Annotated in this window: 210 protein-coding genes, 3 pseudogenes and 1 CRISPR repeat array (1 of these 214 cut by a window edge); of the genes and pseudogenes, 104 read left to right on the top strand and 109 right to left on the bottom strand. The window is 66.9% G+C overall.

Annotation, left to right across the window (positions count from 1 at the left end; translation table 11 throughout):
• Positions 1-268, bottom strand: partial view of a hypothetical protein gene (locus tag BZB76_RS01015; protein ID WP_121432402.1) — the 5' portion only. Its footprint begins 2633 nt before the window's first position; the window shows 268 of its 2901 coding nt (coding positions 1-268); the start codon lies at positions 266-268; its stop codon lies off the left edge, out of view.
• 85 nt (positions 269-353) lie between these two features.
• On the bottom strand, positions 354-650 hold the full coding sequence (locus tag BZB76_RS34490) for a hypothetical protein (RefSeq protein WP_170180462.1): 297 nt from the start codon (positions 648-650) through the stop codon (positions 354-356).
• Positions 651-710: 60 nt separating this feature from the next.
• On the opposite strand from BZB76_RS34490, the gene BZB76_RS34485 reads away from it, so the two are divergent.
• The gene (locus BZB76_RS34485) at positions 711-923 is read left to right on the top strand and encodes an alkyl sulfatase C-terminal domain-containing protein (RefSeq protein ID WP_170180461.1); all 213 of its coding nucleotides are present in this window, start codon (positions 711-713) and stop codon (positions 921-923) included.
• Between the two features lie 22 nt (positions 924-945).
• Here the strand turns inward: BZB76_RS34485 and BZB76_RS01005 are convergent, their stop codons facing one another.
• The 5 genes from BZB76_RS01005 to BZB76_RS00985 form a co-directional block, all read right to left on the bottom strand.
• Entirely contained in the window at positions 946-1809 is an 864-nt protein-coding gene (locus BZB76_RS01005) for a serine/threonine-protein kinase (protein WP_121432400.1), read from the bottom strand.
• Positions 1806-2150 (bottom strand): PadR family transcriptional regulator, encoded by a 345-nt coding sequence (locus tag BZB76_RS01000; RefSeq protein ID WP_246006687.1) that lies wholly within the window; start codon positions 2148-2150, stop codon positions 1806-1808. Before BZB76_RS01000 ends, BZB76_RS01005 begins: the two co-directional genes overlap by 4 nt.
• 72 nt (positions 2151-2222) lie before the next feature.
• Positions 2223-2915, bottom strand: a complete 693-nt coding sequence (locus tag BZB76_RS00995) for an ATP-binding protein (RefSeq protein WP_147449260.1) — start codon at positions 2913-2915, stop codon at positions 2223-2225.
• Positions 2916-3062: 147 nt separating this feature from the next.
• Positions 3063-4085: an agmatinase gene (gene speB / locus BZB76_RS00990; RefSeq protein ID WP_121432397.1), complete on the bottom strand. Its 1023-nt coding sequence runs from the start codon at positions 4083-4085 to the stop codon at positions 3063-3065.
• 12 nt (positions 4086-4097) lie between these two features.
• Entirely contained in the window at positions 4098-4706 is a 609-nt protein-coding gene (locus BZB76_RS00985; protein WP_121432396.1) for a TetR/AcrR family transcriptional regulator, read from the bottom strand.
• Positions 4707-4826: 120 nt separating this feature from the next.
• Between BZB76_RS00985 and BZB76_RS00980 the strand changes: the two genes are divergently transcribed.
• Both BZB76_RS00980 and BZB76_RS00975 read left to right on the top strand, forming a co-directional pair.
• Positions 4827-6290 (top strand): APC family permease, encoded by a 1464-nt coding sequence (locus tag BZB76_RS00980; RefSeq protein WP_121432395.1) that lies wholly within the window; start codon positions 4827-4829, stop codon positions 6288-6290.
• 26 nt (positions 6291-6316) lie between these two features.
• Positions 6317-7912: an amidohydrolase gene (locus tag BZB76_RS00975; RefSeq protein WP_121432394.1), complete on the top strand. Its 1596-nt coding sequence runs from the start codon at positions 6317-6319 to the stop codon at positions 7910-7912.
• A gap of 52 nt (positions 7913-7964) precedes the next feature.
• Here BZB76_RS00975 and BZB76_RS00970 read toward each other — a convergent pair whose 3' ends face one another.
• Together BZB76_RS00970 and BZB76_RS00965 are read right to left on the bottom strand one after the other, a co-directional pair.
• Positions 7965-9359 (bottom strand): aspartate aminotransferase family protein, encoded by a 1395-nt coding sequence (locus tag BZB76_RS00970; RefSeq protein WP_121432393.1) that lies wholly within the window; start codon positions 9357-9359, stop codon positions 7965-7967.
• A gap of 83 nt (positions 9360-9442) precedes the next feature.
• Positions 9443-9907 (bottom strand): Lrp/AsnC family transcriptional regulator, encoded by a 465-nt coding sequence (locus BZB76_RS00965; protein ID WP_121432392.1) that lies wholly within the window; start codon positions 9905-9907, stop codon positions 9443-9445.
• Positions 9908-10083: 176 nt separating this feature from the next.
• On the opposite strand from BZB76_RS00965, the gene BZB76_RS00960 reads away from it, so the two are divergent.
• Complete coding sequence (locus BZB76_RS00960; RefSeq protein ID WP_121432391.1) at positions 10084-11514, top strand: gamma-aminobutyraldehyde dehydrogenase; 1431 nt, start codon at positions 10084-10086, stop codon at positions 11512-11514.
• A gap of 8 nt (positions 11515-11522) precedes the next feature.
• On the opposite strand, the gene BZB76_RS00955 is transcribed toward BZB76_RS00960, so the two are convergent.
• From BZB76_RS00955 to BZB76_RS00915, 9 genes are read right to left on the bottom strand one after another with little or no spacing between them, the layout of a single operon-like run.
• A complete protein-coding gene (locus BZB76_RS00955) occupies positions 11523-12281 on the bottom strand; it encodes a GntR family transcriptional regulator (RefSeq protein ID WP_121432390.1) in 759 nt (252 codons plus the stop codon).
• Positions 12272-13246, bottom strand: a complete 975-nt coding sequence (locus BZB76_RS00950) for a PfkB family carbohydrate kinase (RefSeq protein ID WP_121432389.1) — start codon at positions 13244-13246, stop codon at positions 12272-12274. The genes BZB76_RS00955 and BZB76_RS00950 overlap by 10 nt, the downstream gene beginning before the upstream one ends.
• Positions 13243-14127, bottom strand: coding sequence for a sugar phosphate isomerase family (locus BZB76_RS00945; RefSeq protein ID WP_121432388.1), 885 nt, complete (start codon positions 14125-14127; stop codon positions 13243-13245). Before BZB76_RS00945 ends, BZB76_RS00950 begins: the two co-directional genes overlap by 4 nt.
• Before the next feature lie 46 nt (positions 14128-14173).
• Complete coding sequence (locus tag BZB76_RS00940; protein ID WP_121432387.1) at positions 14174-15145, bottom strand: nucleoside hydrolase; 972 nt, start codon at positions 15143-15145, stop codon at positions 14174-14176.
• Positions 15142-17355 (bottom strand): N,N-dimethylformamidase beta subunit family domain-containing protein, encoded by a 2214-nt coding sequence (locus tag BZB76_RS00935; RefSeq protein WP_121432386.1) that lies wholly within the window; start codon positions 17353-17355, stop codon positions 15142-15144. Before BZB76_RS00935 ends, BZB76_RS00940 begins: the two co-directional genes overlap by 4 nt.
• Positions 17352-18647, bottom strand: coding sequence for an ABC transporter permease (locus tag BZB76_RS00930; protein ID WP_246006686.1), 1296 nt, complete (start codon positions 18645-18647; stop codon positions 17352-17354). The genes BZB76_RS00935 and BZB76_RS00930 overlap by 4 nt, the downstream gene beginning before the upstream one ends.
• Positions 18644-19768: an ABC transporter permease gene (locus BZB76_RS00925; protein ID WP_121432385.1), complete on the bottom strand. Its 1125-nt coding sequence runs from the start codon at positions 19766-19768 to the stop codon at positions 18644-18646. The genes BZB76_RS00930 and BZB76_RS00925 overlap by 4 nt, the downstream gene beginning before the upstream one ends.
• Complete coding sequence (locus BZB76_RS00920) at positions 19765-21315, bottom strand: ABC transporter ATP-binding protein (RefSeq protein ID WP_121432384.1); 1551 nt, start codon at positions 21313-21315, stop codon at positions 19765-19767. The genes BZB76_RS00925 and BZB76_RS00920 overlap by 4 nt, the downstream gene beginning before the upstream one ends.
• On the bottom strand, positions 21312-22352 hold the full coding sequence (locus BZB76_RS00915) for a BMP family lipoprotein (RefSeq protein ID WP_121432383.1): 1041 nt from the start codon (positions 22350-22352) through the stop codon (positions 21312-21314). The genes BZB76_RS00920 and BZB76_RS00915 overlap by 4 nt, the downstream gene beginning before the upstream one ends.
• Before the next feature lie 135 nt (positions 22353-22487).
• Here BZB76_RS00915 and add point away from each other — a divergent pair, with 135 nt between their 5' ends.
• The 16 genes from add to BZB76_RS00835 all read left to right on the top strand — a co-directional run bounded on the left by add (position 22488) and on the right by BZB76_RS00835 (position 42719).
• The gene (gene add, locus BZB76_RS00910) at positions 22488-23594 is read left to right on the top strand and encodes an adenosine deaminase (RefSeq protein ID WP_121432382.1); all 1107 of its coding nucleotides are present in this window, start codon (positions 22488-22490) and stop codon (positions 23592-23594) included.
• Between the two features lie 518 nt (positions 23595-24112).
• The gene (locus tag BZB76_RS00905) at positions 24113-25705 is read left to right on the top strand and encodes an alpha/beta hydrolase (protein WP_121433366.1); all 1593 of its coding nucleotides are present in this window, start codon (positions 24113-24115) and stop codon (positions 25703-25705) included.
• Positions 25702-26883 (top strand): serine hydrolase domain-containing protein, encoded by a 1182-nt coding sequence (locus tag BZB76_RS00900; protein WP_121432381.1) that lies wholly within the window; start codon positions 25702-25704, stop codon positions 26881-26883. The genes BZB76_RS00905 and BZB76_RS00900 overlap by 4 nt, the downstream gene beginning before the upstream one ends.
• A 288-nt stretch (positions 26884-27171) precedes the next feature.
• Entirely contained in the window at positions 27172-28032 is an 861-nt protein-coding gene (locus BZB76_RS00895; protein ID WP_121432380.1) for an alpha/beta fold hydrolase, read from the top strand.
• A gap of 2 nt (positions 28033-28034) precedes the next feature.
• Positions 28035-28895, top strand: coding sequence for a VOC family protein (locus BZB76_RS00890; protein ID WP_121432379.1), 861 nt, complete (start codon positions 28035-28037; stop codon positions 28893-28895).
• 68 nt (positions 28896-28963) lie between these two features.
• Positions 28964-30535: a 4-hydroxyphenylacetate 3-hydroxylase family protein gene (locus tag BZB76_RS00885; RefSeq protein WP_121432378.1), complete on the top strand. Its 1572-nt coding sequence runs from the start codon at positions 28964-28966 to the stop codon at positions 30533-30535.
• 20 nt (positions 30536-30555) lie between these two features.
• Positions 30556-31110, top strand: a complete 555-nt coding sequence (locus BZB76_RS00880; protein WP_121432377.1) for a flavin reductase family protein — start codon at positions 30556-30558, stop codon at positions 31108-31110.
• Positions 31111-31133: 23 nt separating this feature from the next.
• Positions 31134-32327 carry a PucR family transcriptional regulator gene (locus BZB76_RS00875; RefSeq protein ID WP_121432376.1) on the top strand — a complete coding sequence of 398 codons (1194 nt, stop codon included), beginning with the start codon at positions 31134-31136 and terminating at the stop codon, positions 32325-32327.
• A gap of 56 nt (positions 32328-32383) precedes the next feature.
• Positions 32384-33178: a PaaX family transcriptional regulator gene (locus BZB76_RS00870; protein ID WP_121432375.1), complete on the top strand. Its 795-nt coding sequence runs from the start codon at positions 32384-32386 to the stop codon at positions 33176-33178.
• Between the two features lie 72 nt (positions 33179-33250).
• Positions 33251-34852, top strand: coding sequence for an FAD-dependent monooxygenase (locus BZB76_RS00865; protein WP_121432374.1), 1602 nt, complete (start codon positions 33251-33253; stop codon positions 34850-34852).
• Positions 34849-36948, top strand: a complete 2100-nt coding sequence (locus BZB76_RS00860) for an acetate--CoA ligase family protein (protein WP_121432373.1) — start codon at positions 34849-34851, stop codon at positions 36946-36948. The genes BZB76_RS00865 and BZB76_RS00860 overlap by 4 nt, the downstream gene beginning before the upstream one ends.
• Positions 36929-38560, top strand: coding sequence for a (2,3-dihydroxybenzoyl)adenylate synthase (locus BZB76_RS00855; protein WP_121432372.1), 1632 nt, complete (start codon positions 36929-36931; stop codon positions 38558-38560). Before BZB76_RS00860 ends, BZB76_RS00855 begins: the two co-directional genes overlap by 20 nt.
• A gap of 212 nt (positions 38561-38772) precedes the next feature.
• Positions 38773-40446 (top strand): substrate-binding and VWA domain-containing protein, encoded by a 1674-nt coding sequence (locus BZB76_RS00850; protein ID WP_121432371.1) that lies wholly within the window; start codon positions 38773-38775, stop codon positions 40444-40446.
• Complete coding sequence (locus BZB76_RS00845; protein ID WP_121432370.1) at positions 40440-41630, top strand: sensor histidine kinase; 1191 nt, start codon at positions 40440-40442, stop codon at positions 41628-41630. The genes BZB76_RS00850 and BZB76_RS00845 overlap by 7 nt, the downstream gene beginning before the upstream one ends.
• Positions 41627-42286 (top strand): response regulator, encoded by a 660-nt coding sequence (locus BZB76_RS00840; RefSeq protein WP_121432369.1) that lies wholly within the window; start codon positions 41627-41629, stop codon positions 42284-42286. The genes BZB76_RS00845 and BZB76_RS00840 overlap by 4 nt, the downstream gene beginning before the upstream one ends.
• A gap of 70 nt (positions 42287-42356) precedes the next feature.
• Positions 42357-42719, top strand: coding sequence for a hypothetical protein (locus BZB76_RS00835; protein ID WP_147449259.1), 363 nt, complete (start codon positions 42357-42359; stop codon positions 42717-42719).
• On the opposite strand, the gene BZB76_RS00830 is transcribed toward BZB76_RS00835, so the two are convergent.
• The 11 genes from BZB76_RS00830 to BZB76_RS00780 form a co-directional block, all read right to left on the bottom strand.
• Positions 42709-43515, bottom strand: a complete 807-nt coding sequence (locus BZB76_RS00830; protein WP_211342768.1) for an AfsR/SARP family transcriptional regulator — start codon at positions 43513-43515, stop codon at positions 42709-42711. The genes BZB76_RS00835 and BZB76_RS00830 overlap by 11 nt on opposite strands.
• A 140-nt stretch (positions 43516-43655) precedes the next feature.
• Positions 43656-44903, bottom strand: a complete 1248-nt coding sequence (locus BZB76_RS00825; protein ID WP_246006788.1) for an MFS transporter — start codon at positions 44901-44903, stop codon at positions 43656-43658.
• A 418-nt stretch (positions 44904-45321) separates the two neighbouring features.
• On the bottom strand, positions 45322-46695 hold the full coding sequence (locus tag BZB76_RS00820) for an MFS transporter (protein ID WP_121432366.1): 1374 nt from the start codon (positions 46693-46695) through the stop codon (positions 45322-45324).
• Positions 46696-46863: 168 nt separating this feature from the next.
• A complete protein-coding gene (locus BZB76_RS00815; RefSeq protein ID WP_246006685.1) occupies positions 46864-47406 on the bottom strand; it encodes a flavin reductase family protein in 543 nt (180 codons plus the stop codon).
• A gap of 16 nt (positions 47407-47422) precedes the next feature.
• Positions 47423-47767 (bottom strand): cupin domain-containing protein, encoded by a 345-nt coding sequence (locus BZB76_RS00810; protein ID WP_121432365.1) that lies wholly within the window; start codon positions 47765-47767, stop codon positions 47423-47425.
• Between the two features lie 16 nt (positions 47768-47783).
• The gene (locus tag BZB76_RS00805) at positions 47784-49262 is read right to left on the bottom strand and encodes a 4-hydroxyphenylacetate 3-hydroxylase family protein (protein ID WP_121432364.1); all 1479 of its coding nucleotides are present in this window, start codon (positions 49260-49262) and stop codon (positions 47784-47786) included.
• The gene (locus tag BZB76_RS00800; RefSeq protein ID WP_121432363.1) at positions 49262-49924 is read right to left on the bottom strand and encodes a DUF2848 family protein; all 663 of its coding nucleotides are present in this window, start codon (positions 49922-49924) and stop codon (positions 49262-49264) included. Before BZB76_RS00800 ends, BZB76_RS00805 begins: the two co-directional genes overlap by 1 nt.
• Positions 49921-50733: a nitrilase-related carbon-nitrogen hydrolase gene (locus BZB76_RS00795; protein WP_121432362.1), complete on the bottom strand. Its 813-nt coding sequence runs from the start codon at positions 50731-50733 to the stop codon at positions 49921-49923. The genes BZB76_RS00800 and BZB76_RS00795 overlap by 4 nt, the downstream gene beginning before the upstream one ends.
• Entirely contained in the window at positions 50730-51407 is a 678-nt protein-coding gene (locus BZB76_RS00790; RefSeq protein ID WP_121432361.1) for a GntR family transcriptional regulator, read from the bottom strand. Before BZB76_RS00790 ends, BZB76_RS00795 begins: the two co-directional genes overlap by 4 nt.
• Before the next feature lie 403 nt (positions 51408-51810).
• Positions 51811-53853, bottom strand: a complete 2043-nt coding sequence (locus tag BZB76_RS00785) for an N-6 DNA methylase (RefSeq protein WP_147449258.1) — start codon at positions 53851-53853, stop codon at positions 51811-51813.
• Positions 53840-55303, bottom strand: coding sequence for a serine/threonine-protein kinase (locus tag BZB76_RS00780; protein ID WP_121432359.1), 1464 nt, complete (start codon positions 55301-55303; stop codon positions 53840-53842). The genes BZB76_RS00785 and BZB76_RS00780 overlap by 14 nt, the downstream gene beginning before the upstream one ends.
• Positions 55304-55409: 106 nt before the next feature.
• Here BZB76_RS00780 and BZB76_RS00775 point away from each other — a divergent pair, with 106 nt between their 5' ends.
• Genes BZB76_RS00775 through BZB76_RS00760 form a run of 4 tightly spaced genes read left to right on the top strand, consistent with a single transcriptional unit; the run spans position 55410 to position 64454 of the window.
• Positions 55410-57053 (top strand): PD-(D/E)XK nuclease family protein, encoded by a 1644-nt coding sequence (locus tag BZB76_RS00775; protein ID WP_170180460.1) that lies wholly within the window; start codon positions 55410-55412, stop codon positions 57051-57053.
• A complete protein-coding gene (locus tag BZB76_RS00770; protein WP_121432357.1) occupies positions 57050-58171 on the top strand; it encodes a pPIWI_RE_Y domain-containing protein in 1122 nt (373 codons plus the stop codon). The genes BZB76_RS00775 and BZB76_RS00770 overlap by 4 nt, the downstream gene beginning before the upstream one ends.
• Positions 58164-61682 carry a pPIWI_RE_Z domain-containing protein gene (locus BZB76_RS00765; RefSeq protein ID WP_121432356.1) on the top strand — a complete coding sequence of 1173 codons (3519 nt, stop codon included), beginning with the start codon at positions 58164-58166 and terminating at the stop codon, positions 61680-61682. The genes BZB76_RS00770 and BZB76_RS00765 overlap by 8 nt, the downstream gene beginning before the upstream one ends.
• 15 nt (positions 61683-61697) lie before the next feature.
• A complete protein-coding gene (locus BZB76_RS00760; protein ID WP_121432355.1) occupies positions 61698-64454 on the top strand; it encodes a pPIWI_RE module domain-containing protein in 2757 nt (918 codons plus the stop codon).
• A 120-nt stretch (positions 64455-64574) separates the two neighbouring features.
• Here BZB76_RS00760 and BZB76_RS00755 read toward each other — a convergent pair whose 3' ends face one another.
• A complete protein-coding gene (locus BZB76_RS00755) occupies positions 64575-65222 on the bottom strand; it encodes an SDR family NAD(P)-dependent oxidoreductase (protein WP_121432354.1) in 648 nt (215 codons plus the stop codon).
• 103 nt (positions 65223-65325) lie between these two features.
• On the opposite strand from BZB76_RS00755, the gene BZB76_RS00750 reads away from it, so the two are divergent.
• The 10 genes from BZB76_RS00750 (at position 65326) to BZB76_RS00705 (ending at position 77196) form a co-directional block, all read left to right on the top strand.
• Positions 65326-65682, top strand: a complete 357-nt coding sequence (locus BZB76_RS00750; RefSeq protein WP_121432353.1) for a MerR family transcriptional regulator — start codon at positions 65326-65328, stop codon at positions 65680-65682.
• Positions 65683-65994: 312 nt separating this feature from the next.
• Entirely contained in the window at positions 65995-67182 is a 1188-nt protein-coding gene (locus BZB76_RS00745; protein WP_121432352.1) for an ROK family transcriptional regulator, read from the top strand.
• Positions 67183-67339: 157 nt separating this feature from the next.
• Positions 67340-68926: an ABC transporter substrate-binding protein gene (locus BZB76_RS00740; protein WP_170180459.1), complete on the top strand. Its 1587-nt coding sequence runs from the start codon at positions 67340-67342 to the stop codon at positions 68924-68926.
• Positions 68927-68965: 39 nt separating this feature from the next.
• Positions 68966-69907: an ABC transporter permease gene (locus BZB76_RS00735; protein ID WP_121432350.1), complete on the top strand. Its 942-nt coding sequence runs from the start codon at positions 68966-68968 to the stop codon at positions 69905-69907.
• Positions 69904-71913, top strand: a complete 2010-nt coding sequence (locus BZB76_RS00730) for a dipeptide/oligopeptide/nickel ABC transporter permease/ATP-binding protein (RefSeq protein ID WP_121432349.1) — start codon at positions 69904-69906, stop codon at positions 71911-71913. The genes BZB76_RS00735 and BZB76_RS00730 overlap by 4 nt, the downstream gene beginning before the upstream one ends.
• Entirely contained in the window at positions 71910-72728 is an 819-nt protein-coding gene (locus tag BZB76_RS00725) for an ABC transporter ATP-binding protein (protein ID WP_121432348.1), read from the top strand. Before BZB76_RS00730 ends, BZB76_RS00725 begins: the two co-directional genes overlap by 4 nt.
• Positions 72710-74251: a carboxylesterase/lipase family protein gene (locus BZB76_RS00720; RefSeq protein WP_121432347.1), complete on the top strand. Its 1542-nt coding sequence runs from the start codon at positions 72710-72712 to the stop codon at positions 74249-74251. The genes BZB76_RS00725 and BZB76_RS00720 overlap by 19 nt, the downstream gene beginning before the upstream one ends.
• Positions 74248-74706 carry a hypothetical protein gene (locus BZB76_RS00715; protein ID WP_121432346.1) on the top strand — a complete coding sequence of 153 codons (459 nt, stop codon included), beginning with the start codon at positions 74248-74250 and terminating at the stop codon, positions 74704-74706. Before BZB76_RS00720 ends, BZB76_RS00715 begins: the two co-directional genes overlap by 4 nt.
• Entirely contained in the window at positions 74706-76211 is a 1506-nt protein-coding gene (locus BZB76_RS00710; RefSeq protein ID WP_121432345.1) for a CocE/NonD family hydrolase, read from the top strand. Before BZB76_RS00715 ends, BZB76_RS00710 begins: the two co-directional genes overlap by 1 nt.
• A gap of 145 nt (positions 76212-76356) precedes the next feature.
• Entirely contained in the window at positions 76357-77196 is an 840-nt protein-coding gene (locus BZB76_RS00705; RefSeq protein ID WP_170180458.1) for a VOC family protein, read from the top strand.
• Between the two features lie 93 nt (positions 77197-77289).
• Here the strand turns inward: BZB76_RS00705 and BZB76_RS00700 are convergent, their stop codons facing one another.
• Entirely contained in the window at positions 77290-77937 is a 648-nt protein-coding gene (locus BZB76_RS00700; protein WP_121432343.1) for a CGNR zinc finger domain-containing protein, read from the bottom strand.
• 126 nt (positions 77938-78063) lie between these two features.
• Between BZB76_RS00700 and BZB76_RS00695 the strand changes: the two genes are divergently transcribed.
• Entirely contained in the window at positions 78064-78522 is a 459-nt protein-coding gene (locus tag BZB76_RS00695) for a nuclear transport factor 2 family protein (protein WP_121432342.1), read from the top strand.
• A gap of 504 nt (positions 78523-79026) precedes the next feature.
• On the opposite strand, the gene BZB76_RS00690 is transcribed toward BZB76_RS00695, so the two are convergent.
• Positions 79027-79368 carry a hypothetical protein gene (locus BZB76_RS00690; protein WP_147449257.1) on the bottom strand — a complete coding sequence of 114 codons (342 nt, stop codon included), beginning with the start codon at positions 79366-79368 and terminating at the stop codon, positions 79027-79029.
• A gap of 14 nt (positions 79369-79382) precedes the next feature.
• The gene (locus tag BZB76_RS34480; RefSeq protein ID WP_170180457.1) at positions 79383-79727 is read right to left on the bottom strand and encodes a hypothetical protein; all 345 of its coding nucleotides are present in this window, start codon (positions 79725-79727) and stop codon (positions 79383-79385) included.
• 172 nt (positions 79728-79899) lie between these two features.
• On the opposite strand from BZB76_RS34480, the gene BZB76_RS00680 reads away from it, so the two are divergent.
• Complete coding sequence (locus tag BZB76_RS00680; RefSeq protein WP_170180456.1) at positions 79900-82509, top strand: ATP-binding protein; 2610 nt, start codon at positions 79900-79902, stop codon at positions 82507-82509.
• Positions 82510-82635: 126 nt separating this feature from the next.
• Here the strand turns inward: BZB76_RS00680 and BZB76_RS00675 are convergent, their stop codons facing one another.
• Positions 82636-83232, bottom strand: a complete 597-nt coding sequence (locus BZB76_RS00675; RefSeq protein WP_170180455.1) for a class I SAM-dependent methyltransferase — start codon at positions 83230-83232, stop codon at positions 82636-82638.
• 226 nt (positions 83233-83458) lie between these two features.
• On the opposite strand from BZB76_RS00675, the gene BZB76_RS00670 reads away from it, so the two are divergent.
• Together BZB76_RS00670 and BZB76_RS00665 are read left to right on the top strand one after the other, a co-directional pair.
• Positions 83459-84478: an MDR family NADP-dependent oxidoreductase gene (locus BZB76_RS00670; RefSeq protein WP_121432338.1), complete on the top strand. Its 1020-nt coding sequence runs from the start codon at positions 83459-83461 to the stop codon at positions 84476-84478.
• Positions 84479-84498: 20 nt separating this feature from the next.
• Positions 84499-84978 (top strand): MerR family transcriptional regulator, encoded by a 480-nt coding sequence (locus BZB76_RS00665; protein ID WP_121432337.1) that lies wholly within the window; start codon positions 84499-84501, stop codon positions 84976-84978.
• A gap of 461 nt (positions 84979-85439) precedes the next feature.
• Here the strand turns inward: BZB76_RS00665 and BZB76_RS00660 are convergent, their stop codons facing one another.
• Together BZB76_RS00660 and BZB76_RS00655 are read right to left on the bottom strand one after the other, a co-directional pair.
• On the bottom strand, positions 85440-86891 hold the full coding sequence (locus tag BZB76_RS00660; RefSeq protein WP_121432336.1) for an MFS transporter: 1452 nt from the start codon (positions 86889-86891) through the stop codon (positions 85440-85442).
• 37 nt (positions 86892-86928) lie between these two features.
• Positions 86929-87519 carry an NADPH-dependent FMN reductase gene (locus BZB76_RS00655; RefSeq protein ID WP_121432335.1) on the bottom strand — a complete coding sequence of 197 codons (591 nt, stop codon included), beginning with the start codon at positions 87517-87519 and terminating at the stop codon, positions 86929-86931.
• 159 nt (positions 87520-87678) lie between these two features.
• Here BZB76_RS00655 and BZB76_RS36260 point away from each other — a divergent pair, with 159 nt between their 5' ends.
• Positions 87679-90969, top strand: coding sequence for an AfsR/SARP family transcriptional regulator (locus BZB76_RS36260; RefSeq protein ID WP_121432334.1), 3291 nt, complete (start codon positions 87679-87681; stop codon positions 90967-90969).
• Between the two features lie 365 nt (positions 90970-91334).
• Here BZB76_RS36260 and BZB76_RS00645 read toward each other — a convergent pair whose 3' ends face one another.
• Positions 91335-91958 (bottom strand): MarR family winged helix-turn-helix transcriptional regulator, encoded by a 624-nt coding sequence (locus BZB76_RS00645; RefSeq protein ID WP_121433362.1) that lies wholly within the window; start codon positions 91956-91958, stop codon positions 91335-91337.
• A gap of 140 nt (positions 91959-92098) precedes the next feature.
• On the opposite strand from BZB76_RS00645, the gene BZB76_RS00640 reads away from it, so the two are divergent.
• Genes BZB76_RS00640 through BZB76_RS00615 form a run of 6 tightly spaced genes read left to right on the top strand, consistent with a single transcriptional unit; the run spans position 92099 to position 96145 of the window.
• Positions 92099-93598, top strand: coding sequence for a YHS domain-containing protein (locus tag BZB76_RS00640; RefSeq protein ID WP_121432333.1), 1500 nt, complete (start codon positions 92099-92101; stop codon positions 93596-93598).
• Positions 93599-93608: 10 nt separating this feature from the next.
• Positions 93609-93866 (top strand): toluene-4-monooxygenase system B family protein, encoded by a 258-nt coding sequence (locus BZB76_RS00635; protein WP_121432332.1) that lies wholly within the window; start codon positions 93609-93611, stop codon positions 93864-93866.
• Positions 93850-94233, top strand: coding sequence for a monooxygenase system ferredoxin subunit (locus BZB76_RS00630; protein ID WP_121432331.1), 384 nt, complete (start codon positions 93850-93852; stop codon positions 94231-94233). The genes BZB76_RS00635 and BZB76_RS00630 overlap by 17 nt, the downstream gene beginning before the upstream one ends.
• Entirely contained in the window at positions 94226-94531 is a 306-nt protein-coding gene (locus BZB76_RS00625) for an MmoB/DmpM family protein (protein WP_121432330.1), read from the top strand. Before BZB76_RS00630 ends, BZB76_RS00625 begins: the two co-directional genes overlap by 8 nt.
• A complete protein-coding gene (locus BZB76_RS00620) occupies positions 94531-95556 on the top strand; it encodes a ferritin family protein (RefSeq protein ID WP_121432329.1) in 1026 nt (341 codons plus the stop codon). The genes BZB76_RS00625 and BZB76_RS00620 overlap by 1 nt, the downstream gene beginning before the upstream one ends.
• A 4-nt stretch (positions 95557-95560) precedes the next feature.
• Entirely contained in the window at positions 95561-96145 is a 585-nt protein-coding gene (locus BZB76_RS00615; protein WP_121432328.1) for a beta-class carbonic anhydrase, read from the top strand.
• 515 nt (positions 96146-96660) lie between these two features.
• On the opposite strand, the gene BZB76_RS00610 is transcribed toward BZB76_RS00615, so the two are convergent.
• Complete coding sequence (locus tag BZB76_RS00610; protein WP_121432327.1) at positions 96661-97590, bottom strand: AraC family transcriptional regulator; 930 nt, start codon at positions 97588-97590, stop codon at positions 96661-96663.
• A gap of 80 nt (positions 97591-97670) precedes the next feature.
• Between BZB76_RS00610 and BZB76_RS00605 the strand changes: the two genes are divergently transcribed.
• A complete protein-coding gene (locus BZB76_RS00605; RefSeq protein WP_121432326.1) occupies positions 97671-98516 on the top strand; it encodes an SDR family oxidoreductase in 846 nt (281 codons plus the stop codon).
• 383 nt (positions 98517-98899) lie between these two features.
• Here BZB76_RS00605 and BZB76_RS34070 read toward each other — a convergent pair whose 3' ends face one another.
• On the bottom strand, positions 98900-99100 hold the full coding sequence (locus BZB76_RS34070) for a hypothetical protein (protein ID WP_147449256.1): 201 nt from the start codon (positions 99098-99100) through the stop codon (positions 98900-98902).
• A 437-nt stretch (positions 99101-99537) separates the two neighbouring features.
• On the opposite strand from BZB76_RS34070, the gene BZB76_RS00600 reads away from it, so the two are divergent.
• Positions 99538-100029 carry a VanZ family protein gene (locus BZB76_RS00600; protein ID WP_246006684.1) on the top strand — a complete coding sequence of 164 codons (492 nt, stop codon included), beginning with the start codon at positions 99538-99540 and terminating at the stop codon, positions 100027-100029.
• Positions 100030-100469: 440 nt separating this feature from the next.
• On the opposite strand, the pseudogene BZB76_RS00595 reads toward BZB76_RS00600, so the two are convergent.
• Positions 100470-100616 (bottom strand): annotated as a pseudogene (locus BZB76_RS00595) (SDR family oxidoreductase); the annotation flags it as partial.
• A 474-nt stretch (positions 100617-101090) separates the two neighbouring features.
• Between BZB76_RS00595 and BZB76_RS35630 the strand changes: the two are divergent.
• Entirely contained in the window at positions 101091-101234 is a 144-nt protein-coding gene (locus BZB76_RS35630) for a 4a-hydroxytetrahydrobiopterin dehydratase (RefSeq protein ID WP_337959738.1), read from the top strand.
• Between the two features lie 217 nt (positions 101235-101451).
• Positions 101452-103320, top strand: a complete 1869-nt coding sequence (locus tag BZB76_RS00585) for a CocE/NonD family hydrolase (protein ID WP_211342767.1) — start codon at positions 101452-101454, stop codon at positions 103318-103320.
• Positions 103321-103648: 328 nt separating this feature from the next.
• Here the strand turns inward: BZB76_RS00585 and BZB76_RS00580 are convergent, their stop codons facing one another.
• Both BZB76_RS00580 and BZB76_RS00575 read right to left on the bottom strand, forming a co-directional pair.
• A complete protein-coding gene (locus BZB76_RS00580; RefSeq protein WP_121432322.1) occupies positions 103649-104359 on the bottom strand; it encodes an ABC transporter substrate-binding protein in 711 nt (236 codons plus the stop codon).
• 64 nt (positions 104360-104423) lie between these two features.
• A complete protein-coding gene (locus tag BZB76_RS00575) occupies positions 104424-105005 on the bottom strand; it encodes a TetR/AcrR family transcriptional regulator (RefSeq protein WP_121432321.1) in 582 nt (193 codons plus the stop codon).
• Positions 105006-105059: 54 nt separating this feature from the next.
• Between BZB76_RS00575 and BZB76_RS00570 the strand changes: the two genes are divergently transcribed.
• Entirely contained in the window at positions 105060-106214 is a 1155-nt protein-coding gene (locus BZB76_RS00570; protein WP_170180454.1) for an FAD-dependent monooxygenase, read from the top strand.
• A 905-nt stretch (positions 106215-107119) separates the two neighbouring features.
• Here BZB76_RS00570 and cas2 read toward each other — a convergent pair.
• From cas2 to BZB76_RS00530, 8 genes are read right to left on the bottom strand one after another with little or no spacing between them, the layout of a single operon-like run.
• Positions 107120-107383, bottom strand: coding sequence for a CRISPR-associated endonuclease Cas2 (cas2, locus tag BZB76_RS00565; protein WP_121432319.1), 264 nt, complete (start codon positions 107381-107383; stop codon positions 107120-107122).
• A 3-nt stretch (positions 107384-107386) separates the two neighbouring features.
• Positions 107387-108373, bottom strand: a complete 987-nt coding sequence (gene cas1b, locus BZB76_RS00560) for a type I-B CRISPR-associated endonuclease Cas1b (protein ID WP_246006683.1) — start codon at positions 108371-108373, stop codon at positions 107387-107389.
• Entirely contained in the window at positions 108370-108867 is a 498-nt protein-coding gene (locus BZB76_RS00555) for a CRISPR-associated protein Cas4 (protein ID WP_211342766.1), read from the bottom strand. The genes cas1b and BZB76_RS00555 overlap by 4 nt, the downstream gene beginning before the upstream one ends.
• Positions 108864-111275, bottom strand: a complete 2412-nt coding sequence (cas3, locus tag BZB76_RS00550) for a CRISPR-associated helicase Cas3' (RefSeq protein ID WP_211342765.1) — start codon at positions 111273-111275, stop codon at positions 108864-108866. Before cas3 ends, BZB76_RS00555 begins: the two co-directional genes overlap by 4 nt.
• Positions 111276-111280: 5 nt before the next feature.
• Positions 111281-111946: a CRISPR-associated protein Cas5 gene (cas5, locus tag BZB76_RS00545; RefSeq protein WP_246006682.1), complete on the bottom strand. Its 666-nt coding sequence runs from the start codon at positions 111944-111946 to the stop codon at positions 111281-111283.
• Complete coding sequence (gene cas7i, locus BZB76_RS00540) at positions 111943-112965, bottom strand: type I-B CRISPR-associated protein Cas7/Cst2/DevR (RefSeq protein ID WP_121432317.1); 1023 nt, start codon at positions 112963-112965, stop codon at positions 111943-111945. The genes cas5 and cas7i overlap by 4 nt, the downstream gene beginning before the upstream one ends.
• Positions 112962-114365 (bottom strand): hypothetical protein, encoded by a 1404-nt coding sequence (locus BZB76_RS00535; protein ID WP_147449255.1) that lies wholly within the window; start codon positions 114363-114365, stop codon positions 112962-112964. The genes cas7i and BZB76_RS00535 overlap by 4 nt, the downstream gene beginning before the upstream one ends.
• A complete protein-coding gene (locus BZB76_RS00530; protein ID WP_246006681.1) occupies positions 114362-115189 on the bottom strand; it encodes a CRISPR-associated endoribonuclease Cas6 in 828 nt (275 codons plus the stop codon). Before BZB76_RS00530 ends, BZB76_RS00535 begins: the two co-directional genes overlap by 4 nt.
• A 396-nt stretch (positions 115190-115585) precedes the next feature.
• Positions 115586-116020: a CRISPR direct-repeat array (repeat unit 30 nt; unit sequence GTCCTCATCGCCCCTACGAGGGATCGCAAC).
• Between the two features lie 507 nt (positions 116021-116527).
• On the opposite strand from BZB76_RS00530, the gene BZB76_RS34475 reads away from it, so the two are divergent.
• From BZB76_RS34475 to BZB76_RS34065, 3 genes and pseudogenes are all read left to right on the top strand, one after another.
• Positions 116528-116677 carry a hypothetical protein gene (locus BZB76_RS34475; protein WP_170180453.1) on the top strand — a complete coding sequence of 50 codons (150 nt, stop codon included), beginning with the start codon at positions 116528-116530 and terminating at the stop codon, positions 116675-116677.
• A gap of 1047 nt (positions 116678-117724) precedes the next feature.
• Positions 117725-118541, top strand: a pseudogene (locus tag BZB76_RS00525) (IS5 family transposase).
• A gap of 57 nt (positions 118542-118598) precedes the next feature.
• Entirely contained in the window at positions 118599-119615 is a 1017-nt protein-coding gene (locus BZB76_RS34065) for a hypothetical protein (RefSeq protein ID WP_147449254.1), read from the top strand.
• Between the two features lie 49 nt (positions 119616-119664).
• On the opposite strand, the gene BZB76_RS00515 is transcribed toward BZB76_RS34065, so the two are convergent.
• Both BZB76_RS00515 and BZB76_RS34060 read right to left on the bottom strand, forming a co-directional pair.
• Complete coding sequence (locus tag BZB76_RS00515; RefSeq protein WP_121432314.1) at positions 119665-120324, bottom strand: SMI1/KNR4 family protein; 660 nt, start codon at positions 120322-120324, stop codon at positions 119665-119667.
• A gap of 315 nt (positions 120325-120639) precedes the next feature.
• Positions 120640-120936, bottom strand: a complete 297-nt coding sequence (locus BZB76_RS34060; protein ID WP_147449253.1) for a hypothetical protein — start codon at positions 120934-120936, stop codon at positions 120640-120642.
• Positions 120937-121361: 425 nt separating this feature from the next.
• Here BZB76_RS34060 and BZB76_RS00510 point away from each other — a divergent pair, with 425 nt between their 5' ends.
• Both BZB76_RS00510 and BZB76_RS00505 read left to right on the top strand, forming a co-directional pair.
• The gene (locus BZB76_RS00510; RefSeq protein ID WP_121432313.1) at positions 121362-122015 is read left to right on the top strand and encodes a DUF4360 domain-containing protein; all 654 of its coding nucleotides are present in this window, start codon (positions 121362-121364) and stop codon (positions 122013-122015) included.
• Between the two features lie 30 nt (positions 122016-122045).
• Entirely contained in the window at positions 122046-122690 is a 645-nt protein-coding gene (locus BZB76_RS00505) for a DUF4360 domain-containing protein (RefSeq protein WP_121432312.1), read from the top strand.
• A gap of 271 nt (positions 122691-122961) precedes the next feature.
• Here the strand turns inward: BZB76_RS00505 and BZB76_RS35625 are convergent, their stop codons facing one another.
• Both BZB76_RS35625 and BZB76_RS00495 read right to left on the bottom strand, forming a co-directional pair.
• Positions 122962-123288 carry a TetR/AcrR family transcriptional regulator C-terminal domain-containing protein gene (locus BZB76_RS35625; protein WP_246006680.1) on the bottom strand — a complete coding sequence of 109 codons (327 nt, stop codon included), beginning with the start codon at positions 123286-123288 and terminating at the stop codon, positions 122962-122964.
• Positions 123285-123608, bottom strand: coding sequence for a hypothetical protein (locus BZB76_RS00495; RefSeq protein ID WP_121432311.1), 324 nt, complete (start codon positions 123606-123608; stop codon positions 123285-123287). Before BZB76_RS00495 ends, BZB76_RS35625 begins: the two co-directional genes overlap by 4 nt.
• Positions 123609-124059: 451 nt before the next feature.
• On the opposite strand from BZB76_RS00495, the gene BZB76_RS35620 reads away from it, so the two are divergent.
• From BZB76_RS35620 to BZB76_RS34050, 10 genes and pseudogenes are all read left to right on the top strand, one after another.
• Entirely contained in the window at positions 124060-124335 is a 276-nt protein-coding gene (locus BZB76_RS35620; protein WP_246006679.1) for a hypothetical protein, read from the top strand.
• Positions 124284-124493: pseudogene (locus BZB76_RS36585) on the top strand (ATP-binding cassette domain-containing protein); the annotation flags it as partial. The gene BZB76_RS35620 and the pseudogene BZB76_RS36585, both read left to right, overlap by 52 nt.
• Before the next feature lie 44 nt (positions 124494-124537).
• Complete coding sequence (locus tag BZB76_RS36580) at positions 124538-125047, top strand: ATP-binding cassette domain-containing protein (protein WP_211342764.1); 510 nt, start codon at positions 124538-124540, stop codon at positions 125045-125047.
• Between the two features lie 470 nt (positions 125048-125517).
• Positions 125518-125652: a hypothetical protein gene (locus BZB76_RS36255; protein WP_281273822.1), complete on the top strand. Its 135-nt coding sequence runs from the start codon at positions 125518-125520 to the stop codon at positions 125650-125652.
• Between the two features lie 229 nt (positions 125653-125881).
• A complete protein-coding gene (locus BZB76_RS35085) occupies positions 125882-126523 on the top strand; it encodes a recombinase family protein (RefSeq protein WP_281273821.1) in 642 nt (213 codons plus the stop codon).
• Positions 126524-126555: 32 nt separating this feature from the next.
• On the top strand, positions 126556-126906 hold the full coding sequence (locus BZB76_RS34055) for a hypothetical protein (protein ID WP_147449252.1): 351 nt from the start codon (positions 126556-126558) through the stop codon (positions 126904-126906).
• Positions 126907-127018: 112 nt separating this feature from the next.
• The gene (locus tag BZB76_RS35610) at positions 127019-128041 is read left to right on the top strand and encodes a DUF2637 domain-containing protein (protein ID WP_246006677.1); all 1023 of its coding nucleotides are present in this window, start codon (positions 127019-127021) and stop codon (positions 128039-128041) included.
• A gap of 610 nt (positions 128042-128651) precedes the next feature.
• Entirely contained in the window at positions 128652-130589 is a 1938-nt protein-coding gene (locus tag BZB76_RS00475) for a DEAD/DEAH box helicase family protein (protein ID WP_170180451.1), read from the top strand.
• Between the two features lie 264 nt (positions 130590-130853).
• The gene (locus BZB76_RS00470; protein WP_170180450.1) at positions 130854-132797 is read left to right on the top strand and encodes an ATP-binding protein; all 1944 of its coding nucleotides are present in this window, start codon (positions 130854-130856) and stop codon (positions 132795-132797) included.
• 12 nt (positions 132798-132809) lie between these two features.
• Positions 132810-133292 (top strand): hypothetical protein, encoded by a 483-nt coding sequence (locus tag BZB76_RS34050; protein ID WP_147449250.1) that lies wholly within the window; start codon positions 132810-132812, stop codon positions 133290-133292.
• Positions 133293-133372: 80 nt separating this feature from the next.
• On the opposite strand, the gene BZB76_RS00460 is transcribed toward BZB76_RS34050, so the two are convergent.
• The 4 genes from BZB76_RS00460 to BZB76_RS00445 all read right to left on the bottom strand — a co-directional run bounded on the left by BZB76_RS00460 (position 133373) and on the right by BZB76_RS00445 (position 137758).
• Positions 133373-134434: a hypothetical protein gene (locus BZB76_RS00460; RefSeq protein ID WP_121432307.1), complete on the bottom strand. Its 1062-nt coding sequence runs from the start codon at positions 134432-134434 to the stop codon at positions 133373-133375.
• Positions 134362-135405 (bottom strand): glycosyltransferase, encoded by a 1044-nt coding sequence (locus tag BZB76_RS00455; protein ID WP_121432306.1) that lies wholly within the window; start codon positions 135403-135405, stop codon positions 134362-134364. The genes BZB76_RS00460 and BZB76_RS00455 overlap by 73 nt, the downstream gene beginning before the upstream one ends.
• Positions 135405-136694: a serine--tRNA ligase gene (gene serS / locus BZB76_RS00450; RefSeq protein ID WP_121432305.1), complete on the bottom strand. Its 1290-nt coding sequence runs from the start codon at positions 136692-136694 to the stop codon at positions 135405-135407. The genes BZB76_RS00455 and serS overlap by 1 nt, the downstream gene beginning before the upstream one ends.
• Positions 136695-136816: 122 nt before the next feature.
• On the bottom strand, positions 136817-137758 hold the full coding sequence (locus tag BZB76_RS00445; RefSeq protein ID WP_170180449.1) for an aminoglycoside phosphotransferase family protein: 942 nt from the start codon (positions 137756-137758) through the stop codon (positions 136817-136819).
• Positions 137759-137874: 116 nt separating this feature from the next.
• Here BZB76_RS00445 and BZB76_RS00440 point away from each other — a divergent pair, with 116 nt between their 5' ends.
• The gene (locus tag BZB76_RS00440) at positions 137875-138711 is read left to right on the top strand and encodes an aminoglycoside phosphotransferase family protein (protein WP_170180448.1); all 837 of its coding nucleotides are present in this window, start codon (positions 137875-137877) and stop codon (positions 138709-138711) included.
• 32 nt (positions 138712-138743) lie between these two features.
• Here the strand turns inward: BZB76_RS00440 and BZB76_RS00435 are convergent, their stop codons facing one another.
• Positions 138744-139982, bottom strand: a complete 1239-nt coding sequence (locus tag BZB76_RS00435) for a methionine adenosyltransferase (RefSeq protein ID WP_170180447.1) — start codon at positions 139980-139982, stop codon at positions 138744-138746.
• Positions 139983-140861: 879 nt separating this feature from the next.
• A complete protein-coding gene (locus BZB76_RS34470; RefSeq protein ID WP_170180446.1) occupies positions 140862-141002 on the bottom strand; it encodes a hypothetical protein in 141 nt (46 codons plus the stop codon).
• 74 nt (positions 141003-141076) lie between these two features.
• On the opposite strand from BZB76_RS34470, the gene BZB76_RS35080 reads away from it, so the two are divergent.
• Positions 141077-141307 (top strand): hypothetical protein, encoded by a 231-nt coding sequence (locus tag BZB76_RS35080; protein WP_211342762.1) that lies wholly within the window; start codon positions 141077-141079, stop codon positions 141305-141307.
• Between the two features lie 12 nt (positions 141308-141319).
• Complete coding sequence (locus BZB76_RS00425; protein WP_121432301.1) at positions 141320-142756, top strand: DNA phosphorothioation-associated putative methyltransferase; 1437 nt, start codon at positions 141320-141322, stop codon at positions 142754-142756.
• A 4-nt stretch (positions 142757-142760) separates the two neighbouring features.
• Here BZB76_RS00425 and dndA read toward each other — a convergent pair whose 3' ends face one another.
• Complete coding sequence (dndA, locus tag BZB76_RS00420) at positions 142761-143909, bottom strand: cysteine desulfurase DndA (RefSeq protein WP_121432300.1); 1149 nt, start codon at positions 143907-143909, stop codon at positions 142761-142763.
• Positions 143910-143983: 74 nt separating this feature from the next.
• Here dndA and dndB point away from each other — a divergent pair, with 74 nt between their 5' ends.
• The 7 genes from dndB to BZB76_RS00380 all read left to right on the top strand — a co-directional run bounded on the left by dndB (position 143984) and on the right by BZB76_RS00380 (position 154268).
• Positions 143984-145111, top strand: a complete 1128-nt coding sequence (gene dndB, locus BZB76_RS00415; RefSeq protein WP_121432299.1) for a DNA sulfur modification protein DndB — start codon at positions 143984-143986, stop codon at positions 145109-145111.
• Positions 145108-146601, top strand: coding sequence for a DNA phosphorothioation system sulfurtransferase DndC (gene dndC / locus BZB76_RS00410; RefSeq protein WP_121432298.1), 1494 nt, complete (start codon positions 145108-145110; stop codon positions 146599-146601). Before dndB ends, dndC begins: the two co-directional genes overlap by 4 nt.
• Complete coding sequence (dndD, locus tag BZB76_RS00405) at positions 146588-148579, top strand: DNA sulfur modification protein DndD (protein ID WP_121432297.1); 1992 nt, start codon at positions 146588-146590, stop codon at positions 148577-148579. The genes dndC and dndD overlap by 14 nt, the downstream gene beginning before the upstream one ends.
• A complete protein-coding gene (dndE, locus tag BZB76_RS00400) occupies positions 148569-148949 on the top strand; it encodes a DNA sulfur modification protein DndE (RefSeq protein ID WP_121432296.1) in 381 nt (126 codons plus the stop codon). Before dndD ends, dndE begins: the two co-directional genes overlap by 11 nt.
• A 287-nt stretch (positions 148950-149236) precedes the next feature.
• Positions 149237-149701 (top strand): hypothetical protein, encoded by a 465-nt coding sequence (locus BZB76_RS00395; protein ID WP_121432295.1) that lies wholly within the window; start codon positions 149237-149239, stop codon positions 149699-149701.
• A gap of 405 nt (positions 149702-150106) precedes the next feature.
• Complete coding sequence (locus BZB76_RS00385) at positions 150107-151840, top strand: ATP-binding protein (RefSeq protein WP_121432293.1); 1734 nt, start codon at positions 150107-150109, stop codon at positions 151838-151840.
• A gap of 259 nt (positions 151841-152099) precedes the next feature.
• On the top strand, positions 152100-154268 hold the full coding sequence (locus BZB76_RS00380; protein ID WP_121432292.1) for a DNA sulfur modification protein DndB: 2169 nt from the start codon (positions 152100-152102) through the stop codon (positions 154266-154268).
• 1448 nt (positions 154269-155716) lie between these two features.
• On the opposite strand, the gene BZB76_RS00375 is transcribed toward BZB76_RS00380, so the two are convergent.
• Both BZB76_RS00375 and BZB76_RS00370 read right to left on the bottom strand, forming a co-directional pair.
• Positions 155717-156526, bottom strand: a complete 810-nt coding sequence (locus tag BZB76_RS00375) for a hypothetical protein (RefSeq protein ID WP_121432291.1) — start codon at positions 156524-156526, stop codon at positions 155717-155719.
• Between the two features lie 170 nt (positions 156527-156696).
• A complete protein-coding gene (locus BZB76_RS00370; protein WP_147449248.1) occupies positions 156697-157209 on the bottom strand; it encodes a DUF6907 domain-containing protein in 513 nt (170 codons plus the stop codon).
• 459 nt (positions 157210-157668) lie between these two features.
• Between BZB76_RS00370 and BZB76_RS00360 the strand changes: the two genes are divergently transcribed.
• The 13 genes from BZB76_RS00360 to BZB76_RS00295 all read left to right on the top strand — a co-directional run bounded on the left by BZB76_RS00360 (position 157669) and on the right by BZB76_RS00295 (position 170466).
• Entirely contained in the window at positions 157669-158025 is a 357-nt protein-coding gene (locus tag BZB76_RS00360) for a DUF6879 family protein (protein WP_147449247.1), read from the top strand.
• A 754-nt stretch (positions 158026-158779) separates the two neighbouring features.
• Entirely contained in the window at positions 158780-160126 is a 1347-nt protein-coding gene (locus BZB76_RS00355) for a recombinase family protein (RefSeq protein ID WP_211342761.1), read from the top strand.
• Between the two features lie 294 nt (positions 160127-160420).
• Positions 160421-161305, top strand: a complete 885-nt coding sequence (locus BZB76_RS00350; protein ID WP_121432286.1) for a DUF2637 domain-containing protein — start codon at positions 160421-160423, stop codon at positions 161303-161305.
• Between the two features lie 191 nt (positions 161306-161496).
• On the top strand, positions 161497-162414 hold the full coding sequence (locus tag BZB76_RS34045; RefSeq protein WP_147449246.1) for a recombinase family protein: 918 nt from the start codon (positions 161497-161499) through the stop codon (positions 162412-162414).
• A 533-nt stretch (positions 162415-162947) separates the two neighbouring features.
• The gene (locus tag BZB76_RS00335) at positions 162948-163715 is read left to right on the top strand and encodes an ankyrin repeat domain-containing protein (RefSeq protein WP_121432283.1); all 768 of its coding nucleotides are present in this window, start codon (positions 162948-162950) and stop codon (positions 163713-163715) included.
• A gap of 50 nt (positions 163716-163765) precedes the next feature.
• A complete protein-coding gene (locus tag BZB76_RS00330; protein ID WP_211342760.1) occupies positions 163766-164248 on the top strand; it encodes a hypothetical protein in 483 nt (160 codons plus the stop codon).
• An 80-nt stretch (positions 164249-164328) separates the two neighbouring features.
• Entirely contained in the window at positions 164329-164454 is a 126-nt protein-coding gene (locus tag BZB76_RS36250) for a hypothetical protein (RefSeq protein ID WP_281273820.1), read from the top strand.
• Between the two features lie 12 nt (positions 164455-164466).
• Positions 164467-164664, top strand: a complete 198-nt coding sequence (locus BZB76_RS00325) for a hypothetical protein (protein WP_121432281.1) — start codon at positions 164467-164469, stop codon at positions 164662-164664.
• 64 nt (positions 164665-164728) lie between these two features.
• Complete coding sequence (locus tag BZB76_RS00320; RefSeq protein ID WP_121433355.1) at positions 164729-165169, top strand: DUF6932 family protein; 441 nt, start codon at positions 164729-164731, stop codon at positions 165167-165169.
• Positions 165166-166638, top strand: a complete 1473-nt coding sequence (locus tag BZB76_RS00315) for a helix-turn-helix domain-containing protein (protein WP_121432280.1) — start codon at positions 165166-165168, stop codon at positions 166636-166638. The genes BZB76_RS00320 and BZB76_RS00315 overlap by 4 nt, the downstream gene beginning before the upstream one ends.
• Before the next feature lie 66 nt (positions 166639-166704).
• Positions 166705-167517: a DUF4186 family protein gene (locus BZB76_RS00310; protein WP_121432279.1), complete on the top strand. Its 813-nt coding sequence runs from the start codon at positions 166705-166707 to the stop codon at positions 167515-167517.
• Positions 167518-167519: 2 nt separating this feature from the next.
• Positions 167520-168539: a radical SAM protein gene (locus BZB76_RS00305; protein WP_121432278.1), complete on the top strand. Its 1020-nt coding sequence runs from the start codon at positions 167520-167522 to the stop codon at positions 168537-168539.
• A gap of 1375 nt (positions 168540-169914) precedes the next feature.
• Positions 169915-170466 carry an ASCH domain-containing protein gene (locus BZB76_RS00295; RefSeq protein WP_147449245.1) on the top strand — a complete coding sequence of 184 codons (552 nt, stop codon included), beginning with the start codon at positions 169915-169917 and terminating at the stop codon, positions 170464-170466.
• On the opposite strand, the gene BZB76_RS36815 is transcribed toward BZB76_RS00295, so the two are convergent.
• From BZB76_RS36815 to BZB76_RS00275, 5 genes are all read right to left on the bottom strand, one after another.
• Complete coding sequence (locus tag BZB76_RS36815) at positions 170463-170978, bottom strand: AAA family ATPase (RefSeq protein WP_475647896.1); 516 nt, start codon at positions 170976-170978, stop codon at positions 170463-170465. The two genes, BZB76_RS00295 and BZB76_RS36815, sit on opposite strands and share 4 nt — an antisense overlap.
• Positions 170979-171830: 852 nt before the next feature.
• The gene (locus tag BZB76_RS00290; protein WP_121432275.1) at positions 171831-172691 is read right to left on the bottom strand and encodes a hypothetical protein; all 861 of its coding nucleotides are present in this window, start codon (positions 172689-172691) and stop codon (positions 171831-171833) included.
• A gap of 503 nt (positions 172692-173194) precedes the next feature.
• Entirely contained in the window at positions 173195-173752 is a 558-nt protein-coding gene (locus tag BZB76_RS00285; protein WP_121432274.1) for a hypothetical protein, read from the bottom strand.
• A complete protein-coding gene (locus BZB76_RS00280; protein WP_121432273.1) occupies positions 173749-174225 on the bottom strand; it encodes a DUF7665 family protein in 477 nt (158 codons plus the stop codon). The genes BZB76_RS00285 and BZB76_RS00280 overlap by 4 nt, the downstream gene beginning before the upstream one ends.
• Before the next feature lie 5 nt (positions 174226-174230).
• Positions 174231-174695 carry a hypothetical protein gene (locus BZB76_RS00275; protein WP_147449244.1) on the bottom strand — a complete coding sequence of 155 codons (465 nt, stop codon included), beginning with the start codon at positions 174693-174695 and terminating at the stop codon, positions 174231-174233.
• Between the two features lie 160 nt (positions 174696-174855).
• On the opposite strand from BZB76_RS00275, the gene BZB76_RS34465 reads away from it, so the two are divergent.
• Positions 174856-175218, top strand: a complete 363-nt coding sequence (locus BZB76_RS34465; protein ID WP_170180445.1) for a hypothetical protein — start codon at positions 174856-174858, stop codon at positions 175216-175218.
• Complete coding sequence (locus BZB76_RS00270; protein WP_170180444.1) at positions 175215-176366, top strand: ImmA/IrrE family metallo-endopeptidase; 1152 nt, start codon at positions 175215-175217, stop codon at positions 176364-176366. The genes BZB76_RS34465 and BZB76_RS00270 overlap by 4 nt, the downstream gene beginning before the upstream one ends.
• 600 nt (positions 176367-176966) lie before the next feature.
• Here BZB76_RS00270 and BZB76_RS00265 read toward each other — a convergent pair.
• On the bottom strand, positions 176967-177314 hold the full coding sequence (locus BZB76_RS00265) for a pilin (RefSeq protein WP_246006676.1): 348 nt from the start codon (positions 177312-177314) through the stop codon (positions 176967-176969).
• A gap of 603 nt (positions 177315-177917) precedes the next feature.
• On the opposite strand from BZB76_RS00265, the gene BZB76_RS00260 reads away from it, so the two are divergent.
• Complete coding sequence (locus tag BZB76_RS00260; RefSeq protein WP_121432270.1) at positions 177918-178118, top strand: DUF397 domain-containing protein; 201 nt, start codon at positions 177918-177920, stop codon at positions 178116-178118.
• Positions 178119-178361: 243 nt separating this feature from the next.
• On the opposite strand, the gene BZB76_RS00255 is transcribed toward BZB76_RS00260, so the two are convergent.
• Genes BZB76_RS00255 through BZB76_RS00245 form a run of 3 tightly spaced genes read right to left on the bottom strand, consistent with a single transcriptional unit; the run spans position 178362 to position 183774 of the window.
• The gene (locus BZB76_RS00255; RefSeq protein WP_121432269.1) at positions 178362-179636 is read right to left on the bottom strand and encodes a restriction endonuclease subunit S; all 1275 of its coding nucleotides are present in this window, start codon (positions 179634-179636) and stop codon (positions 178362-178364) included.
• A complete protein-coding gene (locus BZB76_RS00250) occupies positions 179633-181096 on the bottom strand; it encodes a class I SAM-dependent DNA methyltransferase (protein ID WP_121432268.1) in 1464 nt (487 codons plus the stop codon). Before BZB76_RS00250 ends, BZB76_RS00255 begins: the two co-directional genes overlap by 4 nt.
• Positions 181093-183774: a type I restriction endonuclease subunit R gene (locus BZB76_RS00245; protein ID WP_121433353.1), complete on the bottom strand. Its 2682-nt coding sequence runs from the start codon at positions 183772-183774 to the stop codon at positions 181093-181095. The genes BZB76_RS00250 and BZB76_RS00245 overlap by 4 nt, the downstream gene beginning before the upstream one ends.
• A gap of 238 nt (positions 183775-184012) precedes the next feature.
• On the opposite strand from BZB76_RS00245, the gene BZB76_RS00240 reads away from it, so the two are divergent.
• The gene (locus BZB76_RS00240) at positions 184013-184984 is read left to right on the top strand and encodes a hypothetical protein (RefSeq protein WP_121432267.1); all 972 of its coding nucleotides are present in this window, start codon (positions 184013-184015) and stop codon (positions 184982-184984) included.
• Between the two features lie 270 nt (positions 184985-185254).
• Here the strand turns inward: BZB76_RS00240 and BZB76_RS00235 are convergent, their stop codons facing one another.
• The 10 genes from BZB76_RS00235 to BZB76_RS00195 all read right to left on the bottom strand — a co-directional run bounded on the left by BZB76_RS00235 (position 185255) and on the right by BZB76_RS00195 (position 193402).
• Positions 185255-185731 carry a hypothetical protein gene (locus BZB76_RS00235; RefSeq protein WP_147449243.1) on the bottom strand — a complete coding sequence of 159 codons (477 nt, stop codon included), beginning with the start codon at positions 185729-185731 and terminating at the stop codon, positions 185255-185257.
• Complete coding sequence (locus BZB76_RS34040) at positions 185728-185922, bottom strand: hypothetical protein (protein WP_147449242.1); 195 nt, start codon at positions 185920-185922, stop codon at positions 185728-185730. The genes BZB76_RS00235 and BZB76_RS34040 overlap by 4 nt, the downstream gene beginning before the upstream one ends.
• Positions 185919-186632, bottom strand: a complete 714-nt coding sequence (locus tag BZB76_RS34035) for a hypothetical protein (protein ID WP_147449241.1) — start codon at positions 186630-186632, stop codon at positions 185919-185921. The genes BZB76_RS34040 and BZB76_RS34035 overlap by 4 nt, the downstream gene beginning before the upstream one ends.
• Positions 186629-187498 carry a hypothetical protein gene (locus tag BZB76_RS00225; RefSeq protein WP_121432264.1) on the bottom strand — a complete coding sequence of 290 codons (870 nt, stop codon included), beginning with the start codon at positions 187496-187498 and terminating at the stop codon, positions 186629-186631. Before BZB76_RS00225 ends, BZB76_RS34035 begins: the two co-directional genes overlap by 4 nt.
• 62 nt (positions 187499-187560) lie before the next feature.
• Entirely contained in the window at positions 187561-188439 is an 879-nt protein-coding gene (locus tag BZB76_RS00220) for a hypothetical protein (protein WP_121432263.1), read from the bottom strand.
• Between the two features lie 816 nt (positions 188440-189255).
• Positions 189256-189828, bottom strand: coding sequence for a hypothetical protein (locus BZB76_RS00215; RefSeq protein WP_121432262.1), 573 nt, complete (start codon positions 189826-189828; stop codon positions 189256-189258).
• A 99-nt stretch (positions 189829-189927) separates the two neighbouring features.
• Positions 189928-191409 carry a S53 family peptidase gene (locus tag BZB76_RS00210; RefSeq protein ID WP_121432261.1) on the bottom strand — a complete coding sequence of 494 codons (1482 nt, stop codon included), beginning with the start codon at positions 191407-191409 and terminating at the stop codon, positions 189928-189930.
• 118 nt (positions 191410-191527) lie between these two features.
• Positions 191528-192361, bottom strand: a complete 834-nt coding sequence (locus BZB76_RS00205; protein WP_121432260.1) for an SAM-dependent methyltransferase — start codon at positions 192359-192361, stop codon at positions 191528-191530.
• Positions 192342-193196, bottom strand: a complete 855-nt coding sequence (locus BZB76_RS00200; RefSeq protein WP_121432259.1) for an SAM-dependent methyltransferase — start codon at positions 193194-193196, stop codon at positions 192342-192344. Before BZB76_RS00200 ends, BZB76_RS00205 begins: the two co-directional genes overlap by 20 nt.
• Positions 193193-193402, bottom strand: a complete 210-nt coding sequence (locus BZB76_RS00195) for a hypothetical protein (RefSeq protein ID WP_147449240.1) — start codon at positions 193400-193402, stop codon at positions 193193-193195. The genes BZB76_RS00200 and BZB76_RS00195 overlap by 4 nt, the downstream gene beginning before the upstream one ends.
• Positions 193403-194323: 921 nt before the next feature.
• On the opposite strand from BZB76_RS00195, the gene BZB76_RS34030 reads away from it, so the two are divergent.
• Positions 194324-195598, top strand: coding sequence for a helix-turn-helix domain-containing protein (locus BZB76_RS34030; protein WP_170180443.1), 1275 nt, complete (start codon positions 194324-194326; stop codon positions 195596-195598).
• Here BZB76_RS34030 and BZB76_RS00180 read toward each other — a convergent pair.
• Positions 195579-196142, bottom strand: a complete 564-nt coding sequence (locus tag BZB76_RS00180) for a nucleoside-triphosphatase (protein ID WP_158581695.1) — start codon at positions 196140-196142, stop codon at positions 195579-195581. The two genes, BZB76_RS34030 and BZB76_RS00180, sit on opposite strands and share 20 nt — an antisense overlap.
• Positions 196143-196322: 180 nt before the next feature.
• Between BZB76_RS00180 and BZB76_RS00175 the strand changes: the two genes are divergently transcribed.
• Entirely contained in the window at positions 196323-197090 is a 768-nt protein-coding gene (locus tag BZB76_RS00175; RefSeq protein ID WP_246006675.1) for a DUF6879 family protein, read from the top strand.
• Positions 197091-197111: 21 nt separating this feature from the next.
• Here the strand turns inward: BZB76_RS00175 and BZB76_RS00170 are convergent, their stop codons facing one another.
• Positions 197112-197996 (bottom strand): helix-turn-helix domain-containing protein, encoded by an 885-nt coding sequence (locus BZB76_RS00170; protein ID WP_199487816.1) that lies wholly within the window; start codon positions 197994-197996, stop codon positions 197112-197114.
• Between the two features lie 247 nt (positions 197997-198243).
• On the opposite strand from BZB76_RS00170, the gene BZB76_RS00165 reads away from it, so the two are divergent.
• The 5 genes from BZB76_RS00165 to BZB76_RS00150 all read left to right on the top strand — a co-directional run bounded on the left by BZB76_RS00165 (position 198244) and on the right by BZB76_RS00150 (position 201741).
• The gene (locus BZB76_RS00165; protein ID WP_121432256.1) at positions 198244-198621 is read left to right on the top strand and encodes a hypothetical protein; all 378 of its coding nucleotides are present in this window, start codon (positions 198244-198246) and stop codon (positions 198619-198621) included.
• 87 nt (positions 198622-198708) lie between these two features.
• Positions 198709-198858 (top strand): hypothetical protein, encoded by a 150-nt coding sequence (locus tag BZB76_RS34460; protein ID WP_170180442.1) that lies wholly within the window; start codon positions 198709-198711, stop codon positions 198856-198858.
• An 86-nt stretch (positions 198859-198944) separates the two neighbouring features.
• Positions 198945-200132: a JmjC domain-containing protein gene (locus tag BZB76_RS00160; protein ID WP_121432255.1), complete on the top strand. Its 1188-nt coding sequence runs from the start codon at positions 198945-198947 to the stop codon at positions 200130-200132.
• Positions 200129-200917 (top strand): aldo/keto reductase, encoded by a 789-nt coding sequence (locus BZB76_RS00155; RefSeq protein ID WP_211342759.1) that lies wholly within the window; start codon positions 200129-200131, stop codon positions 200915-200917. The genes BZB76_RS00160 and BZB76_RS00155 overlap by 4 nt, the downstream gene beginning before the upstream one ends.
• Positions 200914-201741 (top strand): phosphotransferase family protein, encoded by an 828-nt coding sequence (locus BZB76_RS00150; protein ID WP_121432254.1) that lies wholly within the window; start codon positions 200914-200916, stop codon positions 201739-201741. The genes BZB76_RS00155 and BZB76_RS00150 overlap by 4 nt, the downstream gene beginning before the upstream one ends.
• A gap of 362 nt (positions 201742-202103) precedes the next feature.
• Here BZB76_RS00150 and BZB76_RS00145 read toward each other — a convergent pair whose 3' ends face one another.
• The 9 genes from BZB76_RS00145 to BZB76_RS00105 all read right to left on the bottom strand — a co-directional run bounded on the left by BZB76_RS00145 (position 202104) and on the right by BZB76_RS00105 (position 208234).
• Positions 202104-202562 (bottom strand): pilus assembly protein TadG-related protein, encoded by a 459-nt coding sequence (locus BZB76_RS00145; protein WP_117404284.1) that lies wholly within the window; start codon positions 202560-202562, stop codon positions 202104-202106.
• Positions 202559-203026: a TadE/TadG family type IV pilus assembly protein gene (locus tag BZB76_RS00140; RefSeq protein ID WP_117404285.1), complete on the bottom strand. Its 468-nt coding sequence runs from the start codon at positions 203024-203026 to the stop codon at positions 202559-202561. Before BZB76_RS00140 ends, BZB76_RS00145 begins: the two co-directional genes overlap by 4 nt.
• Complete coding sequence (locus BZB76_RS36245) at positions 203026-203427, bottom strand: TadE/TadG family type IV pilus assembly protein (protein WP_170180441.1); 402 nt, start codon at positions 203425-203427, stop codon at positions 203026-203028. The genes BZB76_RS00140 and BZB76_RS36245 overlap by 1 nt, the downstream gene beginning before the upstream one ends.
• Before the next feature lie 25 nt (positions 203428-203452).
• On the bottom strand, positions 203453-203644 hold the full coding sequence (locus BZB76_RS00130; RefSeq protein ID WP_117404287.1) for a hypothetical protein: 192 nt from the start codon (positions 203642-203644) through the stop codon (positions 203453-203455).
• Positions 203645-203669: 25 nt separating this feature from the next.
• A complete protein-coding gene (locus tag BZB76_RS00125) occupies positions 203670-204554 on the bottom strand; it encodes a type II secretion system F family protein (protein ID WP_121432252.1) in 885 nt (294 codons plus the stop codon).
• On the bottom strand, positions 204551-205414 hold the full coding sequence (locus tag BZB76_RS00120; protein WP_121432251.1) for a type II secretion system F family protein: 864 nt from the start codon (positions 205412-205414) through the stop codon (positions 204551-204553). The genes BZB76_RS00125 and BZB76_RS00120 overlap by 4 nt, the downstream gene beginning before the upstream one ends.
• Positions 205411-206682: a TadA family conjugal transfer-associated ATPase gene (locus BZB76_RS00115; protein WP_121432250.1), complete on the bottom strand. Its 1272-nt coding sequence runs from the start codon at positions 206680-206682 to the stop codon at positions 205411-205413. Before BZB76_RS00115 ends, BZB76_RS00120 begins: the two co-directional genes overlap by 4 nt.
• Positions 206683-206834: 152 nt before the next feature.
• Positions 206835-207644, bottom strand: a complete 810-nt coding sequence (locus BZB76_RS00110) for a P-loop NTPase family protein (RefSeq protein WP_147449238.1) — start codon at positions 207642-207644, stop codon at positions 206835-206837.
• Complete coding sequence (locus tag BZB76_RS00105; protein WP_170180440.1) at positions 207641-208234, bottom strand: SAF domain-containing protein; 594 nt, start codon at positions 208232-208234, stop codon at positions 207641-207643. The genes BZB76_RS00110 and BZB76_RS00105 overlap by 4 nt, the downstream gene beginning before the upstream one ends.
• A 1168-nt stretch (positions 208235-209402) precedes the next feature.
• Between BZB76_RS00105 and BZB76_RS00100 the strand changes: the two genes are divergently transcribed.
• The 5 genes from BZB76_RS00100 to BZB76_RS00080 all read left to right on the top strand — a co-directional run bounded on the left by BZB76_RS00100 (position 209403) and on the right by BZB76_RS00080 (position 215446).
• On the top strand, positions 209403-209606 hold the full coding sequence (locus BZB76_RS00100) for a hypothetical protein (protein WP_117404296.1): 204 nt from the start codon (positions 209403-209405) through the stop codon (positions 209604-209606).
• 234 nt (positions 209607-209840) lie between these two features.
• Positions 209841-210284, top strand: coding sequence for a hypothetical protein (locus BZB76_RS00095; protein ID WP_147449237.1), 444 nt, complete (start codon positions 209841-209843; stop codon positions 210282-210284).
• Positions 210285-210385: 101 nt separating this feature from the next.
• Positions 210386-210802, top strand: coding sequence for a hypothetical protein (locus BZB76_RS00090; protein ID WP_121432246.1), 417 nt, complete (start codon positions 210386-210388; stop codon positions 210800-210802).
• A gap of 59 nt (positions 210803-210861) precedes the next feature.
• Positions 210862-212121, top strand: coding sequence for a cytochrome P450 (locus BZB76_RS00085; RefSeq protein ID WP_147449236.1), 1260 nt, complete (start codon positions 210862-210864; stop codon positions 212119-212121).
• Positions 212122-212581: 460 nt separating this feature from the next.
• The gene (locus BZB76_RS00080) at positions 212582-215446 is read left to right on the top strand and encodes an OmpA family protein (RefSeq protein ID WP_170180439.1); all 2865 of its coding nucleotides are present in this window, start codon (positions 212582-212584) and stop codon (positions 215444-215446) included.
• Between the two features lie 91 nt (positions 215447-215537).
• Here the strand turns inward: BZB76_RS00080 and BZB76_RS00075 are convergent, their stop codons facing one another.
• From BZB76_RS00075 to BZB76_RS00005, 16 genes are all read right to left on the bottom strand, one after another.
• The gene (locus BZB76_RS00075) at positions 215538-216035 is read right to left on the bottom strand and encodes a hypothetical protein (RefSeq protein WP_121433350.1); all 498 of its coding nucleotides are present in this window, start codon (positions 216033-216035) and stop codon (positions 215538-215540) included.
• 573 nt (positions 216036-216608) lie between these two features.
• Entirely contained in the window at positions 216609-217085 is a 477-nt protein-coding gene (locus tag BZB76_RS00070) for a hypothetical protein (RefSeq protein WP_121432243.1), read from the bottom strand.
• Positions 217079-217993, bottom strand: coding sequence for a phosphoadenosine phosphosulfate reductase domain-containing protein (locus tag BZB76_RS00065; RefSeq protein ID WP_121432242.1), 915 nt, complete (start codon positions 217991-217993; stop codon positions 217079-217081). The genes BZB76_RS00070 and BZB76_RS00065 overlap by 7 nt, the downstream gene beginning before the upstream one ends.
• A 386-nt stretch (positions 217994-218379) precedes the next feature.
• Entirely contained in the window at positions 218380-218823 is a 444-nt protein-coding gene (locus BZB76_RS34025) for a hypothetical protein (protein ID WP_147449235.1), read from the bottom strand.
• A 504-nt stretch (positions 218824-219327) separates the two neighbouring features.
• Positions 219328-219729 (bottom strand): hypothetical protein, encoded by a 402-nt coding sequence (locus BZB76_RS00060; RefSeq protein ID WP_121432241.1) that lies wholly within the window; start codon positions 219727-219729, stop codon positions 219328-219330.
• A 305-nt stretch (positions 219730-220034) separates the two neighbouring features.
• Positions 220035-221147 carry a DUF4192 domain-containing protein gene (locus tag BZB76_RS00055; RefSeq protein ID WP_170180438.1) on the bottom strand — a complete coding sequence of 371 codons (1113 nt, stop codon included), beginning with the start codon at positions 221145-221147 and terminating at the stop codon, positions 220035-220037.
• A 134-nt stretch (positions 221148-221281) separates the two neighbouring features.
• Positions 221282-222100 carry a hypothetical protein gene (locus BZB76_RS34020; RefSeq protein WP_147449234.1) on the bottom strand — a complete coding sequence of 273 codons (819 nt, stop codon included), beginning with the start codon at positions 222098-222100 and terminating at the stop codon, positions 221282-221284.
• A 300-nt stretch (positions 222101-222400) separates the two neighbouring features.
• Complete coding sequence (locus BZB76_RS00045) at positions 222401-223075, bottom strand: hypothetical protein (RefSeq protein WP_147449233.1); 675 nt, start codon at positions 223073-223075, stop codon at positions 222401-222403.
• 127 nt (positions 223076-223202) lie between these two features.
• Positions 223203-224732 (bottom strand): YifB family Mg chelatase-like AAA ATPase, encoded by a 1530-nt coding sequence (locus tag BZB76_RS00040; protein ID WP_246006674.1) that lies wholly within the window; start codon positions 224730-224732, stop codon positions 223203-223205.
• A 232-nt stretch (positions 224733-224964) separates the two neighbouring features.
• On the bottom strand, positions 224965-226053 hold the full coding sequence (locus tag BZB76_RS00035; RefSeq protein ID WP_121432236.1) for a DUF3560 domain-containing protein: 1089 nt from the start codon (positions 226051-226053) through the stop codon (positions 224965-224967).
• A gap of 236 nt (positions 226054-226289) precedes the next feature.
• Positions 226290-226772: a DUF3085 domain-containing protein gene (locus BZB76_RS00030; RefSeq protein ID WP_121432235.1), complete on the bottom strand. Its 483-nt coding sequence runs from the start codon at positions 226770-226772 to the stop codon at positions 226290-226292.
• 749 nt (positions 226773-227521) lie between these two features.
• Positions 227522-228172 (bottom strand): hypothetical protein, encoded by a 651-nt coding sequence (locus tag BZB76_RS00025; RefSeq protein ID WP_147449232.1) that lies wholly within the window; start codon positions 228170-228172, stop codon positions 227522-227524.
• Between the two features lie 105 nt (positions 228173-228277).
• Positions 228278-229063 carry a hypothetical protein gene (locus BZB76_RS00020; protein WP_147449231.1) on the bottom strand — a complete coding sequence of 262 codons (786 nt, stop codon included), beginning with the start codon at positions 229061-229063 and terminating at the stop codon, positions 228278-228280.
• 143 nt (positions 229064-229206) lie between these two features.
• Positions 229207-229653, bottom strand: coding sequence for a hypothetical protein (locus BZB76_RS00015; protein WP_121432232.1), 447 nt, complete (start codon positions 229651-229653; stop codon positions 229207-229209).
• Positions 229654-229858: 205 nt separating this feature from the next.
• Entirely contained in the window at positions 229859-230134 is a 276-nt protein-coding gene (locus BZB76_RS00010) for a hypothetical protein (protein ID WP_147339710.1), read from the bottom strand.
• A gap of 1 nt (position 230135) precedes the next feature.
• Positions 230136-230540 (bottom strand): hypothetical protein, encoded by a 405-nt coding sequence (locus BZB76_RS00005; protein ID WP_121432230.1) that lies wholly within the window; start codon positions 230538-230540, stop codon positions 230136-230138.
• Positions 230541-230686 lie beyond the last annotated feature (146 nt).

The raw sequence follows: 230686 nt of genomic DNA, 5'->3' as shown, positions 1-230686 counted from the left end.
CGGGCACCAGTTCGAGGAAGACGTCCTGCACCCGATCGAGGTCGAGCAGCGCGGGATGGTTCTTCTCGACCTTCCGCGCCTGCCCGAACGCCCAGAACGCCAACTCGGTCTCGCCGGCCCGCACCAGTTCCCGGCAGGCCTGCTCGAAGAACGGCGCCAAGTCGGCGGCGGGCAACGGCTCCGCGGCCTTGGTCAACATCCTCTTGGCGCCGGTGGGCCCGGCGGCGACGAGATCGGCGGGTGCGGGCAACTGCGGAAACTGAGTCATCGCGTCCTTCGTCCTTGAACGACCTTGAAACCCTGCGACGATCCACCCGCGTGATCGGTTCCGCCCTGTGGGGAGCCGCACCTGATCATGGTGTCGCTCGCGTCGTGGCCGCGAACGCCGGTTGCGGCGGTGTCGCCTCACCGGCGGGCGCGGCGATCACCGGTGGCTTCAGGAAGCCGGTCGCCCAGGCGACCGGGATCGTGACCACGGCGATGACCAGCCCGGTGACCACGGGAGCGGCCGCGCTGTACTCGTCGATCGCGACACCACCGCTGAACGCCCCGAAGGCGATACCGATGTTGGCCGCGGAGACCGGCAACGACTGCGCGAGCTGGCCACCGGGCCCGGCCAGGGCGATCACCCGGACCTGAAGCGAGGGCACGATGCTGTAGAAGCAGAGCCCGAAGGCGAGCAGCGCGACCGGTTGGAACGCGGAGGGCGGGTGTGGACGGTGCGACTGGCGGACGGGCGGCTTCAGGTGCAGGCCGGGGAGACGACGGCGGCGGACGCCTCACTCCGCGCGGAGCCCAAGACTCTCAGCACCCTGCTGGCCGACCCGTCCGCGCTCGAAAAAGCATGTGACGACGGCAGCATCACCGTCGTGGGAGACCTGTCGGCCATCCGCCGCCTGCTGCACGCGGGTTCCGGACGGTGACGCCTGTCGTGCCGCGTTTCGGCTATCGCGGGTGGCGTGCCGTGGGGATGGGCTGGGGGCGCCATGCCGTCGCGGCCATGGCGAGCGTGAGCCCGGTGAGGACCGACCAGTAGCCGAGGAGCTGGGTGCTCGACGGCGGGTGGGTCAGCGGGGTGATCGCGCCGGGCAGGACGTAGACGGCCCCGGCCAGGGCCCAGCGTGGGGTGCGTGCGACCGCGGTGGCCAGCACTCCGGCGAGCAGGAGGGCGCTCTCGGTGCCCGCCCTGACCAGTTGCCAGGTCTCGCCGTACTCGCGGATCCCGAACAGGTGGACGAGCGCCAGGGCGGCGGCGGGTATCACGAGCCACCACAATGGCCGCGCGCGCAGATCCCGGGGGCGACCCGCCACGAGTGCGACCGCCCCGATGGCCAGTACGCCGTAGGGGGCCAGCGAAACCCAGTTGTGGTACGCCGGTCCGAGGAACTGTGCCGACCAGGCCGTCGCCTCGGGGCCCACGAGCATGGCCCGGCCGGTGGAGAACGTCACGGCCAGGGCGAGCGGCAGGGCCACCGGTGTCCAGCCGCGCAGCAACGCCACGGCGAGCAGTGCCGAGACGGCCAGCCAGCCGGAAGGCGCGTGGTCGGCGATGCCGTACGCCAGATTGGCCAGCGCCAGCATCGACAGGCCGAGTTGTACGCCGTCCGCCCACCACGGCCCGGCGGTCGCGCGGGCCCTGGCCGCCCAGCCCGAGGTGAGGAGTCCGGCCGTCTCCCGTGGCGAGGGAAAGCGGCGCGGGGTGTCGTTCAGCAACGTGTCGAGCATCTCCGCGCCGTACTCGGCACGGTGATCCGGTGGGAACGCCCGCAGGAACAGTCGGTACCAGCGTTCGGTGAATGCTCCGCTCATGCTCCGGCCTCTCCCGTCAAAGGGGAGGTGCGGCTCATGACGACCTGGGCGGCCTGCTGCAACCGCTGGGCCTCCCGGGTGACGGCCGAGCGTCCGTCCTCGGTCAGCCGGTAGTAGCGACGCGGACGCCCCTGGACGGTCTCTTCGCCGTCCAGGACGACGAGTCCGTCGCGGGCCAGCCGGTCGAGAGCGCCATAGAGGGTGCCGACGGCCAGGCGGACCCGTCCGTCCGACTGCGCCTCCGCCCTCTTGATGATCCCGTAGCCGTGCACCGGACCGTCCAGTAGCGCGGCCAGCACGAAGTACGTGGGCTCGCTCATCACTGTGGTTCGCTTGACCATTCGCGAGACGATATATCGTCCAACGAAGTATTGCAAGCGGGTGCGATCACCTCGCGCCGGGGACGGCGCGGGTCAGGTGACGGATTCGAGGTGGGTGGTGATCTGTTCGGCGGTCTCTTGGAGATCTTGTAGCGGTTGGTGGGTGTCGGTGCCGCCGGTGTGCCAGGTGAACGTCTTGGGTTCCACCCAGATGTTCAGAGGCGCGGCGGTGACCAGGTCGCCTTGGCGGGTGGCCGGGACGCCGCGTTGCGTCAGGGCCTCGTAGAGACCTCTCGCCGCCTGGGACGGCGAGATCACGCGGGTCTCGGTCGGCCAGGGGAGAGGCAGGGCGATGGTGAACCAGACGCGTTTGCCCCTTGCCCTGGTCAGCCGGGAACGGGTGATGTCGGTGCCGGTGTCGACGCTCAGGGCGGCGACGATCGACAGGCCCTTGCCGTGTTCGTCCAGCGTGTCACTGGAACAGGCGGACGGCAGGGTCTCCCAACGGGTGTCGAAGACGGAGACCACCAGCTCCGGGGACGGGCAGGTGCGGGCCCAGATCCAGAGTTCGGGCGGTTCGGTGGTGCCCTCCGCGTGGATGTGGGAGTTCGTCGCCAGCTCCGAGACCGCGAGCTTGGCGTCCCGGATCACGTCCGGGTCGAAGTCGAGGGCGCGCATGGTCTCGGTGAGATGCGCGCGTGCCTGGTATGCGCAGCGGGAGTCCGTGGGGAGCCGGAAGACCTGCGCTCCGCCGTCACGTATGGTGTCGGGTCCGTCGATCGGCATCGGCCGCTCCTGTTCGACGTCCAATGCTCTATTTGACGGCTTTGCTACCGGGATTGTTTTCGTGCGTGTGGTCGCCAGGTCGTTCATGGGGTGGCCTCCTGTATCCGAATTATGGTTTCGGACGAGTTCGGCCGGTAACCGAACGGGTCAGGCTGTGTCGCGGTCGGCCAGCAGTGGCTGGTACGGGTCCCAGGTGGTCTTCGTGGCCTGGTCCCGTGCGCGGCGGGCCAGGGCCGAGAGGGCTTCGAGAATGGCGCGGTTGGCGAGCATGCTGGTGATGTCGGACTGGTCGTAGGGCGGTGACACCTCGACCAGGTCGATGCCGACGACCGGCAGTTCGTAGCAGACGCGGCGGATCGAGTCGAGAAGCTGCCGCGCGGTCAGACCACCGGGTTCGGGGGTGCCGGTCCCGGGGGCGTGGCCCGGGTCGCACACGTCGATGTCGACGGAGAGGAAGACGCCGTCACAGTCGTCGGTGGCGATGGCGAACGCCTCGGTGAGGCAGTCGTCCAGGCCGCGGTGCACGATCTCGGTCATCTCGTACGACCGCATCTCCTGCGCCGCCATCCATTCCAGCGTCTCGGGCCCCGGCCAGTAGCCCCGCAGTCCGATTTGGAGGAATCGGTCACCGCGGACCGCTCCAGACTCGAGGAGTCGGCGCATGGGCTGGCCGTGGCCGATCAGGGAGCCGAACTCGATGTCGCCGGTGTCGGCGTGCGCATCGAAGTGGATCATGGAGACCCGGCCGCGGCCGACATGTTCGGCGACGCCGGACGCGTCCGGCCAGGCGATGGTGTGGTCCCCGCCGATCACCAGGGGCAGCGCCCCGTTGGCCGTGATGGTGTACACGGCGTGCCGCAGTCTCTGGACGGCGGTGTCGGCGTCGCCGGAGAACATCTCCACGTCACCGGCGTCGTAGACCCGCAGGTCCTTCAGCCCGTCGACGCGCATGGCGAGCGACGGCCGTGACCCGTCATGGGCCAGGTAGCAGGCCTGGCGGATGTACTGGGGGCCGAAGCGCGTCCCGGCGCGGTGGGACGTGCCGCCGTCGAACGGCGCGCCGAGGATCACCACGTCGGCGTCGGCGTAGGTACCGGGTTCGGACCAGTCGCACGGGTCGACGCCGAGGAAGGTGATGTCGGGACCGAACTGTGCGCCGTAGCGGGTCATCGCGAACTCTCCTTAGTCGTTCATGTGTCGCAGGGCGTCGAGCATGGCGGCGAGACCGAACTCGAACGCCTGGTCGGAACGGGTCGCCGAGGCGGCCTGGGCGGTCAGGGCCTGGGACAGGTGCGGTGCCTGGACGTCCGGCGGGACCTCCCACATGACCTCCGGCGCGGCCAGGTCCAGCGCGGAGCCGAGCAGGAAGTTCTCCAGCGCGGTGAAGGACGGCATGATCTGCTCCGGGGGCACCCCGGCCTGGCTCAGCAGCTCGGCGATCTTGTCGTAGACCGCGACGACACGGGGCGCGTGCACGGTGCTGGTGGCCAGGAGCGGGATAACGTGCGGGTGGGCGGCGAAGGCGGCCCGGTGGGCGCGGGCGTAGGCGTCCAGGGCCCGGTCCCAGGGGGTCAGGTCCAGCAGCGTGTTGTCGATCTGTTCGTCGATCTTGCCGCGCAGCAGTTCGATGACGCCGGCCCGTCCGTCCACATGGTGGTAGAGCGACGGTGTCTGGACGCCGAGCCGGCGGGCCAGTCCGGGCATGGTGAAGTTGCCCTCCTCGTCGACCAGTTCCAGCGTCGCGGTGGCGATCCGGTCATGGTCGAGCAACGGCTTGCGGGGGCGGGCCATCTGACCTCCTTCATCGATCCGTGATGTGAACCGTCTGGTGTGACCTGGCTCATCGGCCCTAGCATGGCAGAAACCTAAACCTAATAGATTTAGGTTACATGCAACACGGAGGTGGGGTCCATGGCCACTGCGGCAGGACCACAGACAGAGCTGAAGCGCGGTGTGCTCGGCACCGGCGCCATCACGTACTACGTGGTGTCGGCCGCCGCGCCGCTGATGATCATGGCCGGGGTGGCGCCGCTCGCCATCCTGGCCGGGGGGATCGGGGCCGCGGCCGCGTATCCCATGGCGGGGGTCGTGCTGGCGATCTTCGCGGTCGGCTTCACCACGATGTCGCGATACGTCAGTGGGGCCGGCGCGTTCTACACCTATGTCACGCGCGGGCTCGGACGTCCGGCGGGTGTGGCGGCGGCCGTGCTCGCCCTGATGTCCTACAACTCGCTGCAGATCGGCATGTACGGGCTGCTCGGCGCGTCCGCGAAGAGCACCGTCGAGTCGCTGACCGGCGTCATCCTGCCCTGGCCCGTCTACGCGATGATCGGTATCGCGGTCGTCTGGTACGCCGGATTCCGCAGCGTCGAGTTCGGCGCCAGGCTGCTGGCGATCCTGCTGGCCGCCGAGACGCTCATCCTGGTCGTGCTGGCCGTGGCCGTCGTCCTCGACGGCGGACCGCACGGCCTCGGCCTCGATCCCTTCGAGCCGTCGCACGTGCTGAGTTCGCAGACCAGCGCCTCGCTGACGTTCGCGTTCGCCGCGTTCATCGGCTTCGAGTCGACCGTGCTCTACCGGATGGAGGCCCGCGACCCCCGCAGGACGATCCCCCGGGCGACGTTCGCCGCGGTCGCCTTCCTCGGCATCTTCTACGGCTTCATCGTCTGGATGATCGTCCAGGCGTACGGGGCGACCGGGGTGATCGACGCCGTGCTCGGCAACCCCGAGGGGCTGTTCTTCTCCGCGGCCGAGATCTACGTCGGGGACTGGGCCTCCGACGTGATGCACGTGCTGGTGGTGACCAGCCTCATCGCGTCGCTGGTGGCGTTCCACAACGCGATCAACCGGTACGCCCTCGCCATCTCCCAGGACGGGCTGCTGCCCAAGTGGCTCGGCGTGACGCACGCCCGCACCCGCTCGCCGTACCGGGCCGGAATCCTCCAGACCGGGCTCAGCGTGATCGTGGTCGGCGCGTTCGCGTTCACCGACGCCGACCCGACCCGGCAACTGCTGATCTGGGTCAACACGCCGGGGCTGTACGGGCTCATCCTGCTCCAGGTGCTGGTGGCGCTCGCGGTCCCGATGTTCTTCCGCCGCATCACCCACCGGGAGAACCCGCTGGTGACGCTGTGGACCCCGATCCTGGCGGCCGTGCTGATGACGGCCGCGCTCTACCTGGCGATCGACAAGACCGCGCTGCTCACGGGCGCGTCCACCCGGGTGAACGTGCTGATCGTCGGCGTCGTCCCGGTCGTCGTCGCCATCGGGCTCGGGCTGGCGGCCTGGCTGCGCCGCAAGCGTCCCGAGGACTACGAGCGGTTCGGCCAGGACGACCCCGACCCGGTCGACACGCTGTCCGAGCCGGCCCCCTGAGACGTCCCCGCTGAGAAAGGACCTTCATGACCAACGCCGAGACCTTGCTGGTCGGCGGAACGGTGTTGACCCTCGACCCCGCCGATCCGGTCGCCACCGCGGTCGCGATCAAGGACGGGACCATCGTCTGGGTGGGCGACGACGCGGGCGCCCTCGACTGGCGCGGACCCCGCACCACCCTGCTCGACCTGGACGGCGGCACCCTGACCCCGGGGCTCGTCGACGGCCACATGCACCCCGTGTACGGCGCCGACGCGGCGGGCGCGATCGACCTGTCCGGCTGCCGGACCCTTGACGAGCTGCGCGACACGCTCGCGTCGGCCGCTCGGCGCGTCGGCCGGGGCGAATGGCTGGAGGGGCACTCCCTCGACTTCAACATCTTCGCGGGACGGCGCGTCGGCCGGGACCTCATCGACGACGTCGTCCGCGAGGTGCCGACCTTTCTTCGCCTTTTCGACGCGCACTCCGCCCTGGTCAACTCGGCCGCCCTGGACATCGCGGGAATCACCGGCCCCCGCGAGTTCCAGCAGCGCGCCGAGATCGTCTGCGACGCCGACGGCAGGCCCACCGGGCATCTGCTGGAGCACGCCGCCATGGACCTGGTGCACGATCTCATCCCCCCGATCGATCGGGACGTGCGCCGTCGATACCTGCTCGACCTGCTCTCGTCGATGGCCGCCACCGGCCTCACCGGCGGGCATGTCATGGACGGGACACCCGACGCCCTCGCCCTCATGGCCGAGATCGAGAAGGACGAGGACCTGCCCCTGCGGCTGCGGTTCGCCCCCTGGTGCATGCCCGGCGACGATCTCGACGTCGTCCGGGCGCTCCAGGACGAGCGCGGCCGCCGCTGGTCGGTGGGGGGCGTCAAGCTCTTCGTCGACGGGACGATCGAGGGCGGCACGGCCTGGCTGGAGGAACCCGACTGCCACGGCGAGAGCACCGACTCGTTCTGGCGTGACCCGGCCGAGTACACACGGGTCGTGAACACGCTGGCCGCCGAGGGAATCCCGACCATCACCCACGCGATCGGCGACGCGGCCGTGAAACACGTGCTGGATTCCCTGGAAACCGCGGAAAGGACGACCGTCCGGCATCGGATCGAGCACATCGAGACGGTCAGCCAGGCCCAGATCGACCGCTTCGCGGCGCTCGGGGTGGTGGCGTCCATGCAGCCGGGGCATCTCGCGTACGCCCGCGCCGACCAGAGCGACACCTGGTCGCACCGGCTCGGTCCGGAACGGGCGGGACGCGCCTGGCGATGTCGTGACCTGCGGGACGCGGGCGCGGCGCTGGTGCTCGGTTCGGACTGGCCGGTCGCCCACTACGACGCGCGGGAGACGCTGGTCGCCGCCCGCGCCCGTACCGTCCCAGGTTGGGGAGCCGCGCCGCTCAATCCGGCGCAGGCTCTGACGCCCCGGATGGCGCTTGAGGGGATGACCACTCATGCGGCGCTGGCCACGGGTGATCCGTCCAGGTCGGGACGGATCGTTCCCGGGGCCCGGGCCGATCTCACGGCCTTCACCGTCCATCCGCTGCGGGCCACCGCGGACGAGCTGGCCGAGGCGCCCATCCGGTTCACCCTGGTGGACGGCCGTCTCACCTACATCAACGACCACTAGAAAGCGGCGAACCCCGCCCGGCTCTCCGGGCGGGGTTCTCGCCTTGCCGGGTCTAGAGCAGCCGTGTGGCGCTCGTGAGGGCGTCCCGCAGGATCTGTTCCATCTCGTCGAACTCCTGCCGGCCGCAGATCAGCGGCGGCGCGAGCTGGACGACCGGTTCCGCGCGGTCGTCGGCACGGCAGTAGAGCCCGCCCTCGAACAGCCGGGCGGACACGTGGTCGCGCAGAATCCGCTTCGACTCCTGCTCGGTGAACGTCTCGCGAGTGGAACGGTCCTTTACGAGCTCGATGCCGTAGAAGAAGCCCTCACCACGGATGTCGCCGACGATCGGCAGGTCGCGAAGCCTCTCCAAGGTCGCGCGGAACGCCGACTCCGTCTCGCGGACATGCCCGTACAGGTCCTCCCGTTCGAGGACGTCGAGGTTGGCCAACGCCACGGCACAGGAGACCGGATGCCCGCCATAGGTCGATCCGTGCATGAAGGTCGCGCCGTCCCGGCGGAACGGCTCCATCAGCCGCTCGTCGATCAGGACGGCGCCGAGCGGGGCGTAACCGGAGGTCAGGCCCTTGGCCGTGGTGATCATGTCGGGCCGGTAGCCGTACCGTGCGGAGCCGAAGGCGTGTCCGAGCCGGCCGAACGCGCAGATGACCTCGTCGGACACCAGCAGCACGTCATGCCGGTCGCAGATCTCGCGGACACGCTCCAGGTAGCCGGGCGGCGGTGGGAAACAGCCACCGGTGTTCTGCACGGGCTCCAGGAAGACCGCGGCGACGGTGTCGGGGCCCTCGAACTCGATGGCCCGCTCGATCTGGTCGGCGGCCCACCGGCCGAACGCCGCGAGGTCATCGCCGTGTTCGGGCGCCCGGTAGAAGTTGGTGTTCGGCACCCGGATCGTGCTCGGTACCAGCGGCTCGAAGTCCTGTTTGGCGCCGGGGATGCCGGTGATCGACAGCGCGCCCTGCGAGGTGCCGTGGTAGGCGAGCGAACGACTGATCACCTTGTGCTTGTACGGTTTGCCGACCAGCTTGAAGTACTGCTTGGCGAGCTTCCACGCGGTCTCCACCGACTCCCCGCCGCTGACGGTGAAGAAGACCCGGTTCAGATCACCGGGCGCGGCGGCGGCGAGCCGGTCGGCCAGTTCGATCGCGCTCGGATGGGCGTGGGACCAGAGCGGGAAGTAGGCCAGCCGCCGCGTCTGCTCGGCGGCGGCCTCGGCCAGTTCCTCCCTGCCATGACCGACCTGGACGGCGAACAGACCGGCCAGGCCGTCGATATAGCGCTTGCCTCGGGCGTCCCAGAGATGAACGCCCTCGCCTCGCACGATCACCGGGACGTCGGCGTCGTCCGCGGCGGAGTGACGGGTGAAGTGCAACCACAGATGGTCGATCGACGGGACGGCGGAGTGCCGAGCCGGCGCACCGGCGACCGAGGACACGTTCGTAGACATACTTACGTTATCGCATGTCAAACGCCAGAAACGCAAGTAAATTAGTGGAGATCTTGTCTCTGTACAACTAAATTAGTAGTCGATCACTGCGCCCGCCACTGATAGCTCTCCTTGCGCAGCTCCAGGTAGACGAAGGTCTCCGTGCTCGCCACCCCGGGGATCGACCTGATGCGGGTCGCCAGCACCTCGGCCAGGTGCGCGTCGTCCTCGCACACGACCTCGCAGAGGATGTCGTAGGTGCCCGCGCAGAGCACCACGTAGATCGTCTCGGGCATCTCCGACAGGGCCGAGGCGACCGGTTCCAGCGTGCCCTGCACCTTCACGCCGACCATGGCCTGCCGGCGTCCGCCCACCCGGATCGGATCGGCCACGGCGACGATCTTCATCACGCCCGCCTCCGTCATCCGCTGCACCCGCTGGCGGACCGCCGCCTCCGAGAGCCCGACCACCTTGGCGATCGTCCCGTAGGACCGGCGGCCGTCCTCCTGCAACTGCTCGATGATCTGCCAGGAGACGTCGTCGAGCTCCGGCATGGACTTCCTGCTCATGACCGCATCATCCCAGGACGCGGTCACCGCGGAAGAGCGCGAAGGCATCTATGCTTCGATATTAGTTGCTATTGACACGTCTCATGATGAATCTAGTAGCTTGATGGCTAGCTGACGACGGAAAACGCAAGCTTTGGCGACCTTTGGGCCCGCCGCGGACCAGGGAGGACAGGCCGGTGACGACCTTCACCAACTTCGTGGACGGCAAGCGACAGGCCGCCGCCGACGGACGCACGCTCGACATCGTCGACCCGGTGACCGAGGAGGTCTACGCGACCTCGCCGCTGTCCGGGGACGCCGACATCGACGCCGCGATGAGCGCCGCGGCCGAGGCGTTCGAGATCTGGCGCTGGACGTCGCCCGCCGAACGGCAGCGCGCCCTGCTCAGGATCGCCGACGCCGTCGACGCGCGGCAGGACGAACTGACCGACGTCGAGTGCGCCGACACCGGCAAGCCCCGGGCCCTCACCGCCGCCGAGGAGATCCCGCTGTGCGCCGACCAGCTGCGGTTCTTCGCCGGCGCGGCGCGCATCCTCGAAGGCCGCGCCGCCGGCGAGTACATGGCGGGGCACACCTCCTTCGTGCGCCGCGAACCGGTCGGGGTCTGCGCCCAGATCACCCCGTGGAACTACCCGCTGATGATGGCCGTGTGGAAGATCGCGCCCGCGCTGGCCGCCGGTAACACGGTCGTGCTCAAGCCGTCCGACACCACCCCGGCGTCCACCGCGCTCCTGGCCGAGATCTGCGCGGAGTTCCTGCCGCCCGGGGTGCTGAACGTGCTCTGCGGCGACCGGAGCACCGGCCGCGGCATGGTCGCGCACCCGAGGCCCGATCTGGTGTCGATCACCGGTTCCATCCGGGCGGGCGCGGACGTCGCCGCCACCGCCGCGCCCGGACTGAAGCGCACGCACCTGGAACTCGGCGGCAAGGCGCCGGTCGTCGTGTTCGGCGACGCCGACATCGGCGCGACGGCCGCGGGCATCGCGGGCGCCGCGTACTTCAACGCGGGCCAGGACTGCACCGCCGCCAGCCGGGTGCTGGTCGCCGCCGACGCCCACGACGACCTCGTCGCGGCGCTGACCGAGCAGGCGGCCATGACCCGCACCGGCGGCCCGTCGGCCCCGGACGCCACCTACGGCCCGCTGAACAACGCCGACCAGCTGGACCGGGTGGCCGGAATGGTCGACCGGCTACCCGGGCACGCGACCGTCCACCACGGCGGGACGCGCGTCGGCAACCGCGGCTACTTCTACGCGCCCACCGTCGTGTCCGGGCTGTGCCAGCAGGACGAGGCCAGCCAGACCGAGATCTTCGGACCGGTCATCACCGTCCAGCGCTTCACCGACGAGGACGAGGCCGTCCGGTTCGCCAACGGCGTCGAACACGGCCTGGCGTCCTCGGTATGGACCCGCGACCACGCGACGGCGATGCGGATGGCGGCCAAGCTCGACTTCGGCTGCGTGTGGATCAACACGCACATCCCCCTGGTCGCCGAGATGCCGCACGGCGGCTTCAAGCACTCCGGGCACGGCAAGGACCTGTCCATGTACGGCTTCGAGGACTACACCCGCATCAAGCACGTGATGAGTTCCCTCGCCACCCCCTGAACGAGTGCTCAGTCCTGGCGTTGGCGCTGAACCTGGAAAGAGAAATCGGTGCCACGGTGGTAATCCTGGGACAGCAGAATCGGCCTTCCCTCATCGTCGGTGTGTTCCTGGCTGAGAAGGAGCCAGGCGATGTCCGATGGCATTCCGAGTCGTTCTGTCAACGACGCGTCGAGGTGCACCGCGGAGACCGTCGCGATCGCCGCCGAGACCCGATGACCGGCCTGCTCGAAGAGCGTGAACAGGGACCCGGTCCAGTCGATCTCCGAGATCGGCTGCTCGAAGATCGCGCGCTCGAAGACGTCGACGCTGTAGACGACCGCGTCGTCCTCGTGTCGCCGCAGCCGTTCGAGCCTGATCACGGACCGGTTCGCGGGCAGCCGGAGCGCCGCGCGTTCGGTGGGTGAGGGCTCGTCGAGCGTGACCGACAGAACGGAGTTCGTGACCTCGAAGCCGCGGCTGGCGAGCATGTCCGTGACACCTTCGAGCCGGGTGAGCGGGCGCTGTAGCGCCGGCCGGGTGCGCACGAAACGGCCGAGGCCCTGCTGCGACTGGACGAGGCCTTCCTGTTCGAGGAGCCGGAACGCTTCGCGCACGGTCGTCCGCCCGACCTTGTGCCGGGCGATGAGCTCGTTCTCGCTGGGAAGCCGGTCGCCCGGCTGGAGACCGGTCTCGCGGATCATGCGTTCGAGCTCGTCGCGCAGCGCGTGCGGCAGTGACCGGCCGTCCTTCGGCTCGGACGGGGTGGACGAACGGCGTTTCACGGGCATGACATAGGTCGTTTCATTGAGGAATTCGGCGGGCGCGCGGAAAGAACGGCTAATTCGCTCTCGATTGCTTCGATGTCCTTCCGGGTCGGATAGGACGGGACGCAGAATCTTCCGGTCACGGAGTAGGACGCGACGGCGATCGCGGTCTGGCAGGAATGATACAGGGACTCGCCTTTGGAGAGTTCGGCCGCGAACGCCCCCGCGAATGCGTCCCCGGCACCTGTCGGATCGACCGCGTCGACCTCCGGGGCCGGCAGGTGCGTCGACGTCCGTCCGTCGAAGAGGGTCGCGCCGTTCGCGCCGTGGGTGACGACGACGGTGGGAACGCCGAGCCGGGCGCCGAGCGCCTCCGCCGGGGGCGGCGCCGGACGGTGCGCGCCCGTGCCGAGCAGGTCGTGTCCTTCGACATCGTTGACGATGAGAACGTCGATGTCGTCCCACGGGTCAGGGTGGTCGAGGAACTGTTCGACCGGGCTCGCGTTGCAGACGACGGCCGCTCGCGCCGCCGCGGCGGCGCGAGCGGCGTGCAGGCTGACCGCGAGAGGGATCTCTCCCTGGACGCTGAGCACGTCCCCGTGGACCAGGCGGGCGAGCGAACGGTCGGTGTCGGGCGGGCCGAGCGCGTCCGCGGCCCCGGGCCATGTGGCGACGACCTGGTTCGCGTCGTCGGCGACGAGGATGAAGCTGCGCCCGGTGGTCGTGTCGGGGACGCGGACGACTCCCGTGACGCCGACGCCTTCCCGACGGAGGAGTTCCCGCGCATGGTCACCGATCGCGTCGTCCCCGACCGAGCCGATGAAGTGGACGCGTACCCCCAGCCGCGCGGCCGCGACCGCCTGGTTCGCGCCCTTCCCTCCGTCGCTGTCGGCGAGCGTGTGCGCCGCCACGCTCTCGCCGTCACGGGGAAGGGCGCGGCAGTACATGAAGCTGTCGCGGATATAGGCGCCGAGGACGTGGACGGTCATGCGTTGATGCCCAACCGGAGCGGCGCGATGGAGGCCGCGTCGACGGTGACCTCCATGTCCGGGTGGTCGTGGGCGAGCGTCACCGGGTACATGACGTCGGGTTCGGCGGTGAGCAGGAGAACACGGACGATGAACTGCTTCCACGCGCCGCCATCGGTGATCAGGTGCAGCTTCCGGGCCGACAGGATCTCACTCATGCCGATGGTGATGGCCATGCGCGGGATGGTCTGGGTGTAGCCGCCGGTGGTGCGGTGCGAGTGCGCGACGATCGTGTCCTCCAGCAGCGGCACGACCCGCGTCCTGGACTCCCTGAACTCCTCGACCGAGTAGCGGTGCCAACGGGTGGTGGGCGGTTCGTTGAAGGCGAGGTGCCCCCGGTACCCGAATCCGGCGAAGCAGGTGTCGGCGCCCCCGGCGTCCCGCAACCGGCTCGTGAACGCGTCGGGGTCATGGACGTCCGGGTAGACGACGTTCTCCGGAGCCGGGCGAAGTTCGGGGTCCAGAAGGCCGTACAGGTTGCGGTCGCAGAACCCGCGGAAACTGAACGGGTGGTCGGGGCCCACCTGCCGTCCCTGCCAGTCGAGGAACTCGTCCATGTGGAAGGCCTGGACGTCCCGCCAGCCGATCCGCTCCTCGTTGCAGATCCGTGCCAGCAGCGGGTACTGGTTCTTCGGCCCGACGGGGAGGATCCATCGGGTGGGCCGGCCCGCCTCGTTGTTGGCCTTGATCTCGTCGGCCATGAGACGGGCCAGCCAGGAGTAGAGACCGTCGAGGTCCGGCAGCACGCGCACCTTGTGGCGCGACTCCTTGACCAACTTGTCGACGGGCATGGTGAGCTGCTCGGGGGTGAGGTCGTGGGCGAATCGTGCGAGGGGCCGCATCGGTGGTCCTGTCGTGTGTCGGGACAAATGGGTCGGGTTCGGTGGTTCAGGGGGTCGGGTCGTCCCGAATCGGAGGGGGACGTTCGCCCGCGTTCGCCAGGGTGGCGATCACATGCCGCGCGAAGGCTTCGGAGTCGGCGGTGACGGCGACCTTGACGGGACGGCCGTCGCCTCGCACGACCCGTCCCTGGCTCGGGCCGCCGGTGACGATCGAGGTCGTGATCGTCTCGAAGCGGCAGATCTCCGCGCCGCCGAGATGCGAGGCGGTCAGCGTGTCCCAGCAGCAGTACGGCAGGCCCGTGCACTCCCATGTGCCGAACGTCATCGCCCACAGGGTGGCCACGAGCGTCGCGGCGCCGGACGACCCGGCCGCGCGGGTCAGGTCGGCGACGAGTTCGCTCGTGACCGGCACGTGGTCGGTGGCGTCCAGCGGGTAGAGCGTCAGCGGCAGGCCGCTACGCCACACCCGGCCGGCCGCTTCGGGATCCCAGAACAGGTTCCATTCCGCGCTGCCGTCGTACCCGGGCCGGTCGACGTTCCCGTCGACGTCGATCGCACCCCCCATGATCACGACTTCGCGGATGCCGCCCTCGATCTCCGGGTGCTCGTCCAGGCCGCGGGCGAGGTTGGTCAGCGGGCCGGTGCAGACGACGGTCACCGGCTCGGACGCGGCCAGCACCTTCCGGACCAGATCCTTGTGCGCCGGGAGGGAGGGGCGCCCGCCCCGCGCGGGGGCGGGCCGGGTGTTGAGGATCGGCAGTTGGTCGACGCGAAGGCAGTCGACCCGCCACGCCATGGGGAAGGGGTTCCTCCCCTCGATGATCCCGGGGGCGGGACGAAGGTCGTTCCGGCCGGCGAGCCGCGACATCTTCGCGGTGACGGACAGCGCGGGTTCGAGCAGGCAGTCCGCGGGCGTGACCGCGACGCCGATGAGGTTCACGTGGTCGTAGCTCAGCAGAAGGCACAGCGCGGCGAGGTCGTCGAGCCCGCCGTCGTGATCGAGATAGACGAGGGTCACGGTCGTCCTTCGGTGGTCGAGGGGCGAAGGAAGCGGTCCAGCACGTTTCTGGTGATCATGGCCACGGTGTTGTCACCGTGGTTCCATGTCACGCTGGCGGTCCAGGTGACGGACCCGACGGAGAAGACCGCGCCGCCACCGGGCAGGCGGCGCAGGACCATGTCGGCGCGGACCGCGTCGCGCGCGCCCGCCTCCTCCGATTCGGCGGCCTCCAGGAACAGCGGCGGGTGGCGGCCCGCCGAGGTGGCGAGGCGCGCCGTGTCGGGATGCCGCGGGTCGGGACGGAAACTGTCGATCTCGTCGCCGGCCGCGCCGTCCAGCGCATGGCCGAACTCGCCGAAGACCTGGTCGGGGACTCCGGCGAAGACGAAGGCGTGGTCCGGATGGTCGGCGTCGGGCAGCCGCCGGTACCCGCTCGCACGCGGCCAACCCTGGGCCGCGTACGCGACGCCGAGAAGATCCTGTGGCGGCCTTCCGCGCAGGGACCAGAGGCCGCCGGGCCGTCCGTTCGTCGTCATGGTGGCCTCGTCCTCCGGGACGGTCCACCAGCCGCCGTCGCCGCGGCGCCGTACCTCGATGCGATGCGGAGCGTCCGCCGACCGCGCCACGACCCAGTAGAAGCCGTTGCCGCCGAGGTACATCAGGCGACCACCGGTCCGGGTGAACGTGGTGACCGCGTCGTGGATCTCCTCGCTGATGTACTCGGGATGGCTGCCGGTGATGAGGACGCGGTAGCGCGACAGCAGCCCGGGCCCCTCGTCGTGCAGCTGCTCGTCGGAGGTGACGTCGATCGGGTGGCCGGTGCGCCGCAGCCAGCGCAGGAACCTCAGGTCCGCCGGGTAGTGCCGGTACGTTCCGGTCAGCCACCAGCGGTAGTCCGGATCGATGGAGAGGACCGGCCTGAGCCGCGAACTGTAGACGGCCGGTGTTCCGTCGGCGCGGCGGTCGTAGAGCGAGACGCCCAGCCGCTCGGCGTCGTTGAGGTGGGCGTTGACCTCGTCCAGGACGATCGGCCGGTCGCTGACGGCGCGGTAGTCGCCGAAGAACACCTGCTCGGAGCGCTGACGGTGGTTGGCGTAGGCGAGGTAGGTGAAGGTGGGGAGGAGCAGGAGCGCCCGAGGCTCCCGCTCGCCGGGACCGGTGCCGGACGCCCGCCGCCGGTCCCTGGCCGGGCCGACGATCAACGGCAGGTCGACCCGACCGTTCGCCGTGGTGACGCGGACGCCGAGAACTCCGCTGCGCCGCCGTGCGCTCACGCGGACCTCCGCGATCAGCGGCCAGCGGGCGTCGTCGAGGTCGTCGGAGCTCAGGTGGATCGCGGCCCCGGCTCGTCCGCCGTGCCCTCGGAGGCCGTCGGTCGGACGGTTGACGATCGACAGCCGGAGCGCCGCGGTCGTTGCGGCGAACGCGGTGGCGGCGAAGTCCCATCCGGCGACGAGCGACGGATCGGCGGCGTACCGGTGGCCGAGGCCGGGACCCGGCTCGCCACGGGCGCACCCTTCGGCCTCCTCCCGCCGGAGTTCCCGGCCGAGGATCACCAGGTCCTCTATCCGCGCGTTGAGAGTGTCGGAGGGGATGTCGCTCGTCGTTCGGGCGCCGATGGTGGCATGCCACCGAGTTCCGGACGCGCTTCCGCCCCGCCCCGTGTCGGGGTCGTCCGCGTGTGCCCGCAGGGTGAGACCGGTGCCGTCCGTCCGCAGTAGCTCGGCGCCGCGGGCGGTCCGGATGAAACTCATCAGGTACCAGGTGCCTGGATCGAGCCGGATCCCGGTCTCGGTACGGCGTCCGGCGTGGTCGATGACGATGTCCCCCGCGGCGTCCACAGACCAGCGGGTCCGAACGAGCATCGGGTCGTCGTGGCGGACGAGTTCGGCGAGGGTCTGCCTGCGGCCGGGCACGGTGTTCTCCGTCCGCAGCCACATCATGAGGCAGACGCTTTCGCCGGTCTGCTTCCACGTGCCGGTCCGCAGGTACGAGCCGGCGGGCGGCACGGCCTCGGTGACCGTCCGGGCACGCGGACGCACGTCGGCCTGGACGCGAGGTCTGTCCGGCTCGTCCAGCGCGATCACCTCCACCGTGACGGGCAGGGTGGTGCGTTCGGCGGGAAGCCGATCGACCGGCAGGGCCGCGTGCACGCCGACCGGTTCTCCAGGTCGGACCGTCCACGTCGACAGGTAGCCCGCCACCCGTCCTCCGATTTCGGTCGTCATACGTCGATCACTCCCCGGCGGTAGGGGACGCCGTCCGCGGCGGGCATCCTGAGCCGGCGTGCGGAGACCACCAGGACGACGAGGGTGACCGCGTACGGCGTCGCGTACACCAGCTGCGGCGGCACGTGGTGGACGAGACCGAACCACCCGATCGCGGCGGCGCCCGCGAGGAGCGAGACCACCGAGGCCCGGCGCCGCCGACGCAGCAGGACGACGCCGATGACGAGGAAGGCGAGACCGGCGCAGAGGACGAGCCCGCGGACGGCCCCCGACTGGCGCAGTTGCAGCGCGTCGGAGTACCCGAACAGCAGCGACCCGGCCGCGGTGCCCCCGGGCCGCCAGTTGCCGAAGATCATGGCGGCCAGGCCGATGTAGCCCCGTCCGGCGGTCTGCCCCTCCCGGTACAGGCCGCTGGCGACCGTCACCAGGAAGGCGCCGCCGAGTCCCGCCAGCGCGCCGGAGACGACGACGGCGACGTACTTGGTGCGGTAGACGGCGACGCCGAGGCTGTCGGCCGCGCCGGGGTTCTCGCCGATGAACCGCAGCCGCAGCCCGAACGGCGTCCGCCAGAGGATCAACCAGCTCAGCACGAACAGGACGGCGGCCAGCAGGGTGAACCAGGAGATCTCGGCGAGCAGGCCGCGCAGCAGTCCGGCCGCGTCGGACAGGACGAACCAGTCGCGGCGCTCGACCGCGCCGAGCAGGTCGGGACTGCGCCGGTCGCCGATGTGCCCGCCCGCCAGTACGGGAACCGTGAACGTGCCGATCGTTCCGCGGATCGGCGGCGACTGTGTCGCTCCGGCCTGGGGCAGCCCCTCCCAGTTGATCGTGGAGAGGTAGCGGACGAGACCGGGTGTCAGCAGGTTGATGGCGACACCGGAGATCACCTGGTCGACGCCGAAGGTCACCGTGGCGACGGCGTGCAGGAGTCCGCCGAGGGCTCCGCCGACGGCTCCGGCGAGGACGGCCGGCCACACGCCGTGAGTGGCACCGACCCACGCGGCGCTCCACGTGCCGAGGATCATCATGCCTTCCAGGCCGAGGTTGGTGACGCCGGCGCGTTCGCTCCACAGCGCGCCGAGGGCGGCGAGCCCGATCGGGACGGCCAGCCGCAGCGCCGCCCCGATGAGGCCCGATCCGGTCAGCGCCGGAACGCCCGCGAACCGGTGGGCGGTGGCGGCGATGAGCAGCCCGACGGCCATCGCGGCGAACACGCGCGGGCGCGGGACGAGACGGCCGAGTGCGGCGGCGCGCCGGTGAAGAAGGTCCGTCCCGCGGACGATGGCCGTCACAGCGCGACCTCCCGCTCGGTCCGGCGCGCGGGGGCCTCGCGCCGGACACGGACCGCCCGCGCGGTCTGCCGCGCCGTGAACCGTTTGACCAGCTCGTAGGCGATCACCACGGACAGCACGATGACTCCCTGCATGATGGTGACGATCTCCTTGGGGATGCCTTCCAGGTCGAGGATCTGCGCGCTGCGTTCCAGGAAGCCGAAGAGCAGCGCCGCCGCCGCGATGCCGGCGGGTTGGTTGCGTCCGAGCAGGGCGACGGCGATCCCGGTGAACCCGATGCCGGCCGGGAAGTCGAGCCCGTAGTTGTGGGATTGGCCGAGCAGGAACGGCAGGCCGGCGAGACCGGCCAGACCGCCGGACAGCAGCAGGGTGAGGACGGTCATGCGGCGCGGGTCGATGCCGTTCGCGGTCGCCGCGTCCGCGTTCAGGCCGGACGCCCGGACCTGGTACCCGTACCAGGTCCGCGTCAGCAGGTAGTGCACGCCGATCCCGATGGCGACCGCGACGGCGAGGAACCCCCACAGCGCGACGGTCGGGGCCAGGCGCAGCCCGAACGCCGCGAGGACCGGGTTCAGGGACGGCATCCGGCCGCTCTCGGGCAGCGTCCGCGTCGCGGTGCCGGTACCCGCCGCCGCGAGGTGCTCGGCGAGCAGATACGCGGCGAGGGCCGTCGCGATGTAGTTCAGCATCAGCGTCGAGATGACCTCGTTGACGCCCCGGGTGACCTTGAGCCACGCGGCCAGGCCGGCCCACGCGGCACCGGCCGCGACGGCCGTCGCCACGATGACGGCGACGTGCAGCGGGCCCGGAAGGTGGATCACGGCGCCCACCGCCGCGCCGGACAGCGCGCCGAGGCGGTACTGGCCCTCGACGCCGATGTTGAAGAGCTTCATGCGAAAGCCGACGGCGACGGCGAGCCCGGCGAGGAAGTACGGGACCGCCCGGTTGACGGCGGAGACGATCGACTCGGGGGTCCGCGCGTAGTCGGCCATGACCGTGAACGTGTGCCAGGGCGAGTGTCCCGACGCGGCGAGAACGAACGCCGCGACGAGAACCGCCAGCAGCGCCGCCGACACCGGCGCGGCGGCTCCGAGCGCCGCGCGCTGCGCCAAGGCCCTCATCGCCCGGCCCCTTCCACGCGTCCCGGATCCGCGTCGTCGCGGCCGGTCATCAGCGCGCCCAGGCGGCGCGGGGTGAGATGACCCGCCGGGATCGGGCCGGTGACGCGACCGGAGAACGCCACGTAGACGGTGTCGGAGAGCGCGATGAGCTCGTCCAGGTCGGCCGAGACCAACAGGACGGCCAGCCCGTTGTCCCGCGCTTCGCGAAGGTGCCGCCACAGCTGTGCCTGGGCGCCGACGTCGACGCCGCGGGTGGGGTGGGCGGCCAGCAGAACCTTCGGGCGCGTGGACATCTCGCGCCCGAACACGAACTTCTGCTGGTTTCCCCCTGAGAGGGCGTACGCGGGTGTGCCCGCGCCTGGCGCCTTGACCCCGTACTCGCGGATCACCTCGGTGGTGGCGTTCTTCACCGCCCGCCGGTCGATGCGCCAGGGACGCAGGCTCCCGCGCAGCCGCTCGTTGCCGAGCAACAGGTTCTCCCACAGCGCCGCGCGCAGGAGCATGCCGTGCCGGTGCCGGTCCGCCGCGATCGACGCCAGGCCGAGCCGGCGCCGCTCGGCGGCGCCGAGCGGCGTCAGTTCACGGTCGCCGAGATCGATCGTGCCCGCCCGGACCGGCAGGAGGCCGAGGACGGCGTCGAGCACCTCGTTCTGCCCGTTGCCCTCGATACCGGCAAGACCCACGATCTCGCCCGCGTGCACCGTCAGTGACACGTCCTCGATCGGCGGCCGGTCGGGGACGGCGGCGGCGACCCCGCGCAGGCTCAGCACGACCTCATCGCGCGGTGCGGCGGCCCGGGACGGGACGTCCGGCAGCCGCCCACCGACCATCATCTCGGCGAGGCCGTCCTTGGTGGCGTCCGCGCGGTCGACGGTGCCGGCGACGCGTCCGGCGCGCATGACGGTGATCCGGTCGGCGGCGGCCAGCACCTCGTCCAGCTTGTGGGAGATGAACAGCACGGAGATGCCCCGCGTGCGGAGGCTGCGCAGGCTGTCGAGCAGTCGGTCGACCTCCGCCGGAACGAGCACGGCGGTCGGCTCGTCCAGGATGATCACCCGGGCGTCCCGGTACAGCACCTTGATGATCTCCACGCGCTGCCGCTCGCCGACCGACAGGTCGCCCACGGTGCGGTCCGGGTCGACGGAAAGGCCGTACGAGCCGCCGATCTCCGCGATCCGGGTCCGCGCGGACGGCCCGTCCAGCAGCCCCCGGCGCCGGGTCTCGGCGCCGATGACGACGTTCTCCCAGACCGGCAGGTTGTCGGCCAGCATGAAGTGCTGGTGGACCAGCCCGATGCCGGCCGCGATCGCGGCGCGGGGCGTGGCGAAACGGGCCTCCCGCCCGGCCACCCGCAGCGTCCCCTGGTCGGGCCGGTCCTCCCCGTAGAGGATCTTCATCAGCGTGGACTTGCCGGCACCGTTCTCCCCGACGATCGCGTGGATCTCCCCCGGCCGGACCGCCAGGGACACATCGTCGTTGGCCAGCACACCCGGGTAGCGCTTGCTGATGCGCACGGCCTCCAGCACCGGGGTCGCGTCGCCCGTCATGGCTTGGTGGGCACGGTGATCTGCCCGGCGATGATCTGCTTCTTCAGCGCCTCCAGCCGGGGCGCGATGTCCGTGACGAACCCGCCGCTGGTCGTGTAGCCGACGCCGCCCTGGGCCAGCCCGAACCGGACGCTGCCGGACTGCGGCCGTCCGTCCGCGAAGTTCTTCACGAACGACGAGACGGCGACGTCCAGGTTCTTCGTCGCGCTGGTCAGCACGTGGGGTCGCGCCGCGGGTTCGACGGTCCGGTACTGGTCGCCGTCGACGCCGATGGCCCATTTGCCCGCGGCGACCGCCGCCTGGAAGACGCCGCTCCCCGATGCGCCGCTGGCGTGGTAGACGATGTCCGCGCCGCCGTCGTACATGCCCTTGGCGGCCTCCCGCGCCTTGTCCGGAGACGAGAAACCGGAGAAGTCCGGCGGCTGGGTCAGGTATTTCACGTCGATCCTGATGTTCGGCCTGACCTTCCGCGCCCCGGCGGCGTAGCCCGCCTCGAACTTCTCCTGCGGCGGCGTCTGCACCCCGGCGACCAGGCCGATGCGGCCGGTCTTCGACTTCAGCGCGGCGGCGGCGCCGACCAGGTAGGAGGCCTGCTCCTCGGAGAAGACGAGGCCGGTGACGTTCGGGGCCTTGACCGTGTCGTCGTCGATGATGGCGAACCGGGTCTTCGGGTAGGCGCCCGCGAGCTTGCGGACCGGATCCTCGAACAGGAACCCGACACAGATGATCGGGTTGTAGCCGGTGTCGGCGAGCAGCCGGAGCAGCTCCTCACGGTCGCTTCCGCCCGAGTTCGGGCTGAGCTCCTTCGCGGTGATGCCGAGGTCCCGCTTCACCGCGTCGACGCCCGCCGCGACGCCGTCGTTGAACGACTTGTCGCCGCGTCCGCCGATGTCGTACACGACGCCGAGCTTCACCGCCGTGTTCGCGCGGCCGCCCTTCGCGGACGCCGCGCCGCCGGAACCACCGCACCCGGCGAGCAACGCCGTCGTGAGCAGGCCCGCGGCGACCGCCGCTCCCGCCGCTCGAAATCTGCGCATGGGGACCTCCTGGGTTCTTCGGGGTCGGCCACGGCCGAGACGGCTCGGGGGCGACCGGTCGGTGCACCGTAACCCACAGGACTGATAAGTGGCAAGCACTTGTCTGTTAAGTATCTGAGCTGCGATGATCCGGTCATGCGAACAGAAACGCCGGATCGATCCCCCGTACCGCCCGACTGGATCCGGGCCCTGCCGAAGGTGCTGCTGCACGACCATCTGGACGGCGGCGTGCGGCCCGCGACGGTCATCGACCTCGCGGCCGAAGCCGGCGTCGCCCTGCCGGTGCGCGGCCCCCGGCTGCTCGCCGAGTGGTTCGCCGACAACGCGAACTCCGGGAGTCTGGCGTCCTATCTCCGCGGGTTCCGCTACACGTACGGGCTGATGCGGACCGCCGCCGCGGTGGAGCGCGTCGCCCACGAGGCCGTGGAGGATCTGGCCGCCGACGGCGTGGCCTACGCGGAACTGCGCATCGCGCCGCAGCTCCACACGACGGCCGGGCTGACCATGCTCGGCACCCTCAAGGCCGCCGCGGCGGGGCTGCGAGCGGGGGCGATCAGCGTCAAGGCGGCCGGAGGCGACACCGACGTCCGCCTGATCGCGTGCGTCGAGCGGGACCTGCCGATCGACGACTCGGCGATGGACGCCTTCATCACCGCGTGGGAGCAGGGCCTGATCGTCGGCGTCGACCTCGTCGGGCCCGAGCTCGGCCATCCGGCCGCGGCGCACGCGGAGCAGTTCGAACGCGCGTACCGGGCGGGGGTGCCGGCGACGATCCACGCGGGCGAGGCGGACGGCACCGTATCGATCCGGCAGGCGATCGAACTGCTCCATGCCCGGCGCATCGGACACGGCGTCTCACTCGGCGGCGAAGTGCCCGAAGACGCCCCACCGGCGAGCGGTTCGGTCGGGGAACTCGTGCGCGACCGGGGCATCACTGTCGAGTGCTGCCCGACGTCCAACGTGCACACGGGCGGGGCGGCGTCCGTCGGCGAACATCCCATCCTCCGGATGGCGCGCTGCGGGATACGCGCGACGGTCAACACCGACAACCGGCTCATGAGCCGGACCAGCGTGAGCCAGGAGACGGCCCTGCTCGCCACCGCGCTGGGCGCCGGGCCCGACGAGATCCGCGCCTTTCATGTAAGGGCCGCGGAGGCGGCCTTCCTCCCCTCCGACGAACGTCGGCGACTGACCGCGCGGATCGTCCAGTTCAACAACGGAAAGGACGTCACGCAGCCGTAAATTCACGGAAGGGCATGGCCACGGCCACCGCCGTGAGCACGGGGTGGGCGCCGGGATCGTCCGGAGGCCCAACGTTCGCGGGGCGTCGGTCCTTTATGCCCGGCTCGGCACCGATGGTGAGCCTCTCCGGCGTCTGGTCGGGCGACGCGGCCGGGGCCGCCGCCCAGCTGAACGAGCTGGTGACCGCCGTCGGAGCGCAACCCACGACGCGGCGCGAGAAGCAGATGCCCTACCGCGACGCGATGATGGAATGGTACGGCTGCGCCGACCACACCGTGCCGCAGTGCCACCGGTCGGGTTCCGGCAAAGACCTCCTTCCCCGGGACGCCTTTTCCTGGCCCGAGCGCGCATGTACGACACCCAGCAGTCCGCCTCCGCCGTCGACACGGTCTTGGAGGCGTTCGACGCGGACCGGCGTGCGGGGCACACCCGTGTGCTGTAGGTACGGCTGTCACTACCGCCCTCTGGCGAGCCTGCCGTAATGACGCGCCCGGGTGCCGCGCGATGAGATCGAAAGCATGATCATTCATCGTTTCGCGGTCCCGCGCGCCGTCCTGGCGGTCGCCGCGTTCGGCCTCGCGGGGGTCGTCGGCTGGACGACCACCGCCGTGGCGGCGCCGTCTACCGCGCCGTCCCAAGCGTCGGCGTCCGGTGGCCTCGCGCGGTTCGTCGACCAGCGCGTCGACTGGGGCGCCTGCCCGGAGGACGCCGCCGACCTGAGGGAGGCGGGCGCGCAGTGCGCGGATCTGACCGTCCCGCTCGACTACGCCGCCCCGAACGGCACCACGATCAAGATCGCCGTCTCGCGGATCAAGGCGAAGGACCGGGCGCACCGGCGCGGCATCCTGCTGTCCAACCCGGGCGGGCCCGGCGGGTCCGGCCTGGAGTACACGGCCGCGCTGCGGCCCGCGATGAAGGACGTGGCCGCTCGGTACGACCTGATCGGCTTCGACCCGCGCTTCGTCGGCCGCAGCAACCCGATCTACTGCGGCACGTCCCCGCAGGCGCGGTCGACCCACTCGCGCCGCGAGGCGTTCGAGGCGTCCGTCCGGGGCGCGCGGGAGACCGCGCGGCGGTGCTTCGAGTACGGGAACAACGCCGCGCTGCTGCCGCACGCGTCCAGCCGTAACCTCGCCCGCGACATGGACCTGATCCGCGCCGTCCTCGGTGAACGCAAGCTGTCCTACTACGGCATCTCCTACGGCGGGGATCTGGGCGCGGTCTACACGCAGATGTTCCCGAACCGCGTCGACCGCGTCGTGATCGACAGCGTCACCGACCCGGCGAAGACGCAGTACGAGAACTTCCAGGCCGCGGGCCCGGCGCAGGAGCGGGGCCTGGACGAATGGGCCGTCTGGACGTCCCGGCGCGCCGCCGAGTACCGCCTCGGGACGACACCCCGCCAGGTCAGGAAGAGCGTGGAACGGATGACCGCCCGCGTGGACCGGGGCCCGATCCGGCTCAGCGGACATTCCGTGGACGCCAGCATCCTCGGCCTCCTGCTGCGCCAGTTCGTCGGCAACGAGGAGGACAATGAGCTTCTCGCGAAGTCCGTGCGCAACTTCGTCGACGCGTCCGAGGGACGTCAGGTCGAGGCCAACCCAGGCCTGAAGAACTGGCTCGACCTGTTCAGCGAGCCGAACCCGGCACTGGACAACCTCTTCAACAGCGGAAACGCGTACCTGTGCGGGGACGGCGGTTGGCCCGCCGGTGGCTGGCCGTCCGACCCCGAGCAGTACTGGCGGAACATCCAGCGCGCCCGGCACACGCAGCCGGTGTTCGCGCCGGTGGCCAACGCCATTTTCCCGTGCCCGTTCTGGAAGACCCCGCCGCGCGAGCCGGGCGTCGCGATCGACAACAAGGTTCCGGTTCTCATCTTGCAGGCCAGGCGGGACAACAACGTCCCCTATCCGGGCGCCGTCGCACTGCACCGCAAGCTCAAGGGCTCGCGCCTGATCTCGGCCGACATCCGCTCGCACGGCGTGTACGCCCGCGGAATCGACGGGCTGACATCCGTGCCCTGCGCGGACGACGCCGTCAACGCCTACCTGCGCACCGGCGCCCTGCCCGCCGCCGACATCGACTGCCCACAGCCCCGGGGGACCCAATGACCAGGCGTACCGCCGCCGCGGTGACCGCGTGCGCGCTACTGGCGGCCCTGCTGCCATCGGCCACCGCCGCCGCCCAACCGCATCGCGACTCACTCCAGGGCGACGTCGACGCGATCCGGGCGACCGGCGCGACGGGCGTGCTCGCCGAGGTGCGGACGTCCTCCGGCGGGCACGCCGCCCGCGCCGGTGTCGCCGACCTGCGGACGGGCCGGCCCGTACCGTGGAACTCCTATTTCCGCATCGGCAGCGACACCAAGACGTACACGTCGGTGGTCGCACTCCAACTGGTCGGCGAGGGAAAGCTCCAGTTGACCGACACCGTCGAGAAGTGGCTGCCAGGTCTCGTCCGAGGCAAGGGGAACGACGGCCGGAAAATCACCGTCAAGAACCTGCTCCGCCACACCAGCGGACTGAACGACTATGTGGCCGTCGAACTCGGCGACGGCAGCGACTGGACGCCGGAGAAGTACAGGGAGAACCGTTTCCGCGTCTCCACCCCGCAGGAGAAGGTGGCGACGGCGATGACGCGGCCACCGCAGTGGGTGCCGAACACGTCCAACCCGGCCGAGGAGACCCGCTGGGGCTACTCCAACACCAACTATGTGCTGGCCGGACTGATCATCGAGAAGGTCACCGGACGATCCTGGGAGCAACAGGTCCACGAGCGGATCATCGAGCCGCTCGGGCTGCGGCACACGATCACGCCCGGCACGTCGGCGTACGTCCCGCAGCCGAGCGCGACCGCCTACACGCGGTTCCCAGGGCGCAAGGACCTCACCGACACGTCGATCAACGTCGGGGCCGGTCCCGAGGGCGGGATCATCGGCACCCCGCACGACCACGCGACGTTCCTGCGCGCCCTGCTGGGCGGACGGCTGCTACGCCCGGCGCAACTCGCGCAGATGAAGCAGACCGTCCCGGTGGACGACTGGATCCCCGCGGACGGCGTCAGGTACGGCCTCGGCCTCGCCTGGCGACCCGTCCGAAACTGCACGGGCGGGGTCTGGTTCCACGGCGGCACCTCCTACGGCGTCATCTCCGAGTCCGGTGCGAGCGCCGACGGTCGTCGCGCCGCGAGCGTCGCCGTGTCCACGTTCCGCCCCGGCGACCCCGCACAGGACGCCCAGGACAAGGCGTCACTCCGCCTGGTCGACAAGGCGGTCTGCGGCACCGGCTAGCCGTCCAGGACCCCCGTCCGTGGCGGGCGCCGCCGGTGGTGGCGCCCGCCGCCTCGTGTCGGCCCGGGGAGGCCGGACCCGGCGTCCCGGGCCGGGTGTGGTCTCCGACACAGTGGAGGAAATCCGGGCGGCGCATTCCTACGCGGTGACCGAAGTCACAACCAGTTCTCATATGTACCGTGACAACTGAGAATGCACGGAGCTTCTTTTCAGGCGCCGGAGACGATTCAACGGGCGCGCCCTGTGCTTCTCGGGGAAAGTCTTCGACTGGTACATGAAGAGGTGGCCATGACGGCGGAAAGTGTAGCGACCGCCCCGGTCTCGCCCCTGGGCGAGGTCAGGTATATACAGACGGGTTCCTTCCGCACCGCCTATTACCAGGGTGGGCAGGGGCAGGGACGGCCGATCGTCCTCGTTCATGGCGGCGGAGCCGGCGCGGACAGCCGGTCGAACTGGTACGGCTGTTTTGAACTGTTCGCGGCGGCGGCCGAAACCTACGCGATGGACATGGTCGGCTTCGGGTTCTCCGACGCCCCCGACCCCGACGGGTTCGACTACACGCAGGACGCGAGGAACCGGCAGCTCATCGCGTTCATCGAGGGCCTGGGGCTGGGGCCCTGCGTCCTGGTGGGCAACTCGATGGGCGGCGCGACCTCGCTCGGCGTCGCCATGACGCGGCCCGACCTGGTGGCCGGTCTGGTGCTGATGGGCAGCGGCGGCCTCACCACCCACATCTCCCCGGAACTCGGCCCGGTGGTGCACTACGACTTCACCGTCGACGGGATGCGGGCGATCATCGACGTCCTCTCCAACCCCGAATTCGTCGCGCCGGAAGAGCAGGTCCGCTACCGGTACGAGCTTTCGGTCAAGCCGGACGTGAAAGCGGCCTACAAGGCCACCATGGGATGGGTCGCGAAGAACGGCCTGCAGTATCCGCCGGAGGATATCGCGAAGGTCCGGACGCGGACGCTCGTCGTCAACGGGAAACAGGATCTCGTCGTTCCGATCGAGCAGGCGTACCGGTTCCTGGAGTTGCTGGAGAACTCCACCGGCTACCTGATCCCGAACTGCCGGCACTGGGCGATGATCGAATATCCGGAGATCTTCGCCCGCGAGGTACTCGACTTCATCGCGGACGGAGAGAACTGACCATGGACATCCAGCAACTGGGCTACACCGGCCTCAACTCGACCGACCCCGCCGCCTTCAGCGCGTACGCGACGGACGTCCTCGGCCTGGCGGAGGTGCGTTCGGACACCGGCAGGACCGGCTTCCGGATGGACTCCTTCGAGCAGCGCATCATCATCGAGCCGTCCGACGTCGACGGCGGCGCCTACTACGGCTGGCAGCTCGGGACGAGCGACGAACTACGCGCCGCCGCCGACCGGGTGCAGGCGTCCGGCGTGGAGGTGACCGCCGCCACCGCGGAGGAACTCGAAGTCCGCCGCGTGCGGGAGATGGTGCACTTCCTCGACCCGGCCGGCCACCGGGTGGAGCTGTACACCGGGCCGTCCGTCACCTCGGAGGAGTTCACCTCGCCGCGCGGGCTCGGCGGATTCGTCGCCGACGACCTCGGCTTCGGGCACGTCGTCCTCACCACCCGCGAGCTGGAGAAGACCCAGCGGTTCTACCAGGACGTCCTGGGGTTCCGCCTCAGCGACTACATGATCGACTCGCCGTTCAGCGCGTCGTTCATGCACATCAACGGCCGGCACCACAGCCTCGCGCTGGTGGACGGCTCGTTCTTCGACATCCCGAACGTCCTGCACCACTTCATGGTCGAGGTGACCGACCCGGACGAGGTCGGCCTCTCCTGGGATCTCGTCCAGGAGAAGGACGTGCCGGTCACCATGTCGATCGGCAAGCACACCAACGACGACATGTTCTCCTTCTACGTCGAGTCGCCGGTCGGCGTGCACACCGAGTTCGGCTACGGCGGCCGAGTCATCGACGACGCCACCTGGGAGGTCTGCCGGCTCCCCGGCCCGGACGTCTGGGGCCACAAGCACTGACCCGCCCTGGCAGAGCACCCCGGCCAGGCCGCAGGGCATCACGCGCGTTCCATCCACGAGGAGCTTTCATGACCACGCAGGACATCCGTACCGACACCACCGGACCCGACTCGGGACGGCCCCGCAACGCGCCGCTCACCGGCGCCGAGTACATCGAGTCGCTCCGTGACTCGCGGGAGATCTACATCTACGGCGAGAAGGTCGAGGACGTCACCGTCCACCCGGCGTTCCGCAACTCGATCCGCAGCGTCGCGCGACTGTACGACGCGCTGCACGACCCCGAGCACAAGGACGTGCTGACCACCGAGACCGACACCGGATCGGGCGGCTACACGCACAAGTTCTTCCGCAGCAGCCGCAGCCGCCAGGAGCTGGTCGAGGCCCGGGACGCCATCAGGGCGTGGAGCAGGATGAGCTACGGCTACATGGGCCGTACCCCCGACTTCAAGGCGACGTTCCTCGGCACGCTCGGCGACTTCCCCGACTTCTACGGCGACTACGCCGACAACGCCCGCGCCTGGTACCGGGAGGCGCAGGAGCGGATGTGGTTCTTCAACCACGCGATCGTCAACCCGCCGGTGGACCGTGACAAGCCGGTCGAGTCCAACGACGTGTTCGTGCGCGTCGTGCGGGAGACCGACGCGGGCATCGTCGTCAACGGCGCCAAGATGGTCGCCACCGGCAGCGTGCTGAGCAACTACACCTTCGTGGCGTCCTTCCAGCCGGTCGCGAAGGAGGAGTACGCGGTCGCGTTCTTCGCCGACATGGGCGCCCCGGGGGTGAAGGCGTTCTCCCGTCCCTCGTACGAGATGGCGGCGGCGACCACCGGCGCGCCGTTCGACTACCCGCTGTCGAGCCGCTTCGACGAGAACGACGCGATCATCGTCTTCGACGATGTGCTGATCCCCTGGGAGAACGTGCTCGTCTACCGCGACATCGAGCGGTCCAACTCCTTCCTTCCCGCGACCGGCTACCCCGAGCGGGCGCTGCTGCACGGCAACACCAGGCTCGCCACCAAGCTCGACTTCATCGCCGGGCTCGTGCTGATGGCCACCGAGTCGGCCGGCACCGGCTCCTTCCGCGGCGTCCAGGCCAACATCGGCGAGATCCTCGCCTGGCGGCAGCTGCTGTGGTCCATCAGCGAGGCGCTCGTCCAGGACCCGCACGTCACCCCGGGCGGCGCCTACCTGCCGAACACGGGCACCGGTGCGATGGCCCGGGTCATCGACACCACCGTGATGCCGCGGGTGAAGGAGATCGTCCAGCAGATCGTGGCCGGCGGGATGATCGTCCAGCCGTCCAGCGCGCTCGACTTCCACAGCCCGGAGATCCGCCCCTACCTGGACCGGTACTTCCGCGGCTCCGCCGGCTACGACGCCGAGCGCCGCAACAAGGTCATCAAGCTGCTGTGGGACGCCCTCGGCAGCGAGTTCGGCGGCCGGCACGACCTGTACGAGCGGAACTACTCGGGCAACCACGAGGGCATCCGCATCGACATGCTGCGCTTCACCGGCATGAGCGGCGTCGCCGACGACCTGAAGGGGCTCGTGGAGCAGTGCATGAGCGACTACGACCTGGACGGCTGGACCGGTGACACATGGCTCCAGAACGGCGACGTCACCGTCAACGGGCGGCACTGACCGGCGAGGGGGAAGAGCCCATGACCGAGCAGCTCACGACCACGCCCATCGAACCCCGGGCCTTCCGCGAGACGCTGGGGTCGTACCCGACGGGTGTGGTGGTCGTCACCGGCCTGGACGGCGAGGGCGTGCCGCGGGGCTTCGCCGTGGGCTCCTTCACCTCGGTGTCCCTGGACCCGCCGCTGGTCGGATTCATGATCACCCGCGGGTCGGGCAGCTTCCAGCGGATGCGGACCGGCGGCTCGTTCTGCGTGAACGTGCTGGCGGCCGACCAGGAGGACGTGTGCCGGCACTTCGCGTCCGGGATCATCGACAAGTTCGCCCGGACCGCGTGGCGGCCGGCACCGTCCGGGGCCCCGATCCTGGACGGCGTCGTCTCCTGGGTCGACTGCTCCTACGAGAGCATCAGCGAGGGCGGCGACCATCTGATCGTGCTGGGCCGGGTCACCGGCCTCGCGGTGGAGCGCCGGACCCAGCCGCTGCTCTTCTACCGGGGCGGTTACGGGCACTTCAACCCCCTGCCGCCGGGCGAGGAGGGCCGCGACGCGTCGAAATCCCCTGGTCAGAGCGCATAACGTCGGGAGGGGAGGAGGGTGAGGTGAACCTGAACCTCGACGACGCGGTCCAGGACCTGGCGGCCGCGCTCGGCCGGCCGGTGATCGTCCTCGGCACCGGTATGAAGGTGATCGCCTACAGCATGCACGACTCGGACGCCGACCGGTCCCGGCTCGCCCTGGTCATCGCCCGCAGCGACACCTGGGACCTGGCCGCCGCCGGCGCGGCGCACGACCGGCACGGCCCGCACGCCGTCCTCCTCCCGGCCGAGGGCCCGCTGGACGCGCGGGTCGTCATCCGCCTGCACTACGAGGGACGGCAGGTCGGCCACCTCCTCTATTTCCCGGACGAGTCCGCCGGGGACTCCCCGCTGACCGCGCGGGCACGGGATGAGGTGGAGCGCGCGGCCTCGGTGATCGGGGAGCTGCTGGCGCTGCGGCTGCTGGACGCCAAACTCCACGAGGACCGCGCGCACCGCCTGCTCGGCTGGCTGCTCCGGGAGGACGGCACCGAACATGACCGGCGCCGGGCCTCGGCGGAGCTGATCGCCGAGGGCCTGATCGAGGAGTCCGGCGAGTACCGGGTGCTGGTCCTGCGCGCTCCGGACCCCCACCCGCTCTCGATGACCAGGCTGGCGGTCGACAAGACCATGGGGTTCATCGAGCGCTGGACCACGGTGAAGGTGCCGGGAACGATCGTCGGGGACGAAGGAGTGCTGCTCTTCCCGCGCCGGATCGACCCCGGCCGGCTCGACCGGGTGATGAGCACCCCGGGTCTGGAGGTGATCAGGGCGGGTGTCGGGGGCGGGCGGTCCACGCTGGAACTGGCCGTGGAGTCCTTTCTGGAGGCCAGGCTCGCGTGGCGGGCGGGGCTGCTGAGCCCGGAGAGCTATGGCCGCGCCGCCTTCTGGGACGACATGGGCGTGGACAAGCTGCTGACGCGGCTGCCGATCGAGTCGCTCGTCCCGAACGATCTCCCGCGCGGCGTGCAGCGGCTGCTGGCGGCGTCCAACAGCGCCCTGCTCGCCGAGACGCTGGAGAGCTATCTGGCCTGCTCGGGCGACATGACACTGACCGCGTCCCGGCTCGCCATCCACCGCAGCACGCTGTACTACCGCCTGGACCGCATCCGGGAGATCGTCGACTGCGACCTCTCGGACGGCAACGTCCGCCGCGACCTGCACACCGGACTGCGCATCGCCAGGATGGCGGGCCATCTACCCACATCTTTAGGATGAATGTGAGACGATCGTCGGCAATCTGAAACAGTTAGATCAGATTTCCGGGAGGCATCGTGAAACCGCGGTCCTTGGTGTTCGACCTCTTCGGCGACTACCTGCGCTACCGGGACGGAGAGGTGCGGCTGCGCGGGCTGGTGGCGTTGATGGAGTGTTTCGGCGTGCCGGAGTCCACGACCCGGGTGGTGGCGACCCGGATGCGCAAGGAAGGTTGGCTGGACGCCCGGCGCGAGGGCAGGGAGACCGTCTACGCCCTGACCGACGCCGCCTGGCGGCTGCTCGACGAGGGCAGGGAACGGATCTTCGTTCGCGAGCGCGGACCGTGGGACGGCAACTGGCACATGGTCGTCTACTCGGTCCCCGAGGCCGACCGGGCGCTGCGTGAGCGGCTGCGCAAACGGCTGTCCTGGCTGGGGTTCGGCCCGCTGGCGTCGGCGGTGTGGATCAGCCCGCACGACCGGTCCGACCAGGTGCGGGAGGGTCTGGACGGCTCGTCCTCGATCCGCCTCGACGTCCTACGCGCCCGCTCGGAGGGTGCCGCGGCCGACCGCGACATGGCGTCCAGGGCCTGGGACCTGGACGCGCTCGACGCCGACTACGGGGAACTCCTCGGCCGGTACCGACCGAGGATCGCCCGGTACCGCGCCGACGACCTACGCGGCGCCGAGGCGCTCGTCGAGCGGACACGCCTCACGCAGGACTACCGCCAGTTCCCCTTCCGGGACCCGGACCTGCCGCCCGAACTGCTGCCCGAAGGCTGGCGTGGCCGCGCCGCGCACGAGGTGTTCCTGGAGGCCCACGGCCTGCTGCGAGCCGAGGCACAGGCCCATGTCGACCACCTGCTGACCTGAGCCAACCTGTTTCAGAATCTAGACGGCCGCATTTTGAATGTCATATATTTGCGTGCGACGAAGGAGGACACCATGCGCATCGCGGTAGTCGGCGGCGGTCCGGGCGGCCTGTTCTTCGCCGCCCTGATCCGGCAGGCCGACCCGGCGGCCGAAGTGACGGTCTTCGAGCGCAACCGCGCCGACGACGCGTTCGGCTTCGGGGTCGTCTTCTCCGACCGCACGCTCGCCGGCATCCATGCGGCCGACCCCGTCCTGCGGGAGGCCCTCGACGAGCACGGCCGCCACTGGCAGGACATCGAGGTGCGGCTCAAGGGCGAGCGCATCCGCTGCGGCGGCAACGGCATGGCCGCGATCTCGCGCCGCACCCTCCTCGCCCTCCTCCAGGAACGCGCCCGCGACATGGGCGCCGACCTGCGGTTCAGCGCCGAGGCCGACCTGTCCGACCTGGACGGCTACGACCTGGTCGTCGCCGCGGACGGAGCCTCCTCGCGCATCCGCGTCCACCTGGCCGACCGGCTGGAACCGTCGGTCGAGACGGCGACGGCCAAGTTCATCTGGTTCGGCACCGACTACACGTTCGACGGGCTGACGTTCGTCCACGAACGCGGTCCCCACGGCGTGTTCGCCGTCCACGGCTACCCCATCAGCCCGAACGTGAGCACGTTCATCGTCGAGACCGACGAGAAGTCCTGGCGCGCGGCGGGCCTCGACCGGTTCGACGTCACCCGGCCACCGGGCCCCAGCGACATGATCAGCAAGGAGTATCTGGAGGACCTGTTCGCCGAGCAGATCGACGGACGGCGGCTGCTGGTCAACAACTCCCGCTGGAGCAACTTCCGAACCCGCCGGGCCCGCCGGTGGCACGTGACCGACCCGCGTCCCGTGGTACTCCTCGGCGACGCCGCGCACACCGCGCACTTCTCCGTGGGCTCCGGCACGAAGATGGCCATGGAGGACGCGGTCGCCCTGTCCGCCGCGCTGGCCCGGCACGGCGACGACCTCCCGGCCGCGCTAGCCGCGTACGAGGCCGCCGCACGTCCGTCGGTGGAGGCGATCCAGAACGCCGCCGGCCCGAGCCTGGGCTGGTGGGAGCACTTCGGGCGCTACCACGACGCGTTCGAGCCGTGGCAGTTCGCGTACCACTTCCTGTCCCGCAGCATCACCGACGCACGACTGGCCCGCCGCGCCCCGGACTTCGTAAAGGCCAGCCACGAGCACTGGCGAGCCGCCCACGGCACCGAGCCACTGGACACCCCGCTGAACGTGGCGGGCCGCCCGCTGCCCAGCCGCACCCTCCTGGTCGAACCCACCGGCGCCACCGCCGTCGCCCGCACCCCAATCGGCGATGACACTCTCCTCCTATCCCCGACCCCGGCCACGGGACGCTGGGGCGCCTGGATCACAGCCCCGCACCACGAGTCCGCCCTGCCCGATGCCCGCGAGACGATGTCGACGCTGGTCAAGGCCGGTCCGGCACTGGTGGCGGTGCACGGCGGCACCCCCTACACCCGCACCCTTCTGACCGAACAGGCCAGGCTCCACCACGACCTGCCCGCACTCCTCGTCGACAACGACATGAACCGCGACCGCGCGATCACCGCCGTCCTCTCAGGCCGAACCGACCTGGTCGGCGCCAACGCCGCCACGCTCTCGTCCTGGCGGGAGACCTCATGACGGAGATGGTGGTGCGTGGGGGATCGGCGTTGGGGGTGGGCATGATGTTCGACCCGCGCGGGGTCGCTGTGGTTGGTGTGTCCCGCGATCCGGGGAAGTTGGGTGCGGCGCTGGCCCGATCGGTGGGTGGGTTCCCCGGTCATGTGGCGCTGGTGAATGCGCGCCGTCCCGATCCTCGGGCCGGGATTCACGCGTCGATCGGTGACGCCGCCGTGCATGGCCCGATCGATCTCGCCTTGATCTGTCTTCCGGCGCCCGTGTGCGCCGCGGCCGTTGCCGAGGCCGCGCAGGCCGGAGCGCGCGCCGCCGTCGTCTATGGCGGAGGGTTCGCCGAGGCGGGCTCGGAAGGGCGACGACACCAGAACGAACTGGAGGCCGTGGCCGCGCGCACCGGAATCCGGCTGCTCGGGCCGAACACGTCCGGTTTCCTCCGGCCGGGGCGTGGGCTGACCGCGAGTTTCGTCCCCGGTGCGGCGGACGTGCCGTCCGGCCGGATCGCCGTCGTCGCGGCCAGCGGCGGTGTCAACCACGCGCTGGCCTTCGCCCTCGCCGAGGCCGGGCACGGTGTCAGCCTCGCGGTCGGGCTCGGTAACGGCGCCGACGTCACGGCCGAGGACGTCCTCGACGTGCTGGCGGACGACGAGGAGACCACCGCCGTCGCGCTGCACATCGAGTCGGTCGCCGACGGCAGGCGGCTGGCGAACACGGTCGCGCGGCTGACCCGGACCCGCCCGGTCGTCGCGCTGGTCGTCGGCCGGAGCGACATCGGGGCGTTCGCGGCATCGCACACCGGCGCCCTCGCGACGTCCTGGCGCACCACCCGGGCCGCGCTCGCGCAGGCCGGGGCTGTCGTCGTCGACGACGAGAGAGAACTGGTCGACGCGGTCGGCGCGCTGTCGCTCGTCCGGCTGCGTCCGAAGGTCGCCCCGGGGGTCGGTGTGGTCACTGGCCAGGCCGGTCCGGCCTTGCTGTTGCTCGACGAGCTGCGTGGACGCGACGCTCGCGTTCCCGAACTGGGGGATGAAGCGCGGCGCACCCTGTCCATGCTTCTTCCACCGCTGACCTACCAGAACAATCCCGTCGACACCGGACGTCCCGGCCCTGGCTTCGCGGACGTCCTCACCACGGTGGCTGCGGACCCCGGCATCGATGTCCTGGCCGGTTACGCCCTGCACGAGCCGGATGCGTTCGACCTGGTCGGAGCCATCGACAAGGCCGCGGACAGGCTCTCGGGCACGCCCCTCCTCTTCGGGCTGGGCGGCGCGGGCGACGGCGTGCGGCACACCCGCCGCGCCCTGCTCGACCGCGGGGTGCCGGTCGCCGCCGAGCCGCACGGCCTCGCGGCCATGACCCGCGCCCTGCTCGCCGACGCCCGTGCCCGCCATCGCGGAGACACCTCGACGGCGCCCGTCCCGACCGCCGTCCCGGATCTGGGCTCCGGCCCCTGGGACGAGCACCAGGCCAAGGGCGTCCTCCGCGCGCTGGGCGTGCCGACGATGCCCGGGCGGGCCTGCGCCGACCGCGCCGACGCCCACCGGGCGCTCGCCGAACTGCCCGGCCCGGTCGCGGTCAAGCTGCTGGACGCCGCCGTCCTTCACAAAACCGAGATCGGCGGGGTCAGGCTCGGCGTGCGCACACCCGCCGACCTCGACGAGGCCCTCGACGCCCTGGAGGCGGCGGGCGCCCGGCGCTTCCTCGTGGAGTCGATGGCGCCGCCGGGCGTCGACCTGGTGGTCGGCGCCCGCCGTGACCCCGTGTTCGGTCCCGTCGTGCTGGCCGGGCTGGGCGGCACGACCGCCGAGGCACTGGCCGACGTGTCCATCCGCCTCGCGCCGCTCAGCGCGGACGAGGCCGCCGCCATGCCCGACGAGCTGGCCGGACGGGCACTCCTCGACGGCTGGCGCGGCGGTCCGGCGCTCGACCGCGCCGCGCTGGCGGAGGTGGTCACGGCCCTCGGCGGTCTGCTGGCCGCCGACCCGCGGATCGCCGAGATCGAGATCAACCCGCTGCGGCTGACCGCCGGCGGCCTGGTGGCCCTGGACGCCGTCTGCGCGGCGGCCGACCTGGAGGTGAGTGATGACCACGCCCATCAGTGAAGGGACCGTTCCATGGCCCGAGGCCGACGCCGAGCGCTTCGTCGCGGCCGGCTACTGGGCCGGGCGCCCGCTGGGTGACCTGCTGCGCGCGGCGGCCGACCGCACCCCCACCGCCGTCGCGCTGGTCGACGGCCCGCTGCGACTGACCTTCGCCGACCTGGCCGACCGCGCCGACGCGGCGGCGGGACGCCTCCTCGACCTCGGACTCGCGCCGGGGGACCGGATCGTCCTCCAACTCCCCAACGGCTGGGAGTTCGCCGTGCTGACCTGGGCGTGCCTGCGCGCGGGCATCGTGCCCGTCATGGCGCTGCCCGCGCACCGCGCCACCGAGCTGGGGTACCTGGCGGAGCATTCCGAAGCAGTGGCGATCGCCGTCCCCGACCGCCTCCGCGGGTTCGACCACCAGGCACTGGCCCACGACCTCGGGCTCCGGCACGTCCTCGTCGCGGGCGACGACATCGCGTCCGCGAGCACGGACCTTCGTCGGCTCTGCGCCCCCGGTGACGACCCCGCCGCCGACCGGGCCCGCCACGACGCCGCACCGCCCGGCAGCCGTGACATCGCGCTGTTCCTGCTGTCCGGCGGCACCACCGGGCTGCCGAAGCTGATCGCCCGCACGCACGACGACTACGCCTACAACGCGCTGGCCAGCGCCGAGGTGAGCGGCGTGGACGACGGCAGCGTGTACCTGGTGAGCCTGCCCGCGTCCCACAACTTCCCGCTGGCCTGCCCCGGGATCCTCGGCACGCTGCTGTCCGGCGGCCGGGTCGTGATGCTGCCGTCCCCGGAGCCGGCCCGCGCCTTCGCGACGATCGCGGCCGAGGGCGTGACGCACACGGCGGTCGTGCCCGCCGTCGCGGGACGCTGGCTGGAGCACGCGGCCGAGCACGGCGCCGCCGACCTCGCCACGCTCCGCGTCCTCCAGGTCGGGGGCGCGCGGCTGCCCGACGAGCTGGCACGACGCGTCCGGCCGGTCCTCGGCGCCCGGCTCCAGCAGGTGTTCGGGATGGCGGAGGGCCTGCTGAACTACACCCGCCTGGACGATCCAGAGGACGTCATCTGCACCACCCAAGGCCGCCCGCTGTGCCCCGACGACGAGATCCGCCTGGTGGACGAGGCCGACGAGGACGTCCCGCCCGGGGAGCCCGGCTCGCTGCTGACCCGCGGCCCGTACACGCCGCGCGGCTACTACCGCGCGCCCGAGCACAACGCGCGGTCGTTCACCCCGGACGGCTGGTACCGCAGCGGCGACATCTGCCGCCTCACCCCGGAGGGCAACCTCATCGTCGAGGGACGCGACAAGGACATGATCAACCGCGGTGGCGAGAAGATCTCCGCCGAGGAGGTGGAGAACCTCGTCTACCGGCTGCCCCAGGTCAGCCAGGTCGCCGCCGTGGCCATGCCCGACCCGGACCTGGGCGAACGTCTGTGCGTCTACGTCGTCCCGAAGCCGGACTCCACGGTGACCCTGGACGGCATCCGCGCCGGCATGGACGCGGCCGGGGTCGCGCGCTTCAAACTGCCCGAACGGCTCGTCGTGGTCGACGAACTCCCCACCACCAAGGTCGGCAAGATCGACAAGAAGGCCCTCCGCGCCGCCCTCACCGCGTGAGCACGAGGTGCGCGAATCGTTCCACAAATGAGCAGAGCCGACGTGATCAGCGAAAATGCGTTTCCGGGGGTGCTTCGACCGCCATCTGCGCGATGTTTGGGATTGGCCTTATCGCTACGATTATGGGCGCGCTCAGCTGACGGAAGTGGGTCGAGTGTCCGTTCGGTCCGCGGCGCCTCCGGCTTTCGGGCTCCCAGCACCAAGGACGGCTCATGATGGATCCGACCACCGCGCGGTCGAATGCCTCCCGGCGCGACCGGATCAGTGTCGCCGCGGCCATCGCGCTCGGGGCGGGGCTCGTCCTCGGCGGCGGCGGCTGGGCGCTCATCGCCAACGGCGAGGAATGCGATTCCGGCCGCGCGTCCCTGGTCGTGAAGGCCGACCCGGCGATCGCGCCCGCGGCGTCCGCGATCGCCGCGCGGCGGCAGACCGGACGCTGCGTCGCCGTGCGGGTCGTGCCCGCGGACTCCGCCGGCACCGCGACCGCGCTCGCGGCGGGACGAGGCGTCCCCGACGTCTGGATTCCGGACTCCGAACTGTGGCTCGACCTCGCCCGCGGCGGCCCCTCCGGACGCACGATCCTCGGACGCTCGACCTCCGTGGCCGTGTCACCCCTGCTGTTCGCCGTCCCCCCGACCGACCCTCCCCAGAGCCGGACATGGGCGGAACTCCTTCCCAACGAGGCGGACGACGGGCCCGAGCCGGGACACGACGTCCAGATCCGAATACCCGACCCAACGCGGACGTCCGTCGGAATGGCCTCCCTGCTCGCACTACAGAGTTCCATCGGCAAGGAACAGGGCTTCAGCGCACTCAGAAGGTTCGCGGACACACTCCGCACGGTCGAGATCCTGGAGCCCGGACAGGACCCCGCCACGACGCTCAACGCGTCCGCCCAGGTCGCCATCGTCTCGGAACAGCAGGCGTTCGGCTGGACCGCCGCAGGGAGAACCGAGCCGCCCACCACGGTGTACCCCGCGGCCGGCACGCCCGCGCTGGACTTCCCCTTCACCGTCACCACGGCCGACCTCGGCAAGCAGCGCCGCGCGGACGAGTTCCTCCGGGCCCTCCGCGCACCGGCGGGCGTCGCCGAGCTGAACCGCCGCGGCCTACGCTCGGCCACCGGCGGCGGGACCCAACGGGGGCTGTCCACGCCGCTGCCCCGGGTACAGGCGGTGGCGAGTCCGGGGGCTGCGTCCTGGGTCCAGCAGACATGGCGGAGCTTCACGCAGGAGATCAACGTGCTCGCGCTGGTCGACCCGTCCGGCCCGGCGGGCGCGGCCATGACCGGCGCGGCCTGGCGCGGTGCGATCGGCCCCGGCGGAACCCGCCTGGACGCCATGCTCGTCTCCCTGAACAGGGGCCTCAACCTGGTCGGGGACGACTCGGAGTTCGGTCTGTGGGCGACGTCCCGGCCGGGGACGCGCCGCCCGTACCGTCCGATGGTCGGGATCGGCGAACTCGGCAGCCGCACCCGGACGGGCACCACCCACCGGCTCTTCCTGGAAAAGCGGCTGAACGCGATCCGGCCACAGACCGGCGGCGGAGGCGCCGTTTACGACTCGGTGGTCGCGGCCTACCAGGAGATGAAACGCCGCCATGACGCCGATCAGCTCAATGTGGTTCTGGTATTCACCGCGATGGGCGCCGACGCACGCCCAACCGCCCAATTCAAAAAGGCACTGACAAACCTAAGAAAACAGATCGACCCAGCGCGTCCGATCGTCTTCGTAGTAGTCGGTTTCGGTACCGGAATCGACCCGGGCCTAAAACAGATGACCGAGACCGTCCAAGGCCAGTCGTTCCAGATCAAAAATCCGGACGGAATCGAGGAGTTGTTCCGCAACTCCGACCTGATGCGCGTCTGCAACCCGCCCCAGTGCTGACCGTCAGGCAGGCAAGCGACGCGGTCGCGGCCCCCGACCGCGAGCGACTCGGCGTCGCCTTCCGCGTGCTCCTGGTCCTGCGCGGGCTGGTGCTGGCCATGACCGTCATGCTCGTCCCGGACGACTGGCGCGACCCGTCGCTGATGCTCGCGGTCGCCGCCGTGGCCACCGCGACGGCGATCGCCTGCCTGGCCTGGCGCCGCGTCCTGTCCCTCCTGCTACGCCATCCGACGCTGTGGTGCCTGGACGCCCTGCTCATGTTCCCGGTGCTGCTCTCGGGAGGAGCCCTCAACCCGCACTTCCTGGTCACCGTCCTCACGTCCGCCATCGCCGGCGTCCTGTACGAATGGCGCGCGGTACTGGTCATCTGCGCCGCACAGACGGCCCTGTTCTTCATCGCCGCAGGCGCGACCGGGCAGGAATCCGCGGGCACGGCGACACCGGTCCTGATCGGACTGCCCGCGTTCTACCCCCTGGCGGCGTGCGCCGGAGTCGCCCTGCGCCGCTTCCTCGACGACTACGCCGACCTCGAAGAACGGCACCGGCGCGCCGCCGCGGCGCTGTCGGCCTCGGAAGAGCGCGCCCGGCTGGCCCGCGAGATGCACGACTCACTCGCCAAGACACTGCAGGGGATCAGCATGTCGGCCGAAGCGCTCCCGCTGTGGGTACGCCGCTCCCCGGACCAGGCCGAGACGGACGCCCGAGCCATCGTCGCCGGACTCCGGGTCGCGACCGGCCAGGCCCGCGACCTCCTGACCGACCTACGCGACGAGGTCTACCAGCAGCCACTCGACGAGGCACTCACCACCGTCGTCGCCGACTGGAGCGCACGCACCGGCATCCCAGCGGCGACCCATCTCGCGAAAGAACCCCAGGTCGGCGACGAGACGACAACGGTCCGGTACGAGATCATCTCAATCGTCCGAGAAGCACTCACGAACATAGAACGGCACGCGAACGCACAACACGTCACGGTCAGCCGCAACCCGTCGACACTGGTCATCAACGACGACGGCCGGGGCTTCGCCTTCGGGCATCAACTCGACCAACTGGCCCGGCACGGCCACTACGGCCTCATCGGCATGCGCGAACGAGCCCACCGGATCGGCGGCCGACTCACCGTGAACGGCGCGCCCGACCAGGGCACGACCGTGACCCTCCGACTACCGGGATCAACACGGTGACGCCCCCCATCCGCGCCCTGATCGTCGAGGACAACCCGATCGTCCGCAGCGGCCTCGTCACGCTGCTCCGGGCCGCCGGCGTGGAGGTGGCGGGCGAGGCCGTGGACGGACGGCACGCGATCGAACTGGCCGAGCGCCTCCGTCCGGACATCGTCCTCCTCGACGTCCGCATGCCGATACTGGACGGCGTCGCTGCCGCCGGACCGCTCAGCCGGATCGCCAAGGTCCTGATGCTCTCCTACGACACCGACGCCGAGGTGATCGGCGAAGCGATCCGCAACGGCGCGTCGGGCTACCTCGTCCACGGCTCCTTCGACATGGACGAACTCGTCACCGCGATCCGGGACACGGTCGGCGAACGCGACAGCCCCCTCTCACCGCAGGCGAGCATGGCCGTCGTCGCGGCAATCCGCCGAACCCCACCCGCCGGGACGCCCGCCCCGTCCCGCGCCGAATTCGGCCTCACCCCACGCGAAAGCGCGGTCATGGACCTCATCGCCCGGGGCCGCACCAACGCCGAGATCGCCGACGACCTGGTCATCTCCGAGTTCACGGTGAAGAACCACGTGAACCGCATCTTCGCGAAACTCGGCGTCGGCACCCGCGGCGCCGCCATCGCCCGCTGGCTGCGCACGGACGAGCCGACAGATCCGTGAAAGAACCGGGACAGGACACCCCGCCACACTTCTCGCATACGACAGTTCCCACGCGAGAAAGGTGCTCGACATGCAGTATCGGAAACTCACCCGAATGGTGGCCGTCCCCGCACTGGCACTCACCATGGTCGCCACCCCGGCCATGGCCGCGACCGCCCAGGCCGACGCCGCCGCCGTCAAGCGGATGAGCAAGAGTTGCTCCAAGCCCAAGGGCAAGAAGTTCAACATCTCCTTCTCACCGGGCAAGCAGTCCACGACCTTCTACTTCAACAACCACTGTAGCCACAAGAGCTACATCAAGGTCCGCACCTACACCACCGGCAAGCCCAACTACACGACCAAGTGCATCCGGGTCAACGCCAAGACCAAGGGCAAGAAGAAGGTCTGGCACGTCGGTGGACGGTGGGACCGCACCCAGCTCGTCAAGTGCTGACCCCATTCCCCTCCGCATATCCCGTTGAGTCTGACCGGGGCAGGCTCGACGGGATATGCATCGTTTGCAGCGCACCGTGCAGAATGCTCCGATGCAGCTCCCTGATCGAGGCCCCCGGCTCCACACCGAGCACCCCGACCAGCCGCGAGCGCACCGCCGCATAACGGTCCAGCGCCTCCCCCTGCCGCCCGCACCGATACAGCGCGACCATCAACAGACTCGCGATCTGCTCGTCCAGGGGATACTCCTCGGCGAGCCCGGCAAGAAGCGGCACGGTCTCATCGTGCCGCCCCAACCGAAGCCGCGCCCCCACACACGCGAGCTGCGCCGCCAGCCTCTCCTGGCCGAGCGTCATACGAACCCGGTCGGCCCAAGCACCACTGACCCCCGCGAGCTGCGCGCCCCGCCACATCCCGATAGCACGATCGAAAAGAAGGACGGCCGCCGCATCCTCGCCATCCCAAACCTTTCCCCGAGCCTCGCGAACAACCCCCCGAAAACGATGCACATCAATATCCCCGGGATCAGCGACCAGCACATAACCCCCACACCGCCGCTCCACCCGTTCCGGTTCGTCGAACGCGGCCCGCAACCGCGCCGCGAGTGTGTAAAGCGCGGCCTGCGGATGGCGGGGAAGCGCCTCGTCCCAGATCCGATCGATCAGCACAGAATCCGGAATGACCTGGTTCGGCTCCCACGCCAGCACCGCCAACAGCCCTAACGCCCGCCCAGACCTCAACACCGCCTCCCTCCCCCCGAACCACGCGGACACCGTCCCCAACAGTCGCACTTCCACGGCCACCCCTCACCACTGGACAAAGACAAGCCCCACCCTGACCGCCACCCCTCCCCCTTGCACAGGTGCCCCAGCCCTAACTAACCGCTGAAAAAGGTCCCACCCCCTAGTGCCGTGGCACTACACATGGCCTGCGGAAGCTAGGACGCTGCGGGTTCAGGTTGACTCGCCGAGGCGGGTCGGTTGAGGCGAGCCGAGTACACGGACAGGAGCGCCAGCGCAGTCGCGACCAATACCAAGACCCCCGTCACGAAGGCTGCGCTGCTCGGACCCACGGCTTCGACCGCCGGGCCTATGGTGAGAAGGGCGATCGGGGCGAGTAGGTAACTGGCGACGATGCTCCAACTGTTGACCCGTACCAGGACTTCAGCAGAGAAGTGTTCCTGCAGGGTGGTCGTCCAGATGACGTAGTACGCGGCCTGGCAGAGACCCGGGACGGCTATCGCCAAAGCGATGACCGTCCAGGAGCATCCGCCCGAAACGAACAGCATGGGAATGGCCGCTGTGGCGGGCAATGCCGTCGCCACCAGGATCGGCTGGCCCACCCTCAGCCGGGCCCCGACGAGAGCACCGACCAATGCCGCGAAGGCCTCGCAGGCGGTGACGATTCCCCAGCCCCATGCGCCACCGTGCCCTTGGGTCATGTAAAGCGGCCCGATGACCTCGATGAAGGAGGCCGCAGACACGATGAGAACGGTGAACTGCAAGGCCATCGTCCAGACCCAGCGGCAGGAGGAGAACTCCTTCCAGCCCACCCGCAAGTCCCTGGTAATGCCACCGGAATGGCGGTGCCGCAAGGTCTTCAGAAGCCCCAGGAGCAGGGCACTCACCACACACAGAAGCCCTCTCGCCGTGGCCGCCCACCCGGCGCCCACGGTGCTGACCACCACTCCGGACGATGCCAGCCCGACGAGAAGCCCGGCCGATTCGGTCTGACTGACCAGCGCGTTGCCACCACGACGGCTCTGCCCGGTGAGCAGGTCGGCGACGATGCCCCGGATCGTCGGCAGAAACATCGCCGTCGCCACGCCTGACAGGACCGCCAGCCCGCACAGCAGTGGCAGCGACGCCTTATCCGTTAGAAAGCACGCGCCCAATCCCAGCCACGCCGAACTGGCCAGAATCTCAGCGGAGACCAGCACATGATGGCGCCGGAAGCGGTCACCGGCGACCCCAACGGCGACCATCAGCACCGCGGGCGCCGCCTTGCTGGCCATCACCACGGAAAGTTCCGCGGCGCCGTATCCGAGCCCCATCACCCCCCAGGCCAGGGCCAACTGCCCGAACCCGACGCCCGCGCTGGAAACCAACCGCGACGCGAACAAGGGAGCGATCGAACGATTCTTCAACAGGGCCAGCGGAGCGAAGAACCTGACCACGGCGGGCATGATCAACGCACGAGATTTCAATCGTGTCTCTCTCCACGCGAAACCGAGCTCCCTCGTCCAGGCGCGGAGAGTATCCGTATAACTCTAATCTGTCACGAGGCAACTCATCCACCCAGCGTTCGCGGCGTCGAGTCGTCCCTCTCGACGGGCGCCGGGCGCCGAGGCCGACCTCGGCGTGGATTTCGCCCGGTTTGAAGCTGTGTTCCGCCGCCACTCGCAGGGCGTCCTGGTGGAATTCGCGGGCCCTGGCGTGGTCACCGGCCTGCATCGCCAGGTTGCCCAGCCCGTTCAGGTTGTCGGAGACCTGCGACCACATGCCCAGTTCCTCGGCGATGCGCCGTCCGTCCTGGAACAGCCCCGAAGCGGACCGCGCGGCCACGGATCGACCGGGTCGCGCGGTCCCGTTGTCGGGAGTCGGTCAGTTCTGCGGCGTTGGAATGCCGGGAGCGCTTGGTGTGTTCGGCGCTTCGATGTTGGCCAGGTCGGTGGTTCGGGTTTCCTTGGCGATCAGGGAGGCGATCAGGGAGATGACGCCCATGGCGGAGAGGTAGGCGCCGATGGCGTAGCCGGTGTCGAACCGTTGGTAGAGGGCGATCGCGATGATGGGTGCCAGCGAGCCGGCGAGGACGGACGCGAGGTTGTACGCCAGCGAGACCCCGGAGTAGCGGACCTCGGTGGGGAACAGTTCGCTGAAGAAGGCGCCGATGACCGCGCTGAAGGCGGCGAAGATGAGCAGGCCGCCGCAGACCGCCGCGATGATCGCGCCGGTGTTCTTGGTGTCGAGCAGCGCGAAGAAGGCGAAGCCCCAGACGATGGTGGCGGCCGAGGCGGCGAGGTAGATGGGACGGCGCCCCACACGGTCGGCCAGGATCGCGAACAACGGGATGGTGACCACCGCGACGCCCTGCCCGATCATGACCGCGGTGAGCCCGGTGGACTTGTCGAGGTCGAGCATCTTGGTGACATAGGTGATCACCAGTAGGGAGAAGATGTAGAAGCCGGCGTTCTCGCCGAAGCGGGTGGCCGCGGCGAGCACGACCTGGCGCCAGTGGTCGCGGAGCACCACACCGGCGGGCAGCCGTGGTGACGTGGCGCTTTCGGCGGTCTTGGCCGCGTCCGCCTCCTGCCAGAGCGGTGACTCGGCGACGTACAGCCGCAGCCACAGGCCGACGAGCACGAGCAGGGCGGAGAGCGCGAAGGCGATGCGCCAGCCCCAGTCCAGGAACGCGTCCTCGGACATGACCGCGCCGAGCGCCGCGAGGGCACCGGCCGCCATGAGGTTTCCCAGGGGTGGTCCGACGTTGGGCCAGCAGGCCCAGAACGCCCGGCGGGACCGGTCGCCGTGTTCGGAGACCAGGAGGACCGCGCCGCCCCACTCGCCGCCGAGGGCGAATCCCTGGACCAGCCGGAGCAGCACCAGCAGGGCGGGCGCGGCGGCGCCGATCATCGCGTAGGGCGGGATCAGGGCGATGAGGAAGGTGGCGCCGCCCATCAGCAGCAGGCTGGCGATGAGGGTGGCGCGCCGTCCCCTGCGGTCGCCGTAGTGGCCGAGGACGGCCGCGCCGACGGGACGGGCGACGAACCCAACCGCGTACGTCGCGAACGCCAGCATCGTGCCGATGAGGGGGTCGGTCTTGGGGAAGAACAGTTCGTTGAACACCAGCGCGGAGGCGGTGCCGTAGAGGAAGAAGTCGTACCACTCCACGGCGGTGCCGGCGAGGCTGGACCCGGCGATGACGGGCAGGCTGGAGTGCGCTCTGTGCTTGCTAGGTTGGACGGTGGTATCGGTCATGTCGACCTCCTGAGGTCGAGTCCTGGCGCGTTGGTGGTGACTGAGGCCCTGGGGCGTGCACCGGTGCCCGTCGGCCCCGGCGGCTGTGAGCGCAGCCGCCGGGGTCTCAAGGTGCGGTGAAGATCGATCGCGCCGGGGGCCTTGAGCGCGGCCCCATGTGTGCGGGCGCTAGAAGATCCAGTGAATGGGGTCGTGCCCGCGGTCGACGATGTCGCTGAACTTGCCTCTGAGGAAGCCGAGGGGTTCGCCCTCGCGCTCGCAGATGCTGCGGACCTGACCGATGACGACGACGTGGTCGCCGGCGGTGAAGTGCCGCTCCACGTCACATTCCAGATGGGCGAAGGCGTCGGGGATCACCGGCACCTCGTGCCGTCCATGGGTCACTTCGAGCCCGGCGAAGTGATCCTCCCCGCGCCGGGCGAAACGCAGTGCCAGTTGCTCCTGGCGGGCGGACAGGATGCTGACCGCGAACCGTCCGGCGCGGACGACCGCGTCGGTGCTGCGCGCCCCGGTGGTCAGGCACACCAGCAGCAGCGGCGGGTCGAGGGAGACGGAGGTCAGCGAGTTGACCGTCATGCCGTGCGGCGTGCCGTCGACGCTGGTCGTGACCACGGCCACACCGGTGGCGAAACGGCCCATGGCGCGGCGCATGGTCAACGGGTCGATGGCGGCGGTCATGTCGGCCGTGTCCACAAGGTCGGCGGAAGGCATGGGGGCCTCCAGGGGATCAGGCGCGGTAGCGCACTTCGAACGTCAGCACGCCCTCGTCGGTGCGCCAGGGGCCGTGCGGCATGCCCGGTGGGCGGCAGGCGTACATGCCCTTGGTGAAGGTCTCGCCGAGGGTGAGGTCGGTGAACGAGCCTTCGAGGATGTAGACCTCCTCCCAGAAGTCGTGCTTCTGCACGCCCATCGGGGACGAGTCGGCGCCCGGCTCGTAGCGCAGGATGCGGGTGGCGACCCCCGTCCACGGGTCCGCCGCGAGGATACGTTCGACGATCTTCGGGTCGTCGCCGGGGCAGACCGTGTACTCCACGTCGCTGACCGGGAAGAACTCCAGTTCGGGCTTGCTCATGGTGCTCCTCGGTTGTTCAGGCCTGAGGGCCGGGGCTGTCGTCGGGACGGTCGGCGACGTCGTAACCGGCGAGGAAGGACTCGACGTCCGCCACGGGCCGGTCGAAGCCGTAGTTGCGGAAGGCGTAGCCCTTCACGACGAACGGCGCGCCCGCGTAGAACAGTTCGTACTGGTGATGGCGTCCGGCGAACTCGCTGCCGATGGCGTCCCAGGCCAACTTGAACAGCTTCACGCGTTCCTCGGCGGGCGCGTTCGGGCTGTGGACGTAGCGGTCGATGTCGGCGCGGGTCTCCGGATTGGTCATGTCGGCGATGCTGGACGGAACCTGAAGAACGCCGCCGCCGACAAGGTCCCGAAGAATCGCCAGGACGCGTGGATAGAGCTCGGACTGCATCCCCATCGCCCCGTAGAGGGCCCGCGCGCCGGGCCGCCACATGCCCTGCTCGTCTGGGGTGGCGGTGTACTCGGCGGCCAGCACGGCCGACTCGACGAGGGACGCCAGGCTGGCGACCTCACCCAGTTTCTCCACCACACCGGGGAACTTGTCCACACCGTTCACCGCGGCGACCTTGCGTGCCAGCCCGGCCAGGAACTGGAGCTTGACCGAGAACCGGATCTGCGCCTGCCAGTTCCCCAGGGCGTGGGCGCCGGTGTCGAAGAACTGCCGCCGCAGCCCGGCGACGTCCCGGTAGACGAACACCCGCTCCCAGGGCACGAACACGTCGTCGAAGACGACCAGCGCGTCGGACTCGTCGAACCGGGTGGTCAGCGGATAGTCGTAGTGGCTGGTGGCCGCGGGGGCGTAGGGGCGGCGGCAGTACAGCTTGAGCCCCTCGGCGCCCACCGGCACGGCGAAACTGATCGCGAAGTCGGTGTCCTCGGGGGACAGCGGCTTGATACACGACACGAAGATCTCGTCGGCGACCGCGCCGCCGGTGGCCAGCATCTGCGCGCCGCGCACGACGATGCCGTCCGGACGCTCCTCGGCCACCCCCGCCTGGATCAGCTCGCCGTCCCACGCGTGGGCGGTGGTGGCCCGCGACACCTGCGGCGGGATGATCGCGTAGGAGACGTAGAGGTCCTCCTCGACGATCCGCCGGTGGTAAGCCGCGATGTTGGCGCCGAAGTCGTGGTCGCCGCCGGCGAAGGCCTCCGGGTGCGCAGCGAACGCGGCCATGAACGCGCCGACATGGTCCGGGCTGCGGCCCACCCACCCGTGCGTGCGGCGCGCCCATGTCGTGGCGGCCGCACGGAACGCGGTCAGGTCCTCCCGGCTGCGCGGGGCCGTGAACAGGCGGTTCACGGTCGCGCCGGTGTCCGGGTCGGTGCGGGCCAGGCCGGACGCCGGGTCGGCGGCGACGTCGAACAGGTCGGCGATCGTCCGCGCGATGGGCGCGAACGCCGGATGGTGGGCCACGTCCTGAACGGCCTCACCGTCCACATGGATGCGGCGGGCGTCCTTCAAAGAGGCCAGATATTCGGCTCCGGAACGCATCACAGGCTCCTCTGCTTGATCTCGTATTCATGCGTCAGGGCTTGCCCATCGGGCGGCTCAAGGCGGATCCGCCAGCGGCTCCCGTGGACGAACGACCCGCCGAGCAGCGGCAACGTGCCGCAGAACATCACGATGTCCGGTGGAACAGCGCCCATCCGCTCCAGCAACTCGCCGGGATGCCGCAGGACGGACAAACCGCCCCGCTGGTACGGCATCTCGTCCACCGCGCAGTCGGCGCTCAGCGTGTCCCACTCCAGCGAGGACAGGTCCGGCCCGAGTTCCACCACGGTGCTTCCGATCGGTTTCGGGCAGGCGGCCTTCGACTCCGCGATGCCCGTCCGTTCCAGTTCCCGATCGGTGTGGTCGGATCCCACGGCCAGGAAGTAGCGCCCGCCCGCGCGGATCACCACCGGTTCGACCTCACCCGAGGTGGACGAGCCGTCGACCTCGATCACCGAAGCCGTGGTCAGCAGGGCGGTGTCGAGTTCGTAGAAGGCCGGCACGCTCGCCGGGCGCGGCACCCCGATCGCCGCCAACTCGGCGATATGGGCCTCCACGGACGCCTCGTCCCGCGCGGTGTACCCCGCGACGATCAGCTTGTCCGGGGCGAGCGCGAGTCGTTCGCCGGTGCCGGCGACGTCCACGGTCACCGGGGCGGTCATGACGTCTCCAGCAACCGGCTCTGCCCGGCGTGCGGCCAACGCCGGTCGGCCAGCACCGGAAACTCGGCGCGCACCGTCTCGACCACGGTCGGGTCGACGTCGCAGAAGGTGACGCCTTCCTCGGTACCGGCCTCGGCCAGCACGGTCCCCCACGGGTCGACGACACGGCTGCATCCGCCGACCACGACCCCGCCGTCCTGGACGCCGACCGCGTTGCACGCGATGAGCAGCACCTGTTCCTCCACGGCACGGCAGGAGGTGAAGAGCCGCCAATGCTCCTGCCGCGCCTCGGGCCACGCCGCCGGCACCACGACCACCTGCGCGCCCCGGTCGACCAGGTCCCGCCACAACTCCGGAAACCGCAGGTCATAGCACGTGGTGGCGCCCACGAGCCCGAACGGCGTCGGGCACACGTCCAGCGCGTCACCGGGAGTGAGCAACTCGGACTCCCGCGAGGCGTACCCGAACACGTGCACCTTGCGATAGGTGTGCACGACCCGGCCGTCCGGCGCGATCAGCACCGAGGTGTTGAACAGCCGACCCGCCTTGTCACGTTCCACGATGCTGCCCACATGCACATACGCGTCCAGGTCCCTGGCCCATGCGCGGGCGGCGGTCACCGTCGGCCCGTCAAGGGTCTCGGCTCGCTCCAGATAACGGTCGAACGCGAAGTAGCCGGCCGCCCACAGTTCCGGCAGCACGACCAGATCGGCACCCCTGGCCTGGACGACCATCGCACCCACCCGATCCCGGCGCTCGTCCGGCGGCTCCTCCGGGGGACTGGCGACCTGTACCAGCGCGACCTTCATGACAGGCCCACCACCGAGTGTTCGCTACCGTCCCAGTCGGCGACGTCCGGAAGGTGCAGCGCCGCCATCGTGCTGGACAGGTGCGCGGTCAGCGCCGCACCGGCCGCCTCTCCCGTCCTGAGCGCGGCGACGATCGCGGCATGCTCGTCCAGGACGGCGCGGGAACGGTTCTCCTCGTTGGCCACCGCGTACATGCCCATCCGAACCTGCCGGTCCCGCAACGACTCGTAGAACTCGGCGAGAACCGGATTGCCGGCCCGGCGCACGATCAGCCGATGGAACACCCGGTCCAGCTCGATGAAGGTGACGGGATCGCCGATCACCCGCTCCTGCTCGGCCAGCACCGACTCCAACTCGCCGACGAGCCCGTCGCTCGCGGGCGCGACCTGCCGGACACACCAGTCCTCGACCAGCTCCCGGGCCTGCATCACCGCGCGCACCTCGGCGTCCGTGATCGGCGGCACGAACACGCCCTTCTTCGGGACGATCTGCAAGAAGCCCTCGGCCTCCAGCCGCAACAGCGCCTCCCGCACCGGCGTCCGGGACGTCCCGGTCTCCCGCGCCACCTCCGCCTCGCTCAGAAACGCCCCCTCATGCCGCGGGAACCGAGCGATGTGCTTCTTGAGCCACCGATACGCGAGATCCTGGGCGGATTCCTCTTGTAGACCACTCATAGATAGCTTGTATACATCAAGCCGACAAGACGCGACAAGGGTCCCACCACGACATTCCCGCACGTCCTGGCCGAGAGTTGCTCGCCGAGCACGCTCGCTGAAGACCGGGCCATCCGGGCCGCCACCGCGAGCGCGAGCCGGAGGCGACGGGCTCGGTCAGCCGATCGGTGGCGCAAGGTACTCCAGCGCGTAGCCCTTTCCGGCCGGGCTCACCCGGACGATGCCGGGTAAGTCGAGGCGGGCGCCGGCCACGAAGTAGTGGGAACGAACCAACTGGTCGAGGAGGACCACCCGCGCGGCGCGGTCCAGGAACCGGTCGCCGTCGAACTCCCGGGCCTCGAACGCCGTGCGGCTATCGTGATGGAGACCCTGGTCATAAACGGAACTCTTGGCCGGTGGGGGTTCAGTGGGGAGTGAGGCGTCCGGCGGCGAGTAGGTCGCTGAGGGTGCGGCCTAGGTCGGTGCCGACGTTTGAGAGTTCCGCCAGGGAGGTCTCGAACGTCATGAGCCGGCGGAAGACGTCCCCGAGTTTCTGCTGTTCTTGTAGTGGCAGGCGGCGTATTTCCAGGCGGCTGAGGTCGACGCGTGAGGTCGTGGAGGCGTGGCCTCCGGCGCGCCGCAGGTTGGCGGACGTGCGCAGGCTCCCGGCCAGATACCAGGGGTCCAGTTGTCCGACCGTTGGGCGTAGGGCCGTCAGTTGCGGTCCGAGCACCATCGGAGCGGCCAATTCGACCCAGGCGTCGAAAGCCCGAGTAGCGCTGACGACGATGACGTCCTGTGGTTCCGTGATCGTGATGTCGCCCGCATTTTTCAGTTCTTCTAGCTCGGTGTCGTCGATCCACTGTCCAGGGCCGCTGCCGGGTAGCAGGTCCGCGAGTGTGAGGACGCGAATGCCTGATGACGGGCGCTCGCCACGGTGCAGCAGATGTTCGGGAACCGCTTTGCCATGCACAAAGGAGAGGGCGCCCGCGCGGTGGAGCTCGGCGACCGTGACATTGACCGGCGCGCCGGTCGAGACGACGGGCATGGTCGAAAGCGAGCGACTCAGGCCCACGATACGGTCCAGGCTGGAATTGAACGCGATCCACTCTTCACGGAGGTCGCTGTCCACGGTGGTGTCGGACGGAGGCACGTGACGTGCGGGGGAGAGGTCGACCTGCTCGTCGAGCAGATCCATGACGGGCACCGATTGGACTCCCGGGCCTTTGCCGTCGCGTACGCCTGAAGTGACGCGCTCGCGGACGGCGTCCCAGTCGACCTCATAGCGTCCGTTCGACAGGGGGACGCGGCAGTCGGCGGTGTCGATCATCAGCACGTCGTCGGCGGGCGGCGGTTCGTCAGCCGGACGCCGGACCAGCCAGATGTGGAGTCCCACACTGTGCGGAGGGGCGGCGCCGACCGGCAGCGCGATGATCGACCGGATGGCTCCGCCGCGCAGCATTTCCCTGCGGATGCGTCGTCCCGCCCTGCGCACCGCGACCGCCGGCGGCAGCAGTACCACGCCCGTCCCTCCGGGGCGTAGTGCGCCGAGGATGATCTGGATCCACGCGAGTTCCGACTCGGATCGGGGCGGTAGCCCGTAGATCCAGCGGGGATCGGTGGCCGGCTCCGCCTGTGCCCAGGAGCGTTCGTTGGTCGGAGGGCTGCACACGATGACGTCCGCGCCTCCGGGCACCCCGTCGCGGACCGAGTCGCCGACGGTCACCTCCACGGAGGAGAGCCGGTCGCCGCCGGAGAACCGGAGCCGGGCGGCCGTGACGGCTGCCGGCACGGCGTCGACGTCCTGGCCGATCATGGATGCGGGGGTCCAACGTCGGGCCGCCGCCACGAGCAATGCTCCGGTCCCGCAGGCAGGATCGAGGACGGTGCGGACCGGGCCGTCCACGCAAAGGTCGGCGATGTCGACGAACAGCTCGCTGAGTCTTTCCGGGGTGGCGGAGAGTTGGCGCACGTGGGCCCCGAGCCAGCGCTCCACGAGGAAGTCGAAGATCTCTCGCTCGCCGCCACGACGGGCCAGCGTCACGGAGGCGTCCAGCAACTCGCGTTCCTGGAGGGACAGCTCGACCTCTGGAACCGTGCCCGAGGACATCTTGGTCAGCCGGTATCCCAGTCCGGCGATCACCCTGCCCATGGCGTCCCGGTCGCCGAGCAGTTCGAAGCGCGGCCACAGCCCCTGCTTGGCCCCGGCGCCCGCACTGATCTTGCCGTTCTCCAGCAGCCAGTGTTCGATGTCGGGCAGCGAGAACTGGGGGCTTCTGTCGGTGCCGCCGACGGGGGAGGGGAAGCTGGTGTGGCGGCGCCTCCAGTTGCTGACGGCGGCGCGGCCGACACCCGCGATCCGTGCGATTTCGGCGAGGTTCACCGAAACCCCCGTATCGCCGGTATCCGCCATCTTTCCTCCGCCGCTCTGTGAATTAATGCGTTGACAGAGCTTACACATCCTCATCTGAGGTATCGGGGAGCACCTGTCTCTCCCTGAGTTCGTCCGCGACCCTCCTCAGGCGTTCGCGGACGCGCCGCAGGATGGCGGGGTCCCTGTGCGCCGCGCGAACCGCCGTTTCCCACATGTCGAGAGCCTTCTCCAGTTCGTCGTCTCCGAGATGGCATTCGGCGATGCCCGCCTGCGCCTCGACGACGAGTGCGCGTGCCTCCGCCGACGTTTCCCTTTGGAGGTCGCGCACCACCTCCCGGTACCGGGAGGCCGCCAGGGTGCAGTCCCCTCGAAGGACGTCCATGTCGGCCAGCCGCAATCTGGCCAGGGCGACGCTTTCGTCGATGCGCCCCCAGGCGTCGGACGCGCGTGCCAGGCTCGCGGTCAGCCCGGCGATGCCCGGTCCTGCCTCGCCGTTCGCTATTTCGTCGTCGGCCGCGCTGAGGAGGCGGGCGAACTCGGCTCGCACCGGCCGGTCGCCACCCGGTCGCCTGCCCCGGCGGGAACGACGCGGGGGGACGGGTGCGGCGGGCGGCTGCGGGGCCGCGTCCCGGTAGGGGACGGTCGGGTCCGGAGTGAAGGCGGGGTTCGGCACGGGGCTGTCGGGACCGGGCAGGTAGCGACGCAACACCTCGACGGCCTCCGGAATCGTCGGACGGTCGGCGGGCTTCTTCCGCATCATCCGGAAGACGATGTCGTCGACGTCTTCCGGCACGTGCGGAACGATGGACCGAATCCGCGGTACGGGAGCGTGCAGATGCTGAGTGTTCTGCACGACATCACTCTGACCGCTGTACGGAAGTTTCCCGGCGAACAGGAGGTAGGCCACGCAGCCGGCGCTGTAGACGTCCGCCGCCGGGACGGGTGTCTCCTCCCCGTTGATGAGTTCGGGTGCCTTGTAGCCGGCACTCCCGGGAGTGAGACCGGGGTATGTGTACCGGGTGGCCTCGGGGTCGGTCACGAAGGCGATACCGAAGTCGATGACATGCAGCCGCCCGTGCTCATCGATGATCATGTTGGCCGGTTTGACGTCGCGGTGCACGACCCGGTGACCGTGGGCGTAGGCCAGGGCCTCCAGTAGCGGGACGAGTATCGACGCGGCCGCGGCGTCGGTGACGGTGTGCTTCTCCTGCCACGTGTCCAGCGGGGTTCCCGCGATGTACTCCATCACCATGTACGGGATGCCGTCGCAACCCACGCCGTGATCGAGCAGCCGTGGAATCGCGGGGTGGTCGAGTTCCTCCAGTAGCCGACGCTCCCTGGCGAATCGCCCTTTCAACCGGTGCAGCGCTTCTCGTGCTTCCACCGACGACGAGATGCGGTTCGCCCAGTCCGATGACCGCATCGTCTTGACCATGACCCGGGTTCCCGAGGCATGTTGCGCGAGCCACAGCTCCCCCATCCCGCCCGTGCGGTGTGGCTCCAGCACGCGGTAGCCGCCCTCGAGGACCTCCCCCGTCTCCATGCGCAACCTCCTCGTGTACGTCGTGCGGCCCTACATTATCGACAAGCGCACAGCACGATCGGATTCTATGCTTAAACTTAGTTCACAGCATCTCGGAGGAGGGTCAGTGAGCGTTCCGCACCCACCGCGCACCCGCGGCGACATCCGGGTCGTCCGCGTCGGCCCGCGCCTGCTGCGCGGCGATCCCCGGTCCTGCCCGCGAGGCTCGGCGATCGCGGCCCGCCCGCTGTTGTCCCAGGACCCGCCGCCCTCGACCTGGCAACCGGTGAAGGAGTTCGCGCTCGGCCCGGTGATGGAGGTTCTCGACCTGGTCGAACACCAGAACACCGAGCTTCGGCAGGCTTTACGCTCCCAGCACCCCTTTCGGAGGTGCCATCCGCTTCACGTCGCCTGGACGAGTGACGCCGTCCACGCCTACCTGGACGCCCGTTCCCGGTGGGCCCGGGAGCGGCGCGAGGCCGGGGATCCCCCGACCCTGCCCGTCCCGCATGAATGGGTGGTCGTCAACGAACTCGCCGTCCCGGACCGGCGGGGCGCCGACCGATACGAGCGCACCGCCTGGGGCCGACGGTACGCCACCGCCGACGGCGCTGTCAGAGAGATCTGGCTTCCGAGTGTGAACTCAGTCAAAAACGATCGTTCCCCGGAGGAGATCGCGGCCGTCGCCGGAGCGGTCCTGTGGGGTGTGCCGGCGGTCAGCGCGTACGCAAGGCCCTACCGACCCGTGCGGACGGCGCGGCCGCCACGGAGCCCCGAACGAGTCCGGGTCATCGGCGTCGGCTGCGGTGACGGCGAATTCCGCGTCCTCGCCGACTGGGACGCCGAAGAAATCGACCGTCGCCACCGCGCTCTGGTCGTCCCCGCCGGCGGACGGCTTCTGGAAACCACCGACCTGGCACCCGGATCGGACTGCAAGGGCTGCACCGCACTGCTCGGCTGTGAACAGCCCCCGCGGACACCGAACCTGCTCGGCGTGCCCGCCCCGGCCAGACCCCGCAAGCGCCGCAGCGTTTCGGCCACCGACCTGCGCGTTTACGGCGCGTGCCCGGCGCGCTTCCACATGACGAGGGTGCTGTACACCAGGGAGGCCCGTCCCGAAAGCCCGGCGATCAGACGCGGGCGGGCCGTCGACGACCTGCTGAACGAACGGCATCGCACGGCGGGGCCGCGCGGATGCCGCGACCTGCCCGTGGACGCCGATTTTCCGGACCTGGAGCCGGAGGAGGCGGCCACGGCCCGCCGAATGCTCGACCGGCATCGTTCCGTGTGTCCACTCACCGGACTGTCCCCGGACGAGCGCGTCATGGTGCAACCCAGGCTCACCGCCTACGACCCCGCTCTTGACGTCGTCGTGATCGCCGATCCCGATCTCCTGCACACCGAACACGGCGGCTGGGTCTGGCGGGAGACCAAGGCCCTGTCCCGCGGGGTCCGGGAGGGACGCCCTCTCCTGGAGACGTACCCGCAACTGGCGCTGGCAGTGCTGTTGATGGCGGCGGACGTGCCGGGCGGCGGTGACCGTGCCCGTTCCCGTATCGAGTTGGAGGTCCTGCGCGGGGACGGCGTGAGCATCGAGGAGATCGACCCGTTCGACCCGCCCACGATCGACCAAGCCCGCGAGGTGGTGTCGTCCTTCGCCGAGGACTGGGCGGTGGACGAAACCTACGCGCCCACCCCCGGCCGAGCCTGCGCGGATTGCGAGGTCGCCCGATGGTGCCCCGCTGGACCCGAGAAGGGGGAGATCCGGTGATTTCCATCAAGGACTGGGACACCGAGGACGTGGTCTTGCTCAGAAGCCTGGCCACGGCCCTGGTGGACCTGGAAAAGATCGGCGACCTGGACACCTTCACCATGCCCTACCCGGACGAGGCACAACGGGTGCTGAACCGGACGGTCCTGCTGTGCCTGCGCCGCCAGGCCCGCCCGCCCCGGAGCCTTCCCGAGCTGATCGACTGGGCCACCGAGCCCGTCGCCGACTGGCCGCTGAGCCTGCCGCAGGGCCTGGTGGAGCCGGACGACCGGCTGCTCGACGCCCGATCGGCCCGTCCCACCGAGCTGTGCCACGAATGGGCCGAGCGCGCCCGCGACGTGGCCGTCGAGCACCGCGACCGCCAGATCATCCGAAGGGCGAAGGAGATCTTCCGCGGGCTCGGTGAGCCGGACGGCTACGCCGGGTTCCGCCGGCTTCTCGTCGAGCAGCCCGTCCTGACCGAACAGGAAGGGCTTCGGCTGGTGAACGATCTGGTACTCGCCCCCGCCCGGGATCTGATCCAGGAGATCTACCGCGAGGTCCCGCCCGCCTACCTCAACGAAGGTGCGTACGCCACCTGCGAACGCTGCCTCACCCTGCTGACCCCGATGGACGACGATGAATGGTGGTGCGAGCGCGATCAGTGCCGCCGGATCGGCCCGCCGCCGGTCGGCCGCCGGCTGCGACCGGAGGACGTCGGCGAGCTGCTCCAACTCGAACGACCGCTGCGCCAGTTCGTCACCGGCCCGGGGCGCGCCGAGATGAGACTGGCCTACCGGCTCACCGAACTCGGGTTGTCCGTCGAATTGTGGCCCGGTTTCGATAACTACGACCTGCGCGTCACCTTTCCCGGTGGGCGCGTGTGGGCGATCGACGTCAAGGACTGGGCGCACCCCGGTCTACTCGGCCGCGCGGCCCGGCCGATTCACCCGGAACCGCCCTACGACGAGGCGTTCTGGGTTGTTCCCGCCGCGCGCGCCAAGGCGCGCGCCGGTTATGTCGCGACCTTCGAGCGCAATCGGCCGGACACGGCGTCCGGGCTTCCTCTCATGGTGGACGACGCGCTCGTCAGGCGGGCCCGGAAAATCCTGCGGGAGAGGAAGAAGACCGATGCGTGATCGGGACGCCTGGCACCAGCCGGTGAGCCGGGAGCTGAACCGGGTGTGGGCATCTGACGATGTACGTCCGCCGCTCCTCTGCCGCGTCGAACTGGCGCTCTACCTGATGGAGATGGTCGCCCCGGACGAGCCCGCCAAGAGCGCTTACGCGTTGTGGAGCGGCTATCGACTGGTCCACACCAGAGAACCGTTGACGGAACGCCAGGAGATCGCGATCCGTTGTGCCCGCCATTTGCTGTGGACGACACGGCAGCGCCGAACCTGGTTGGAGGAACTCGACGTCTACCGGCGGCTTCCGGATCGTCTTCGCGCCTATGACGTCCCATCGGAGGGCCCGGCGCGGAGGGTACGCCCCACGGTCGCCGTCGACCGGTTCGCGGTGTACGCGACCGCGCTCTCCGCAGAGCCGTCCTACCAGCGGAAACGGCTTCCGCTCGCGGAGCCGGGCGCGGCCTCGTTCTTCGAGCGAAGGCGCCGGACGGGAGTGCTGCTGCCCGATTACCCGCGTCCCGATCCCGCCGTCGGTCATGACCTCGCGGCCGGACGGAAAGGCGACGGCTCCCCGCGAACGGTGACCCGCGACGAATTGCTCGCGACCGCCCGTTGGATGGACCGGAAGGAACGCGAGGAAGAGGCCGCACGCCCCGGCGACTGGGCGGCCCGCATGGATTCCGTGCGCTTCGCCGTGCGCGACACCGGCGGCCGCCGTTTCGTCGAAACCGACAGCTTCGTCTTCGATGGTCTGACCAATCTGGCGGGAATGGTCGGGGCGGGCAAGAGCACATTCATGAAGGTCGCGGCCGTTTGGGCCGCGCGGCTCCCCGAACCGCTCCGCACCACGCTGGTCGTGGGTGACGTCGCCGAACAGCTCCGGCTGGTGGAGCTTTTCCGGACCCTGGACATTCCGGCGGCTCCGATCCTCGGATCGAGCACCCGCGAGAACCACGCCCAGCGGTTGCACCGCAGGCTCGCCGCTCAGGGTGGAAGGACGCTGCTCGACCACCATGACGAGCCGGGGTTCGACCTGCTCAGCACCGTCTGTGTGATCGACGCGCTGCGCGGCACCGAGGCGTTCCGGCCACTGCGGTACGCAGACGCCCCGTGCACGTCCCTCTACCAGAGCCGGGACGACGATGCGCTGGGCCAACGGCGTGGATGCCCGTTGTGGAGCGCGTGTCCCCGACACGGCGCCGCCCGCGACCTGGTGGACGCCCTGGTGTGGATCGCCAACCCCGCGAGCCTCGTCCTGAGCGAGGTTCCACGGCACCTCAACGAGGAGCGGCTGCGCCACGCCGAACTCGCCTGTTCCATGAGCGACCTGGTGTTCGTCGACGAGGCGGACGCCGTCCAGATGAACTTCGACCAGGTGTTCGCGCCGTCGGCCACGCTCGTCCTGCCCGGTCCGGACTCGTGGCTCGACCAGTTGCAGGCGCACAAGATCGAGGAGCTGTCACGGCAGGGCCGGCTGCCGCTGGCCGACCGCGAGGTCGAGCAGTGGAACGCCGCGCTGTCGGTGGTCGGCGGCGCCACCGACCGCCTCTACAAGATCCTCATCTCGGACGAGGATCTGCGCGAGTGGGTCGACATCGACTATTTCAGCCCGTGGACCCTCCAGGACAAGCTGCTGAACGACTGGTTGCGCGACCGCGCCGAGCCCGACGACGAAAGCCCGCCCGACGAGCGTGACCTGTTCGCGGCCTACGAGGACGACGAAGACGAGGACGACGGCGCGGGCCAAGCCAGGCTCGCGCTCCTTGACGGCCTCCGTCGCCCGCTCACCGAGATCTTCGAGGCCTTCCGGGACGACCCGCTGGGCGGCGGCGAGGAGCCCCGCGACTCCCGCGTCGTCGCCTTGGTGGATCTCACCGCCGACCTCCTGCACACTCTGTCGCCGGCCCGTACTCGCGCCGGCACGAGGACGCTCCTGGTAGATCTGTTGGACGGTACCCCGGCTCCCGTCGACGACGAGCGGTGGATGGAGTCCAACTGCCGCCGCCTGGAGTTCATGGCGTTGCTGTCGGTGCTGAGTCAGCGGCTGAATCGGCTGACGTACTTCTGGCCGCAGGTGGAGGCCGCGCTCAACTTGGACGCCACGGGCAACGACCTGGCGCGCCGCCCACCCCAGGACTACGCGCCGATCGTCCCCGAAGCGCCCATGGGAAACGTTCTGGGCTACCAATACCTGCCCGACGACCGGGAACGGGACGCCGACGGACGGCAGAGCGGCACGCTGCGCTTCTTCCGCCACGCGGGGGTGGGCCGCGAGCTGTTGCTGACGTTGGATCGGTTGGGAGCCGCCGTAGCCGATGGTCGCAAAGGCCCGCATGTGGTTCTCATGTCCGGTACGAGCTGGGCGGGCAGATCGACCCGCGCTCATGTGGCCGCCCCGGTACGGGCAGTGCTGATGCCACCCGACAAGGCCATGGAGGCGGTGCGCCGCACGACGTTCGCGACCAGGTTCTTCTACCACGACGATGGAGGTCGGCGCCGCCCCATGACCTTGTCCGGGGTCGCTCCCGACGACCGTCCGGCAGCGGCCAGGGCCATGGCCAGACGTCTCGGACGGCGTGGCCGGGACGGTTCGGAGAGCCCGCTCGAACAGGAACTGCGCATGGTCGAGGACCCGATGCGGCGCCGCGCGATCCTGCTGGTCGGCAGCTACCGGGAGGCGGTGATCGTCGCCGAGACGCTACGTGAGTCGGACCGCTGGTACGACCGTGTCCGTGTGCTGGCCGCCGACGACGCCGATCTCGGGCTCGTCCGCCGGGCCGCGGGAGACGGCACACCGGTCACCGCGCTGCGTCGCGGCGACCTGGCGACCTTCGCCGAGGATCCGTACGCGGAGGTCCTCGTCGCCCCGCTGATGGCGGTGGAACGCGGCCACAACATCCTGAACGCCGAGCGGAACGCGGCCTTCGGTGTCGCGATGTTCCTGGCCCGACCCCACCCGCGTCCGGACGACCTGACCCTGGCCGTGCACGCCATCAACGACTGGGTGGTCCGGTTCACCCGTGACCTGCCGCGTGACGACGACCGGAACGGGCCCGCCACCTTCACCGAGCTGGTCACCAAGGCGGTCGATCTGGACGCGGCCTTCCAAGATTTCCGGAACGAGGCGCGTCGTGAGTGGCGGCGCCTGTTGTCCCGCCGCTACGTGTACTCCCGCCTGTCGCGGTGGGAGAAACGGTCCTTCGCCTGGGATCAGCTCGTCACCATCTGGCAGGTGATCGGACGGCTCGTGCGAGGTGGCGTCCCGGCCCGGGTCGTCTTCGTGGACGCGCGCTTCGCGATGGGCGCCGCCCGTGCGCTCACCCCCGGCGAACAGGCGACCCGCATACCCGAGGTGAGCGACCCGGACGGACTCCTGTCGGGCCTCCACGAGGTGCTCGCCCCCTACTTCACCGCGGGTACCGATCCCGCGCTTTTCGACGACCCGGCGGACCCGGCGCTCGTCGACCTGCTCTACCGGCCGCTCTACGAAGCACTCAACACCCTCACCCACCGCACCTGATGCGGAAGGAGCTCCATGTTCGACACCATTCGGCCCGCCGCGTGGCTGCCCACTGACCGGGACGTGTCCGTCCCGGTCCGGTACCGCGCATTGCGCTTTCCCGAGCACTGGCCGGTCTCACCTCTGCCATTGTTCCGGGCCGCGCGTGGTGAGTCCGCCCAGCGCGTCCCCACCAAGCGCATGGACCAGGCGTTGCAGGCCCTCGCGCCCGGCCTGATCGTCCTGCCCAGGAACCACGGCGCCCCGGACGCCGCCCCGTACTGGCTGCTCGTCCCGGAAGACGGCGAGGAACTGTCGGACACCGCGTTCAGGACGCTCCAGAACGCATGGCTGGCCGACCTGTGCCCCAGCGCGACCACGGACCCCGAGCACCGGGCGCTGCTGCGGGAGATGCGCGGCGCCCTTGACGCCGACCCGCCGTCCTGGGAGGCGGTGGAACTGGAACTGCTCCGCTGCCCGGAGACCGGTGGTGGCACCGCCGCCCTGCTCCACCATCAACCCACCCTCGCCACCGACTGGATCGCCCGGCGGATCACGGCGCTGGAGCCGTTCGAATCCGAGACCGGACGGCTCGAGTTCAGGCCGATCCCGGGAGGGGCCGAACGCGGAGCGCTTCTGGTGTCCCAGCCGCTCCCGCTCGAGAAGAGGAACCGCGACTCCTGGTACTCGATCTATCTGCGCATCACCATGCAGACCCAGCCGTTCGACCCCCTGCCACGATTCCATTTGCACACGGGCGTCCGGCGATGGGCGACCCACACGTCCAAAACGACCGGGCGCCTCCGCATCCCCTATGGCACCAGGACGACCGTGCTGCTCCGCCCGAAGGTGCCCTGGCTGGCGGGCGCGCCGCTGGCCGAACGGTTCGCCATCGCCAAACTGCAGCGCTACCGGGACCGCGAGACCGGACAATGGACGGACGGCTGGGTGGCGGGCGGCCCGGCGGGACTGCTACGCGGCATCTCACTCAGCGAGCCGTTCCCGGAGGCCGACGCGATCCTCACCGACCCGGAACTGTGGCTGACCGATGGGATGCGCGGCGCCGTCGTCCACCGGACGTCCATGGGCCGGCACCCCGTCCTGCCCGGCCTGATGCCGGACGAGCGTTCGGAGATCATGGCATGGGCCGAGCGGGCTCTTCCGCCTGAACTACGTGCGATGCCGGCCCGAAAGGCGACCACGCTCGGTGCGCCGACCCCCCGCAACGGCCGCACCCGCAAACCGAAACTGGACGCGACACGTTCCCGCGCCGTCGCCGCCTACGCGATGTCCTGCCTGCGCAACGGCTTCCCCAAGCCCGGTCCGCAACTCCTGGAAGCGAGGCTGCTGTGGCAGAGCGAGCACATGCGGGACACCGCTGTGCATTCCCTGGCCGAACAGTTGGGCTTGGGCGAACCGAAAAAGCGTCCCACCGCGGAGGAATTCGAGAAAGCACGCCCAGGCTCGGCCGCCGTCGTGGAATGGGTGACACCCGAACTGACCGTCCGGCTCCGCTGTCTGAAGTTGACCGACGGCCTCGCCGGCGACCTGCCGATTTCCGAAGGGGAAGAGCGCAGCAAGCATGCCCAGCGCACCGCGAACGCCGCCCGGCGTGACGAGGCCGCCGCGTTCCTGCGCGCGGACGAGCCCGGCCCGAACCCATCCCTGGCCTTGGTGGAACTCGACCGCCGCGAAAATTTCACCAGCACTCACCATGACCCCAAGTTCGCCCTCCGGCTCGGCTTCGCGCACGCGGGAGTGCTCAGCCAGTTCGTCCAGGTCCCGATGAAGGAGCAGCGCCACGACTCGGTGAAGAACATCGAGCACCGCGCGGAGAACGCGTGGAACGACGGCCTCCGCCAACTCGGCGCCCGGCTTCTGCCCGTCCCGGACGTGCGCCGCGGGACTCTTCCCGCCGGACTGTCATATGCGGCGCTCTGGGTGGTCCGTCGCGATCGCCGGAGCCGAACCGGTTGGGAGGGGATCGCCCCGCTGGCCGTCCGTGTGACGCCCGACCCGTCCGACCCGGGTCTGGCGCACATCGAGGGTTGGTGCCCGGACGCCGATGACGGCGCCGGCGGATGGATTCCCTATCCTCGCGCGCTTCTCAACCTCACACGGCGAACGGACGTCCTGGCCGAAGTGGATTCGCGGTCGGCCCGGGACGAGCAGAAACGCGCCGTCCAGGAATGGCTCCAGGTCGTGTACCGGTCGCTGCGGAATGAGCAGGTTCTGCTCATGGCTCACGCGCAGAACATCCGCACGTTCTGGCCATGGATGCAGGACGGCGTCGTCGAATCCGACAAGATTCGACTGGGCCACGCGCCGGCCCGTCCGATACACCCCGGTGTTCGGCTGTTGCGCGTCCGCACGGGTAACGACAGCCGCGGCGAGACCGCGCAGTGGTGGGCCGTGGCCAAGCCCGGCCAGGCGAACGGTCTGGCCGTCCACCTGTGGACGAGCGAAGACGGCACCGACCGCGTCTTCTGGAGCACGACAGCGAAACCAGGCACTTTCAAGACGCCCAAGGCCATTCGCAAGGTCGGACCGGACGCGGACAGGCAGGCGTGGACTCCGGATCTCGTGGAACTGGCCGTGCTGGCCTGCCACCCGGCCGACGGCGACGACCCCGAGACACTGGCCCTTGTCGCACACCACCTACGACAGCCACCCGAATACGACCAGGACCTGCGCATTCCACTGCCGCTGCACCTGGCTCGCCTGGCGGAGGAGTACATTTTGCCGCTCGTCGACGAGTCCGAGGAAGACAGCGAGCCGGCAACAGACGAGTGACCGGCAACACCGCGACCACGCAACGCCACCAAACTACGGAGGTGCGGACACAGCCCAGCCCGCGCAATGGTGCCGCGCTCATCTGCTGTGGCCAGCTCAGCGAATGATTCAACGTCTGCGTCAGTTGTGCAGGATTTCGTGTTGCCACTGGTGTCGCGGTTGGGTGTGCAGGTGCCAGTAGTGCTCGGCGATATGGTCTGGATCGAACTTCGTGCCGGGGGCGACGGGGCCGGCGACAGTTATCGAGGCCACGTGTACGCCTGAGGGTCCGTACTGCTGGTCCAGCAGTTGCACCAGGGTTCGTACCCCGTCCTTGCCAAGTGACAGGCTCACATATTGTGGCTTGGGCTCGGGCATTCCACCGGTGATCAGGAACGAACCGTTGCCGCGCTGCGCCATTGATGGGCCGACATGTGCCGCGGCCGTCAATGCTCCGAGCACGTTGACCGCCCAGGCGTCCAGTTGCGCGCGCATGGGCAACTCACCCGGCGCGTCGGGTTGGATGATCGCGGCGTTGTACACCACGACATCGGGCAGGCCGAGTTCGCCGGCCGCCGTGTCGAGCGCGGCGCGCAAGGACACCTCGTCAGCGCTGTCGGCCTTCAGGGGCACGACCTTGACTCCGAGGGCGGCGACATCGTCGGCGACCGCCTGCACCGTTCGGGACGTCCGGGCGATGACGGCGACCGGTAGGCCTTCCCGCGCGAACCTGAGCGCGACCGACCGGCCGATCCCTGGTCCTGCCCCGATGACGACGGCTCCAGGCATGGTGTCCCCTTTCCGTATGGATGATCGCTGGTGGTGGGGACGTTATGGCGTCACATCATGTGAAGGTCAACCGCGTGAATGAGCAGGTCGAAAGGACACGCCTATGAGGATCGGTGACGTGGCCGACAAGACAGGGGTGAGCCGGCGGCTGCTGCGCTACTACGAGGAACAAGGGTTGCTGCGGCCGACCCGGCTTCCCAACGGCTACCGTCAGTACAGCGAGGCGGATGTCGTCGCGGTACGGCACATTCGTGCCCTGCTCGCCGCAGGCCTGCCCACCAGTGTGATCGCCCAGTTGCTGCACTGCGTTCATGATGATGGTGAGCAGTTGGTCCCCTCAGCCTGCCCAGGCATGATCAGCCATCTACGACGCGAACGCGACCGCATCGCCGATGCGGTCGCGCAACTCCAAGCGTCCCAACAAGCCCTCGACGCCTGGCTCGCTTCACTGGCGACCTGACGAGGTCAACTGGCTGAGCCAGCAACGCCTCAACACGCACCGAACAGCACGCGCCGGTGTCGCCCTCAGATCGCCGCCGAGCTGGCCGAATGTCGATGGACGATTGAAGACGGCGCCGAACGCTTTTCTGGGGCGCCCGCGTTAAGGGCTGCCTCGCCAGGTGACCTGGCACCGGAAACGCGACCATGCGCTTCACTCGCACGTCTTGGCAGCGCTTACGCCACGGGCCGCTAGGTGCACAGCAAGGGCGGCACGGGCTTCGGGGTTACGCTGTCGGTTCAAAGCTTGTGGGCGTGAGTGAGGGGTTGCGAGATGGTGCCGGCTGGTGGGGCGCTTGCTGAGTTGCGGCGGACGAACCTGGAGAAGGTCGTTTCCGCACTACGGCAGGGCGGTACGTTGTCGCAGTCTGAGCTTGCGCGGGCGACGGGGCTGTCGGAGGCCACCGTTTCGAATCTTGTTCGTGTACTCGTCCAGGACGATCGAGTCAAACTCTCGAAGGGACGGCGGAACGGTCGGAGCGTCAATCTGGTCGAACTGGACGTGGCCGCCGGGGAGTTGGCGCTGACGGTCACGGTCGCGCGGGAGGCGATCACGGCGGCGGCGGTCGATCACGAGGGCTTGGTCCTGGTCGAACTGTCGCGCCCGCGGGTCCCGGAGTCCCCCTATGGCGAAGAGCGGGACACGATCGTGGAGCTGATCGAGGCCGTGCGCGCCGCGGACGAGGTGGCGCCGCGGCCGCTCGCCGGGGTGGGGCTGGCGCTGGGCGTGTCCATCGACCCCGTCTCGAACACCGTCCCGGAGGGGCTCGGGCGTCTGCCGGCGTTCGATTCGTCCTGGTACGGCGCCGACGTGACGGGTGAGTTGGGCGCGGAGACCGGTCTGCCCGTCCGGTTGATCAACGACTGTGACGCCGCCCTGCTGGCCGAGGTGCGGTGGGGCGCCGCGCGTGGCTGCCGGGACGTGCTCTACCTGCACCTGAGCTCGGGGGTGGGCGGGGCGATGCTGCTCGGCGGGTTGCTGTACCGCGGTGGGCCGGGCGGGATCGGGGAGCTCGGGCATTCGTCCACCGACACGAGCGGCAGGCTTTGCCTCTGTGGGAACCGCGGCTGCCTGGAGACGAAGGTCGGCGGTGATGCGCTGCTGAGTCACGTCGCCGACCTTCATGGAGACGACCTCACGCTCGGCCGGCTCGCCGAGCTGGCCCGTTCCGGTGACCCGGGGTGTGTCCGGATCGTCACGGACGCGGCGCAGGACATCGTCACCGGGCTGGCGAACGTCGTCGCGGTGCTGGCGCCCGAGCGCTTCGTCCTGGGCGGGGAGTTGGCGGCCGCCGGTTCCGCGCTGCTTGATCCGGTCAGCCGTGGGATGCGGAGGATGGCGAGTCCGCGTAACTGGCGAGGGAGTGTCGTCCTGGCCGAACTGGGCGGGCACGCCATCGCGCGCGGGGCGGCGCGGTACGCCTTTGACGGCACCGACCTTTGTCTTCAATCTTTGAAGTGATTTCCTAGTTCAAACTTTTTATCAGTTTAGAGCTTGCGGTTTTCGCCGCACGCGCCATACGGTGTGCGAACAGTGAGTGACCAGCACTGACAGGAGCATCAGGCCTGGATGAGTGCGTGCAGGAACTCATCGACTGCCTTCAAAGTATGGAGAGATCGTGGTCGGTACATCGAAGACGCGCCCTAACCGCTCGGCGGTCGTTCTGGGCGGCGCGCTGCTCGTGGCCGCGTTGGCGACCGCCTGTGGAGGCGCGGGCGAAGGTTCGGCGGGAACGCCCGCGCGGCAGAACCCCGAAACGCTGACCATCGCGGTCGCGGCCCCGCCGCAAAGCCTGAACCCCGCGTTGGCGGGCAACGGCGACCCACTGATCATTCCGGTGGAGCTCGCGTACGACCCGCTGATCTACCTCAGGAGCGACGGAAGCCTCGCTCCGGGTCTGGCGACCGCGTGGAAGTTCGTCGGCTCCGGCAACAGGGTGTTCGAGCTGACCCTGCGCCCGGACGTGAAGTTCGCCGACGGATCGAGCCTGACCGCGCAAGGCGTGGCGGACTACTTCGCCTACTTCGCCAAGGCGGGCGGACTGGGCGCGTCCCGCGTCCAGAATTTCGAAAAGGTCACCGTCACCGGACCGCTCAGCCTGCGAATCGAGTTGAAGTCGGCGAATCCCGAACTGCCCTACATCCTCACCCAGGGTTTCGCGATCGGCGATGTCATCAGCCCGCTCGGGCTCAAGAGCCCGAACAGGCTCGGCACCTCGACCGCCGGAGCCGGTCAGTACGTGCTCGACACCGGAGCGAGCGTCACCAACCAGACGTACGTGTTCACCCCGAACCCGAATTACTGGAACCGTGCGGCGATCAATTGGAAAAAGGTCGTTGTCAAGGTCATCCCCGACTCGAACGCCGCCCTCGGCGCCATGCGCACCGGGCAGGTCGACTATATGATCAGCGACACCAAGGGCGCCGACGCCGCGAAACGGGCCGGCTTCGATGTCAAAACCTGGCCGTACCTGTTCGGTCACATTCAGCTCCTCGACCGCGGCGGGACACAGGTCAAGGCGCTCGGCGATGTCCGCGTCCGGCAGGCGCTGAACTACGCCATCGACCGGAAGGCGCTGGCGAAGGCGCTATTCGGAAAGTACGCCACCCCGAGCGACCAGATCCTCCTGCCCGCGGCGGACGGATACGACCCGTCCCTGAACGGCCGTTACCCCTACGACCCGGCCAAGGCGAAGAGCCTGCTCGAGCAGGCGGGCTACCCCGACGGGTTCTCGCTGGTCATGGCGGCCTACAACCTCCAGCCCGGGGAGACCGACGCGGCCCAGGCCGTCGCCGGCTACTGGGCGAAGATCGGCGTCAAGGCCAAGATCGACGTTCCGGTCAGCATCACCGCCTACACGAGCGGGCTGAGCGGCAAGAAGTACCAGGCCCAGATGTTCGAATACGGCGGACTACCGATGTATCTGGTGGCCGACCAGTTGCTCAACACCGGCAGCCTTTTCAATCCGTTCGGCAACACCCATCCCGAAATCACCAAGCTGATGCGCGAGGGGGCCGCCGCGGACGACGAGTCGCGTCCGGCGATCTACAAGCGGCTGCAGAAGGTGCTCGTCGAACAGGCGTGGTTCGTTCCTTTCGCGAGCATCGACAAGGTCACGGTCGCCCGTCCAGGGCTTCAGGGCGTCACGACCGCGCCGCGGGCCCTCGACCCGAACCCGGTGTTCTTCACCGCGGCCAAGCACTGACCTTTCAAGACGCGTTATCGCTGAGGGGAGGGATGCTCAATGAAACGAATTCTGATGCGCAGACTGCTGCTGTCCGTGCCGTTGTTGTTCGTGGTGTCGGTCGTGGTCTTCGTCCTCCAGTCGCTGATTCCCGGAGACGCCGCGAGCCAGTTGGCGGGGCTTCAGGCGACACAGGAGGACGTCCTTCGCCTGCGGCGGCAACTCGACCTCGACGAGCCGATATGGACGCAGTACTGGCACTGGCTCAACGGCGTCTTCCACGGCTCGCTCGGCACCTCACTCACGAACAGGGAGGCGGTCACGACCGCGTTGGGCACGAGGCTGCCCGTGACGCTCTCCCTCGTGCTCGGCGCGACCCTCCTCGCCACCGTGCTCGGGGTCGTCCTCGGCGTCGCGAGCAGCAGGGCCGGCTCCCTGGCCGGACGCCTGGTCGACCTGCTCAGCGTGGGCGGTCTAGCGATCCCCAGTTTCTGGCTCGGCCTGCTGCTGATCTCGTTGCTGAGCGTCCGGCTCGGACTTCTCCCGGCCACCGGATACGTCAAGTTCGCGGACTCGCCGGACGGGTGGGCGCGATCGCTGCTGCTCCCGGTCAGCGCGCTCGCCCTGGGCGGGGTCACGGCGATCGCCAAACAGACGAGAGAGGCGATGCTCGACGTCCTGCGCCGCCCCTACATCGACAACCTGCGGGCCAACGGCGTCCCCGAACGGCGCGTCGTGTTCAAGCACGCGCTGCGCGGCGCGGCCATACCGATCTGCACCATGTCGAGCATCCTGCTCGTCGGCGCGCTCGGCGGCTCGGTCGTGATCGAGCAGGTCTTCGGGCTTCCCGGGCTGGGCAGCCTCGCGGTCAGCGCGACCGGCTCTAAGGACATTCCAGTAATTCAAGGTGTCGCCGTGTATTTCACGCTTTTGGTCGTCGCGGCCAATTTCCTGACAGATATCGCGTACGCTCTGATCGACCCGCGGGTGCGGGCGTCATGACCGCCCCGTCCGGTGCCGAGCCCGCCGCCCGCGCACTGACCGATACGGATTCCGCCGGTGCCCCGTCAGGTGCGGAGCCCGTCGTCGCGCCGTCCGGGCGTCCCGGTCTGGCGCGGCGGCTGCTCCGCCATCCGCTCGCGGTGGGCGCGCTGCTCTACCTGGCCGCCGTGATCGTGCTCGCGATCTTCGCGCCGGTGTTCGCCCCGTACGGGCCGCAGGAGGCCGACCTCACCCGCGTCCTCGCGACCCCGACGGCCGACCACTGGCTCGGCACCGACTCGCTGGGACGCGACATCGCCTCCCGCCTGATGTTCGGGGCGCGTCCGGCGCTGACCGGCGTGCTGGTGACCGTCCTGGTCACGGCCGTGATCGCGATCCCGGTCGGGCTGTCGGCGGCGCTGTCGGGCGGCGCGGACCGGATCGTGTCCCCGCTGGTCGACCTGCTCATGTCCATCCCGGCGATCGTGGTGCTGCTGATGGTGCTGGCCACCTTCGACCAGGAGCTCCTCGCCGCGATGGCGGCGCTCGGTGTGCTGACCGCGCCCGGCCTCGTCCGTGTCGTGCGCGCCGCCGCGCTGACCGTGGCGGGGGAGCCGTACGTCGCCGCCGCCCGCGTGTACGGCTTCGGGCGGCTCGCCATCGCGCTGCGGCACGTGCTGCCGCGCATCACCGGCCCGATCCTCGTCAACCTGTCGCTCGTCGCCGCGACCGCCCTGCTCACCGAGACCGGGCTGAACTTCCTCGGGCTGGGCGTGCACCTCCCCGAGGCGAGCTGGGGCGGCATGGTCGCCGACGCCTCCGCGGCGATGAACCAGCAGAACTGGATGCTGATCCCGACCGGCGCGGTCGTCGCGGGCACGGTGATCGCACTGGTGCTGCTCGGCGACGGCGTCCGCGATGCGACGGCGGAGGGCTGGGCCCGTCCGGCCGCCCCCGCACGTTCCCGCCCGCCCCGCGACGCCGCGACGGGACGTGCGCGCGACCGGCGTCCGGACAACGCCGCACCGGAGGACGACCCGCCGATCCTGCTACGCGTCGACGGCCTGACCGTCACCGTCCCCGGACCCGGCGGGCGGCCGGCGCCGGTGATCGACGACGTGTCGTTCGACCTGCGGGCCGGTGAGACGCTGGGCATCGTCGGCGAGTCGGGCTGCGGCAAGACGATGACCGGACGCGCCGTCCTCGGACTGCTACCGGACGGCGCACACGTCACCGGCGGTTCGATCCGGATCGACGGCGTCGACGCCACCGCCATGGGCGACCGTGAACGCGCCGGCCTGCGCGGCTCCACGATCGCGTTCGTCTCGCAGGAGCCGATGGCCGCCCTGGACCCCCTTTTCACCGTGGGCGGCCACATCGCCGAGGCCGTCCGCGTCCATACCGGCGCCGGACGGGCCCCGGCCCGGCGGCGGGCCGTCGAGCTGCTCGGTCAGGTCCGAATTCCCGACCCGGAGCGCGTCGCGAAGATGTACCCGCACCAGCTGTCCGGCGGGATGGCGCAGCGTGTCGCCATCGCGCTCGCGCTCGCGGGCGGCCCCCGGCTGTTGATCGCCGACGAGCCCACCACCGCGCTCGACGTCACCGTCCAGGCGGAGATCCTCCGGTTGCTGCGCACGCTCCAGCGGGAGACGGGTATGGCGATCCTGCTGATCAGCCATGACTGGGGCGCGGTGGGCGAACTCTGCGAGCGGACCCTCGTCATGTACGCCGGACAGGTCGTCGAATCGGGACCGACCGCGGCGATCGTCACGGCGCCGCGGCACCCCTACAGCGAGGGGCTGCTGGCAGCGAACCCGCAGCTCGGCACCCCGGGCGTGCCGCTCCACGTCATGCCGGGCGGCGTCCCCGCGCCGGGCGAATGGCCGCGCGGCTGCCACTTCGCCGCGCGCTGCCCCTACGTGACCGACGAGTGCACCGCGCACCCGATCGCCGTGGCGGGGACGGACGACCACCGCGGCCGCTGCCTACGCGCGCGGTCAACGCACCTGATCGAGGCCAAGCCATGACCGGACCGCTGCTTTCGATCGACGACCTCACCGTCCGCTATCCACGGCGGCGCGGCGGGCCGGTCACCGCGCTGGACGGCGTCTCACTCACCGCCGGGCACGGACGCACCGTCGGCCTCGTCGGAGAGTCCGGCTCCGGAAAGTCGACGCTCGGCAAGGCGATCCTCGGCCTCGTCCCGGTGGACGGCGGCTCGATCACCTTCGACGGCCACGACATCACCCGGGCCGGACGAAGCGAACGCCGGGAACTGAGCAGCCAGATCCAGGTCGTGTTTCAGGACCCGTACGGTTCGCTGAACCCGGTCAAGCCGATCGGCCGGACGCTCAGCGAACCGCTACGCGTCCAACGGACCATCGGCACGCGCGACGTCCGGGTCCGGGTGCTCGAAGCGCTGGAACGCGTCGGTCTCCCGGCCACGGCGGCGGACCGCTACCCGGCCGAGTTCTCCGGCGGCCAGCGGCAGCGCATAGCGATCGCCCGCGCTCTCGTCATGCGGCCACGGCTGATCGTCTGCGACGAGCCGGTGAGCGCCCTCGACCTCTCCCTCCAGGCGCAGATCCTCAACCTGTTCAACGAGCTCAAGGCCGATCTCGGTGTCGCCTACCTGTTCATCTCGCACGACCTCGGCGTCGTCCGGTACCTGGCGGACGACATGGTCGTCCTGTACCACGGCTCCGTCGTCGAGTCCGGCGCCACCCGGTCGGTGTACGACCATCCCCGCGCGGACTACACCAAGCGGCTCATCGCCGCGATTCCCAGGGCCGCGCAGACCGTCCCGAACGAGAAAGCCCCTTCATGCAGCAGCGAGTCATAGCCGAGACCACGTCCGGGAAGGTCGCCGGTGTCCGGCACCGCGGCGTCGCGTCGTTTCTCGGCGTCCCGTACGGCGCGCCCACCGGCGGCGCGGCGCGGTTCAGGCCGCCGGAACCGGCGAAGCCCTGGCACGGCCTCCGCGACGCGACGGTCTTCGGCCGCGCCGCGCCGCAGAACGACATCCGGCCGGCGGCGACCGGCTCGTGGGTCGAGGCGATCGACTACCTCTACCCGCGGACCGGCTCGGCGCTCGAAGGCGTCCCGATGGGCGAGGACTGCCTGGTCCTCAACGTCTGGACGCCGGACGCGACGCCGTCAGGACGTCGTCCGGTCATGGTCTGGCTCCACGGCGGCGGCTACCAGCACGGCGCCGGATCGGAATCGATGTTCCTGGGCGACCGCCTCGCCCGGCTCGGCGACGTCGTCGTGGTCACCGTCAACCACCGGCTCGGGATCTTCGGCTACCTGGCCCTGGACGCGCTACTCGGCGCGGAGTTCGAGCACGCCGGGATCGCCGGGCTGCTCGACCTCGTGCTCGCCCTCGAATGGGTGCGCGACAACATCGACGGCTTCGGCGGCGACCCCGGCAACGTCACCGTGTTCGGCCAGTCCGGCGGCGGTGACAAGGTACGCAACCTGATGTCGATGCCGTCCGCGTCCGGTCTGTTCCACAAGGCGATCATCCAGAGTTCACCGGGCCCGCTGGCGACGTCGGCCGACGCCGCCCACGACCTCGCCGCGAAGGCCGTGCGCCTCGCCGGACTGAGCCCGTCCCGGGCCAGGGAGCTGACCACCTGGGACACCGGGGCGCTCCTCGAACTCCAACGCGTCCTCACCGGGGACGTCATGGGCGGCTTCACCCTCGACCAGGACCTTCTGGACGCGGCGCAGGCGTCGTTCGCGCCCCACGTCGACCCGTCGTTCCCCCCGGACGGCGCCGAGGTCCCCGTCCTCATCGGCCACACCAGCCACGACGCCTCGCTCATCCTCTGCAACGCGCCGGAGTACGCGACGTTCTCCGATTCCCAACTGCGCGCTTGGACGGAAGGCCGGTTCGATCTCAGCGCCGACGCCCTCGCCACCGCCTACCAGGACCGCGTCGGCCCCGAACCGGCGCGGCTCCGCCTGGCCCGGATCGTCACCGACACGACCTTCGCGCCGGCCGCGATCGACCTCGCCTCACAGTTGTCCACAAGCCGGACCGTCTACTGCTACGAATTCGCCTACCGGACGCCGATCCTCGGCGGGCTTCTTGGAGCGACGCACAGCCTCGACCTGCCGTTCGTCTTCCACAACGCCGAACTGTCACCGTTCGCGGGCGACCGCGGCGACCGCGGCGAGGTCTCCAGGCGCATGGCATCGGCGTGGACGTCCTTCGCGCGGAACGGCGAACCCGGGCATGCCGACATTCCGACCTGGGAGCCCTACACCCTGGAAAGGAGAGCCACCATGCGCATCGACAGCACCTGGAGCCCGCAGACGGGCCAGGACCCGCGCGACCTTCCAACCAGGACCCGCGCATGACCCGCACACTTACCGCCGTGCCGCCGGACGTCGTCATCGACCACGATGCCGCCGCGTCCGAAAGCGTCCTGCCGGGTGCGGCGATCCCCGCAGCGCTGAGCGCCGCCCGTCCGGTGACCGGCGAGCAATCGAACGGGTGCGGCGCGGACAGCCGCCTCGCGACCGTCCCCAAGGCGAACGCGTGGGCCAGCCGTTCGTCCAGGCCGGCGCCGCGCCGGGCGATGGCGTCGGCGGGCAACCACGGCTCGGGAGCGCCGTCCCACGCGAGGGTGCGGCGGCCGGCCGGGGTCGCGGCGACGGCGGTGAGGCTGTCGCGCGGCGCCGCCTCGGCCGCCTCGGCGGCCTTGGTGGACCACTGCTCGCTCGGCGCCGGCGTCGAGCCGGCGTTCGTCGCCGAGAAATCGGGCGAGGTCCCTGTAGGAGAGGTTCCGTTCGAAGGTGAGGCTTCGCGTTGATGGATACCGCGTCCTGTCCGATTCCCCGGCCGCTGCCGCTCACCGTCGAAATGAGCGACGGAGCGCGCCTTTCGGTGCTCCGCTATCCGTCATCGACCGGGGCACCGGCTCCGGCGGTCGTGGTGATCACCCCGTACCGCAAGGAATCGGCGTTGCACATGGAGTTGCTCGCCCGTCCCATCGCCGAAGGTTACGAGGTGCTCGTGGCGGACGTCCGCGGCTTCGGCGGTTCCACCGGAACCTACGGCGGCGTCCTGTCGCCACGGGAGATCGACGACGGCGTGGAACTGCTGGAATGGATCGCCGCCGCCGATTTCTGCACCGGCCGGACCGCGCTGGTCGGCGGCTCCTACTCGGGGATGAACCAGCTGCTGATCGCGCAACGCGACCCCCGGGGCCTTCGCTGCATCGCGCCGTGGGTGGCGCCCTCCGACACCTACCGCGACATGTGGAAGCGAGGCGGTATCCCGTCGCACACGGCTTGGGGAGCCGGCACGTTCCTGAACAGCCAACGACCGGAGGCCCAGGCGGCCATCCTTCAGGCGTTCTATCGGGACATCGTCGGTACCGGACTCGACGGTGAACTCTTCCGGGCCAGCTCGCCCGATCCGGCGTCGATCCGTACTCCTGCCTTCTTCGGAACCGGCTGGTTCGACTACTTCCTGTCCGGCACGATCCGCGCGTTCCGATCTCTCCCCGGCCCAAAACGCCTGCAGATCGGCCCGTGGAGCCACGAACCCTTCCTCACCGAGGAGCGCCGACAGGAACTGTCGCGGTGGCTCGGCTACTGGTTGCGCGACATCGGCGACGACCCCTGCACGCCCGATGCCAACGCCGTCCTGTGGTGCGTCGGCGCGGAGGAGTTCCACACCCATGGCGGATGGCCCGCCACCTCGGACATCGCCTGGCGGCGCTGGGCGCCGGTCGACGAACCGACGACCGTGCCGATCCTGCCCACCGCCGCCGGCGTGCCACCACCGCCGCCCACCCGGGTTCACCCGGTGGTGGACGTCTCGACGAACTCCGGTTTTCGGCTGTGGGGAGAGGCGACCACGTTCGACTCAGAGCCCTGCCAGGAGCCGGTGCGCCTGCTCGGACCGGTGGCGTTGCACGCGGTACTGGTCGCCAAGGGTTGCGCCGACTTCGACCTCAACGCGCGACTGTCGATCGTGCAACCCGACGGCGGCGTCCGGCAACTGACCGAAGGACGGCTCCGCGCATCGCACCGCGCGCTCGACGACGATCGCAGCGAGCATGCGCCCGACGGCGAGATCGTCCTGCCCTGGCACCCACACGAGGCGGCCGAACCCGTGCCGGATGACGAACCGGTGCGGCTCGTGGTCGAGATCTACCCGATCTACCTCCAACTCTCTCCCGGAGAACGCCTGCGACTGGGGCTGACCCTCACCAGAAGCGACGACAGCGACGCCCCGGTCGACGCGACGCTCCTACCGGAGACCGTCGTCCTCCTCCCACACAGCGCGTCCAGACCGGAGACGGGCTGAACGTCGCGCTGTTCGCCACTCCCAGAGGTCGACCGGCAAAGTAGATCAATCGGAGCAACGATCAACCGTTGTTTGATGCGGAGCGGGATTTCGGGGGTGTCGTGCGCTCGTACGGTTGAGATGTGCGATGGGGGAGGCTGGTGCGATGCCGGAGGTGAGCGAGCACCCTGAAAGGTGGCCGTGCTGGCTCGAGCTGGCAACGCCGAACCTGACGGAGTCCCAGAAGTTCTACGGGCGCCTGTTCGGCTGGGACTCCTACGTCCTCACCCTCACCGGGCAGGGTGAGGTGGAGGTCTTCACCCTCGGAGGCATCCAAGGCCCGGAGGTGGCCAGCGCACGGGCGCTGGCCGACGACACCCAACCGGCGTCGTGGACCTGCTGGTTCCGCAGCGACGACCTCGAGGACACGATCGCCGCGGTGGTCGCGGCGGGCGGACTGGAACTGGCCGAACCCGACTTCGCCGATCTGGGCCGCTTCGCGTTGTGCGCCGACTCCCAGGGCGCCGATTTCGGCGTGTGGACCCCCTACCATCTGGCCGGTGTCGGCGTGTTGGACGAACCTTCCGCACCGTGCTGGATCGAACTGGCCGCTCGCGACGTGGCCGCGGCCCGCCGCTTCTACCACGCGGTGTTCGGCTGGCAGCCAGTGGACCGCGGCGGCGGTTACACCGAATTCAGGGTCGGCGAGCAACCGATGGCGGGCCTGCTGCCTTTGGCCCCGCGGCGCAGAAGTCTGTGGCCGAAGAAGCCGCCGGCACGAGACCAGCAACAACCATTGCCGTTCTGGATGCCATATTTCGAGGTGGCCGACTGCGACGACGCCACGGCCCGAGCCGTCGCACTCGGCGCCACGGTCCAGACAGCGCCGACGGACGTCCCGCCCGGACGGTTCGCCATCCTGACCGACCCCTCCGAAGCCCGGCTGGGCCTGATCACACCCACCGACCCCGCCGAGGACAGAGACGGCTTCCACCGACCCACCTGACCCCCCTCTGCCGCGACCAGCCCAAGCCGCGCGCTACCAGCGGCTCACCCGGTTGGCGTATGTCGCAGCCTGTGAAATCCGGGCAGGAGCGCGTCAATTCTTGCGGTCGCCTGCCTTGTGGCGTTGGTAATGGCGTGCGGCTCTGGCTCGGTTGCCGCACGCTGCTGAGCACCACTCCCGGCGCGGGTGTTGCTTGATGAAGTAGAGGACGCAACCGGGAGCCAAACACGTGCGCAGCCCGTGACGCTTCTCGCTGGTGAACAGGTGGATCGCTTGCTCCGCGATACCGGCTGTGATCACCGCCGGCGTCTTCGAAGCGGTCTGGACGCGGCGCCCGGGATCGACACCGTCGTGCCAGTCGAGTCGGCTCCAGTGAGGGGCTCGCGCCGTGGCGTGGTTGATGACGCTGACGGCATGAACGTGGTCCGCGACCCGTGAGGCGGCGTGCTCCCGTGGGTCATCGGTTTGTGTCGCGGCGAGGCGGCGTACAGCGTCGCGCAGCTCCCGTAGTCGCATCCCGGTCTTCTCCAGGTCGCGCGTCGACGCAACCGCCAACCAGTGGTGCAACTCACGGTCGGCGCAACCGGGAATCTGCGGGGACGCGCGTAGCCATGCGGCGATCTCGTCAGCGGTGGTGAGGGCGTCGTGGATTCCTGAACGGTCCGCCCAGACGGTGTTCATGAACTCCACCGCCAAGGGCTCGCCCAGTAGCGGCGCGCGCGTAGCAGTGCCCGTCGGCATGCCGACATCGTACCGCTTCTAACGGAAAGGAGAGCCTTCATCCGTTTGACATCCGAGACGCCGAGCCGCATGATGCTTAACGGATGCATATGCTTTCAACCATTAGAACTCTGTGAAGAGGTAGCCATGGAGAGGCGCCCGCCGTTCCCGCCCTTCGATGAGGAAGCAGCGCTGCAGAAGGTGCAGGCCGCCGAGGACGCGTGGAACACGCGCGACCCGCACCGCGTGAGCCTCGCGTACACGCCCGACTCGGTGTGGCGTAACCGGGACACGTTCGTCACCGGCCGCGAGCAGATCGTCGAGTTCCTCACCGCCAAGTGGGAGCGCGAACTGGACTACGTGCTGCGCAAGAGCCTGTGGGGCTTCCGCAACAACCGCATCGCCGTCCGCTTCCAGTACGAGTGGCACGACTCCGAAGGGCAGTGGTTCCGTAGTTACGGCAACGAACTCTGGGAGTTCGACGAGAACGGCCTCATGCGGCGCCGCGAGGCCTCAATCAACGACGTCACCATCACCGAGGACGAGCGCCGCTGGTTCGGCCCCCGCGCCGAGAACGAATACGGCCGCGAGATCCCGCTCCAGTGACCGACGCCCCGCGCGACCCCGTGGATCACACCCCAAGATGACGCCGCCCGCTCCGTGTCGAGGTCTACGCCGCTATCAGGCGACGCATGGTCAACTCGTCGAACTGCACCGCAGCCGAAGCACAGGGTCGGTACCGCACTGTCGCCACGGCACCGAGGTCGGCGTTGCCCGAACCGCGATAGAAGCCCGCTCAGCGAAGCTGCCACATGGACCCATACAAAACATGATCGACGCGCCCGGCTGCGGCATCGGCGGGTACCCAGCACAGCCTGCTTGGCCATACAGCCCAACCGTGGACGCTACTGGTACCCGCGTGGGCCCGCCGACGATATGTGCGAGTTGGTGGACCCTGCCGTCGGCACGAGCCCGTCCAATAACTTCATTCCACATCTGGAATCAATCACAGTCACGTGATGGCTCCACATTCGGGCTCCCAGAGACCGGGTGGCCCGAAGCACCGCCGAGATGTGGGCGGTGTCTTCGGGCACACCCGGCCCCTGGTCCTCAGGAGCAGGGGAAGGTCTTGACGGCCGTCGGGGTCTCCTTGAGGCGGTAGGTGCGGCTCGACGTCCCGACGCACTTGTAGGCGGCGCCGCCGGTGCCGGTCGCGGTCACGTTCACCCAGGAGGTGCCGGACTTGCGCTGGATCGTCGTGGGCAACGGGTTGTCCACGCCGGGGGGCTCGCAGTACCGCGACCGCGCTCCGACGACGGAGCCGTTGAAATGCTCCAGCTCGATCGACAGGAAGCAGGCTCGTGCCTGCGCCGGTCCGCTGGACAGGACGATGCCGGTGACGGCGGTGCTGAGCATTGCCGTGGCGAGTCCCGAACGAATGATGCGTGACATGTGTGGGTGTCCTTTCAGGAGCAGGAAACGGTGATCTGTTTGCTGGGCGCTTCCTTGAGCCGGTAGGTGCTGGCGGCGGTGCCCTTGCAGACGTAGCTGGCAACGCCGTCGCCGGTCGGTGTGACGGTCACCCAGGTCGTGCCGCTCTTCTTCTGGATCGTGGTGGGCAGCGGGGACAGCACGTCCGGCGGGTTGCAGTAGATGGAGCGGTCGCCCCACACCGCGCCCTGCAAGAGCTTGAGGTGGTTGGACGTAATGCAGGTGCGTGCCTCGGCGGACGTGCCTGCCACCACCGTGGTGCCGGCGACGACCGCGCTGAGCGCCGCCGCCGACAGGGCCGCTTTCCTGACTCTGGACATCACGATTGAGGACCTTCCTGTGGTGTCGATGTGCCGGACTCATGTCTACGGACCGGGGGCGGGGCCGGGCATCGGTGAGCGTTGCCCATATGCCGGCGTACGGGTGCCTACATCAGGGTTCGTGGTTCTCACGGATGGCGAGCGGACGCGACCGGGTGTCACGATGGCGCGCATGGCGGGGGCCATCATCGAGCGTGATTTCGAACTGGGAGTTCTCGCGGCGGCAGTGCGGGGCCTGCGGGCCGACAGTGCCGCCGGCGGGACGATCGTGCTGGTGACCGGGGAAGCCGGGATCGGCAAGACGAGCCTCGTCCGCGCCTTTCAGGAGGCGCACCGCGACGGGTTGCGCGTGCTGGTCGGAGCGTGCGACGACCTGATGGCGCCATGCGGACTGGGGCCGTTGCGGGAGGCCGCGTGCGGAACGGGTGGTCCGCTGGAACGGGCGCTGGGCGGGGCGAGCCCGAGGGAGGTCTTCGCCGCCGCGGCGGCGGAGTTCGGCGGGCCGGATCCGGCCGTGCTCATCGTCGAGGACGTCCACTGGGCCGATGACGGGACGCTGGACGTGCTGCGGTACCTGGCGCGGCGCCTGGTGGACCTCAGGGTGGTGATCGTACTGACGTACAGGAACGAGGCGGTCGGAGCAGGCCACCCACTACAGGAGTTCCTCGGTGAGCTGGGCGGGGTCGCGGTAAGACGGGTGCCGTTGCGGCCGCTCACACCTGCGGCCGTGGAGGCGCTCGCCGAGGGGACGGGACGCGACAGCGCGACCGTTCACGAGCTGACCGGCGGCAATCCGTTCTACGTGACCGAGGCGTTGGCGGTGCCTCCCGAGGTGATTCCGGAAACGGTGAGCGATGCGGTGCTGGCAAGACTCCGGCGCCTGGGAAATGCCTGCCGCTCAGCGTTGGAGCAACTCTCCGTGGTGCCCACCTACGTCGGGTTCGCATTGGCGGAGGGCCTGTTGGGCGGACGACTCGACGTCCTGGCGGAAGCCGAAGAGCAAGGGATTCTGCTCGTCCGGGACGAAGGGCTTGCGTTCCGGCACGAATTGGCGCGGCGGGCCATCGCACAAAGCGTTCCCGCGCTCCGGCGGCGCGAACTCAACCGAGCCGTGGTCGCGGTCCTGCGAGAACAGGAGAACCCCGACCTGGACCGGTTGGTGCACCACGCGGTCGAGGCCGACGACGTGGCCGTCATCCTGGCTTTCGCTCCCGAGGCGGGGCGCCGCGCGGCCCGCGCGGGATCGCGTCGGCAGGCGATCGCGCACTACGAGGCGGCGCTGCGACATGCCGGGAAACTCTCGCTTCGGGAAAGGGCCGCGCTTGTCGACGACCATGCCTGGGAGCTCTACAACACCCATCGCTATCCAGAGGCGGTGACCGCCGCGAGCGAGGCGGTCACCTTGTATGAGGGGCTGGGCGATCCGGTGCTGTTGGGGGAGGCGCTGGTAAGGCTGTCCCGGCACATTTTCATGACGGGCCGCACGGAGGAGGCCGAAGCGGCCGTGGTCCGAGCCGTACGAGTGCTTGAGGACGCGGAATCTCCGTCCGCGCTGGCGCAGGCACATGCCAATCACGGCGCGTTCCTGGCCCTCACCGAGCGGGCAGAGGAAGCCATTCAGCTCTTACGCCAAACCATGCAGGACGCCACGAACGCGGGCCGAACCGATGTCGTCGCGTTGTCCGCCAACTACCTGGGAATGGCCGCGACCGAGGTATACGGACCGGACAGCGGCCTGCGCTTGCTGCGCGGAAGCCTCGCCCTGGCCAAGGGCGGCGGTCACCACGAACACACCGCTCGCGCCTACACGAACCTCGGCGAACTGCTCTATCGGTTCGGACGCTATGACGAACTGGACGTCTCCCTAAAGGAAGGGCTGGCATTCGTAGACGACCACGGCTTCTGGTCCCACGCGTACAACCTGGAAGCGCATCGCTGCCTACTGCACATGCGACGAGGAGACTGGAACACCGCACGCGAGGGCTTGCGCAGGCTCATAGAAGACGCCGGCGATCCCGGAATGCTCTACCTGTACAGTGTGCCGCCGTACGCGAGGCTGCTGGCGCGCTGCGGAGACGAGCAGGCAGGGCCGCTGCTCGGCGAGGCCTGGGCCAGGGCACGACGGCACCGGTCGCTGCTCGGACTCGCGTACGCGGGAATCGCCTATGTCGAATGGGCATGGCTGGCCGGAGTACCAGAGATCGCCGACCAGGTCCGCGACGTACTCCTGCCCCGAACCGAACGACCCGGGGCCGCACCCCTCCGAGCAGAACTTCTCCGGTACCTGGCACGCGTCGACCCAGCCCAGACCGGCTTTCCCGACTGTCCCGAACCGTACGCGAGCGCCCTTCGAGGCGACTGGCAGAGCGCGGCGGCGGCTTGGCGACGCATCGGAGACCCGTACGAAACCGCCCTGGAGTTGGCCGAGGCCAAGCAGCCCGGCCCGGTCCTGGAGGCGCTGGACATCCTGCGCGGCCTCGGCGCGACCGCCGCCGCACGCAAGGTCCGGACGCGGCTGCGCGCGCTCGGCGTGTCCCGGTTGCCGCGCGGACCGGCCGTGACCACCCGCACCCATCCGGCAGGTCTCACCCAGCGGCAGGCCGACGTGCTGCGACTGCTGGCACAGAACCTCACCAACGCCGAAATCGCGGACCGGCTCGTCGTCTCGGTCCGAACCGTCGACCACCACGTCTCGGCCATCCTCGGCAAACTCGGCGTCCGATCCCGCCGAGAAGCCGCCGCCCTGCACGGCGCCCATGCCGAGGCACCCGGAGTACCTTGAACGACAACCAACTGATCGCAGGAACGGCACCTGCACGGACGACGCCGATGAATAGCCCACCGGGGCTCGGAGAACGATTCTGCCAGCGGTCACGACGAGGAGATACAAACGTGCTGCACCGGCACCTCAGGCCCGGTGGCGGAGCCTGTACCACTGTGGCTTGGTCTTGTTCATCGGCCAGCCCAGACCCGCGGTCTCCGCGGGTTCGACGGTGAGCAGTTCCCACTGCGGGAACGCCTCCTCGACCTCCGCCCGGGACACCCCGCCTATGCGGGAGCGTATCCGGCTAGGGCCGAAGGCGAGGATCAGCAAGGTGGCGTCGCGCTTGGCGAGCGCGGAGACTCCCCGTCCCACTGCACTGCGCTGGCCGGAGTCAAAACCCTGGAAGCAACCGATGTCGAGGAAGAAATCGAACGTCCCGAGTTCGGTCGATCGCAGATCCGTCACGTCTCCCACGAGATAGGTGACCCCCGTGGTGTCACGGCTCTTGGCGACCTCGATCGCGGCCGGGACGTAGTCGATGCCCACCGCCTCCCAGCCGCGCCGCGCGAGGTCCGGAGTGAACTGCCCCCGTCCGCATCCCAGGTCGAGCGCACGGCCGAGAGGATGCGACCGGTCGGCCTCCTCGCGGTCCAGCACGGCCGCGATGCTCGTGGCGGCCGCTTTTCCGTAGCGCTCCCAAGGGGTGACGCCCAGGCGGTACAGGCGGGCGTAGTTCGTCATCCAGGCTCCTCGAGCTCGGCGCCGCGCGGCAGTCACCTGTCGCCATCAACTACAAGCCATAGTACTACGCCCTGTAGTTAAGTGTCGGGCGAGAGGTTTCGGACGTGGCACACTCCTGTCCGCAGAACCCGGGAATCCAGCCCTTGACTCTGACGTATGGGTCAGGGGTTAGCGTCGCGAGGTCGTGCACGGGGTTCACGGATTCATGTATTGAGGAGCGTTCAGGATGCCCGGTACATCTCGCGAGGTGCAGCTTGCCGTCCGGCCGGAGGGCCTGCCCGAGCCGGACCACCTCGCCGTCGTCGAGGTGCCGATGCCGGTCCCCGGCGACGGTGAAGTGCTGGTCAGGAACCGCTTCTTCCACGTCTTCCCCGCACTGCGCACCCTGATCGGCGGAAGCGTGCCCAACGCCCCGTTCCCCGGTCTGCAACCAGGTGAAACGCTGTACGGGAAGGCGATCGGCGAGGTCGTCTCGGCACCACCCGACGCGGACGTGCGGCCGGGCGATCTGGTCGAGCACTGGCTCGGCTGGCGCGAGTACGCCGCCGTCCCGGCCGGACAGTGCTCGCCGCTCGACGGCACGCTGCCCGACCCGGCGGCCCACCTGGCACAGGCGGCGATCGCGTACACGGCGCTGACGCGGGACGCGCGGTTGCGTCCCGGCGAAACCGTGTTCGTGTCCGGCGGCGCGGGCGGGATCGGTTCGCTGGCCGGGCAGTTCGCGCGGGCGCTCGGCGCGGGACGCGTCATCGGAAGCACCGGTTCGCCGGACAAGGCCAAGCGTCTGGTGGCCGAGTTCGGCTACGACGCGGCCATCCTCCGCGGGACGGACGGGCGCCCCATCGCCGACCAGCTCGCGGAGGCCGCGCCGGACGGCATCGACGTCCTCATCGACAACGTCGGCGGCGAGCAGCTCCAGGCGGCGATCGCCGCCGCCCGTCCAGGCGCCCGGTTCGCACTCGTCGGGGCGCTGGCCGGGCAACTGTCGCCGGACCTGGCGGGCGGCACCGCCCCGGTCGAGATCGACACTCTCCAGGTGATCCTCAAGGGCATCGAGATCCGCGGCTACGGCAGCTCCACCGGCCCGACGGCGGACCCCGGATGGACGGAACGCTTCGGCGGCTGGCTGCGTTCGGGGGAGGTCACTTTCCCGCATGTACGCGTCGCGGGCATTCAGAACGCCCCGCGCGCGTTGCACGAGATGGTCGGCGGGCGGCACCTCGGCACCGTCATCGTCGAACTGTAGGCGTCGGGAACGGAGCAGCGATGCGGATCAGCGACGCCGCGGCGGCGGCCGGGACCACCCCGCGGGCACTGCGGTTCTACGAACAGCGCGGCCTGCTACCGCCGCCGTCGCGCACGTCCGGCGGGCAGCGCCGCTACGGCCCGCGCGAAGTGGCCCGGGTGCGAACCATCCGCCGCCTGCTGGCCGTCGGGCTGACCATTGAGGACCTCCGCCACTGCGCGCACCTGCTGCACCTCCTGGAGGCGGACGACCCCACCGGCGGAGGCTGCAGGCAAGGCTCGGGCATCGCCCAGCGGCGACTCGACGCACTCAACTCCGAGATCACCCGCCTCACCCACCTCCGCGACGCCCTGGCCGCCCAAATGAACCTGACCGGCCAGAACACGTCCAACAGCCCCACACAAACGCCCCGAAACTCCCGAGCAGCCGAAACCGAACCGAGACCCCCACAACCCGCGGAACACTCGGACAACCTCCTCAGGGCCGCACCCCGAGCCTGAAGCACCTCCAGAGCAGCGGTATCGGTCTTCCCCGATTCCTCATCGTCATTTCGAAGGTTGACGGGCGCGTCACGAAAGCCCATGTCGTCTCGGGTGACAAACGCCGATCCCGAGTTCGTTGCCGCTTACCGGCGACTCACCGGCAAGGAGAGGTATCTGATCCAATTCTGGCCGGAGACCTGATTTTGCGGTCGCTGTCATCGTCCGCAAGCTCCTCATCGCGCTGGTCGGCCTGGCGCTCGCGATCTTCTTGTTGGGGTGTCTGACCAGCTACCCCGGCTGGTTCTTCCTCGTCTTCGCCCTGGCTGTCGTGTCTGGAGCGCCTTATCTGCGGGGCAAACGCAAGCCTGACTCTGGGGCGAAGAGCCAATCACATGATGAAGTCGGCTATCAGGTGCGGATAGGGAGAAGACCGTGTGCGGGGGACCCGGCCGCTGGCCGTGCGGTCGGGTGCCCGCACCTCAGTGGAGGACGGGGGTGGACTCCTCCGTGGTGGGGGTCGGGGCCGGGGCCGAGTGCCGGGGGAGGGCCAGGGCGGCGAAGATGCCCGCCAGGGTGAGACCGGCCGCGATGTAGACCGCGTCACGTAGGCCGTTGGCCGTGGCCGTGTGCAGCGCCTCGCCGGTCAGGTCGCCGAGACCGGAGGTGGAGACCCCGACCAGGACGGCCAGGCCGATGCTCGTCCCGATCTGCAGGGCGGTGTTGGCCATGCCCCCGGCGGCGCCCTGGTCCTCGTCGGCGACCCCGGTCCCGGAGGCGCCGAACATGGTCGGGTAGATCGTGCCCATGCCCATCCCGTAGACGATGAGGCCCGCGAGGATCGTCCAGTACGAGCCGTCGGTGCGCATCCCGGCGGCCAGCATCGCGCCGCCGCCGGAGCCGAGCAGCAGCGCGATGACCAGGGTCGACCGGGCGCCGATGCGGAGGATCAGCCGTTCGGCGACGAAGTTGGCGATCCCGATCACCACCGAGAGGCTCAGGAAGGCCAGCCCGCCCTGGAGCGCCGAGTAGTCGAGTACGCCCTGGAGGTAGAGGCTGAGGAAGTAGACGAGGTTCTGCATCGAGATGCCGAAGGTGAGGATCACCAGCAGGGCGGCGCGGAGGTTGGGGTTGCGGAACATCCGCAGCGGCATCAGGGCGTTCCTGGTGCGCGCCTCGATGACGACGAAGGCGGTCAGCAGCGCCGCCGCGAGGACGGCGGAGGCGACGACCGGCGGCGCGGTCCAGCCGGTCTCCGGGCCCTGGGCGATGGCGAACACCAGGAGGGTCAGTCCGGCCGTTCCGGTCAGGGCGCCCGGGACGTCGAAGCCGCGTCCCCGCTCCCGCGGGCCGTCGGTGTCGAGAAGTACGAACGCGCCTGCGGTGCCCGCGACGACCAGCGGCACGTTCACCAGGAACACCGCCTCCCAGCCGAACGCATGGGTCAGGACGCCCCCGAGCAGCGCGCCCAGGCTCAGCCCGCCCGCGCCGGCCATGGCCCACACGGCCAGCGCCCGGACGCGGTCGGGACCCTCGGTGAACCTGGTGGTGACCAGCGAGAGCGTCGCGGGGAACAGCACCGCCCCGCCGACCCCCTGGGCCGCCCGTGCGGCGATCAGCATCGCGGGCGACGTCGCCAGGCCGCCCAGCAGTGACGCGGCGCCGAACACCAGCATCCCCAGGACGAACATGCGGCGGCGGCCCAGCAGATCGGCCGAGCGTCCGCCCAGCAGCAGGAAGCCGCCGAAGAAGATGGCGTAGGCGCTGACCACCCACTGGGTGGCGTGGCCGGACAGCCCGACGTCCCGCGCGATGTCGGGCAGCGCCACGTACACGATGGTGAAGTCGAGCGAGGTGATCAAGCTGGAGAAGGCCAGCAGACCGAGGACCAGGCGCGACCGACCACCGGTGGCGGTCTTCTCTCGAGAGTTCATGACGGGCTCCTTCACAGAGTCGGGATCAACGTCCGGGTCATGCCGCGTAGGCGCGTGCGGCGCGGGCGTCGCGCAGGGTGCGCGCCCACCAGGCGAGCTGGTCGATCAGGCTCTCGGCCGCCGCGCCGCAGCCCGCGGCGTCGATCGGCCGACCGTGGTCGTCGAACTTGTCCCGGCAGGAGTGGAAGCTGACGGTGTCGCGGACGGTGATGGCGTGAAGCTCGGCGAAGACCTGCCGGAGGTGTTCGACGGCGCGCAGGCCGCCGGAGGCTCCGCCGTAGGAGACGAAGCCGACGGGCTTGGCCCGCCACTCGTCCACGAACCAGTCGATGGCCGCCTTCAGCGAGGCGGGGAAGCTGCGGTTGTACTCGGGTGTCACGACCACGAACGCGTCGGCCCGGTCCAGCCGCCCGCCCAGTTCGCGCACCGGCGCGGGCGCGTCGGGTGCGCCCGCCTCGGCGGTCAGGACCCCGGGCAGCTCGGCCTCGGCCAGGTCGACGATGTCGAGGGCGAGGTCGGGATGCCGACCGGCCTCGCCGGCGAACCATTCGGCCACCGTTGGGCCGAACCGGCCGTGCCGTGTGCTGCCGACGATGATGACGACGTTCAGGGGTCCGGTCGCGGTCATCGCGCGCTCCCTTCGAAATCTCGGATCTCCGTCCTGTGCGGGTTCGGTGACCGAGCCTGCCGACGTGCGCTTATCCGGCGCCTACCGCGCGCTTTCCCGCGGCGGTAGGCGGGGGCAAGCCGTGCCGGTTTCTGAGAAAGCGACCGTTATCGTGGGGATATGCGATTCGGGGTGCTCGGGCCGCTGGAGGTGTGGACGGCCGACGGCGCCCCGGTGGCGGTGCGCGGGGCGAAGGTCCGGACCTTGCTGGCCGTCCTGCTCGGGCACGAGGGGCGGCCGGTGCCCGTGGATCGGCTGATCGACGACCTGTGGGGCGCCGCGCCGCCCCGCAACCCGGCGGGGGCGCTACAGGTCAAGGTCTCGCAGCTGCGCCGCATCCTGGACGAGGCCGAGCCGGGCGCCCGCGGCCTGGTGTCCTTCGAGGAGGCGCTGGGGTACCGGCTCCGGGTGGACGCCGAGGCCGTCGACGCGACGCGGTTCACCGGCCTGCTGGCGCGGGCGCGCGAAGCCTCCGACCCGCGGTCGCGGGCGGGCCTGCTGACGGAGGCGCTGCGGCTGTGGCGCGGACCCGCCTTCGCCGACTTTGCCGACGAGGAGTTCGCGCGTCCCGCCATCGCTCTCCTGGAGGAGCAGCGACTCACGGCCGTCGAGGATCGGGCGGAGGCGAGCCTGCGGATCGGCGGGCATCGCGTGCCGGCGAGCGAGCTCGGCGAGCTGGGCGACCTGGTCGATCGGTATCCGCTGCGCGAACGGCTCCGTGCCGCGTACATGCGCGTCCTGTACGGCACCGGACGCCAGGGCGAGGCGTTGGAGACCTACGCCGACCTCCGGGCCCGCCTGCGCGACGAGCTGGGCGCGGACCCCGGTCCGGAGATCGCCGAACTCCACCGGCGGATCCTCGACCAGGACGCCGCTCTCACCGCGACGTCCGGGACGCCTCCGCGGACCAACCTCCCCGCGCAGATCACCGAGCTGGTCGGCCGCGACGAGGCGGTGGTCAGGGTCCGGGCGCTGCTGGAGTCCGCCCGGCTGGTCACGCTCACCGGACCCGGCGGCGTCGGCAAGACGCGGCTGGCCCAGGAGGTCGCCGCCAGGGCGATCGAGAGCCATCCGGACGGTGTGTGGCTCGTCGAGCTGGCCGGCCTCGACCGCACGGCCGGGGACCGCGAGGACGACCGGCTGGCGGAGACCGTGATCGCCGTCCTCGACATCCGCGACGACGCCGCGCAGGGCCTGCCGCGTTCCGGCGTGCCCGCCGATCCGGTCGAACGGCTCGCCGGAGTCCTGCGGGGCCGCCGGTTGCTCCTCGTCCTGGACAACTGCGAGCACGTGATCGACGCGGTCGCCGCGCTGAGCGAGCGGTTGCTGCGGGCGGCGCCGGAGGTCCGGATCCTCGCCACGGGCCAGGAGCCCCTCGGGCTCGCCGGGGAGTCGGTCTGGCCGGTCCCTCCGTTGGAGCTGCCCTACTCCCCGTCCGACAACGGGCCCGCGACCCTCCGGCGGTTCAGCGCCGTCCGGCTGTTCGAGGCGCGGGCCGCGGCCGCCGCGCCGGGGTTCGAGATCGACGCCGGGAACGCCCGCGCGGTCGCGGCGATCTGCCGCCGTTTGGACGGCGTCCCGCTGGCCCTGGAACTCGCGGCGACCCGCCTGCGGGTGCTGGGCGTCCACGACCTGGCGGAACGGCTCGACGACCGGTTCCGGCTACTGTCGTTCGGGCACCGCGGCGCCCCGGCGCGGCAGCGGACCCTGCGCGCGATGATCGACTGGAGCTGGGAGCCGCTGTCGGAGGCGGAACGCCTCGTCCTGCGGCGGCTCGCGGTGCACGTCGAGGGCTGCGCGTTGGAGGCGGCCGAGGAGGTCTGCGCGGACGGCGGCGACGTGGCGCGGGAGGACGTCCTCGACCTGCTGGCCCGCCTCGTCGACCGCTCGATGGTGGTGATGGCCGACGGCCCGGCCGGGACCCGCTACCGGCTGTTGGAATCGGTCGCCGCGTACGCCTTGGACCGCCTGGAGGAGGCGGGGGAGACCGAGCGGCTCCGCCTGCGGCATCTGACCTTCTACACGGAACTGGCCGAACGGTCGGAGCGAAGGCTGCGCGGACCTGACCAGCGGCGAGCGCTTCAACGGCTGGACACCGAGCAGGGAAACCTGCGCAGGGCGCTGGAGGAGGCCGTTCAGCGCCGTCACGCGGACCTCGCGCTGCGGCTGGTCAACGCGATGGCCTGGTACTGGTACCTGCGCGGCAGGATCGGCGAAGGGCGGCGCGCGTTCGCGACGGCGCTGGGCGGCGAGGGCGAGGCGCCCCCCGCGCTGAGGGCACGGGCCGAGGCATGGAAGACCGCCCTGGACCTGCTGGGCGAACGGACCGCGAAGCTCGACCCGCCCTCGGAGGCCATCGCCGATCCGGGCGAGCAGGCCAGAGCGGAGTGGTTTCTCAGCGACGTACTGCTCGGCGCCGGAGATCTGGCCCAAAGCCGCTACCTGACGGGCCGGGCGCTGCCGGTGTTCCGGCGGCTCGGCGACCGCTGGGCGACCGCCGCGGCCCTCGCCACCGAGGCCAACCAGGCCCTCGTCCGCGGCGACCTCGGCACGCTGGACCGGGCCGGGTCGGAGAGCCTCGCGCTGTTCGTCGAGTTGGGAGACCGGTGGGGGCAGGTCCGGGCCACCGATCTGCTCGCCAGGCTCGCGGAGATCAAGGGCGACCACCGCCGGTCCGCCGCGCTCGTCCGCGGGGCCCTCCGCCTGGCCGAGGAACTCGGGCTGTGGCTCCAGGTCTCGCTGCTCCACTCCGGGCTCGGCCGACTCGCCCTGTTGACGGGCGACCACGCCGAATCGGACCGCCACCACGAGCGGGGCAGGAGCCTCGCCGCCGAGCACGGCTACCACCCCGGCGAGGCCTTCGCCCGCACCGGCCTGGCCCTCACCGCCCGCCGCGCGGGCCGCCTCGACGAGGCCGAGACCCACATGCGCGCCGCACTGGCCTGGGAACGCGAGGTGCGGTTCGCGCCGGGCATCACACTCGCCCTGGCCGAACTCGGCTTCACCGCGGAGCAGCGCGGGGACGCCGATGCGGCGGCGGAACTCCACCGGGAGGCCCTCACCGTCGCCCAGGACACCGGCGACCCCCGGGCGATCGCGCTGGCCCTCGAAGGACTGGCCGGCGTGGCGGCCCGCACGGGCGCCCCGGTGGACGCCGCGCGGCTCCTCGGCGAGGCGACCGCCCTGCGAGAGTCGACGGGGGCGCCCCTGCCCCCCGAAGAACGCGTGGACGTCGACCGCATCACGGAAACGGCACGATCGGCCGTCGGCGACGAAGCCTTCACCACGGCGTTCGCGGCGGGCCACACCCTCGACCGTCCGCACTCATCAGTGCTCGCACCAGAGGGCGGACCCCTAGAGAATGACCAGGATCTCGACCGAGGGTGGCCGCTCTCCAGCCGTCCACGATGATTGGTTTCGTCTGGACCCGTGGCTGCCGATCCCGCTGCACTTGTCGCCCACGCCCACCTCACGACCCTGCTGCGCGCCCCGCGAACACCGCAACGTGGCCCGCATGATCTGCCAGGACCTCGTTCCACAGATGTCGCGGTACGCGGGCCGTCCCCCGCTGCTGGTCGTGGACCTATGGGACTGCGTCGAGCCGCGGGCGGTCGCGGAGGCGCTCGACCATCCCAACCGGCCCGACGACATCCGGCTCACCGGTGTGCTGATCGCGGTGGACGCCGACCGATCTGCCGCGGTGAACGGCGGACCGATATCGGCAGGCCGAGCTCCGCCGGGGACGAGCGCTACCTGGCCGAGGTGCTCGGCGTCTGTCAGCCAGTTGCGGTCGAAGGGTGTTTGCGGTGTTGGGCGCAGTCGACGCGTAGGGCGGACGGCGGTAGGTCGTGGTCGAAGAAGGCGCATCGATGTGTGCGAGTTCTCGTGGCCGTTGCAGGGACGAAGTGGTCGCAGGTGGTGCAGGAGCGGGACGCGGGAGCCAGCTCGGCGTCGTGAAGGCGGCGTAGGACGTCCAGCAAAGAGGCCAGGAGGTCCTCCGCCTGCTCCTGCTCGACCTTGGACACGGCGATCTCGGCGGGGACCGTCCAGCGGGCGGCTTTGGCGGCGAGGGGGCGGCCGGTCCGGGTGAGGACGATCCGCTGCTGCCTGCCGTCGTCGGGGTCGCGGCGGCGTTCGATGAGTCCCTTACGGTGCAGGGCGTTGATCGCGTCGCTGACGGTCGGGTCGGCGACATTGAGCTCGCGTGCGAGTGCGGTGCTCCTTGCCTGTGGGGGCGGGCCGTGGTGCAGGTGAGCGAGGATGCGTAGCTGCGTCGGTGACAGTCCGTGCGCCTCGGCGGTGCGGCGGGCGAGGACGTGCAGCGCGTCGCCGACGGCGTCGAGTGCGGCGACGACCTTGGCGTCGATGCCGTGGTGACGTTCGTCGTCCGGCATCCGCATGAAGTCGATCATAGCAACCGCGCTTCCGCTCCCACCTGGACGCCGAGGCGAGATGCTTAGGAGTCCTTGACATTCCCTCAGGCCGATTGTCTACTTATTCAGTAGGAAATACAAGGTTCCCGCGGTGAAGGAGGTGCCGGGTGCCCAAGCTCTCTCGTAGCGACTGGTACGACCTGGCGCGCGACACGAACTGGACCTTCGGCTACGTGGACGAGGAGGAGGTCTTCCCAGAGGAGCTGTCGGGGACAGGGCGCGTCCCGTCCGAGGCGTGGCTGGCGTGGGACGAGCCCTACAAGGTCGCGTATCGCGAGTACGTCCACAACCAGGTCACCAAGGACACCACCACCTACTCACTGAAGAACGCGATCGGCCGCTCGAACCTGTTCGACGCGCTCGACCCGGGCTGGAAGTCGGTGATCGTGGCGCACTACGGCGCCATCACGATGCCCGAGTACCTGGCGTCCATCGGGGAGGCCCGGATGGGGCGGTTCGGACGCTCCGCCGCGTGGCGCAACACCGCGACGTTCGGCACGCTCGACGAGGTCAGGCACGGCCAGATCCAGGCGTTCTTTCCGTACGGTCTGCTGCCCAAGGAACCCCGGGGCGACTGGGCGCTCAAGGCGTTTCACACCGACAACTGGATCGCGATCGCCGTCCGCCAGCTCTTCGACGACATGTTCGTCGCCAACGACGCGCTTTCCATCGCGTTGCAATTGACGTTCACGCTGGAGACCGGCTTCACGAACCTGCAGTTCCTCGGCATGGCGGCGGACGCGATCGACGTCGGCGACCTGGAGTTCGGTGCGCTGATCTCCAGCATCCAGACCGACGAGGCCCGGCACGCCCAACAGGGCGAGCCGACCATCAAGGTGCTGATCGACGCCGGCCACAAGGACTGGGGCCAGTTCCTCATCGACCACATGTTCTGGCGGTCCTGGCGGGCGTTCGCCCTGCTCACCGGCCTGTCCATGGACTACTACACGCCGCTGGAAGCCCGCAAGATGAGCTTCAAGGAGTTCATCACCGACTGGGTCGTCAAGCAGTTCAGCGAGCAGTTCCGCGACTACGGCCTCGACTTCCCCTGGTACTGGGACGAGTTCATCCAGGAACTCGACTGGTACCACCACGCGATCCACACGGTCATCTGGAACTACCGTCCGACCGTCTGGTGGAACCCCGACGCCGGGGTGTCCGCGGAGGAACGGGCGTGGCTGGAGGAGAAGTACCCCGGCTGGAACCGCACGTTCGGCAAGCACTGGGACGTGATCACCGACAACGTCCGGGAGGGCAGGCTCGCCGAGACGTTCCCCGAGACGCTCCCGGTGGCCTGCAACATCTGCCAGCTCCCGATCGTCCGCGCGGCCGGGGTGCCGGCCGGGACGCACACCGACCCCGCGCCGCTCACCCACGTCCACCAGGGAAGGCGCTACCACTTCTGCTCCGAGCCGTGCCGGTGGATCTTCACCGAGCGGCCGGAGCGGTTCGCCGGACACAAGTCGATCACCGACCGGCTGCTGACCGGCGACATCGACCCGCCGGACGTCGGCGGCATCCTCGCCTATATGGGTCTGTCCGAGCCCGAGCAGGGCGTCGACGCCGACGGATACGCGTGGGCCGCCCGGCCCTCCGGCGCGCGCTGAGGAGGCACCGATGGCACCGCTGCCGCTGACGGCCACGTTCGCCGGGGACATCGTCACCCTCGCCGTCCTGGTCGACGACGAGGACACCGCCGCCACCGTCGGCGAGAAGATCGCGCACCATGTCGCCGGACGGCGCGTCGCCGCCCGTCCGGCACCGGTCCGGGTCCAGCTGGACGGCCGCGTCCTGGACCCGGACGAGGTCATCGGACGCTCCGGCGCGACCCACCTCACCCACGTCGAGGCCTTCTTCGATGACCGAGACGACTGAACGGGGCGCCTGGCACGCCGTCGCCTCCCTGGACGACCTGTGGGAGGGCGACGTCATCGAGGTCGCCGCCGGGGCCGACACCGTCCTGCTCGCCTGCCTGCCCGGCGGGGAGGTGCGCGCCTACCAGGGCGTCTGTCCGCACTCGGAGTACTCCCTGGCCAAGGGCGACCTGGACGGTGACGTCCTCACCTGCGCGGCCCACCTGTGGGAGTTCGACCTGCGCACCGGTAGGAGCGTCAACCCCGAGGGTTGTCGGCTTTACGAGTACCCGGTCCGGGTCCGCGGGGACCGGATCACCGTGTCCGTCCCCGACGACGGCCACCGCCACTACCACCGCTGCCGCGGCCGAGGAGGCACCCATGGCTGACGAACACCGGCAACTGGTCGGCCCCGTGATCCGGGGCTTCGACCCCGACATCGTGGAGGCGCTGCAGGCCGCGCTGGAGAAGGACAACCCCGGCGTGGAGCTGTTGGTCGACGACCACGCGGGTTACGTCCGCGTCCACGCGCCGCGGTTCCTGCGGGTCACCAGGGCCAGCCTCACCGAGGCGCTCGGACGGCCGGTCGACCTGCCGTCACTCGAACCGGCGATCGCGAGCTTCGCGGGACGGATGAAGTACGTCTCCGACGACGAGCTCACCTGGTACCTGACCCGGGAGGACTGATGGCCGCACCCACGCGTTCCCTGCGCACCTGGAGCATCTCCGACGCGGGCAGGCGCAGGCTCAACGAGTACGAGATCGTCACCAAGAAGTTCCACTACCACTTCGGGAAGCGTCCGGCGCCGTTCGACCTCGACCCCGGCAGCGCCATCAACCAGTGGTACCTGAAACACCGCGAGGGCTCCCGGCTGCAGGCCGACGACTGGGAGGAGTTCGAGGACCCGGCCCAGCTCAACTACCGGCGCTACATCGCCCTGCAGCACGACCGGGAAATCTACGCCGAAGGCGTTGTCGACCACTTCGAATCCTTTGACCATGACGCACGGCTCGACCCCGCCTGGGTGGACGTCCTAGGACGGCTATACCTCCCGGCCCGGTTCGCCTTCCACGTCCTACAGATCACCAGCCTCTACGTCGGCCAGCTCGCGCCGAGCGCCGCCATCACCAACGCGTCGTTCTTCCAGGCCGCCGACGAGCTGCGCGCCCTGCAGTGGATCGCCTACCGCGCCAAGTCGCTCTCGCTCACCCACGGGGCCGAACTCGCCGACAGCGCGACCGCCCGCAGCGTCTGGGAACAGGACCCGGCCTGGCAACCCGCCCGCGAACTGCTGGAACGGCTCCTGCTCGCCTATGACTGGGGTGAGGCGTTCACCGCGCTGAACCTCGTCGTCAAACCGGCGTTGGACGCCCTGTTCAAGGAGGCGTTCGCCGAGCTGGCAGAAGCCAACGCCGACGGGCTGACCGCCCAACTGCTGCACGAGTCCGGGGTGGACACCGAGCGCGGCCGCGCCTGGGCCGGAGCACTCGCCCGCTACGCGATCGACGCCCGTCCCGGCAACCGCGACCACATCCTCGGCTGGGAGGAAACCTGGCGCCCCCGCGTCACCGCCGCCGTCCAGGCCCTGGCCGGCGCCTTCCCCACGCCACCGGACGCACCGCAAGTACTGCAGACCGTCACCGACTCCACCACACGATTCCGAGACACCTGGCTCACGGCGACCTCGAACGCCGCGCCGGAAAGGGAGTAGCTCAATGTCCGTCCTGCCCGAGGTCCTCGCCGCCAACGCCGACTACGCCGCCGACTTCGGCGACAAGAGCGAGCTGGCGCTGCCGCCCGCCCGCGGCTTCGCCATCCTCACCTGCATGGACGCCCGCCTCGACCCGGCCAAGTACGCCGGCCTCGCCGAGGGCGACGCGCACGTCATCCGCAACGCCGGCGGCCGGGCCAGCGACGACGCCATCCGCTCCCTCGTCATCTCCTACAAGCTGCTCGGCACCAAGGAATGGTTCGTCATCCACCACAGCGACTGCGGCATGGAGTTCTTCACCGACGAGGTCATCCGCGGCCTGCTCGCCAACAGCCTGGAGACCGCGGCGCTCGGCCCGGACGGCTTCCACGACGTCGGCACCGGCCCCGGCTCGGCCGAGGGCGACTACATCGACTGGCTCACCATCTCCGACCAGGAGACGAGCGTGACCGAGGACGTCCGGCGCATCCGCAACCACCCGCTGGTCCCGTCCGGCATCCCCATCTACGGCTACATCTACGACGTCAAGAGCGGCCTGCTGGTCGAGGTCCCGACCGCCACCGCCGCGGGCACCGCCGTCTCCGCCTGAACGGCGGCGCACACGGGCACGCACCCGTGGCCGCACGGTTCGCTGATCGGGGACGGTGCCGAACGGCCCGGTGTCGAGCGAGATCTCGACACCGGGCCCTTGCCATGCTCTCGAAGAACCAGGCGGGCCATGAACAATGCCGGCTGATCTGATCGCCCAACGCCCGACCCGGAGCACGCATTGCCTGCGTAATGCGCGTCCCGCAGCGTGACCGAGCAACCCCATGGCGCCGCTCCGCACCACGGACCCTCAGCCGTCAGAAAGGCCTGCATGCCTTCCCCAAAGCCGGCCGGAGCCATAGGTGCGGCGGGTCAAGCTCCACAGGGTGTCGCCGCGATGGACGATCCGGGTCCGCCCTGGGGGATGTGAAGGGGTGGGGTGTCGCCTCCGAGCAGCGGTTCCCAGTCGGCGCCCTGGGACGGTGCTCGGCGGAATGGTTGGAGGGGCGTGCAGGCTCCAGGCGGCTGAGGCCCGCCTGGTCGTGGAGTCGACCTCCGCATCCCGGGCGGTCGGCCTCATCCGGGCCATCGGGCCGGTTTCGTGTATCGGTGGTCTGTGGGCCGCATGCCGCGCAGGCGCTTGAACGCCACGCTCAAAGCGTATCCGTTGGAATAGCCGACCTTTCTGGCGATCGTGTCCACCGTGTGGTCGGTGCCGGAAAGCAGGTCCGCGGCCAGGGCGATTCTCCAGTTCGCCAGATAGGCCATCGGCGGCTCGCCGACAAGCGCGGTGAACCGCCGGGCAAGTGCCGCCCGCGAGACCCCCACCTTGGCCGCCAGGTCCGCCACCGTCCACCGGCGGGCGGGATCGTCGTGCAGCAGGCGCAGCGCGATGCCCACCACCGGATCGTCCAGCGCACGGCACCATCCCGGAGCGTGGCCATCCGGGTCGTCGAACCAGCCACGCAGTGCCGACACCAACATCAGGTCGAGCAACCGATCCAGCACCAGTTGCTGACCCGGCCGGACCTTGGCGATCTCTTCGGCCACCGTCTCCACCGGCGGGAAGGGCCTGGTCTCGGCCGCAATCACCAGCACGGGAGGCAGGGCCCGCAACAGCCGCTCGCTGAGCTCGCCCCGACTCTCGAAGGCCCCGCTGAGGAGCACGGCGGACCCGCCGTCGGTCGTCCCGCACGTGCGAGCCGGCTCGATGCCCTCGGTCGCCGAACAGTAGTCCGCGCTTGTCACCTCCAGCTCCGGCGTGGTCGCGGGGTCATCAGCCACCGTGTAGGGCTCGTCACCGCGCACAACGGCGATGTCCCCGGCCTCGACGCGCACCGGCTCGCCCTGTTCCGGAACGATCCAGGCGTGGCCTCGCAACATGGTGGCCAGCGTCAGCGGCGCACCACTGGCCATCCGCAGTGCCCACGGCGGACGCATGATCGCCCGCCGGAAGACGGCACCGCGCGCCCGCACATCCCCCAACAGCTCTGACACCGCGTCCATATCACCACCGTAGACGTCTGAACATCAGACGGCGCGTTTCAACCATGGATCGTCTCATGAACGACCAATTGACTGGGGCCATGCCTGAACAACCGATCCTGGTCACCGGCGCCTCCGGAAAGTCCGGCCGCCGCGTCGTCAACCGACTGCGAGCCAAGGGCCTGCCGGTCCGCGCGGCGTCCCGCAGCGGAGAACATCACTTCGACTGGACCAACAAAGACACCTGGGACCCCGCCCTGGAAGGCATACGAGCCGCCTACATCGTGCAACTGGACGGCACAAAGCTCGTCCGCCCCTTCGTCGAACGGGCGGCACAGCACGGAGTGCGGCGCATCGTCCTGGCCTCAGGACGCGGCATCGACGACTCGAACTACGTCAGGGACAGGAATGGCGTACTGGACGGAGTCCGCGACAGCGAGTCCGCGGTACGCGAAAGCGGCCTGGAATGGACGATCACCAGACCGGGCTGGTTCGCGCAGAACTTCAGCGAGGGCTTTTTCGCTGACGCCGTCCGTAACCGTGAACTGCGACTACCCGCCGGCGACGGCGCCGCGACCTTCATCGACGCCGAGGACATCGCCGCAGTAGTGGTCGCCGCACTAACGGAGGACCACCACACAGGCCAGATCTACGAGCTGTCCGGCCCCCGCCCGGTGACACTCACCGAAGCGGCGGCCACCATCTCCGAGGCCATCGGCCACGAGATCCGCTACGTGCCGCTCTCAGTCAAGGAGTACGTCGCGGAACTCGTCCAACAAGGCGTACCACCCACCGACGCCGAAGCCTTCGCCGACGTCATCGAACCACTCAGGGAGGGAAGGGACGCCTACACCTCCGACGGCGTCCAGCGCGCCCTAGGCCGTCCACCACGAACCTTCGCCGATTTCACGAGATCCACAACCGCCAAAGGCGGTTGGCCGACCTGACCGCGCCGACCCTCACCGCCATCGCCCCTCAGGAAAGGACATCCGATGTCTCCGGGGAGGTGCCGGTCGTAATGACGGCCTCCTCGGAGGTGGGGGTTTGCCGCTGGCGGGTCGGTAGGCCGATCTATGGTTCCCGCCGTGATGACGGGCGGCGCTGATCAGCATCGTCACCTGTCATCCGGTGGTGAAGGCGTCTCGGGCGGCGTCCAGCATCGCGGGGCCGACCGGTCCCGGAGCCCTTCGGCGGTCTCCACGGCACCGGCGGGGCTTCCCCAGGCCGCGCTCTCGGCGGCGGGCGGCACACCGGCAGGAAGAGAGTTCCTGAGGTCCCGGGATGGTGGTCATGGCCTCAGGAAGCCCTCCAAGACAGGGACCCTCTCCGCTCACGGCCCATGGGGCGATGGGGTCGCTGGTCCGCCGGACCACTCGCAACCCGAGACGGATACGCCGTCCACGACCTGCTCGTCCACCCGCAACGCGCCGCGCTGCTCACCGCCGACGACATCAGCCACGCCCACAGCATCGGGGGTGTTCAGCTCGGCGAAGCGTTCTGCGGTGGCGAGGGACTTGTCGAGCCGGGCCACGCGACGGGAGCCGCCGGTGGCATACCTGATCTGGACCTCGAAACCAGGGCTTGCTCGCCTTGGTCGGGATGTCCTTCACTTGCTGCGCCGACTGCGAGACCAAGCTCGGCCGCCCGTGCGTTCCTGCGGTCGCTGCCACAGCGAGTCGGCCCGGGGTTCGGGGCGGTGGTCGCTCACGCAGGCACCGATGCGGTCAAGCCAGGCACATCGCCAGCTTCTTATCTGCACCATTCCGGTCCAAGACTCAGGGCCTTCGAGGGGACGGACGACACGTCGCGTAGCGCGCGTTCTCGCAGGCCAGCCGTAATGGTAGTGCCGCAGCGCCCCGGTGTCTCCGCATTTCCATCGTCGTGGCCGAAGATGCAGGTTTATCTCAAAGGGAGTGGGCATATGTGAGCGTACCCCCGATGGCAGCAAGCGCGTCTCAAGGAGCATTCGTGACGACGCCGTCAAAGACGAACCCTTCACCCTCTGACGGGACGACGCACTGGTATGTCAAACCGTTGCGTGTCGCCGCCGTCACACTGGTTATCGGCGTGCTGTCGGTGTTCTTCTATTATGCGGCGAAGTTGACGCTCAGTTCTGTGCACGACCAGGGACAAGCCGGCGGCAACACGGATCCTGGCCGCTCGCTCCGCTTCTACCTCGACCGGCCCGCCCGAGAGGCGCTGATCCAGATCGGCGGCAATGTGGTCCTGCTCATGCCGCTGGGAGCATTGGCCCCTACCGTCTTCACCCGCTTGCGAGGGCCGCTACGGATAACCCTGGTCGGGGCTTTGGTGTCACTGGCGATCGAAACGATGCAGGGCTTGCTGGTCACCGGCCGTGCATTCGATATCGACGATGTCATCCTCAATACGGCGGGCGTAATCATCGCGTATTTCCTGATCGGACGCAGAGCCTCTCGTCTGGTCCGCGGGAAGAACTGATCCTGACAACGTCCGCGTTGCGCTGCACGACCCTTTCGTCTTCCAGCACGCGACTTGCGCGGCGCCGTGCGCGTAGAGGACCCTTCGCGGTGCTGGACGAGGCCGCCAAGGGCGTCAGCGCCGCCACTCTGAACACTACGGTGTATCGAGGTATCCGCATGGGCCTGCTGGCAACCGGCTCCGCCGACGCGACCGCGACGATCCGAGCCCGCATCGACTGTCGGCCCGTAGTCGAGCAACTGTCCGGCCGCACCGCAATCACCGACGCTTGCGGCGCTGCGCCATGGCGTCCGGCTGCCGCTTCCAACTTCGGCCGGGCAGCCTCGCCTTCCCCTGGGCGCCGCGCGACCGCAATGACCGCTCAGCCCCCTTGACCTGCACGGAGCTGATCATGGCGAGTGTGATGCCGCCGCAGAGGGTGGGGCAGTCGCGCAGCAGAGTCAGTAGGTGGCTCGCCCGCCGGAGAGGTCGAACACCGCGCCCGTGGAGAACGTGCAGTCCGGCGAGCACAACCACGCCACCGTTGCGGCCACCTCCTCGGGTCGGGCTGTCCGTCCTATTGGTATCCGGCGCCGGCGTGCGGCGTCCGCACGGCTCGACCTGGCTCTAGCGCCCCTCGCTGCGGATCAGCCGGACGAGGCGGCACAGACCGCACTGGAGGCGGTGACGAGCCGTCGGCTGGTGCCGTCGAACCACTGGCGGCCGTCGCGGTGACCAGGGCCGCGCAGGCTCGGAGGGTGCCAGAAGCGACCGAGCTGCACGAGGCGTACCGCGAGTTGCGCGCGCCAGCGGAGCGACCCACTCGCCGACGGCTGAGCGTGCCACGCCGAGCCCGCGGCCGGGAGCCGGCTGAGATCATCGCCTCCGTCGCCTGACTGCGAAGGGAGCCGTGTCCATCCCCGAACCGCTGAAGGACGACCAGATCGCCGAGCACCTGAGCGGGCTGCCCGGTTGGACCCGCGACGGCGACGCGATCGCCCGGACGTTCAGGCACACCTACCACGGGACCGTTCACCTGGCGATGTATGTGACGGCCAAGGCCTGCGAGGTCGGACCACCACCTGGACATCCACATCGCCTGGCAGCGCATCAGGTTCGCGATAACCCCCCACGACGCCGGCGGCCGGATCACCGTGAAGGATTTCGAGCCGGCCCGCCACATTGAGGCGATCGCGGCCGGGCACGGGGTAGCCGAGCCGGTCTGACATGCGGCGCGATGCACCGACGAAGGGGCGAATTCGCGCGTCCGATAGATTCCGGCAATTCACCATAAACGGACCGTTCGCCGCACCGATCGACCGTTCGACCGACAGCCCCTGACCGTCCTCCTGACCAGCCGTCGTGATGATGCGATGCTCCGCCCGATGACGTCGAACAGCCGCCGGGCGGCCCCGTCGTCCCGGCCAGGAAGGAGTTGCGGCGATGCGCGCGAGACGGCGGATGACCTGGGCGAACAGAAGAAGTCGCAGCTGGCGGCTGTCCCTTGTGGCGGCGGCCGTGGTGCTGCTGGGTGGCGTCGCCGCCGCGCCCGGTGTGGCGGCCGATGCCCCGCCGAAGGCGGAGGAGTGCGAATTCAGCGTCCAGAAGGACGTCCCTGCCACCATGCGGGACGGGACGGTGTTGCGCAGCAACGTGTTCACCCCGAAGGGTGAGGGCGATTTCCCCGTCATCCTGATGCGGCTGCCCTACAACAAGGAGGGCGCCCTGAGCTTCGTCTATGGTCCCCCCGACCGTTACGCCAAGGCCTGCTACATCGTCGTGGTGCAGGACGTCCGCGGCGAGTACAAGTCGGACGGCACCTTCTACCCGTACCGGAGTGAGGCCGAGGACGGCTACGACACCATCGAGTGGTCCGCCGCTCTGCCGCACTCCAACGGCAAGGTCGGCATGTACGGGTTCTCCTATCCGGGGCTCACGCAGTGGCTGCCCGCCACCCTCGCGCCCCCGCACCTGGTCACGATCGCCCCGGGGTTCACGTCCTCCGACATCTACGAGGGATGGACCTACGAGGGCGGCGCGCTGTACCAGGCGTTCATCCAGGACTGGCTGCTGAGCTTCCTCAACGGGGGCGTCATCAGCAAGCTCCCGGACGCCGCGAAGCTGCGGGCGGAGATGACCCAGGCGTCGCGAGACCTGCACACCAAGTGGTACAAGCACCAACCGCTGAACAACTTCCCGCCGCTGTACCCGGGGGACAACCGCATCGCGCCGTACTACTTCGACTGGATCGACCACCCGAGCTACGACGACTACTGGAAGCGCTGGAGCACCAACACGAGATATCCGCAGATCAAGGTGCCGTCCCTGAATTTCGGTGGCTGGTCCGACATCTTCCTCAACGGGACGGTGGAGAACTTCGCCGGAATGCGCGCCCAGGGCGGGTCCGAGGTCGCCAAGCAGGGCACGAAACTTTTCGTCGGGCCGTGGACGCACGGCGGCTCGGGCCGCAGGGTGGGCGACGTCGACTTCGGTCCGGAGGCGGTCGTCGCATGGGGCGATCTGCACCTCCGCTGGTTCGACTACTGGCTGAAGGGGATCGACAACGGCGTGGACAAGGATCCGCCGGTGAAGGTCTTCGTGATGGGCGCCAACAAGTGGCGCACGGCTGATTCCTGGCCGATCCCCGGCACCGTCAACACCACGTACTACCTGCACAGCAAGGGCGACGCGAACACGGCGAACGGCGGCGGCACGCTCGATAACACCGCGCCCGCGACGGCCGAGAAGCCCGACCAGTACCGGTACGACCCGGCGAACCCGGTACCGAGCGTCGGCGGCCGTTTCCAGAGCTCGGTTCCCGGCGGCCCGCGGGACCAGCGGTCCGTCGAGCAGCGGCAGGACGTGCTGGTTTACACCAGCCCGAGGCTCACCAAGGACACGGAGGTCACCGGCCCGATCTCGGTCACGCTGTACGCCAGTTCCTCGGCGAAGGACACCGACTGGACGGCCAAGCTCACCGACGTCTACCCGGACGGCACCTCGATGCTGGTCCGGGACGGCCTCCAGCGCGCCCGCTACCGGGTCTCGCTGGAGAAGCCGGAGCTGATCACCCCCGGAGAGGTCTACAAGTACACGATCAAACTGTGGCCGACCAGCAACGTGTTCAAGGCGGGCCACCGCATCCGGCTGGAGATCTCCAGCAGCAACTTCCCGATGTACGACCGGAACCCGAACACGGGCGGGAAGTTCGGCGCCGACACGACCACGCAGCCCGCGTCGCAGACCGTCCTGCACGACCCGGAGCACCCGTCGTCGATCACGCTGCCGATCATTCCGACGCCCGTCCGCTGACCCCGGCGTAACGGCTGACCCGCGTCCCCGCCGCGGGTCAGCCGAAGGCCAGGTGGACCTGCCCGAAGTGGACGTTGTCGAACGTCCGTCCAGAAAGTCGTTCTCGGACCAACCGCCGGTCTGGACCTCCTGGCCGTTCTCGACATTGGCGAAGAACAAGATCATCCAGCCACCGCGGTCGAACCGGATCCGGTACATCCGCTCGGTGAGCCGCAGCCGCTCGGCCTGGTCGCCGGTGGCCTGCGCCTTCTCGGAGATCGATCGCAGCTCGCGGACGTCGGGTGGGTCAGCGTGGTGGTGTCGCTGAGGTCGGTCAGCGTCATCAGGGTCAGGTAGTCGCCTGCGGCCGCCACCTCTCGACCGAGACCTTCCAGTCGTGAAAGTTGGGGCCGAACAGCCTGGAAGTGTGGACCTGCCGGACCTTGACGGTCATCCCGATCTCGGCGGCATTCTTCGCCGGCACCGTACACATGGGCACGGCCTCGGGCGAGACCGCGCCGGTGACCAGCTCGACCGTGACGCCCTCCTTACCCGCCTCCTTGAGCAACCGGCGCGCTCGGGCGACGTCCCGCCTGCGCACCAACGACTTGGGATAGCCGGGCGCGAACGGCTCGGGCAGGTCGTTCGCCACCACGCCGTGCCCGGACGTGCACGCCGTGAGCGCCTGCCCCCGGCCGATCGCCGACCGCAGTGCCTGCCGCCCCGCGCGTCGTCGAAGGGGGACTCCTTCATGGTCATGTCCGCTCCTTCCGCGACTGTGATTCTGCGGGCGCGGCACCAATTCGGGGATCGCCGCGATGAGCCTTTGGTGAACGGGCCGTCCGGACGGTCGAGCACGTCGTCGACCTGTCCGGCCTCCACGAGCCGTCCGGTGCGCATGGCGATGACGCGCTCCATGATGGGTGCGGACGAGGGCGAGGTTGTGCGTCACGAACAGCAGGGCCAGGCCCTCCTCGTCCTGGAGCCCGCGCAACAGCCGCACGATCGATGCCAGGACGGACACGTCCAGCGCGGAGATGATCTCTTCGCAGATCAGCACCTCGGGACGGCCCGGCTAAGTGTCCGGTTCGGGGCGTGAACGGCGTAGCTCGACTACGGCTTCGTCAGAGATTCGATACGGCCGTGCCGTGCACCATGGTGTCGACGATGGTTTTGACAAAGGGCCGGGTGACGGTGCCGGGGGGCGCGCTGACCAGGGCGAACAGGGCGCTGCCGTAGAGCGCGATGAGTGCTGGGACCTTCTCGTGTGCGATCTTCAGTCCCAACCGGTCATGTTGATCGGCGGTGAAACGCACCGCGGTCTCCTGCAGTTTCGCCAGCGCTGCGGCCAGCGCTGGGCGGCGTACTGCCTCCAGTTGCAGCTCGAAGATCGCGATGTAACGGTCGCGCAGCGTGGTCGCCGCCGTGAACAACGACTCGGTCAGCATCTCCACCAGGTCGGCACCGCCCGGTGGCGGGTGTTCGGCCGCCTGCTCCATGTCGGCCATGTGCAGCTCGACCACCCGCTCGGTCGCGGCCACCAGCAGTGCCTCGCGGCTGCGGAAGTAGTTGGACGCCGTGCCGACCGGCAGCCCCGCCTGCTTCTCCACCGCCCGGTGGGTCACACCGTGCACACCCGATGCCGCCAGCAGGTCGATGGCGGCATCGCTCAGGGCTTGACGGCGAGCGAGGTTGGTGGGCGGCACCGCACGATGATATCAATAGTCGTAGTAGTACGATCGTAGTGAATGGAGGGTGTCATGCGTGTCATCGTGGTTGGCGCAGGGCTGGGCGGGGTGACGGCGGCGGTGGGGTTGCACCGTCAGGGGCACCAGGTCATCCTCTACGAGCGGGGCGCCGAGCTCCGCGAAGCGGGCACCGGCGTGGTGATCATGCCCAACGGGCTGCGGGCGCTAAAGGAACTCGGCTACGACACCAGTGACATCGGCGGAGCGCGGCCCACCCCCGCCCGCACCGGAGGGCTGCGCGACTGGCGCGGGCGGCCGCTGCTGATCACCGACGCCGTGCAGGCGCAACGCAAGGTCGGGTCGATGGTTGTGGTCGACCGGACGGAGCTGCACCGGGTTCTGCGCGCCCCGCTGCCCGCCGACGCGATGCGTGTCGCGACACCGGTGGAGCGGCTGGAGGTCGGCGTGGACGCCGTGGCGGTGTTCAGCGGCGGTGAGCGCGTCGACGAGGCGGACGTGGTGATCGCGGCCGACGGGATCGGCAGCAGGCTGCGCGAACAGCTGTTCCCCGGCCACCGCGGGCTGCGCAGAATCGGCCGTATGGACCTGCGCGGCACCCTGCCCTGCCCCGCGGAGCTGGACGTGGAGGAGCTGCTGGCCGGCATCCTGATCGACCGGCGCACTGGTGCGATGTTCGGGCTGTTCCCCCTCGGTGCGGACGGGCTGTACTGGTTCACCGACTCTCCGCTGCCCGAAACAATCCCGGAGCCGGAGCAGGCTCGTGAGCTGATGCTGGCGTTGATGGCCGACTGGCACCCGGCCGTCCCCGCACTGCTGGCGGCCACCGCGGCCGACGACGTCTACGTCGACCCGATCGCTTGCCTGGCCGAGCCGCTGCCGGCGTTCGCGACCGGCAGGATCGCGCTGCTCGGCGACGCCGCACACGCCATGACGCCCGACCTCGGGCAGGGCGCCAGCCAGGCCTTCGAGGACGCCGCCGCACTCACCCACCATCTAGCGGCGGCCGAGCCCGCGCACGTGGTCGAGCGGCTGCTGCGCTACGACGCGCAGCGCCGCCCACGCGCCAACCGCCTGATGCGAGCCGCCGAGCGGCAGTCCCGGCTAACCTCCCTGACCGGGGCCGCCGCCTTGGTGCGTGACACCGCACTGCGTGCGACCCCGGCCCGTTTGGCTACCCGGCAGCTCGCCACCATTTGGCATTCCTAATATCGATCATGTCGACTTTCCGTCGTAGGTCGGCGCTCGTGGGCGAACAGTGTCGGGGTTTTCCGTCCATCTGGGCCGTATATGGCCATCCACAGCAAGGACTACAAGTTCCCCCTCGGCCGCACCGTTTTCGGCGTCGAAGCGGCCAGGGGATCACGTACATCTCAACCAGTACCGCGCCGCGCTCAACGCGGGCGCCGACCGCGTCCAGGTCGCGATCAACGAAGCCGAGCAGGAACGCGCCCGGTTGGAAGGCGAGGTGAGCGCCGTCCTGGCGGCCCAGGTGATCAGTGGTGACGGGCTCGTGGAGCTGCTATGCCGGACCGGCGAACTTGCTCGGGCGGTTGTGGACGCGCATCCCGATGACAAGGCGGATCTGTACAGGAAGCTCGGGCTAAGGATGATGTACTACCCGCAGAAACAACTCGTGGAAGCCAGAGTGGTCCCGACTTCCACATGTGCAAAAGGTCTGTGTCCGACTGCGCCGGTTAGAAGCATGTACGAGAACGGTGCGCGAAGACCACGAGCGGTGCCCTGTAGTTGCGACCCCTCGTAGGGGCGATGAGGACCAGGGTGGAGACCGACTTCGGGCCGCTGAACATCATGCTGTTGCGACCCCTCGTAGGGGCGATGAGGACTCGCCCGCCGCATCGGCCGCGCACAGTCCACCGTGTGTTGCGACCCCTCGTAGGGGCGATGAGGACGCGTCGGAGCCGGCTGATTACACGTGGAGCGGTTTCGTGTTGCGACCCCTCGTAGGGGCGATGAGGACCCCAGGGTAAAGCTGCTGGTCAGGGGTGGTGGGGCTGGTGGGTTTTGGGGGAAGGTTTCAGCGGACCTTCGGTAGTGCGGGTGAGGCCGGTGTGTTGCTGAAGTTTTGCGGTGTGGAGGTGTCAAGGAACGGGTTAGAGGATGTCGGTGGGCTCGGGTTCGGTGGCTCCCCAGGCGTGGCGTTGGGGGGTGGTGCCGGGTGGGAAGGTGTAGACGATGACGCTGTCGTAGGTGAGGTCGAGGGCGGTGTGGACGGCGTTTTGGAAGCGGCGTAGTTGGGCTGGGGTTAGTTGTCCTTCGAAGACGCTGCGTTGGACGTGGTGGAGGTATTGGCGGCAGGTGCGCAGGATCACGGGGTTGCGTTCGGCTGCGGTGTCGTAGACGACCACGACGTACATGGGTCACCACCAGATTCGGAAGGGCTTGTAGGTGGTGTTCTCTAGGCAGTGGCGGGTCAGGGCCAGGGCGTCGAGGTAGAGGAGCTCGTCGTAGGCCACCGGGCGTGCCAGGGTGCGGTGGGTGACGGTGACGGCGAACTCGTCCCGGACGGTTTGGACGACGAGTTTGCGGCCTGTTTCGCTGAGCATGGCCTGGTTGGTGTCGCTGTCGAAGTGGTGTTCTTTGAGTTGGTTGCGGCTGGCCATGCGCAGGAGGAGGCGCTCGGCGAAGAGCGGTTTGAACATTTCCGCCAGGTCCAGGACGAGGGAGTGTCGTTGGCGTTCCATGCTGCTGTGCAGGAACGCGATGCCACTGTGCAACGGGGTGAGGCGGACGGCGGTGAGGACGCGGGCGTACACGATGCCGTTGACGTAGCTGATGAAGGCGTTCCCGGCGTTCTTGGGTGGGCGGCGGCTGCGTCCGTCGAGTTGGAGCCATTCGGGGAGTTTGGTGTCGATGACGGCCCAGGCTGAGCGGCGGAAGGTTCCTTCGGCGCCCATGATGTGGGCGGCGCTTTCGGCTTCGGCCATGGAGTTTTGTAGGGCGGCGTAGGGGCGGGCGAGGAGTTTGCGGTCAACGATGCGGCGGACGTTGAAGGCCGTGGCGTCGACGATGTCGCGGGCGATTTTCAGGGCGGCGTCGGGGTCGCCGGCGAGCCGAGCCTGGGCGAGGACGGTCTCACCTGAGGTGCTGGTGTCAGAGGTCAGCAGGGACCCGGCGTAGTCGCCGTAGTAGCTGAGCATGTGCACGTTGATGCGGTGCCGGTTGAGGAGGGAGACGACCGCGGTGTTGATGTCGGTTTCGGCGCAGGCGACGATGTCGCGCACATCGGTGACGGGAATGTGGACGGCGGAGGCGTTTTCGCGTTCGATCAGCAGTGACTGGTCTTTGCGCCGGATCCGGCAGGGGCTTGTCAGCCAGTAGGTACGGGCAGCGGTCGGCAAGGTCACTCCGTCCAGCAGTAGTCGGTGAAGCTGCATCCGCGGCAGGCGCTGCGGGTGAGGCGGGGTGGCGAGACGGGTAGAGCCGCGGTTGCCAGGACGGCGGCGATATCGGCTTCCGCTTGTGTCGCGTCCTGCTCGGTGTAGATCAGCTTTTTGGTTCGGCGGGTCTTGGGGTAGTGCAGGACTGCCCCTTGCGCGTCGACTCCGACGCGGTGGAGTCGGTGGCAGTAGTGGCGTGCTTGGGCTTCGTCCGCGGCGGTCGGTCTGCTGGACGATTTCACCTCGTGAACCCATTTCTGGCCGTCGACGAAGTCGAGGCGGGCTGCGCCGAGGTCCACGGGGGAGTGGCGACTGTAGGTGGTGTCATGAACGGCTTCGCCCAGTTGCACGGTTGCGTTCAGATGTTCGGGTCGGATGCCCCGCAGGAAGAGCCAGAGTTGTCGGCGGCAGTGGTAGAGGTATTTGACGTGGGTGCCGCCGACGTCTTCGGCTTCGATCACAGGACTTCTCCGGGCTGGTAGGTGGGCTGGGCGGCGCCGCGAACGGCGCGCAGGCCCAGACGCTCGTCGTAGTCGCCGTCGACGACGTTTACCTGGAGCTTCTTGTCGTAACCGCTGAGAGCACCGGCCCAATACGGCATGGGGATCAGGTATTCGTCAGCCAGCAGACGGCTGGCTTTGGGCTGGCCGGGGGCTTGGGCCAAGGCGTCGGTGTAGTCGTCGTAGTCCTGGGTGAGGATCGCTTCGGTGCCTTCGAAGAGTTGGTCGAAGACGGCGGTGAGGTCGGAGCGGGAGTCGAATGGGCGGCGGAAGGTGAGCAGTCTGCGGGTGAATTCCTCGCAGCGTTCGCGGACCTCTTCGCGCCAAGTGGCTCCCCATGGGGTGCTGTAGATGTGGTTGAGCCAGGTGGTGGCGTCGGTTTCGTCGACGACGGTGTCGGTGTGGGCGGTCAATAGCTGCCAGGCGGCTTCGACGGGTTCGCGGGGGTAGATGCCATCGGCGTAGTCGAGACCTGGCTCCTTGCGACGGGTCGTCCAGTGGGGGTGGTGGACGATGACGTCGGCGGGAGGCCGGGCGGCGAGGCGGTTGACGCGGCCGAATCGTTGGAGCAGGGCCTCAAGAGGGGCTGCGGCCGTCATTAGCACGTCGAAGTCCAGGTCGAGACTGACCTCGACGCATTGCGTCGCTACCAGGAGGCCCGGTTGCCGTTCTGTTAGGCCTGCGCCGAACCTTTTCCTGATTTTCTGTTCGATGCCGTTGCGGTCTCCCCGGCGGAATCGGGAGTGCAGCAGCAGCGCGGAGCCTTGGCCGTGACGTTCTTCGGTCTCTGGGGCGAGTTCCTTGAACAACTCCAGTGCCTGAGCGACATTGTTGGCCACCACCAGGACGGACTCGTTCTGGGACAGGCGGAAACGGATCTCGGCGAGCGCCGCCGGGTCGGTGAGGTGGTGGTCCCTGATGCGCAGGCGATGCCGGGGTGTGAGGTCGAGTCCTTCGGCGTCCACGAGGCCGACGGGGTGGGTGAGTGTCTGGGTGAAGAGTTCGCACAGCACCTCGGGGAGGGTGGCCGAGACGACGGCGATGCGTCCGCCGAGGCGTTCCCAAAGTCGTGCGGAGGCGAGGATGTAGCCGAGCCGCCTGGGGTCGTAGACGTGAAGTTCATCGAGAACGAAGACGGAGTTGGCGGTATCGATGAGGATGCCGGAGTGGGCGGGGCCGGCCAGGGCGGCGCGCAGCAACTGGTAAGGGGTCGCGACTCGGACGTTTTCACGGAACAGCTTGGTGGCCGCGGCCCGGGAAATGGCTTTGGTCGCTGCGTTGACGCGGCAGGGATCGTCGTCCTGGTCGGTCTCGTCGCCGTCCTCGGGCGTGATTGACGCGGCGAGGTGATAGGAGGCGGCTTTGGAGTGTGCCACTCCGACGGCTTCGGGTGCTTGGAAAAGACCCTTGAGACGGTCGGCCATCGCGTTGATGGACGACAGGTAGGGGAGAACGAAGAAGACCCGAGGCACTCCACCGGTATTGCCGGTCAGCTCGGCGACCTGGGCTGCGGCCCACAGCAGGGCGGCCTCGGTCTTGCCGCTGCCGGTCGGCGCACGCAACAGAAGATGCCCCAGCCGCGCCCCGGCCCGGACCTGGTGGGGACGCAACGTCCTGCCCTGACCGTGGAAACTCTGGTCGAGGAGCGTACGAAAGGAGCCGTCCAAGGGCTGGGTGAGAGACAGCCGTCCATGCGCGGACGACAGATGGTCGGCGAGAGTGACGGCGCCCTGCAGAAGAACGGCGGTGAGCCCGAGGTCGGGTGCGGCTCGTTCGTCCCACCGTTCCAGCACCAGGTCGAGCAACCCGTGCGCGGCCTCCAGAAGGGCCTCGGTGGTCAGCGGAGCGCGCGACGCGTCGGCTACCGGCAGGCCGACCGTCCGTGCCGTTTCGCGGAACCATTCCTCCAACTCGGGGACGGCCTGCGGAGAAATCGGCCCGATTCTCTTCCGCAGTTCGGCGATATCGCAGTCGCCGTACAGCCCTGCCAGGTCGCGGCCGGGTTCACCGTGTAGGGGCCGGTGGTGGGTGGCCACGGCGGTGGCCACCCATAACAACAGGTCCGGGTCATGGACGAGGGATGGCAGGAATCCCAAGGAGAGAACTTCGTGCCGTTCTCCCCACAGCCGAATTCGTCCGGCGAGCATGTCCTGGAAGCCCGTGGGGATCTTCCCGCCGTCATGAGTGAGCGCGGCGAGTTCGACGACCGGCCAGAACAGCGGCCCTAGGCCGTCGTCCAGGTCCGGAAGCCTCCCCACTCGACGGGAGAGCTGGTGGGCCGCCTCACGCGCCGCCGCCAAGTGGTCGATGAGAGGCTCCGGCGGACGTCCGTCCCGGCTGCTCTTGGCGTGAACGGACGCCAGTACCACCGGTATCACCGCCAGGCGACGGAGTCGGGATGGCAGACGGGCAGCAGAGCCACCGCCTGCCCCTCCTCGGTCGACCAGCTCTCCGGGACCTGCGTCCGGCTGAGACCCGTCGAGTCGTACCGGTAGGTGTCCCATTTCGTCCGGTCCCGGCGAGGGCCGACGGCCGTCGGCAGCCTCAGCGGTGTTCCTCCCGATACTCCAGCCCCGTCGGGGACGATCGCCGAACGCAATGCCCCCGGCCCGGGGTCGAGCGTCACCCGGCGGAGCGAGACCCCGACGAGGTCCTGGCTGCGTCCCAGACGCAACGGCCACACCGGACGCCGAAGCCGCCGCCACCAACCATCGACGTCCTCCAGCAACCACACCTTCAGGACGACCGCGGCCAGGAACTCACGATGCCGCGGGGTGGGAGACGCCTTCTTACCCGAGGCGTCCAGCGGATGGTAGGTCTCGTAGTCGACGTTCTTCCCCCCTGACCGGAACGTCATCGCGAACCGCAACCCCCGGTCGACGGCGTCCCACCCTCCGGCGGCCCCCGCCAGCAGACCGCCGACGGTCGCCGGTGACGGGCACGGCAGGGTGACCTGTACGCCCGCGTACAGCGGGTTGCGGAAGGAGACGACGGGCGCGGTGAACGTCGCCTCCAGCGCAACGGACCGCGTCGTGGTCACGCCGGGTCCTCGAACCAGCCGTCGTGGACGCCCTGCCGTACCTCCCGCGCAAGCTTGGTCAGCATGACGCGCGGGTGCTCAACTGTCACCGTGCCGTCATCGATCAGGTCCTTCAGCTCCCGCATCGCCTTGTCGCGCTGATCCCCAAGGAACCCCGGCGCCCACCCCAGCCTGACCGGTCCATCCAGCTCGTCGGCCCAGGCGTTGATCTCCTCACGCAGGACGTCGGAGTCGAAGACGGGCTTGCCGTCACGGGCGCCCACCACACGGGTGAAGGGGTTGATGCCTCCCTTCACCGGCGCCAGCAACACCAGCGCGGGCGTCCGGTCGCCGTAGTGCAAGGCCTGCTTGGCACCGCCCCGCAGCTTCGCCAACGTCTCCAACAGCACCGCGATCCGGCGACGGCGCTCCTCCTGCGGCAGGCGCAGCGCGTCGGTGCCACGCAGAACCGTCCGCTCGGAACCCTCGGCCTCGGCCTCCTGCGCGGCTACCGGACTCAGCGCCACGCGAAGGCCGCTGCCGTCGGTCTCGAACACGCCCACCCGCGGGACGTCCAGCAGCACGTCGGCTGCCAGGGCCGCGCTGTACAACTCGTGCTGGTGGATGACGGGATGCTCCCCGGCCGGGAAGTTCCGGCTCATCGTCCCGAAATCCTCGGTCGGCCGTTGCGGGGTGAGTGACACGAACGTGCCGGTGGCCAGCACGGTGTCGCGCTGATAGTTCTGCTTGCTCACCGCGACCATGTAGCCGAACAGGTCGTCGTCCAGGTAGCGGTCCGGACGGCCCTCGGTGTACGCCTGCTGCTTCTTGCCCGACCCCGAGCGGGTCACTCCTGAGCGGGGCTCGTCCGACGGAAGACAGTCACGCAGCCACCGGCGCACCGCCTGCGCCGACACGTACGGGTAGACGTCCCGCCCAACCCGCAGCGCCTTGGCCTTGCCGATGTTGTCCTCACCCTCACCGTTGTTGGGCGCACCGGCGACGATGTCCAGGACGATTTTTCCGGCCAGGTAGCTCACTGCTCTTCCTCCTTGTTGACGAACTCGGCGTCGGTGGCGTTGTCGATCTCTTCCAGGTCCTCCTCGACCTTCTTCGAACGCCAGCCGAGCTCGGAGAGCCGCTCCAGCACGCCGAACAGGAAGACGTCGCGGTGGAACCAGGCGGGGTTGTCCTGACCAGGGCCGAACAGCAGAACGAACGCGCGCTCGGTCACCAGAGGCCCCTCGGCACCCTCCGGCGGCTGTATCGCCCACGTCAGGCTCTCCCGCTTCAACCACGCCCGCATCTTGCGCGGATCCCGCATGGAGGCGCGCAACGTGTTCAACTTCCCGCCGGTCTCCTGCGTGCTCAGCAGACCCGCCACCTTGTGCGCGGCCGTCCTGATCTCGGCGAGATCCTTCTCGTTCATCTGCACCACCTCGGTGACGAAGGAATAGAGCAGGTCCGACACGGAGGCCGCCTGCTCACGGTCATGGTCGGGACGCGGGACGACCCGTCCCAGATAGCGGACCGCCGTGTTGAACAGCCGCGCAGGCTCGCCGAAGACATTGCGGGCCAGCAACACAACCCCGGGCGAATAGGCCGTGACGTGGGCCTTCACCAAGAAGGCAAAACCCTTCTTGTTCGCCGGACGAAGAGTGCTGCGCAGCCACTCCGCCAAGGGCTGCTCCAACGAATGGATTTCCAGGGACTGGCCGCGATTATTGTTATTGAAGACCAGCAGTTCAACCCCGGCGGTGAGCCGCTCGCCGTAAACGCGCAGCGCCCGCAACGCCACCACCTCACGGACCGCCGCGTACCCCTCGGTGACCTTGCCGGTCTCAGCGATGATCAGGTTGCGGTCCACCTGACGCTGGACGGTCCTGCGCATGAACCGCGCATCCCAACTGTGCAGCGCGTACGAGGCGCCGCCCGTCAGATGGCTCCCGTAAGGCAGCGCGTGGAAACACACCAGACACGGCCTGCACAATGCCATCCCCTCATGCCCGCGCGGCGTGCTGTTCCGGTAAGCGTCACTCTCGGCCAGGGGAACGTCCAGCTTGCCGAAGAACCCAGTGGCCGGACGCCCGCACAACACACAATCGACACCCTGAAGAGGGCCCCTCCCGGACGGATCTCGCCAGTTCTCGATCGCCGCCTTGATGACGTCCGCGGACTTCTTCCCATTACTGGGATGATTCATCGGCGAATTCGGATTGAAGGAATAACTGGCCTTTAACCAGAACCCTTCGGCGATCTTGCTGTCCCGCACCAGAGCCGCCCGGACCGCGTCCCGTGTCATCCTTTTCACGGCCTGCTCGAAGTCCTCGGCCGACAGCCTCTCCGGGCCAAGGTCACCGGCCACCGCGGCCACCGCGTACGCACCGACCCGCTGCAACGGATGCGCCGTTAACACAAGCCGCGCCTGCTCCGAGCTCATGCGCACACCCACCCGAAGCCGGTGCTGTTCGCCTGCCCCAACCCCCAGACCCACAAGGCCCGCAGAACCTCCGGATCGGCGCTGACCTCCACCTCCACGCACGCACCCGGCTTACTCCCGCCCGCCCCGGCACTGCCCGCGACGACGAACGACCGCTTGGGCCCGACCCAGGTCACCCTTTCCAGGACGACTCCGGAATCCAGTCCCAGGGTCTCGGCCTTGCGTCGCAGATTGCGCTCGAAAGCCAGATCCCACCCAGGCTCCCCCGGCAGCAACCAGTCCTGCCGCGTCTCGCGCACCCCCGAGGGCCCAACACCTGACCCCTTCAGAACCACCGGCGTCCCCGTACGAAAAACGGCCCGGCCCGAAGAGAACGACGGAGCCTCCACCACATGAACCGCATCAACGAAAAACGCCGTAGCCCCCCAAGCCAGCACCGGCATCCCCGCGAGCGCCGCCCCGAACGCCTCCACCAACTCCAGCACCGGGCTACCCAACTCCCACATCCCGGGCCCACCCAGCGCATAGACCCCACGCCGCCGCGGCGCCCCGGGAAACACCGGGGCCGAGTAGCCGAACGGCACCATGCCGTACGGCTTCCACCCCTGAGCATGAACCTCCACCCCAAGCTCAGGAACCACCCGATCCATCAGCGAATACACCAACGCTCGCCCAGGACGAATAACCGACCCCCAGGCCAGCTCCCGCGCCTCGGTGTGGATGTCCAACCGCAGCCGTAACATGCCCCTCCCCGTCCACTCGACAGCAATGTCGGCACCCTCTGGAACAGTGACCACCAACCACTCCTGCGTGACGACGCCCACGCTAACGCCCCACTCCCGACATGTCCGAGAAACAGGAAAACTAGTCTCGATCTTGATCGGCAACCCCGACAAAGGTCCCAGAGGAGCCGTTACCATGACGCACAGTCATTCCCTGAGCCCACCCGGGGTCGCAACAGACTGGTTCTCCTGTCAAACAGACCCGAGACCCCCAACACTCATCGTCCCTCTGAGGGGCCGCCAGCAACCAGTGGCACGAACACCACCCAAACCCGCCAGACCGAACGCCACTGTTACCTTCTAACCTCGCTCCTTGACACCTCAACAGCCTCGAACTTCAGCGACACACCGGCCTCACCCGCACTACCGAAGGCCCGCTGAAAACCACCCCCAAAACCCACCCGCCCCACCCCCCATGACCAGCACCTTTACCTTGGGGTCCTCATCGCCCCTACGAGGGATCGCAACTCCTTCAGCATCAGCCCTTCCAGTTCCATGGTGGCGGGTCCTCATCGCCCCTACGAGGGATCGCAACGGTTTGACGATCCTCGCCGCCGGACCGAAGACCGGTAGTCCTCATCGCCCCTACGAGGGATCGCAACAGCGCCTTCGCGGCCCCTTTGGATCCGGCGGCCGTGGAGTCCTCATCGCCCCTACGAGGGATCGCAACTACAGCGGCTCCCGGCCCACCCGCCGGACGGCCGCCGTCCTCATCGCCCCTACGAGGGATCGCAACAACGTCGCACCGTCCAACCCACGGCCACGAGTCTCCCGGTCCTCATCGCCCCTACGAGGGATCGCAACTGCTGCCGAACGGCGTACGGCGTGTCAAAAGAGACGGCGGTCCTCATCGCCCCTACGAGGGATCGCAACCTGTTCGACATCGCCGAGGGACTCACCGAAAAGGCGTTCCGTCCCCGTCAGCGGCCGACCCGTCACGGAACCAGCACTGGGTGCGGGTGGCGTGGTCGAAGTCGGCGGCGCGGGTTCACTACACCGGCTGGCAAGTCCGGCACAAACAACGCGAAGACGAGGTCCTGCTCCACGTCGACGATGTCGCGCTCGGCCACACCACCAAGCTGCGTTGGAACGACCGTGAGCAGTGGGTCTGTCCGAGCGATAAGTCCACGAACCGCTGGTGTCGGTCGAGGAATTCGAATGTGCCCAGGCCATTCTGGCCTCACGTGGGCGCGGCGCTGCGGTCCACATGGCGCACCGCACCCGGCGCCCCCACGCGCCCCGAGGGGTGTCTGCTCTGCGGGTATTGCAACGCCGGATGAGGGCAATTGGAACAACGATCAGGCCTACTATCGGTGCCGGTTCCCGGCCGAGTACGCCCTCGCCAACAAGATCGTCTACCCCAATACCGTCTACCTGCGCGTGGCCAAGATCATCATGGGCATCGACACCTGGCTGGTGACGGCGTTCTCACCGTCCCGTATTCAGGCCACGGTCGAGGCGATGACCGGTCCGGTGAACGGTGTGGAGAACTCGGCCGCTGACCGGCTCTGCAAGCAACTTGCCGTGTGAGCGGCGCCTCAATCAGTATTGCGCGCGCTCAACGCGGGTGCCGACCCTGTCCAGGTTGCGATGTGGATCAATGATGCCGAGCTGGAACGTGCTCGATTGGAAGGCGAGGTGAGCGCCGTTCCGCCCGACCAGGCGATCAGTAGTGACGGGCTCGTGGAGCTGCTGTACCGGACCGGTGAACTTGCTCGGGCGGGGTGGACGCGCATCCCGATGACAAGGCGGATCTGTACAGGAGCTCGGGGTGAGGATGACGTACTACCCGCAGAAACAACTTGTGGAAGCCAGGGCGGTCCCGACCTCCACATGTGCTAATGGTTTGTGTCCGAGGGGCGACTACAGCCATTTTCATATGCCGGCCACCCAATCGGCGACGTCTACCGCATCAATATCCGATAACTACCGCATGCCCGTCGTAGCAAGCGTTTGTGCCCGTACACGACGTCCCGTGTACGGGCTCAACGCTATCGAATGCTGCTGGCCTAAGTAATCGCTACGGGTTAGGTCTCTCCGCGCCGCTTCGAGCCAAGTATGGAAACCTATTCCTGCGCGTGTGGGGCCGACACAACGAACACGCCATCCCGATCGCAAGCCGCGAACCATTCCCGTGGGTACGGGCCGCAGCGTTTACGCGCGAGACGATCTCTGCCAGATAGGAACCATCCCGGCTTGCGCGGGGCCGACCCCGCGATCGTGCTCGGGAACCGCTCCTACACGGAACCATCCCCGCGTGGGCGGGGCCGACGTCCCCCCACGGCACGGGCTCGGGGAAGGACCAGAACCATCCCCGCGCGGGGATGGTCCGGTCAGCGGGAAGCTCACGTTCGTCGCCATCGAGTCGGCCCCGCGCACGCGGGGATGGCGTATGGCAAGAGGCGGACAGGCGCTCGATGTCGTCGGCCCCGCGCAGGCGGGATAGTCCGTCCGATACGCGGTGCGTCGGCGAACAGCGCGGTTGCTGCCGAGGTGTGGAGTGCCCTCGATTCTCAGCTGAACCAAAAGAGCGTGTCTCATGTGGATTGTGGGTGTTCTTTTGGATACTGCGGGACTGTGTCGTCGGATCTTGCGCTGCGTCTGGTGCCGGATGAGTTGTGGGAGTTCGCCGAGCCGCTGGTCCCGAAATTCACGCCACGTCGTCAGGGTGGCGGGACGGCGGGGGTGGACGATCAGGCTGTGTTCACTGCGATCGTGTACGTGTTGACCAGTGGGTGTGCGTGGCGGCATCTGCCGGGTGAGTTCGGGGTGAGCGCGCCGACCGCGCATCGCCGGTTCACCGCCTGGACCCGAGCCGGGTTGTGGCCACGGTTGCATCGCGTGGTGCTGGACGAGCTCGGGGCGCGTGGGCAGGTGGACTGGGCGTCGGCGATCGTGGACGCCGCCGCGGTCCGCGTGAAAAGGGGGGATCGCTGACCGGTCCCAATCCGGTCGACCGGGGCGGGACGGGCAGCAAACTCCATGAGCGGTCCGATGCCGTCGGGCTGCCGCTGGTGGTCGGCGTCTCGGCCGCCAACGTGCACGACAGCCGGGGCTCAAGCCGCTACTGATGGCGTTACCGGCGATCCGGTCCCGGCGCGGGCCACGCCGCCGCAGGCAGGTCAAGGTCCGCGCGGACAAGGTGTACCACTCGGCCGGGCATCTGTTCTGGCTGCGCGAGCGCGGGATCGTGCCGCGTATCGCCCTGCCCGGCGTCGAGTCCGGCGAGCGCCTGGGCCGGCATCGCTGGGTGATCGAACAGGCCCTGGCCTGGCTGCTGGGCTACCGGCGACTGACCGTCCGCTACGAACGCCACGGCTGCCTGTTCACTGCGTTCCTGGCAGCCGCCATCACCTGTTACAAGAAACTCGCCAAACTACACGCTCTTAAGTAAAAGAAAGGCGGCAAGGGTAAATATCTTAATGGGGACTGGCTGTTCCTTGATCGGTACATGCTGTCCGGCCAGTCCAACGTCTTCCATCAGGAACTGACACTCGTGCCGACAGATACCGTCAACCCGCTCACCGGGCATATCCGTTTCGACGCGGATGCCTGTTGCGTGGATGGCCCTTGCGCCGGCAACACGACGTGGGACGGTGCTCTGGTGTGGGGCCGGGATGATAAGCACGTCGCCGTGGGGAACACCACTCACACTTGGACGGGCGGAAACCAAGCAGGCGCCAAGAACGTGCTCCACCTATCTCCGAAGATTACCGCCTACGCGACGCTTCCACCTTTGGTTAACGAACAGATGCCCTCTCGTGGCTGGACGGCTTTGGATGCTGAGATACGCTACGACGGCATCGTCGGGGCTCAGCCAGGCTGCGTGTTCACCAAGTATCGTCCAACCTGGACTTTCAATAGCAAGAAGGTTTCCGCTGCCGCAGCTCACGCCTGGCTAATCAGATCGACCTTGCCCAACCACCCTGGAAGCAAACAACACAACGCGCCGATGTACTACCTTGCACCTAGGGATAGGGCGGACAATCCCGGCCGTACCCCAGATGACAACCGCGATGTGATTTGTCTGAGCGGCTGGGCCAAGAAAAATGCTCACCCCGAGACCGCGTCTCTGCCAGAGATCAACAGCAAAGATGTGCCCAGCTGTGATGAATTCGCCTTCGCCGCCTCCTACAACTCCAGCGGTATGCCAGCTGCCTATGGTGGCCTGAACTCAGTTTCCTCCGGCGACCAGTGTCTGAAGACCTACGCCACCCGCAAGGTCCGGGGCGAGTGGCACCTATACAACGACGAGCGGAAGCAGGCACCGACTTTCAGAGAGCTTTGCGGGCGTTCGGCGATGTCCAACTGGATAAAGGGCACGTCCATGGGAGGGGCCTTCTCCAGCGGCTTCAGTGGGAAGTACCGGCTGCTGAACCGGGACCCGTACTGGGTGTCCACCCCGGGCTTTGAGCACTGCAACGCCAGTACGCGGCCTGTGCGCTGCACGATGTCGATGTCCTCCTGATCGAGCACCATCCCGCGTGCGGTCCGGGGGCGCACCCCGGACCACACGCTTACCGGGGCCCGTCTAGCATCACCACATCGTGGACGAGGTGCTGGTTTCGCGGGTTCACCCACGTCAGCCCACCCTGGTACAACGCTGGCCGAGTCTCCGCTTCCTCGGTGCCGTCCGGACGTGACATCATTCGTCCCAGTTCGAGCGCCGCGGCGATCTCGGTTAGCCAGTCCGGCAAGGGCCATCCACCAACCCCCCGTGGGTAGGGGTCGTCCTCCTCATCGACCCCCCAACTGCCAAGGTTTCCGTAGGAAGGCTTCCCTTTGCGGGCATCGACGTACCAGCCGTACCAGGTGTCTCCGGGCCTCCGCGCGCACGGAAGAATGCCCGTCTCCCGCTCGCCGTACTTGATCCGCATAAGGTACTCGTTGGCCATTTCCTCTAGCGGGAGCATCGTCCAGCCTCTTGGAAGGATTCCAGCGATCCGCATCGCGTCAGACGGTGCCCGGTTTTCGTCCACCCCGTCATGGATGCGGTACCAGGCCGCCAGCGTGGCGGGGAGTTTCACGCCCATGGCTGTCTCCGTGGCGGCGATGTCGGCATCACTGGCAGGTGGACGCAACAATGCCGCCGAAGCCTGCGCGTGCGCCTGCAGCCAGGTCTCGATCCGCTCCCACGCGGCGACCAGCCGTGCTACATCCTCAGCGTCAGCACTCATAGGGCGACAGCTTACGGAGGGTGCGGTTTCTTTGTCTTCACCGTTGCCTTCGGCGCCCCTACGGCGCCGCTGCACCCGGCGAACTTCATGGCACCTGCACAGAAAATCACCTTTTTGCTTGGCGGTCGGGTGAATCCAACAGGGCCGCCAAGAAAGGTTTTGTAGCTTTAGTATCGAACTTTCGCCCCGGTGTGTGGTTCGACGATCATGGTGCCCGTGTCTGGTGAGTAGGCGATACCGCGGTGTTCGGGCCCGGATTCACCCATGTGGAAGAAAACCAGGTCGCCGGGCTGTTCGGCGCCGGAGTGAATGCGCCTACCGTGCCGGTACTGGGTTTATGAGGTGCGGGGGATGGAGATTCCGGCGGCGCGATAGGCCATAAGGGCGCTGAGCTACATATCGACCAGCGCGCGCGACGAGCAGTTCTGCTCGGCTGCGGTCGCGCCGGGTGCCGAGCTCCTCGGCTGTCAGCCGGCGCCCGGTCACGCTCACTGCGGCCAGCATCTCGACGTATCCGTCGAGGAAAGCCGCCCAGTCGCCGTCGGCGTCGCCGGCGGCGACTTCTGCGATGACGGCGGGGTCCAGTTCCCAAGGCTCGTACTCGGTCGTCACGGCCGATCCGCGGCGCTGCCATCATTGCCGGGCCCTAGCACTCACCACCCGGCGTAACCAGGTGGTGGGCGCCATGTCGCACCGAACGCGGTGTGAGCGGCACTGTGGCGCAACGCGCCGTAATCCTCTGACTTCATTCCGATGGTCTCCGTCATGTAAGCCAGGCCGTGGAACGTTCCTTGTCAAAAGAAATACCTGTGTGATGCGATCTTCGATCCTGGCGGCAAAGATTGCAGGGTGTGCCTGTTAAGTTAATTCATGCATAGAAAGGTGAAAACGTGGCGATTGACACTTCTGGAGGTGGTGGCTAGTCTCCACTCGGATCCTGGCGCTGTGGCCACTTCCGGGATTCTGGGAACCAAATTGTCGGGCATCTTCATCCCTGGCCGCTGAAGGAAGTGGCCAATCCACTAAAGAGGAACGCCATGCGCAAAGGAATTGCAGCTTCGGCTGCGATAGCGGTCGCAGCCGCTCTGACCGCAGCGTCCGTCACCCCTGTCGGCGCGTCCACTCCGCTGCTCGCCCGCGGCCCTGATGGGGTCACGGTCGAGATCGCCACCGTCAACGGCTCCGGGTGCCCGATCGGCACCGCCGCGGTCGCCATCTCGCAGGACAAGGAAGCCTTCACCGTCACCTACAGCGACTACCTGGCGCAGACGGGCGGCTCGTCGAAGCCCACCGACGCCCGCAAGAACTGTCAGATCGCCATGAAGGTGCACGTGCCGCAGGGCTTCACCTACGCCATCGCGCAGACGGACTACCGCGGATACGCCAATCTCGTGAAGGGCGCCAAGGCCACTCAGAAGGCCAGCTACTACTTCCAGGGCAGCTCCCAGACCGGTGCGATCACACACTCGATCAAGAGCCCGCACGACGACAACTGGCAATTCACGGACAAGATCGAGGTCTCCCAGCTCGTCTGGAAGGAGTGCGGCGAACAGCGCAACTTCAACATCAACACCGAACTGCGCGTTGAGAAGGGCACATCGGACGCGTCGAAGGTCAGCTTCGTCGCCATGGACTCCACAGACGGCAGCATTAAGACGACCTACCACTTCGCGTGGAAGCGCTGCCCCTAACCCCACCCTTACCACGAAGGAGAACGATCCATGCGCAAAGGAGTGTTCGCTGCGGCGGCCTGCCTCTCCGGCCTGGCCCTGACCGCGGGCGTGGCCCCGACGGCATCGGCCGCGGCCGACCCGCCGCCCCCGGGCAAGATCACCATGAAGGTTCTCACGGTCAACGGCTCCGGCTGCCGCGCCGGAACCGCCGCCGTGGCCCCGTCGAGCGACAACACCGCCTTCACCGTCACCTACAGCGACTACACGGCCCAGGCCGGCGGGAAGTCGAACCCGACCGACATGCGCAAGAACTGCCAGCTCAGCCTGTCCGTCCAGATTCCGCAGGGCTTCACCTACGCGATCGCCAGCGCTGACTACCGCGGCTACGCGAACCTGGCGAAGGGCGACACCGGGGTGGAGCGCGCGAGCTACTACCACCAGGGCATGGCCCAGACGACGCCCGTCAGCCACACCATCAAGGGCAAGTTCTCCAACAACTGGCAGTTCACCGACCGCACCCCGGTCGCCGAACTCGTCTACAAGCCCTGCGGTGAGAACCGGAACTTCAACATCAACACCGAGCTGCGCGTGGAGAAGGGAACCTCGGACCCCGACGCGACGAGCTTTATCTCCTTCGACTCCGCCGACGGCAGCGTGCGGACCCTCTACCAGTTCGCCTGGAAGAAGTGCTGAGTCCTCTGACCCAGAATGGCCGGGCCGTGCCCCATGTCCTACATGGGGCACGGCCCGGTTCCCCGTTCAGGCAAGATGCTTCCCGCCTCGGGGGTGCCTCCGCCATCCGTCACATAATTCGCCTGTGTCCAGGTCGCTACAGGAAAGGTGATCGGCGGCCAGTTCGGACGCAGTGAGCGCTGGGGACGGTTGGTCAAGCAGGCTGGCCGCTCCGGGAGACTCGACGGTGTCGCCTCATAAGGGCCGCCGCCTCGCCGTCGGCCATCGCTCGCTACGTCGACGGGAGACCCGGACGCGGGCTGACGTCGACCAGATTATTCACGCGATCATCGCGCACCGAATCGCAACAATCGGACTCGAAGTAGGGCATCTTCCCGTGCGAGAACTGCGCATGGGCCAGTTCGGGGAATCGCGGCAGCTCGGCAATGACGATTCGAACCAGGTCGGTCATCTGGGCGCGGCTCAACAGCTCGGCGTAGCGGCGACCGATGGTGCTGAGCCCGTCAACGATGTTGCCTGCTGGCGACGGATCCTCTTCGTCAGTTGTTGACCAGGACTCGTGACGGGCCGCTGACGAAGGGCCGGCAGCCAGTGTCACATTGTGCTTAGCGCGATTGACATGACGATCACCGCGCAGGTAAGCCCGCCGAGGAGAACGACGCCGGACGCCGTAAGAGCGAGACGCGGCCGTAGGAGGCGGCGCGCTACCAGATAGGCCACCGCGCAGGCCAGAAACGCGGCCACCGCAAGGTAGAGGACGAACAGGGACGCCAAACCCACGAGAACGGCACTAATCAGCGCGGCAGCCACCCTGCCCCCGCCCCGGAGGTCACGGCCGACGAGTGCGTAGGTGGCGACTCCGGCGAATGTGGCGCAGCCGGCCAGCATCACAATGATGATCAGATCATTTGCGTTCATGCGGTCCTCGTCTCGATCCGGCGGCGCGTTGCTTTCATCTATGACTCGAAGCCGGGCCGAAGAGTTCGATCATCCAGGAACTGACCCATCCGTTGAGGAAACGAAACAGCTCCGCGATGACGGACCGGGGTTCTCCTCGGCGAGCCAGTGCCCTGCGCGCGGCACGTCCACCGTGCGCAGATCTTGGCCATCCGCGGGGCCACTGCGGCCCGGATCGCGTCCAGCTGCTCCTGGGCGGTCATGAGCAGGGCGGGGCACCCACCGGTGCCGCTGCCGTGGTGTCGCGGACTTTTTTTGAGGGCGCGGTAAAGCTCGAAGCCGCCCGGCTGGACTTCTGGCCGGCCGCAGGTCGGTGCGTACTCGTTGATCTCGGCGTCGGTGAACGAGGACCATCCGGGCCGACCGGCTACCTGCCGCGCTGGTCCTGGCCGACTTCGCGTTTCTCCCGCTGATGACTCTCGTCGATACCTGGCGCGAACTCGGCAGGTTCGCCGCCGCCTCCGCCCGCCTCACCACGATCCTCAACGCCGAACCCGACCTCATCTACACCGCCGACCGCGCCCCCACTGCCCCGATCACCCCGGAGATCACCTTCGACGCGGTGGCCTTCCGGTACCGCTCCGGCCTCCCCGACGCCCTTCACGACATCACCTTCACCGTCCCGCAGGACGCACCATCGCCCTGGCCGGACACTCCGGCGCAGGCAAGAGCACCTGCGCCGCCCTAGCCCACCGCTGGTGGGACACCATCCAAGGCGCCATCCGCATCGGCGGCCACGTCATCCGCGACCTACCCGAAGCCACCCCGCGCGCCCTCATCGGATCCGTCCCGCAGGACACCTACCTCTTCGCCCTCACCGTCCGCGACAACATCCGCCTGGCCCGCCCCGACGCCACCGACACGGACGTCGAACACGCCGCCCGCGCCGCTTGCGCCCCCACCTTCATCACCCGAGACCTTCCCGACGGTACGACACTCTCCTCGGCGAACCCGGCGCCCGCCTCTCCGGAGGACAGCGCCAACGCATCGCCATCGCCCGTGCCGTCCTCGCCGACCCCGCCATCCTCATCCTCGACGAAGCCGTCTCGGACCTCGATGCCGAAAGCGAAGCCGACGTCCAAGAGGCAATGCGCACCGCCCGCCAAGGCAGAACCACCCTCATCGTCGCGCACCGCCCTCAACCCTCCGCACCGCCGACGAGGTCGTCGTCCTCGAAAACGGCCGCTTCATCGACCGGCCCCCCACCACGACCTACTCCACCACTCCGGGGTCTACCAACGCCTCCTCGACCAACGAACCTGAACGGCACGCCATCGCCTTCGAGACCACAGCGTCGGTGTGGCTGCCTGCGCGGGAGGCGCGAGGATGGGGCAGCTGGGGGATACCGACCGGTGCCGGGCAGCGATCCAGCGAGCAGAAGAAGCACGCGAGCGCGTTGACGGCGGCGAGCTGGACGAGTTTGGCGGCATCATGACCTTCCCAGCTCCCCGGAAGAGGTACTACGCCGCTGATGCGACGATCTGGCTGGCCGGCGAGGAGGAGGAGGCGGCACAGCGGGCAGAGGGGGTCATCGAGGCTTACAAGACGGCGGCCAACGCCGACCGGTCATTCAGTGACGAGGCGGGAGCGCGCGCTGACCTGGCTCTGGCACGCTCTTCCCAACATGATGTGGAGGGTCCTGCGGAGGCGCCGGCGGAAGTGTTGGACCTCCCGGTAGATCAAAGAATCGAGGGGATCGCCGCCAGCGTGAAACGGGTGCAGCTCCCGCCCTGCAGTCGGCCGCCGCCAAAGCCAAGCCCATCACCGCCGCACAGAACGCCGAGATCAACACCAGGCTCGCCGAAGCCCGCACACCTGCGCACTGATCGAGGCGCTCAAGAACCCCGTCCGCGACTTCGACGCGGTCGTAATGGGTGAGCCGCACCGGGCCTTCTACGGCAACCAGTACTCGCTGACGTTCCCGCTGTTCGAGCACTTCCGGGTGCCGCTGTGGGTGCCCGAGGTCGGCGGTGCGTCGACCCGGCCAACGAAGCCCACGACATGATCATGGGGGTCTTCGGTGGCCTGTCCAAAGGTGAACGGAACCGGATCAAGATCCGGGTCCGCTCGGCCATGGCAGCGATCACCGCGACCGAGGGACGCTACCTGGACGGTCGCCCTCCCTATGGGTATGAGTTGGTCGATGCCGGGCCGCATCCCAATGCGGCCAAGGCGGCGGACGGCAAACGGCTGCGCCGTCTGGTGGCGCACCCGGCCTACTCGCTGGTGGTGAAGTGGATCCTCGCCCAGTTCATCGGCGGGCGCGGCATCTTCGACATCGCCGAGGAACTCACCCGCGAAGGCGTCCCGTCCCCGTCGGCGGCGACCCCGACCGCAACCAGCACCGGGTGCAGGTGGCCTGGTCGAAATCGGCGGTGCGGGTCATCGTCACCAACCCCCGCTATACCGGCCGCCAGGTTTGGAACAAGCAACGCAAGGACGAGGTCCTGCTGGACGTCGACGACATGGCGCTGGGCCACACGACCAAGCTGCGCTGGAACGACCGCGACCAGTGGGTGTGGTCCGAGCGGCAAGCCCACGAACCGCTGGTGTCGGTGGAGGACTTTGAGCGTGCCCAGACCGTCCTCGCCTCACGCGGCCACGGCCCCGCTGTCCACAAGCCGCACCGGACCCGCCGCCCCTACGCGTTCCGGGGATGCCTGCACTGCGGATACTGCGAACGCAAGATGCAGGGCAACTGGAACAACGACCAGGCCTACTACCGGTGCCGGTTCCCGGCCGAGTACGCCCTCGCCAACAAGATCGTCCACCCCAAGACCGTCTATCTGCGCGAAGCCGAAATCATCGGAGACATCGACACTGGCTCCTCACCGCGTTCTCACCGACCCGGATCAAGGCCACGATCGAGGCGATGACCGCGCAGGCCAGCGGTACATAGAACACGGCCGTGACCCAGCTGCGCAAGCAACTCGCCACCTGCGAGCAGCGCCTCAGCCAGTATCGCGCCGCGCTCAACGCGGGCGCCGACCCCGTACAGGTCGCGAAATGGATCAACGAAACCGAACAGGAACGCGCCCGGTTGGAAGGTGAGGTGAGCGCCGTCCCGGTAGACCGGGTGATCAGCAGAGACGGGCTCGCGGAGCTGCTGCAACACACCGGCGAACTCGCTCGTGCGGTTGTGGACGCGCGCCCCGGACGACAAGGTCGAGCTCTACAGGAAACTCGGGCTGAGGATGATGTACTACCCGCAGAAACAACTCGTGGAAGCCAGGGTGGTCCCGACTTCCACATGTGCTAATGGTTGGTGTCCGAGGTCGGACACACACCAAATCCCCATGTATCACCCTACCCCTGGGCGAGGTGCCACTAAACACCGCAGCCCTGGTCGACGAGGCAGAGGACTGATCGCCGTGGCCAGGGCAGAGCTTTCTCTCGCAGACCGGGTGATCCGGTGGGCCTCCACGGCCAGCGTTCTCGTGCTGGCCGGCATCGCCGCAGTGATCAGCTACAAGCACATGTACCACCTGGTGCTGCGCTACGGCGAAACGTCATGGACGGCGGCGCTGCTGCCGGTGAGTGTGGACGGGATGATCGCGGTGGCCTCGATGTCGCTGCTGGTCGACTCTCGCCAGGGCCGCCGCAGCGGCATGTTGCCGTGGACGTTGCTGGTGCTGGGCAGTGCTGCGAGCTTGGCGGCCAATGTCGCTGTCGCCGAACCATCGGTAGTTGGCCGGCTCATCGCCGCATGGCCGAGTTGCGCGCTGATCGGCGCTTATGAGCTGCTGATGAGGCAGATCAGGCATACCGCCGCGGAGAAACTCGTCGCGCACGATAACACCGACCCAGGACTCACATCAGAGACAGCACATAGGACATCCGAGACCGTTCATAGGACCGCTGCGGCAAGCGATAGCTCTTCCCAGAACTCAGATCAGGTTCCCCGCCTGGCCCCGGCACCCTCAGAGGGGTCTGTGAGGAAGTCGGCCGCCCGTCCCAGGCTCCCAGAGAAATCTCATAGAGGCCGCTCGATCGACCTCAAGCGTTCCTGGGAACTATCCCATGGTCGTGATGCAGGTGACAGGACGTCGGCACGGCGCTCATCTCGTGCAGAAGGCACAGGCGATGTGGACATCCAGCAGCGCGCGTGGCGGTGGGCGGTGGCGAAGCGCACGCCGGACGGCGATCTGCCGCCCGGGAAGCTGATCGGCGGCCAGTTCGGACGCAGTGAGCGCTGGGGACGCTTGGTCAAACAGGCTGGCCGCGCTGGGCGACTTGACGTGGCCGACGAGATCGCCGAGCTCACCCGGAGGAGCAGCTTGGCCTCGTTGCCCTCGGACGTCTCGAACACCAGCGCGAACCCGCCCGCATCGGTTACCCCGGTGCGTAGTAAGCGTGGGACAGCGCGTCCCACAGGTGTCCCATCCGTGAGCTAGTGATCGGCAGCAGCCCCCCCGCGGCCTGCGCGCCGTTGTCCGAGCCAGGGTCGAGCTCAGCCTGACCTGCGGTGATCCGCTGCCGCGCGACACATTCGGACATCCTGCGCCGTTCCCATGTGCTCGGTCTCCCACGACTCACACCGCGAGGAGGACACCCTCTGGGCTGCACGGGCACACCACGCCGTCTTCAACGCCCGCACATGCGGCGCGATGACACCCGAAGTCCCGGCGCTTTAATGCGCGCTCTTCTCCGCGGCCACGGTAAAGCCCCAGGTCAGTGCACCCTCAGCCGCCGACGTTGAAGAACGTGAGCCAAGTCAGCTAACCCCGCGCACACGCATCCTCGACGATTGCCCACGCAATCACGACGGCCACGACGGGCCAGCCCGCTCTGCCTCAACCCCGTTCACCTGGTGCACCTTGATCCTGGCCTCGGAGGACACCATCATCAACCACGCTCACTACGTCACCAACCGCTGAAGCACCAACGCCGGTCCCCGGGTATTGACAATGGCTCCCGCACATGACCCGATCAGGAGTAAGGTAACTCATAGTGCTGTTGTTGGGGAGAAGGTCTTCGAATCGACTGTGCATGGGGGCATGTGCCGTGTCTGGGTCCGCTGAGATCGACGAGGGGCTTCGACACCTGAAGGACGAGTACCGCAGCGGCACAGACGCCTTGGATAGCGGATTTTTTCGTCCATGCTTGAAGTTGTGCAACTCATACGACCGCGCCGTCGGATACTTTACTTCGCACGCGCTTGTCGCGTGGGCAGAGGGCGTCATTCATATACTTGAAGACCCAGGCGTCAGGATACGACTAGTAATTGGCCCGACTCTGCTGCCTGAAGACAAGGCTGCTTTGGCTGGAATTAGTGACGAGCGTGTAAGAACCCAGTATTGTCAGCGACTCGCAGATGACCTTCTAAAAGGAAGTATAGCCGAGCTTAAAAGAGGGTCATCTACTGCTCGCTTGGAGCTATTCTGTTGGCTGATAGCAAACGAGCGGCTGCAGCTTAGATTTGCGTTTCCAGCACACATCGAAAACGCCGACAGTTATCACGAGAAGTTCGGAATATTCTCATTTTCTAACGATCGGCATGTGGCATTTACCGGCTCGGCCAACGAGACTATCGGTGGCTATCGAAAGAACTTCGAGTACGTTGACGTCTTCCGCTCTTGGGTCAGCGAAGATCGCCGGCGCGTGATTTCGAAAATCGAAAAATTCAAGGACACATGGGCTGGTGTGGTCCCAGGGCTCAAAATTAGGCATCCTTCGTCGAGCGTTATTGCCGAGATCAAAGCACTGGGTGGTACCTATAGGCCGACGGCAAAGGGAAGCAAACCCCCTCTGGAGCCCGAGAATCGCTGGCGTCATCAGGACCATGCCATTGAAGCCTTTCTCACAAGCAGGCGTGGGATTTTGGAGATGGCGACCGGGACTGGAAAGACACGAACGGCTCTCCGAATTGCTAGTCGACTCGTTTCTTCCAGCGAAGTCAATGGCTTGATAGTCAGCACGGAAGGTACGGATCTCCTCGATCAATGGTCGCTAGAGGTCCGCAATAGCCCCACCCTTCGTGAACTTGTACTCTACCGGCACTACTCCGACTACCATGAACTCGGCCGCTTCACCCTTTCGCCTCAGCGAAGTGTGCTCCTGTGCTCTCGTTATGCACTCCCTCAGCTCAAAAAAGCCTTGAGCGACAATGACAAGTCCGATCTCCTCATTGTCCATGACGAAGTGCACGGCTTCGGCAGCGCAGGACTCAGGGCTCGACTATCCGGGTTTCATAATGGTTTCGCAGCGGTTCTTGGGCTTAGCGCTACACCTGAACGAGACTATGACGAGGAGGGCAATGACTTTATTGAAAGAGAGATCGGAACGGTCTGCTTCACGTTCGGACTGAAGAAGGCTATCGAGAATGGAATTCTCTGCCCCTTCGAGTACGTCCCGATAGAATATGATCTAACCGATGGTGACCGTCGTCGGCTACAGCAGGTGTATGGACGCAAGGCAGCAGCCGAGGCTTCAGGACAACCATGGAGCGATGAGAAGCTCTACCGCGAAATATCCATGGTCTATAAAACTGCGGAGCTAAAACCGCAACGTTTTCGCGAACTAGTCAACGAGAGACCTGATCTCCTCAAAGCTGCCATCGCTTTTGTTGAGACGAAGGACTATGCCGAGAACTTTCTGGATGCAGTAGCGAGCATAACGTCGGCCTACAGCACTTACTTTGACACAGACCCCCAGGCAAGGCTCAAGGAGCTCTCCCGCGGGGAACTCGACTGTCTGATCTGTTGCAAGCGCCTCTCAGAGGGCGTTGACATCCAGCATCTCCAGAACGTGATTCTCGTTTCCTCTGACAGGGCAAAACTGAGAACCATTCAACGTATTGGACGCACCCTTAGGCGAGATCCACACAATCCCGAAAAAGTGGCAACCGTCGTTGACTTCGTACTGAAGGCGGCTCCTGCGGATCATTCCGACAGCGAGCGGAGACGTTGGCTTGAAGAACTGAGTCAAATTCGACTCTCGTGATTTAGTCGAAAGAAGAGGTTGCACATGGCCGATGACAGCAGAAGCTCAGGCATCGAGGCCATTGTTCGAGCTTGTGTTCAAGACGAAGCTACTCTACATGGAGTGCCTATCGAAGTGGTTCGGAGGCTCCTTAGCCTGTTGGATAATGCGGCAACTGGTAGCTTGGATCTAAGCGAGCAAAGTGAGGTTGAGCGCCGCATAGAACGGATACTTAAAGGGTTTGCGTCCTAGAACGATTTGCTACGCAAGGGAGCCTTAAATACCGTGGAACTCAGGCTAACCGGAATTCGCGCAGAAGGCCTTAGATGCGCAGAGATTGACCTCCGCTTTGAGGACAATCCCGCAAACAAGTTCATCTTCATTCAGATGCCTAACGGAACTGGCAAGACCACGATCGCAGAATGTCTAAGGGCGGCGCTTAGCGGTGTGGCAGAGGCTTGGAGTGAAGACAAGATACGGCAATTCCAACGCCCGGGGAGCGATAGTGACGTCGGCGTATTCGAAGCACGATTCCTTCTTGACAAATCGCCCCTAGCTGTCGGGATCAAATTCGATTTTCTAGAAGGTTCCGCAACATACTACACCGCGTTCGGACGTGGTCGACTTCCAAAGTATGAGCTACCCATACCTCTCTCGAAGTTTTCATATCCAGCTTTTGTTCGACTGTTTGTATTCGACGCAGAACTGCCTCAGAATCTTCTTGATGGAAGTTCACAGGATGCCGAACAGGCTATAGATGCCTTCTATCAGCTCTATCTTCTCGACCAGGTCGCTCACGCTGTACAAGCGTTTTGGGACAGTAAGGTTCAAGGTGCCAGTACACAACAATGGCTTAACCGCCACCAGAACAAGCTTGTTCGGCTGACGGAAAAGCGAGATGCGCTCGAAGGCGAGCTGAGCAAGAAGCGTGCGTTGCTGAATTCTGTAAGTCGGGAGCTGAAAGATTACGAGACTGAGCTGGAAGGTTATCTAAGCCAGGTCCGGCAATACAGAGAGCAAAAGGCCGAACGTGAAGAGGAATTGGCGGGCGCCGGCGAAGCGGTGTCCGCGGCTATTCAAGCTGCGGTCGAGCGTCTTCGGCGCCCTCTAGACATTCACCCAAGTTTCCGGGCAGCTTTGGATCATCTAGCGACAGGTCTGGATGGCCTTAAGCTCCCCGAGACGACATCGAGCGAATTCTTTGAGAGTCTCAAGAAGCAGCCCTATTGCATCTGTGGGGCACCGATGACAGACGAGGCCCGGCAGAACATCACAAATGCCGCAGACTCACTACTGCAGGATGATGCCGCGGGAGTCGTGAATTCGCTTAAGATGGCGGTAAGGACATTTCATCGTGACGACGAGTGTCAAGAACTACGTGGCTTGGCGACTTCTCTCACTGACCTTGTGAGGAGAAGAGACTCGGCGCGGAGCAATCTTGAGACCCTGCGGACTGAAGCCTCAGACGAAGCTAGTGACACGGCCAAGCGTCTGAATGAAGAGGTTGAACGTCTGCAAACTTCGAAAAGCAATCTCGAACAGATTATTGAAGATCTCACACGGCAGCCACGCCCAGAAGACGATGAAAAGTCTAGAGCAATTAAGTGGTTTGCTCAAGAAATTAGCCGACTTGAGCAGCTAGTGGCTGTCGCTACGCAGCAGGTGAATCTGAGAGAGCAAAAGGACTTGCTCAGGACCGTGCTCCTAAATGGTGCCACGCAAGCACGTGACAAAGCTCGACGGCAGCTCGTTAGCGACATGAATGACCGTCTTGATGTGTTGCTACCTGGCGAGGCGATCCGAGTCGCTGATATTCGCCCGCATTTGAAGCTGGAGGGGCGCGAGGATGTGAATGTAGGAGCGAGGCTTTCCATTGGGTACAGCTTTCTCACTACGCTCTTTGAGCGAGGGCATCATCGATTCCCATTCGTTGTAGACGCTCCAACCATGGGCCTCGACGGACTCGCTCGCGAGGCACTAGCAGGAATATTGCCAAACGTGGTTTCCCAGTTCGTTGGTTTCGTTCTTGACAACGAACGCGACTTTGTCGAGGCGATACACGACGAAGCGGCAACCTCCTGCCAATTCTTTACAATCTTTTCTAGTAGCTCTAGAGACAAGCCTTTGGCGGAGCAAGTTCCAAATGGCGTGCGTCCGGGCAAGGCTGGCACTTTCGTCATTGCAGGCTGGGATTTCTTCCAGAACGTTCAGTGGACTAGGAAGTCGTAGGTAGGGAGCGTTGTGGCGGACTTCAGGCTACGGCAAGATTGTCGAGAATGGTTCAGGCGGTTTGAAGCCGATCTGAGCTGGAAGGTCTTCGATACGTACTATCTTTGCTTCTTGGTCGGGATAGCAGCGAATCGTCGGAGCAAACCCACAGTGGGGCGCGTAGAAGCGCCAGGATTTGTCACGGACTTCCCCAGACCGTATGATCAGCAAGCTTACCTACTGTTTGGACTTATACTTGCGGCCGAGCTAAAAAGGGACGCCATTGATGTGTCAGATCGATCTTCAGTTAACGATGTCGTGAACGACCTGGCCGGACCTGCCGGACTTACCTCGCGGGGCGTCGCTGTGATGAACGAGTACGCCAGCGGTGGATTTGATGTGCTCCAGCAGCGCTACCCCGGCGACGAACCCTGGGGCCTGGACGAGTTCCTGCCGCGCTATGCAGTCCTGCTGGACGAATTGATGGAAGAGCAAGGACTAGACATGACCTGGTGAGGGCAGAACCTACTTTAACATCCACCTTCTCTTCTGGTCAGTTAGGGCAATGAATTTGATTTCCGTCGCAATGGTTGAGGTCATGCTATGTGGTCTTTCCGGCCTCTCTCGGTGGACGCGGTACGCATGATTGCGGCTTCCTCGATCATTTGGCTGGTTACGGGCCAGGGGGTTCGAAGCTGGGTGACCTGGCCCCAGTGGGTGTAGGCGTCGCGTACGAGACGACTGAGGCCGGCGGTCGCGATCTGGCGGGGGATCTGGTCGAGCACTCTGTTCAGGGCTCTGGAGGGGCCTCGGGTTCCGGGCCGGATGCCGCCGTCGATGAGCAGAGTGGCGGTTCGTATGGCGTCGAGCAGTTGTGGTGGCCAGTCGCCGGCGTGGTCACCGAACGCCGCCTCAGACCAGTTGTGGCCGGTCTGGATCCAACGGAGGCGTTCCAGACCGGATCCGATATCGCTCGCCATGTGCCGGGGGTGGCTGGTGTTCCACAGCAGGACGGCGTCGGCGATCGTGGTGTTCGCGTAGGTGAAGCGCAGGGTGATCCCGCGGACGTTTTGGCGTGTCCAGATGTTGTGTGTTCCGTGGAAGCGCAGGTGGCGGGCGTGCAGACCGAGCCGAGACAGGGCGCTGATCCAGGTGTCGATGAGCTGGAGGTGTTCGCCGACCTCCGTGATCGGCACCACGCAGGAGAGGTTGACGAACGAGGTCAGGAATCCCGGTCGTAGGCGGCCGGCTTCGTCGCGTTTGCCAGTGAAGCGGACGACCGGCTGGGGGATGAGTCCCTGGCTGTAGGTGAATGGTCGGCCGTCTTTGAGGTAGGGGTCGAGGGCTTGGACGGCGGAGATGGTCAGGTCGGTGTCGCGGCCCCATCGGATGGGGAGGACCCGGCCGCGGGTGATGCCGCGCTCGGCGAAGGTTGTCTCGATCCGGGTGAGGATCTCGCTGTTGTCCAGTGGACGGCGCGCGGGGTGTCGTGGGCTAGGCGCTTCGCGCCAGGTGATGTCCAGGCGCGTGCCTGCCTGGTCTTCGATGAGATGCCACGGCGCGGTGAAGTAGGTGTGGATCTCGGTTAGGAGAGCATGGCGGATGTGGTCGTCGGGTGGGCGAGGGTGCGGAAGTGCTGGGCCGGGTCGAAGCGGCATAGGCCGATCTCCTGGACGGTGGGGCGATCCAGTCGCATGGCTCGGTCGATGGCGTCCGCGAGGATGACGGCGACGTCGTCGTCGCCCATCGCGGGATCAGCGGTGGCGATGACACCGGTGTCGGGGCAGAGGGCGACGTGGGCGCAAGTGCCGGGCCGCCAGGTCAGGGCCGCGACCGGCACCCCTGCTCGGAGCGCTTCGCCGAACACGGCGGCTCCGGCTTCGATGTAGCTGGGCGCGCAGGTGTAGACGAACACGGCCGCTTCTTGGAGCAGAGCGGTCTTGGCCTTTCCGGACAGCTCACCGGCCCAGATGACGTGAGGGGCGTGGAGGGCGGCGCTGTGCTCGGCGACGTAGGTCTCGTCGAGCACGGGGCCGACGAGGGTAAGGGGGAGGCCGAGTCGCGCGGCGGTGAGGGCGGCCAGGTGGGGGGCTTTGTCGGCGTCGATGCGGCCGAGCCAGACGATGTTCCTACCGCGGCCTGGTAATGGCGGTGTTTCCTCGTCCAGCCCGAACTGCACCGACGGCGTCTGGATCGCCGCGCACGAGGAGTAGCGCTCCATCATCTCGGGTGAGTAGCAGTACAACCGGGACCGAATCCCGTCGAAGGCCCGCGGTGCGTGCTGGAAGGCGGGGTCGTGCTGGAAGGTCGCCACATCGCAGCCCAGTTGTTCCCACATTCGCCGCCACGCCGGCAGGGACGGGTACTCGTGGCCGACGATGAGCAGGTCCAGGCCCATCCGGCACAGTTGGGTGGCGTCGGCTGAGCCTGGTGTCAGGTCCTCTAATCGCAGCGGGGTGGTCGGGAACCGGGCGGTGGCCTCGGGGCGCCAGGCGGGTCCGATCAGGTGAACGTCCGCCTGGGCTTGGGCGGCACCGATGACGGTGGCCCACAGCCATCGTTCGATCCCGCCGTAGCCGTGGGGCGGGAATGCGTACTGGGAGGGAAAGTCGCAGATCCCGACCCGCATCACTCGACCTTGCCGCCGGGCAGGATCTTGCTGAAACCCAGGTACGGGACCAACGCGTCGGGCATGACCACCGAGCCGTCGGCCTGCTGGCCCTGCTCCAAAATCGCGATCATGGTTCGGCCGATCGCCAAGCCGGATCCGTTGAGGGTCGCCGCGAAGGTCTTCTTGCCGTCGGCTCCTTTGAGGCGGATCTTGGCGCGGCGGGCTTGGAAGGTGGCGCAGTCCGAGCAGCTGGACACCTCGCGGTAGCGGCCCTGGCTGGGCACCCATACCTCCAGGTCGTAGGTGAACGTGGCGGAAAAGCCGATGTCGCCCGCGGCGAGCGCGACGACGCGGTAGGCCAGGCCGAGTTCTTGCAGGCAGCGTTCGGCGTGGCCGGTGAGGGTTTCCAGCTCGGCGGCCGAATCCTCGGCGCGGCAGAACCGGACCATCTCCACCTTGGAGAACTGGTGCTGGCGGAGCATGCCGCGGGTGTCCTTGCCGTACGATCCGGCCTCGCTGCGGAAGCAGGGAGTGTAAGAGGTAACGGCGATCGGCAGGTCGCGCTCGTTGAGCGTTTCACCGGCGTACAGGTTGGTGAGCGGCACCTCGGCGGTGGGCACCAGGTAAAGGCTGCGGTCGCCGACGTCCGTCCTGAACAGGTCCTCTTCGAACTTGGGGAGCTGCCCGGTGCCCGTCATCGTCTCGGGGGTGACCAGGTAGGGCACGTAGTGTTCGTCGTAACCGTGCTGACCGGTGTGCAGGTCGAGGAAGAACTGGGCGAGAGCGCGTTCCAGCCGCGCACCGGCCCCCCGCATCACCGTGAACCGGGGACCGGACAGCTTGGTGGCCCGCTTGAAGTCCAAAATTCCCAGCGCCTCGCCCAGATCGACGTGGTCCTTGGGCTCGAATTCGAAGACCGGTGGCGTGCCCCAGCGCCGGACCTCCTCGGCGAACTCCTCAGAGTCGCCCTCGGGAGCGTGGTCTGCGGGCAGGTTCGGCACGGTCAGCAGGAAGGCGCGCAGTTCCTCATCCAGCGCGGCTGCCGCGTCGTCGCTGGTCTGGATGTCCTCCTTGAGCCTGCGCGCCTGTTCCTTGGCGGCCTCCACGTCCCCCCCCTCACCGGCGATCTTTCCGATGTTCTTGGCGGCCTGGTTGGCCTGAGCGCGCAGTTCATCAGTGTGCTGGATGGCCTTGCCGCGACGCGAGACCAGATCCTGCAGCTGGCCCAGGTCCAGCTCGAAGCCACGGCGGGCGAGCCGGCGTACGGCGTCTGTCTGCGGATCCAGCAGAACTCGCGGATCGTGCATGAGTAGAGAACTCCTTCGAAATACGGCGGTTTGAGCGGGTCAGCCACCCCGGCCCGGCGGATCGCGGGCGGCGCGCCACATAGCTTCCAGCGTACGCATTTCCTGGTCGCCGCCGGTGGCAATTATCGTCGCGCCGTGATCGTCGCGCCATCCCCGCCTGATTCTCGCAGCACCTCGATGATCTTCCGTGCCCTGGTGACCCGCTGTCCATCTTCGATGGACAGAAAGTACAGCAGGCCGTCCACAGCCAGCAGCAGGCACCACGGCACCAGTGTGTCCGCGTTTTCGGCCCTGTCGACCGCGATATGGAGGCGTTCCTCGAAACCGTGGTGGAAGTCGTAGTAGACGCTCCAGAACGCCCAGTCGAAGACCGGTGGGCCGATCTTGGGCAGGGGATCGATGAACACGGCTCGGCCCTCGGGGTCGAACAGGACGTTCTCCCGGTAGAGATCCGCGTGAAGCACGCGTTCACGTTCACCAGCTGCCGTCGGCAACGACAGGGCTAGACGCGATGCCGTGGCCACCAGAGCCCGATCCACCATACGGCCAGTGACGTCGTCCCGTTCGGTCATCCGGCCGACCACCTCGTCGGCGTAGTACTCGACCAACGTCGGGAGCGCGCCTCGCACGCTGTTGGGCTCGCGCTCATGCAGCCGGTCCAAGGCCTGAGCCACGAGCACGGCTTCCCTCCGGGGACGTTGCGCACCTCCCGGGCCTGGTTCGACCAGTTCGGTCACCAGGACTCCGAGATCCTCCTCAACCGCCACCAGTCCGGGGACGGCCTGTCCCCGCCAGAACGCGAAGGCGGCCGACTCCTCCGCGAGGCGACGCGGATCGAACGCCGCCTTCAAGACCATCCCTCGGCCTGTTGCCGTACGTCCATGAGCGATGACGGAGGCATGCCCCCAGTCGTGATAGCCGACCTCCACCATCTGGTGGCGGGCGGCGGCATCGGCCAGCCGCTCAGGTACGCGACGCAGCCATGGAAGGACTATTTCGCCGTAATGGCCCAGGAGACGCACTCGCGCCCCGTCCGGAATGGACCCGAGCCGCCCGCGCTTCACGCGATCGTCCCTATCGTGACCAATGGAGGGGGCCGATGACCACGCAAGTCGACGCCCGGCGAGACCTTGGCCGGCAGGTACGGGCCCTCACGGCCGAACACGGGCCGTTCGCCCCTTTGACCATCAGCGGCTACAGCGCCACCAGCCGGAACGCGGCGAACACCGCGATCTTCAAGGCGTACCTGACGCTCGACTCCCGAGGACGCGCCCGACGGGAAGCCCTCGCCCTCGGCCGGGCACGGGACCTCGGGATGATGGTTCCCGAGCTGATGGCCTTCGGCGCGGCGGGGGATACGTACTGGTCGCTGCTCAGCGTCATGCCAGGGAAGTCCCTGGCCGTGCGCAGCGAGGACGGGCTGCTGGAGTTCTTCGATACGGCGAGCCGTGCCCTCGCCCCGCTCCACGCCAAACCGGCGCCGAACGCCCGATCCTGCTGGGCAGGTCCCGGCGGGTCCACCACCGATCTCCTCCTTGGCCAGCTGACCAGTCGCTGGGCTCACCACGCATGGGCGGACGACCTTCGTGCCGCGTTGTGGACCGCTGAGCGCATACCCCGCGTCCTGCTGCACGGAGACGTCAAGCCCGACCACCTGATCGTGTCCGATGACACGGTCTCGGTCGTGGACTGGGAGGCCGCGGCCTGTGGCCCCATTACACTGGATCACGCTGACATGATCTTCCACGCGCTTCGAGACCTGGCATTCAACGACGGGGTCGAGCCGGACCCCGCTGGAGTAGCGGCCGCGTTGGGGCCCTGGCGCGTCGGGGATGCCATCACCGGCCTTCTTACGTGGCGTCTGGTGCTGTGGGCCGATCGGCGCCGCCGCGAAGACTTCGCGCGGTTGCCGGCCAGTCTTCTCCGGCGGCTCTTGGACAGCCGGACGATCGACGACGCCGTGGCGCTCACCTGGCAGGTGATCAACACTATGAAAGACGGTGGGACACCACGATGACGCCCCCGAGCCTGTCCATGATGCGGCCATGATCAGGCGGTGGGAAGCTTGCCGGCCAGGAGGGCGGAACGAATGTCATCAAGTTCTTCCATGACCTCGGTGACGACCTTCCGAGAGAGCCCGTCGTCGATCGGGTCCTCGCCGGAGGTCTGGACGATGACCTGCCAGGGATCGTCCAGGTCGCGGCCAGACTGGGAAACGAGTGCGACCACGCAGGTACGGCCGGTCAGTTCGTGGAGCCGCTCGGCCGCGCGTTGAGCGGCGAGGTTATATAGCTTGCCGACGTGGTAGACGGGGTTCTTACCCGACGCGCCCTCCATGCTCATCGGCCGCATTAACGAAATCAACCCGTTGACGCGATTACCGCGTCCGACAACACCCTCGTCTCCAGATTCGATCGAGGACCCCGTTGCGGTCAGATACAACTCCCGCCGCTCCTCGTTATCGCGGGTGTTGACCGCTACCGTCACCGCGTGATCCGGTGCGATCGTCGCGGCGAACTCAGCGATCAACTCCCGCGCTTGTGCACGCTGTTCGATGTAGTGCCGCAGGTCGGGCGTGTGGGCAGCGATCTGCGGAACACAGGCGGTGATGTAGACATGGCCTCCGTTTCGCACGATCATGATCTTGACGTCCGTCCCGAAGTACGGATGAAGCGTAGTGAAGGTCTCGCAGGTGAGCCGCGATTCGATGCCCAAGGCGAGTCGTTCGGCCACTGACAATGGCCAGTATCCGACGCCCGCCGAGGTGTCGTTGCTGAACGGCCGGTGCCGCTCGGCGAGATCGTCCAGGTCCCGCGGAGCGAACCAGAAGCGGCGGCCCGCCCGCTGCCCGCTGGTGGTACCGATCACCGCGCCGGGACTGGACGCCTGGCTAACCCTGGAGCGGATCTGCAGATGCTCGTTCACATCCAACAGCGGGAGCGCGTCGGCCAGAAGTCCCCTGGTCGCATCGGCGACGATGTCCTCGACCGGAATCACGTGGTCACCAAGCGACGGCGTCAGCCGACCATTGACCAAGGCGGTGATCGGAGCGGTCAGCCGACCGTGACCGAAGGAGACCTCGGCCGCACCGCCCAGGAGGGCGGTCTTGTCGGTGTTGTGATGTAGAACCGCGCCGAACTGGTCCAAACAGTAGCGGCTGTACTCACGAGAGATCGCCTCCGCGACACCGTCGGCAAGAGTGTCGGGATGACCAGCACCCTTGCGTTCGACGACCTCCGCCGGGATCTCATCCGCGGCAAGCAGACCGGAGACGGTCACGATATTCATTTTTGGGCTCCCCTGAGCTCGTGGCCGGACAAGGAGAAAAGGGGATACTACGTCACAAGGCCGACAGAACGCCCCAATGGTCCCAACCGAATCCGGCACCTGGAGCCTGTCCTCAAGGCGGGGTGCGTGATCTGGTTTGACTCTGCTCGGGTGGTGCTCAGGCATGGGCTGACGAATGAGCAGTGGCGGGTCATCGAGCCGTCGTCGCCCTCGTTCAGGTGAGTGGGGCGTCTGCGGGTGGGTGACCGGCAGGTGATCAACGAGAGGTTGTTAAGAGAAAACGAGTTGGCCTGGCGGATCTGCCCGAAGGGTATGGGCCGTGGAAGACCGTCTACAACCGGTTCTGAGGCTGATCGCGTAGCGGCACCCTGACGGCGCTGGTCAGCCGGATGCGTTGGTCGCCGAGGCGATCGATGAACTGGACCCGAGCAGTAGCGGCCGACTCGATCGTGTGTGCTCACCAGGACGCCGCCAACGTAAACGGCTGCATCATGTTCGAGCCGGTGACGGCCAGGATCAACGTTCCCGGCCATCCTCGGGGGCTGGCCAGGGGCGGCCTTGGCGGCGACCGTGACGACGACGGCCGAATACTCACGCGCCGTTGACAGACCGGTCTGGGTGATCGCAGACGAGGGCTGCAGTTCCCACGATCCCGGCCCGGCTTCGGCTGGCGCGGCATCGCCGCGGCCATCCCGGAGCGACACGACCAGCAGGCTTCTCGTCTGGGTAAGGCTCGGCCGACGACGGCCCACCTGCCTTCGATCCGCGGAACTACCGGTGCCGCAACGTTGTCGAACTCAAGCGGTACCGCGCTATCGCCACCCCACTACGGCAAGATCGCCCTGTCCTACCAAGCCATGATCGACCTGGCCACCCTACTCACGAGGCCTTGAGGTAGAGGCTTAGGACGCGTCGTCGCTGCCTCATCAGATGTACTCTGGCCAGCATCGCGTCATGGCCGTGATCGATCGTGACGACGACACGGAGCTCCGGGGGCTCGCTGACCTCCCGATGGCTCATTGGCAACGAGGCTGGCGGGTGCGCTCAACCGGCACAACGGGCCGCCGAGCCGATACGTCACTGCACGCCGACGCTTGATCGCTGCTCTTGATGAAGCGCGCCGACACGGTGCGGGCACGATTGAGCCACTGCTGCCCACGCTGATGGCCGCCGTCGCTGAGGATCCGTTTGCCCTGTGGCTGAGTCAGGTGAAAGTTCAGAACGTACTGTCGCTTCCCTGGCCCGACAGATGGGAGGTGGTGGTGTTTGCCGCCAGTGTCTTTCCACGGAGGTATCGGCGTTACGATGTCGAGCGTTCGCGCTGAGGGCGTGCTTATATGACCCAACAGGCGTGGGGTAGTGAGCGCAGTCTGACCGCTATCAGCCGGGACGGGCTATCGGTTCCAGCCCGGCAAGCCATCTTGGACAAGCAGGTCCTGTCGGGAAGGTCCGTACTCGACTACGGGTGCGGGCGTGGTGGAGACGTGCGTCTCCTGCGGCAGATGGGCTGTGAGGTGGTCGGCTGGGATCCCTTCTACAACCCCGACGCAGGGTTGGATCCGGCAGATGTCGTTCTGCTCACCTATGTCCTGAACGTCATTGAGGATCCTGTCGAGCGGCGTCGGACGCTGGAACGTGCCTGGGATCTGGCGAGCACGGTTTTGATCGTCTCCGCCCGTTTGGTTTGGGAGCGGTCGAAGGTCAACGGTGTCGCGGTTGGTGACGGGGTGCTGACGCGGCGACAGACTTTTCAACATCTGTTCACAGCAAGTGAGCTTCGCGCTTATGTGGAGGAGGTCGTCGGTGTGCGGGCGATCTCCGCCTCTCCGGGGATCATCTATTCGTTCAAGAACGACACCGCCAGGCTGAGCTACCTGGCGCAGCGGGTCATGTCTGATGAGCAGTGGTTGGCTTCAGAGGACACGGCCTCAGCGATCGCTGCGCTCATCGATCATGTGGAGCGGCGTGGTCGGCTGCCCCGGCTGGAGGAAATGCCGCTGCCCACGGCTCAGCTGCTGGGGGACCTGCGTCCGAGCGAGGTGCGCCGGCTGGTGAACGATTCCGTCGAGCCGGTCAAAGTGGCGGCGGCGGCCAAGCGCACCACCCTCAGCACGCTTCTGTTCCTGGCAGTCGAGCTGTTCAACGGCCGAGGGCCGTTCACCAGCCTGCCAATCACCGTACAGCTCGACATCCGGGCGTTCTTCTCCTCCTACAGGGAGGCCTGCCAGCGCGCCGACAGGCTGCTGTTCAAACTGCGGGACGACACCTACGTCCGCGGGGCGATGAACGCCTCAAGCGTGGGGAAGCTGACTCCCACGGCGTTGTACGTCCATCAGCGGGCGGTCGACCAGTTGCCCACGGTTCTGCGCCTGTACGAACATTGTGCGTCGATCGCCGCTGGCAGGCCCCACGCGTGGACGATCGCCAAGCTCCACCATCAGGGCCGCGCGGTGAGTTGGCTGGACTATCCGGACTTCGATAGCGACCCGCATCCGCGGCTGCTCACGTCCTACCACGTCGATCTCGGATCCTTCGAGACAGCGCACCGCTCTTACAGCGCCTCGGACAACCGCCCGCTGCTGCACCGTAAACATGAGTTCCTCCATCCCGACGACCCAGATGCGGGCAAGTACCGGCGGCTCACTCAGGCTGAGGTCCGGGCGGGCCTGTACGAGAATCCCCATCTCATCGGTACCGAAAGTGGCTGGGAGACCGAACTCTTGCGATGCGGGCGTGCCCTGCGCGGGCACCGCTTGGTGCGCAGGCACGGCTGAAAAGTCATGTGCTCGGCTGCAAGTTTGCAACGATGCGCGCCAACTCGTCGACATCTAGATCCTGCGCTTGGCTAGGGAACCAGGAGAGACGAAGTCCGTTCGACGCCGTCTCTTCCGGTAGTCCCATAGCGCGAAGTACGTGGCTAGTCGTGTAAGAAGCGCTGGTGCAGGCGGAGCCGGTCGCGACCGCGACCTCTTCTTTGAGCCGGACGATGAGCGCCTCGGCGTCCACGTTGTTGAAGGAGACGTTCAGGATGTGTGGCACGACATGTTCCTGGTCGCCGTTGACATGAAAGCGGGTTCGAGCCAGCGCTGCAAGGAGCCGGGTACGCAGCTCTAGCGCGTCCGCTTGCCATTGGGCGTGTTCTTTCTCGAAGATCTTGGTCGCCTCGGCCAACCCCATGATCAGCGGCACCGCCAGCGTTCCAGGCCGCAGCCCGCGCTCCTGTCCGCCACCGAGCATGATCGGCTCCAGCGGAACCCGTTCATCGTCCTGTTCCTCTCGCCGGCGTGTGACGAGGGCGCCGATGCCTTTGGGGGCGCCGATCTTGTGGCCGCTAATGCTGATCATGTCGATCGGTGCGGTCAGGTCGCCGGGTACTTTGCCGTATCCCTGAGCGGCGTCCACGTGAAGGTAAGTAGCGGTGGCGCGAAGTTGATTCGCCAGTTCTGCGACCGGTTGGATCACGCCAGTCTCGTTGTTCACATGCATAAGTGACACCAGGAGCGTGTCAGGACGCAGCCGCTGCATCACGGCATCGGCGGAGATCCTTCCTGAGGAGCCGGGCTCAAGGAAGTCGACTTCGAAGCCCTTGCTCTGTAGGTGCTCCAGTGGCTCCAGCACCGCCTTGTGCTCAATGGCGGAAGTGATGACGTGGCGCCTGCCAGTGCGTTCCCCATAGGGAGCCAAGCCGAGCAGAGCGATGTTGTTACTCTCCGTAGCGCCGCTTGTGAAGATCAACTCGTCGGGTTCGGCGCTCACTGTACTGGCCAGGTACTCGCGGGCACGCTGGACGCCGCGCTTAGCGCGGGTGCCGTACTCGTGTGTGCGGCTGCCGGCGTTGCCGAAGTCCTCGGTCATCCAGCGCAGGACCTCTTCCGCCACACGCGGATCCACGCGCGTGGTGGCTGCCACGTCAAGGTACGTCACCATGGCCCCAACCTACCTTCGAGCGTTGTTTCGCAAGTCGCGTACGTTGTTTCCCTGACGTACGATAGCGTTACCCGGTGGGATCATCAGCTGCCGCAGAGCCCACCGGGACGGCGTCGGCCGGGTTTGAGTACATCTTTCCGGCCATCCGTGGCGTCCAGGCAGGGCGTGAGTTCTACGTATCCATGTGTCCACTTCGCCTTATTCCGAAGATCTTCTTGTTTGATGAGGATGAGCTGGCGCCGGACGTTCGCGCTCAGCGTGTACTGAACAAGGGGCGTCTCCCCGCGCTGACCCGGTACATCGTGGACAATCCACAGGATTACGTCTTCAGCGCGATCACCGCGTCCGTCGACGGCACGATCCACTTCGAGAGCGTCACCGACAGCGGCGTGGGCATGCGGGTTGGCCAGATCAGGATCTCCATGGCAGCCCGCTTCCTGATCAACGACGGCCAGCACCGGCGTGCCGCAATCGAGCAGGCGCTAAAGGAGAACCCTGACCTCGGCGAGGAGACGATCGCCGTCGTGTTCTTCCACGATGCGGGTCTCTCCCGTTGCCAGCAGATGTTCGCCGACTTGAACCGGCACGCCGTGAGGCCACCCCGATCCCTAGGTGTGCTGTACGACCATCGTGACGACCTGGCGACGATCGCCCGCCTGCTTGCCATGAAGTCTCCAGTGTTCAAGGGGCATGTGGAGATGGAGAGCAGCACCCTCTCACAGCGTTCCCGCAAGTTGTTCACCCTGAGCTCGATCTACTACGCCACCCAGGCTCTTCTGCACGGGCTGGAAATCACCAAAGACAAGTCGCGAGAGCTGGCCGAGGCGTATTGGACGACAGTCGATGCCGTTATTCCAGAGTGGGCCCTGGTAAGGCGCCGACAACTGTCAGCACAAGAGGTGCGACGCGACTTCCTGCATAGCCATGGCATCGCCTTGCATGCGCTTGGTCGTGTGGGCAACTCCCTATTGCGGGAATCTCTGTCGCCGGAGCTGTGGCGGCCAAGACTTGAGGCCCTCTCATCAGTGGATTGGTCGCGTACCAACCTCGACTGGGAAGGCCGTGCCCTGATCGGCGGGCGTGTGCAGAAGAGCCATCAGAACTTGACCTTGAGTACGAATTATCTGCGTCACCACCTAAAGCTTGAGCTAAGCCCAGAGGAACAGCAGGTGGAAGACGCGCACGTGCAAGGAGATTCATGAGTACCCGTAAGTCGACAGCTCCCTTCCAGGATAGGCCTCTTGCCGAAGTAATCGACGAGCTGACGGAGGAGATCCGCCAACTCTATATTGCCGACGAGGTGCCCTGGGTTGTCGGCTATAGCGGGGGTAAGGACTCAACTGCCGTTCTCCAACTCGTCTGGCTTGCGCTAAAAGGGCTTCCTGCCGATCAACGCAGCAAGCCGGTACATGTGATCAGCACAGATACTCTGGTAGAGAATCCCGTCGTCGCCGCTTGGGTCACCAAGTCGCTGGAGACCATGCGCGTCGCCGCCGAGCAGCAGTCGCTTCCCATCGAGCCGCATCGGCTGATCCCCGAAGTCAAGGACACCTTTTGGGTTAATCTGATCGGCCGCGGTTATCCCGCTCCACGTCCAAAGTTCCGCTGGTGCACTGAGCGCCTCAAGATCAAGCCGTCAAACGCCTTCATTCGGCGAGTTGTCCGCCGGCATGGTGAGGCCATCCTCGTCCTAGGCATCCGCAAGACTGAGAGCCAAGCACGCGCACGTGCGATGGCGAAGCATGAGAAAGGTCGTGTCCGCGACCGTCTCTCGCCCAATGGGAACCTGCCCAACTCCCTCGTCTACAGTCCCATCGAGGCATGGACCACCGACGAGGTCTGGATGTTCCTCATGCAGCACCCCAATCCCTGGGGACACCGGAACAAGGATCTCCTCACCATGTATCAGGGGGCCTCCGACGATACGGAGTGCCCCTTGGTGGTCGACAACACTACGCCGTCATGCGGTGACAGCCGCTTTGGTTGCTGGACTTGCACGCTGGTGGAGCAGGACAAGTCGATGACGGCCATGATCCGCAACGATGAAGAGAAGGAGTGGATGCGGCCGCTCCTCAAGCTGCGCAACGAGCTCGACGACGTAGCGAGGGAAGGTGAGACCCGAGACTTCCGGAGAATGAACGGGAACGTTCAGCTATTCAACGATCGGCCTATTCCCGGGCCGTACAAGCAATTTGCTCGCGAAGAGTGGCTAGAAAAGCTTCTTGTGGCCCAGTCTCTTGTGCGCAAGAAGGCGCCGGAGCACGTGCGTGACATCGAATTGATTACAATGGAAGAGTTGCACGAGATCCGGCGAATCTGGGTCTTCGATAAGCACGAAGTGGAAGACTCTCTGCCAAGAATCTACGAGGAAGCGACTGGCGAAGCGTTTCCGGGACGCCCGCTGGACGAACAACTCGTTATTGGCGCGGAGGAGATCGAACTACTCCGGGACGCCTGTGATGGCGACGATATCCACTTCGCGATGACTCGCGAACTCCTCGGAGTCGAGCGGAACTATCGCACCATGGCCCGACGGGCAGGGTTGTTCGGTGCTCTTGAAAAGGCCATCAAGAAGGGCTTCTACGAGGATGCAGACGATGCTCTAGAGTTCGCGCAGAAAATGCGGGAACTGCGTCAGGGTACCCCAACCCATCCAACACTGGATGTAGAGGACATCGATGCATCTGCATAGCCTCACACTTCGCGACTTCGGCGCCTACCACGGGCTGCATAGTCTCGACCTCCGCGTGAAGCCACGACGTCCGATCATTTTGATCGGCGGCTTGAACGGATGCGGTAAGACAACCCTGCTGGATGCCATTCAACTCGTCCTCTACGGCCCCCGGGCGCGCTGCAGTGGCCGGGGCAACCGCTCCTACGACGCTTATCTTCGCGAGAGCATCAACCGTAAGGCAGATTCCAGCCGTGGCTCTGAGCTCAAGCTTGAATTCTCCGTCACGGTCGAGGGTCAGGAGCGGACCTACGAGGTAACCCGGAGCTGGAGCCTTATTGGAAAGCAACTGAAGGAAAACCTTAGCGTTCTGTTGGACGGAAAGTATAGCCGCTCTATTAGCCAAGGCTGGGCTGAACATGTAGAGGAGATCCTACCGCTAGAGGTTGCTTCCCTATTCTTCTTCGATGGGGAGAAGGTCGAATCCCTTGCTGACCCGGAGCGGGCCGCCAGCGTCATTGAGTCCGCCGTCCACTCGCTACTGGGTGTCAGCGCTGTGGAACAACTGCGCACGGACCTCCTGGCACTGCAACGTCGCCAAAGGCTATCAAGCGAGGACCAGGCCATTGTGACCCGGATACAGGACCAGGAGACGAGGTACGACGCCGCCAACCAGGAGGTCGCCGATCGGAATCAGCGCCTAGGGCAGCTCCGATCACACGCGGACCGCACACGAGTCGAGCTCGATAAGATCGAACATACTTTTGAGCGTGCAGGTGGCAAGCTATATGAGCGGCTCCGAGAGCTCGAAGAGTCTCGTGCAGCAATTGCGGCCCGGCTAGGAACTCTGCAGAAGAGCTTGCGGGACATTGCAGCGGGGCCGCTCCCTCTGGCCCTGCTGCGTGACCAACTTGCGGCGGCGGGAAAGCAGGCGGAACGCGAGCAGGAGTCGAGCGAAGCACGTCAGTTGCTTGAGGTACTCGAAGCGCGCGATGCATGGCTCATCGATCAACTGGATGATGACGTTTCAGCAAAGGCGCGTACCGCTCTAAAGAGAAAACTGACTAACGATCGCAAGAAACGCGCGTCTGTGACCGGTCTCGACCAAAGGCTCGGTCTACCTCACGATCTTCCCCTGAAGCTAGCTGCTCTAGACCAGGCACTGGCAAGTGACGAGTCACGCGCAGCCGAGCTTCTCCTGGAGGCAAGCAAAACGATCCATCAACTGGAGGAGGCAGACCGCGAACTCGCCGCAGTTCCCGACGAGCAGCGTATCAAGACCTTGTTGGAGGAACGCCAGCGACGCATGGATGCTCTTGCCGTCGCTAAGAGCGCAGTTCAGCGCGCTGAAACAGAGCTAAAGGAAATCAAAGGCCACCGCGATCGGCTAGCCGCAGAACTCGAACGGTCACAGCAGCAGCGAACCAAGACCCTCATCCGCGAGGAAGAACTCCGACGCATCGTTATCTACGCGGAAAAGGCTCGCAACACCTTGGACAAATTTGGCGAGGCGCTGCTGAACAAGCACATCAGCAGGCTTGAGGTAGCGGTGTTGACAAGCTTCCAGAAGCTGATGAGGAAGAGCACGCTCGTCAAGGATCTACGGATCGATACGGACAAGTTCCAGCTCACGCTTACCAACTCCGATGGTGAAATCATCGATCCCTCTCGGCTTAGCGCAGGTGAGCGGCAGCTTCTGGCTGTCTCGCTCCTGTGGGGGCTGGCCAAGGTCGCCGGCAACCGCCTACCTACGGTCATCGACACCCCTCTGGGCCGCCTCGACAGCCGCCATCGCCAACGTCTCGTCGACCAGTACTTCCCTCAAGCAGGCCGCCAGGTCCTCCTCCTGTCCACCGACGAAGAGATCGACGAGGAATTGCTTCGGAGACTCAAGCCCTCTGTGACGCACAGCTACGTCCTTGTTCACAACGACACCACCTTCACCACCCGCGTCGTGCCTGGCTACTGGTGGACCGAAGGAGATATGCATGCCGTCTGAGATCACCATCCGGCTGTCACAACACGCTAAAGAACAGCTCTCATGGCTCAAGCGGCACACAGGTCTGACTCAGTGGAACGAGCTCTGTCGTTGGGCCCTTGCTCTGTCACTGCGCGACCCCTCGCCGCCGCTGGTCAAAGACATCATCACGGACTCCAACGTGGAGATCTCCTGGAAGACCTTCGCCGATTCCTACGGTGACGTCTACCTTGCACTGCTCAAGCAACGGTGCGTAGCCGAGGGCGAGGAACCCTCGGATGCCGCGGTCCGTAAGACGTTGATCATCCACTTGCATCGCGGAATCGGGTTTCTTGCTGGCCGCCAGGACCTGCGCTCCATCCAGGACCTGATCACCATCGCCACGGACTAGGTGACCCGTGCGGTTCGCCCCACACGCGACGCGCCCTTCGACCTGGGTACCTCCCGCCACCGATCGGACCAACAAACAAACATCGTCAATCCCTGCAACAACCGTCGCTTTCACCCGACCTATAGAAGCGAGGGCAACCGCAGCGTCCGCTGACAGCGAGGTTCCGCGGATCGCCCTCATCTGTCAGGTGCCTCCAGTACCCTGGCGACACAACTACATACCGCCGCTTCACCTTTCGGACGTGTGCCACCGCATGGGGCACACCACCAGACACCACGGAGCGAGCAATGATCAGCCCCTCAGTTGCGGGTGCGGTTTCCGCCTTGCAGCAACAGGCTCTGGGCACGCGCGACACCTACGAGCTTGACCGCATCGATCGCGCCCTCGACGAACTTCTGCGCAACACCACGGACACCATCACGCCAGCGCGACAACGGATACGGTCGGCCATGGGCCACGCCTACGAGGCGCTGGAACGTCGTAGGGCCATCGCCCCCACAGTGCCCCTCGACCGTTCGGACCGCGGAGCCATCGACACTCACTACGTCGTCGTTGAGACTCTCGAATGGCTGCGCACGGAGTCGCGCCTCACTGAAGGCGAGCGGACCCTTCTCTGGAACCTCGCTCACGGAGATGACGCCAACACCCTGGCCCCCGGATCCGGGGTGCCTCTGCCTCGGATGCGTGAACGGATCAGCCGAGCGCGACGCAACGCCTTCACCCTCTGGAAAGGCGCGGTACAAGCAACGTGACGCCGCGGGCATTGCGTCTACGATCGTGGCTGGTCCGGGCGCTTATTCCTCCACAGACAATCGGCACATATGTCCTCTACACCGCTATCGGAGACCCGATGTACATCGGTCGCAGCGATACCGATGTTCGCCAGCGACTCCTTCGTCACTGTGCCGACCAGCGTGGCGCCTACTTCACCTATGACGTACACCCAAACGCCACCAACGCCTACGACGTCGAATGCGCCCTGTTCCACATCCTCGCCCCTACGCTGTCGAACCGCATCCACCCCGACCGACCCAACTTTCACGAAGGGACATGCGTCTTCTGCCAACCAACCCAGCGAGCGGCACGGCAATCACGCATCCGATCTCGACACCAGGCTCGCCACAATTCCCGCTAATCGATAAGAGCAAGGATTCAGGATGACCAACAGCCCGCTCTTCCTCTCTCAAGACAGCCAGCGCGCCGACATCATCCAGATCGACCGCGCCCTAGACTCCATGCGTGACGCCGGCTTCGACGTTACCGCCGCTATCGGCGAACCTCTGGACAACTCCATTGAGGCCGATGCCACGCTAATGCGGATCCTGCCAGTCTTTGGCCCTCGCAAGAAGTCGATCGAGAGCATCATCGTCGCCGACAACGGCATCGGCATCGATCCGACCGTAATGCATCATGTGCTTTCCATGGGCTACAGCTCCCGCTACGGACAGCGACAAGGCCTCGGTCGCTTCGGCGTTGGCCTCAAACTCGCCGGGCTGAGCCTCGGTGAACGCATCGATATCTACAGCAAGCAGGCCAATAACCCAACGATCTACCACAGTTACATCGACCTCGAAGAGATCCGAGAGGGCAAGCAAAAATACATCACTACCTACGAGGCAAAGGACTGGCCTAAGGACGCTTCCAAGCTGATGGTCGGGCGCGACGAACGCACCTTCAGCTCCGGCACGGTCGTGGTTTTCGGAAAGATCGACCGTCTCACAAGCGGAGGGGCCTACGGAACCTCCCTCGACCAGAAGATCGCGGACCTACGTAAGTTCATCGCCCGCGCCTACCGCACTTACATCGACACCGGCCGTGTGATCGAACTCAACGGTAAGATCATCACGCTCCACGACCCCCTGTTCCTGCGCGACAATCCTCGAATTATCTCCCGCTACAAGCCTCTCGACCCTCGTGGGCAACTCATCGAAGAGGCCGACCTGGACATCAACGGCCACAAGGTCCACGTCACTGTGGCCCTCGTCCCCCGCGAATTCCGTCATCGGATGGGAGACGGGGGTGCGTTCGATCTCAACGGCGAAGAGATCAGCGAATACCATATAAACGATGAGAACGCGGGCAGGATCAGCATCCTGCGAAACGGCCGCGAAATCTACTACGACATCGTCCCACGCCTACTCGAAGGCGGCCGCAAAGACAAAGTTCTCCGGTACGTCGCGTTCGAGGTTAGTTTCCCCGCCGAGCTCGACGAGTACTTTCAGGTTCGAAATGTCAAGCGGGGGGCCGAGCCGGTAAGTAAGCTGCGGGACGAACTGCGGAACTGGTTGAGGCGGCCGGTAACGCAAGCACGAAAGCAGGTCAGGCAACATTGGGGCGAGGTGGAGTCGCGCAACCGCTTCGACAACGGTGAGCACAGCGGGTCCATGGATACCGCAGCACGGACCGATCCCGTCCTGCCCAAGGGGCTGGCCGGTCGCAAGGCGACCCCCGAGGAGGAGGAGAAAGTCGTCCAAGAAGCCGCCGCAGACATGGGGCTGGACACGGACGTGGACACCGCCAAGATCGCAAAGATCCGTGAGCAGATAAAGACCAAACCCATTACTCTGCTCGATTCGAGGTGGCCGGGCAAGGAGTTCCTGGAAATCCATCACCTCAATGGCAAGTCAGTCATCAAGCTCAATCACCGGCACTCCTTCTTCAGTGAGGTCTATGCTCCGCTCAAGAAGATCGCTGACGAGGGGGCCGACCACCTTAGCCCGGAGGACATCACAGACCTCGCGCGCCGCGCCGAGGCAGCCATCGACCTGCTGTTCATGGGCTACGCGCGAGCCGAGGGAATGTACGAAGACCCCGAGCGCTTCGATGACCTGCGCACCTACTGGGGGATGTTCACCGAGGCGATGCTGAAGGAGGAATTTAAGGATCAGTGATTCGCAGTTCCGGGGGTTTCCGGGCACTGAGCGCCGCTTACCTCGCAACCCCTGGACCAGCCCACCTAGCCCGCCAATGCACTCGGGCGCAGCGGCGGGTCCGGAACTGGTCTAGGTGGGGCATTGACTCCATTATGTTTGGCAGGATTTAGATCGGGCTTACGCTCTTGAGCGTGGTGTGCCATGGTGGCACCGCTCAACTCCCATGCCGTGGAGGGTAGCGCCCAACGGCGTCATCGCATGAGAAGGGCAACGAAGGATGTTCGGCTCGGGTACCAGGCTCACGTTCCGTGACTACGTGCAAGGTACGTGGGGGAGTTTCGACACGCCAGCCGGCCAGGTCAACTTCGTGATGACCAAGGCCCGGCTCGGCGGAGACGCCGATGCTCCCGAGCGGCAACTCACGAAGTGTCTGGCACCAGTCCGCGAGATCATGGATGCTGGTGACCTGGACTTCCACCAGCTACTCCAGCGTGACCTGGACGACCATCGCGTTGCGGTCAACCTAATCCCCTACCTGCTTAAGCCGCAATCCAACGGGCCAGCCTTCTTCCCGCCGATCATGACCGTGCTCCTACCGTTCCGAAACAAGCGGCCGTCCACCTTCCCGCCCCTGGAGCCTTCCACCGCCACCAACTACGACGACGCGCTGTGGCAGGAGGAACGAGCCGGTAACGCCTTCCAAGTGCATCGGCTTCTAGGTCCAGACGGGACACTGCACGCCGCGAACCTTGGAAAGCTCTGGTGGAACCGTTCGGAGGCGAGTCTCGTAGTCCTGGACGGGCAGCACCGGGCCATGGCACTGCTGGCAGTTGAGCGCACGCTGTCTCATTCGTGGCAGGGCAGTGGAGCCCAGTTCCGCCCCTTCTACGAACACCAGGTCGAGCGGATGCTGCGCGACTACCAGGTCTCCGAGGCGGATCTCGCAAGAATCGAGGTACCCATAACCGTCTGCTGGTTCCCGGAGCAGACCGGTGAAGGGACGAGGCCGCATGAGGCAGCCCGCAAGCTCTTCGTCGACGTCAATAAGGAAGCGCGTCCGCCCAGCGAATCACGGATCATCCTGCTGTCTGACGGGGAACTGTCCAACGTGCTCACCCGCAGCATGCTCAGTGCACTACGCAGTCGCAGTAACGATTCCTACCTCCCCCTCTATGCGGTCGAATACGACAACCCCGAAGTGAACAGCAGCCGTTCCGCGCGCTGGTCGGTGATGACTAACGTTCACCTCTTGAAGATGGCAGTGAATCGCTGCGTATTCGGCCCACCCAAGTATCTGACCAACCTAGCTCAACCGATCAGTGGTCGCGAGAGCCCCGAGGACCGCGACCGTTTTATGCGCTCCCAACTCGACCTGGTCAGTCTACTCCCCGACTTCTTTGAAGACGGCGGATACTCCTACGACAGAGGAAGCATCGGGGACGGTAACTTCCCGCTCGGCCGCCTAGAGGCAATCAGTGAGAGATTCATGGAGACCTGGGGAAAGGCTATATTGACCTTGCTCTCGGGCATCACGCCATACGCAGCTCACGCCGCAAGCCTTACCAAGCTTAAAGAAGACTGGCATGCAGCCGACACTTATGCCTCTCTCGCCCACGATGCACTTTTTGGCGGTGTGGGGGTCTACTGGACTCTCCGGGACAGTTACATCCACTACCAAGGCAATCACGGGACCGGCGGCCGCAAGTTGCCGAAGTCGGATGTCATCAGGGCCTGGGACGCCCTTAAGGGGAAGGAGGCCGACTTCGATATCTATCGATCGCAGGAATATCTTGGATCGACCCGCCCAGAGCGAGTGAAGCGCTGCAAGGCGGCCTACGGCATATTCAACACTCATGCCTGTCAACTCGGCCTTATGATGACTCTCGGGTCGCTATGGGAGCTTCGCAAGCAGCAAGCAGGTGGCGCCGATTTCAAGGATTTGCCAGCTTTCGCGGAAGCACTGGTCAAGGCATGGAACGCCTTTTTCCATCTCGACCACGGCAGAGCTCGCGACCGCAAGCTCGCACTCAACAAGGACGTCACCAACCCGATCAACCAGATTGTCAACATGGACACGCCTCAGGCTGTGTACTTCCGATACTTCTGGATGCAGGCCCTCGCCGTTCCTGAAGCATGGCGACACGCTGAGACATGGCTAGTCGATCGAGATGCCTTCGAATACCTACTCTCACAAGCGCGTAGAATGTATCTGGACTTGTGCATCAAGCAGCAGGAGAAAGCACTCAAGACCAGCCAGCCAGGCCTTCCCAGAAACGATCTGAGTAAAACCGCCGAAAAGTTCGCTACTACCGCACTCAAGAAGGCTCTACGCCACTGGTTCGATGTATCCGAGGAGGACATCGAGACGTGGCTACAGCATCAGCCCACCAACCCCGAACAGATCAGCATCGGTGAGACAGCAACCGCTCCCGAAGAGGGTTCTTAACTAGGCCGCAGATCTACAGCGTTGGATCGGTGCTGCATGAGTAGGATGCTTCTGGCCTGAGAGCATAAATTGGGTCAATCCACCGGCATCTTCGCAGCCACCAGTAATCTCGGAAAAGCTGGCACCTTGTATCCTCAGGATGAGGACCGCTGACGGCGGCGACGGCCCATCGGCTGATAGTGTCTCTGGTTGGGTAAGGTTGCCCTGCTCGACAATCTTCGGAAAGAACGTCATGAACCTTACCGTTTTCGATGTACGCGAGATCGCCGCAATCCTCGCAGGTGCACGGACTAAAGGCACCTAGGAGGTTCATGAGTACCTTGCCGACCATTTCTACGCCTTTGTCTTGAGGACTAGGCCGGATGAGACGCGAGCTGATTTTTATGCATTGATTGATGAGGCCCTCTGACTTGCCGTTCTTGATGTGAAGTAAAAGGTGCATACTGGAGACCATGTCAAAGGAGTTGGCGCGCCTTCGGGCCATGCGCGAGAACCTCACACCCGAGAGCCCGATCGCCCTAAGGCTAGCCCTTGAGGTACAGACCCTCTGCCCCCGTTGCTTGGTCGAGATCGGCGAACCTCACACGCAGGACTGTGTCATTGCTCGGTGCCTGATTAGCGGTCGGCAACGTGTCCAGTGCTCTGAGGACCACGACTGCGGTCGGCAGGAGTGGAGCGGTGTGTATCCCGGCACAGTGGACGCTATCGAACTCGGGCTCTGGTCCCGCCTCGACCCCACTGTTGGCTGGGTGCCGTCCACCCCCGAGGACGAAGCCGCGATACCGGACCTCAACACGCTCCTTCACCGGTGCTATTGGGACGCCGCAGGTCAGAGATGGAGTGAGAAACCAGCGTCCATATAGTCGGAAATCGCAAGTAGTCACATGTGGGGACATCCCTAACATCACCGCCACTGGTCGGCAAATCCGCCTCTAGAGCACCGGTCAGCGACTCCGCATCATGCGGGGACTGGCCAGCAGGCTGGGCGGCCATCGAGATGTTGCTGAATATGCGACAGCGACATCAGTCGCCGTCTCATTCGTCCCGGCCAGGCCAGCTTGGACGCAGCTTGACAACGTCCTGCCTGAGGAGCACCGCGGCGCACTGCACCGCTAAGAGCCTGAACATCGCCCTGGGCCCTCGACCGCTTCCGTCAGGCGAAGGCCGCGTAACCACGCCGGAGCGCACCGGCGCAGGATCCGGTCCTGGGACCCGCATGAAACGGTTCCCCGCGATGGAGCCGACCCAATTTGGACAAGGTCCCGCTGGCACTAACCCATCCCAGACCGAACGCGGTGGTGACGAGCCCGCTGGGCGGGTTACAAGCTCGCGTGTTGGAGATCTACAGGTCCAGGTGTCCGAGTGCGGGCAGAGCCGCGAACCGCATCTTCCGGGTGATCTCGTCGACCGAGTGGCGTCTCGGTTGATAGCCCGCACAGTTCACGTGTTCACTCCGCCTTTTGGTGGGTGCTCAGATAGCGGTTGAGGATCTGCTGTTCGCCCGCGGTTTCCAACAACAGCGTGACAGTGGGGTCGGCTGGCGGAACGGGTTCATCACAGAGCGCGGTGGCGATCTTGTCCAGCGCGGCCAGCGGGATGGTGCTGCGGGCAAGCGCATCAACCAGGTCGCGATAGCGGGCGGCGGTGGCCCCATGCAGCCGACCGAGCAGATAAGTGCGGCGCTGGTGCGCATCCTGCACGTCGGTCGGGTTGGTGACAACCAGTTCGCAGATGTCAGGTTCGCCGGCGAGGCCGCGAAGAGCGGCCACGAATCGAGGGCCGGCGTGGCGGAGCTGGAGCAGTGCGGCGTCGGGAGCGGCGATGGCTTCTTCGACGCTGGTGAACCCGTTGCGATCGAGCAGGTTGTAAAACCGCGACTCCAAGCGCGGGCGGAGCGTGTGCAACGGGGTGGTGCTCTCCGGAAGAGGGTGGAGCCGCCAGCCGGTGACGGCGCCTCCGCTGAGCGTGCCACGGATCTGTTCGGCGAGTGGGGAGGAGCCGACTACGTGCACGATGCCTGGAGCGATGGCGAACATCAACGCGGCGTCCGGTCTGCGATGGCCCGGAGTTCGAGTGTCCACAATATGGGAGGCGTGTTTGCGGGTGCCGAACTGGCTGAGGATCTGGAAAAGCGCGTCGGGCAGTTCGTCCCCGGCGGGCTCAGCCGCAATGACGTCGGGCGGGGTGCAGTGGATGAACCGCGCAGCCGGTTCCTGTAGGCCCGCGCGCCGTACCGGATCGAACACTGTGAAATCCATGAGTCGGGAATCCATCTCGTGGCGAGATCCTACTGCCAGAACGCGTTCGATATCCCCCGAGGCAGGGGAACTCTGGGCTCGTTTGCCCCGGGTGATCGTGGCCAGCATCGGTTGACCCGGCTTAGGTTCCGGGGCGGGCGCGAGTGTTTGTCATGGTTCCGCGTTCGGTATCAACGCGCGTCGGCTTGATCAGCGAGTTGGGTCAGTTCCGCGGCGAGCCTGCGTGCGCCGTCGGGAGTGAAGTAGAAAACGCTGTCGCCGCCGTCGGATAGGCGGAGGTGGGTTGGGCCGGGTGTGGTGGCCAGGGCGGGAGTCCAGGAGGTCAATTCGAGCTTGAGTTCGCTGTCGGCAGGGTCCTCGTACAGGGTGGAGGCGCTGTCGGTGACGACCGTGGTCGGGCCGTTGTGGTGAAAGCCGTCCTCGGCGAACAGGACCGGGTCTGGGCCGAAGTGATCGCCGGTACACCACGGCGGGCATGGCTTGGGGGTGATTCCGAGCGCTGTCAGTTGCTCCTCGGTGGTTCCTCGTGGTCCGGGCGGTGGGTCCGGAGACTGGTTCATCGGTGCGTCCTTCAGCTGTCGACGGGCGGCCAGTTTGTCACGTCCGCCGCGGGCTGCCGGGGCTCCTCGGTTGAGGGCGGCCAGGATCTGCGCCTGGGGATTGTCGGGCGAGCTGTTCGGCAATGTGGGTGGCTCACAGAAGGGTCAGCGCGATTGGTTGTGCGAAGCCCAGAGTCTCCGCCACCTTCCACGATCACAGGCGGGTCGCGTGGCGTGGGGTGGCGGCATGCTTCTCCCGATTCGGGGCCTCGCAGTTCCCAGCACGCCGTGGGTGAGAGACGAGGAAACGCAAGGAGAACGAAGCGGGGGCCTGAGGTGCTGATGGGGGGCGTTTGGCGGGTGAAGGTCGGGTTGCCCGATCGAAAGGTGGAATCCTGTGGAACACCCGAGCGAGGATGACCCGATCATGTTGTCCTATTACTGCGGGCCGGAGTCGGAGACCGCAGAGACCGGCCTTGCTGTCCATCAGATCGCCACCGAGGCACGTGGTTGTGGCAGGGCGAGCTGCGTGACGACCCGCATGTCCCGGTCCCAGGTCCCCAAGCCCTCACCGGCCGAGGTGGGGGTGGAGGGGCGAGGGCTGTGGAAGCGACCGCGGCGCGGGCTGCCGCGGGGGTCGTGATGCGCCGGATCAAGACGATCTCCGAACCGGTTTCGGAGTACATGCGCGGGGCCTATGAGTTCTCCTCCCGGCTGGTCGAGGCCGGGGAGGACATCCGCTGGCTGCCCCGTCGCCTGGCGTCCTGTGTGTTCCTGCCGGGCAACGACATGTTCGTCATCGATGGGGCGTTCGTCATGTTCAACCTGCACGATGGCGACGACGGCCCGGCCGGGCAGCAATGGGACGACGACCCGGCGCTGGTAGCACGGTGCCGGGAGGCATTCGAAGCGGCGTGGGCGGTCGCTGTGCCGCACAAGGACTACACGCCGCGGGCCTGAACCGTTTTTCGATGACCGACCCGAAGGCTGGCCACGATGGGGGCGTGGGACATCCCGCCGCCTGGCCGGCGTAGCCGGCCGAGGGGGCCGCATCAGCACCGCCTTGCGCATCCGGGGCCTGCACCGGGTCATCACCTTCGAGCACACCGGTGGGTACCTGGTCAGCACGGCCCTCCAAGATGTTCGGGTTCGTGGCCGTGCAGGGGGCGGGCGCTCACCAGGCCAAGCTGCTGGTGATGCGCGACGGCGAGGTCACCCTTCGGTTCGACGACGGGACCGACCCTGACCCCAGCCTCTTTGCGGAATGCTCGAATCGATGACCAGCGGTTCGGGCACTTTGAAGACATATGGCGTGTGCCCTGCTGGACATCGTCACCAGAAGGTCGAACATCGAGCGAGCTGCTGCTCGCAATTGTGGAGCTTCTTGGGGTGAACGCTGTCGTTCGCGCTAGGCGTCGGTCGGTACGCGCGCGCGGCGGACAGAATAGTAAATATCAGGAAATGTTCCCAGGGTTTCTTGGGGGCTAGAAAATTATTGCTCCTTGGCGATAATCTCATCGTTTGTCATATGTGTTGCCTCTCCTTGTCTGATGTTGAAGCCGAAAAGGTGTTTCCGGCATGAGGAGTGCGGGTCATGACTGCGAGGCCGTTGAGCGGGTCCCGGGAGGCGGGCCGGGGCACGGGGGCGGACACGCTCCTGGCGTGGGCTGAGCGGTCAGGGAAGTACCAGGTGGCGCAGCCGCGGAAGGACGGGTTGCGGTTCGCGTTCTACGGGCGGGTGTCGACCGAGGATCACCAAGATCCGGTGACGTCGCGGGCGCGGCAGCATCATGCGGCCGTCGAGCTGGTCAGCGGGCATGGGCGGATTGTGGCGGAGTATTTCGATGTCGGGCACAGTCGGGTGTTGCCGTGGGCGCGTCGTCCTGAGGCGGCGGCGTTGTTGACGGCGATGGCCGATCCGGATCGTGGGTTCGACGCGGTCGTGGTGGGGGAGTATGAGCGGGCGTTCTACGGCAACCAGTTCGCTCTGATGGCACCGCTGTTCGATCACTACGGTGTGCAGCTGTGGATGCCCGAAATCGGCGGCCCGATCGACTTCACCTCCGAAGCCCACGAGCGATTGATGGTCATCCTCGGTATGCAGTCCAAGCGGGAGATCACCCGGACCAGGATCCGGGTCTCCACGGCGATGGCGGCACAGACCCGTGAACAGGGCCGATACCTGGGCGGCCGCCCGCCCTACGGGTATCGGCTGGTGGATGCGGGTCCGCACCCCAACCGCGCCCACGCCGCCTGGGGACGCCGGGCCCACCGGTTGGAACCCGACCCACAGACCGCGCCGATCGTGGAATGGATCTTCGCTCAGCGGCTGGCCGGGCACACCGGGTCCCGCATCACCAGGGCGCTCAACGACATGCACATCCCCTGCCCGTCGGCGGCCGACCCGCGGCGTAACGCCCACCGATCCAAGCAGGCATGGGCCCTGACCACTGTGCAGACGATCCTGGCCAATCCTCGCTATACGGGCCGGCAGGTGTGGAACCGCCAACCGAGCGAGCATGATCTGATCGATCCGGCCAATACGGGGCTGGGGCATCGGCGGGTGCAGCGGTGGAACGTGCCCGACGGCTGGGTGATCTCCGCTCGTCCCGCGCATCCGGCCCTGGTCAGCGAGGCGGACTTCATCGCCGTGCAGGGCATCCAGACGCCGCGCGGCACCCCTGTCAAGCCGGGCCGCTGTTACCTGCTGGCGGGCCTGCTGCGCTGCGGGATCTGCGGGCGCCGGGTGGAGTCGTGCTGGGCCAACAACCGGGCGGCGTACCGGTGCCGGCACGGCCATACCAGCGCGTCGCGCTCGGATCCGGATCGGCCCAAGAACCTTTACGTCCGTGAGGACCACATCCTGCCGCACCTGCCGGCCCTGCACCTTCTCCTGACCGGACCGTCAGAGACCGTGCCGGGCGGCGCGGAATTCGACCCCAAGGAGGTCATCGACTATCTGCGCACCAGCAAGGTCACACTGACTTATGAGCCCGAGACCCGCACTCTGCGGGCGGGCACGCCGAAGGAGGTGAAGGTCACCATCGACCGGAGACGCTGATATCACAACGCTTCGCGGGTGTTGCATGTGCCGTTCTGGTGCGCGGACTATGGCCGGGTGCTGACGGCGCCCACATCCGCGGCGGAAAGGAGGTGATCAAGCAGTAAAGGGACCGACCCTTTCGGGGAATTCTAGGCCCCGAGGGGCGCTCTGGAATGCCTTAAAACGGGCAATTATGTACAAACTCTGTGTCCGAGTCGGACACGCACCAAATCCCCATATATCACTCTACCCCTGGGTGAAGTCCCACTAAACACCGCAGCCCCGGTCGACAAGGCGGAGGACTGAGCCGCCATGGCGAACACCAAGCCTTCACTCCCCGACCAGGTGATCCGGTGGGCCTCCACGGTCAGCGTCATCGTGCTGGCCGGCATAGCCGCAGTGATCAGCTACAAACACATGTATCAACTGGTGCTGCGATACGGAGAAACGTCCTGGACGGCGGCGCTGCTGCCCGTCAGCGTGGACGGGATGATCGTGGTGGCCTCGATGTCCCTGCTGGTCGACTCCCGGCAGGGCCGCCGCAGCGGGCTTTTGCCGTGGACGCTGCTGGTGCTGGGAAGCGCCGCCAGTCTGGCCGCCAACGTCGCCGTCGCCGAACCATCGGTGGTCGGCCGCCTCATCGCCGCCTGGCCCAGTTGCGCCCTAATCGGGGCCTATGAGCTGCTGATGCGGCAGATCAGACGCACCGCCGTGATGAAAACGGGGCGTGACAACGCTGTCCCTGGTGTCACATTGGATGCGGCACATAGGACTCCTGAGGCCGCTCATAGGATCTCTGCGGCGACTCATCGGGGCTCTGAGGATTCTCATAAGGGTCCCCGCTTGGCCCCAGCGCCCTCAGAGGAGTCTCTGAGGAGGCCAGCCGCCCGGCGAAAGACCTCAGAGAAGTCTCATAGCGGCCGCGCCTTTGACCTCATACGTTCCGCGGAATCGTCCCAGGAGCGTGGCGCAGCCGATGGCGCGGCGGTACAGCGCTCACCCTCATCTCGTGCAGAGGGAACAGGCGATGTGGATATCCAGCGACGCGCGTGGCGGTGGGCGGTGGCCAACCGCACGCCGGAGGGGGATCTGCCGCCGGGGAAAGCGATCGGCAGCCGGTTCGGGCGCAGCGAGCGCTGGGGACGCCTGGTCAAGCAGGCTGGCCGCACCGGACGCCTCGACACGGTTGCCTCTTGACTATCCAAAAGTAAGACCTGCGACGACGCCGACCTACCACGTCGCCTTGGACATGGTCACCCACGGCCCGGCGTGGTGGAACGGTAAGTGGGCCGTCGGCGCCCATTGAATCTCTCTAAACTAGAGTGAGCCGGCGACCGATTGGCTGTAGCACGGTGCAGTCTAGTTACCCCACTCAAGGACACGAAGCCATGGCTGAGCCTGATCCCCAACACATGACCACGTTCTGTCGTGAGGTAGTGCCTGAATTTCTTCAGGAGGTGTGCCAGGTTCAGACGGCTGAAGCACAGGCCATTTGTGATGACATCCTTGGTCGCGCCGAGGCGTTCGCTGCCTTGGATCAGCGCAGTCAGCAGGATGTGCTGATTACGCCGTTCATCGAAGAGGTCTTTGATCACGAGCCACTGGACGCTCCGCTCGAACTGAAGGCCGCCGTCACTGTTGTCGTGCGCAACAGCAAGCTGGAAGAGGTGCATGTCCAGCATCTCGTTAACGCTGACGGGCTGAGGGCGCTCACTCGCATGGCCGCTGGCCCGCTGTCCCATCTGTTGGCAGCCCGGCGTCGAGATCCTTTGCCCGTACCAGGCGACAGTCCCTTCACTGACCTCGATACCAAGTACCCACGAGCGTGGACGTGTCTCTCGGCCGTAGCCGAAACCTTCGCCAGTGGAGGCCGTAGTGGCTACCGGGCACCCGAAGCTCCAGTGCCAGATCTACCCTCATCCGACGAGCATGCTGCGGCCAGGCAAACGGATGAGGGCATCCCAAAAACCGTATTCAGTGCCATTGATCCCCGCTTCGACCATCATCTTATTGAGGTGCTCCAGCAAGTCACGACCGAGAATATACCGATCTTCGTTCCGGCGCTGAGCCGCTTCTCTCGCAACAGCGACAAGCTTATGCGCGTCGTGGAGTTCTTGCTGGCTCATGGCGTTACCATCCTGACCACCAACTACATGCTGCGTCCACAGGACGTTTGGGTGCGACGACGGCAGCTCGTCAAGCCGGACAGTTATGATCCCTCCAAGGGCCTGCGGGATATCGCTAGTCTGAGTGGTGCTCATCGGGCCGCAGCATTGCAGGTGTTGGCGGGGGTGGAGGAAGAGTAGGAGGCTGAGGTAGGCCAGAGGTCCAGCTCTGCAAGGCAGGATAATGATGCTCATGGACGTTAACAGCCTCAGAAAGACCATTGCAAGTCTGATCGCTTCGTTGGAGGGCCACGCCTTCCAGGCGTTCTGCGATCGACTGGGCTCTGAGCCGCACATATCAGGAGTAGTGCCCACGCGGGGGTGCCGCGAAGAGCCGTTTGTCCGCAGAAGCGCCGGCCAGTGCATGGCCGTGTGCGAAGACAAAATGGCCGGGGATGGCCGCCCGTCCGTTTGTGACATGCCTGATGTTCTACTGCTTGAGCAGCTACTGCTTTGTGGTGATCTCGGCGGACCGTGAGGGCAGGCTGTCCGGGGTTCTTCATCTCCTTGCCGGTCGCTATGTCGTCCATGCCGCTTGGCCCCGGCACGGCCCATGCCGCTTTACGGGCGGCCGAGGCTCCCCAGCCTTAACTGCTTGATCTCTGGGCCTGTGCCTTTGGACGTCTGCGGCGAAGCGTTGCGCGGGGCTTTGACCGTGCGGCGATGATGGGGGGATGAGGAACTGCGCGTCCTACCTGGATCCTGGCGATCCGGTCGCGGTGGCGGCCACGGAGGCGATCCGGGAGGGCGACGTTGACGGTCTGCGGGTGCTCTTGGCCGAGCATCCTGGCTTAGCGGCTGTGCGGCTGGGGATCTCGGAGGGGATGTCACGGACGCTTCTGCACGTGGCCACCGACTGGCCCGGGCACTTTCCGAACGGTCCGCAGAGTGTCGGTGTGCTGGTGGCCGCGGGCACGCCGGTCAACGGTCGCTTTGCCGGGCCGCACAGTGAAACGGTGCTGCATTGGGCAGCCAGTAGTGACGACGTCCCGGTGCTGGACGCGCTCTTGGACGCGGGCGCCGATATCGAGGCGGATGGGGCGGTGACCGGGGGCGGGACGCCGCTGGCCGATGCGGTGGCGTTTCGGAACTGGAATGCCGCCCGCCGCCTGGTGGAACGCGGCGCGACCGCGACACTGTGGCAGGCCGCCGCGCTCGGTGACCTGACCCGGGTCCGTGAGCTCGTCGAGACCGAGCCTGCGCCCAAACCGGGTGAGGTCACGAACGCGCTGTGGCACGCCTGCCACGGCGGGCAGCGTCCGGTCGCCGCGTACCTGCTGGAGTCTGGTGCGAACATCAACTGGGTCGGCCACGAGGGCCTGACCCCTCTGGAGGCCGCGCGTCGCGGGGGCGCCGCTGAGCTGGCGGACTGGCTGAGTGCCCGGGGTGCCGTGTCGGCGACCGCCGGGGCTGACCGCTCCCGGGCCGGGACGGGCGGCTAGCCTGCGGCCGGGCCATCGAGCCCAAATGGAGCATCGCGTGCCGGACGGTGGTGAACGTCACCCGGATGTACGGCGGGTTCGACCTCGCCGTGCTGATCGAGAACGAGGAGTCCGCCGCTCGGGACGGCCGCGACGAGCCCCGGGCCCGCGACTGGCTGCGCGACCGCGGCCTGGACGCCGTCCACCTGCGGCGACAGCCGGACGGCATGCTCCGCGTCACCCTCCCCGCGTCGGCGTTCGAAGGCAGCGACCCGGTGTCGCTGTACAAGCTCGGGCCGTTCGTCGTTGGGGGCACCGACTTCTTCCAGGTCTGGTGCGAGGGCGAGACGGTCCGCCGCCGCGCCCTGCTGTGCCGGATCGAGTCCTACACCCGGCCGAACATCAGGCGCGCCGACTTCGACCAGCGGATCGCCAAGATCGGCCCGGCAGGTGGGCTCGGCGAGGTCGACTTCGCTGAGCTGCACCGGATGGCGGCGCGCGCGGGGAAACGCGACCTGGTGTCCCTCCTCGGCGAGATCGGCGAGCGCTCATGACCTGCGCACAGGCGCTCCTGGCCGCGCCGCCGCCGGACGATCGACGGCGCGTCGGTCTCCCGGCTGATCTTCGGACTGCCGTGGTTCTTGAACGAGTCTGGTCGTCGTCCTGCTGGTGGGCGGTCGCCGTCCCGATCGGCCCGCTGGTGGTGCTCGGCTGGCTCGGGTCCGACGTGGTCGTCTTCTGGGGCCGCGCCGAGTCCTGATTCGCCCCGTCGATGCTGCGCTGCCGTCCTCCGACCGAGGAGGAGCGGGTCCGGCTTGCACCGGTCCGGAACGAGGTCACCCGCCGCGCGGGCGTTGACGGGTCGCGGTACTCGCTGTGGATCGAGTCGGCCGCAGGATACGTCGTCGCGGTCACCGACGGGACGCTTCACACACAGCACCCGCGCATCCTCCAGGCGTCGAACTACTAGCGGTGGGCTGGGCCTGTCAAGGGATCTACTGGACATCCTCCACCACAACGATTATGTTGTGTTCATGCTTCCCCCGTTGACACCCGCAGGCGTCCTGCCGCCTGGGGTGCACGAGGCCTCATGGGATGAGGTAGTGCGGCGCTTCGGCGGTTCGCCACGGCGCGAGTGGCTACTTGTTGGGCTGCTTGCGGCCGCCAAGAGTCTCAGGGCGGCCAAGATCGACCGCATGTGGTTGGGGGGAAGCTTCGTGACCGCCAAGGAGGACCCGACGGACTGGGACGGCGCTTGGGATCCGGTGGGCGCCGATCTAACCAAGATCGATCCCGTTTTCATCGACCTCGCCGACCTTCAGAATGGACGGTACCGGCAGAAGGCCAAGTACGGCGGCGAGCTGCTTGCGGGTTTTGAACTCGCAAGTGGGTTGTCGTTTTGTGAGTTTTTCCAGCACGACGAGAACGGTGATTCGAAGGGAATCGTGCTGCTTGACCTAAGGACACTCCCATGATCCGCAATGAGCGTCAGTATCGCGCGACTATGCGCCAGCGAAATTTGCTGGCCCAATCCCTCGACGAACTCATCAACCGCAACGCCGCCTTGGCTCTTGACGTCCAGCCCGATCCGAACGCCCCGGGTGCCCAGGTCCTTGAGCTTCAGCGTGCTTCCATCGCAGGGCAGCTCGCCGACTTGGACAGTCAGCTCATGCAGTACCAGCAGCTACAGGAGGGGCAAGTCGCGGCAACTGGTGTCTCTTCTCTTGAGGAACTGCCCGATGCACTGATCCGTGCACGTATCGCAGCGGGGATGTCTCAGCGCGATCTGGCTGAACGGCTCGGCATGAAGGAGCAGCAGATCCAGCGATACGAAGCTGAGCGGTACGCCAGTGCTTCGCTGACCCGGTTGCGGGAGATTACGGCGGCGCTTGGTGTCGAATTTGTGGGAGATCTGCAGCTGCCGGTCAACGAGGCGCCCGTGTCACGACTGCGCAAACGCTTGCTCTCGTTGGGCTTCGACCGACGCGTGGTCGATCGCCGGTTGTTGCGAGATGTGCCTGGAGACGCCGGGCCGGCCAAGGTGTTGGCGGCTGCCGAGCGCGCAGCTCGTCTGCTCAACATTCCAGTACAGCAGCTCCTTTCATCTGGACCGGCGCCCGCACTTGCGACTACGGGGCGATTCAACGCCCCTCGCAACGCTGCTCATGGTTCGTTGGACGCCTACACCCGCTACGCCGAGAGCCTGGCCGACCTCGTGCTGCGGGCGACCGAGCACCTGTCACGGCCACGCCTTCCGGGTGACGCGCAATCTGTTCGCGCTGCGATCGATGCCATCGCCGCCGCTACGCGGCCCGACACGGTGACGGTGCCGCCCGATTCCCAGGAACTCTTCCTGGCGACCTTGCGCTACGCGGCTGACATCGGCGTTCCTGTATTGGCGTTGCGGGATCCCGGCGCGTTTCACGGCGCTTGCTTCAGCCGGGATGGACGCAGCGTCATCGTCGTCAAGCACAGCAGCGACTCGGTGGCGCGATGGCTGGCACTCCTGCTGCACGAGCTCTGCCATCTGGCCGATCGCACCCGTGGCGAGCTGAGGACTTGGGTCGAGCTGGGAGACATCGATACCTGGAGCGACAATCCTGAGGAGCAGCGCGCACACGCATTCGCAGCCGATGTGCTGCTGTTCGGGCGCGGCGACGCAGTCCTTGCCCAGGCTGTACAGGCCGCGGAAGGATCCGTCGAACGCCTCAAGGCCGTCGTCCCTGCGGTCGCCGACAACGCCGAGGTTCCGGTAGACATCCTCGCCAATTACCTAGCCTTCCAACTCGGTCGGCGTGGGATCAACTGGTGGGGTACGGCCAGCACCTTCCAGATCCAGCGCAACCCATGGCGAAATGTAACCGACCAGCTACTGACCCAGCTCGATTTCAACGCCCTCGATTCCGTTGATCGCTCAGCGCTCTTTGACGCCTTGGCTTCATAGGGGCACATGCATCGAAAGCTCGCGCCGGCTAAAGACCGACGCCTCATCGTCTGAGGGAGGTGCCCGATGACCGGCCACCACGATGACACCGGCCGACCCCGCACAGCCGCGAATCCGCCAGACAGCCTGCCTTTCCCCACCAAACCCCTTCCCGAGCTCCCGCCCAAATGGAGCGCCTCGGCCGCCGACGCCTCTCCCGAGGGCGTATGGCGCGACTTCGACAAGGTTAAGATCCGCTGTACCATGACCTCGTGCGGCCACGGCCTGCACTGCTATCGGCTGACCAAGAAGCTGGCTCGCCTGCTCGGACCTGGCGCTTGCCGCGAATGTCATCAGCCCCTCGTGTCGCTGGAGCGCACCGGCCAGCGCGACATGGCCGACATCGACCACACGTTCGCCGCACTGCAAACCGAGGCGATCCGCCACTACTTCTGGCACGTCCCATTCGGACAGAAGGCCCTTGACTACGCCTACCGGGCCGGCCGCCGAGAACTTCACGCCAGGATCCCTAGATTCGTTCGTAGCCGGATCGGCAAGGCCGAGCCCTTCCGAGATGGCACACAAACTCCGACGTCGCGAGAGAAGGCCAACGCGATCGACTACGCGCTGCACGCCGTCGCCGCCTGTTGCCGAACATGTGCGCAGTATTGGCACGGCATCGGCAAGGGCCGCCCCCTCACCGATGCTGAAATCTCCTACCTGTCTGAGCTCGCCCGCCGCTACCTCAACGCACGACTCCCTGACCTGCCCGAGGATGGGCGGTACATCCCGCCACGTCGTCGCACAGCCGCAAATGCGCACAGCAACCTGCGCATGCTCCCCACAGCGCCGGTGCTCAACATGAAGGTCACCGACCTCGTCCACCCCCATGCCTCGTAATCATGCGCGACCCTGACACGTTCGCTGAGCGACTGCGCGAGGCCGCTATCGACCCCAGCCGTCGCCGACTCCTGGTATCCGTCCTCGCCAACTCCGACCAAGAGCCCGACCTTTCCGAAGCGGTGGTCTGCGAAGGACTCGGCCGCATCCGCCATTTCCGCCAAGCCACCTCAACCCGCTGGCCCGACAATCCTTTGCCCATCGCACCGGCGGCGCAAAAGCTTGGCTTACCCCGGCCACCCCAGATGATGCCCGCGCTCGTATACCAGAACGCGGTCTGCAACTGGCGATGCTGGTACTGCTTCGTGCCATTCAATCTGCTGGCCGGACATCGGGACCACTCCCGCTGGGTTACCGCTGAGCACCTGGTCGCTCTGTTCCAGCAGCTACCCGCAAACCACAGGCCTGCGATCATCGATCTGTCCGGCGGTCAACCCGACCTAGTTCCCGAATGGACCGTCTGGATGCTCGATGCACTAAACGACGCAGGACTCGCCACTCAGGTATATCTCTGGAGTGACGATAACCTCAGCAATGACTACCTGTTCCGCTACCTGCGCGACGAAGAGATCAGCAGGCTCTCAAACACTGCAAACTACGGCCGCGTATGCTGCCTGAAAGGATTCGACCACGACTCGTTTGCGTTCAACACCGGAGCGCCCGCCAAACATTTCGACCGGCAATTTGACCTTCTGCGCCGCCTAGTGCGAACTGGAATGGACATCTACTGCTACGTCACGCTTACTACCCCAACACCGCCGGTAGCGCCACTCGATGTGATGCGGCGGTTCGTCGATCGTCTGCAAGACATCGACGAGTACCTTCCCTGGCGGGTGGTTCCTCTTCAAATCACCGTCTTCGGCCCGGTTGGGCCACGGATGCGCACACCCCATGAGGAAGCGCTAGGTGTCCAGGACCAGATGGTCGATGCGTGGAACACCGTCCTTGCTGAGCGATCCCACGGCCCGGCCTACACCTCCATCGTTGACGTTCCCCTTGGGGACAAGCCACAAGGCAGGTAACTCGACAATGACCATCGTCCCGGCCGTCACCTATGACCGGTTCGCCGAAATGCGTGACCGCCGGGTCGCGGTTGCGGCCGCGACCATTGGCATCTCCACTGGCAGCGTTCCTTCCGAAGAACAACTCGCTCACCTCGCCTGGCACGTTGGGGTAGTGGAGCCCAGCCAGTTGGCTCCGCTGTTGTCCCGCTATCCCATTCCTGTGACCACCGCGCGTTGCACAGCCTCTCACCGCCAAGTACCAGATCCGCTCCAGGAGCTCCTTCCGCTGCCGCATCCATTGGACTACGAGTGGCGGTTCGAACCACGTACACGCGCTCTTCTCGCCGACCGTTGCCACGACTTCGCCCGCGACAGCGGCGCAATCGCTTTGCTGGGAACTCCCACCCTTGTCCCACACTTTTGCGGTCGTACCAGGGACCTGCTCCTCGTTGACTCGAATGCTGGCGTCATGTCAGCGCTCGACAGAGCTGACCTACTCGGCACAGTCGAACGATCATTGGCCGACCTACGAAGCTGGAGTCCGCCACGAGCCTGGGCTCACCGAGCGGACGTCGTGGTCGGCGATCCGCCCTGGTATCCCGACGGCTTCGCCACATTCGTCCACGCAGCCGCTCTACTGGTACGTCCTGGCGGCACAGTTCTGCTTTGCGTCCCCGACGTGCTCACCAGACCATCCGCCGCTCCCGAACTCCAGGACGTCCAAGCCCTCGCCAAACGTGTTGGTCTGAGCCTGCAGCATGTTCAGCCTCGTAGCTTGCGTTACCGGACACCGTTCTTTGAGTACCGAGCCCTACACGCTGCCGGTGTCACGCTAGTCCCTCATGACTGGCGCGCTGGCACCCTATGGCAACTGACTAAGCGGCCCGTTGTGGCAGCGCCTGAACCTCACGCGGACTCACTTTCCGCCCCATTACCACTGAACTGTGCCGAGAATACCGAGGTGGCCCTCGGCAATGTACGCCTGCGCGTGCTCGACCTTCCTAGTCGAGCTTCGGGCAAGCTGGCATTTGACACGCTCGTACCAGGCGACACGCTCCCTAGCGTCAGTCGGCGCCACTCGGTTCGCGCACGGGCTAATGTATGGACGTCAGGCAACTCTGTGCTTACATGCCCCGACTCTCGCCTCGCCGCCACGTTGCTGTACCAACTCGGGGCCCGTACCTCACCGCTCACACTACGAGACGCCACAGACACGATCGTCGAGTTTGGCATTCGCCATCACATTCCTCTGGAAGACATGCGCCAGGCGATCACCAAGATCGACGAAATCGTTACAGCCGAGCAAGCCGCCTACCAGACATACTGCTCGGGCATCTAAGCGACACACCCTCAAGATCCTTGCCCTGCGCCACAGGACTGACAGGGTGTGGCCATGCACCCGCCACCCGCCCCCTCGATCGGTCTCAACGAGATCGACAAGCTCGCTGCACCAGTCGCTGAGGCCCGCGACAGCCCGGAGTGGCTACACAGATGGGCACAGGACGTACTAGCCAGCATCGACCGCGGCACGCACCTCGCGGTTATGTCGGGACCGTACCTCGGACTGCTCCTTGATGGCCGCAAAACGATCGAGTCACGCTTCAGCCGGCATAGGGTTGCACCCTTCGGGCAGGTCACAGCAGGAGATGTCATCTTCTTCAAGCAAACAGCAGGCCCGGTCAGTGCAGCTGGCCTCGCCGGTGAAGTCCGCCACATCGAACTCGACAAGACGCCCCTTGAGGAGGTCGCAACCCGGTATGGCGAAGGCATAGCCCCCGCAGATGATGGCTTCTGGGCCGACCGGTCCCGTGCCCGCTACGCCACTCTTATTACCATGGCAAGCATCACCACCATGGAGCCATTCAGCATCCGGAAAAGAGACAGACGCGGCTGGGTCGTCATCGCCGGCTCCGCAACGCCAACAGCTCAGGAGATCCTCTTCTAGGGCTCTGCGAGCAGGGTCGCCAACGCGCTCAGTGCTGGTGTGTTGTCCCCGGTGCCATCGACCAAGAGATCGGCCTTAGCACGCAGCTCTGGCAACTCGCTCTCTGTCGAGTGTGCCATGATCTTATCCAAGCCAGGCTGATCGAAAGCATCGCGCAAGAGTCGGCGGCGACGAATTCGCGGTTCAGCGTCCACGAACACGAGTACCGTCTTACGCCCCTGCGCCCGACGAACCAACAAGGCGTACACTTCGATGTGGCGTACGCCATCAACAATTATACGCGGTTCATGCACAACCGGGGAAAGAACCTGTTCACAGAGCCCAACAGGGTCAGACCGCACCCACTCCTCACCGACGTGCTGCCAAGACCTGCGCTCAGCCGGAAGCCCAAGTTCCGCCGCCCGAGACCGCACCACTTCCCCGAATCCAACACACACACCCCCAGATCGATCAACCACGCTTCGAGCGAAAGTCGACTTCCCGGAGCGCACCGAGCCGGCAACTAGCACCATCCACCGCATATCAGCCACGCCTAGACAATAGACGGCGGGAGTAGGCGTTACCGCGGTTATGGCCTCTGGTGGCGGCCTCTCCTCAGAGCCAACTCGGGCTCCCCTCGTAGCGTGGAGACCTGAACCAGAGAGATGGTTGGTCGTGGGAGACAAGAAAGGCCGGTTCGATCCGGGAGTTCCGCGCGGGAGCGGTACGGATCGTCTAGGAGACCGGTAAGCCTGTTGCGCAGGTCGCGCGGGAGCTGGGATCAGTCCCTACACGTTGCACAACTGGGTGAAGAACGATCGGACGCAAAGTGGTGCCGACAGCGGGGAGTTGGGCGAGTCCGATCGCGAGGAACTGGCACGGTTGCGGGCCGAGCGGGCGGTCTGGGAGAAGGAGAAGGCCGAATTTAGGTGGAGCGTGATGTCGTCAAGCGCTCTGTGGCGCTGTGGGTGAAAGACTCGATGAACCGATGATCGTGGCGGAGTTCATCGGGTCCCAGGGGACCACTTTCGGTATCCCGCATGCGATCGCCTGCCGGGCCTTTGGGGTCTCGCAGTCCTGATTCTACAAGTGGATCAACCGCGAGCCGACCGCCCGCCGGTAGCGGTGCGCTCGGCTGAATGAGGAGATCAAGCGCCTGTTCACCGCCCTCGGGTGACACCTATGGATCCCCGCAGCGAGCGCTGGGGACGGTTGGTCAAGCAAGCCGGCCGTGCAGGACGACTCGACGCGGTCGCCTCTTAAAGGGCCGCCACCACATGGCCGGTACAAAGGGGAGGCGATCTAGCATGGGCGGGCCTTGCCACGCGAGAACGGCAACCCGCACTCCTTGCGCTCGTCCGTCCCTCCGGTGTGGTCGCCTGTGGTCAGGATTGGACGAGTGCGGCGTGGACGATGTCGGCACGGGTCTTGGCCAGGGCGGTTTGCGGGTCGTGGGTGAGGAGGTGGAGGGTGAGGACGTCGTATCCGGGACCGCCGTGGAGTTCTCGCAGAGCCTCGGCGACGGTGAGGCATGCGGCGACGGCTCCGACGAAGGCGGCTCCGACGGCCTTTCCCGCGAGCTCGACGACGCCGCAACGTCCGAGGCGGGCTTCCGCGTCTTTGAAGGCGGGTCGGTCGGGGACGGTGACGGAAGGCGCCCCGGGACTGGTCCAAGCTGGGAGTTTGGCGCTGTGGTGAGAGCCGGGGAATCGGTGGATCGCGATGGCTGAGAAGTCGCGGTGTCCGGCGCCGAGACCGGCGTCGATGGCGGTGCGCCAGCCGATGGAGGAGATGAGTCGACGGGTGTCGAGGTTGTCGACGCCGATCAGGGCCACATGCGGGTCCGCGGAAGTTGCGGTGCTGTGTGTGGTGAGATGTCGCTCGATGATGCGGGTCCGATAGGACAGCCGGTCGAGGGTCGCCGCGACGAGGCGGGGCTTCGGGGTGCCATTGGAGTCGACAGGGGTGAGCAGGCCGGTGCTGTGGTTGGCGGGGTTGGTGAGATCGGCGTCTTGGAGGACGATCTCGACGTCGGCGGGGTTCTGGTAGGGCAGCCAGGAGATCGTCCAGGCGTTGGCTTGACCGAGATGGCCGAGTCCGACAAGCCACCAAGCGCAGGGTGCGTAGCGCAGGGGTGGCCCCGGCGCGGGGACGGGTCGGCCAGGCGACCAGAGGTCCAGCGATACGTCGCGGAATCCGGCGTCGTTGCCGGGCAACTGCCGGGTGAAGGTGAACGCCTCGGCCACGGCGAGGGCGCCTGCGGCGATCGGGGCGAGAATGCAGGACTCGTCGCACGTTGTGCCCTCGGTCCGGTCGTCGCCAGTTTGGACGCGGGCGGTCCAGGCGCTCCAGGATGCGCGGAGTATCGGCGCGTCGCGGTGAGGCGGGGGCGAGGGCGTCTGGGCGCCGATCAGCAGGACCGGCCATGACGGGTGATCGGTTGCGGCGAGGGTGGCCCCGACTGCAGTGAGGGCGGGTCCGAGCGTCGAGCCACGAAATGGCCCGGATGTCAGTTCCGCCTCGGGTGCGTCGACGGTGACGGAAACGGTGCCGAATGCGCGGACGGCCGTAGCTGCCGCTGTGAGCAGGGCTGCTTGGCCGGCTGTGTTCTTGCACGTCGTAGCGTCAGCTTGGATCAGGACCCCGGTTCGCGCATGGGCGTCGAGTGCGGCCTCGATGGAGGGCTGAGTGCCGTCGTGGGCGGATAGGAGTGCGGTCCGGTGGACGTTGTTGGAGCTGAGTCGGTCAGTCATCGGCGTTCACCCATGCGGAAGAGGCGGCGGATGATGGGGAATGTCCAGGACGGAGCCTTGCTGACGGGCTCGACCAGCAGTGTCTCGGTGACGGCGCGTCCATACGTGGAGGTCCAGCCCTCGGCTCCGCCGAAGACGTGGACCCCCAGGTCCGTTGGCAGTATCCGGCCTTGGGCGAAGTGGGGCACGATGATCGCCACGTGTCCGGGGAGAGCGATCATCGGGTTGTCGCGGTCGATGCGGCTCTGCCGGACCAGCGGGCCGGGATGGGTGTGGATGTCGGCCGCGACCTGGACGCCTTGCCGCCGGCAATACCGGTTCAAGGCGCTGTAGCCGATCGCGCCGAAGGAGATTCCTCCGGTGAGGCAGTCGGGGTCGAGATCGTCGTAGTACGCGGTGTCCGTAACAGGGCGAGGGCTACCCGCGGCCGTGTCAATGGGGGTGAGGAGGAAGGCGCCCGACTCCCGGACGCCTTCGCCGCGACGGGCGAGCTCTTGGAGGAGATCTTCGAAATGGTCGGTGCGGATCGTCAACGTGGGGTCGCGCGATGTCATTGGTGGCCGTCCGGGAGACGGGCGTTGCCGAGCTCGCGGTGTATCTCGGCCAGATAGAAGGTGATCGTCCGATTGGGGTTCCAGGCGCGTTCAGGACGCTCACCGGCCCAGTTCGGGTGAGCCATCAGGCCCCGGCGGTCGCAGGCCAGATACGGCGCGTTGCCGTTCTGGGGAGACCAGTCGCGGTGGAAGACCGTCTCTGCGGTCCTTCCCGTCGGCCACCGTTGGACGGATAGAGGGGTGTTTCTGGCGAGGTCCCACGGCTGCCCGGCGGGGGCGGTGACGGGATAACCGTCGACGTCGAGGCGCATACCGAGCTCCCGGTCGTCCCCGGCGGTGATGGCGACGACGAGCACGGGCCAGTCGAGGCTGACGAGGCGCCAGAGCCCGGCGTCGACTCCGCTGTCGAACTCGGCGGAGGCGAGGTCACGCTCCAGTCGCGCTAGGCCCGGATCACGGACGGGGCTCGGCATGGCCGTCATCCCTGCGCTCGGACGTGCGGGGCCAGGTCGAGCGTCACCGAGCAGGTGCCCTCGGCCGCGTAACCGCCGATCGGGTCGGTCTGCGGGATCTCCTCGCCGGATTCCGGCAGGCGGAGCACCAGATCCGCCGCCGAAGCACCGTCGATCTGGAACGCCTTGATCGCTTCTCGGCGGATTTTGTTGATCCGCCATCCGGGCTTCGCCTGGACGCTCTGCGACGCGCCGCCGTAGGTGATGGTGACGCGAACTTCCCGGCAGGAGTGGACGATCACGTGCGCGTTCCCGTCGCCGAACAGTTCACCGACGGTCTTGGCGGCGTCGAGCGGCTCGTCCTGGTCGAGCGCGTAGGGCAGCGAGCCGCCCGCGATCTCCACGATCTCCTTCAGCGGGGTGCTCGCCGCGATGTCGGCGTGCGTGCGCGGCGTGGGGTCCGCCGCGCCGTAGGTGTGGATGCGGGGCATGAGGAACACCTTCCGTGAGGCTCCTGTGGCTCGTTCGGTAAAGTTGAGCCATCGATCAAGACCATTGAAGCACGAAAAAATCGCGAAGATAGTTAAGTTTTGTGCCGGGCGTGTCGCGAGACGGGTTGGATCCTCGGCGGCCTGCGGGAATAATCGACCTGTGATCCTGACGTTCCCGGACCCGTTGCTTGCGCAGGCCGTCGGCTCGTCCAGCCTGCTTAGCCAGACATGGCCGGTCGCCTTCGGCGAGGTGATGATTCTGTTGCACATCTTGCGGCTAGCGGCGCCCTCCCTGGTCAGTGCCCTCGCCACCGGACTGGTCAGCGTGATCGTGCCGAGGACAGCCGAGGTGTCCAGTCGGATCATGCTGGCCCACAGAACCGTCACCATCGATGCCGTGGCCAAGGGGGAGGGCGACGTCGAGGTGCTGCATCCTCACCTCGTCCCGGCGGCCGTCCCCAAGTTGGATGTCGCCGACTTGGTCGTCGCCGGGCGATCCGTGCTGCAGGGAGCGGCGGGATGACGCTCCCGCCCGACACGCCGGAGTTCGAGCCGGACTGGTCGGTCCATCCGGGAGCGATCCTGCAGGCGATCCTGGACGAACGGGGGATCAAACAGGCGGAGCTCGCCGACCGCACCAGCCTGACACCGAAACACATCAACCAGATTGTCAAGCAGAACATCGGCATCTCCGGCGACGTGGCCCAGGCGCTCGAACACGCTCTCGGCCTGGACGCCCTGTTCTGGCTACGCGTGGACGCCGCCTATCAGGCACACATCAGCAGGGAGAAGGCGGTCAGCCGCCTGTCGGAATTCGTGGAGTGGTTCGAGTCCTTCGACCGGCCGGCGCTCGTCCGCCACGGAATCATCGGCCCCAAGGAGGCCAAGGAGTCCGCCGTCGAGAAGGTCCTGAAGTTCTTCGGTGTCGCGACCCCGACGGCGTTCGAGCAGACCTGGCAGCGGCCACGGGTCTCCTTCAGAAGGAGCCGAGCCTTCGAGGTCGTCGAGCAGAACACCGCGCTGTGGCTGCGCATGCTCGATCTGGCGGGTAACGCGCAGGAGGCTGCCCCGTTCAAGGTCGGAGCGCTGCGTGCCCTCACGAAACAGCTGCCCGCGATGACGACACTGAATGTCGTGGACGGCTTCACCGTGGTGCGCAACGCTCTTGCGGAAGCCGGGGTAAGACTGGTGTTCGTCCGACAGATTGCCGGATCTCGCATGTCCGCTGCGACCTGGTGGCTCACGGCCGACCGGCCGGTGATCGGGATCACCGAACGCCAGCGCAAGCCGGACGTCCTCTGGTTCAGTCTCCTTCACGAAATCGGACACATCCTCTTGCACCCTAAGAGGACGACACTGCTCAGCCTCGAACGCGAGCGGACCGAGGAAGATCCCGCTGAGCAGGAGGCGGACGCCTTCGCCGAGAACGTTCTCTTCCCTGACGACGCCTCTGACGCCATCGCCAAGGCCAGGACCAGAGACCAACTGCTGATGCTCGCGACCAAACTGGGAGTTGGCCCGGCGATCGTCGCAGGCAGGCACGGCCGGCTGACCGGCCACTGGCACATCGGCTCCAACCTGCGCCCCAAGATCACAGATGCGCACGTCGAGGCACTGGAAGAACTCAGCGGAACCCGCAGACTCGCCGACCTCATCCCCGGCAAGGACTGAACTCGCCTGGTACCGACTGCAAAGCCATCACAGAACTCATCGCCGCGGGAACGACCCACTTCGTGCCAAGCATGCGGAGCTTTCCCGCGGATCAGGTGATCCGGTGGGCCTCCGCGACCAGCGTCATCGGGCTGGCCGGAATCGCGGCAATGATCAGCTACAAGCACATGTGCCAGCTAGTGCCGCGGTACGGGGAACGTCCTGGACGGGGGCGCTGCTGCCGGTGAGCGTGGATGGCATGATCGCGGTGGCCTCGATGTCTCTGCTGATCGATTTCCGCCAAGGCCACCGCAGCGGGCTGTTGACCTCCGTGCCGGCTTCGAGGCGCCACTTAGAACTCTGAGAACACTCATAGGGTCCCTGCGGCGACTCATAGTTTCTGAGAACGCTCATAAGGCTTTCCGTTCGGTTCAAGCGCCCTCGGAGGAGAGCCTGACTGGGGGAACATGCGGCGTGGACGGCGCCTCGGCCGCCGCGACCGACGCTACGCGTATCGACCGGTGCGGTCGCCGGGCTTCCCAGGACGGTCGCCCACGCTGCGGCACAGCAGACCACCGCAACGGCGGCACGAACGGTACGAGATCAGGGCGCCATCGCGGGTCAACCGCCAACAGATCCCTTGAGGATGCTCACCAGGACCGGTGCCATCACCGCGCCTCCGTAACCGATCGCGGCGTACTTCAAGGTGTCCTTGGCCTTGCTCACTTCACCCGGATCACCGCCGGCTAGCAGGTACCGGATGAAGCCGACCGTTAAGAACAACGTCGCCAGCGCGACCAACAAACCGGTCAGCCACTTGGTGATGTTGTTGATTACCATGTTCAGATCATTAGGCGGCGCGGCCACGGCCGTCTGCGCCAGCGCGTCCGGCCCGGCGAACACCACGAGCTCAACCATCAACACAGCGGCGACAGCGAACGTCGCCTGCCGCGGCATCTTCGAGCGCATCGGCCACCTCCTCATCGGATGTGGCCGGGACCCCGCAGCAGCCGGTCCGGGGGACTGCGGGCCAAGCAGAGGCGCTATCACCTCCTTCCGGTCATGGGCCGCCCCGGCAAGCCCGGGGGCCCACTGGCAGGAGACGTGGCCCGTCTGGGGCGACGGACCCGCCGCCTGCGGAGTCCCGGCGCCCCCAGCACGCCACGCACCGCATACGATCTCCAAACGAAGGAGGCTCGGCGATGCGAGATCACCACCGATATGAAGATCGTCAGAGGCTTGATTCGAGTCCATTGTCTTCTAGAAGCAACTGGCCAACGGCTTCAGAGGGGTTTGCCTTGGCACAGTGCGGGACACGTTCATTCGTTACGAATCAGGTAGTTCCGTCCACGGCGCGGAAGCATACGGACCCCTGACGGACGATTCACCATATTCTCGTATCCAGACCCCACTGTCCCAGATATCGCCTACGTAGGGGGCCATGGGTGGCGTTTACCTTGAGGGCGCGGAGGCAATAGCAAAACATAGGGACCGCTTCGTACGCATAGAAGAGGCGTCCTGTCCCCCCGAGGATTCCGCGCACCTCATCGTCGAGGCAGCAAGGAGCAGCCCGTGACAAACCCGCAGCGCGAACTCACCGGTGCCGTCTGGCGCAAGTCCTCCTACAGTGGAAGCGGCGACCAGTGCGTCGAGGTGGCGTCACTGTCCAGTGACCTTCGCGCACTTCGCGACTCCAAGGACCCGGCAGGCCCGGCGCTGGTGCTGACGTCGTCCGTCTGGCGGAGCCTGGTGAGCGCGATCAAGGAGGTCTAGCGACGGATTCCTGGGGGCCGCGGCGAGGCCGCTGCGGCCCTCGGTCGTATCCGGGCTCCACCGCTGATTCGCACATTCGATCGTCCCGTGAGGCACAGATCTCATGCGACCAGCTAGATGCGCAGGAGGCCTACGGTCGAGTTCATCAGTGTCAGCTGGCAGTAGCGGAGGAATGGTGCGTCTCAGGAGAGGACTGGCGGCTAAGCGAGCTTGGCGAGGCCGTCAACCAGGGCTCTTCTTCAGTTAGACGGGTGCCACGTTGAGTTCACCGCGCAACGCCTTGGTCACCACAGCCTGAGTACTGCGGTCGATGTGCTGTGACGCGCGGTTGATGCGCTCCTTAACTTTGTCGACGAGCGAGAGCAGAGTGCTGATTCGGTTCACGATTTCATGCTGTTCGTCGAGTGGCGGTAGATCAATGAGCAGGGCGCGAGCATCGCGAACATTGATTCGTGGCATCGCGAGACCAACGTATTGGTCGCGCATCCTCTGCTGCGTACGTGGGGCGGACAAATAATAGGCTAGGTACTCACTCAGGACCCGATCTCCTGGACGGATACGAACCATGCCTTGTGTGATATTCGCTCCGTCAATACCAGGGGGCACAATCGCGACTCGAAGATTGCGGATGATGCACAGAAGCACGTCACCTTCTCGAAGTGAGGTGCGTCGATATTTGGACGCTATCTCTGGGCTTGTGTGGGCCAGTTGGTCAACGAGGACCGTGCCGTCAGCGATGTCCTGCTGGCGGACATACGGAACGCCGCCGACAACCTCCGGTCCAGGTTTCACGATGCCGTAGGAGACGGTTACCCCGGGTTCGGCGAGTTCTTCGAGGGTGGCGCGGGTCCAGCCAGCAGGAAGTTTGCCATCTTCGATGTCACCTTTATTATTTGATCTCCAATCAGCCGTGAGTCGTCCTGAGAAGGCCGCGTCCAGGAGCGCTTCCTGACTGGCAAGGATCAGTCTTTCGGAGTTGCTTAGGTGACTTTTAGCTGCTGAACAAGACTCTTCCGCAGCATCTATCGTTGCTACGAGTGACGCCTGTTGGGAGAGGTCCGGAAGGGGCACTATCTGGTTGCGGACTACACTATCCGATGTCGCCGGATAGTGAGTACCAGTCTGTTTTGGAGTGACCTGATCTATGAAATAGTCGGACCGAACAAGGTGATAAAGGTACCGAGGCAAGATTTTCGCTGCCGACCGCAACACGGTGAATCCTGTTGATGCTACGGTTGATTCTTGTGTCTCCTCAACCAGTGCGACATTTCGCAGATAGGTTCTAACATTTGAGAAGAGGACGTCATCTTTCTGTACAGGTCGTCGAGCTCTGGATGGTGCTTGGCTGCCTGCGATGCGCTTGGTCTCCGTGATCTTGCACTGCTGATTGTCAATCGAAGAAATGTCAATGTAGGAGAAAGTTGTATCCGGCGACTTTCCAGGATCAATACTTGGAACGTCGACAGTTACTTCCTTTAGTCGCACCAAGGGCCAGTAATTAATATTCTCTGTAGTCATTCGGCTATCTCATCGTTACTCGCAAGAACGCCTTGCATGTCGGTAAGAGCCTCTAGTGCGAGCCGAAGTTCCGATATCGCCTCACTGATCAAATATTCCGGTTCAATTGACTCGTCGGATTCGCTTGGGCCTTCCTTTAGCCACTTGATATTATTGAGCTTGTAATTCTTTTGACGTACGTCGTCGATTGAGAATGAGCGCCAGCGACCCTCTGGCGAATCGGCCTCGCTGCGTTTGCTTCGGCCGTTCGGGTCGCTGCCATAGCAATGCTCGAACTCGATGAAGTGCGTGGGCGATAGTGGTCGGCTCTTCTTCGTGACTTTGGGGACACCTGCCCGCGCGTCGTACATCCAGGTCTGTTCCGTCGGACGGCCCTTAGTAAAGAAGATGACGTTGGTCCTGGTGTCATTGGTGTAGGGGTTGAAGGTACCGTCTGGGCAACGCAGTACTGTGTGGAGGTTGCAGTCCTCCATAAGGATCTTGAAGATTTCGCCAGCTTGATCAGCAAACAGAACATTGTCCGGGACGACGATCGCAGCGCGACCACCTGGCTTCAGGAGCGTCATTGTGTGCTGGATGAGATTGAGCTGCTTGTTGCTGGTCTGCACCGTGAAGTCGCTGCGTACTGGTGATTGATTTGCGCCCTTGGTGCCGAATGGCGGGTTGGTCAGGATCACATCGAAGCGGCGGCTAGTTGGCACCTCGTAGATGGAGTCTCCGAGCGTGATGTGCGGTTCGACCTGGTGCAAGTACAGGTTCATGAGCGCGAGCCGGCGCGGACGCTCGACGAGCTCCTGGCCGAAGTAGGTGCGCTGCCGCACTCGGACGGCAGTGTCACGGTCCATGGCACCGCCTTCAGTTCGCTCCTTCAACCATTCGTAGGCGGCGACAAGGAAGCCGCCTGTGCCGCACGCCGGGTCGGCAATCGTGAAGTCGGCGACGCCCCGCGGGTCAGGCCGCATGCACCGCACGATGCTCTGGATGAGGATGCGTGGTGTGAAGTACTGTCCCGCACCCTTCTTGCCCTCGGCAGCCGCCTTCTCCAGCAGTCCCTCGAAGGCCGCAGCCTTGACATCTACGTCGAGGCTGGTCCATTCCGTTTCGTCGATGAGCTGGATGAGCTTCTGCAGGTTTACCGGCTTCGTGAATCGGCTCTGGGCGCCAGCGAAGATGTCACCCAAGATGCCGTGTTCTTCACCAAGCTGAGTGAGTGCCTTGACGTAGTGCGTCGTGAGCGTGGTGCCAGACTGTTTCCGCAGGTATGGCCAGTCACATGGGATTTGCTCGATTCTGCCGGTCTGTTCATCGACTTCAAGGTAATTTGGCAGATCAATCCCCCGCTCGTCCACCATCTTAAGGAAGAGCAGGAACGTCAGTTGCTCGATGTAGTCGCCATAGTCCATGCCGTCGTGTCGCAGGACATTGCAGAAACTCCAGAGTTTTCCAACGACGTCGGTCATGCGGCTACTAGCTCCCTGTTTAGGTCCGCGACGATCTGTTCAAGCTCGCCGTCGAAGACCCGATTCGCCCGACCCCATCCACCGTGACTCGTCAGGATCGGCATGACCTCGAAGTCCTCCCGCTCGATCGAGAGATTCTGTACGAGGTGGAGCCGAATGTATTCCATCCACTGTTGCTCATCGGTAGTCAGGTTTCGACCCTCGGTCACCTTGGCGACAGCGGTGTTGACACGTTCCTCGGCGGTCAGGAGCGGCGAGCTGTCCTCGGCCGCATGCTTGACCATTGAGATGATGTCTACCAGATCGCGGTGCCTCGCGGCGCGGAAGGCGCGGCGAAGGTTGGCCTCACTGAAGTGCTCAGGTGCTGTGACCAGTGCCTGGGTCAGCTGCTTCAGTGCCGCGGGGTTCCACTCGGCTGGGCGGTGCAGCAGGATCTGGAGTGCCTGCAGGTCGGTCTCGTGGGTGCGAACGAACTCGGTGAACGCCACAAGGTAGTCATCGGGTCGGTACTCGCGCCCGGCGCCGGCTTGAATGAGCCAGTCGGAGTCCACGGTGTCGGTCTTGCCGAACGCGATCACGAAGGGTGGCGCGGCGCGCGGGTAGGTCTCAAGGAGCCGCTGGAAGTCCGGATCGCGCAGGATGCCCATGGTGCGGTCGAACGCCTCGTTCACTAGTCGCGGAAGGTCGGCGGCGAAGTTCCCGACGTTGCCGTTGACGAGGAACCGTGAGAACAGCTCACGGGCGTCGCCGCTCATCTGCTTGTCGATCCTCTGGAGGCGCTTCACGAGGGCGCGGACGTTGTAGTCGCGATCCCTGTTCTGCCAGATGTCCTCGATGATCTGCCCCACAGTCCGGCTCGGCGAGACGGGCGGCTTGATGGTCATGCCAGTGGTATTGCGGAAGTACTGGAGCAGCGTGCCGTCGAAGCAGTCGAACACCACGAAGTGGCTCTTGTCCGGGTACTGCTCGCCCTTGCGGGTGCCCCGTCCAAGGATCTGCTCGAACAGGATGCGGGACTTGATCGGTCGCAGCAGGACGATGAACTCCAGGTCGGGGATGTCGACGCCGGTCGACATGAGGTCGACGCTCACCACGATGCTCGGGTTGGGCCGGTTGCGGAACTCGCGGATGCGCTGAAGTGGCCGGTCGACCTTGCCGGTGATCTTGGCCGCGAAGTCCTGGCCGCGTCCGAAGATCTCCCGCGCCTGCTTGACCAGTTGGTCGGCATGGGAGCGGTGAGATAGGTCCTGGGCGGCGAAGATGAGGGTCTTGGGGAAACGGCCGTACTCCTGCTCATGTTCCTCGGCGTAGCGCTTGATCTCCTGCAAGATGCGGTGGTTGGAGTCCGGCACATTGATCTTTTGCTCGATGTCCGCGGCCGCATAGTCGCGCTCGTCCTCAAGCGCGTCGAGTTCCTTGGTGCCGGTTTCGGGGTCCACGTTGTCGATCTGGTCGCCCGCTTGGAGGAAGACGCCGTTGATTCGCACATCCGATTGGATGCGTACTGCGTCGTAGTCGACAAGATTGCCCTCACGCACGGCCCGCTCGTAGTCGTAGCGGTAGGCGACGTGCTCGAACTGAGCCAGGGTGTGCGCGGCCGGCGTGGCCGTCAGTCCGATGGACACGGCGTCGAAGTAGTCGAGCGTGTCACGCCAAGTCGACATGTCGCGGGCCGCATAGACACGGTGGCACTCGTCTGCGATGACGAGGTCGAAGGCATTGATCGGGATGTTGAGCCGCGTGGCATCGTCTTCACCGCCTTCATCCTCGGAGTCGAGCGCCGCACCCTGGCCGAAAAGGTTGATGCTCATCCGCTGGATGGTGGAGACATAGACGAAAGAGTCCCCCAGCTTGGGGTCGGTGAGCAGGCTGGTCGGCAGGACGGTGGGGTTCCACCGGCTGCTGTCCTCGAAGTCCGACCGCTGGAACGCCTGAGAGTAGACCGAATAGATCTTGTCGAACTTCAAGCCGGGTTCGGGCTCAAAGGACGCGAACGCCTGGACGGCCTGGGCGGCGAGGGCGCGGCGGTCAACCAGGAAGAGTACCCGACGGGCGACGCCAGACTTCATGAGCCGGTAGACCTCGCTTACCGTGACCAGGGTCTTGCCGGTGCCGGTGGCCATGGTGAGCAGCATCTTGCGGCGGCGATCGCGCAACGCCTGCTCGACTGCCTGGTTGGCCTCGATCTGGTACGGGCGGAGGATGGGGCTGAACGGCACGTCGGTCAGCTTGGCAAGTTCGGCGTCGCCGTCACGGGCGAGAAGTTCGGCCAGGGCGGCGGGTGTGTGGAACCCGGAGATCTGACGGGAAAGGTTCAGGGGGTTGCGCACGTCAAGGAAGTAGATGCTCTCGCCGTTGGATGAGTAGAGGAACGGCACCCGGTACTGTCCCTGGTACTCCGGCTCTTGTCCGATCCCCCGTGAGTAGCGTTTCGCCTGTTCCAGGACTTCCTGTGTGCCGATCGCGAGCCTCTTGGCCTCGACGACCGCGCGGACATGCCCGTCATCGCAGAGCGCGTAGTCGGCAGGACCGCTGGCTGTGGGGTATTCGCGGATGGCGGCCGCACTGGCCAGCTTGCTCTCGCCAACTGAACGGAAGTCTTGAGGGGTCCAGCTCGCTCGCTGGAGGCGGGGGTCGATCCGCCGGATGCGTGTCTCCTGCTCGCTCTCGCCGGTCATGACGAGCATCTTACGGCGGGGTACCGACATTCCGGTGCCGACGCATTTGTGAGGCGATGTCCGGATCATGTCGGAAGCAAGCCTGCGATCATTGCGAAGCGCATTTGATCAATTGTGTGATCAGCAGATGGAGACCAATCCTGGTTTCGTCACGATGGGGCTAGCTCGTCGTTCGGTTCAACATTGACGTCTAGCCACGAGGCTTCCGGCCGAGTGATCAGACGCGTGGGACCGCGCGGTGTTCCAGGAGTGCTACGCCGATATCGAGGCGGGGTTACTGGAGCCGGCGGTGCGGCTGGTGCAGGTGGTGCCGCTGCTGGGATTCGACCTAGCCGGCGACCGCACCATTGACCTCGGTGCCGGGCTCGGCATCCGGCTGATGAGCGACGCTGAACTGTCGGCGGTGGTGGACGCCGGGTTGCCCGACCAAGCCAGCGGTAACACCCAGTACCGCGAGGTGTCGCGGTTCTACCAGTGCGCTCTGGTCCGCCTCAGCACCCACGCGGTCTGCACGGGTGGCGCTACCGCGGCCGTGACTCCGCCCGCTCGGCTGGACAAATGCGCCAAGCGGCTGCTAATAGCGCTGCGGCTGGTGTGCGGGGGCTCGGTGACGCTGGGCCGCCACCTGCAAATGCAGCACCCCGACGATTTCGATGCCGCTCCCGGTTGCACCATCGACCGCAGTTGGAGTCAGGCCCCCGACCTGGGCCGTCCGACGATCCTGTGGAGCACGGACGACCTGGCCTTGATTCAAGACATCATGCAGCGGCTGGAGCACCCCGGCGTCACGGGGGACCGGTCGCTGCAGATGGCGATCCGGCGGGTGATGGCAGCCGGGGACCTGGCCGAGCCCGAGGACCGCCTGGTCGACCTGGTGATCGCCGGCGAGGCGCTGTTCATCCACGGGGCCGGCCGGAGGCGCACCAAGACCGACCGGAGCCCCAAAAGGGACCAGATCGCCGCGGGCGCGGTCGACCTGCTGGCCTCCGATCCCCTCCTCGGCGCTGCCCCCGACGCCATTGAGGCCCTTGTCAAAGGCTCGTACCGGCGACGCAATCACGAAGTTCACGCCGACCCTGGGCCGGTCCCGCAGATCCCGCTGCTGGACGGTTCCCCCGCAGCTGGCCTGAACGTCGCCCTCGTGGACCTGGAGAAGATGATGCGCCGTGCCTGCCTGTTGCGGATCCAGCAGGCCACGAGCACGCCGTAGTTCGCCCGACCGGCGGCGTGACCAATCCGGCGCGGGCCGCTCTCGCCCCGGGCTTCCGTCCACGTCGCCTGGCGACGTCAGGGGCGGACCGTGCGACCCCATCGTCCCGCCGGGGCAAGGCGCGACCTGGGGAAGGTCCTAAACCGGGCGGCGGCACGATTGCTTGCGTCGTGATAGCCATGATTGCTTGACCAGTTGTTCTCGCGGGAACACGAGCGCCCTGTCGTCAGGTGCTTGAGCTCGAAGGACGTTTGTCGGTGGTCAGGGGCTTCACACTTCGCCCTCGTCCACGAGAACCAGTTCGCGGCGCCCCAGTGATAGCAGGCGGTGCATCGACATCGCGGTCTCCTGCCCGTAGCCGAGGGTCACTAGTGCCGAGTCCATCGTTTCCAGGGCGGTCCCGGCGGGCCGTTCGGTGACCTCCCGTTCCCGGATCTGCGCCGCGCGTTCGTTCACTGCCGATACCATCTGATGGAGCACTTCGACGTTGTGCATCAGGAACTCCAGCGCGTCCACGACCCCGGACAAGGGCAGGTCGTCCAGGCCGCTGCGCACGATCTTCATCGTGATCTCCGCCTGGTCAGCCAAGGCGTCCAATGCCGTCAGCATGCCCCTCTTTTGTCCCGGCGCAGCTTCCTGCTCCTGTGGAGCCTGCTCGCGCGGGGCCTCCTGCTCTCGCGCGTCCTGTTCGGGTAGGGCCTGTTCGCGCGGGGGATGTTGCGTTTGCTGGGCTTGATCTTGGGTCACGCCTGCTCCTGGGTGTACAGGTGTTGGAGGGGCCGTGTGTCGATCGGCGCGGTGGCCAGGGTTGCGGGGCGGGGCGTGAGCCCGGCGCGGTGGTCGCGGACGGCCTCGCCCGGGTCGGGTTCGTGTGTGATCAGGTGGGCGGCGCCGGGCGTGGTCAGCAGCGCCCAGGAGGCCATGACGGTCGCGGTCAACGCGAACAGTTCGGCGAGGTCCTGCGAGGACGGCGCGTCACGCGCGGGCGGATCGGCGAATTCGTCCGCGGCCAGGTCGGTTGCCGGGTCGGCGTCTGGGCAGGGCACGAGGGTCGTCCGATTCCGCCGAAGGTCAACGGGCCCATATCCAGCAGTGCTTGCTGGGCTTGGCGGCGCGTCCAGCCGGCCTGGGCCATGTTGTGGCGGGCGACAGTGCGGTGGTCGGCCCACCAGTACAGCCATATCCCCTCGGGGGCGGGGCCCCAATGACAAGCCGTCAGTGGCACGCCGACGCTGTCGTAGCCGACGCCGTCGGCCCATCGCAGCAAGCCGGCCTCGGCAGGTGGCCCTTCCACGTAGGTCCATCCTCGGCGGACCCCTGGGGCGACGTCGGCGGCGTAGTCGACCATGCTGGCGCCGCAGGTGACGGCGGCGGCGGTGGCGGCCTCGTCCAGACCGTACAGGTGCGCGTCGGTTAACCGCGCCGCTTCGTCGGTCGCCATCGCCGCGGGCTGTCGGGAGACGGGGAGGTTCTCGATGCTCGTCGGTGCGGTGAGCCTTCCGCAGTAGTGCTGCTCGTGAGACCACAGGCTTTCGCCATGGCGGACGATGCAGCGGTGGGTGACGCGGCGCAGCCGATACAGGTGATCGATCCGCGCGGCCGGGTCAGCGGTCGCGAACGGATCGACGTCGAGAGGATCCACGGTCATCGGGCTTCCCCGTGCGCCTGACCATCATGTTCTTCCCCCGGCTCTTGGCCGATGGTGAGCTCGGCCCAGACGGGGCGGTGGTCGGACAGGTCGTCGGCGCCGCGCTCGACGCCGAACCCGGTGATCCAGTCGGTGGGAAGCGTTGTATAGATCCGGTCGCATCGGTAGGCGAGCGTGTCGTCGCCGTGTCCCACGGTCGGGGTGCGGTCGCCCCAGATGTAGCCGATGTCGTGGAAGCCTGCGGCGGCGAGTTCCTCGGCTGGGCTGGTGTCGAATTTCTTGGCCGCCTTGTAGGGGTCGAGGTCGTGCTCGTGGGCGTCTGGCTTGTCGCCGATCGCTGCGGCGTTGAAGTCGGCCACGTAGATCAGGTCCAGGTGGCGGTGGACGGTGAGGAGTTCGGCTTCGGCCTGGCGGATGGTGGGGGAGCTGGGGGCGCAGTGGCCGATGAGGAAGTGGATGGGTCGTGGGTGCCCGGTGATGCGGAGCTTGAGGTTGAGGAGGCTGTGGACGAACGGGGGGCTGGTCAGGTGGGTGATGTCTTCGACGGTGAGGTGGTCGCTCTGCCGGACGAAGGCCGCCAGGTCGCAGCCGTAGAAGGGTGAGCGGCCCACGTAGGGCCAGGACATCCCGAGTTCGCTGGAGACGAAGTTGGTGACGTCGGGGGAGTGCACGCCCCAGGTCGCTTCTTGGAGGCCGAGCAGGTCGAGGTTGAGGCGCGACAGCAACGCGAGTTGTTTGCGCAGGCGGGAGGTATCGAGAGGACGGCCGAAGTCGTCGTCCTGGTCGCGGTCGGTGGCGGGCTTGGGCAGGCCACCCTCGAAGAGGTTGTATCCGCCGACGCGGATGATGGCGGGCTTGTCAGGCATGAACGTTCGCTTTCCGGCAGGGAGGTCGCTCGGGTGGAGGTCGGGCGGTGGATGGTTGGCTTTCAGGGCGTGGTGTTCACCGTGGTGGCGACGGTGATTGGTGGGGTGGGCAGGCTGGCGTTGCGGTCGGCGGTCTGTTCGGCCTCGCTGGGCGGGTGTTGGTGGAGGTGGATGCCGGGGGGCGGGTCTGCTAGCAGTGACCAGGTGGCCAGCGTGGTGTAGAGCTGAGCGATGACGTCGTCGTCGACGGTGATCGGCTGGGCGGCGGTGTCACCGGCCGGAGCGCTTGGCCTCGCAGGCTTTCGGGTGGGGTGTGCGGGTGTGCTGTCGCGGTAGGGCCAGATGAGCTGCTGGTCGCTGTACCACAGGGGCCCGAAGAACGGCAGAGCGCTGCCGACGCTCAGGACCGACTCGGCCCACGTGCCTTTGCTCTCGTGGCCGTAGGACTTGATCACGGCGCGGCTGTCGGCCCACCACACGATCCAGACCCCCTGCCCGGCGGCGGGCCCCCAGTGGCAGACCGTGATCGGCACGCCGCGGGCGTTGTAGCTGATGCCGCCGGGGTCGCGCCAGCGCAGGAACCCCGCCGGATGGGGTGGCCGGATGTCCAGCGTGTCGACGACGTCGGGTCTGCCGGCCAGGGCGGTCACGTCGTGGTGGCGGTGTTCGCGGATGGCGGCGCCGAACTGGACCGCGTGGCGCGTGGCGTCGGGGTCCAGGTCGTAGAGGGCGGCGTCCTTGAGGCGCTGGGCCTCCTGGCGGGCGTGGGCGCGGTAGCGCTTGCGCTCGGGCAGTTTGGCGACCTCGGGCGGCACGACGAGATCCCACCGTTCACCGTTATGTTCGTGCTCCCATGCCTTGGCGGCGTAGCGGCGCAGGAACTCGTGGGCGCCCCGGCGTAGCCGGAGCAGCGTGCCAGGTGAGGGATCGTGATCGTCCATAGGATGTGCAGCTTTCAATCCGGGTGCGGGTCTGTCGTCGATACGGCGGACAGGAGCCGGCTCAGCCAGCGGCGTGCGTGATCGGGCCGTCCCCTTGCGGCCCGGCGCGGGAGGTGAGGATGCTTTCCCAGTTCGGCTCGGCGTCGCCGGGGCGGGATGTGGTTGATGTCGCTGCCGATCACGCCCATTCCGCCGTAGCGGTAGAGGCGTGCCGCCAGCAATTGCGCCTCCTGTGCGGCGGCCAGGACCGAGTAGAGGTTCGGATGCGCGGAAATCGCGGTGAGGCGGCACCCTCACTTCGGGGTCGGCGACGACGTCCAAGACGGCCACGCCGAACCCGTGGTGGGTGTCGTGCGCGTACTTGGTCTCCCATTGCCGCCACCGCAAGGTGCTGGTGCGGTGCATCACCACGGTGTGCGCCCCGGACCGGGACGGTGCGACGTGCGCGCGCAACCCCACGTCGTCTTCGGCGTCGGCCTGCAACCGCGGGTCGGCCGCCAGCCGTGCGCCTCTTGGCCCAGCAGGAGATCGGGCTCGACCTTCCGGATGATCTCGACCAGGTCGCCTCACCGGTCATCAGGACGACCGTGAGCGTCGGCGCGGCCGCCGTAGCGGAAAATCAGGGTCATGACGGTGAGTAGCACGTGTGAGTTACTCCCTAAGGCGTGCCTGGCGAAGTGGATTGGAGGAGTGCTTGCCCGGCCGCCACCGGAGGACCGCGTGACGGGGGCCATCGAACTCGACGCGGCCCGGGGCCTGAGGCCGGGCGAGGGCTTAACAGGGGTGGTTAGGTGCGGGCTAAGGTCGCTCAGGCTGCTAGTTCGGTCCGCGTGCGTCGTTGACGTTGGCGTCTCGGACCTGGCGTTGCACGTTGATCGCGGTGCCCCACAGCATGATCAGCACGTTCTCGGCGCCACGTTCTTGGGCTGCGGCGCGTTCCTGGTAGAGCGTGCTGATCGATCCCCGGCCCTGTGCCGCGTAGGTCTGGACCATCTGCTGGGCGGCGCGGGCGTTGGCGCGGTGGATCCCGCGGACCTTGACCATGTCCTGCCCGGTCATGCTGGGCACTGCGGTCCGGACGCGCGTGATGCTCGTGCGCTCGTCGACCAGGAAACGGCTGACATCGGGCAGGCCGTCGCCAGTGACGGCGCCCACCGCGCGGCAACCACGCTGGATGATCTCGATGAAAGCCTCGGCCATCACCGGGCCGATCTCCGGGAAGTCACGCCGATGCGTCATCGCGGCGAACGCCTCGTACGCACCGTAGTGATCACCGTTGACGCTGGTGGCGATGATCTCCTTGCATTGGTCACCGATGGTGGTCCGGCGCGTGGAGCGCGGCTTTGCTCGGGGCTTTGATCGAGGCTTCGCCGACCGGGATCTCGCCACGGTGTGTGCTCCGTTCTAGGCGGCTGGACGTAGAGGTGTCGGGCCGGGCGGCCCATCACAGGGGGTGCGGTCGGCCGCCCGGCATCGTGCGGTTTCTGGTTAGCGGGCCGAACGGCCCAGGCGGGCGAGGGCGGGCACCAGCCGGGCCGCGTCACCGATGGTCCCGACGCCGGAGACCGGGTCCCAGGAGGGGCGGGCGCACCATCCCTGGTTGCCGGGGACGCTGTTGCAGCCGAGGGTGACGTCGGCGATCCCGGACATCTGGGCGCGGCGTGGGGTGGCGGCGACCCGGTAGAGGGCGGGGTTGAGCACGCCGAGGGGCCGGTGCGCGGCCTGCCGGACCAGGGCGGTGATCCCGGCGATCAGCGGTGCGGCCACCGAGGTCCCGGCCGCGCGCCGCCATCCGCCGTCCCGGTCGATCTGACCGCCGAGAACGTTGTAGGTGGAGTAGAACACCATCCGGGACTCGCCTGAGCCGTTGGCGGCGATGTCGGCGACGCCGCGGTGCCGTCCGACCAGGTTCCGGTAGGGGTTCTGGTAGGGCGGACGGGTGAATACGGCGGACAGGCCGCCGCCGGTGGCCATTCCGATGCCGTTCGGGTCGTCCCACACGGTGTCGGGGCGAATGCGGGTACCGGTGTTGGTCAGGTGCATTCGGGTTCCGGCGACCGCGGTGACGTGCGGGGAGCTGGCGGGCCATGGCACGGCCGGGTCGGGGCTGGTGCCGGTGGTGTTGCCGGTGTCGCCGTTGGCCACGATCATCGTCGCGGCGTGCCGCCGGGCGAGCTGGGCGACCTGCCGGTCCAAGCCCCGTAGCACTGGCGTGGGCAGGTCGGCCTCGTAGATGCCGTAGGACTGGGAGAACACCGCGCCGGGGTGAGTACGGGCGTAGGCGCGCATCGCGTGCAGGATCTCAGCGTACCCGGCGTCGGGCCCGTCGAAGTTGCCCGGGGTGACCAGCGCAACGAGTTTGGCGTCGGGCGCCATGCCGTGCACCAGCGACATGTCCAGCACGGCCTCTTCGGCCACCGCGTACCGGAACGGCGCGTCCGGCGCGTCGGGCGCGGGCATCGGCGGGATGGTCCCGAACTTGCGAACCTCGATGTTGGGGGCGGGCAGGCCGTAGGCGGCGCTGAAGCGGGCCAGGTCCTGCTTCAGGGTGGGGGATCCGTACCAGATCGGGAACACCACCGTGGTGCCTTTGCCGGTCCAGCCCGCGCGGCGGGCGTCGTCGACGCCATACGCGCGGGCCAGTTGGGTGACTGAGTAGCACGGGGTGCCGAACTGGGCGCGGCATTGGGCCATGGTGGGCGGCGCAGCACCCGAACCAGCGGCAGTGACGCCGTGGGTGAGGGTCTTGGCCGCGCGGGCGTCCTGGGCGGAGAGCCGGGTCTGGAGCGGGCCGCCGCCGTGCAGCGGCAGGATGCCTTGGGCGAGCTTGCGGGCCAGCACCGATGGAGAGGTTTCGGCGACGGCCATGACGGGGCGGGGGTCCGCCGGCCACGCGGCCAGGGCGCCGATCGCGGCCAGCGCGGTACCGGCCGCGATCACGGAGAAGGTCGTGCGCTTGGTGGGGGACAAAAGGGGGGCTCTTTCTATCGCGCTGTGATGGGGGTGACCGCCGGCCGGGCGGCCAAGGGGCTAGGTGGTGCTGGCCTGGCCGACGGGGGACCCCGCGCGGTGGCTAACCGGCCCGCCGTCACCGCCCGGCCTCCCGGTCCGGGACGCGAGCGACGCCGCAGTACTGGAGGACGGGTTTGCCCGGTGGCCAGGGTTCGGTTCGCCAGTGCGAGCAGGACACGACACCGGGATCCAGCAGCTCCAGGCCGTCGAAGAAGTCGGCGATCTGCTGCGGGGTGCGGGCGGTTACGGGGGCGCCGCCCATGTCCATCACGACCTGCATGGCCTGGTACGCCCGCTCGCCGTCCAGTGACGCGGTCGGGTGGGCGATCACGACGTGGCTGCCCGGCGCCAGCGCCGCGACCAGCCCTTCCACCGTCGCCTGCGCTTCGGTGTCGTCGACGATGTAGTTCAAGATGTCCAGCAGCAGGAGCGCGACCGGCTGGGCGAGATCGAGCGTCCGCGCGGCCTCGCACACGATGGTCTCGACGTCGCGGGCGTCGGCGTCGATGTGGTCGCAAGCCCCTTCGAGGGTCCCGGTGAGGAGAGCACGGGCATGCGCCAGGACGAGGGCGTCGTGGTCCACGTAGACGACACGGGCGTCCGGCGCGACACGCTGCGCGACCTGGTGAGTATTGTCGACGGCGGCTGGCATTCCGGCGCCGACGTCGAGGAACTGCCGGATCCCCACATCGTCGGCCAGGTACCGGACAACGCGGCTGAGGAACGCGCGGTCGTGACGGGCCGCCTGAATGATCTCGGGCAGGATCTCGGCGGCCTTGTCTCCGGCGTCGCGGTCGGCTGGGTAGTTGTCCTTGCCGCCCAGCCAGTAGTCCCACACACGGGCGGAGTTCGGCGGCGTCGAGTTGATCTTGCTAGTGACGGTGAGCTCGTCAGCTTGCCAGAGCAGCATGCGACACCTCCTCCGAGCCGGGGGCTTCGGGGAGCATGGCGGCCATGCCGACGACACGGACCGTCTCGTACACCTCTTGCTGATAGGTGCCGTCGGGGGACCACAGCTGCACGTCGGTCAACCCGGGCGGTAGGAGGTCCCAGCCGTCGGTAAGGGAGGCGATGGCCTCCTCCTCGCGGAAGATGATCGAGCTGCTGCCCCGCTCGTACGCCGCCGTCATCCCGTCGACGCGGTCCTCGCCAGTGTGCGAAGAGGTCGCGTGCGACACGATGACAACGCTGCCCGGCGCAAGACGCTCCCGCAGCCCCGCCATCACGCGGGCCGGGTCGTCCACGAAATGCAAGACGGCGGCCAAGACAACGACCGCAGGCCGGCTCAGGTCGATGCGGTCGGCCAGATCGGGGTGGCGCAGACCCGGGTTGTCGAAGATCATAACGAGGTCACGGACGTCACCCTGGAGAACCCCGCCATAGCCGGGGCGCAGAGCCCGCGCGTGCGCAAGCACAACCTCGTCATGGTCGAAAGCGAGCACCATGGCGTCGGGATCGACGTTGTGGACGCAGGTCTCCACCGAGTCCAGCGGAACATCGTCCACGATGCCGACACCGATGTCCAAGACCTGCCTGATGCCGAACTCGGCGACGGCCCACGTTGCCGCGCGACCAGCAAATTTGAAGTTCTCTCGCGCTACGGCAGGGGCGTCCGGGGAAGTCCGGATCACCGCTTGGGCGGTCTCGCGGTCGACCTCGGTCCAACTCTTTCCGCCGAGCAGGTAGTTGTAGACACGGGCACGCGAGGCTTGAGTGAAGTCCAGAGCCAGACCAGGCGTCGTCATGACTCCGCCGCATCCAGTAGCTCGTGCAACTTCTGCGGCGTGTCGGCGTCCACCGCGGTGGTCCCCAGAGGGACCGCGTCCTTCCCACGCTTGTCGGTGTCGAGGAAGCCCCACCAACGCCCCTTATCGGAACGCACGATGCTCCAATCCGGGTGGGCGTCCTTCAACCACGCCTTGGCCTGAGCGGAGTCGGTGACTTTGGGCATTGCGGTCATCATCGATTTCCCTGGTAGCTAACGCGGGGTTCATACGGCGGCGGGGATCCGGTGCGAGCCGGTCTCCCCGCCGCCGCGGTAAAGGGACGGCGCCGCCGCCCATGCCCGCCAGGTCGGCGGCAGTCTTGACTAGGCCCTTGGGAACGGCAGGAGCAGGCGGGGGTTTGCTGCCGTGCACGAGTTCAATCGCGTTGACGGCCCGGTCAAGAGCATCGACATCGGCGAGCAGGCGAAGTAGGGACCGTGCCCGCGATCCCCGGACCACGACCTCCACGGTCCGCTCCGGGTTGTCGCCAGCGCCCGGCGGTTGAAGGCGCAGGGCGGTGTCGTCGCCGTTGCCAACGAGTTCGCATGCCCAGGCACGCTCTTCGAGGCGACGGGCAAGGTCTCGGAGCGGCAGGGCTGGGCCACTCACCGGTATGGCGGGCCCGGTGGGTAGCGGCTCGGCTGGTTGCGCTTCGTTCATGCCCCGCCTCTCCGTTGCCTGTAAGTCAGGTCCTAGACGGTGGCTGGAAGAGGGGCCGGGAGTGAAGTCCGCGGATGCATGGTCGGGATATGCACGAGCCGCATACATCAACCCGTTCGTACGGCCGGGCCTACACTCTTAGAGACACCGACCTCATCTCAGAGTTAAGTGAGCTGAGAAGCCAAATGAGCCAACGCTCGACCACGCACCAATGTCAGTCCTGCGGGACAAAGCTTGCGTGGGACAATGCGGGCGATCTATGCGCGTCCTGTCAAAGGTCTCGACGATCCGAACTCGGTCCTCCCCGCGTGCCCGCAGAGTTCTGGGAGTCTCCCGCACTCCAGGAAGCATTCGCCGAGGCGCACATCGGGAAGGTCTTCCATGCATACAGGCATGCCCCACGCCACGGTCCCCGCCCGATACCGCAAGACGTGTTGGCCGGCTGGTTGGGCCTGACCCAAACCCAGGTCAGCCGCTACGAGAACGGCGCCGCCGTCACCGACCTGAAGAAGCTCATCGCCTGGGCTCGCACTCTTCGGATCCCGCGGCAACATCTCTGGTTTCGGATGCCCGGTCACCCGCCGCCGTCCAAAGGTTCCGATGCCCCCGACGATGCGCTGGATGACTCGACCTCACCGCCGCGGCCGGGCATGCTGGCAGCAAGAGAGCCAGGACAAGCCGAAGGAGACGACACGCGCCGCAAAGACTTTCTCGCAGGCGCTGGAGTAATGCTGGCGAGCATTCTGGCGCCGCCGCTCATTCACAACTGGCGAGAGCCTTCGCCATCCAACCTCCCTCACCTAGACGACCAACTTCTTGCTCAGCTCCGTGCACAGACCGAAGGCTTTCGGTGGCTGGACCGCCAGGAGGGAGCTGCCCAGCTGCTGCCGAGCACGACAAAGCATGCCCGTGACCTCGCTACGTTCTGGCGCCTCACCGACGACCATCACGCCTTGCGCGACGAACTCGGCGTCCTCGCGGCCGATGCATGTCATCTGGTCGCCTACCAGGCGTTTGATCAAGGTGGGCGTGTACAGGCTATGGAGTGGTACCGGAGCTCCGCCGATCTCGCTGGCCGAGCACGATGCCAAGACCTTTACGTCTTCGCCATGTGCGGCGTCGCGTACATGCATGCTCGCAACCAGAACGGCGGCATGGCCCTGTCGGTCCTCCAACAGCTCCAGCCGCTGTCGTTGTCGACAGCCGCGCGTTGTTACCTCGCGGTCTACGAGGCCCACGCTCATGCCGCCACCCCCCAGCTCGGCAAAGCGAAACGGGACGCCGTCCTGAGCGCGTTGGATCGAGCTGCGTCGTACGCCGACAAAACGCGGGACGAGCCCCCGTCGCCATGGCTCGGCATTCCAGGAACCTCGTTTGTCGAGCGTCAGCGGGCATTGACCATGGCCTCCTTCGGCGATCAGGAAACTCTCGATCTGCTCGATCGACTCGAAAAACAGACTTCCGCTGTGTTTCAGCGGTACCAGGTCACCTTGGTCACCAATAGAGCGCTGACATATGCGAGCCGAGGAGATGTCGACCGGGCTGCTGGCCAGCTTGTCAGAGCCGTAGAGCACAACTTGCACGTTCGATCCGTCGAGAAGCTCAACCTGATCCGGCAGGCCCGGAGCGTGCTCGAACCACATCGCGACAGTCGGGCTGTGCGGGCTGTCGACGAACTCTTGATGGATCAGCGAGTCGCCCTCATTGCGGGCGCCCGGTAGAGCCAGGGCCTCGATCTCCGCTCAGCCGGGACGCCAAGATCGCGGCTAAGGTATCTCGGTTTGTCTCCGTCACCGTCACCAGTTCAATATCGTCACGCGCTTTGAGTTCGTCCAGTCCCGGATGAGGCGCCAGCTGCGCGGTCGCTACTAGTGGTCGCGACCGAGCGAGGAGGTCTTCCAGCCCGGCCACGAACGCGTCCGACAAGAGCTCCATGCGGGCGAGTTCGTCAACGACGATCACATCGGCGTGGGCTATTGCATGATTTAGAGCAGGCAGTGCGATGTGTTCCAGGGCGGAAACGTTCACACGGTAACGGCCCACGCGAGGGCCATCCTCCCAGTCTTGATGCGCGATGAGCGCTGCAGGGCCATCGATCTCTTCCATGGTGAACCCGATGCGGCGACGGTCCTTGCGGACTTCGGTCGTCAGGATGCCTCCTACTCGAAGACCTGCGGCTTTCAAACGCTTGACCAGGTCGTCCACGACGGTGGTCTTGCCGATGCCCGGTGGCCCGACGAGAAGGATGCGCGGCTGGGCGGTCATGGGCCCAGAATGACAGAGGTGCTTGCCTTCAGTCTCGACCGGCTGGCGTGCCATGTCACGCATCCCGTGTTCCGGGTGGGCTGATACTCACGGGATGGTCAGGCCGGACGTTGACCGGGTCGGCGGTCGGGGGTGAGGGTCGGGATCGGTCCGCAACCTCTCATCCCGATGGAGGGCTCAGTGACGGAAGACATCGAGTTCGTCGGCGAAACCGACCAGTCCCCGCAGGGCAAGTGTCCGGCCGTGTGGCGGGACAAGACGGGTCTTTACGTGCGCGGCAAGACCGTCACTGATCCGGTGGTCCTAGCCAGGCTCGCCCGCGACAACGAGGAGGCGGCGGACGAGTCCACGGTGTGGCTGGCCAATGACATGATTCCCAAAGTGGCCGAGGCGGCAGCCGGGACGTTCGAGCCAGGCCGGACGGGTCATGGCCCGGTGACGGTGTACGACCTACTCAGGCAGGTGCAGCGGTCAGCGCTCCACCTGGAGATGCGCGACACCTACGATGCCAGCGCTCCCGCGTTCCATGACTGGCTGGCAGGCGGCCCCGGCGACCTGGATTGGACGGAGTGGAACTCCATCGTGTCCTCGGCGGTGGAGCGCGGCGCGGAGTTCCGCCGTGCCCGGATCGTATCGGAGCCGGTCACGGACTACATCGCGTGGGAGCACATGCTCACCGAGCACAACATCAAAGCCGGTGAGGACGTGCGCTGGCTGCCGCGGCGTCGCGCGTTCGACTTGATGCTGCCCGGTGCCGACTTCTGGCTGCTGGACCACAAGCTTGTGGCGTTCAACTTCTGTTCGGGCGACGGCACCGACACAGAAGAGGAGGAGTTCACCTCTGACCCGGACACCGTCGCCCGATGCCTACTGGCGTTCGAACGGGTCTGGGAGCGGGCCATCCCGCACGCCGAGTACAAGCCGCCACGTAGGTCGGCAGTGCGCTGATCACCCGTCCCTTTCGCCTTCTCAATCAAGGCTCAGTAGGACCCGGCTGATGATCGCTCTGACGCGGTCGCCGTGTACGGCGAGGGGGAAAAGCCGTTCCCACGCCCGGACGTAGGCGGCGATCTCGTCCGGGTGGGTAACGGTCAAGAAGCCTGACACCAATTCCACATTCACCAAGGAGTCGTCGGTGATGAGGAACGGTTCTTCGGGCCACACGCCAGGCCCGTCCCCGCCGTAGGAGGTTCTGCGGTCGCCGGTCAACGGGATGACGCCGAGGGACACCGACGGCCAGCGCATCACGTCCAGGAGATGCCGGAGCTGTTGGGTGTGCACATCGGTGGGCACCGAGCGCAGCCATAGGACTGGCTCCTCGATGAGGAAGACGAAACGCGCGCCGGGGCGGCGCAGCACCTGTTGACGGTCCATGCGTTCGGCGACGGCTTCGCCGACATCGTCGGTTTCCACCAGTTGCTCGACCTTTACCGCCGCCAGGCATTCGCGGGTGTAGGCGTCTGTCTGGAGCAGCCCAGGGATGACGCGGGTCTGGTAGTCGCGCATCAGTTTGGCTCGCTCGTAAATGTCGCGTACGGACTCCTGCGCTCGTTTCAGCCCGCCTCGGTTGAGTCGCTGGTAGGTGACCCACATCCCAGCCACGGCGCGCTGCTCGGCAAGCAGCTCGTTCGTGCGCTGTTCTGACGCACCACATAGGCGGCACCACAGCCGGACGTCGGCGACCGAAGCGGGCCGGTTGGCGCGTTCGACCTGGGAGACCTTGGTGGCGTCCTTCCACCCGGCGCGGCGCGCGAACTCCCGGCCGGTCAGGCCGGCGTCGGTGCGCAGTTCGCGGAGCTGGTCGGCGAGGCGCTGCCGGGCCTGCTGCGCGGAGGAGGACGACGAGGACGGCACAGAGCGATCCTTACCTACGGCGAGCTCGTCGCCAGCGGAGATTGACCAGGGTTGACCCCTGGTTCTATCGAAGCCCTTCGCCGTCGAGCGAGTCGGGGGGTCAACTTTCGTCAACTCTCTTCCGGCGGGGCCTGGCCGACGGTCAGTGTCGGATGACACCAAAGGTTCACGCATCCCGCTCGGAGGGGCCAATGCCGACCGCCGTCACCACTGGAGCCAACTACGCCCCTTGGGCCGGGGAGGCCGCGTGATGGCGCTCGATACCCCGCGCGAAACCGACCAGAGGACCATTCCCCGCGCCAGCGAGTCAGCAGCCGGTGAGAAGGCCCTGCGCCCCCGAACTGTGCTGCTCGCCCTCGCCGGGGATTTGTGTGATCTCGGAGTCCACTCGCGCTTGGCGACCGACGTCGGCGACGACCCGCAGGTACTGCGGTGTTGGAACCCGAACCGGCGCGGCACGACGGTCCAGGTGGCGTGCCTACATGCCACTGACGATCGCTTGCACTTGCGGTACCACCCGACCGGCGACGAACTCGGCGATGCCAACGACATTCACCGGCCGGGGCAAGCGCAGGCGCATGCCTGCGCGATTGCGGTGGCCCTTTCGGTGCCGGTGCGCAGGTGAATGCAAACGTGAGGGCCGACAGGGCACGTGGGCCACCTCGATCCTGCGACTGTCCGCTACGTGACCCCTTCGGAAGGTGATCAAACGATGGACACCGCTACCAGCGATCTGCTCATAGCTGTAGAAACCCTCGCCGCCGTCCACGACCGGTTCGACTCCGAGCACTCCGACCCGACCGGCACATCAGTCGGTGACGACGGCGAGAACAAGGACCACAACTTCCCCGGCCGAGGCTGACGCCCCCAACCCATCGAAAGGACGGAGGGCCCGAACTCCCGCAGCGGGCCCTCCCCACCTTCATGCAAGCCTCAAAGGAGCACGTGATGGAACACCTCATCGTCTCGGCGATGGAGCAAGCCCTCGGTTGGAGTGGCCCTGGCCGGGTGGGAACAGATTTCGTCCGGGGACAATTGCCTGGTACGGGTGTGGCCGCCCGTCTGCTGACGCCGACGAAGCTGCTGGACTTGGCGACCCGGCGGAGCCTGACCACACCGCAGCTACGGTGTTTCCAGTCCGGACGAGAACTTCATCCCTTCCTGTACTGCACCGACGAGATCGGCCGTCGCGGCCAGAGTATCCGCATGGTCGACACCATCAAGCTCGATGCGATCCTGCGCGAGGGGTGCACTCTCGTTCTGGACGAAATCGACGTGTTCGACCCGGTCCTTGAGGTGTTTTGTCGTGCCATGCAGTGGTGGTCGCACGAGATCGTGCAGATCAATGCCTACCTCACCACACAGGAGGCGGCAGGGTTCGACATGCACTGGGACGACCACGACGTGATCATCTTCCAGGTGGCGGGCGAGAAGAGCTGGGAGGTGCGCGCCCCGTCGCGAAACGCGCCGATGTACCGGGACGCCGTCACCGCTACCGAACCCAGCCAGGACGTCGTTTGGTCAGGCGTCCTGAAGGCCGGGGAGGTCATGCACATCCCTCGGGGACACTGGCACCGCGCCACTCGGGAAGGCATGGGGGAAGGGTTCAGCCTGCATGCCACCGTCGGCTTCGTGAAGCGGACCGGCGTTACGTGGATGAACTGGCTCGCCGACCAGAGCCGCGCCGAGGATCTATTCCGGACCGATCTGGACTGGTGGGCCGAGCCGGAAGCGTGGGCGGCACAACAGGCCGAACTCCTCGCCGCCGTGGCAAAACTGGCGGCAGAGCACACCCCGGCCGAGTCCCTACACGCTCGGGAGACACAGCGCCCACCCGCCCGGCAAATTCCCGCCTTCGACCTGTTCGGTGAACCGCACGGAGCGGTGTGCGTCACCCAATTCGAGCCGTCCATCGAACAGCACGGCGACACCATCGCCGTCTTGGCGGCCGGCAAGAAGCTCACCTTCAAGGCACGAGCCGCCAACGCGCTGGAATCGCTGCTGAGCGGTGCACCGGTGCAATTCACCGACGCCGACACGCGCACCGTGGCGGCGGCACTGGTGAAGGAGGGGATATGCGCGCCGATGACCGAGGAATTGTCCTTGGGCTACACCGGTCTAGTCACCTGCGCGTGACGCTGGAGGCCGCGCTGGGCCTTGGAGTCCAACGCCTCGACACCGCCTTCAACTATCTGAACTTCACATCCCATTCGACGCTGACACGGGTAGCCGGGGATCTGCTGGGAGAGTTCGAGATCTCCACCAAGGTCGGCTTCTTCCCCGAAGGGCACAGCCTCGACCCGGTCCGGCTCAGGCGGGCGGTCCAACAGAGCGCGGCTAACCTCGGCCGTACCCCCGACCTGGTGTTCCTGCACAACCCGGAACGATCACTGGACGGCCTCCCGCCGAGTGCCGGAGCCGACATACTCGCCTCCGCGACCACAGCCCTAGCGGAAACCAAGACGCAGGGAATCACGAGGGCGTGGGGAATCTCGACGTGGCGGCCCGGCATCCTTACCCCTTACGCGAAGTCGGGGCGGCTGCCCATCCCGGATGTCCTGATGACCAGGTGCGGCCTCACCGTCAGTGACCAGGCCCTTAGAGCCGCTGAAGACCTCACGGCGCTGCTGCGCATCACTCCCGCCTCCCGGTGGGGCATGGCACCGTTCGGTGGTGACGCTGTAGGCGTCCCCTGGCCTGCCGCCCGCACCTTCGCCCACGGCGAGCAGGAGCCCAACCCAGTGCTGGCAGCGTTCGCCGCCGCCTACCACCTGCCCGAGGTGTCAACCATCGCCGTTGGTGCTGACCAGCCCGCCCACCTGGCCGAACTGGTCGCAGCTGTCAGCCTCGACATCGACCAGAGCAGAGTTGCGGCGTACCGGGCGCTGCTCGCCGACCGTGAGGCTACGGTGACCCCGTGAACCTGTACGACCTGTCCCAGACCCCACACGACGACGTCCTCACCGTCCTCGAATCCCGCCTCGGGGTCGTCCTCAACCGCAGCGAAGCTCACTACAGTGCACTCAACGGCACCGCCGGGTTCCCGACCAGCACCGGAACCTGGGTGCGTCTGAGTTGGTACCAGCCAGAGAAGCTCAATGCCCAAGCGCTCACCGGGTTCGAGGCAGCGCTCGCGTTAGACGGTGTACCCCGCCCGGTCTGGCAGGCCGCCGCATCCTGGTATGACCAGGGCCGCAAGGTCGTCTGGCGAGCCGAAGAGATGACCCGGACCTCCGACCCGGTGATCTCACCTCAAGCCGCCATCCCTTCCGACCCGGGGCTGCCAGACGCGTGGTGGTCGGGCCTGCAGACAGCCTGCAAGATGCTCGCCGGGCATGTAACCGACCGCGTGTGCATGACTCAAACCCACCTGTCCGGCCGGATCGCCGACGCCTACGGAGAAGGGATCGACACCACCATCACCGACTGGGCAACCGTCCACGGCGACCTGGGGTGGGCGAACCTGTGCGGGCCAGAATTGGCGATCATCGACTGGGAGAGTTGGGGGCAGGGACCGGCCGCACTCGACGCCGTATCCCTGTGGGCCGCATCCATGCGGGTTTCTGACCTAGCCGACAAGGTCACCGAGGTGTTCGCAGACGTACTGTCCACCAGAACCGGGCAACTCACCCGACTCATGATGTGCGCCAACGTCGCCCGGGCCTTTAAACGGACCGGGCGGAAAGGGCCCCTCACCGACCCGATGGCGGAAGCCGCCGGAAAGCTACTCGACCAGTTGAGGTGACCTGCCCCGCCATCGCCCCGCTGAAGTGGCGCGGGTTCAAATACAGGGACGGGAGAGTTTAGCGGTTAGACGACCTTGGTTGACGCTTCTCCGTGAAGAACCGAAGCCGAGTCTACAGCCGGTTTCAACCGTGACCTTCATGAGCATCAAGAAGGGCACTGGAGGCCGATTGATGCACCATCTCCGGGCGATTTAGGCTGGCGGGAAATCTGCCACTTCTCAATTATTGCCAGCAGAGATTCACCGTGGGACTGGCACCGGTACAACCATCAGCGCGCGTTCGACCCCCGCATCATCGCGGTGCACCCTACCGTGGAGCGCCCCGGGTTGCTTGCAGGCCTCGGCACCGGTATGCGGATGGGTTAAAACCCATGGTGCTCCCGCTCGACGCCTTGGAGTAGGTCGGCGGTGGCGGTCTTGGTCACCTGGAGGTCACTGATGCCGATAGCTGACAGCAGGATGGCGGGTTCGCTGATGGTAACGGTCACGCGGATTTTTCGGCCGTTGGTGATACTGACGGACCCGGTGTTTCCGCTGCTGGCTAGGTACGCGCGGGCGGCGCTTACAGCGGCGGTACGGTCGATGACGAACCGGCCCCCTTCGGCGTAGGCGCGGTCGCGGTCGATCCGTCCCGCGCCGGCACGGGCGGCTTCCTCGGCCACGGCGGAGGCTTCGCGGGCGGCGCGGAGTTTGGTGCCGCCGTCGACAACAAGGCCTGCGGCGGCCAGCAGGGCGAGGAAGAACACGATGACGAGCAGGCTGATCGTTCCGTCGTCTCGGGTCCGCAGTTTCCGCGTGGTGGTAAGGATGCTCCATCTCATGGTTGCCGCCCGCGGTATGGGTCGATGGGGCTGGTGAAATGCGATTTCACGGTGGTGGTGGGGACTCCGGCTAGGGAAACGTCGGCGAGCTGGACGGTGCACGTCACATGCGCGGTGACGGTGGCTGCGGTTCCGAGGGGGCGGGCGAACCCGGAGGTGTCGACGCTGACGTGCGCGGGACAGTTCATGCCTTCGCGGGTGAGCGCTGCTTGGGCGCTGCTGGTCGCGATCGTCTGGGCGGTGGCCGGGTCGCGGGCGATGCTGGCTTGGCGTGCGGCGTCGCGTGCGGCGGCCTCTACTGCCTGGTGAGCTTGGGTGATGCGTCCGGCAGCGATGACGAACAGCAGCATGACGATCAGCGCGGGGGCGAAGACGACGAGCTCCAGCGTCACCGATCCGCGATCGCCGTAACCGCTCGACGTGGAGATCGTGTGGCGGGGACGCGGGGCAGGATGTTCGCGCATCACCCGCCTCCGGTGACGCTGTTTCCGGACGGCACCGTGAATCGTTCGATGGGGCCGCGGGCGACTTGGTCGACGCGCAGATGCAGGCCAGGAATCACGGATATGGCGGTTCCACGCACGCGGACCACGATGGTGGTGGCGGTGCTGTCGCTGGTGTCCACGCTCGGAGACTGGAGGAAGCCCTCGCTGTTGCTGCGGGCGAAGGTGAGGGCGGTGGTGCTGGCCTGGGCGGGATCGGCGCCGTAAGCACGGGCGGTGCGGACGCCTTCTTGGGCGGCGGCCAGGGCGGTGTTGCGGGCGTGGAACCACAGCGCGGCGTTGATCGTCAGCAGGACGGCCAGCAAGGCGAGGGGGACGGCGATGACGGTCTCTAGCGTGACGCTGCCCCGGTCATCGCTCATGGTGCCTGGGTCCATTGTGGCGGCCCTATTTGATCTGGTTGGCGTGAGAGTGGATCGCGGACACGATCTTGGTGGCGGCCCAGATGGCGGCGGCGAAGAGGATGCCGATGATCACCATCCATTCGAGGGTGATGCTGCCGCGGTCCCGCGCTTCGCCGCGCCACATGTCGAGGCGGGCGCGCAGGTAGGCCAGGTCTGGTGGGAGCTGCGGCTTCATGGCAGGGATGACCTCCATAGCTGTGTTACGAACCGGTGATGCGGGCGTAGGCGGGGTAGCCGAGCAGGATCAGATAGCCCAGAACCGACAGGGCGACGGGCAGGGTCATGGTCTCGGTGCGGGATTTGGCGCGGGCGAGCGCGGCGGCGAGTTGCTGCTCGCGTAGGGAGGCGGCTTTGGCGGTGAGGCTGTCGAGGATCGCGGCGCCTTGGGTGCCGGCGCGGTGGGCGATGGCGGCGGTGTCGGCGAGTTCGTGGACGCCGATCTGATCGGCCAGGCGGGCGAGTTCGTCCCACGGGTCGCGGGTGCCACGGGCCGCGGGGTCTACGGTGGCGGCGATCCGTTGGAACGCCCAGCCTCGGCACACACGCGCGGGGGTTTCCAGTGCCTCGCCGGGGCCGGCGCCGCTGGCGCGGGCCATTTTGATTAGGTCGAGGTAGGCGATGAGCGCGATCTTGAACTCTTCGCGTGCTTCTTTGGCTTGGCTGCGCAGCGCGATGTCAGGCGCGGCGAACATGATGGCGGCGTAGGCCACGGTGGAGCCGGTGCTGACCAGCCACGGCACGGGCGGCATCAGCAGTGTCCACAGCACGGTCGGCACGGCGAGCCCGAGGCCGGTCATGGCGAGCTTTTGGACCAGGTACTCCTCCGTGGACTTGCCGATGAGCGCGAGGTCCCGGCGCGGGATCCTAACGTCGAGGGCGGTTCCCGTGATGCGTGTCGCCAGCCACCGTCCGGCCTGTGCTGTTCGACCATGGGGGACAACGTCGGCCGCTGGGCGTCGTGTTGGTGGGGCGAAGCGGTCTACGGCGGCGGCCAGTTGCGGCGGGGCGGGGAAGAGTTCTCTGACGCAGAGGAACAGTCCCAGCCCGACGAGGCCCCCGGCCGCGAGCACCAATGTGATCGTCATCGGCGTCTCCGGTGTTCTGGCAAGAATCGGTGGCCCGGTGCGGGCGAGGCCAGCCGGTGTAGCCACACGACGGTTCCGGCGTACAGCGCGACGACGAGGACGAGCATCAGCTGCCCGGTCGGGGTGCCGAACGGGGCCACGTAGGTGCGGTTGAGCATGGCGAAGCCGACGAACGCGGCGAGTGCGACCACGACCCAGAGGGCGGTGGTGCGGTGGGTGGCGCGTTCGGCATCGATCTCGCGCTGCATGGCCACGTCCTTGGCCACGGTGTCGGCGAGCGCGGTGAGCACCTGGTGCAGCCCGCGTCCGCGAACCTGGGAGGCGATGATCAGGGTGGCGGCGATGGTGTCACCGACCGGGTGGCCTAGGTCGTCGGCGAAGGCGCGCAGCGCGTCTTCGGTGGTGACGCGGTATTCCAGCCGTCGCCGCAGCGCGGTCACTTCGGCGGCGATCGGGCCGGGCGGGCTGGATGCGGTGGTCAGCAGTGCCTCTTCGATGCCGGTGCCGGTAGTGAGGACGTCGGCGAGCTGGCGGGTCCATGCCTCCATGGCTTCCAGCCGAGCGATGCGTCGCTGCGCGGGCCGTCCGCCCAGCAGGCGTGGCAGGGCGATGACGGCGGCGGCAACCGCGATCGCGGCCACTGGCCACCCAGTGGCCGCCCACGCTCCGGCGCCCGTGGCCGCGGCCACGGTGGCTTCCACGAGGGTGCGGCGCGATCGCCATTGCGCCCGGTGCCGTCGCGGGCGACCGGCGGGTGGTTCGGGCAGTAGATCCGTGCGGGTCCAGGTGGCCACGATCAGCAGCAAGCCGGCGATGACCAGGCTGGCTGCTAGCGCGGCGAGAACGGCGTTGCTGGTCACCGGGCCGCCCCCACGTGAAAGTAGGACAAGTCAAACCCGGCTGCTTCCAGCTCGGCGGCGCACTGCGGCAGGGTGTGTGGCACCGCCCGACCGTCCCGTCCGGGAACGTAGACCTGGTTGCTGGCTGGTTCGTCGGTGTCGCTGGGCGGCAGCACCTCCAGCACTTCGGAGACGTACCGTTGATTCACTGGGTGGCCCTGCTGGTGGTGGACCTGGTGAGTGAGGTGGACGACGAAGTCCACCGCCATGCCCGCTAGGTGGAAGAGCGTGGCGGGTGGGTAGGTCAGGCCGCCGGAGTCGGCCAGGATCAGCATCCGGGCGAACACTTCGCCTGCCGAGTCGGCGTGGATGGTGCACAGTGAGCCTTCGCCGCCGGTGTTCATCGCGGTCAGCATCGGCACCAGCTCGTCGCCGAGGACTTCGCCGACGATGATCCGTTTGGCGTTCAGTCGTAGCGCGTCGGTGACCAGCTGGCGGACCGGGATGCCGCCGACGCCTTCGGCGTTGGGCTCGCGGGCTTCCATCGCCACGATGTCGGCGTGCCGGTGCGGCAGCGTGTGCAGGAACAGTTCGTACTCGTTTTCGACGGTGACGATGCGCTCGTCGCGGTCGATGTCGGCGGCCAGCGCGCGGGCGAAGGTGGTCTTGCCGCTGCCCATCCCACCGGTCACCACGATGTCCTTGCGGGACCGGACGGCGGCGCGCAAGAACTCCCGTAAGCCCGGGTCGAGGGTGCCGTAGTCGACGAGCTGGTCCAGGTCGACGTCGAGCATCCGGTGCCGCCGGATCGATAGGCACGGCCACGGCGTCACCGTCATCAGCGCGGTCAGCCGCGAGCCATCCGGCAACGCCAAACGAAGCTTGGGCTTGGCGGGCGAGAAGTCGCGGGCGGTCTGGCCCTGGTAGGCGCCCCACCGGCGGATCAGCTCGACCAGCTGCTCGTCGGAGTCGGCGACCGGTTCACCCGGCTCTTTACGGCCGTCGGCGTAGTTGATCCACACTTGGTGCGCGCCGTTGACATCGATCGTCTCGATGTCGGGGTCCTCCAGCAGCGGCTGGAGCGCTCCGAGACCGAACCGTTCGTTGTAGACGGCGCCGACCAGTCGCGCTTCCAGTTCTGCGGTGAGCCGGTAGCGGCCCGAACCGGCCTGGTCGGCGATCCACGCCCGGACCTCGGCGGCGATCAGCTCCCGCGCCTGCTCGGGCGTGGTGTCCGCAGTGATTTGGTCATCGAGGGCCTGGTTGATGTCGGCGACCGCGCTGCGCACGGCTGCCTCCTCTACACCCGCCCGCGCCCCGGGCAGAGCGCCCGGTCTCCAACCAGCCGGGCGCCCGTCCACGAGACCGCCCGTTGAATGGTGTCCAGTAACCGAGCTGGGCCATCCAGCCGATCCACCGGTGGGCCACAGTGAACGGTTGCTCATTGCCGTCCCTCTCCCACCGCTGGGGCCCGTCCGGAACTCGGTCCGGTCAAGGCCATGCGTTGTGCGGTCGTGAAGCTCAACGCTTGGTTTGCGGCGGTGCGGGCGGCGCGCATGAGCGGACTGACTTCAATTCGCCGGCGGGCCCGATCGCTGCCGCCGCCCCGCGACAGCACGCTGGCGGCCTTTTCGTCGATCGGCAGCGTGGCCGTCACCGCGAACTCGCCGAGTTCGGCGCGAAGGTCGCGCACGGTGTAGGGGCGCCCCCCAATCAGGCACAACGCCAACGGCACGGTCGGGCCCAGGGCTTGACGGAGCCGGGCAATCCGCGGGCGTGCCGCAGCGACCTGAGCCAGCGTCGGCCGCATTACAACGGTTACCAGCTCGGCGGCGCGCAACAACGCGAAGGGCTGCTCCGGGCTGATGGGCCCGGTGTCAGCGAGCACGGTGAACGGCAGCGCCGAGAATGTGGCCGCCAGATTGTCCCAGGTGGCCGCCGAGAACTCGGTTGCCAGGAAAGGGTCGACCAAACCGGGAAGTAGTAGATGCTGGCGTTCGTCGTCCAAGGCGATGGTCTGCTCCCACAGCGCGGTCCTGGCGGCGTCCGAGCCGCGCACGGCGGCCAGCGCCAGATCCCACAGCCCGCCCACCGGCGGTGTATGGCACTGGAAGTAGCCGCGCAGAATCTGTCCGCCTGCCGGGGAGCACTCGGCCAGTAGCACCCGGCTCGGCCAGGTCAGCGCCATCGCAAAAGTCGTGGTGGTGGTGCCGGGGGCGTCTCCGGGGCTGGTGAAGGCGATCATGCTCACTGTGGCCTCCGTGAGGTCACCACTACCGCCAGCCGCCCAGTGGACGCCTGCTTGGCAATCGCCGGGCCCACCCGGGCGTCGACCACGAGGTCGACCCGCACGCTGCCTTCGGCATCAGGGGCACTGACCCGATCAACAGTCGCCGCCGTATCCTGCGTCAGCTGATCTCTGGTCCCAGGTGCTGCGGGGTCTTGTCCTTGTTGGCCAGGGGCGGCGATCACTAGGACCTGGTCACCTGGCGCCAGCCCGCGGGCTGGGAGCTGACTGGCCTTGAGCGCGACCGGGACCACTTGCTGACCTGGTCGTGGACTCAACTCAGTGGTCACCTGCGAGGGCGCCAGCAGCGTGCCCTTGTGCAGATCCACAGCTGCGACCCGCCCCACGACTTGCTGGAGTTGCCGCCCGGGTATGAGCGACACGCCTTGGCCAGCGTCCACCTGCGTGGTCGCTACGTCCGACACGGTGATCTGGGAGCCGACGGACACATCGCGGGCGACCATCACGACCGCTGTGCGATCACCGATCCCGGTGTAGAGGTAGGCAGCCGACAGCGCCCCGGCCAGAACCAGCAGCATGCCGATGACGACCATCCGGCGGCGCCGCTGCCGCGGGAGAGTAGGCAGCGAATCTCGGCCGCGCGATTGATGGCCATCGGAGCTGGGTGCAGGGGTGTACTCCTGGACGTATGGGGCTTTGCGCGCCATCATCGACCTCCCGTCACCGCTTGGCCCTCGGCGACTCGCAGCGAGAACGTTGCCGACCGCGACAAGGCCGGTAGCGCACCCCCGGCCCCTCCGGAACCGACCCAGGTCCCACCCCACGTCACGGTCACCGTCACCCGATACGCCGACCCCGGCAGACCCGCCGACGAACGCTGATAGGTGTAGGAGCACTCCGACCGCTGCGCGTGTGCGGGGAGCCTGCGGTCGTAGGCCCGGCCAGCGCCGCTACAGCTCACCGATGGCAACCCCGACCCCGGATTGATCACCAAGCTGGTCGGTCGTGCTGTGACCTGGGCCCAGACACCGCCGGCCGACACTCGATCGGCGTGGCTGGTCCAGTTGGTCACCCAGAACCACTGCGGTAGTCCCACCAGTCCCTCCGACCCACGCGGCGGCGCGGTCCGAACTTCGGGTTTGGGGATCGGAAGCCGCCCCCACGCTTGCTGGGCCAACTGCACAGGCGACACGGTCGGAGCCGGCGCGTTGCCCGCAGGAGCTTCTCCAGGGAAGGTGAAGGGACCGCACACGTCGGTTCCGTACCGCCACGCACCACAAATGGTTACGGGGCCAGCGGCGCCATCACCCTCGTCTCCGCCCGCGGGTGGGTCTGGTGCTCTGTTCCCGCCCTCGCCACCGCCGGAGTTGCCGCCGTGGCCGGGCTTCTCGGCGCCGTAGCCATAGCCCCACGGGTAAGGCTCTGGCGGAATCGGGTCTTGTCGCGCCATTGCGACACCCGCGGGTGCTACGGCGCAGGTCATCGCGACAGCCAGGCCCGTCGCCGTTATCGATAGCGGACGCCCTAGCAGCGTCCTAGTGGAGAGATGCGAGTGATACGCCATTGCCGATCAGATCCTCGCGCAAGTGTTGCTCGTAGATGATCGTTTGGTGTCCCGCGACTGGTGATCTTCCCTGTGCGGGAGTTCTTCAGCTGCGCATTCGTGCTGTCCTGGCAATCCCACACCGTCGCCTGGCTCCCTTTGACCTGCACCTTTTCGATGCGAACAACGATGTGCCCGATGGAGGTCAGGTTCTTGGCGTGGAGCTCTTCGATATTGCCGAGTACGTCGTCGAGGAGCGGCTGCGCTGCGTATTGCCCGAGGAGCTCACGGCGATGCTGTGGGCGGGCGGACTGTTCAGCCTGGGGGAGTACCACCCAGTACTGGCTGTAGCTGTGTTTAACCGCGTCCTGGACCGTCGTCGATGCCGCTGGTGGGCTGGGTGCCCGGCTGGAGGGGAGTGACACTGGGTCATCGTTGCCGCCGCATGCACTGATCAGCAGCGCGGCGAACAGGAGTGTTTGATGAAGGGAGGGTGTGTGAGCAGGCGAGATGTTAGGGCTCCGCGCTGTATCAGCCGGACCGTAGTGTCGCCTCATGATCTCCGCCCTCTGTCGCGAAACTAGGACGATCTGTCGAGATAGTAAGACACTGTCGGGTAGGGTTGTAAAGAGGGACGGGCGGGTGAGGAGAGGCGCATGGCAACGACACCCGAACCGCGGCAACTGGCGCTCAGCGAGTTCGTCCGCGATCACAACGCTTCTGGACTCAGCTATCGACGCATGGCTGTACGTGCGACCGACCCGCAGAGCGGACAGACGCTCGGGTTCCAGTGGATCAGCAAGCTGGCGGCGGGGCAGGTGGCCAAAGCTCCTGAGCCATGGCAGATGCGCGCCCTGGCCGCCGCCATGGAGGTCCCCGAAGAACTGGTGAAAACTCTGGCCGCACGTCAGTGGCTGGAGTATGAGATCAGCGAAATCAGGCTCGGCTCAGATGAATGGATCTTGTTCCGTCTGGCGAGAGACCTGCCAGATGAGGACAAGCGCATGCTCCGCCGAATGGCCGAGGAGTTCGTCCGCCGCCAAACCCGGCGCCTGAGCGAACCCCCAGATGACGCGGACACTGGGGCGCCTTCGAGTTGAGGGGGTTACGATCGAACCCATGTGGCAGAGGGGATGTGCATTGACTGTCCGTGATTCTGATCGATAGAAATCGGGAACTCTCTAAGCTGTAGGGGGATGAAATGAGCATCCCGTCGCGATTCGTCAGGCTAGGTCCGGAGGAAATGGACGAAAGGCTTGGTCCTGTCTTAGTTCACAGGACTCTTGCAGGCTGGATCTACTACTGCCGCGCAGACAAGATCTCTGAGGAACTCGCCCGCGAGTTCGAGGCGTTAGCCAACCGCTATACCCAAACAACTATCTCGCTTACCACCCCGACCGAGCCGAGACCCGAAATCAGGATGCACCGGCTCCCACCAGAACAGATGCCCGCCCCGCTACAGCCAGCCGTGCTCGATCTCCAGGGCAGCGTGCACACTGTCTTCGTCCGCGAGGATTTGATCACTCAAGACATGGCCGAAGCTTTAGCCGACATCAACGCTGAGCAGAACCGTTATGCGCGTCGCCTTCCAGTGATTGCCCCCCGCTCTGACTCATAACTACACGAGCACGCGCAGCGCACAGTCCCTCCGACTTGCCGACGCGATCGGAAAGCACCGTGGAAGAACCTCATGCCTCGCCCACAACGTCCGGTGAGCCCACGCGCCTGCTACGTCAGATCCTGGCCGGTGATCCCGAGGTGGATCCGTTCGTCCTATACCGGCAACTAAGAGACCAGGCACCCATCCTTCGCACCGGCTCGGACTGGATGGTTCTATCCCGCTACAGCGACGTCGAAGCCGCCCTACGCCACCGAGCCCTCGGACGAGGCGACGAGAGCGTTGCCCACCTCAAGTACCTACCGCAGGATGAGGCCGAAGCGGTTATGAGCCGCTGGCGGCACACCATGGTGTTCGCCAATCCACCGCACCACACCCGGCTACGCCGACTGGTCAGCTCCGCCTTCACACATCGCCACGTCGGGGCCCTGACGGCAACGATCGGCAGGCACAGCGACCAACTCCTGAACCAACTAGCCCAACAGCCCGGCGGAGACTTCATCAGCACCGTCGCCTTCCCACTCCCCACCCAAGTGATCGGCGAACTGCTCGGCGTACCCTCCGCCGACCGGCCACGGCTCGCCACCTTGGTGCCCCAAGCCATGAAAGTCTTCGAGCCCTTCACCGATCCCACCATTCTTGGCAGGGCCGCCGAGGCGGAAGCCGAACTGGCCGACTACTTCACCCGCCTGCTCACCCACAAACGCCGCCACCACAAAGGTGACCTGCTCACCCGGTTGGCGGTTGCCCGAGATGACGAAGCTTTGACCGACACCGAGATGATCGCCACCGCGATCTTGCTTCTTGGAGCCGGGCTGGAGACCACCGCCAAGCTGCTCGGCAACGGCCTGCATACCCTGCTCACCCATCCTGATCAACTCGATCTACTTCGTTCGAACCCCGACCTGATACCCCGCGCGATCGAGGAGATCCTGCGCTTTGAGCCGCCCGCCCACCTCAACCCGCGCACCGTCCTTCAGCCATGCACGCTAGCTGACATCGAGCTGGTACCCGGGCAATTCGTCATCGCCCTTCTCGCTGCAGCCAACCGCGACCCGGCGCAATTCACCGACCCTGACCACTTCAACATCAACCGCACCCAAGCTCCGCCATTGTCCTTCGGGAGTGGTATCCACTACTGCCTCGGAGCCCACCTTGCTCGGCTAGAAGCGACCGAGTTCTTTCGCCGCATGCTACGCCGTTATCCAACAATCGAGCTCAGCGGACAACCGCACCGCGAGCGGGGCAGTAATCTGCGAGGATTCATCAATCTACCAGTACAACTGATCGGACCGGTTACTCACCAGCCGGCGTCGTAGCGATGAGACAGCGGCGGTACATCGGTGTGGGCCCACCTCTCAGCGGAGCGAGCCGTCGCCACGGCGAGGGACCTGACTGGTTCTGGCCTCTTGCGATCTCCGGCGTGGCCGTCTCCAGGCGCCTCCGGACGACGAATTCATGTCTCCCCAGCTCGTTTGCGCGTCCTGCAGTGCCCAAACCGATCACTGCAAGCCGGCGAACTCACCGAACGCAGCTGAATTCCAATCCTTCAATGTCGGCGAGCCTCAGCAGTACGAACGCCCCATCGTTGCCGTGTGCTGCTGTTACGTGCTAATTCAGTAAGGACGACGACCTCCCCACCGTCGAAGCACAGGAGTCAATTTCAGCACACGGATCTTCATGGTTTCCTCCCCCTCGCCACGTCGGTGGCGCCGCCGCATCGGCAGAGTCTTGCGGGGCATAGGCTCGGCCCTGGTACTAGGCGCGGTCACAGTCGGCGTGCCGTACCTGTTCGTTGCGCTCGCCGGATCGCCGATCCCCGAGCGGATCCCCGACTGGGACGAGATCCTTTCTACCTTGTCCCGGCGCGACGACGGAACGCTGTTTCTCGGCTTCCTCACCTACGTCGCCTGGGGCTTTTGGCTGATCTGGATTGCACTGCTGGTGCTGGAGACCGGTGCCCGGCTGCGGGACCGACCCGCGCCGCACATTCCAGGACTGGATGGCCCTCAACGTCTGGCTGCGCTCCTGGTCACCACGCTGGGTGTGGCCGTCATCGGAACGACAGCTGCCGTGAGCCGAGCAAGCACGCTCCCCTCCGTGCCTCACAATGTGGCTGCCGCGGCCCCGCCCCCATACACGCAGTCCCCCTCAGCAACCACCGATTCCGACAGTGCGGTGGGCGGCCAGTACGATTCGCCCTCCACTCTCACGAGCCGCGTCGGGTCCCTGAACCGGGATGCGGCGCCTGGCCAGTCGGCCACCCGCCCGCAGAGACACCAAGTCACGGTGCGATTCGGGTTCGGGTCTGCCCAGTTGTCTACGCCTGTCAAGGAGGCTCTGGCTCGGACAACCCGCGACATCGGAACCGATGCCGACCCGGCACAGCCGATCAGCATCGTCGGCCACACGGACGCACACGGCCCCGCCGACTACAACCAGCGCCTGTCGATCCAACGAGCTCGCACCGTCCGAGAGGCGCTCGGTGAGCTGGCAGCCCACGGCTTTCGGTTCGAAGTCAGTGGCAAAGGCGAGCGCACGCCGATCGCCGTCGAGACCCACGCGGACGGCAGCGACGACCCATCCGGGCGAGCACGCAACCGCCGCGTCGAGATCACCTACACCCTCAAAACCCGGCACGCGCCACCGGCCAGCCCGACCGCCAGGCCACCTCACGAGCAGGGCGACGGTAACTCAGGCAGCCCGCCACCCTCACCACCGGCCAATCAGACCGCCCCCTCCCAGCCGACGCCACCACCCACCCCGTCGGAGACGGCGACAACATCTGGAATCCCGTCGGAATCGGCCACATCGCAAGACTCATCTCCCACGAGCCCACCCGCCTCCACAGATCACCCATTCACGGTGGACCTCCCCTCCGGCGCGATCGTCGGCCTGTCGTTCGCAGCCGGTGTCGGCACCGCGCTCGTGGTCACCCGGCTGCACCGGCGCCGCCGGCATCGCACACCCGCCACCGGCCCCGATCTGGCCCGCCACGAACCGCCACCATCGCCGACCATCCGCCGACTACGGCGCGTCGACCTCGGCCGCGAAGCGCATAGTTCCGATCCTGAACAGCCGCCCGACGAGCCCAGTCGACTCCACCTGTTTCCGCTGCCATCCAGCGGTCGGATCGTCCTGGGAGTACGTGACCACCAAGAGATCACAGTTCCGATCGGCGGATTCCTCGTCGGACTGAAAGGGCCCGGCGGGATCGCGGTCGCCCGAGCACTGCTGCTCACGTTCCTGATGCACGCGGGTGACCACGATGTAGAGATCATTATCCCCCGCAGCGATGCCACGCAGGTGCTCGCACTTAACCCCGACCAGGTCGACGAGCTCACCCAATACGCCCGAGCCTTGCGCGTTACCGCTGACCTGAATGCGGCACTGCGGCTGCTGGCGTCCGAGCGCATCCACCGTGCTCGCCTGCTCGACACCGCGCCCGACAGCCACGATCTAGCGGCGGTCCGTCAGGCCGACCCGACCGAGCCCCTGCCCCGACTGGTCCTGATGGCTACCTCCGCCCCAGAGCAGCAGCGCCGCTTGGAAGCCGTAACTGTGGCTGCCTCCGATTACGACATCGCCATCATCACTCTCGGCGAGCACCCGGTCGGCCCCACAGTGCATCTTGATGACGCGGCACAGGTCACCTCCTGGACCGGTGCTGGCAGCGACATCTGGGACGGGCTACGCCTCTTCCACATCGAGCAACAGGATGCCGACCAGGTCATCGAACTGATCCGCAGCGCGCACGGCGCACCAGAGCCCGAATCAGAACCCCAGCCTGCGGCGCAGACGAAGACGGCCGTGCGCTCCCCGGTGTCCATGACGCGGTCGGCGCCACTAGTGCCACAGGCTCGCGGGGACCGCCCCGTCTACTTGCAGGTCCTAGGACATCCGACCGTAAGAGTTGACGGCCAGATTCTGGAGACCGGTATTCGTGGCAAGGGCCGGGAGCTGTTGACCCATCTGGCCGTCCACGCCGAAGGCGCCAGTCGCGACGCGATCGTGGCGGCGCTATGGCCGGACGTCGACCACAAACTTGCCGTGATGCGCTTTCACGCCCTGCTGCACGAGACCCGCCAGACCCTCAAACGCGCTACCGGGCGAATCGATGAGAGCTTCATCGCCCGGACCGCGGATCGCTACGGCATCGATCCCGAGCTCATCAGTGTCGACCTGTGGCGTTTCCACACCGCCTTGCATGAGGCATCCCAGGCCGAACGCGACCAGGACCAGGCAGTGTTGTTGCAGGAGGCCGCCGACACCTACCAGGGACACCTGGCCGCTGAGGCATCCTTCGAGCAGGCATACGAATGGATCGAACCCGAACGGGAGACGCTACGGCGCCAAGCCGTCGAAGCCTTGATCCACCTGGCCATCCTCTACGAGCGTCACGAACCCGAGCGAGCTCTTACGGTCCTCGAACGCGCACGATCGCTCGACCGCTACGCTGAAGAGATCTACCAGCACATCATGACCTTGCAGGCCAAGCTCGGCCGGTCTGATGCCGTACGACGTACCTATCGTCTCTTGGAGACCTCCCTGGAGGATCTGGCAGTCGACCCGAGCGAGGAAACCCAACAACTCCTGTGGCGTTTGCTCCACCCCCGCGGTAGCTCACAAATGGGTCAACGCTGAAGCAGAATCGGTTTTGTAGCTGAGAAGCGATGACGACATATCGATACTGAAACCCATTAGCGTGAGCGATTGGATAGCGCTCGGTAGTGAGTCAGTCTTCAGTTGGCGAGTCATCGTCTAGAAGGGCGCGCAAGAGCGAGTGCCCCGGCATGAGGTCACCGGGGATGACCGGTACGGTGAATACCTTGGGGTCGTCGAAAACAGGTTCGCCGCTGGGTCGGCGTGTGTAGGGCACGACGCCGTAGTCGATGCCGTCTTCTTGATCAAAGCCCATCCACGTGACGCCCTCCTCCTCCCCGGGGCGCAGCGGGTGGGGAGAGGGGGCACGAGCGGCCACATCCCGCTCGTTGATCACCCAGACCTGCGGGACGGCCAGAACCCATCGGACTGCGGCAACGCGGCGGACGTGGGTGGCTGCTCGTTGCTCGAACGCGACTGCGGCGGCGCGATCCCGCAGATAGTCGTAGTCACTGAGCATCAACTTGCGCTGCCCGTCGAGTGCGGCGATCGCCAGGTACTCGTTAGCCCGGATGTGCCGCTCCTGTCGCTCCACTACGTCGAAGAGCACTGCCGCAAGGTCATCGTTCATCTGGCACCACCCTTCCACCCCATCCATGCCGGAGCAAGGTTCCCGTCGGGGCCGGCCGCTGGAAGGGATGCAGGCCGAGCCCGTCAGGGTGGGGCAAGGCCGGCCCGCGGCCACCCAGGGGCCAGGCCCGACGCCAAGATCGGCGCGTCGGCCAGCGCGCCACGCGCTTCCTCGACCCCTGCGCGCTGATCAGCCAGTGGCCCCCGCCGATGTCGACGACTGCCCGGTATCCGCCACTGGGAGGATGTGCTGGTCGTTAAGGCGCGGCTGCGGGCCCCCAAGGTCAGGGACGCGCGTGGGCCCTGGCCGTCAACAGGGTCCAGGTCGCACGGTCCCGAACCACCAATGATCGCGTGGGGCAGTGGCCGGATCGGCCTTACCGGCTCTGTGTCCGAAGGCGTATCATGAGGGAGCGATCGGTCTCCTACTGTGTTCTGCTATCTAGTATGGGATTTGATCAAAGGGGTCGACCCCCGCGTGCGGGGGTCGACCCTCTTGCATCCGGTCACATGGTGAGAACTCGCTTTGGCGGTGGCCGCTCCTGGTTCCTCGCGCGTGTCCCAGGTGGACGCATCAAGTGTCGGGGGTCATCGCTGCGACGAATGCGTTGAGCTGCCCGAGGAGCGAGTTTGCAGATTGCTGGGCTTCACGGAGGATCCCAAGCGCTGCATCAACTCCGCACACCGCATCCACGCCGAGTTGACCGACTTCCATCGCTGGGCCAGCGAGAGTCACCGCCACAGGGGCGCTGACGTGCAGTAGGAACCGGTAGCACCAATCATTGCCGTCGTCGATAAACTCAATAGCAGTCGTGGCGTGTTCGGAATGGGATAGCACATCCTTCTGATCATGGGCTCGCTCGATCAAGCAGGAGACAGCGTCTTCCTGGCCCGGCTCACGGGGCCGCCAAGCAAGATGGACTTGCGGCCCTATTCTCCTCCCTTGGTTCTCAATTGGGTTATCCAGATCAACCAGTTCGTGCGCGACGACAAGCTCGCTTAGCCACTCCCGCGCTGCCTCCTCGTTGAGGGTAAAGGGCTTCATCACCATTCTCCAATTTCGATATGATTCGGGATCTCCAGCCCATCAACGGCTAGCGGCCCATCGACCCGGTTGATCGCCTCAGCTTCGGCGAGAATCTGTGCCATAGACACATCGGGCCTGAACTGGTGTTCCATCGCTGCTTCCAGTTCCGCACGGCGGCGGGCGCCAGCTGGGTCGAGCCGGGCTGCGGTCACCAGATGCCGACGACCCGCCAGAACACAGAACCGGCAGGAGAGCCGGGGCAGCACGGCATAGATTGGATGAATGCGGGTACGTGCCTTGGCGAGTCGTGCCCAGACCTGCTGCACTTTCCAGTCAAGCAACGGCAGCCATTCATCGACCTCGCGCTTGGTTTTGTTGGAAGCGCGGGCATCGTTTCTATAGGGGACCATGGCTGCCCGATCGATACTCTCCTCAGCCCGCATCCCCATAATATTTAGAATCCGCACCCTGCGCCCGATGATGCCCAGAGCTCGCTTTTCAGCCACGAGCCGGGTCATGAGTTTGTGTACAGGGGCCCGCTTCATGTCACTTGTGCAAAATCTACGAGCCTTGTCCGGCCACTTTTGCTGTCGTCGAGACTCGATGTGCTCAGTCAGCCCTTGCTGGCGCATCGCTCCTGCACCGTCTGGCACTTGACGGAATACGATCTCATGGCGTACGCAGTAGTGTGCTGCGTGTTCGGCCGCTAGTTGTTTGGTCCCCGGCCATTCATCCTCATCGCCGAGGTCGCAAAATACGGTGACGACGCGATCGCCGACGCCAGCATTTTTTGTGGCTTCTACGACAACGTCGAGCATTGCTTGAGAGTCTTTTCCGCCAGATATGTTACAAAGAAGTATGTCGTAGGTTTTCAAGTCCGGTGGTGCGCTGTAATCGGCAGATAGGTGTACTGCGTTGTTTGGGTCGGTCATGTCCGCACCTGGTCTTGCGAGAAAGATTCGCACGCCCGTAATCCGGGGAGGGACGACGCTGATTCATGGGGCACTGATAGTCGTGAGAAGTACCGCTCGACTCAGCCTGCGGCGGCGTGGGCCGGTCATTGCGCAGAGCAGCGCCCCTGCCCTGTCACAGGGCGAAATCGTCCTGGCTGGTAGAGGCCAGCAGCCGTTTCTGGCGTGGAGCAGAGGCAGGGAGCCTCACGCGGTGACCATAAGTTGCTGCTGTGTATGGGGCTGCTCGGCGAGAGGGATTGCAGTTATTGGCATGGTGCCAACCGTTGACGGCGTCGGTCTCAGATGACCCGTACGACGCGGGCCAAGCGACGAAGACGTCGTCGGAGCGTCGGGCCTTGGAGGTTTTAGACCGTGGTCAAGTGGGTGAATACCTCTTGCGCGATCTGCTGGTTTGGAAAAAACTTCGTGCGAAGTCTTGGGGTGTTTGGCTTGGGTTCCAAGAGATCGCGGACGATGAACCACCGACCGGCGCTGCCCTGAAGCTGGTAGCGATATCCGTGTACCTCGGCCACATCGATGACGCGGATACGCCTGTAGGGTGTGCTCTCGGGAATATCGGGCCACCAGGACAGAGCATCAGGGATCCAGCGATCTGCTCGTTCCCAGAGCCGGAGCAGTTCATCGGGCGTGTGGGGGACTTCCACGCCGTCGTCGGTGCGGATCGTGGTCCACCTGGAGCTGAGGCCGAACAGGGTGCGCTGCTCGATTCTGACGACCTTGCCGTGGTTGCGTGCCCGCTCGGCTACTCGGTGTCCAGGTTTTCGCGTGACTCCGTCGCCAACTTGCACGCCTTTTCCTCCCTTCTTCTGCTTGGGCTGCCCACGAAGGGGCCGCCCTTCTCGGTTGCCGCTCTTGGTCGTGGTCAGGCACTGCGGACTGCGGCGCGTGGGGACGGGAGACGCGAGGCCCGATGGGTGAACTGCGACCCGAGCGGCCCATCGAGAGACTCGGGCAGGGAGGCCCTCCCATGGGGATGCGGCCACCCGACGCCCATCGATGCGAACACACGTTCGGCCTGTTGTGGTAGGTCGGGTAGAACAGGGGCTATGCCCGTGATCGCACCCGTTGTCTTCTCGGCCACCGCAGGGGGCGCCGTCTTCCTTCTGCAATGGCAGCAGGCACCAGACGGGGCATGGGGCGCCGAGGTCGCGTGGATGGAATGGAGCGGACTTCAATGGCAGGGTCGACGACGACAGGTGATGGCCGACGACCTCACCCGCATCGAAGGTCAGGACTACAGCCGAGTGCCTCGCCGACGGGCCAGATGGCCGCGCTGAGCATTGTGGTAGCGATCACTGCGAACCGCGCGTGTCCCGGTCGTCGGCAGACCGGAAGGCGGCAGACTCGGCTGCTTCGATCGTGGAGACCGGGATAGGACCCGCGGTCAGGTCGGGGATCTGGTCAAGGCCGAGCGGCCGCCCCCGAGCGTCCAGCTCGACCACGCGGAACGTCATAACGATCTTGTTGTCGAGGCATACGTCGAACCGTCCGCTCTTGACGGCCTCGGCGGCCTCGCGCAGCGCTAGAACCCGGCCGAAGCTGGACAGGCCGGGCAGGAACAACGCCAGGGATTCCAGCGTAAGCGCCAGGTCAGCGCAGGCATCCCCGTGGTTGGTGTAGCTCAGCTTGCTGAGGCGCGCTGGTTGGTACGCGTGCTGAGAACGGATAACCCAGCGAGGAAGCTGGTGAGACACGACGACACCTCCCTTCATCTGCGATGGCTGACGGAATACACCCAGAAGTGCGGTTCTCGAAATACAGAAACTTGAGGTCGGCTGTCTAGTGCAATTTGATCTAGTGCCTTTGAAGGGACGCTCAATGAGTTGGTTTCCCACGACCCAGATATCGAACGGCAGCTAACGGTAGCTAGCGGAGCTGCGCTCGGACCGGCCCTGCCCAAAGTTTGGACAGGGCCGGCAGTTGTCACTTACGCGCATGTCAGGACGGATCGGCGCGCCGGTGAAGGTATGCACGAGGACGAATGAATGGTGGTCCGGAACTAGGATGGACTGTTGGAACCATCGTGGCCTTGAGTGAGCTTCTGCTCGGCGTAGCCAGTGGCCAGTTCCTCGGGTGTGATGTTCAATCGCACATGTTTTGGTGGAATGCCCGCCACGATGACGTCACGGAGCAGGTGCGCCATCGTGTAGGCCGGGTCGGCGGCCTCGGCGCGGTCGAGAGCGACATTGGCCAGTCCGCCGTCTCCACTGGCGAATGCGGCGTATGCCAGCAGGCTTGCCGGGGCGGCGGCGTAAGGCTCTTGAACCCGGCGGGTCATGTCCCGCCAGAACGCGATGTGCTGGTGCAGGTGATCGACGTCGATGCGCACCCACGCCTCGTCGCGGAGCCGAAGGCTGAGCAGTAGCAGCCCGAGCCAGGCGGCTTCATCGTCGGTGAGCCGCGCCCGACCGTCGCGGACCCGGTCGGCGAGTTCCGCGATGAACCTCCGCCCTTCGTCCACCACCTGGGCGGCGTTGTCGGTAGCCGAACCGTTGGCGGTCATCTGTTCACACATCCGTTGTTCGGCGCGTTGGGTGGCCTGGTGCATCGCCGTGCGCGCAGGCCCCTGGAGAGGCGCGACTGAGTCGATGAGTTCGTCGCGGTTGTGCAGGACGACCTGTCCGGCCAACGTCGCCTGTGCGGCGATCACGCTAGTGCTGATGTCGTAGGCGGTGCCTTCCGGCGGGCAGCAGGCGGGGTCCTGGCAGGTGTAGGACCACCAACGCCCTTGGTCGATGCGCAACGCTACCCACACCGGCAGTTCGGCCTGCTCTGCGGCTTGCGAAACGCTGTTCATCGCGGGAGTGACCAGTTCCTCGGGTCCGTAGCCGAGCAGCAGCACCGCGGACATCTCGTTGCGTTTCAGCATGGACATCAAGCATTCGTCGACCGATTCGGCTCCCTCAGCACTGCTGAGATCGCTGGCATCGACGTCGGCGACCTGATGTGCCGGCGTAAGATCGCGCCGCATTACCATCACCCCTTCCTGGTCGGAGATACCGACGACCACCAGGCTGAGCGAAGGGTGGAAGCCCACCAGGTAGGCCGCCACAGCGATCGCGTCCACAGGGGAGCTGACAACCAGGCGTGAAAGCTTGATCCCGTCACCCACCTTCTCTGCTGTGTCCTCCGGTACTGGGGTATTCGGCCTCGGCTCACGCTCGCTCGGCATTAGAAATCACATCCCTATGTGTCAATCGGAAAAGGTGTCGGACAATGGGGGAGAGGAGAGCGCGCGGGTCCGTGTTAACCGGAACCCGGCACCTGCGCCGAGGTGCGGTCTCCCGCGGCCCGGATGTCGCGGAGTTCCACGATCAGTTGCTTGGCCAGCATCCGACGCAAGGCACTGTGATTGGTCAGTGGCACCATGACATTGCGGGCGCAAGGTGCGGCCTGTCCAAGTCGGTACAGGTCGCCATGAGCGGCGGCAGGTACTGCGGCCGCCGCCGTGACGGGGACGGAGCCGACTGTCCGCAGATGCGGGCAAGAACTCGCTGCCAGGGACCAGCAGGCACGACATGTGGGCGGCGTCGGCACCAGGTTGGGTTCGGTCGGATTGGTCAGCAGCGGCCATTCATCTCCCGGCAGCAGCCAGGCGATTCGACCGTCGGTCTCGGCTGCATTACCACCACAGACTTGGCAAATGCCGCTGGTCATGCAGGCCAGCTGCCGCCCTGTATGGATTTCGGCGAATTCCGGCTCGCCTGACCTGCCGGTTCGGTTGCGGTACCACAACGCGCCGAAACGTCGGTCGGTGGGCAGTTCGCGGCGGTAGGCCAGCCGCCCCTCCTGCCAGCCGAGTCGCAGCGAAGGGTCGACCTTTTCTCCGGTCCAGCGGACCACCCATGGAACGGGCAAGCCTCGCCAGACCGCAGGAGTTGGCAGGTGCGTATCAGGCATGTTGCACTCCTTTGTTGCTTTCGGTGGAAAGGGGCGGTGACGACAGAATTGGCAATCGAGTGCGCTGCGTGTAAGTCCCTCGTCCCGACGGGTGAAGGCGAGCGTGAGCAGCTGGTCGTACTCGTCCTGGCCGATTCTTTCGCCGAGTTCCTCAAGGTCGCCCACCAGGCGCACAGCATGGCTGCTGGCCGTTTTGGGGTTCAGCTTGGTAGAGCAGGGACCGCCGGGGTAGCGGGCCTTGAGTGGTGCTCGATGACGTATTCGTCGCTGCCTTCGTGGTCCCGCTTGGCAACGTGCATGAGCGCCACACTTTTGTCCTGGTCGCTCATGTCGTCCCAGCCCGGGGCATGACCATGTGCTGGGCGTTTGGTCCCTGTGGTCGCGGCGCACCGCGCTCTACGGGGCTCCTTGAGCGATTGCGTCAGTTGCGCTGCGCCTGAGTATCGCCAGGGCAGGTCGGCGTGGTCAGGCCGCTGTGTCATTGGTGTCGTCGAGCCAAAAACAGCGGCGGCAAAAGCGTGAGGTCGAAGCGTTGATCCGGCCGCTGATCAACTCCAGAACGACCTGAGTGATGTTGAAGGGCTGGAATTGTTTAGAGGGTGCCGCTCTCCCGACTGCGTCCGGGCACATCGGGTCGACGTGCCAGCACCACGACTCGACCAGCGTCTTACCGGTGGACCACAGGTACTCCCAGTGCTTGCTGACCACTACGGGGAAGAGCCGGCCGAATCGGCGCAGGTTCTCGGCCCGCCGCAGGTTCTGCCGGTGCATGTTGTGCCCGGGGACGACGTCCAGCAAGGTTCGGCTGGTGAGGACCGGACGTTGGTTGATCCTCACCACGACCGCATCGCCGCCGTCGGCGGGTACCACCCACCGGCTGTTGCCGATGCGGGGCGGGCCCAGAGACCACACCTGTCCACGCCGTAGGACGATCTTGTCGTCACGGCTTTCGGCGAAGGTGACCCAGGCGCCGACTCCGTATTCTTTGGGTTCATACAGCTGTCGAGTCCGTTGCGGGCGCCGCCAGGTGCGCGCTTTCGGGGTCCGACCCGGGGGCCGGGGCTGGGTGCGCCCGTGCACGTCCGCCATGTGCTCAACGAACTCAGCCGGGAGGTCGAACTTCGTGTCGCAGAGCCGCATCTGGCCGGTGTCGTCCCGGTAGGCGAGTCGACACCGCGCGAAGAATCTCCCGACGGTCACACCACTTTCACGCATGCGTGAACACCCCCCTTCAGGGCGATGGAGAACCGGAACTGGCCTGCTTGAGTCAGCTGTTCGGTGGTTCGCTGAAGCCGTCCCACAAACGCACAGCGATGGTGATGTCCTCAGGGCTCGGCGCGGTGCTGCCCGCGAGATCAGCGAGGGTCCAGGCCAGGCGAAGCACCTGGTCGAGGCCGCGCGGAGTCAGTTGGCCGCCGGCCAGCGCGGCGTCGAGTATCGCGGTCGCCTGCGCTGGTGGGGTGAAACGGCGCCGCAGTTCCGGGCCTGGGATCTCGGCGTTGGTGCGCCACGGCGTGCCCGCCAGCCGACGCGCGGCGCGGTCACGGGCTGCCTGGACCCGGTCGGCGACGCGTCTGCTGGACTCGGCCGCGGCCAGATCACGGCGAAGCTCGGTCGGCGATGCCGGGGTGAGCCGGACCTTGATGCCGACGCGGTCCAGCAGCGATCGCGGCAGCCGGGCCAGGTAGCGCTGGCGGACGCCGGGCGGGCACATGCACGCCTGCGAGCCTGGTGCGCCGCACGGGCACGGGTGGGCTGCCAGCACCGCGATCGGACGAGCGGGAAAGGTCACGATCCCTTCGGCTCCGCTGACGGTGACCGTCCCGTCCTCCAGAGGCCGGGCCAGCGACTTCAGCGTCTGGACGGAGAATTCGGGCGCGGCGTCCAGGAACAGCACTCCTCGGTGGGCGAGGGCGACCGCCCCGGGGCGAACGGCGCGGCTGGTCCTGGCGCCGAGGACGGCGCCGCGCGGATCGGTGTGGTGCGGCGCGCGGAATGGAGGCCGGACGATCAGAGGCTTGTCGGGTGAGAGGAGACCCGCGAGGGAGTGCAGGGCGGTCACCTCCAGTGCGGTGTCGTGATCGAGGTCGGGCAATAGGCCCGGTAGCCGCTCGGCGAGCATGACCGCACCCGTGCCGACGGGGCCGACCAGAGCGAGGTGGTGACCGCCCGCGGCGGCCACTTCGATCGCCTCGCGCCCACCGGCTTGCCCTCGCACCTGAGCTAGATCCAGATCGCCGGGCAGCCCGATCGCGGGGTGGGCGGTGGGGTGGTAGTAGCTGTCGTGCGGATCGTCGCCGCCTTCGTCGGGCGGTGACATGCCGCGCAGCTGCGCGATCAGCCCGCCCAGCGAGGTGACACCGATCACGTCGATCCCGGGCACCAGCGCTGCTTCAGCGGCATTGGCCTGAGGGACGACCACTACGCTGACACCGGCGTCGACGGCTGCCAGCACGGCGGGCAGCACGCCGTGAACAGGCCGCACCTGCCCATCCAGTCCCAGCTCTCCGATCAGCGCCATGCTCGCGCACGCTTGGGCCGGGATAGTGCCGCTGGCAGCCAGGACGGCCACGGCGATGGCCAGGTCGAAGACGCTTCCCTGTTTGGGCAGGCTGACGGGGAACAGGCTGACCGCGATATGGCGGTGAGGGAACTGCTGGTCGGAGTTGATGATGGCGGCTCGAACACGATCGCGGATCTCGTTACGGACCGTGTCCGAGAGCCCGATCAGGTGCAAGCCGGGCGTCCCATCGGTGATCGACCCTTCGACGTCGACCACGACGGCCTCGATGCCCACCAGCGCGATCGCGCGCGTACGGGCTATACCCATGGCACATCAAACCTTTCGTCGGGGGTTGAGGCGAGCAACGACAGCTAGACGAGATCAAGCCCCGTCCAAATAAGTGGTTCTCCGCTCGGGAGAACGCACGTGCGGATTTGCGAGAAATCCGGAGCCCCCGCAGGAACCCACGGGCATAAGCACGAAAGAGTGCGGGCAGTAGCGATCCTGATCCCCAGCCCTTTGTGGGCTAATTTCCGCTATCGAAATGATGTTTCTCGCTATTGGCGCGCGTCATTGCTTCGCGGACCTCCTGGGCCGAAGCGCGACCCTCGACCTTGTTATAGGGGATCGTGTCCGTGCTGACCTTCTTGTCCTGCGGGAACTGCCGACGGGCATCGGCTACGGTGTAGATCTCGCGAGTGACTCCGCCGATCATCCACGGCACCGTGACCGACTTGTTGTTGACCCGCATGACCTCAAACCAAGTCCCATGCCGTTTCACGAAATCACCCACGCTGAAATCGTCCTTGCTCCAGACCTTCTGCCCAGCCTTTTGCCTGTCGGTGACCACGTCGCGCCAGTAGCCCAGCTCCCCATCGAGCTGGATGAGGTCGGCGGTCCACCGGCCCGCATCGGCCGGGGCAGGGGCGACCTTGCGGTAGATCTCGCCGCCGCGGCGCATAAGCGCGGGCCCGCCGTCGTCGTCGACCCACCGGTACTCGCCCTCCAGCAGCCGCACCAGTCGCCGGCGCTGCTGCTCCAGCCGCTCGATCCGGCGCAGCACGGTCGGCAAAGCCTCCCGGTGGCGCTGGTGGGCCTGGGCGGCCCGGCGGCGGCCCGCCCAATACCGGACCTTGTCCTGTTCAGCCATGGAGGCGTCGTGGGCGCCCATCATCCGGCGGTGCGCGGCACGCGCCGAGTCCGAGAGCAGCGGTTGCCCCAAGGGCCAACTGCCGGCGGACTGGCGGTAGCGCGCGTACGCCGCTTCAGAACGCGCCGCCGCATTACCCGCGTAGTCGCCGTAGCGGTCTGCACGCTGGTCGGCGCGTTGGACGCGCTCGGCTTCCTGCTCGGCGAAGCCAGTCGCAGGCAGCGTCGTGTCATCGATGTCGACCTGGACGTCGTGCCCCGCCGCCCGCAATGCCCGCGCGGCTTGCTCGATCTCATACCGTTTGGCCGCCTTGAACCGGCTGCGCTGCAACCCGATCCTGCCGATCGAGCGCATCCACCGCCATCCACACCGCAAGTCGCGCAGTACCTCATAAACACCATCGCCCTTTTCAGATCCCTCGATCAAAGTGCCGTCGTCACGGGTATGCCTGATGACAATTGGCATACCAATCCCTCCAAAGTCCTAAAGAGTCGAAGCTGGGCATTTCCTGGGCAGGTGAAGAAACTTCTACAAACTCCGCATATCGGGCGCCAGTGTTTAGATCCGGAAACTACCTAGACCCGCTAGACTCCCTGGAGTTGCCGTGGACCTTTCTGGCTGATTCCGGAGCCGGGCTGGTTCGCGGAGGATGTCAGGAGTCCAACAAAGTCCCTCCCGTGCCCATCCGGAATTTCGATTCACTACTCATCCAAGGAAGCCTGATTGTTGGGCTTCGGTGGGAAGTCGCGCTCGAAGTTAAGGCTGAAGACCTCCTCGCCCAAAGTGATGACAAAACATTGATAGCCGCGCTCGGCGGCGACACGCAGATCATCGAGCAGATTTGATTCGACCAACTCCAGATACTCGGCGAAGTCGTCGCCGGGCAGCCCGGTGCGGTTCCACCGGCTCCACCAGTCTCCGCATCGGGGATCGAAACCACTGGCATAACAGAGCGGGACGCGGCCCTCGGCGTCCCTCGGGGCGTTCTTGTCAGTCGACATTAAGTAGACGCCGTCGTCGCGGACCAGGATCAGGCAAGGTCCGGCATCGACCTCGAAACCTGGGTGATTCAGGGCTGGACCGGGTTCCCAGCGTGTGGTGTGCTCATTGGCCGCAGCGGCATCTTCAGCCAGCCGCAAGACCGCGGCCAACCCGAAGCGAAATTCGACCGATGGTCTGGGCATGCCAATGCAATCCTTTCATCCTGGGAATGACGCTTTCATCGGCGCCATGGGAAGCGAGAAGGTGCGCGAACTGATTAGCGATCAACCGTTAACGCAGGATATGCGGCGGCGGAGCCCCATTCGTTGGCGCGGCGACGGAATCAGAGATCAGGGGTGAGCTGGGGCGCACTGGCTTGCTACTCGCTGCCGCGCAGTCGCGCTTCCCAGCAACACTCGCCGCCAACCCAACCGCCGTCATGCAGGTGAGCGGTCGCCTTGTGGCGAGTTCGCCACAAAACTTGCAGCGGATCGTCGCGGGATACAGCGAGCAGCTCGATGCGTGGTCGACGCTGAGCATTCCCGGGTTGGCGTCATTGATCCACTCGCTACATTCGTCGCAGAGGGTGGCGGTGCTAGGGCTAGGATCGAACTCTTTCGCTTGAGCCTCGGTCAAGACATCTGGAGCTGAGGCTGGCACCCGGTAAGAAGTCGCGGTTGGCTGACCGGCTTCTCCTTTGTGTTCAAAGTGAACCAGCCGGTTCCTTTCGTGCATCGTCCTCTCTTCCCACTCTAATCTGGCGATGTGCCCTTGACTGAACCCGCTGATCGACTGCTGGCTTTCATTGCGGCGTCATCGACGGCACAGCCATCTCTGGAAGTGTGAATGGTGGTGTCTGATAGGCCGCACTATCTGCAACCGAAGGCTGGGCGCTCCGGCGGCTCGCTTGCTTGCCCTGGCAGTGCTCGGAAAACGATGAACAGAAGAGCGTTTACGGCCTCTGAGTCGATCGCGACGGAGTCGGCGGTGGGTATTCGTAGACGAACACGGTTTTAATCCCATCGGCCATCGTGTTCGCTCTGGAAGGGTTGCTCCAGGTGCCCCCGCCAGCCCAGGGCTTGCACACTCCGGCTTTGCGCCATCCGTCAAATCGGTAGAGGTTCCCGGTCTTGCCGGGCAATGCGTAACTGACCGCGGCCCGGACGGGCCAGTAGTCCCAGCGGGGCGCCAGGTAGTCACGCCAGAGCCGGAGCATGACTCGCATGATTCCTGGATGCTGCGGGTGGCGCGCGATCCGGGCGAGGTCGACGACCTCGCGGCGCGCGAAACCAGCGGCACGCGCGCCGACCGTCGAGCCGGACACCGCGACAGCGACTGCCTGGCCGTCGATCGCCAGACCCCACGCCTGATAGCCGAAGGGGCGGGTGAACGGGCCGAGTGGGTGCCTGAAGGCCACGAGGAGCTCGTTGGCCTGCTGCTTGGTGACCGGTGCGAAGAACAAAGGATCGCTTTGACCACGGTCACAGCCCGCCGGCCATAGCGTGCCTGGCAACGCGAGCTGTTGCTGCTCGCCAACGACGTGAATCGGGCTGGCGCTGTCCGTACTGGCCAGATCATGGTCCGATCGGCCTCGGTCGTCCATGGAGCCTCCCCCTGTTGTAGTCGGACGGGGGGATCTTGCATGCCTAGAATTGGCGACGCCAAATGCGGCTAGCTGAAGGGAATGCGCGAATTTTTCACCCAGGTGTCAACCGGTGGCGACCATAGTTCGCGGCGGCGGTTCCTCTGATGGGTCGGTGTCGTCGAAGAGGACCTCGTCCCCGCACATCACGCGCAGCGGTACCGTCTCGTCGGGCCGTAGGAGGGCGGCGTCAGTGGTGTCGAGGTGGATGGAGACTCGAACAGTTCGCGTTGTGGGGTCGAGGTAGGTGTAGACCTGAATGCCTGCGACCTCGATGCACGGCAGAGTGTCCTTGTCGCGCATGGGGTGGAAGGCAGCGGCGCGGTTGGCCCGCTCGCAGTCTTTCGTGTTGGGGAATTGGTAGCCGTGCGCCGTCACGAGCCTGGTGCCGCTAGGCGGGGCGCTCGTGCGGATTTCGTCGGTGTACAGGGTGTAGCCCTCCTCGCCGCGCTCCTGCTCGGGGCTGTAGTACAGGTCGACGGCTTGGCGGTTATCGGTGGGCGGTTGGTTGGGAACATCGTCCCGGTCGGCGATGCTGTCCCAGCTCGACCGGGCGTGCTCGGCCAGGGCCCGCAGGGCGGAGTTCCCGTCGGCCCAGAGCGTCACCTCGTCACTGTGACGGTCCCAGCGGCGTAGCACCCACGCCCGCTGCGGGCTTGGCCCGGGGATAGCGGTCGTCATCGGGGCGCCCGGCTCCTCGCCTGCGCACTCGGCGTACATGGCGTGGCGGGCACGGTTGAGAACTTGCTGTTGGCGTTCGGACAGGTCGCCAACATCAATCTGTTCCCACAGTTCGACGGCGGTCTTGATCAGACACTCGATGTCCAGCGGCGCGAACAGTTCGGTGATCATGGGGAACTCCTGTTCTGACGCGATCTGCACGACACCTCCATATGGATCTCCAGTCGCTTAGGCGAGGCCGTCGCATAAGCGAGGTCCGGATCACCCGGCCTGTCTGCGGCGATGAGGGGTAGTTTTGATAGGATTAGCTGGTTTCACCAAGTGGTCTCTTCTGGCGGTGATGTGGGGAGGTCGTAGCCGAGTTCCTTCAGCCGGTCGATCGCGCCGACCGGTAGGCAGGTTTGTGGCGTGCGGTAAATCCAGTACCACGCGAATGGGCAGCGACACGATGTCGGTTCCACAATCGCGTCGCGGTGGCAGCGATCCGTGCACTGCGAGGGGATCCCCGGGTGGCAGGGGAATTCAGGGCAGTCGATGACCACCACGTCGGCGTTTCGTCCGTGGGCGTCCCACCAGTTCGGCTGGTTCAGGATCGTTACGTCGAAGGCCACCAATCCCTGCTCCGACTGGGCAAACCAGAGGTGATACAGCCATGCCGCTGCTTTTTCCTCGGGAAGGCTTTCGGTGTTCAGGACGTAGGTGTAGGGCTTCTCGCCGTCGTGGCGCTCTGAACCGGACACGTTGATGGTGTATGGCTGCATCGGCGGTTCTCCTTGCCCTTTAAGATTCATCTCGCTTTCGCATAGCCGGGCCTGGAATATGGGGAGTTGCGTGACCACGACGGCGGCGCAGCGTGAGGTACCGCGTGGGGTAGCCTGAAACGTGGTCCTTGCTCGGGCCCGCGCATCGGCCATCAGGGACGCGCTGTCGGTTGGCGTCATGCCCTCGCTTGCGCGGTGGTGGGTTTCACAGTTCCGGGGTGTCTCCCGGCGCGGGGCGTGCGCCTTGCCAGGTGCCGTTGGGCAGCAATTCGTCCAGGAACGCGCTCAGGCTCTTGTGCAGGACCGTGGTGAGGTTGTTGTGGCCGTGCTCGTCGCAGATGATCTCAGCTGCTTCGTCGCCGACTCCGTAGACCGACCAGGTTCCGTCGGCGTGCAAACTGAGCCACAAGGGCGCCCATGCCTCGATCGCGCCCGCACAACCCGGGTGACGGCAGCCGACCCGATCGGGCTCTCGCGGCATGTCAGGTCACCTCGATCCTGCCGGTGAAGACATCCTCCAATTCCAGGCTCAAGCTGGGGACGCAGCGTTCGGCCAGTGCGATCTGGATCATTGCGTCGGCGAATCGCTCGGCCTCGGTGCGGGAGATCCATCGCCGGCCCTCGTCGTCGTACCCGGCGGCAACCCAAGCCTCGATCAGCAGATGCCGCGCGGTGTCGGCCTTGGACCGCGCGATGCGGGCCTCGTCCTCCGGCCGCATTCGCGTATCGGCCATCTGCCGTTGCTGGTGGTTGGTTTCCGTTTTCTGGAGCATGGTTGCCGAACGGGCCGCGTCGTCCTCGCGCTCGCCCGCCAGCCGGGCGAGTGTCTTGAGCATTTCCCGGACTGCCCGCGGCGAGTCCTCGGTGATGTGACTCTTATGGATCATCGACACTCCTCCCAGTATCTCGGGTGCAGGAGCGGGCATCCCGGGGCACTAAGACGTCATCTCATTTGGGTTGGCGCCGGTAGTCTGCGGCCGTGGAGATGGTCGAGCGGCTGGTGCCGGAGGAGTTGTGGGAGCTGTTCCAGCGG

Source organism: Actinomadura pelletieri DSM 43383, assembly GCF_003634705.1.
GTDB classification, from domain to species: Bacteria; Actinomycetota; Actinomycetes; order Streptosporangiales; family Streptosporangiaceae; genus Spirillospora; species Spirillospora pelletieri.
This window is presented reverse-complemented; position numbering and strand designations above follow the sequence as displayed.

Excerpts from the sequence above, each read along its gene's own strand:
- dndE (WP_121432296.1), top strand. The coding sequence starts at position 148,569 with ATGCCGTCTGAGATCACCATCCGGCTGTCACAACACGCTAAAGAACAG.
- BZB76_RS00680 (WP_170180456.1), top strand. The coding sequence starts at position 79,900 with ATGGCGGGGGCCATCATCGAGCGTGATTTCGAACTGGGAGTTCTCGCG.
- BZB76_RS00070 (WP_121432243.1), bottom strand. The coding sequence starts at position 217,085 with ATGGTGATGAAGCCCTTTACCCTCAACGAGGAGGCAGCGCGGGAGTGG.
- BZB76_RS00010 (WP_147339710.1), bottom strand. The coding sequence starts at position 230,134 with ATGCCGCGAGAGCCCGATCGGGTCGGCTGCCGTCACCCGGGTTGTGCG.
- BZB76_RS00020 (WP_147449231.1), bottom strand. The coding sequence starts at position 229,063 with ATGATCACCGAACTGTTCGCGCCGCTGGACATCGAGTGTCTGATCAAG.
- BZB76_RS00795 (WP_121432362.1), bottom strand. The coding sequence starts at position 50,733 with ATGAAGGTCGCGCTGGTACAGGTCGCCAGTCCCCCGGAGGAGCCGCCG.
- BZB76_RS36815 (WP_475647896.1), bottom strand. The coding sequence starts at position 170,978 with ATGGTGCTAGTTGCCGGCTCGGTGCGCTCCGGGAAGTCGACTTTCGCT.
- BZB76_RS00735 (WP_121432350.1), top strand. The coding sequence starts at position 68,966 with ATGAAACGAATTCTGATGCGCAGACTGCTGCTGTCCGTGCCGTTGTTG.
- BZB76_RS00920 (WP_121432384.1), bottom strand. The coding sequence starts at position 21,315 with ATGACGGGCGACGCGACCCCGGTGCTGGAGGCCGTGCGCATCAGCAAG.
- BZB76_RS34065 (WP_147449254.1), top strand. The coding sequence starts at position 118,599 with ATGCTGTCCGGCCAGTCCAACGTCTTCCATCAGGAACTGACACTCGTG.
- BZB76_RS00285 (WP_121432274.1), bottom strand. The coding sequence starts at position 173,752 with ATGACATCGCGCGACCCCACGTTGACGATCCGCACCGACCATTTCGAA.
- BZB76_RS00090 (WP_121432246.1), top strand. The coding sequence starts at position 210,386 with ATGAGCATCCCGTCGCGATTCGTCAGGCTAGGTCCGGAGGAAATGGAC.
- BZB76_RS00610 (WP_121432327.1), bottom strand. The coding sequence starts at position 97,590 with ATGGACGCGGTGTCAGAGCTGTTGGGGGATGTGCGGGCGCGCGGTGCC.
- dndA (WP_121432300.1), bottom strand. The coding sequence starts at position 143,909 with ATGGTGACGTACCTTGACGTGGCAGCCACCACGCGCGTGGATCCGCGT.
- BZB76_RS00605 (WP_121432326.1), top strand. The coding sequence starts at position 97,671 with ATGCCTGAACAACCGATCCTGGTCACCGGCGCCTCCGGAAAGTCCGGC.
- BZB76_RS00675 (WP_170180455.1), bottom strand. The coding sequence starts at position 83,232 with ATGACGAACTACGCCCGCCTGTACCGCCTGGGCGTCACCCCTTGGGAG.
- BZB76_RS00690 (WP_147449257.1), bottom strand. The coding sequence starts at position 79,368 with ATGTCACGCATCATTCGTTCGGGACTCGCCACGGCAATGCTCAGCACC.
- BZB76_RS00710 (WP_121432345.1), top strand. The coding sequence starts at position 74,706 with ATGGATACCGCGTCCTGTCCGATTCCCCGGCCGCTGCCGCTCACCGTC.
- BZB76_RS00045 (WP_147449233.1), bottom strand. The coding sequence starts at position 223,075 with ATGCGGCTCTGCGACACGAAGTTCGACCTCCCGGCTGAGTTCGTTGAG.
- BZB76_RS00065 (WP_121432242.1), bottom strand. The coding sequence starts at position 217,993 with ATGACCGACCCAAACAACGCAGTACACCTATCTGCCGATTACAGCGCA.
- add (WP_121432382.1), top strand. The coding sequence starts at position 22,488 with ATGCGAACAGAAACGCCGGATCGATCCCCCGTACCGCCCGACTGGATC.
- BZB76_RS00035 (WP_121432236.1), bottom strand. The coding sequence starts at position 226,053 with ATGCCAATTGTCATCAGGCATACCCGTGACGACGGCACTTTGATCGAG.
- BZB76_RS00245 (WP_121433353.1), bottom strand. The coding sequence starts at position 183,774 with ATGACCGGCGAGAGCGAGCAGGAGACACGCATCCGGCGGATCGACCCC.
- BZB76_RS00915 (WP_121432383.1), bottom strand. The coding sequence starts at position 22,352 with ATGCGCAGATTTCGAGCGGCGGGAGCGGCGGTCGCCGCGGGCCTGCTC.
- BZB76_RS00995 (WP_147449260.1), bottom strand. The coding sequence starts at position 2,915 with ATGCCGATCGACGGACCCGACACCATACGTGACGGCGGAGCGCAGGTC.
- BZB76_RS00275 (WP_147449244.1), bottom strand. The coding sequence starts at position 174,695 with ATGCCCCGCATCCACACCTACGGCGCGGCGGACCCCACGCCGCGCACG.
- BZB76_RS00220 (WP_121432263.1), bottom strand. The coding sequence starts at position 188,439 with ATGGACGATCACGATCCCTCACCTGGCACGCTGCTCCGGCTACGCCGG.
- BZB76_RS00890 (WP_121432379.1), top strand. The coding sequence starts at position 28,035 with ATGGACATCCAGCAACTGGGCTACACCGGCCTCAACTCGACCGACCCC.
- BZB76_RS00455 (WP_121432306.1), bottom strand. The coding sequence starts at position 135,405 with ATGCGGGTCGGGATCTGCGACTTTCCCTCCCAGTACGCATTCCCGCCC.
- BZB76_RS00655 (WP_121432335.1), bottom strand. The coding sequence starts at position 87,519 with ATGACCGCGACCGGACCCCTGAACGTCGTCATCATCGTCGGCAGCACA.
- BZB76_RS00195 (WP_147449240.1), bottom strand. The coding sequence starts at position 193,402 with ATGCCCAAAGTCACCGACTCCGCTCAGGCCAAGGCGTGGTTGAAGGAC.
- BZB76_RS00925 (WP_121432385.1), bottom strand. The coding sequence starts at position 19,768 with ATGAGGGCCTTGGCGCAGCGCGCGGCGCTCGGAGCCGCCGCGCCGGTG.
- BZB76_RS00855 (WP_121432372.1), top strand. The coding sequence starts at position 36,929 with ATGACCACGCCCATCAGTGAAGGGACCGTTCCATGGCCCGAGGCCGAC.
- BZB76_RS00535 (WP_147449255.1), bottom strand. The coding sequence starts at position 114,365 with ATGAGCTCGGAGCAGGCGCGGCTTGTGTTAACGGCGCATCCGTTGCAG.
- BZB76_RS00380 (WP_121432292.1), top strand. The coding sequence starts at position 152,100 with ATGTTCGGCTCGGGTACCAGGCTCACGTTCCGTGACTACGTGCAAGGT.
- BZB76_RS00125 (WP_121432252.1), bottom strand. The coding sequence starts at position 204,554 with ATGACGATCACATTGGTGCTCGCGGCCGGGGGCCTCGTCGGGCTGGGA.
- BZB76_RS00865 (WP_121432374.1), top strand. The coding sequence starts at position 33,251 with ATGCGCATCGCGGTAGTCGGCGGCGGTCCGGGCGGCCTGTTCTTCGCC.
- BZB76_RS00730 (WP_121432349.1), top strand. The coding sequence starts at position 69,904 with ATGACCGCCCCGTCCGGTGCCGAGCCCGCCGCCCGCGCACTGACCGAT.
- BZB76_RS00980 (WP_121432395.1), top strand. The coding sequence starts at position 4,827 with ATGGCCACTGCGGCAGGACCACAGACAGAGCTGAAGCGCGGTGTGCTC.
- BZB76_RS00385 (WP_121432293.1), top strand. The coding sequence starts at position 150,107 with ATGACCAACAGCCCGCTCTTCCTCTCTCAAGACAGCCAGCGCGCCGAC.
- dndC (WP_121432298.1), top strand. The coding sequence starts at position 145,108 with ATGAGTACCCGTAAGTCGACAGCTCCCTTCCAGGATAGGCCTCTTGCC.
- cas2 (WP_121432319.1), bottom strand. The coding sequence starts at position 107,383 with ATGTACGTCGTGGTCGTCTACGACACCGCAGCCGAACGCAACCCCGTG.
- BZB76_RS00585 (WP_211342767.1), top strand. The coding sequence starts at position 101,452 with ATGCGCGCGAGACGGCGGATGACCTGGGCGAACAGAAGAAGTCGCAGC.
- BZB76_RS00140 (WP_117404285.1), bottom strand. The coding sequence starts at position 203,026 with ATGCGCGAACATCCTGCCCCGCGTCCCCGCCACACGATCTCCACGTCG.
- dndD (WP_121432297.1), top strand. The coding sequence starts at position 146,588 with ATGCATCTGCATAGCCTCACACTTCGCGACTTCGGCGCCTACCACGGG.
- BZB76_RS00145 (WP_117404284.1), bottom strand. The coding sequence starts at position 202,562 with ATGAGATGGAGCATCCTTACCACCACGCGGAAACTGCGGACCCGAGAC.
- BZB76_RS00785 (WP_147449258.1), bottom strand. The coding sequence starts at position 53,853 with ATGAGGATGTGTAAGCTCTGTCAACGCATTAATTCACAGAGCGGCGGA.
- speB (WP_121432397.1), bottom strand. The coding sequence starts at position 4,085 with ATGACCCGCTACGGCGCACAGTTCGGTCCCGACATCACCTTCCTCGGC.
- BZB76_RS35620 (WP_246006679.1), top strand. The coding sequence starts at position 124,060 with ATGACTCTCGTCGATACCTGGCGCGAACTCGGCAGGTTCGCCGCCGCC.
- BZB76_RS34045 (WP_147449246.1), top strand. The coding sequence starts at position 161,497 with ATGGCTGAGCCTGATCCCCAACACATGACCACGTTCTGTCGTGAGGTA.
- BZB76_RS00700 (WP_121432343.1), bottom strand. The coding sequence starts at position 77,937 with ATGCCGACGGGCACTGCTACGCGCGCGCCGCTACTGGGCGAGCCCTTG.
- BZB76_RS00835 (WP_147449259.1), top strand. The coding sequence starts at position 42,357 with ATGCAGTATCGGAAACTCACCCGAATGGTGGCCGTCCCCGCACTGGCA.
- BZB76_RS00645 (WP_121433362.1), bottom strand. The coding sequence starts at position 91,958 with ATGCGGATGCCGGACGACGAACGTCACCACGGCATCGACGCCAAGGTC.
- BZB76_RS00765 (WP_121432356.1), top strand. The coding sequence starts at position 58,164 with ATGCGTGATCGGGACGCCTGGCACCAGCCGGTGAGCCGGGAGCTGAAC.
- BZB76_RS00880 (WP_121432377.1), top strand. The coding sequence starts at position 30,556 with ATGACCGAGCAGCTCACGACCACGCCCATCGAACCCCGGGCCTTCCGC.
- BZB76_RS00105 (WP_170180440.1), bottom strand. The coding sequence starts at position 208,234 with ATGGTCGTCATCGGCATGCTGCTGGTTCTGGCCGGGGCGCTGTCGGCT.
- BZB76_RS36255 (WP_281273822.1), top strand. The coding sequence starts at position 125,518 with ATGGGTGAGCCGCACCGGGCCTTCTACGGCAACCAGTACTCGCTGACG.
- BZB76_RS00505 (WP_121432312.1), top strand. The coding sequence starts at position 122,046 with ATGCGCAAAGGAGTGTTCGCTGCGGCGGCCTGCCTCTCCGGCCTGGCC.
- BZB76_RS00205 (WP_121432260.1), bottom strand. The coding sequence starts at position 192,361 with ATGCTGCTCTGGCAAGCTGACGAGCTCACCGTCACTAGCAAGATCAAC.
- BZB76_RS00705 (WP_170180458.1), top strand. The coding sequence starts at position 76,357 with ATGCCGGAGGTGAGCGAGCACCCTGAAAGGTGGCCGTGCTGGCTCGAG.
- BZB76_RS00660 (WP_121432336.1), bottom strand. The coding sequence starts at position 86,891 with ATGAACTCTCGAGAGAAGACCGCCACCGGTGGTCGGTCGCGCCTGGTC.
- BZB76_RS00250 (WP_121432268.1), bottom strand. The coding sequence starts at position 181,096 with ATGACCGACGTCGTTGGAAAACTCTGGAGTTTCTGCAATGTCCTGCGA.
- BZB76_RS00160 (WP_121432255.1), top strand. The coding sequence starts at position 198,945 with ATGGAACACCTCATCGTCTCGGCGATGGAGCAAGCCCTCGGTTGGAGT.
- BZB76_RS00695 (WP_121432342.1), top strand. The coding sequence starts at position 78,064 with ATGGAGAGGCGCCCGCCGTTCCCGCCCTTCGATGAGGAAGCAGCGCTG.
- BZB76_RS00805 (WP_121432364.1), bottom strand. The coding sequence starts at position 49,262 with ATGCGTTCCGGAGCCGAATATCTGGCCTCTTTGAAGGACGCCCGCCGC.
- BZB76_RS00760 (WP_121432355.1), top strand. The coding sequence starts at position 61,698 with ATGTTCGACACCATTCGGCCCGCCGCGTGGCTGCCCACTGACCGGGAC.
- BZB76_RS00495 (WP_121432311.1), bottom strand. The coding sequence starts at position 123,608 with ATGAACGCAAATGATCTGATCATCATTGTGATGCTGGCCGGCTGCGCC.
- BZB76_RS00800 (WP_121432363.1), bottom strand. The coding sequence starts at position 49,924 with ATGACCGCCCCGGTGACCGTGGACGTCGCCGGCACCGGCGAACGACTC.
- BZB76_RS00825 (WP_246006788.1), bottom strand. The coding sequence starts at position 44,903 with ATGCCCGCCGTGGTCAGGTTCTTCGCTCCGCTGGCCCTGTTGAAGAAT.
- BZB76_RS00815 (WP_246006685.1), bottom strand. The coding sequence starts at position 47,406 with ATGCCTTCCGCCGACCTTGTGGACACGGCCGACATGACCGCCGCCATC.
- BZB76_RS00395 (WP_121432295.1), top strand. The coding sequence starts at position 149,237 with ATGATCAGCCCCTCAGTTGCGGGTGCGGTTTCCGCCTTGCAGCAACAG.
- BZB76_RS00820 (WP_121432366.1), bottom strand. The coding sequence starts at position 46,695 with ATGACCGATACCACCGTCCAACCTAGCAAGCACAGAGCGCACTCCAGC.
- BZB76_RS36260 (WP_121432334.1), top strand. The coding sequence starts at position 87,679 with ATGCGATTCGGGGTGCTCGGGCCGCTGGAGGTGTGGACGGCCGACGGC.
- BZB76_RS34470 (WP_170180446.1), bottom strand. The coding sequence starts at position 141,002 with ATGAGCCATCGGGAGGTCAGCGAGCCCCCGGAGCTCCGTGTCGTCGTC.
- BZB76_RS34460 (WP_170180442.1), top strand. The coding sequence starts at position 198,709 with ATGGACACCGCTACCAGCGATCTGCTCATAGCTGTAGAAACCCTCGCC.
- BZB76_RS00900 (WP_121432381.1), top strand. The coding sequence starts at position 25,702 with ATGACCAGGCGTACCGCCGCCGCGGTGACCGCGTGCGCGCTACTGGCG.
- BZB76_RS00025 (WP_147449232.1), bottom strand. The coding sequence starts at position 228,172 with ATGGACGACCGAGGCCGATCGGACCATGATCTGGCCAGTACGGACAGC.
- BZB76_RS00295 (WP_147449245.1), top strand. The coding sequence starts at position 169,915 with ATGCACCCGCCACCCGCCCCCTCGATCGGTCTCAACGAGATCGACAAG.
- BZB76_RS00005 (WP_121432230.1), bottom strand. The coding sequence starts at position 230,540 with ATGATCCATAAGAGTCACATCACCGAGGACTCGCCGCGGGCAGTCCGG.
- BZB76_RS00265 (WP_246006676.1), bottom strand. The coding sequence starts at position 177,314 with ATGCGCTCGAAGATGCCGCGGCAGGCGACGTTCGCTGTCGCCGCTGTG.
- BZB76_RS00715 (WP_121432346.1), top strand. The coding sequence starts at position 74,248 with ATGACCCGCACACTTACCGCCGTGCCGCCGGACGTCGTCATCGACCAC.
- BZB76_RS00665 (WP_121432337.1), top strand. The coding sequence starts at position 84,499 with ATGCGGATCAGCGACGCCGCGGCGGCGGCCGGGACCACCCCGCGGGCA.
- BZB76_RS00225 (WP_121432264.1), bottom strand. The coding sequence starts at position 187,498 with ATGCCTGACAAGCCCGCCATCATCCGCGTCGGCGGATACAACCTCTTC.
- BZB76_RS00315 (WP_121432280.1), top strand. The coding sequence starts at position 165,166 with ATGATCCGCAATGAGCGTCAGTATCGCGCGACTATGCGCCAGCGAAAT.
- BZB76_RS00755 (WP_121432354.1), bottom strand. The coding sequence starts at position 65,222 with ATGCCTGGAGCCGTCGTCATCGGGGCAGGACCAGGGATCGGCCGGTCG.
- BZB76_RS01000 (WP_246006687.1), bottom strand. The coding sequence starts at position 2,150 with ATGGTCAAGCGAACCACAGTGATGAGCGAGCCCACGTACTTCGTGCTG.
- BZB76_RS00745 (WP_121432352.1), top strand. The coding sequence starts at position 65,995 with ATGGTGCCGGCTGGTGGGGCGCTTGCTGAGTTGCGGCGGACGAACCTG.
- BZB76_RS00570 (WP_170180454.1), top strand. The coding sequence starts at position 105,060 with ATGCGTGTCATCGTGGTTGGCGCAGGGCTGGGCGGGGTGACGGCGGCG.
- BZB76_RS00435 (WP_170180447.1), bottom strand. The coding sequence starts at position 139,982 with ATGAATATCGTGACCGTCTCCGGTCTGCTTGCCGCGGATGAGATCCCG.
- BZB76_RS01005 (WP_121432400.1), bottom strand. The coding sequence starts at position 1,809 with ATGAGCGGAGCATTCACCGAACGCTGGTACCGACTGTTCCTGCGGGCG.
- BZB76_RS00460 (WP_121432307.1), bottom strand. The coding sequence starts at position 134,434 with ATGCCGCTTCGACCCGGCCCAGCACTTCCGCACCCTCGCCCACCCGAC.
- BZB76_RS34480 (WP_170180457.1), bottom strand. The coding sequence starts at position 79,727 with ATGTCCAGAGTCAGGAAAGCGGCCCTGTCGGCGGCGGCGCTCAGCGCG.
- BZB76_RS00310 (WP_121432279.1), top strand. The coding sequence starts at position 166,705 with ATGACCGGCCACCACGATGACACCGGCCGACCCCGCACAGCCGCGAAT.
- BZB76_RS36245 (WP_170180441.1), bottom strand. The coding sequence starts at position 203,427 with ATGAGCGATGACCGGGGCAGCGTCACGCTAGAGACCGTCATCGCCGTC.
- BZB76_RS00015 (WP_121432232.1), bottom strand. The coding sequence starts at position 229,653 with ATGCAGCCATACACCATCAACGTGTCCGGTTCAGAGCGCCACGACGGC.
- BZB76_RS00750 (WP_121432353.1), top strand. The coding sequence starts at position 65,326 with ATGAGGATCGGTGACGTGGCCGACAAGACAGGGGTGAGCCGGCGGCTG.
- BZB76_RS00325 (WP_121432281.1), top strand. The coding sequence starts at position 164,467 with ATGCTGCGCTGCCGTCCTCCGACCGAGGAGGAGCGGGTCCGGCTTGCA.
- BZB76_RS00850 (WP_121432371.1), top strand. The coding sequence starts at position 38,773 with ATGATGGATCCGACCACCGCGCGGTCGAATGCCTCCCGGCGCGACCGG.
- BZB76_RS00180 (WP_158581695.1), bottom strand. The coding sequence starts at position 196,142 with ATGACCGCCCAGCCGCGCATCCTTCTCGTCGGGCCACCGGGCATCGGC.
- BZB76_RS00935 (WP_121432386.1), bottom strand. The coding sequence starts at position 17,355 with ATGACGACCGAAATCGGAGGACGGGTGGCGGGCTACCTGTCGACGTGG.
- BZB76_RS00895 (WP_121432380.1), top strand. The coding sequence starts at position 27,172 with ATGACGGCGGAAAGTGTAGCGACCGCCCCGGTCTCGCCCCTGGGCGAG.
- BZB76_RS00985 (WP_121432396.1), bottom strand. The coding sequence starts at position 4,706 with ATGGCCCGCCCCCGCAAGCCGTTGCTCGACCATGACCGGATCGCCACC.
- BZB76_RS00270 (WP_170180444.1), top strand. The coding sequence starts at position 175,215 with ATGACGCTCCCGCCCGACACGCCGGAGTTCGAGCCGGACTGGTCGGTC.
- serS (WP_121432305.1), bottom strand. The coding sequence starts at position 136,694 with ATGCACGATCCGCGAGTTCTGCTGGATCCGCAGACAGACGCCGTACGC.
- BZB76_RS00305 (WP_121432278.1), top strand. The coding sequence starts at position 167,520 with ATGCGCGACCCTGACACGTTCGCTGAGCGACTGCGCGAGGCCGCTATC.
- BZB76_RS00375 (WP_121432291.1), bottom strand. The coding sequence starts at position 156,526 with ATGGATTTCACAGTGTTCGATCCGGTACGGCGCGCGGGCCTACAGGAA.
- BZB76_RS00620 (WP_121432329.1), top strand. The coding sequence starts at position 94,531 with ATGGCCGCACCCACGCGTTCCCTGCGCACCTGGAGCATCTCCGACGCG.
- BZB76_RS00975 (WP_121432394.1), top strand. The coding sequence starts at position 6,317 with ATGACCAACGCCGAGACCTTGCTGGTCGGCGGAACGGTGTTGACCCTC.
- BZB76_RS00615 (WP_121432328.1), top strand. The coding sequence starts at position 95,561 with ATGTCCGTCCTGCCCGAGGTCCTCGCCGCCAACGCCGACTACGCCGCC.
- BZB76_RS00335 (WP_121432283.1), top strand. The coding sequence starts at position 162,948 with ATGAGGAACTGCGCGTCCTACCTGGATCCTGGCGATCCGGTCGCGGTG.
- BZB76_RS00200 (WP_121432259.1), bottom strand. The coding sequence starts at position 193,196 with ATGACGACGCCTGGTCTGGCTCTGGACTTCACTCAAGCCTCGCGTGCC.
- BZB76_RS00515 (WP_121432314.1), bottom strand. The coding sequence starts at position 120,324 with ATGAGTGCTGACGCTGAGGATGTAGCACGGCTGGTCGCCGCGTGGGAG.
- BZB76_RS00670 (WP_121432338.1), top strand. The coding sequence starts at position 83,459 with ATGCCCGGTACATCTCGCGAGGTGCAGCTTGCCGTCCGGCCGGAGGGC.
- BZB76_RS00630 (WP_121432331.1), top strand. The coding sequence starts at position 93,850 with ATGACCGAGACGACTGAACGGGGCGCCTGGCACGCCGTCGCCTCCCTG.
- BZB76_RS00860 (WP_121432373.1), top strand. The coding sequence starts at position 34,849 with ATGACGGAGATGGTGGTGCGTGGGGGATCGGCGTTGGGGGTGGGCATG.
- BZB76_RS00510 (WP_121432313.1), top strand. The coding sequence starts at position 121,362 with ATGCGCAAAGGAATTGCAGCTTCGGCTGCGATAGCGGTCGCAGCCGCT.
- BZB76_RS00130 (WP_117404287.1), bottom strand. The coding sequence starts at position 203,644 with ATGAAGCCGCAGCTCCCACCAGACCTGGCCTACCTGCGCGCCCGCCTC.
- BZB76_RS00625 (WP_121432330.1), top strand. The coding sequence starts at position 94,226 with ATGGCTGACGAACACCGGCAACTGGTCGGCCCCGTGATCCGGGGCTTC.
- BZB76_RS34035 (WP_147449241.1), bottom strand. The coding sequence starts at position 186,632 with ATGACCGTGGATCCTCTCGACGTCGATCCGTTCGCGACCGCTGACCCG.
- BZB76_RS00965 (WP_121432392.1), bottom strand. The coding sequence starts at position 9,907 with ATGAGCAGGAAGTCCATGCCGGAGCTCGACGACGTCTCCTGGCAGATC.
- BZB76_RS00725 (WP_121432348.1), top strand. The coding sequence starts at position 71,910 with ATGACCGGACCGCTGCTTTCGATCGACGACCTCACCGTCCGCTATCCA.
- BZB76_RS00810 (WP_121432365.1), bottom strand. The coding sequence starts at position 47,767 with ATGAGCAAGCCCGAACTGGAGTTCTTCCCGGTCAGCGACGTGGAGTAC.
- BZB76_RS00425 (WP_121432301.1), top strand. The coding sequence starts at position 141,320 with ATGACCCAACAGGCGTGGGGTAGTGAGCGCAGTCTGACCGCTATCAGC.
- BZB76_RS00075 (WP_121433350.1), bottom strand. The coding sequence starts at position 216,035 with ATGAACGATGACCTTGCGGCAGTGCTCTTCGACGTAGTGGAGCGACAG.
- BZB76_RS00255 (WP_121432269.1), bottom strand. The coding sequence starts at position 179,636 with ATGACTACAGAGAATATTAATTACTGGCCCTTGGTGCGACTAAAGGAA.
- BZB76_RS00905 (WP_121433366.1), top strand. The coding sequence starts at position 24,113 with ATGATCATTCATCGTTTCGCGGTCCCGCGCGCCGTCCTGGCGGTCGCC.
- BZB76_RS00780 (WP_121432359.1), bottom strand. The coding sequence starts at position 55,303 with ATGGAGACGGGGGAGGTCCTCGAGGGCGGCTACCGCGTGCTGGAGCCA.
- BZB76_RS00955 (WP_121432390.1), bottom strand. The coding sequence starts at position 12,281 with ATGCCCGTGAAACGCCGTTCGTCCACCCCGTCCGAGCCGAAGGACGGC.
- BZB76_RS00790 (WP_121432361.1), bottom strand. The coding sequence starts at position 51,407 with ATGAGTGGTCTACAAGAGGAATCCGCCCAGGATCTCGCGTATCGGTGG.
- BZB76_RS00320 (WP_121433355.1), top strand. The coding sequence starts at position 164,729 with ATGCTTCCCCCGTTGACACCCGCAGGCGTCCTGCCGCCTGGGGTGCAC.
- BZB76_RS00350 (WP_121432286.1), top strand. The coding sequence starts at position 160,421 with ATGGCGAACACCAAGCCTTCACTCCCCGACCAGGTGATCCGGTGGGCC.
- BZB76_RS00885 (WP_121432378.1), top strand. The coding sequence starts at position 28,964 with ATGACCACGCAGGACATCCGTACCGACACCACCGGACCCGACTCGGGA.
- BZB76_RS00280 (WP_121432273.1), bottom strand. The coding sequence starts at position 174,225 with ATGCCGAGCCCCGTCCGTGATCCGGGCCTAGCGCGACTGGAGCGTGAC.
- BZB76_RS00635 (WP_121432332.1), top strand. The coding sequence starts at position 93,609 with ATGGCACCGCTGCCGCTGACGGCCACGTTCGCCGGGGACATCGTCACC.
- BZB76_RS00950 (WP_121432389.1), bottom strand. The coding sequence starts at position 13,246 with ATGACCGTCCACGTCCTCGGCGCCTATATCCGCGACAGCTTCATGTAC.
- BZB76_RS00720 (WP_121432347.1), top strand. The coding sequence starts at position 72,710 with ATGCAGCAGCGAGTCATAGCCGAGACCACGTCCGGGAAGGTCGCCGGT.
- BZB76_RS00945 (WP_121432388.1), bottom strand. The coding sequence starts at position 14,127 with ATGCGGCCCCTCGCACGATTCGCCCACGACCTCACCCCCGAGCAGCTC.
- BZB76_RS00030 (WP_121432235.1), bottom strand. The coding sequence starts at position 226,772 with ATGCCCAGACCATCGGTCGAATTTCGCTTCGGGTTGGCCGCGGTCTTG.
- BZB76_RS00095 (WP_147449237.1), top strand. The coding sequence starts at position 209,841 with ATGGCAACGACACCCGAACCGCGGCAACTGGCGCTCAGCGAGTTCGTC.
- BZB76_RS00970 (WP_121432393.1), bottom strand. The coding sequence starts at position 9,359 with ATGTCTACGAACGTGTCCTCGGTCGCCGGTGCGCCGGCTCGGCACTCC.